This window comes from Candidatus Methylacidiphilales bacterium (assembly GCA_033875315.1).
Taxonomy (GTDB): Bacteria; Verrucomicrobiota; Verrucomicrobiia; order Methylacidiphilales; family CAZTYG01; genus JANRJG01.
Genome location: JANRJG010000014.1, coordinates 1 through 182752 on the forward strand (window position 1 = coordinate 1; position 182752 = coordinate 182752).

Here is a 182752-nt window from a genome sequence, read left to right on the forward strand (position 1 = left end):
CCGGGCTGGGGCCAAAAAGCCGCCCCGCTTCGTTGCTCGTCGGTCACGGGTATATTTCATACCTGCTCCCTTCTCGCGCCTCGCCGGACGGCTTATTGACCCCCAGCGCGGGTCACGCGGGTTATCCGGATAGGCTCTAAGCAGGATCGCAGGAGCGACTATGTCTGCTCTTTCAGTTGGACGACCACTCCTGATCCACGGTAGGGGCATTTTTCTCCGCCTCGTATCTTGGCAGTTTGGTCGGCGACATTTGAAAGACTGGCAGGACCGGGCCCTTGTTGTTGGGCCGTTCGGGGTAGGTTTTTCCGGATTCCTCGATGAGAAGAAACCCATAAAAAGCGCCACCGGGCTGTTCACCCAGCAACACTTCAATCGGATAGTCCTGTCCTTGTTCCATATTGAACCAATCCCCCCCCAGCAAAAATGATCTTTCGGTCTCCATTTTACCGGTGTCGTTCATCCGGGCACCCATCGGCTCCCGCTTGACCCTTTTGACAATCTGGGACAGGGACCCATCAAAGACGTCTTTCTTGTTGAAGCGGACCATGAGCACATCATCCGCCCGGCCCACGAAGCGGAAACGGCCCGTGAGCGGGGACTTGAAAGTACCCTTGTAGTGGACCACCCAGCGACGGGGTTCGACTATTTTTTCCACGGCAAAGGCTTTGGGCGCTTCATCTGCGCTCATTCTCGGTATGAAAATCATGTAAGAGGAGAGATCCTTGGGCGCCTTGAAATAGTTTTCCAAGGTTTTCACATCCCAATCCCGGTTCACAAAATCCGCTATCACCTGCAGGTAACGGGTGTTCTGGGGGTTGTTTCCCATCACCTCCCCTTTGAAACTCGCCATCGGACTGGGTTGCCTGTCGGCCGTTTGCTTCAGATCGTAAAAATGGCCCGTGAGGGCATCTGTGCTCTGCTCCCGTGATCCAAAAAGACTCGACATGGTTCGAAGTGCGACTTTTCGGCTGTTTGGCTGATCGGCTTCCTTTACTGGAGTAACCCTATCCCCGTTGTTCGATATCGCGTTGACGGCGGGCAAACCCAAAGCCGGAGGGAGCGTGAATGACGAACCGCTAGGGGCCGTTGATACAATCACATCGGCTGGGGTCGAAAAATTTTCACGGTTATCAACCGCAGTAGGCGCGAAATCCGATTCCAAATGGGGAATATCCGGTGTCGGGGCAACCTCCTCATTTTCCGGCATTTCGATTACCTCCGGTTCCAGCGTTTGACCAACTTCGGCTTCCAAAAATGGAGTCTTGGGCACCACCCCCTCTAGGATGACATAGCTTCCCACAGCTAAAAAGCAGACTCCGTGAAGTGTGAGCGACAACCCAATGGCACCGAGGGCGACCTTCTTTCCTTCAGTCTTGGGTGCTTTTGTGTGCATATTAAGTTCTAAGTTATTCAATGTGTAATTTGCACCCGCCTTTCTTTCCCACTAGTTTACTGACGCTTAACACGTTATGTCTTAAGACTGGCCTTGCCTTCAAGTTGAAGCTATCTTGATTGTCTCCTCGGGGTTGGTGGGATCACGCACTTTGAATCGATGAATGGGAAACACCACGCTGCTGGGAGGCCCGGGCATCCGTGGGCGGGTGAGCACGCGGCGCTTGACTTCCGTCATGGCCGCCATTTTGCTTAGGCAGACAAATAGCCTGAACGTGTTAACTTCCCTCTTGCTTGCCCGCATTAGGTCATCCAACAAACTGTTTTATGCGAATTGATTGCAGGAGCAGACAGGTACATCTCGATTTTCACACGTCACCGCTTATCGGGCAAATCGGTTCGGAGTTCGACGCTGCTGAATTCGTGGAGACCTTCCGCCGTGCGCACGTCAACAGCGTGACCATTTTTGCCCGTTGCCACCATGGATTTTGCTACTATCCATCCCAGGTGGCCCCGATTCATCCGGGCTTGAGGGGCCGAGATCTGCTCGGTGAAATGATCGAGGCGCTGCATAAGGCAGACATCCGCTGCCCTGTATACACCACGGTGGGTTGGGACGAGGAATCGGCCAGGCTATTTCCCGCATGGAGGATGCTGCAGGCTGATGGGATCTTCGCACGGTGCGCCAATCCAGACCCTCAGCTACCCACCCAACCCGGGGGCTGGCATTTTCTCGATTGGTTGCATCCCGACTATCAGGATTACCTGGAGGCACACACCCGTGAGCTTTGCCATTTGTACGACATCGATGGTCTGTTCTATGACATCGTGATGTTTTCACCGATGGCGCACTATGGCGCTGCCAGTATGAATTTCCGGGAAAGGCACGGATTTGGTGCTCCGGATCCAGGCACATTCCAACGCTTCCAGTCTGCAGCCGTGTCCTCTTTTGCATCGCGCTTCACCCGCTTGCTCAAGGGCATAGCCCCGCGTGCCTCGGTATTCTACAACTCGGGACTCGATGTCTTCATCGACGGCACCGGCGGCCGGTCCCGAACCCAATACTGCAGCCATGTCGAAATCGAATCTCTTCCCTCCGGCTTTTGGGGGTACCACCACTTTCCCCGCCTCGCCCGGAGCGCGGGCCGGTGGGGCAAGCCATGGCTGGGTCAGACCGGACGATTCCAAAGAATGTGGGGCGACTTTGGAGGCATCAAATCTCAGGCCGCACTGGAATACGAATGCTTCCGCTCCCAAGCCCACGGCGGCGCCAATTCGGTCGGCGACCAACTTCCGCCCCGCGGCACACTGGATTCGGCAGCTTACCGTTTGATCGGTGAAGTTTACCGCCAGTGCGCCTCAGCCGAATCCTTTTACGCCGGGTCCATCCCCATTCCCCATGTCGGAATCCTCACCGCCAACCATCCGGACAGCAACCTGGTGGAAACCGGCAAATCGGACGAGGGAGCCATCCTGATGTGCGAGGAGAGCCACTATGATGCGGCCTTGTTGGATGATCAGTCCGATCTGGACCCTTATGCCCTGATCATCCTGCCGGATTCCACAGTAATCACCACGGCACTGGAAAAAAAACTCCGGAAGTATTATGCGGCCGGCGGAAAGCTCATCCTTTCCCACAGGTCCGGCTTCAAGCCAGACGGCCGGCCCGCACTGACTTTTCTCCCTGTTCGCCCGCAACAGGAGACTCCAGCCTGGCCAACATACTGGCGCACGAAAAAATCCTTTTGGCCGGAGATGGCAGCGAGCGACCGGGTGATCTACAGCCGCGGGACGAATCTGGCCTGTGGGCGTGGTGTCCGGGTTTTGGTCGACCGCGTTCCGCCCTATTTCCACCGGACCGATTTGACTTTTTCCTCCCATTTCCAGGCCCCGCCGGTGAAAAACCCCAGCCCGTATCCTGCCGTGGTATCGGGGCAGCGATTCGTCTGGTTTGCCGACCCCATCTTTCGTGAGTATCGGGAATTCGGCAATGGCGCCGCCAGGGATGTTTGGCGGCGTGTCATGCGGCAAATGATCGGTCCTGCACCTGTGGGCGACGGCTTGCCCACCACGATGCTCGTGATTCCCCGCCGACAGCGGAGAGACCTGATCCTGACATTGCTGCATTACATTCCGACACGCAAATGCCTTGCCATCGATATCATCGAAGAAGCCTCGTCGTTTTCCGGGGAAATACTACGAGTGCCACCTGGAATTACTCGAATTATTGACGAAGGAAACGGGGGCAAGGAATTGGATAAAATCCCGGGAGGTGGATTTATCCTGCCTTCCTGTAAAGGCCGCCTCTTGCTTCGGGCTCCGGGCTTTTTCCCAGCCCGCAATCATAACAGGTCATTCGCGTGATTGATCCCCCATCGCCTGCTCCAAGAATTCATTCTCGTCGGAAGCAAGCAGATTTCCCTTGGGCTGGGCAGAAGGACCGCTTGGACTGAATTCCATCAACAAGACTTCGTTGGCCAAAAGGCGAAAAGCGGTCTGGAGGACGCCCTTCTCATCAGGTGACAAAATTTCCACCCGCGAAGCGGGCTCTGATTGCGCAGCCAGGACCGCCATTTGTTGCTCGGTAAGATTCACGGGGCGGCCCATAGTTTCCCAAGTTTCACAGCAACTCCCTGACCCGGCCTTGATCTGCCTGGAAGTCAGCAACCATGAATCTGCACTTATGGGTGGGGACAACACCAGCTGTAGCGCGTCGTCCCATTCTGTCGCTTCCATTCCTGGTGGAATGTCGTTCCACAATAGGACCCGTATGGATCGCCCCTCCAATGTTGCGACACCTCCGCAGTGTTCGGGCAGTTGTCGTCCCGGAGAAAATTCAAGTCTCGGACCACGGAGACATTCCAAGAATCTGAAAGCATTTCCAGTCGCTTTAGGCAGTCCATGGACGGTGAGAAGTCCGTAGGTTCCGCTAAAGGGGGTATTCGGCTGGGGGGACTCCTCAAACAGATCGCTCGCCACCCAGTAGGTGAAGTTATCCGCCTCATTATCCAGCTCGGTCATCTGCCTCGCCACAAAGGAGGCTCCATGCAAACTATCGACGTAGCGGTTGTCGAGCCATGTCACATCCTTTGAACTCGTGGCCAACTGGGTATTCCACTCCGTCCAGTGGATTGGCAAATCGGTCTTCTTGCCATCAAGCATCTGCCGTTTCACAGATCGTACGATATCCCCGAAAAATGCTCCCGGGGCATGCGGGCTGGACTCACGGTTCGCATACTCGACGAATTCGTCCTGGGGATACAAATGGGTGGAGAGAAAATCCAGCGGCACGGCTTCTTTATCGCAGTATTCAAGAAAATCATTCAACCAATGCGCTTTGGAAGTTGCCGGGCCGCCCACGCGCAAATAAGAATCAACACTTTTGAGCGCATGGGCGGCGTGGGAATAGAGCCGGAAGTAGTCCTGTTTCGTTCCACTCCAGAAGCCCGCGAGATTTGGTTCATTCCAGACTTCGAAATGCCAGTCCCTTACTTCTTCCAATCCGTATCGTTCCACACAGTGAAGGCCGAACGCTTGCACCAAGTCGTGCCATTCCGACCAAAGTCGTGGCGGAGTAACGTTCATTTTGTACTGAAACATCGTTTGTGAACCAGATGCAAGGGCGGCAGGCATCGGATTAAGCTCCACAAACGGCTTCAGCCCCATGTCCAGAAGAGCGTCGTATACCTTGTCCAAATGGTGCCACTGATAAACGATCGACCCATCCGAACGCCGTTTTACGACAGCCATATCGTCGTGGAAGACTGCGTGAAACCGGCAGGAGTAGAATCCTATCTCTTTTTGTAGCCACCGGAGGTGGTCAAGGAGATCGGCCCGCAACAGATCATAGGCACGCCCCACGGCTATGCCTTTCTTCCAAGGTCGACGCAACGGCGCGGAAAGTGATTCATTAGTCACTCGGATCATGTGATTTTCTGTCAGTTTAACGCCAGATGAGATTTCGCCAGGATTTTAGCCGGAATCGACAGGATAAGGGTAAATGGAAGAGAAACCGCCTGGATCCATTCATTCGCCCCTAGCCAAATGACATCATGCAAGTTGAACAACCGTTTTCCATTCATCCATCGTCTGATTTTCACAGACCAAGGATGAATTCATGCGGCGAACATATTCGGATACACCATCCCGGCAATCGGCTCCGACCTAAACGCGTTAATGTAACAAAGGCCACCTTTGATCCGCCTGCACACCGTTTCTTTCAGACAGTATAGTTCTTATGGAGCACCACTAAAACTCTTGAAAGGATACGCAGACGTCTGGCCCACCAAGGGCAATCGAAGGCACAACTGATACCAGAACTGATACCAAATGGGTGATCGAAACAGTGGAAAAAAGTGGCTAAGAGTGGTAAGTTGCCTCTGAAGATCATAACTGAAATCAACATGACTAGCCTATCAGAAGACCGAGCCCTACCTCCGGAGCCAGCCGCAGGCTGGCGAAGGACGTTTCCCAAGCCGTAAGGCAAACCCAAGCCCCGAGTCTGAATCGGGGCTACCCCCGGAGCCACAAGGAGACCCGACGCCATCCACCCTATGATCGCTTCGACCTGCTTTGCTTGCTCATATCGTTCGACCGCGCTTGAATGGCTGGGAGACCCTGAATCGATGATTAAGTGGCTGATCCTTCTCCCAGTTCTTTGGCTCCACGTTTCGGGAGGCGCTGCCGCAGCGGACCAGACGTCGGCCTTGTGGGGTGTTTCCGGCGAGTTGTGGAGCCCAGCCTCCCGCCTTCCTGATTTTAGCCTGGCCGGTTACGCCTGTGGGCGGGAGCCGATTCCCGATTATCCCGTGCTCACCAGCGTCAAGGAACATGGGGCAAAAGGCGATGGCAGCTCGGACGACACGGCGGCGTTCCAGCGCGCACTCCATGCCGTCGGGGAGCGCGGTGCGGTTTGGGTACCCGAGGGCCGGTATGTCATCACCGATGTGGTGGAAATCCATCGCAGCCGGGTTGTGCTTCGCGGGGAAGGACCGGACAAGTCGGTCTTGGTTATGCCCAAACCCCTTTCTGAAATTCGCCCGCGGGCCAATGTCGATGCCGTGAAAGCGGCGTACTCGTTCACGGGAGGTTTTGTCACCATGCAAGGGACCGACAAGGGCCAGCGCTTGAGCGAAGTGGTGGCTCCATCGAAACGCGGCGATTCCCTGTTGTATCTCGCCTCAACGGACACCCTCAAGGTCGGAGATTGGATTCGGTTGGTCATGCAGGATCCGCCGGATCATTCACTCCTCCGTCATCTTCACGGGAATCTCCTGGAACCCGGCACTGACACACCCAACCTCAAGACTCCAGTCGATTGGGCGGCGCAGGTGAAAGCCGTGGACGGCCAAAAAATCACCCTAGACCGTCCTTTGCGGGTGGACGTGCGGCTGGAGTGGAAACCCGAGGTTTTGGCGTTGGCCCCGACGCTTCGAGGCAGCGGACTGGAGAACATCGGTTTTGAGTTTCCGGGTGTGCCCAAAAGACCCCATCTGCAAGAGGAAGGTTATAACGCAGTGCACATCAAAGGTGCAGTTGATTGCTGGATCCGGAATGTCACCGTCACCGATGCGGACAATGGCGTCATCATGGGAGGAAGCCGTTTTTGCACCGTGGATGGTTTCACCACGCGTGCGCTGAAACGAACGGGCCTCACCGGTCATCATGCCTTGTGGGCCACGAGCAGAACCCAGGATGCGCTTTTCCACGGATTCCGATTTGAAACCACCTATGTGCATGACCTGACCGTGGAAGGTTATGCCAACGGCAACGTTTTCACCAAGGGTTCGGGTGTCGCGATCAATTGCGATCATCACCGCAATGCCCCTTACGAGAATTTGTTCACCGATTTCGATGCGGGCGATCCCCGGAGATTGTTCGAGAGCAGCGGGCGACTGGATCGCGGGCCACACAGCGGGGCGCGCACGACGTTTTGGGCCATTCGCGGCCAGGGAAACTTTCCCAAAATCCCTCCGACCCAAGACTGGCCGCTGATCAACGTGGTGGGATTCGGGAATTTCACGCCCGCGCAAGATCCGGATGGCCCGTGGGTCGAACCGGGCGACACGGAATTCAAACCAGTCAACTTATGGGAGTCCCAGGCGGCATATAGAAGATCACTTAAGTAGGAGACAAAGTTGCCTTATGGGAGGGCGAATCACGTGTCCCCCCCCGCAAGCGTGCGGGGCTGAGCCGCCCGTTGGAAGAATGACCTCAAGCTGGCTCGGCAGACCGCCTCGGGCGGATCACACTGCAGCAGATTCTGTTGCCGACTCAATGGTTTTACGATTTGAGAGTTGATCCCGTCCGCCAGGTGCTGCCGATCAAAGTGGCCCTGGGAAACTCGGGCACGGCGTTGTCGGACCGTTGCAACAATCCGATCAACATGTCCACGGCAGCCTCACCCACGACGTCGTTGTGCTGGTCCATGCCCGCCCATTCGGGTTCTTTTTTGCGCCACTCCAACTGCACCAAGCCCAGGTCCTCCGGCACCCGCAGACCCGCCTCCTCCACCCAGTCGCGGATGCGGTTGTACAACGTCAGGATCACATCCGGACGTTCCTGCCCCAGCCAGCGGTTGAAACGGCTCCGGTCGCGGTCGGCCGCGCTCACGTCAAAAAAAGGCCGGGTCCGCGCCGACCTCGGCAACGCTGCCTGGCCGGCAGTAAATCCGGATGAGAACCGGCGGTCGACCAACTCATCAATCACCCCGTCCAACACCAGCCCCGGCCTCCGGTAGCCCAGGGCCAGGCATTCGCGCACGGCACGGAAGGCCAGGTCGTGGTGGTCGGCACAGGCAAAGGAAAGGGCCGGTTGGCGGGTCCGCACCCCGGTGACGATGCAGAGAAAGGAATTCCATAGTAGAGCCCGTTCCTCCGGCAACCGGTTCTCACTCATCAGTCCCACCAGCAAAACGCCGCTGATCCCGCGCGTGTGCAGGATCTGCACCAGACGACTGGTCGATACTTCCGGATCGTGCAGCCAGAATTCGTCCAACTCGTAACCGGCCTCCTTCGCCCGCCGACGGCATCCCTCGACGTAACTCGGCACGGTGGGATGGCGGCGGAAGGCTTTGGGGTCGCGGTTGGCGTTGACCAGGGCCAGACAAGCGCGGAACCGCCCGGTGCGGGACAGCCGCAACTGCGTCATGAGATGGGCCACCACCGGATGGGTCTGGTACCCCATTTTCCGCGCCAAGGTCCGGATGCGTGCCCGGGTGTCGGCAGAAATCTGCGGGTCGTTGCGCAGGGCCAGCGAGATGGTGTTTTTGCTCACCCCGGCCGCAGAGGCCAGATCGGTCATGGTGATTCGGCTTTTTGAACTTTCTGACATTACTGTCAAGTGAAGCAGCCTTTGTCCTTTTTCCAATTCTTTCCATGATGGCTCCATGAAAGCGACCCTGGGAATTGATTTTGGCACGAACTCGGTGCGGGCCCTGCTGGTCGACAGCGCCACGGGAAAGGAACTGGGAACGGCTTCGGCCCCCTACCCCTCCGGCCAGGAAGGCGTGCTGCTCGACCCCGCCAACCACCTGCTGGCCCGGCAACATCCCGCCGATTACTTCTCCAGCATGACCACGGCAGTCCAAAAGGCCCTCGCCCTGGCGGGCTTGGCCCCGGGCGCTGTCATGGCCTTGGGCGTCGATAGTACCGGATCGAGTCCGATTCCGGTCGATGCCTCCAACCGGGCCCTGGCCGATTTGCCCGCGTGGAAAAACAATCTCGATGCCCAATGCTGGCTCTGGAAGGACCACACCGCGTTCTCGGAAGCTGCGCGGATCACCGAGCTGGCTTCACAACACCGCCCCCAGTTCCTGGCCAAGTGCGGCGGGACCTATTCCTCCGAATGGTTCTGGGCCAAAATCTGGCACTGTCTGAATGTGGCCCCGGAGGTCTTCGACGCGGCCCACAGTTGGGTGGAATTGTGCGATTACGTTCCGGCGGTCCTGGCCGGGGTCGACAAACCGGAGGACATCCAGCGCGGCGTCTGCGCCGCCGGGCACAAGGCGATCTACTCCGAAAGCTGGGGCGGTCTGCCCGACGAAGCCTTCCTCACCCTCCTCGATCCCAAACTGGCCACGCTGCGCCGCCGCTTGTATTCCAAGGCCCATGATGCTTCCGTGCAAGCTGGCCGCCTCAGCCCGGAATGGGCCCGACGCTTCGGCCTCACCCCCGGCATCCCCATCGCCATTGGGGAAATGGACGTGCACTACGGCGCCATCGGTTGCGGTGTGGCCGAGGGCACCATGGTCAAGGTGGTCGGCACCTCGACCTGCGACTGTCTGGTCGTCAGCGCCGAACGCAAGGTGGCCGACATCCCTGGCATCTGCGGCATCGTCCCCGGGGCCATTCTCCCGGGTTTTGTCGGCATCGAAGCCGGCCAGTCCGCCGTCGGCGACATCTTCAAGTGGTGGGTGGAAGGAGTCTGCCAGGGCGACGCCGGTCTCCACCAAAAGCTGACCGCGGAAGCCGCCTCCCTCCGCCCGGGACAATCCGGCTTGCTGGCACTGGATTGGAACAACGGCAACCGCACCATCCTCGTCGACCAACTCCTCACCGGCCTCCTGGTCGGCCAGACCCTCTACACCACCCGCGCGGAAATCTACCGGGCCCTGATCGAAGCCACCGCCTTCGGCGCCCGCATGATCATCGAACGCATCCGGGAATACGGCGTTCCCATCGAGCGCATCGTCTGCGCCGGGGGCATCGCGGAAAAGAACCCCTTGCTCATGCAGATCTACGCCGACGTCACCGGCTGCGAGATGCGGGTCACCTCGTCTTCACAGGCCTGCGCCCTGGGAGCGGCCGTCGCCGCTGCGGTCGTGGCCGGATTGCACCCCGACTTCGCCTCCGCCCAGGCCGCCATGACTTCGCTGAGCGATAAAAGCTACAAGCCGGTTCCCGCGTCCCAAGCCACCTACGAACGCCTCTTCCAGCTTTACCGCCAGGTCCATGACGCTTTCGGCGGGGTGCAAGCCCGGGCCGATCTCTCCCGCGTGATGAAAGACCTTCTCCAACTCAAACAAGAATCCCAACCATGATCCAACTCCCCCAGGCCGAACTCTGGTTCGTCACCGGCAGCCAACACCTCTACGGTCCCGCCACCCTCAAACAGGTGGCAGAAAACAGCGGGCGCATCGTCGACGACCTCAACCGCTCGAAAAAAATTCCCCTCCCCATCCGCTTCAAGCCGGTCATGAAAGCCCCGGAGGAAATCCGCGCCCTCGTCGCCGAAGCCAACGCCGAAGCCCGTTGCGCCGGACTGATCCTCTGGATGCACACCTTCTCCCCAGCCAAGATGTGGATCGGCGGGCTGACTTCCCTGCGCAAGCCCTTCCTCCACTGGCACACCCAGTTCAACCGCGATCTTCCCTGGGCAGCCATCGACATGGACTTCATGAACCTGAACCAGGCTGCCCACGGCGACCGCGAGGCGGCCCACCTCCACTCCCGCCTGCGTCTGGCCCGCAAGGTCGTGGTCGGTCACCGCAGCGACCAGACCACCCTCGATGAAATCGGCGGCTGGACCCGTGCCGCCCTCGCCTGGCACGACGCCCAGGGGGCGAAGTTCGCCCGTTTTGGCGACAACATGCGCCAGGTCTCCGTCACCGATGGCGACAAGGTTTCGGCCGAGGCCCGTTTCGGCTTCTCCGTCAACGGCTATGGGGTGGGCGATCTGGTGGCCCGCGTCAACAACGCCACGGAAAAAGCCGTGACCGCACTCTGCCAAGCCTACGAGAACGACTACACCGTGGCCCCCGCCCTGAAGAAAAACGGGGCCCGCCACCGCTCCCTGCGCGACGCCGCCCGCATCGAATTGGGATTGCGGGACTTCCTCACCGAAGGGGGCTTCAAGGGATTCACCACCACCTTCGAGGACCTGCACGGGCTGCGCCAGCTTCCCGGACTGGCCGTCCAACGGCTGATGGCCGACGGTTACGGCTTCGGGGCGGAAGGCGACTGGAAAACCGCCGCCCTGCTCCGCGCGGTCAAGGTCATGGGGCACGGCCTGAAGGGGGGCACCTCCTTCATGGAGGACTACACCTATCACCTCGATCCTAAGAATCCCCTCGTCCTCGGATCGCACATGCTGGAAGTCTGCCCGACCATCGCCGACGGCAAACCCAGCCTGCAGATCCACCCCTTGGGCATCGGCGGCAAGGAAGATCCCACGCGGTTGGTCTTCAACAGCCCGGCGGGTGCGGCCACCAATTCCTCCCTGGTCGACCTGGGCAACCGCTTCCGTCTGGTGATCAATGAAGTCGATGTGGTGCGTCCGTCGAAGCCCATTCCGAAACTGCCGGTGGCACGCGCGCTGTGGAAGTGCCGTCCGGATTTCAAAACCGCCTGCACCGCCTGGCTTCTGGCCGGAGGGGCCCACCACACCGCCCTGAGTTATTCCGTGGGCACGGAAGTGCTGCTGGATTTCGCCACCCTGGCCGGGATCGAAGCGCTGGTCATCGATGCCGATACCACGGTGCGTCATTTCCAGCGTGAAATCGAACTGGGAGAGGTCTACCATCACCTCGCCCGGGGCATCGGGGCCGCATGAACCACTCCTCCCTCCGCGAAGAATGCTGTGAAGCCAACATCCTGCTGAAACGCACCGGATTGGTCGACCTGACCTTTGGCAACGTCAGCGTGGTCGACCGCGCTACCGGGGTCATGGCGATCAAACCGAGCGGAGTGCCCTACGACCAGATCACTCCCGCAAGCATGGTCCTGATGGATCTCGAAGGAACCGTTATGGAGGGCAAGCTGAATCCCTCCTCCGACGCCCCCACCCACCGGCGAATGCTCAAGGCTTTTCCCGAAGTCATCCGCTCAGTCGTCCACACCCACTCCCGTGCGGCGGTGGCCTTTGCCCAGGCCGGCCTCGCCATCCCCTGCTTCGGCACCACCCACGCCGACCACTTTCACGGACCGGTTCCGGTCACACGGGCCATGACGGAGGAGGAAATCCTCCAAGCCTACGAATGGGAAACCGGCGGCGTCATTCTGGAGAGCTTCCGCGACCTTTCCCCGGTCGATGTCCCGGCCGTGTTGGTGCGCGGGCATGGTCCCTTTGTGTGGGGCACGGGAGGGTTGAAAGCGGTGGAATACGCCCAGGCCCTCGAATTGGTGGCGGTCATGGCCCTGGACACGTTGCGACTATCCCCGCAATGCCCACCTCTAGACCCCACCCTGCTGGACAAACATTTTTTCCGCAAACACGGTCCCACCGCAACGTACGGCAACTCGATTTAGGCATCTGCTTTTTTAGAGCTCGTTCTCGTACTTCACGGGAGGGCGAAACTCCCGCTGGGCCACCCTTGGGAGATCAATCCAATAACTGGCTCGGCGGGAGCCTCGCCCTCCCGCTGATTCTTTCGCTCAGTCACGGGGATCTGACTTTTTCGGGGTTCAATAGACATCTACCTCATCAAAAAGCCCTCCCGTTTCCGGGAGGGCTTTTGAATGTTCGCTTACCGGCTGGGCCGGCAATCTCAACCCGCGAGCGCGGGCGGGATTTCCAGGGCCACTTTGGCGGCGGCCATGTCGGCGTCGGAGGCTTTGTCTTCCATGCCGACCAGCGGTTCGCCCACTTCCTCGCCCAACTGCACCAGCTTGATGCGGCGGTAGGTATGGAAGCCGGTTCCGGCCGGGATGAGGTGGCCCATGATGACGTTTTCCTTGAAGCCACGGAGGTTGTCCGTCTTGCCCAGGGTGGCGGCATCGGTGAGGACACGGGTGGTGTCCTGGAAGCTGGCGGCGGAGATGAAGCTCTCCGTTTCCAACGAAGCCTTGGTGATGCCAAGCAACACCGGGGTGGCTTCGGCGGGCATCCCGCCTTTTTCCGAGATACGGCGGTTTTCTTCTTCGAAAACCAGACGGTCCACTTGGTCGCCCCAGAGGAAGGTGGTGTCGCCGGGTTCAGTGACCTTCACCTTGCGCAGCATCTGGCGGACAATGGCCTCGATGTGCTTGTCGTTGATCTGCACACCCTGGAGGCGGTAGACCTCCTGCACTTCGTTGACCAGGTATTCCTGCAATTCTTGCGGTCCGCAGATTTCCAGCACTTCGTGCGGAACGACGGGGCCTTCGGTGAGTTGCTGGCCTTTCTTGACCAGGTCGCCCTGGTAGACAATGAGGTGCTTCGAGAGCGGAATCTGGTGCTCTTCTTCGAGACCGGTTTCGCGGTCACGGATGATGAGGAGCTTCTTCCCGCGGGAGGTGCCGCCGAGGTTGACTTCGCCATCGATCTTGGCGATTTCCGCAGCGTCCTTGGGTTTGCGGGCTTCGAAAAGTTCGGCCACGCGGGGGAGACCGCCGGTCACGTCCTTGTTCTTGGCAGCTTTGCGGGGGGTCTTGGCCAGGCGCTCGCCGGCTTGGACGATCTGGCCTTCCTTGACCTCGATGTGGGCGCCGGCCGGGATGGAATAGGCGGCCTGGGGGGCACCGTCGTCGCCAAGGATGACGATCTGCGGATGCAGGTCTTCCTTGTGTTCGATGATGACCGTGCCGACGAGTTTGGTGGCTTCGTCGACTTCGCGCTTCATGGTCACACCGTCGATGATGTCACGGAATTCCACTTTCCCTGATTTCTCGCTGAGGATGGAAACGTTGTAGGGATCCCACTCGACGAAGACGGCGTTCTTTTTCACCTTGCTGCCGGGGGCGATGGTGATTTCAGCGCCGAGGACGAGGGTGTAGCGCTCAAGTTCGCGTCCGTCGTCGCCATGGACACTGATGGAGCCACCCTTGTTGAGGACGATGAACTTGCCTTCCTTGCTTTCGACGTAACGGAGATCGTCCGAATACTGGACGACGCCGTCATGACGAGCCTTGATCTGGGGTTGTTTGAAGACCTGGGAAGCGGTTCCGCCGATGTGGAACGTGCGCATGGTGAGCTGGGTGCCGGGCTCGCCGATGGACTGGGCGGCGATGATGCCGACAGATTCCCCGAGTTTGACCGGGCGCATGTTGGCCAGGTTGAGACCGTAGCAGGCGGCGCAGACGCCGCGGCGGGTTTCGCAGGTGAGGACCGAGCGGATGCGCACCCGTTCCTGGCCCAGCTTCTCGATGGCTTCGGCTTTGAGTTCGTCGATGAGATCGTTGGCCGCAACGACCACCTTGCCGGAAACCGGATCGACGATGTCGTCGCAGGAAACACGGCCGAAGATGCGTTCGCGGAGGGGGACGATTTCGTCGTCGCCTTCGTAGATCGACTTGACCCAGATGCCCTTGACCGTGCCGCAGTCTTCCTCGGTGATGATGACGTCGTGGGCGACGTCGACGAGCTTGCGGGTCATGTAGCCGGAATCGGCGGTCTTGAGCGCGGTGTCGGCCAGACCCTTGCGGGCGCCGTGGGTGGAGATGAAGTATTCGAGCACCGAGAGGCCTTCGCGGAACGAGGCCAGGATCGGACGTTCGATGATTTCACCGGAGGGCTTGGCCATGAGGCCGCGCATGCCGGCGAGCTGTCGGACCTGGTTGCGGTTACCGCGGGCACCGGAGTCGACCATGAGGAAGACGGGGTTGATTTCGCGGCGACCGTTGTTGTGTTCCAGGGTGCTGTACATGACGCTGGAGACGCTGTCGGTGGCCTGGGTCCAGATGTCGATGATCTTGTTGTAGCGCTCGCCATCGGTGATGGCGCCCATGCGGTATTGTTTTTCGACGGTGCCGACGCGGTCGTGGGCCTGTTTGACGATCCCGGCTTTTTCATCAGGGATGATCATGTCTTCGATGCCCATGGAAATACCGGCGCGGGTGGCGTAGGTGAATCCGAGGGATTTCAAACGGTCCAGGATGGCGACGGTTTCGTCGTGGCCGCACTTCTGGTAGCAGCGGTGGATGAGTTCGCCGATGGCCTTCTTGCCCGCGGGTTTGTTGAAGAACCCGAGTTCCTTGGGCCAGATCTCGTTGAAGAGGACGCGGCCAGAGGTGGTTTCGAGCATGCGGCTGGTCTTGTCACCGAAGACGGTGTCTTTGCCGAGGTCGGGGTTCTTGTAGATGATGGGGTCGTGGACACCGATGACGCCTTCGGAGATGGCGAACATGACCTCGTCCGGGCTGTCCATGATGGGCTTGCGCGCATCTTTTTTCTCGCCGTGCAGACGGCGGGGCTTGGCGGTCAGGTAGGCGGCGCCGAGGGTGATGTCCTGGGACGGGGTGGTGATGGGCTTGCCGTTGGAGGGGCCGAAGATGTTGTTCGGGGCGAGCATGAACACGCGGGCCTCGAGTTGGGCTTCGACGGACAACGGGACGTGGACGGCCATCTGGTCACCGTCGAAGTCGGCGTTGTAGGCCGTGCAGACGAGCGGGTGGATGCGGATGGCTTCGCCTTCGATCAACGTGGGCTCGAAAGCCTGGACCGAGAGGCGGTGCAGGGTCGGGGCGCGGTTGAGGAGGACCGGGTGTCCCTGGGTGACTTCTTCCAAGATGTCCCAGACAACGGGTTCGCGGCGTTCGATGAGTTTCTTCGCGCTGCGCACGGTGTGGACGTAGCCCATTTCCTTGAGGCGGCGGATGATGAAGGGTTCGAAGAGCACGAGGGCCATCTTCTTGGGCAGACCACACTGGTGCAGCTTCAACTCGGGGCCGATGACGATGACCGAACGCCCGGAGTAGTCGACGCGCTTGCCAAGGAGGTTCATGCGGAAGCGTCCGGTTTTGCCCTTGAGCATGTCGGAGAGCGACTTGAGCGGGCGGTTGCCGGCGCCGGTGACCGGGCGGCCATGGCGGCCGTTGTCCATGAGGGCGTCCACGGCCTCCTGGAGCATGCGCTTCTCGTTGCGGATGATGACCTCGGGGGTCTTCAATTGCAGGAGCGTGCGCAGGCGGTTGTTGCGGTTGATGACACGGCGGTAGAGATCGTTCAGATCGGAGGTGGCGAAACGTCCGCCTTCGAGGGGAACGAGCGGGCGCAGGTCCGGGGGGATGACGGGGAGGGTTTCGAGGATCATCCACTCGGGGCGGGTGGCGGAGCTGATGAAACCGCCGACGAGCTTGAGGCGCTTGGCCAGCTTCTTGCGGAGCTGCTTGCTCTTGGTGGTGCCGAGGTTGGCTTCGAGTTCCTGGGAAACGGCATCGAGGTCGAGCTGTTTGAGGTAATCGCGGATGGCTTCAGCGCCCATCTTGGCGGTGAAGGCGTCTTCGCCGTACTGGTCCTGGGCTTCGCGGAATTCGGTTTCGCTGAGGAGCTGGCGGGATTCAAGCGGAGTCTGGCCGGGTTCGATGACGAGGTAATCCTCGTAGTAGATGACGCGCTCGAGGTCACGGGCGGTCATGTCCATCATCAAGCCGATGCGGCTGGGCATGCACTTGTAGAACCAGATGTGGGAGACGGGGACGGCGAGTTCGATGTGGCCCATGCGCTCGCGGCGGACGCGGGCGACGGTGACTTCGACGCCGCAACGGTCGCAAATGACCCCCTTGTACTTGATACGCTTGTATTTGCCGCAGGCGCATTCGTAGTCCTTGACCGGTCCGAAAATGCGCTGGCAGAAAAGGCCCCCGTTTTCGGGCTTGAACGTCCGGTAGTTGATCGTCTCCGGGTTCTTCACCTCGCCCCGGCTCCAGGAAAGGATGGTTTCCGGGGAGGCGACCGAAATGGCCACCTGGTCGAAGCCGACTGATTTTTCGGCTCCAAGGACTTCGCGTGCTGTCTGGGTTTCTCTGCTCATGGTCGATATTCCGTGTTGTGGGATGTTGCTGTGTGGCGTTCTCAGGCGGCGGAGCGGAAGTTGCCCGCTTCCAACTCATCGTTGGAATCGTTCGTCCGTTCGCCGACTTTGACGTCGAGGCACAGGCTCTGCATTTCTTTGATCAAAACGTTGAAGGATTCCGGGGTGCCGGCAGCCAGCGAGTTGTCACCTTTGACGATGCTCTCGTAGATGCGGGTGCGGCCGGGGACGTCGTCGGACTTGACGGTCAGGAGTTCCTGCAGGGTGTAGGCGGCGCCATAGGCCTCCATGGCCCAGACTTCCATTTCCCCGTAACGCTGCCCGCCATACTGGGCCTTGCCGCCCAGCGGCTGCTGGGTGACGAGCGAGTAGGGTCCGACCGCACGGGCGTGGATCTTGTCCGCGACCATGTGGCCGAGTTTGAGCATGTAGATCTGGCCGACCACAACGCGCTGGTCGAAGCGTTCACCGGTGCGACCGTCGAAGAGATAACTCTTGCCGTCGTGGTCCACGTGGAAGTCATGGTCCTTGGACTTGGCTTCCTTGAGGTAATCACGGATCTGGACTTCCTTGATGCCGTCGAAGACCGGGGTGGCAACCTTGAAACCGAGGGCCTTGGCGGCAATGCCGAGGTGGGTTTCAAGAACCTGGCCCACGTTCATGCGCGAAGGCACGCCGAGGGGGTTGAGGACGATGTCAACCGGTGTGCCATCGGGGAGATAGGGCATGTCGGCCTCGGAAACGATCTTGGCGACGACGCCCTTGTTCCCGTGGCGTCCGGCCATCTTGTCACCGACGGAAAGTTTCCGTTTGGAGGCGACGTAGACCTTGACCTGCTTGATGATGCCGGGGTCGACATCATCACCGGCCTCGACGCGGTCGAGTTCGACGTCACGCTCGTTGTCGAGCTGGGCGAACTTGTTCTCGAAGGTGCCGATGATCTCGCGGATCTTGATGCGGATCGGGCTGGGATCGATGTCGATGTGATCGTAGACCGCGGCCATCTTGCGGAGGAGGGTCTTGGTGATCTTGCGGTTGGCGGGGATGATGATTTCGCCGGTTTCCGCATTGACCACATCAAGGGGGATCTTTTCGTTGAGCAGGATGTTGGAGAGGGACTGGGTCAGTTCCTCGGTCAGCTCGCTCTTCTTCTTGTCGTATTTGTCGGTGATGGTCTTCTGCTGGCGCTTGGCTTCGGTGGGCGAAAGCTTGTCGAGCTTGGAGACCTTGCTGTTGCCGGCGGTGACTTTGACGTCCATGACAATGCCGGTGGAGCCGGAAGGCACAACGAGGGAGGAGTCCTTCACATCGGCGGCTTTTTCACCGAAGATGGCGCGGAGGAGGCGTTCCTCGGGTGCGAGTTCGGTTTCGCTCTTGGGCGTGATCTTGCCGACGAGGATGTCGCCGGGGCCGACTTCGGCACCGATGCGGACAACACCATCGGGTCCGAGGTTTTTGAGGGCCTCGTCGCCGACGTTCGGGATGTCACGGGTGATTTCTTCCGGACCGAGCTTGGTGTCGCGGGCGGAGATTTCAAATTCCTCAATGTGGATCGAGGTGTAGACGTCGTCCTTGACGATGCGCTCGCTCAGGAGGATGGCGTCTTCGAAGTTGTAACCGTTCCAGGGCATGAAGGCGACGAGGACGTTGCGGCCGAGGGCGAGTTCGCCCTTGTCGGTGCAGGGTCCGTCGGCGATGACCTGGCCTTTGGCAACGCGTTCGCCCTTGCGGACGATGGGACGCTGGTTGACGCAGGTGCCGGCATTCGAGCGCATGAACTTGCGCAGGAAGTGGACATAAACGCCGTTCTCGGGGTCGTGTTTGACCTTCTTCTTGCCCTCGGGAAGTTCGCCGTCCTTGGTGACGATGATCTCGTTGGCGGAAACCGCGGCGACCTTGCCGGCACCCTCGGAGACGACGACGGCGCGGGAATCGCGGGCGACCTTGCCTTCGAGACCGGTGCCGACGAGCGGGGATTCGGTGACGATCAAGGGCACACCCTGGCGTTGCATGTTCGAGCCCATGAGCGCGCGGTTGGCGTCATCGTGTTCGAGGAACGGGATGAGGCCTGCGGCCACGGAAACGAGCTGCTTGGGGGAAACGTCCATGTAATGGATGTTTTCCGGTTCGACTTCTTGGAAGTCACCGCGGTAGCGGACCGAGACTCGGGGGGTGGTGAAACGTCCGTCCTTGTCGAGCAAGGCATTGGCCTGGGCGACAACGAACTGTTCTTCCTGGTCGGCGGTGAGGTAGTCGATCTGGCCGGTGACCTTGCCGCTGACCACTTTCCGGTAGGGTGTTTCCAGGAACCCGAATTCATTGATGCGGGCGAAGGTGGACATGGAGGAGATCAGACCGATGTTCGGGCCTTCCGGCGTTTCGATCGGGCAGATGCGTCCGTAGTGCGACGGATGGACGTCGCGGACCTCGAAGCCGGCGCGGTCGCGGCTCAGACCTCCGGGTCCGAGGGCCGAGAGGCGGCGCTTGTGGGTCAGTTCGGAGAGCGGATTGGTCTGGTCCATCAACTGCGAGAGCTGGCTGCGGCCGAAGAAGTCGCGGATGACGGCGGAGAGGGCCTTGGGGTTGATCAACTTGTGGGGGGTCATGCCCTCGGTGTTGACGTCGAAGAGGGTCATGCGTTCCTTGACCAGGCGCTCGGTGCGGGCCAGGCCGGTGCGGCACTGGTTGGCGAGCAATTCACCGACCGCACGGACACGGCGGCTGCCGAGGTGGTCGATGTCATCGGTGCTCCCCTCCCCGTGGCGGAGGCTGATGACGTAGCTGGTGGCAGCCACGACATCGTCGTTGGTCAGGGTGCGGGTGTCGATGTCGACGCCCAAGCCGAGCTTCTGGTTGATCTTGTAGCGGCCGACGCGTCCGATGTCGTAGCGCTTGGGATCGAAGAAGAGACGCTTGAGGAGGGCCTTGGCGTTGGTGACGGTTGGCGGATCTCCGGGACGGAGGCGCTTGTAAATGTCCTTGAGTGCGGACTCGCTGTCGGTGGTCGGGTCTTTCTTGAGGCAGCGGATGATGGTGTCGTCGTGGGTCACGTCAACGACGCGGACGTCGGTGATACCGAGGTCGAGGAGCTGGCGCACGGTGGTCTTGGTCAGGGGCTCGAAGGCGCGGCCGACCACCAGATCCTGGTTGGCGGTGTCGCGGATTTCCTCGATGAGCACCTTGGTGGTGATTTCCGTCTCGTCCAGTTCGGCCTTCAACTTGAGGGACTCGATCTGGTAGAAGAGGCTGATGATCTCCTCGTTGCTGCTGTAGCCGAGGGCGCGCAGGAAAGTGGTGAGGAGGAACTTCCGGCGGCGTTTCCTGCGGTCGAGGTGCACGTAGAGGAGATCGCTGGTATCGAAGGCGACCTCGAGCCAGGAGCCGCGGTCGGGAATGATGCGGAAGGAGTAAAGGGTTTTGCCGTTGGCGTGGATGCTGGATTCGAAACAGATCCCGGGGCTGCGGTGGAGCTGGCTGACGACGACGCGTTCGGCGCCATTGACGATGAAGGTGCCGCTGAGGGTCATCATGGGGAGTTCGCCCATGTAGACTTTTTCTTCGAGGATGCTGCCCTCGTTGTTCAGGCGGAAGGTGACGTAAAGCGGGGCGGAAAAGGTGACGCCCTCGCGCTGGCACTCCAGGTCCGACATCTTGGGTTCCTGGATCTCGTAATTCACGAACTCGAGCTTGATCTTCTCGTCATAGCTCTCGATGGGGAAAACCTCGGTGAAAACAGCCTGAAGCCCGTCACTCTTGCGTTTTTTCGCATCGAGCTCGAGCTGGAGGAAATCGCTGTAGGATTTGAGTTGGACCTCGATGAGATTGGGGATGTCGATCGCGTCGGCGATGGAGCCGAAGTTGATGCGTTCTCCGTGGTGGGCAGTGGCCATATGTTTTCCTTGATCGTTAGCGGTGTCGTGCAGTGTCGTTGGGTGTCGTTCAGTTCGAGGCAGGGGGCCCGCAAGCCGGGGGAGGAACGACCCTCCCCCGGAAAGGGGTTGGCAAGCGGAAGCTTACTTGATTTCGACTTTGGCGCCGGCCGCTTCGAGTTTCTTCTTGATCTCGGCGGCTTCTTCCTTGGTCGCGCCCTCCTTGAGGGTCTTGGGGGCACCTTCGACCAGGGCCTTGGCTTCGGCGAGGCCGAGGCCGGGGACGGCGGCGCGGACTTCCTTGATCACGCCGATCTTGTTGGCACCGGCGTCGGTGAGGACGACGTCGAAGGCGGTTTTTTCCTCGGCGGGGGCTGCGGCTGCGGCACCACCGGCTGCGGGGGCGGCGGCCACGGCAACAGGAGCGGCGGCGCTGACGCCCCACTTTTCTTCGAGTTTCTTGACGAGTTCGGCGGCCTCGATGACGGAGAGGGCGCTGAGGGATTCAACCAGGGTATCCAGGTTCGCTGACATAGTTTTTTATTCTTTCTTGGAAGGGCACCGTTGGTGCCCGACCTGCTTTGGTCCGCCTAGCCGACAGCACCCGCTGTCGAATTATCCCGGAAAGGCTTCCGGGCTAGGACGTACACCTGCCTTTGTTGTTGTTTCGGCCCCGCCGGGGCGGGACCAAAGGGGTTTCGTTATGCTCCTTTTTCCGCCTTGGCCTTGATGACCTGGGCGAGTTGGGTGGCGGGAATTCCGAGGATGGAAGCCAGGCGGGTGGCCGGGGTCTGGAGGAGACCGAGGAGTTGGGCCTGGAGGACGGCTTTGGGCGGGAGGTCGGCGATGGCCAACACGCCCTTGGCGTCCAGTTCGGTCGAGTCGAGCAGGCCGGCGCGGATGGCCGGCTTGGTGAACTCGGCCTTGAAGTTCTTCAGGATCTTGGCCGCGGCGGACAAGTCCGACTTGCCGAAGGCGACGGCGGTCTGGCCCTGGAGGTAAGCGGCGAGGTCCGGACGGCTCTCATTGCTGAGGGCGCGGCGGATGAACGTGTTTTTGACCACGTGCAGTTCACTCTGGACCTCGCTGAGGCGGTTGCGGAGTTCGCTGAACTGTTCGACGGTCATGCCGGTGTAGTCCACGACGATGACATAGGGCGAACCCTTGATCCAGGCTTGGAGGTCTTGGACGATATTGGCTTTTTCGGGTCTCATGATGGGTGGCTCCGGATCAATTGGACGAGGCCAATTCGAGTTTGATGCCGGGCGCGTAGGTCGAGCTCAGCACGCAGTTTTTGATGTATTTGCCCTTGGCACTGGAGGGTTTGACGCGGAAGACGGCGTCGATGACCGCCTGGACATTTTCAGCCAGGAGCTTCTCATCGAAAGAGACCTTGCCGCAGACGATGTGGAGGTTGGAGGCCTTGTCGACCTTGAATTCGACGCGGCCGGCCTTGCATTCGCGGACGGCCTTGGCGGTGTCCTCGGTGACGGTGCCGGTCTTGGGGTTGGGCATGAGCCCGCGGGGTCCAAGCACTTTACCCAGTTTGCGCACTTCGGTCATGGCTTCCGGGGTGGCGACAGCAACATCGAAGTCCTGGAATCCCTCGTTGACCTTTTTGATCAGGTCTTCGAAGCCGATGAATTCGGCACCGGCCTCGCGGGCCGCTTCGGCGGCCTTGCCGGTGGCGAAGACAAGGACGCGGACTTTTTTACCTGAGCCATGGGGGAGGGCGACGGTGCCGCGGACCATCTGGTCGCTCTGGCGGGGGTCGACGCCCAGGCTGAAGTTGAGTTCGACCGTCTGGTCCGACTTGGTGGCCGGCATTTTCTTGAGCAGGCTGACCGCCTCATTGAGACGGTATTGCTTGTTGCGGTCGACGAGTTCGAGCGCCTTGCGGTAACGTTTACTTCCTTTTGCGGGCATGTTTTTTCCTGGTTGGTAGTTCAAGCGGACCGGACTTTCACCGGCCCTCCTACGACACCACCCCGGCAAAGCCGGGGTTGTATGTTAAATCAATCGCTGATTTCGATCCCGGCCTGGCGGGCGGTTCCGGCAATGATGCGGAACGCGGCCTCGTCGGAACGGGCGTTGAGGTCCTTCTTTTTGATTTTGACGATTTCCATCACCTGTTTCTTGGTGACCTTGCCGACCTTGATGCGGTTGGGTTCCTTGGAACCGGAGGCGATGTTGGCGGCCTTCTTGAGCAGGATGGCGGCCGGGGGCGACTTGGTGATGAAGGTGAAGGTCTTGTCTTTGAAGACCGTGATGACAACGGGGAGGATGTTCCCGGAGTCTTTCTGGGTCTTGGCGTTGAATTCTTTGCAGAACGCCATGATGTTGACGCCGGCCTGGCCGAGGGCGGGGCCGACGGGGGGGGCGGGGTTGGCGGCGCCAGCGGGAATCTGCAGGCGGATGGTTGCGGTGACTTCTTTGGCCATAATCTTTCTCTTTGCGCTCGTTGATTAAATTTTCTCCACCTGCCAGAACTCCAGTTCAACCGGGGTGGACCGGCCGAAAATACTCACCGCGACGCGCACGCGACCGCGATCTTCGTCGACTTCCTCGATGACGCCTTCCTGGCTCTCGAAGGGACCGTCGCCCACGCGGACGCGGTCGCCGACAACGTACAGCATCTTGGGGGCAACCTTGTCTTCTTTTTCACGCATCTGCGAGAGCATGCCCTCGACCTCGGCCGGGCGCATGGGGATGGGGTTGTCGCCGTTGGCGAAGCCGATGACGCCCGGGGTGTCCTTGACGAAGTACCAGGTTTTGTCGACGAGTTGTTTTTCCTCGTCGAGAAGGTACATGTTGACGAAGACGTAGCCGGGATAGAGTTTGCGGGTGATCTCGGTTTTTTTCCCGCGCTTGACCTCGAAGATGCGCTCGGTGGGGATGACGATCTGGTGGACGTAATCGCCGAGTTCCTCGGTCTTGACGCGGGAGAGCATGTGGCGCTCGACGTTGCCTTCCTGACCGGAGAGGACATGGAGGGCATACCACTGGCTGGGATAGGCGGAAGGGGAAGCGCCGCCGGGGGCCTGATTCTGGGTGATTTCGTCCGTCATGGTAGTCAGTTCGCTTCGAAGGTCACCATCCATGCGACCAGTTTGTTGATGAAGAAATCGAAGCCGGTGACGTAAGCCGCCAAGAGGATGGTGACGACGCAGACGACCACGGTGGAGTCGATGAGGACCTTGTATTTGCGCAGGCCGGTCTGTTCGGGGTCCCAGGGCCAGGTGCACTTGTGCAACTCGGCCATGACCTCGGACCAGAACTTGGCCAGGGCGGCGCGGTAGGACAGCACCAAGGCGAGGGCGAGGGCGCCCAGCACGATGATCGTGATGCTGATCCACCACTGACCGGCAAAATTCAATTTTTCCATTTCAACTCCGAAGCTATTTTCCGCAGGGCAGGAGGGACTCGAACCCACAACCGACGGTTTTGGAGACCGCTACTCTACCAATTGAGCTACTGCCCTAGTTTGGGGACGAATGAAGAGGAGAGCGGGATTTCGGCCCGTGCTCCCCTCCAATCGGCAAACCCTTTTCTGTCCGCGTGTTACTTGATGATCTGGGTCACCCGGCCGGCACCGACGGTGCGGCCGCCTTCGCGAATGGCGAACCGGATCGATTCTTCCATGGCGATGGGGGTGATCAGTTCGATGTCCAGTTCCACGTTGTCGCCGGGCATGACCATTTCGACGCCCTCTTTGAGCTTGGCGACGCCGGTCACATCGGTGGTGCGGAAGTAAAACTGGGGGCGGTATCCGTTGAAGAACGGGGTGTGGCGGCCGCCTTCATCCTTGGAGAGGACGTAGACATTGGCCTTGAAGTTGGTGTGGGGGGTGATGCTGCCGGTTTTGGCGAGCACTTGGCCGCGTTCCACGTCTTCCTTCTTCACACCGCGGAGCAGGATGCCCACGTTGTCGCCGGCTTCGGCCGAATCGAGGATCTTGCGGAACATTTCGATGTCGGTGACGACGGTTTTCTGGGTGGGCTTCAGGCCGACGATTTCGATTTCGTCGTTGCGGTTGAGGACGCCGCGCTCGACACGACCGGTGGCCACGGTGCCACGGCCGGCGATGTTGAAGACGTCTTCCACAGCCATGAGGAAGGGCTTGTCCTTCGGACGCTCGGGCATGGGGATGTATTTGTCGACGGCATCCATGAGGTCGAGGATGCACTTGGCGGCTTCACTGCCGGCATCGCCGGACTCGAGGGCCTTGAGGGCCGAACCCTTGACGATCGGGATGGTGTCGCCCGGGAATTCGTACTTGGAGAGGAGTTCGCGGACTTCGAGTTCGACGAGGTCGAGCAGTTCTTTGTCATCGACCATGTCGACCTTGTTCATGAAGACGACAAGGGCGGGAACGCCGACCTGGCGGGCCAGAAGGATGTGCTCCCGGGTCTGGGGCATCGGGCCGTCGGCAGCGGAAACGACGAGGATGGCACCGTCCATCTGGGCGGCGCCGGTGATCATGTTCTTCACGTAGTCGGCGTGGCCGGGGCAGTCCACGTGGGCGTAGTGACGGTTGTCGGTCTGGTATTCGACGTGGGTCGTGTTGATGGTGATGCCACGCTCTTTTTCTTCCGGGGCGTTGTCGATGGAAGAGTAATCGCGTGCCTCGGCCAGGCCCTTTTTGGCCAGGATGGTGCAGATGGCGGCGGTCAGGGTTGTTTTCCCGTGGTCGACGTGACCGATGGTACCGATGTTGACGTGGGGTTTGGTGCGCGTGAATGATTCCTTGGCCATAAATGTGTCCTGTGCTGCGATTTAGGTGTGCATCTAACTACTGACTGACTTGTTTCTGCTTTCCTATACGTACGTTAGTTTTGGGTCCTTAACCATGTCGGCACCGCCCGGACCCACCGGCGGCACCCTCGAAAACCGAGCCTACGAACGGGCTTGAACCGTCGACCTCGTCCTTACCAAGGACGTGCTCTACCAACTGAGCTACGTAGGCAGAGTCGGAACCCTTTCGGGGCCCCAAGATCTGGCTTTTTTCCTTTTCGTGCCGCAAATCTTCCCCCTGCACGAGTGCAGAACGGAGGCCTTTACAGCATGACGAGGAACGAGTTTTCTAGGTATTCACTTCGAGACTGTCAACATCTTCCCCGTTTTTTTTCAGGAAAATGAAGCCCTGGAGTCATGTTGGCATAGAAAGAATGATTTTTACCCACCACACTTGGCTCACACCAGCCAAGAAAATGACGTTAGTTATTCACTTTCAATGACTTAGATGTTTCAAGTGATCAACGTGTCCGCCCGACGGTGCGCAATTCCCTAAGCAGTTCCTCAGCCTTGAGGGGTTTATTGAGGACCGCATCCATTCCAGCTTCAAGGCAGGCCGCGCGTTCCGAGGCGAGGACATCAGCGGTGAAGGCAATGACCGGCAGGCGGGGCGACTGGTCACGGGCTTCTAGCCGTCGGATTTCCCTGACGGCATCCAGGCCGTTCATCTCTGGCATGTGCACGTCCAGCAGAACGACATCAAAGTCCCGGTCTTTTTCCAACTGTCGCATCAGTTCCTTTCCATTGGAAACGATGAGGGAACTGCAACCGAGCTTCTTGAGGGTCAACTCCAAAACCCGCTGGTTGACCACATTGTCCTCGGCGGCCAAAATGCGAAAGGACGGCATCGGCTGGCCCGAAACTGGGACCTTGCCGGTATGGGCGAACGAATCTGTGACCACTGGAGCCTTGAGGGTGAAAAAAAAGGTCGTCCCCTGCCCGGGGACACTTTCAAACCGGATGTATCCGCCAAGCATCTCGCAAAGGCGCCGACAGATGGCCAAACCCAACCCAGTGCCGCCGAATTTTCGGGAAGTGGAAGCACTAGCTTGAGTGTAAGGTTCAAAGAGTTTTTCCGCATGCGCCTCATCAATGCCCAGTCCGGTATCGCAGACACTGACCTGGAGGCATGATGTCGCCACATCATAATTGGCCTTGATTCGGATCGAACCCTGCCCGGTGAACTTGATGGCATTGGAAACCAGATTGCAAAGAATCTGCCGCAACCGGGTAGGGTCGGTGGAAATCCGCTCCGGTACACTGGCATCTACTTCAACTTTCAATTCGATGCCTTTTTCTAATGCCAGTGCTTCGAACATCTTCCGCACCAATTCCGTTTCCCCTGCCACCGAAGTTGGGCGCATTTCCAAGTCCAGTCGCCCGGCCTCGATCTTGGAAAAATCCAAAAGATCATTGAGGAGGGTCCTCAGAGTTTCCGCGCTGGCCCGGATGCCCGCGGCATACTCTTTGTTGTCGGGTGAAAGCTCGGAGGCCACCATGAGTTCGGAGAAACCAATGACTCCATTCAAGGGCGTGCGTATTTCGTGGCTCATCATGGCGAGGAAATCGCTTTTGGTGCGGCTGGCCCGGTCGGCCTCGGCTCGGGCCGCCTGCAGTTCCTTGACCGCCCGGTTCCATTCGATCTTGCACACTTCATCGATGGCCATGGCAGCCAGAATATGCAGCACTTCGATTTCCGAATCGCTGAACGTGCGCGGCTCGAAGTGGATCACACAGAGGGTGCCGATGCGGTATCCTTCCTCAGAAATCAATGGAACTCCTGCATAGGCCCGGATGCCGGGATTGCCGGTGACGAGGGGGTTGTCGCTGAAACGAACATCCTCGGCAGCGTCCTGCACCACCAGAGGTTCATCGGAAAGAATGGCGTAGGCGCAAAAAGACATTTCGCGCGGTGTCTCGCGGGTGGATTGCCCGAACACCGATTTGAACCACTGCCGACTCTCGTCGACCAAGGTGATGGTCGAAACCGCACATCCCGTGAGTGCGGTAGCCAGACGGGTGATGCGGTCGAAGCGATTCTCCGGCGGGGTGTCGAGGATGTGCAGGGACCGGAGATTAAACAAGCGATCGTGCTCGTTCTGTGGGGTGGGAGCAGCAGGCATACAGACCTAGTCGGATCGATCTAGACCCCCATATTATCCGACCACGATAAATGGAACAAGGCGAACTTGACCGTAAAAGCCCTGAATAAATTCGGGGTATGCTTGCCAGATGGAACGTGAAGCCGTATCTCCTGCGTCCCATGCAACTGTCCCCTCGAATACTCCTGACTGTCATCTGTGCCGGAACCGTCCTCGCCGCCTGCAAGGATGCTCCCCCCAACCCCAGGGAATCCGCAGAGTCGGTGGCCTTGGAATCCTTGCTCGCCGAGGGTGAAGAAACCTACAACCAAACCTGTGCCATGTGCCACCTGGACGGCCATGGAAGCGAAGTGGTTCCTCCCCTCATCGGCGCCCCTGCCTTGTCCAAGGACGACCCGGCCGAACTCATCGGAATCATCCTCAACGGGCAGAAGGGCAAAATCGAGCGCGGGGGGAAAACCTTCGACGGCATCATGCCTCCCCACGGCTACCTCAGTGACCGCGAAATCGCCGCCGTCGCCACCTACCTGCGCAAAACCTACGGATCCCACCCCGCCCCGGTGCAGCCGACCCAAGTGGCGAAGTTGCGCTGAGCGCGAAATCAGATCCGGCCGGGGTTCAACCTTCGATAGTGTTGATCTCGACGGGCTCGACCGTCACGCCCTCGGATTCGAGCCAGGCGATGGCGGCTTTGACCAGTTCTCGATCGCCCTCCAATTCCAAGGCCATGACGCCGACCTTGTCATTGACCGTGGCCTGGCGGACATTGAAAGCCACTTCCGGGCAGGCCTTGGCCATGTGGAAGAGCAACGGCTTGGTCGCCGCCTCGGCATCGAAATTGAGCCAGTATCGTCCCTTCATGATTCAGCCTCCGGCAATCGCGGGCACGATGCTGAGTTCGTCGTTGGATTTGACCGGCGTCGACTGGTCTTCCAGGAAGCGCACATCCTCGCCATTGACGTAGATGTTGACGAAGCGGCGGATCTGGCCGTTGGCGTCGAGGAGACGGTCGCCGATGCCGGGGAAGTTCTTTTCCAGATCGGCGATGATTTCCCCGACGGTGGCACCTTCAGCGTTCACGGTGTCGGCGTTGTGGGTCAATCCGCGCAGGGGCGGGGGGATGGATACGGCAATGGGCATACGGTCCTTTCTAACTGGAAACCTGAAACTGGAAACCTGAAACTTGAATCAAACGGCCGCCGCGGCTTCGCCGGCGAGAAGGTTGTCGAATTCGCGCAGGCTGGGGTTGATGCAACGGGGGGCACCGATGTGGTTGGCCACGGCCTCGGCGGTCTTCAACCCATGGCCGGTGATGCAGAGGACGATGCGTTCGTCGCGCGGGATCTTCCCGGCCTCGATGAGCTTCTTGGCGCAGGCCACGGTGACCCCGCCGGCGGTTTCGGCGAAGATCCCCTCGTTTTCAGCCAGGAGCTTGATGCCCTCGATGATCTCGGGGTCGGTGGCATCCTCAGCCCAGCCACCGGTCTGTTCCATGACTTTGACCGCGTAGTAACCATCGGCGGGGGTGCCGATGGCGAGGGACTTGGCGATGGTGTTGGGCTTGGGCTGGGGTTTGATCAGATCGCTGCCGGACTTGCGGGCCAGACTGATGGGATTGCAACCGGTGGCCTGGGCACCATGGATGGTGAACGGCTTCTCGGCCACCAGGCCGGTCTTGGTGAATTCCTGGTACGACTTGCAAATTTTGGTCAGGAGCGAACCCGAGGCCATGCAAACCACCGTGTGGGCCGGAATATCCCAGCCGAGCTGCTCCATGATTTCAAAACCCATGGTCTTGGAGCCTTCGGCGTAATAGGGCCGGAGGTTGACATTGACGAAGCCCCAGCCGTATTTGCCGGCAATCTCGGAACAGAGGCGGTTGACCTGGTCGTAGGGACCATGGATGCCGACGACCTTCGTGCCGTAGACCAGGCTGTTCAACACCTTGCTTTGTTCCAGATCGGCAGGGATGAGGACGTAGCTCTCCAGGCCGGCCGAGGCGGCATTGGCGGCGACCGAATTGGCCAGATTGCCGGTGGAGGCGCAGGCCACGACTTTGAAACCCAATTCGACCGCACGGGACAAGGCCACCGAGACCACACGGTCCTTGAAGCTCAGCGTCGGGTAGTTGACGGTATCGTTCTTGACGTACAGTTCTTTCACGCCGAGTGCTTTGGCCAGACGGTTGGCTTTGACCAGAGGGGTGTAACCCACTTGGATGCCGACGGTGGGTTCGCCATCCACGGGAAGGAACTCGCGGTAGCGCCACATGGATTTCGGGCGGCTTTCGATCTTTTCACGGGAAACCGCGGCCTTGATCCGCTCGTAATCGTAATCGGCCTCCAGCGGGCCGAAGTCGAATTCGCAGACGTGGATGGCCTTCTTGGGATAAAGCTGTCCGCACTCGCGGCACTTCAAGTGGTTGAAAAAAGTCTCTGCCATAATCTTTACCTCCGAATCAAGAGCTCGAAGTGGAAGACAGAGGATGCGGAAACGGATTTCCGGCACCTCCTATCCTCCCCCGACTTGTGTCGGGGCTGGGTTTGGCACCTAGGCCGTCCCGCGGGCGGGATCCGGTTGCCGCAGCTTCATAGGGCCAGTCCCTCGGCTGCTCTTGATAAGAAGTGCTGAAAATTTAAGTCCTGCGCGATTTTTGTCAACAGGGATATCTTTCCATCAGGATGGCTTGATGGATCTTGGTTTTGCCATTCCGGTCATTCACACGCAACCCCGCCAACACCACCCAAGCTTCTGGCATGTCCAATGCTTGGCCGTATGCATGGAAAACAACCCCGCCGTCCCCTCCTCCACTCCCACCGCTGGGATCAAATATGTTGATGTCGCCGCCTCCTATCTGGATGAGCGCAAGCTGAAGAAACACGCCGGATGGATCCTGCTCTGGGCCCTGGGTGTGGGAGCGGTCATTTCCGGAATGTATTCGGGCTGGAACCTCGGCATCGGGGCCGGGGGATTCGGGGGCATGGCCATCGCCACCGCGCTCATGACGGTCATGTACATTTGCATGGTTTACAGCATCGCCGAACTCTCCTCTGCGCTGCCGCACGCGGGTGGCTTCTACTCTTTTGCCCGTAATGCCTTCGGCCCTTGGGGCGGAATGCTCGTGGGGGTCAGCGATACCATCGAGTATGTGCTCACTCCTGCAGTGATCGTCTTCTTCATTGGGGGATTCATGAATACCCTGCTTCCCGCGGTTCCGCTGTGGGTCTGGTGGGCCTCGTTCTATGCGGTGTTCACCGTGATCAATATCAAAGGGGTCGAAATCACCTTCAAAGTCGGACTCATCGTCACCATCCTGGCCATTGCCGTCCTCCTTGCTTTCTTCGTGCTTGCCCTCGCCACCGGGTCGTTCCATCCAAACCTCCTCATGAACATCGAACCCAAGGAAGGCGGCTCATCCTTCCTCCCCTTCGGATCCTACGGCATCTTCGCCGCCATCCCGTTTGCCATCTGGTTTTACCTCGCCATTGAACAACTCCCTCTCGCGGCCGAAGAAACCAAAAATGTCGTCGAGGACATGCCCAAGGCACTCATCTACGGCATTGCGACTTTGGTGGTTCTGGCCCTCCTCACCTTGGTTTTGAATACGGGTGTCGGGGGAGGAGCCGCTACCATGGGAGCCTCCGGGGCCCCGCTTCCCGACGGCTTCAAGGCCATTTTCGGCGAAGGTCTCACCACGGCCGCCTTCACGATCATCGCACTTGTCGGCTTGGTCGCCAGTTTCCACACCGTCATTTACGCCGCCGGACGCGTGCTCTTCGCCCTCTCCCGCTCGGGTTACTACCCCCAATGGATCTCGGTCACCGGGAAAACCACCCACACCCCCCACCGCGCCCTCATCCTCAGCGCTGTGGTCGGGTTCGTGATTGCGCTCGTATGCAGCATCGACACCAAGACGGTCGGGGCCGCGCTCCTGAGCATGTCGGTCTTTGGCGCGGTGATTTCCTACGCCGTGGTCATGGCGGCCTATATCAAACTCAAGATCACCCGCCCGGACATGCCCCGCCCCTACAAGAGTCCGCTCGGTGTCCCCGGCGCGGTGATCGGCGTGACCCTGGCCGTCATCGGTTTGGCCGCCACCATGGCGGTGGAATCCAACCGACCCGGAGTCATCGGCACCGCCATCTTCCTCGTCATCATGCTGGTCTACTTCGCCCTCTACAGCTCCAAGCGCCTCGTCGCCAAGGCGCCCGAGGAGGAAGTCGCACTGGTGGCCGAAGCGGAAAAGGAACTGGCCCACAAGTAACCCCTTGCCAAAGGGAGCCAGCCAAGGGACAACGGACGGTCGGCACCAGGCAACGGAAGGCCCACCGCCTGCTGCCCACATCCGCCATGAGCCGCTACCGTTGTCCCATCGGCAAAACAGTCCATCTGTTTTCATCGCTGGGCGATCTCCTGGCCAAAGCCACCCCCCGGCGATCGGGTGACGATCTGGCCGGGGTTGCCGCCGCCAACGCCGAGGAACGCGTGGCCGCACAAATTGCGCTGGCCGATGTTCCCCTCCAGGCTTTTCTCGACGAACCCCTGATTCCCTATGACGAGGACGAGGTCACCCGCCTCATCTGCGACACCCACGACCGCGCCGCTTTTGCTCCAGTGGCTGGTTTTACCGTGGGCGCTTTCCGCGACTGGCTCCTGCGCTATGAAACCGGCGAAGCCGAACTCACGGCGTTGGCCCCCGGACTGACCCCGGAGATGGTTGCGGCCGTCTCCAAGATCATGGCCAACCAGGATCTGGTGCTGGTCGCACAAAAATGCCGGGTCATCACCCGATTCCGCAACACCATCGGACTCCCCGGCCGCCTGAGTGCCCGGCTCCAACCCAACCACCCGACCGACGACCCCCGGGGCATCGCCGCCTCCACCCTCGACGGCCTTCTCTACGGATGCGGTGACGCCGTCATCGGCATCAACCCCGCCACCGACAGCGTCGCGGCCGCCGACACCCTCCTGCGCCTGCTCGACGAACTCATCACCCAATTCCAGATCCCCACCCAATCCTGCGTTCTGGCCCACGTCACCACCATGATGCAGTGCATGGAAAAGGGGAGCCCGGTTGACCTCGTCTTCCAGTCCATCGCCGGCACCGAGGCCGCGAACAAGAGCTTCGGCATCACTCTCGGGATGCTGGCCGAAGCCCGGGCCATGGCCCTTTCCCTCCAGCGCGGAACCCTCGGTGACAACGTCATGTATTTCGAAACCGGCCAGGGATCCTGCCTCTCCGCCAACGCCCACCACGGGTTGGACCAACAAACCCTGGAAGCCCGGGCCTACGCAGTGGCCCGGGCTTACCAACCCCTGCTCGTCAACACCGTCGTCGGCTTCATCGGCCCGGAGTATCTTTACAACGGCAAGGAAATCCTCCGCGCCGGACTGGAGGACCACTTCTGCGGAAAACTGCTCGGCCTGCCCATGGGCTGCGACGTCTGCTACACCAACCACGCCGAGGCCGACCAGGACGACATGGACGCACTCCTGACCTCGCTCGGGGTGGCGGGCTGCACCTACATCATGGGTGTTCCGGGGGCGGACGACATCATGCTCAACTACCAATCCACCTCCTTCCACGACCTGCATTACCTCCGTCAGGCCCTCCGCCTCCGTCCAGCCCCGGAGTTCGAGGTTTGGCTGGAAAAAATGAAGATCCAATCCCCGGACAACCGGCTCCTCCCCACCAGTAGTACCCACACCCTTCTTGAACAGATTTGACAGAGAAGTGCGCAAAGAACACAAAGCTTGATAGACAAACCATTTAAAAAACCTGCGTCTACTCCCACATAAACACCCATTTTTCTTCGCGCTCTTCGCGCTCTTCGCGGTAAAAAACTCCCCTCCCCCATGCCCGACTCCTGGACCCATCTCCGCCAACTGACCAACGCCCGGATCGCCCTCGGACGCAGCGGCGGCAGTCTGCCCACCCGGGCCTTGCTCGATTTCCGGTTGGCCCACGCCCATGCCCGCGATGCCGTGCAATCCCCCTTCTCTGACGAGCTTTTACGGACGGCCCTCGCACCCACCGGACTCCCCGTCCTCTCCCTGAACAGTGCCGCCCCCGACCTTCAGACCTATCTCCGGCGGCCGGATCTGGGACGCCGTCTGGACGAACCTTCCCGGGAATCGATCCTCTCACATGCCGCTATGGCCAAGCCCCACGATTTGGCCATCATCCTCTCGAACGGCCTTTCCGCCCAAGCGGTTCATGAAAACGCAGCCCCCCTGGTCCATGCCCTGGTGGATCGACTGACCGCAGCCCGGTGGTCCTTGGCCCCGCTCGTCGTGGTGAAAAACGCCCGCGTGGCCCTCTCCGACGAGGTCGGCCATCTCCTCCACGCCCGCATCGCCCTCATTTTGCTCGGGGAGCGCCCCGGCCTGGGCGGAGGCGACAGCCTTGGAGCTTATTTCACCTTCGACCCGGTGCCGGGGAAAAACGACGCCGATCGCAATTGCGTATCCAACATCCGGGCCGGTGGCCTGGTCCCCGAACAGGCGGCCGCCAAGCTGGCCTCCCTCATGCTGCGCTCAAGGAGTCTGGGATTGAGCGGGGTTCAACTGAAGGACGAAGAATCCATGCTGGGATCGGACCCCGTTCCGGTCCTCCCCGTTCATAATCCGACTACTTTATAATCAGCCGCTCGTTCTCGTACTCATATACCAAACCCCATTGACTGGGCGAAAGGACCAACGGGAGGGCGAGGCTCCTGCCGAGCCGGTTTGATGTCTCTATTCCAAGGGCGGCTCAGCCCCGAAGGCTTACGGGGGAGCCAGGAGCTTCGCCCTCCCGTAAGGCACTTTGTCGCCAACCCAAAGGATGCGGCTCTAGGCCCGGATCTGCCCGTTGCCCCGGGCGACGTACTTGTAACTGGTCAATTCCTCCAACGCCATCGGCCCGCGGGCGTGGATCTTGTCCGTGCTGATGCCGATTTCGGCCCCAAAGCCGAATTCCCCACCATCATTCAACCGCGTGGAAGCATTCCAAAAAACCGCCGCCGAATCGACCCGGGCAATGAATTGCTCCGCCGCCCCGGCGTCACCGGTCACAATGGCATCGCTGTGATGGGAACCATACGTCTCAATGTGGTCCACCGCTTCATCAAACCCGGACACCACCCTCACGGCCATGACCAGGTCGAGGTATTCAGTCTTCCAATTCTCCGGTTCGGACAGCTTCTCTCCCAGAATTCCGGACACTTCGGCGTCACCCAGAAGCTTGACCCCCTTGGCCTTCAAGCCAACGGCGACTTTCGGAAGAACGGTTGCCGCCACCGATCGGTCGACCAGCAACGTCTCGGCGGCGTTGCAGGTGCCCGGGCGCTGGGTCTTGGCATTGACCACGACCGACTCGGCCATGGCCGGATCGGCCTTCTCATGCACGTAAACATGGCACACCCCATGGAAGTGTTTCAGCACCGGCATGCGGGCGTGGGTGACGACGGTTTCAATCAGACCGTAGCCACCGCGGGGGATCATCAAATCGATGTGCTGGTCCATGGCGCAGAGCAGCGCGATGGCCTCGCGGTCGGTCGTCGGCACAATGGCACAAACCCCGGCGGGCAGTCCGGCCTGTTCCGCTGCGGCCCGGATGCAATCACCCAGCACCCGATTGGAATGGAACGCTTCCTTGCCACCACGAAGGATGACCGCGTTGCCCGTCTTCAAGCAGAGGATGGCGGCGTCCACGGTCACGTTCGGACGGGACTCGTAAATGATGCCGATGACTCCGATGGGCACGCGCACTTTCTGCATCGCGAGGCCGCTGGGCAGGGTCCAAGCTTTCAAAACGTCACCCACCGGATCGGGAAGGGCGATGACGTCGCGCACCCCCTGGATCATGGCGTCGATGCGCTTTGGAGTGAACTCAAGGCGGTCGAGCATGGCCGCCGAGAGGCCCGCTTCTTTGCCCGCGGCCAGATCCATGGCGTTGCCGGCCGCCAATTCCCCACGACGGGAATCCAGGGTCGTGGCCAGGAAGCCGAGCAGACGGTTCTTCTCGTCCGTAGAGGCATAAGCCAGCCGCCGCGCGGCCAGTCGTGCGTCGCGTCCCAGGGTTTCAAGCGTCTGTTTCAAGTCAGCCATGGGATCATCACATTAACCACAGAGGACACAGTGAACACAGAGGTAAATTCTGATAAATTTGTAATCACCTGAAGGTAAAATAGCCTTTTTAGAGCGCATGGCGTTTAATTGGCAGAGGTTTCATATCGTTTCTCTTACTCGCTCTCGTGCTCGTTCTCTCCCATTCAGAGAGCACGAGAATGAGAAAGAGTATGAGAACGAGTAGCGGATGAAATGCAAAATGCTTTAGTCATGCCCAACCCATTTCCCCTCTGTGACCTCTGTGTCCTCTGTGGCGCAAACTGTATCTTCCCGTATCAGAATCTCAATCAGGCGGCCTTGACCAGTTCCTCGGCGATCTGCACCGCATTCCAGGCCGCCCCCTTGAGGAGCTGGTCACCGGAGACAAACAGGGCCAGGCCATTCGGCGAGGACAGGTCGCGGCGGATCCGTCCGACATGGACGTCCAGGTCGCCGCTGGCCTCGATGGGCATGGGGAAGTGGTTTCCAGCGGCGTCGTCCACCAACTTCACGCCGGGGGACTTGGAGAGGATTTCCCGGGCCTTTTCCGGAGTGAGCGGCTTTTCCAGTTCCAGCACGACCGACTCCGAATGCGCCCGCAGGACGGGCACGCGGATGCAGGTGGGGACGATGGCCAGCTCCGGCAGATGGAACATCTTGCGGATCTCCTCGATGAGCTTGTTCTCCTCCTCGTTGTAGCCGTTGTCTGCTACCTTCGTGTTATGGGAGAAGAGATTGAAGGCGATCTGGTGGGGGAAGACCTTGCGCGTGATGGGCTGTCCGGCGACGTGTTCGCGCACCTGGTCCTCCAGTTCCTGCATGGCCTGGGCCCCGGCCCCGGAAGCGGACTGGTAGGTGGAGACGACGATTTTTTTGATGCCCGCTGCCTGGTGGATCGGCCAGATAGCGGTGGCCAGGATGGCGGCACAACAATTGGGGTTGGCGATCAGGCGCGATCCGTTGGAAAGATCCCCCGGATTGACCTCGGGAACGACCAACGGAACCTTCGGGTCCATGCGGAAGGCGGAGGAATTGTCCACCACCCAGGCCCCGGCAGCCAGGGCGGCCGGGATGAATTCACGCGAGCGGGTGGCCCCGGCACTGAAGAAGGCGATGTCGATGCCCTGGAAAGCGGCGGCGGAAACTTCCTCCACAGCGACCGGCTTGCCTTGGAAATCGAGGGATTTGCCGACTGAGCGGGAAGAAGCCAGCAGCTTGAGTCCGGCCACGGGGAAGCGGCGGCGTTCGAGCACGCGGAGGATTTCCACCCCGACCGCACCGGTGGCTCCGACAATGGCGATTTGTTGTCCCTTGATGGCCATAAAGGGCTCCAAGAGTAGGCCTTGGAAGGAGTCCAGGCAAGTGATTCCGAGCACAAAAACCCGAGGCCTCGCGGCCTCCGCGCCCTCAGGGCACGTCCATAACTTCAACCACAGAGTGCGCTGAGGACACGGAGGCAGATAACGGTTGAGAAGCTCTTTTTTGATCACCGTTCAGTGAATCCCTTTTCTCCCCAAAACCGCTCCATTTCTCCTCGGCGTCTCTGCGACTGTGCGCGATTTCTATTCAATCGATCCGGCTAAGAGCCTATCCGGATAAGCCCCCGTGGCCCGCGTGATGAGTGCCACCTGCCCGGACTCGAGGAGGAGCGACCGCGCCTATCGGGACGAGGTACGCAAGGAAGGGACGACGAAGGAGGCGGACAGGTGCCGCCATCACCCTCCGGGCTGGGGCTAGCCCGCCCGCTCGCCGTCCAACCCATCCCACAACTTCCGTCATATTTCAGTTTTCACGGACTGACCCCACTGATATGTTATCGAATATCCTTGATAAGGTTTTTCAGAAAATCAGAGATTTTATTTTGACAATAAAAATCGCCGATTATGGTTCCGTCAACGGAACGCCCTCGAATCATAAGGTTTGAATCTTCGCTGTAAATGACTCCGAGCCTCAGCAAACCTTTTGATCCATGTTTATTTTTGTAATGAATGATTAAATCATACTCTTCTATTGACATGACTGAACCGCCAGAAGCATTTATTTCATAAAGCATGCCACTGAATGAATCCAACAAGCTTTGATCAATGATTTGAATGCTTTTGTCGGAAACCCGAATATTTCTCAGCTCGATTTTTGTAATCTTTTTATCTGAAAAGTAATTCATCATGTATGCTGAGCCGTCTGCTAGCCTGATCCGCGATACGCTTAAATATTCCGATTCATTAGTATTACATCCAGTCAATACCACCATAAATGCCAGCATTGAAGACACGAAGAGATTGTAGACTAGCATTTGTCTCATAACTAGTTGTTTTACTTGCCAGCTATTTCTCTTTGAACGTTTACGAGCCCCATAAAGATGTCTGTATTAGCTGGGTTTCTCCCCAGAGCAGGTCCACTAAGCCATTTGTAGCCAGTCGAAGGAAGCCTTAGGCCATTGAAGGCATTCAAATGCTTTAAAGGGCTACATGCATTTATGCCTAAAACACTAGCCTTAACATTTGCACCTCTTATAGCTTGTGTGAGAGTTAATGAATTGTTGTTTGCGAACTGCAACGCTCCGGATTCAGTAGAGTGAATACTCAAGTATACCCGATTATGTGATGCTAAGGCTTGCTGAAAACTTTCTACTCTTGGGTTTAGGACTAGAGTAATCCTTTCATCCGTAGCTAACGATTGCCACATTTTTTTACCTTCACCTGTTCGACTAAACTCTCTTAGACCATCTTGATCAATACCATACCAGATTTCCCCATTTCCTTGGGATATTTGTGATTCTGTTCTGGATTGGCCACGTGGCGCTGACATATAGCCATGGGAAGATTCCGTGGAATTTCCGATGAATTCAATTGTCGCAGAGACTGTTCCGATGGCTGCACCCGTCGCAGCCCCAACAGCCGCCCCCTGCCAAAAGTCCCCACCCATGAGCACGGAGCCCACTCCTCCGGTGACCGCTCCAGTGGCCGTGGAAGCCCCGGTCTGAATGGCTCCCCGGATCACAGGGTCGGCGATCCCCTTGACCAAGCCCTGGGTCAGACTGGAGGCGGCAAAGCTGATGCCTCCGGTTATCCCTCCCACCAACGCACTTTGGGCTATGTCCCCTCCGGTGATGGCCGCATTGATGGCCCCTGCGGCGGCACTGGCCGCTATCGCTCCGGCCGGTCCTCCCAGGGCCCCCAAGCCCCCCAAAAATCCCGATATCGCCCCCGTTAAGGCCCCCATGGCGATGTTACCGCCTTGGGCCGCAGCTACGGCCGCTCCCGCTGCCGCCCCCACCGCCGTGGCGATGAGGATGCCAACAACAATGGCTGTGATGGTGATCGGCTCGTGCCCGCTGGGATCGACGTATTTGAGCGGGTTATTCAGCGAATACGCGTAACGATTGAAGGTCTGCGGGTTCTGGGGATCGGGCACAATGGTGTCCGCCGAGATGAACCGTCCCAACTCCGGGTCATAATACCGGGCGTTGAAATAATACAGCCCGGTGTCCTCATCGAAGATCTGCCCGGTGAACCGGTGGCTGACTTCAAAGGCCTGGGTGTTGTCCTGGGACAGTTCCCGCCCGAAGGGCGTGTAGGTGTATTTCTGCACCACTTCCCCGGACCGGTCGGTCATGATGCTCGACGATCCCAGGTGGTCGCTGTGGTAGTAATAAAACACCGGCGTGAAGACCGGGTTGACCGCATGGGCGGGGAAGGAGCAGAAGAAGACGGACAGGAAGGTCAGGAAACAGACGACTTGGACAAAGAAGGTTTTCCACGGGGTGGGGACGTAAGGACCGACGACAGTGGACGGATGACGGAGGACGGCGGAAAACCATGAGAGGGTGAATTCAGGGTTGGGAAGAGCAAGGGTGGCCGTGCCGGACGAAAGCGGAGGGGTGAGGAAAGAGGCACCGGCGGGCAGGATGCCCGCCGGGGCAGGCGGGACGCCCGCGCTCCGACAAACCGAATCGAACCGTCCACCGGTGGCGCGGAGGATGGTGCGGGCGAAGGAACGGACTCCGGTCCTCCTTCCACCGCCGTGCTTCGCGAGCTCTTGACCGCCATAGCCTTGGCGACGGCGGTTCGCGGTGAACATTCCGTTGGCTCCCAGCATGAGGCACAGCAGGCCGATCAAGCCGAGGAGGGTGACGGTCAGGGGGTAGCGCTGCATTTCCAGCAGCCAGTCGATGCCTTGTTGGACGTGATGGGCCAGGTCGGCGATACCGGGGAGGATGCCCATGGCATCGGCCATGCCTCCGGCGGGCTCGAAGGTGCAGAGGCGCTTGCCATCGGCCAGGACATGGCAGAGGGTCTTGCCGTCCTTGATCTCGTAGATGCCGCCGATCCAGATGGTGTAGTGGGTTCCATTGTACTTCCACAGGCGGGAGCCGTCATGGGCATAACCAAAAGTTGTGGTGGCATTGCCTCCGGTGACGGAAGCGAGGCGGTTTTCCGGGTCGTAGGTGAGGGTCTGGTCACCCCGGATGGTCATGCTACCGTTGGCATCGTAGGCGTAGGTCTTGCCATGGGCCTGGGTTACGGCGTGGGGACGACTGCTTCCGTAGGTGTAGGTGGTGGGCACCGCGCCTTCCTGGGAGGAAACCATGTTGCCAATGGCATCATAGGTATAGGACTTGGTTCCGGCCATGCCGACGGAGGTCAGGGAGGTCAGGCGGTGGAGGTCGTCGTAGGTGGCGTTGGAGAAGCTCTGGCTGGCGGAGCCGGAGGGTGACACGGCATCGGCAATACTCTTGATATTGGAAGCTTCATCGTAGGTGTAGGTCAGATCTTGAAGGGCGGGATTGGTCCCAGCACGGGTGACGAGCCGCTTGAGACGCTTCGAGTTGGGGTAATACTCGTAGGTGGTGGTCTGGCCGTTGCCTGCCTGGGAAGAGGTGAGCTGGCCGAGGACATTCCAAACAGGATTGGAATAGAAGACCTCGGTGCCACCGGTTCCGGCAGTGGACTGGATCTGGACGAGGTGACCGGCCGTGTCGTAGGTGTAGGCCAGGGTGGCTGAGTTGGCCGGATAGGTCACGGTCTGGGGACGGTCGGCTTCGTCGTAGGTGGTCTCCACGGTGTAGGCGCTGGAAGTGACGTTGAGGTAACGGGTGCTCTTGATGACGCGACCGCGGGCGTCATAGGAGAACTTTTCCCAGCCTTGGGAGTCGGTGATCTGGTGGAGCTGGCCGGGGCCGACGGTGTAGCCGCTGCTGCCGCTGTCGTAGCTGTAGGTGACCGTGGAGGTGAGGACGCTGAGATGGTTGTAAACATCCTTCTGGCTGATGCGTCCGAGGGGGTCGGTGAAGTGGAAGTAGACGGCGTTGCCCTTGGCGTCTTCCTGCCAGATCAAACGTCCTGCAGTGTCATAGGCGTAGGACCAGGTGCCCATGTTGGGCTCGGTCATGCCGGTCTTCTGACCGAGGGAATTGTAGGTAATCTGGGTGACATTGTTGGCATGGTCGGTGGTCTGGACCAGATTACCGACCGGGTCATAGGTGTAGTCGGTGGTCAGGTCGCCTGCGGCGGTTTCCTCGACAATGACGCGGACGCGACCGTAGGCGTCCTTGAGGGCGCGGTGGGCCTTGCCCATGGGATCAAGGGTGCGAACGGTCCACGGGTCGCCGCCGATGCTGAACTGGGTGACCACGGGCGCGGTGGGGGAACCGGTTTCCCCGTCCGGCGGGGTGGTGCGGAAGGGACGGTTGGCGGCGTCAAATTCTGTCAGGGTGCCGGGGGCACTGGGGTTGAAGGCGGTGAAGGAGGACCCGGCGCTGAACACCGGCAGGGTGGTGTAGTAATTCCGTCCGGCCTCGTCGTAGAAGGTATCGGTGACGCGGAACTGGCCGTTTTCTGCCTCGACACGCTGCTGGATGGAACGGCCCATGCCATCGGCATATGTGTACGTTTCATGCCCGTTGGCGGTGTCATTGGGATCGTAAACTTGCTCACGGATGCGGTTGAGGGAATTGCCCGCGCCATCAATGCCTCCCAGAAGGTAGGACGTGCGCGTGCGCCAGAGATTGGCCGGACCGCCGGGGGTGGTGGAGATGCGGGTTTCGGTCAGGCGGAAGAAGGTGTCGTAGGAAGATTCCGCGACCATGCCCCGGATATCGGTGGCGCGGGTGATCTGGCCGGAGCGGGCATCGTATTCCGTGGAAGAAGTAAAGGATCCCTTTTGCTGGGTGACGGGGAAGGTGCGGTAAGTGGGGTCGTATTGCAGGTAGGTCCAGACACCATTGGCCTCGGTCTTGGTTTCGATGTTCCCATAGACGTCATAGCTGAACTGAAGGGATGTGAGCCAAGTGTTGTCCGAGTCACGCCAGACTTGTTCCGTTAGCACGCGACCAGTTGCCCCATCATAGGTGAACTTGGTCTGCCGGAGCGCGGTTCCTGAGGCGTTTTTGATGCGGACATACTCGGGCTTATCCGTAATGTAGGCGTTCGAGAGGCTGGCAAAAACCATCTCGTTGACCACTGTGTCAGAGGCCCCGCCGGGGAGGATGTCGGAAAAGGAGTGGTTGGCCAGGTTGACCGATCCCACTTCGCCAAGATTGGTGGTTTTAGAGAGGTTGCCTTTTTTGGCCGTGGCGATGTTGCCGCCGTCGTATTCAAACTGCTGGCAAGTGGCGCGGTAGGCCCCTCCTGTTGGCGAAGTGCCGGCATAGGTCAGGCTGATGGTCTGGGCGATGTAGGGAAAGGTCCAGCCTGTGGTGGAATCCAAAACGACTTCCTCGACTTTGTTGAGCTGGCGGGAGTAAAGATTACCATCACTGCCGTAGGTTTCGGTAAGGAATGGAATGCCTTTTTTGGCTTTGGAGCCAGCGTCCGAAAATTCACCCAATGTGGAGCCGTCGCGTCCTCCGGATTGGTGGAAGTATTTGACCGTCTTCATACCACTGGGGTCGGTCATGGAAGCCTGGTAAAAGCCACGGAATTCGCGTTCGACGGCATCGAACATGCCACCCATATAGGTGTAGGTGGTGGTACCGATGTTGCCCATACCATCATTCACGGTGACCGATTGGACGGTTTGGACGGGGAAGGGCAGCAGTCCCTTGGCTTTTTCCGTCCAAGGATCGGTAGTCCAGGGTTTGTCCCGGTTGTCGTAGGCAGTGGAAGGGAGGTAGGAGACTGCCGTCGTGGCCCCCAGGCCGTTGGTGATGCCGCTCAAGAGATCGGGGAAGGGACCTTTGTTGTAGTAAACAAAGAAGCGGTCGTAGGGTGGGGCGGCCTTGCGGACGACGCGGTCGAGCAGGCCATCTCCATTCATGTCCAAGAGATCGACTGCTGTGTAGGAAGTGTCCATCCAACTGACGCTTTGCCACTTTTGCTCAGTGGGAAGTTCGCTCATTACGTTGTTCCACGTAAAAGGAGCGGCAAAGCCGGTACCGGTATTCAGTTGAACCCGGAAGCTGGTGTAAGGGGCATTGGGGCGACGACTGACGCGGTCGGGCAGACCGTCTCCATTGATGTCGAGCAGGGTGGTATTTACCTTCAGTTGTTCGCGCCCCACGGGAGCATTCCAGGCATTTCCCGTGTTTTCGGATACGAGGGGGCCCCACCAGACAGGGTCCTCAAAACCCGCTCCGTTGTTGTATTGGACTTGGAACTGGTTGTAGGGGGAAGTGTCTTTACGGGCCACGCGGTCAGGCAGACCGTCCCCATTGATGTCGAAAAAGCCGCTGCTGGTATCGCCGGAATTGTCGCGGCCAAAGATGCTGGACCATGAGTTATCGGTGCTGTAGGGCTGAAAATTGGTCCATTTCCTGAGTGGGCTGAAAGTTGTTCCCTCAAGGGTTTGGGCCCAAAAGTAGTTGTAAGGGGTGTTCTTCGGTTTGATAACTCGGTCGGGAAATCCATCGCCGTTGATGTCCAACATGGAAACTTCCTTGTCGTTATTCTTGCCGAGCGCTCGCCAAGTGGACGAAGCGTCCTCGGCATCGATTCCTGTGTAGGCAACCGGGCTGGATTCGAGGGAATCAGTGCCTTGCCGGCCCTTGCCGTGTTGGACGTAAATCCGATCGTAAGGGCCAGTATTCTCCTGGTAGGCCCGATCGGGTATGCCATCTCCGTTGAGATCGAGCATATTCATCACGATGGAGCCATTGTTCTCTCCCTTGAGGCTCCTCCACGTGGTGCTGGTCTGGTTGCCGCTCAAGGGTTGGATGAGAAACTCTTGGGTAAACTGCGTGGGACCGTTTTTCCCAGCTTTGTTGTACTGGACAATGTAGCGGTCGTAAGGTGAAGCGGCCTTGCGATTGATTCGATCCGGCAAACCATCCCCGTCCCAGTCCACAAGGTCGCCGCGGGTTTTTGTCCCATCGAAGGATCGCAGGCTTCGCTTGTCTTCGGCATTGTCCCCCTGCCCGGATACTCCCGTCCACTCGACCGCTTGGGATTCAAATTCCAAAGGTTTGTCCTGGTAGGTAAAGGTGGTGGCAGGGAGTGCACTGGTGCCATCCGCGCCATACTGGGTCACGGAAATCAGACGTGAGCGCAGAGTCGAGTTCGAGGTTGCGTAACCCAGCACATATTTCCGCACCAAACCGGCACCTACCTTGACTCGGATTTCTTTGTAGCGCTTTTTTTGTTCAACTTTGTAGCAAGCCCGGAAGTCGAGTGAGTCGTCATCACGGTCTTCCAGTTCGAATTCCACAAGGTGTGTGGCACCCAGACCGGAAACGTGTCCATTGTATTCGATTTTTTGCAAGTAAAGAGCCCCACCATCGTTGGAATAGGTGATGAGGGTGATGTTGCCATTGACGTCCTCTACTTTGTCCAATGCCCAGCGGAAAGTTCCGGTGCCATTTCCGGTATTCCAGCCGGGTTTGGGATTGTCCATGCGGGAGTTGGCCGCTTGGCCAAAGTAGAACTTGTTACCTGAACGATCCGTGATCAGCCAATAGCCGGCGGAGTAGACACAATTCAGGAAAGCACTCTCGGTTTTGGCCCGGTAAACGAACCCTCCCGGAGCTGTGGCGTCGGGAACTTTGACCAGCTCGGCGTTGACTCCACCGAAAGAAATGACAAAGCCCCTATTGTCATCATATTGAGAAAGGGCATTGCTGCCCGACCAAGAAACTGGAACGCCCTTCTTTCCATTGCGCTGAATGTAGCCCAACTCCAAACTCCAACCAACCCCGCAAGGGCCGTTTCCACCAGAGGAATTATAAGCAATGGACAGCTTGGGTTCAGCCCCCTGGCGTGCCGGGGCCACCTGAATCGGATAACCATAAGAAAATCGCCCTGTGTGCAAATCCGTTTGAAAATTCATCCTTGCGCCCTCCGAAAGACCTCCTCCGGAGTTTTCCGTGCTGCTGTCAGAGGAGGAAGAACCAGCGGTGGCTGTTGAAGCCAGGGCGGCGGTTTCGTCTACCGGGACATCCTTGACTTTTCCTGTTGAGGGAGCGTTTTTTGAGACTGTAGCATCCGAACTTATGGTCTCTTGACTGCTAGATTCACTCACAATATTCGGCACTGAAGCCTCGATGGGTGCATCTTCCGCCATCCCAGCTGGATTGGGATCCGCAATCTGTCCGATGGCTATGAAGCCAGTAAAGAAGACATGGCTAAAACCAAAAATGCGCAGGAATAAACTGCGATTGAAGCAAAGATTATCGATGTGCATGGCCTAAAATCCTTGATGAGCAAGCGCTGCCCGCTGAAAGATGCACGCTTTCACTATCAATGACGCGTTTACCTTGTCGTCAGAAGCGCCTGGCTTGTTTAGGCTCACTAACTAGCACAACACCGTATACCCCAGTCAAAATAAAAAATAACCAAATTTGAACAAACCCCGTGTAAATCATCACAAATCAACGAATCTAATTCGGGGACCGATATGTTTATGGCGTTTTCATGTCAACTAGTTTAGCACCCCCTTGAAAGAGGGAGGGGTCAGGAGGGCTAGAGGGGTTCAGCCACGGAACCAGAAAGTTTCTCATAGTGGCCAAGCTTCCCTACCCAATCACGGGGTGCATTCCTGCATCTCTCCAAGGCTTTGTTGGCATGGGTCATGTAGTTCGGGAGGTTGCCTGTATCGAGATCGGTTTAGCAACCCACCCTAGCCGATGTCGAGGTGATTGAATGGCGAATGGCAGAGGGACGAGACCTGAAGGCTGAAACTTGAGTGCGTGCCGCAAAGTGGCCGTGTCCTCTGGACGGAGTCCATCCCGCACCACGGCGGGAGCCGTAAAAGCAGAAATATGAAACTACAAACCAGATTGTATTCGGGATTCCGGATGCGGGATCTAGGGTTTCTGATGGATGATTTTTGCCGACAGCCGACAGCCGACAGCCAAAGGCAAACGGGGAAAGGATTCCCCGTCTACAAGAGGGGATGGCATCGGTTTTGCCTCGGGATGCCTCCGGGCTGTTTCGGTCCTTTTCTCTCCCCGGGCAACGGAGACGCGCAGGCCAGGAGCCTTTTGGTCAGAGGGAGAGAAACTTGAAGATCAGGAAGCCGGCACCGCCGAGGGCGACCAAGAATGCCACCAACACCAGCATGGGAAAGCCGCCGGCGCTTTTCCTCGGTTTGGGGAAAGGCGCCAGATTCTTGAAATTGGCCGGACGCCCGGTTTGGGCACCGATGGGCAGGCTGACCCGGGTCTCGGCCACGGGCATGGGGGCCGCCGCCGCAGATGTCTCGGACTCGTAGGTCATCAGCATGTTGCCCAGCATGACCACGTCCTGGTTCCGCAGGACCGTCTCGGTTATACGCTCATCATTGACCCGGGTGCCATTGGTCGAACCCAGGTCGATCAGGCGGTAATCGCCGCTTTCGAGGCGGAATTCGGCATGGCGGGTCGAAACACTCGGGTGGGCCAAGGCATAGGTGTTGTCCTCTTCCCCGCGACCAATCGTCACCGAGGGTTTGTTGAGATCAAACACCACCCCGGCGAACTCCGGCGATTTGACAATCAGCTTGGGCATAAATGAGTGGTAAAATTACTTTGTTTGCCGCGCCCGTTCAACTTCTTTGCGAAACTGCTCGAAGAAGTATCCCGCGTCGTGCGGCCCGGGCGAAGCCTCGGGATGGTATTGGACCGAGAAGGCCGAGGCGCCCTTGTGCCGCATCCCCTCGCAGGTCCCGTCATTGAGGTTGATATGGGTCAGTTCGATTTCCTTGGGATCCAGCTTGTCGGAATTCACGGCAAAGCCGTGGTTCTGCGAGGTGATTTTGACCTGTCCGGTGGCCAGGTCCTTGACCGGTTGGTTGCCGCCCCGGTGACCGAACTTGAGTTTGAACGTTCCCGCTCCCACCGCATGCCCGAGGATCTGGTGGCCAAGGCAAATGCCGAACAAGGGGACTTTGCCCATCAATCCGCGCACCGCTTCGTGGGCATAAGTCACCGCCGCCGGGTCTCCGGGGCCGTTGGAAAGAAACACCCCGTCCGGATTCAGCTTGAGCACTTCCCCGGCCTTCGTCGTCGCCGGCACCACGGTGATGCCGAAACCCTGCTCGCGCAGCCGACGCAGGATGTTGTATTTGATCCCGAAATCGTAGGCCACGATGCGGTAAGCCACCGGGGGCAGGCGGTCGATGCCCGGCTGCAGTGCCTTCTGGTTGTCGTCAAACCAGGTGGGTGAATCCAGTCCCTCCTCATCCCAGGAGAACGGTTCTTTGCAGGTGACTTCCTTGACGTAGTCGACCCCGACCAGACCGTGCCAGGCGCGGGCACGGTCGACCGCCCCGGCCGCGTCGAGTTCCGTGGTCAGTACGCTTTTCATCGCCCCCTGCACCCGGAGCTTCTTGGTCAGGGCCCGGGTGTCGACGTGTTTGATGCCGGGGATGCCGTTGTCCCGGAGGTAATCGGCCAGGGTCTTGCGGCTGCGGAAATTGCTCGCGATGGGGGACAACTCCCGCACCACCAGCCCGGAAGCGTGCGGGCGGTGGGATTCGACATCCTGCGGGCTGGTGCCGTAGTTGCCGATCTCCGGATAGGTGAGGGTGACGATCTGTCCCTTGTAGGAGGGGTCGGTCAGGATCTCCTGGTAGCCGGTCATCGAGGTGTTGAAGCAAATCTCCCCCTCCACCGTGCCCCCGGCCCCGAAGGATATCCCCTCGAACACCGTGCCGTCTTCCAATGCCAAAATTGCTTTCATGTGCTTGTCCAGATTCCCTTATGCCCACCCGTCCGGAAAGAAACAGGCGGAATTTCAGCTTTTCCAGGTGCTTATCCGTTGTTCCCGTCCATCCCCTTCTCCATGATCCCGTTTTCCAGCGTCCAGACGCTGCGCCCCCCCACGATCGTCCGCACGGCCCGGCCCTTCAGGTTCATGCCATGGAACGGGGTGTTTTTCGACCGGGATTCAAACTTTCCTTTGTCCACCGTCCAGGCCAGATCCGGATCGATGACGGTGATGTCGGCCACCGCCCCGGGAGCCAGTGTGCCCCGGTCCAACCCGAGCAACCTGGCCGGACGGTCGGTCAAGCGGGAGATCATTTCCGATAGGGTCAGGACCCCGCCATGCACCAGGGTGTTGAGGAAGATGCCCAATTCGGTCTCCAGGCCCACGATGCCGAAGGGGGCGTCGTCGAACTCCACTTCCTTCTCGAACGCGCAGTGCGGGGCGTGGTCGCTGGCCAGGATCTCGATCGTCCCGTCCCGCACCCCCTGGATCAGGGCCTGGATGTCGCGCGGCGTGCGCAGGGGCGGGTTCATCTTGAAATCGGTGTCGTAGGATTGAAGCGACTCATCCGTGAGGGTGATGTGGTGCGGGCAAACCTCGCCGGAAATGAGCACGCCGCGTTCCTTGGCCTCGCGGATGATGCGCACCCCGCCCGCGGTGGTGACATGCTGGCAGTGGACCCGGCAGCCGGTCAGCTCGGAGAGCAGGGCGTTGCGGGCGATGATGATCTCCTCGGCGATGGCCGGCCAGCCGCGCAGGCCGAGCAGCGCCGACCAATAACCCTCGTTCATGACCCCGTCGGCGGTCAGGGTGTAGTCCTGGCAGTGGTCCATGACCGTGAGGTCGAACATTTTGGCGTATTCCAGGGCGCGCCGCATGAGCTCGTTGTTCTGGATGCAGCGGCCGTCGTCGGTGATGGCCACCACCCCCGCGCGCTTGAGAGAGCCGATCGGGGCCAGCATTTCCCCCTGCATCCCCTGGGAGATGCAGCCGGTGGGGAGGACATTGACGACAGCCTGTTCGGCGGCCCTGGCCTTGATCCAGGCGATGGTGTTGGGGGCGTCGGCGGGCGGGCTGGTGTTGGGCATGGCCACCACGGTGGTGAACCCGCCCGCGGCCGCGGCCCGCGTGCCGGTGGCGATGGTTTCCTTGGCCGACTGTCCGGGCTCGCGCAAATGCACATGGATGTCGATCAGACCGGGGCAGACGACATACTTCGAGACATCGATGGTCTCCACCGGGATGTTTGGCGGCAGGGATTCGACGATGCGGCCATCGAGCACCCGCACGTCCCGTTGCTCGTCGATGGCGCGGGAAGGGTCGATGACCCGCCCGCCTTTGAGGATCAAAGCCCCTTTCATGAAGCACCTCCCGGATCCATCGGACCGCCCCCGCTGAGCAGGTAGAGAACAGCCATGCGGACCGCAAGTCCGTTGGTCACCTGTTCGAGGATGACGGAATTGGGACCGTCGGCGATCTCGCTGGCAATCTCGATCCCGCGGTTGATCGGCCCGGGGTGCATGATGAGCACATCCGGGCGGCAGCGGGCAAACCGCTCGGAGGTCAATCCGAAGAGGGCGGTGTATTCACCGAGGGAAGGGAACATGGTCTTGCGCTGGCGTTCATGCTGGATGCGCAGGAGGTTGATGACATCCACCTCAGGCAATACCTTGTCCAGGTCATGTTCCACCCTGACTCCCATCTCGCGGAAAATCACCGGGACCAGGGTGGAGGGCCCGGCCAGGGTGACCCGAGCGCCCAGCTTGAGGAGGGCGAAGATGTTCGAGCGCGCCACCCGGCTGAAGAGGATGTCGCCGAGGACGAGGACGTGTTTGCCCTGCACGGTTCCCAGTTTTTCCCGGATGGTGAAGACATCCAGAAGGGCCTGGGTGGGGTGTTCGTGCGAGCCGTCACCGGCGTTGATGACCGAGGACTCGAGCCGGTCGGCCAGGAAACGGGCCGCCCCGGCGGCGCTGTGCCGGAGGATGATGAAATCGGCGTTGAGGGCTTGGAGGTTGAGGGCGGTGTCCTTGAGCGTCTCGCCCTTGCGGATACTGCTGCCTTCCTTGGAAATACTCAGGACGTCGGCACTCAACCGCTGGGCCGCCAGCTCGAAGGAGGCGCGGGTGCGGGTGCTGGGCTCAATGAAGAGGTTGACGACTGTGCGACCGCGCAAGGATGGCACCTTCTTGATCGGGCGGCCCAGGATGTTCTTGAACGCGGACGCCGTGTCGAGCAACAGATGGAGTTCCGCCTCCTTGAGGTCGCGGATCTCGATCAGATCCTTTCTCTCCCACTTCATGAAGCCTCCCTTTCCCGGCCTTCCTGGAGCACCACTTCGTCGCTTCCATCCACTTCCTTGACCCGCACGATGACCTCTTGCCCGCGTGTGGTCGGCAGGTTCTTGCCCACGTAATCGGCGCGGATGGGAAGCTCGCGGTGCCCGCGGTCCACCAACACAGCCAATTGGATGGCCCGTGGACGGCCCAGGTCGGTCAGAGCGTTGAGGGCCGCCCGGATGGTCCGCCCTGTGTAAAGAACGTCATCGACCAGGATCACCGTCAGCCCGTTGAGATCGAACCGAATGTCGGTTTCTTTCGGAACGGGCGCGGCCAGATCATCGCGGTGGAAGGAGATGTCCAACCGACCCGGTTCGGGCAGAACCCGCGCGGGGTCAAACTGCCGGATGAGGGCGGTGAGGCGCGCGGCCAGAGGGACGCCCCGGGTCTGGATGCCCACCAGGGCGATCGGACGCTCGGGGGGATTGCGCTCCAACACCTCGTGCGCGAGGCGGTTCAGGGAGCGCGCCATGTCGGCCGCCTCCCAGATATTCCGGGTCTTGCTCATTCCACCTTTCCGGCCTCGCAGGGCCGATTTAAAGGCGCTTATCGGTTGCGCTCAATTGTGTTGCTGTGCCGGGTGTTCCTGACCCATCGATTGGCGCTGAAGGCGCCAACCCGCCCGGTGCTTGACGATCCAGTCCAGCAGGGCCTTTTCAAATCCAATATCCTGGCCAAGTTTCTCGCTCTCGATCCACTTGTGCTTCAGGATTTCTTCACGCTCCGCCAGAAATTCGCGGTATAGGGCCGAGTTGCGGAAGAAACTGTCGTTGTCTGGGTTCTGTCCACTCATGTCGGATGCGAGTGCCTTAAATTACAGGTTCGAAGACCGGTTCTGTCAATATGATTAGAACTTATGTTTTGCTTGCCTGATCCATTACCGTCACACCAACAGTATAACCTATTTTTGCCGCGCCGCTTGGCAATGGGAGAAAAATTGGAAGAAACCTTTTGCCCAAGCTTGCTCAACGGGGCAGCAGGCCGGCCAGCTTCTCCGCGGCCTGCCGGAAGGCCTTTGCCACCAACGACCCCTCCCCGGACAACACCACCGGACGACCGGTGTCGCCGCCCTTGCGGGTGTCGATATCGATGGGGATTTCCCCCAACAGGGGCACCCCGAGTCGGGCCGCCTCGCGCTTGCCGCCTTCCTCACCGAAGAGGAAATACTTTTTCCCGTCACTGGGACAGGCAAAGAAGCTCATGTTCTCCACCAGGCCGAGCACCTTGACGTTGACCTTCTCGAACATCTTCACCGCCTTGCGCGCATCGATGAGGGCCACTTCCTGCGGCGTGGTCACAATGACCGCGCCGGCCAGGGCCACGGTTTGCACAATCGTCAATTGGATGTCCCCCGTGCCCGGAGGCAGGTCGAGCACCAGCACGTCCAGTTCCCCCCAGTTCACTTGACGGAGGAATTGCTGGGTGTAGCGGGTCACCATCGGGCCGCGCAGGATCACCGGGGCCTCGTCCTCGATGAGGAAACTCATGCCCATCAACTTCAAACCGTATTGTTCGATCGGATTGATCCGCTCGTCCTCGGTCACGGTGGGACGTTCCGCGGTGCCGAACATCAGGCCCATGCTCGGCCCGTAGAGGTCGCAGTCGAGGAGCCCGACTTTCAGCCCCCGCAATTGCAACGCCACAGCCAAGTTGGAGGCCACGGTGGACTTGCCCACGCCTCCTTTGCCACTGGCCACGGCGATGATGTGCCGCACCCCCGGGATGCCCTGCTGGGTCCCTTCGGTCACGGCTTTCATCGGGCTGGTGACGCGGATGTCCACCTCCACGGCCCGGACGCCGGGCAGGTTGCCCAAGGACTCACGAATGGCGGCTTCCAACTGCCTGGGAACCTGGGCATCGGAGGTGGTGACTTCGAGGAGGACGCCCACCTTGCCGGCCTCGATGACCACGCCCTTGACCAAGCCGAAGGAAATGATGTCACGGCTGAAGCCGGGATACTTGACTTGGCCGAGTGCGCTGCGCACATCCTGTTCGGTGATCATGGGCTAATCAAAGTGCGGTCGGATCGCCGAAACGCAAGTCTGTTCCATCTCCGTTTCAACCCATGCCGCGGATCTTTTCCACCGCTCCGGCCATGATTGCCGAAGCCCGCTCGATATCGTCGAGCGTCTGGCCCGGGCCGGGTGCCATGAGGATGGCGGACCGGATGCGCCCTTTGTCCAAACCCATCACCCGCAAGACCCGTGAGTACTTTTCCCCGGGTCCCAGGCAACCGGAGGCCGCCGTCACCAGGACGCCGCGCAGATCAAGCAGCAACATCAGGGATTCGGCCTCTACTCCTTCGAAACTGACGCTGAGATGGCGCGGATCACGCCCGGGACCGGGAACCGGTCCGTTGATGCGCGCGTCCGGCACCTGCGACCGCAACGATTCCCAAAGTGCATCCCGGAGCAGGCCCACCTCCGCGGTCCGGGCGGGTAAATTGACGCCAGCCCAATGACAGGCCACACCCGCCCCGGTGATCCCGGCGACATTTTCCGTGCCCCCGCGCCGTCCATCCTCCTGCCTGCCACCGTGGAGCAAAGGCCCGAGGACCTGTCCGGTGCGCTGGTAGAGAATCCCCACGCCTTTCGGTCCATGGAAGCGGTGCGGCGAGAGACTGAGGAAATCCACCGGCAGAACCGAAACATCCAAGTCGATCCAGCCGCCCGCCGTGGTGGCATCAGCGAAGAAAGGCACCCCCGCTTCACGCGCCACCGCCCCGATGGCGGAAAGATCCTGGATGGCCCCGCTGTCGTGGTTGGAAACATGGGTGGCGAGCAGGAAGGTTTCCGGCCGCAGCGCCGCGCGGAAAGCGGCGGGATCGGCCTTTCCCTCACCATCCACAGGAACCCATGTGACCGAAAATCCACTCCGCTCCAGGAAAAGGGCGGTGTCGTGCAGGGCGGGATGTTCGGCCTCGGTGAGGATGAGGTGGCCGGATGGCTTTTTGCCAGCCAGACCCTTCAGCACCCAGTTGGCGCATTCCGTGCCGCTGGAGGTGAAGGTGATCTCGTCCGGCCGGGCCCGGAGCAACACCGCGGCTTCCCCGCGTGCGGCACGGAGGGCTTCCGCCGCCGCCAGCCCCATCCGGTGCAGGTGGGTGGGATTGCCGAATTGCCCGCCCAGAAAGGGCTCCATCGCCGCCCGTGCTTCCGGCAGGAGGGGAGTGGCGGCCAGATGGTCGAGATAGATCAAATCAAACCCCCTGAATAACCAGACTGAGGAGCATGCTCGCCGCTTGACCGACCCAATCGGTCAGAGGCCATGCCCCCGGTGACAAATTCCAAGAATCGAGGCCGGTGTCATCCGGTGCGGTGGAGGCCGAATTTTGCGTGGGCGGCTTTCGCGGCATCGTTGGCCCGGGCCTCATCGACCACCACGGAGATCTTGATCTCACTGGTGGAAATCATCTGGATGTTGATTCCCGCTTCGGCCAGCGCGCTGAAAAGATTGGCCGCCACACCGCTGTAGCTGCGCATCCCGATGCCCACCACCGAAACTTTGGCGATGCCCTCCTGGATCTGCACTTCGCCGGCCAGGGATTCCTTCTTGAAAGTGTCGATGATCGGGCGGATGCGGCGCACATCGTCCTTGGGCAGGGTGAAGGTGAGGTCGGTCTGGCCTTTGCCGCCCCCGGCTTCGGTGCTGGAAACGTTCTGTACGATCATGTCGATGTTGGCCCCGCTTTCGGCGATGGCGTTGAAAAGGCGGGCGGCCACGCCGGGCTGGTCCGGCAGGGCGGCCACGGTGACCTTGGCCTGGTTTTTTTCGACACTGACTCCGCGGACGACGACATGTTCCATATCTGGCTGCTCCTGTGTGACGAGGGTTCCCGGCTCATCATTGAAGCTGGAACGTACCTCGAAAACGACTCCGAACTTGCTGGCAAATTCAACCGAGCGCGACTGCATGACCTTCGATCCCGAACTGGCCATCTCGAGCATCTCGTCGTAGGAAATGACCTCGATCTTGCGCGCGTCGGGCACGACGCGGGGGTCGGCGCTGTAAACACCGTCCACGTCGGTGAATATCTGGCAGAGGTCGGCCTTGATGGCGGCGGCCATGGCGATGGCGGTGAGATCGGAGCCGCCGCGGCCGAGGGTGGTGATATGCCCCTCGTGGGTCTGGCCCTGGAAACCGGCAATGATGACCACGCTGCCTTCTTGAAGGTGTTTGCGCACGGCGGCGGGGGTGATGTTGGAAATTTTTGCCCGGGTGTGCTTGCCGTCGGTCACGATCCCGGCCTGGGCCCCGGTGAGGGAAACAGCGGGAACGCCGATGGCATGCAAGGCCATTGCGGTCAGGGCAATGGTGGTCTGTTCCCCGGTGGCCAGCAGCATGTCCATCTCGCGGTCGCTGGGCTCGGGGGTGACCTCGCGGGCGAGCTTGATCAGGGAATCGGTCACCCCGGACATGGCTGAAACCACGACCACAACTTGGTGGCCCGCTTGGTGGTCACGGGCGACGCGGCGCGCGACATTGCGGATGCGTTCGGGGTTGCCGACCGAGGTGCCGCCGTATTTCTGGACAATGGTGGCCATGAATTTCAGGACAAAGAGGCGTAAAAGTATCAAATTCCCGTAAATCTGCTATAAGAATTGTTGTGGAAGCAACCGCAGCCAAAGTGGAAGAATTGGACCGCATCCTGCGCCTGCACGCCCCCCTGCTGGTGGCCTACTCCGGCGGCGTGGACAGTGCCTTCCTGCTCTGGCGCGCGGTCCACGTTTTGGGAACTTCAGTCAGCGGGGCACTGGCCGATTCTCCAAGTCTCAAGCGCAGCGAGTTGGAAGAAGCCACCACCTTTGCTCGGGAACATGGCCTTCCCGTGCGCGTGGTGCGGACGACCGAAGTCGAAGACCCACGCTATCAAGCCAACCCGCTCAACCGGTGTTATTTTTGCAAACACGAGCTCTTCGGCCAGCTGCACGAACTGGCGCAAAAGGAAGGGTTCCGGGCCGTGGCTTATGGAGAAAATGCGGACGACGCAGGTGAATTCCGCCCGGGCCAGGAAGCCGCACGGGAATTCGCCGTGCTCGCGCCTCTGCGGGACGCCGGATTGACCAAGGCCGAAATCCGGACCCTGGCCCGGGAGGCCGGGCTGGGGGTTGCCGACAAGCCGGCCCAACCCTGCCTGGCCTCGCGCATCCCCACCGGACTGGAGGTCACGCCGGAAAAATTGCGCCGGGTCGAAGCGGCCGAGTCCCTGGTATCACGGGCAGGCTTCCGCATCGTGCGCGTCCGTCATCTGGACCGCAGCGCCCTGGTCCAAGTTTCCCCCCTTGAAACCCCCCGCCTGCTGGAACCGGCCTTGTCGAGTGAACTACGAAGATCGCTGCTGGAACTGGGCTTTGACGATGTGGCATTCGACCCCACGGGTTATCAGGGCGCTTCGCTGAGATAAAAAATCCGGGGCAGGGCCAGCGGGATCAACCCGAGAACGCAGGAAGCGTTCAGGCAGGGATCTGGGGGGATTGGCCTTGGACCGAAGTCTGGCTCCAACGGAGGCGGTGTTCGTGGGTGCGGGCCATCCAGTCCAGATCTTCCAATCCGTGGAAGTAATCCAAGGCCTGCTCCAAGGTCGGAGGCTCTTCCCAAATGCGCGGATGGATGTGGTCCGTGGCGGCGGCGCAGGCCCAGATCAAACGGGTCGATTCCTCGACAATGGCGCACTTGCGGGTCAGGCGTTCCAAAAATTCCGGGCTCGAAGGGTTGGGCGGAGGCGAGCCGATGGCCCCGCTGGGCGCGTTGCCGTCGTTGGCAATCAAATCAACCAGGGAAAGCACCGCGTGGTAGGTCTCTTGCGTGGTCTGGCAGTGTTCGTGGGCCAGTGCGTAACGCTCGAACTCGGCCAAGTCGGGAATATCGGATAGTTTCATCGCTGCCAATCTGCGTATTTGCCTGATTGCCTATCGCATCGCCTTACTTTTTCATTTTGGGGAGAATCTTCCGGAAGACAATGGCAAAAGTGGCATTATCTGGCAGGATGGCGTATTGCCATGCCTGAATTGGCCGAAGTCCGCTATTACAGCCGCCAATGGAATCCCGGTCTTGGACAGGTGGTTTCAGGCATCCATCTGCACCCACGGGCAAGGATCTTCCGCCGCACCCAACCGCATCGTCTGTCGGGGTGGCTGACCGGACAAAAACTCACCGGGATTGAAACCCATGGCAAAATCATGCTGTTTCGTTTTGCCGGCCGGGCCTGGCTGACGGTTCATTTGGGCATGAGTGGATCGTTAAGTTCCAGACGTCCCGGCTCCGCCCAGGCGCCCCACGAACACCTGGTGCTCCACTTCGCGCAAACCGACCTGGTGCTGACCGATCCCCGGATGTTCGGAGAAGTGCAAGCCGGTGAAGGCTCGGAACCCGCCGCCTGGTCCGACCTGCCCCCACAACCAACCGACCGCCGGTTCACCACCGCCCGTGTCCGCGCCCTCCTGCAAAAGCACCCGCGCAGTCCGGTCAAGGCGGTTCTCCTCATGCAGGAGGCTTTTCCGGGCGTCGGCAATTGGATGGCCGACGAAATCCTCTGGCGTTCGGCCCTCCACCCCGCCCGACAGGCGGGCTCACTGACCGCCGACGAATCGAAAACCCTGCATCACGAAACCGTCAAGGTTTGCCGCGATGCCCTCCGCGTCATCGGTCGTTCTTGGGGAACTCCCCCGGACACTTGGCTGTTCAACCACCGGTGGAAAGAAGGCGGCCACTGCCCGCTCACCGGTGCGCCCCTGGCAAGGGCGACCATCGCCGGCCGCACCACTTGTTGGTCGCCCGCCCGTCAGCCAGCCGGACGAAGCGACCGGCGCACCTGACAAACCTTGCCCCGTCCGCGCAAAAAAGGGTAAACATCGTTGTGCGGCGTATCCTGTTTTTCATCCTTTGCCCGGCTGGCGCGCTCCTCGCCGCCGCACCCGAACCCGCCTACCGCATCGCCGCACCCGCTTCTTGGGTCGAGATCCACGAAGCCTCCGCCCCCGGACAGGCGCCCCTGGACCAGATCGTCGACGGGGTTCATCGCCTTTTGATTGAGCGGCAATGCGACCCGGCCACGGCGTCGGTTTACCGTCGTGAGGCCACCCAAATTGTTTCCGAGACAGGCATCCAGAACGGATCCGAAGTGCGGTTGACCTTTGATCCGGCGTTTGAACAAGTCACCCTCCACCACCTGAGGGTCATCCGTGCGGGGCGGACGGATGACCGCACCGCGCGGGCGGAAATCCGTGTCCTGCAACGGGAGGAGGAAATGGATTACCACCTGCTGGACGGGCGTCTCATGCTTTCCGTCCACTTGGAGGACATCCGTGTCGGCGATGTGGTCGACTGGTCCTGGACCATAACCGGTGTTCACCCAACCATGAAAGGTCTTTTCTTCGACTCCTTTTTGGCCACGGGTGATTACCCGGTGCAGGAGATGCGCCTAATGGTCCGGGTCCCCGCCAACCGCCCCATCCAATACCGCCTGCACAATGGCGCCCCGGAACCCACCATCGCCGCCGGCGGGCCGGGTGTGGTCTGGTCCTGGCACTGGACCGCCACCAAACCCTGGCACGATGAACCTTCGCAGCCGTCCTGGTCCGATGAAAAACCCTGGATCGACCTGGGCGAACACGCCCGATGGGCCGAAACCGCGGCCTGGGCCCTTCCGCTCTACCGCTCAGAAGCACCAACTTCCGGCGAGTGGCGCCAATTGGTCCAGGCCTGCCGGGCCGCAGGGAAGCCCGAACAGCAGGTCCTCTACGCGCTCCGTTTCGTCCAGGACGAGATCCGATATCTCGGCATCGAAATGGGGGCCGGTTCGCACCGGCCCAATCCCCCCTCCACCGTGCTGCAAAGACGCTTCGGTGACTGCAAGGACAAGAGCCTGCTTTTCATCACCCTCCTGCGCGAACTCGGCCTCAAGGCCTGGCCCGCACTGGTCAACACCGAATCGCGCCACACCATCTCCGACTGGCTGCCCTCCCCCTACGATTTCGACCATGTCGTGGCCGCCCTGGAGTGGGAGGGAACATTGCTTTTCCTCGACCCCACCCGCACCCTCCAGCGCGGGCCGTTGTCGCAAATTTATGTTGAGGACTACGGCCGTGCCCTGTTGGTGCGGGAGGGGGAGTCCGACTTGGTGGACATGCACCCGACACCCGAATCCATGCCCCGGACCGAGGTCACCGAAAGCTACGACTGCCAAACTCCCGATGGTCCCACCCTCTTTTCGGTGCGCACGGTGTACCGGGGAGCCGCCGCCGAGGAGGCACGAAATGACATGGCCTCCTCCGGCCGGGAGAAACTCCAACAGGACTACCTCGAATACTACGCCCACACCCACCGCTTCATCCGCATGGCCCAGTCCCTGTCCTGGAAGGACGACCCGGAAGCAAACACGGTGGAATGCTCGGAATCCTACCTGGTGGACGGACTGTGGCGGACCACCGAAAGCGGTTCGCGCGAGGCGGAGTTTTATCCGCAAATGATCCGTGATCTGGTGGAAAAACCAAGCCAGGCCGTCCGCCGGACGCCTTTCTCCATCGACCACCCGCGCGACCTGCGACTGCTCACCCGTGTGAACCTGTGGCAACCCTGGAATCTCCATGAGGAGACGGACCAAATGGATTCACCCGCATACCGGCTTGAACGAAAGACCTCGCTCGAAAACAACGGACGGACCGTCGTCTTTCTGGAGCATTTCCGGACCAAGAAGGACCACGTCCTGCCGGGAGAAGTGAAAGAACACTTCCGGGCCGTCGACCAAACCCTTGAAAGCATAGGGCACACACTCACATTTCATACTGGGAAAGATTCCCCGGCCTGGCCTTCCTGGCGGGAATTGCAGTTGGTGCTGCTGGTTCTTTTTGCCGCGCTGGCCTCTGCCGGTTGGACCCGGGCCGCGTTGGCAACCACGCCCCCGCCCCTCCCCGCAACCGCCGGGACCTCCCATGCCACTCCAATCACAATTCGGTGGCTCCACCGAATAATCCTGCTGGGCGGACTGGTCGCATGTTTACGTCTGGTCATCCATCCGGCCTGGTCCGCGTCGGGGAGCACCATGGCCGTCCAGACGGATTTTGCCCTCAATCTCTGGCTGGCCGCCTCATCCGTTCCATTGCTGATTGCAGCACGGAGGACCACCCCGCAGCGGTTCGCCCTTGCCCTCCTTTGGACCCTGTTCACGTTGGCCGCAGTCACCGCTGTGTGGATCATGAAACCGGAGGGCCACTTCTGGTGGTTGCTCCAGGCACTCCTGGTGCCAGCCACCGCACTGGGCTTTCGGATGCGTTGACCCCGCGGGCAGGTTTTACTTGGCCGCGGGAACAAAATGCCGCAGGTAGCACTGCGAGACACAAAAATGCCGGCCTTTGCCGATGGAGAAACGGTGGGGGCAAGTGTAACGGTCGCCCAGATCGATGATGGGTGCCACCAGTTCCATATGCGGGAACCAGCGTCGCCGGCGATGGAATTCGGAACGCAATTCGTTCAATTCGCCAGCTTTCATCACCGCACCCACCAAACAATGAAACCGCCCGTTTTTCATGCGTGGCCATGCTGGCTCGGTTTAACTTTAAAGTAAACAAACTAATGCAAGCAGGTTTATCGTATTAGATTGTATTTGCATAGCAGATTGAAAATGATCACTGAACCACACCCGCCACCCGGAATCCGAGTTCCCGGAAAAAAGCGGCGACTCGCCCCGGCTGGTCTCCTTGAATTTCAATTTCCCGTTCACGCACCGTTCCGCCACAACCACAAGTCTTGCGCAGCGCGCGGGCCCACTCGGCCAATTCGGCTTCATCAAGGGTGTCCTCAAAACCACCGGCCACGACCACCGTCTTGCCCCCTCGCTGGGCAGTCTCCCTGCGCAAAACCACCCGTCCCCGGCGTAGTTTCGCAGGGTCCTGCCCCTCTTTTTCTTTATCGGGCGCAGGTTCCAGAGTGCTGGGTCCTACTGGCAAACCAGCGGCATCCAACGCGGCAAAAGGGTTGTGGATCGGACCCGGTGTGGCGTCCAGATGGATTTTTTTCTTCGAGCCTTGTTGAGCCATGCAGGTCCCCTCAACCACGCCGCCAGAAGCTGGCCTGGGCGACGCTCCATTGGAATTTGCGGGCATGTTCACGGATGAGAAAAGGCATCTCCTCGGTTTGCAGCAATTGGAAAGCCGGCTCCATTTCCCTCCGGATGCCATCCAGGGTCGGTGCGTCCACCCCACCGAGCCAGCGGTCTTGCGGAGTGAATGCCTCCATCCAGGAACAGGGTGTGGTGATCATGACCACTCCCCCGGCCTCGACCAGGGAGGGCAGCGCGCGCAGACAGCGCCCGGGATCGGGCAGACGGCACAGCAGATTGGCCAGGAGCACGGCGCCAAACTTGCCCAGACCGGGTGCGGGCGAGCACGCATCCCCCTGCACAAAACGGGCCCGTTCACGGGGCAGATCCGGCGGGACTTCCGCCACCAAGGCGGTGGTCATCAAACCCTCGTCGAGACGGGGGAAGGGCAGGCGGCCCGCTTGCGACAATTCAACCGCCGCGGCGATGAACGCGGCCGAGTAATCCAAACCCACGGCCTCGTCCGCCCAGCGCAACGCCTCGAACGTCGAACGTCCGACCGCGCAGCCCAGATCCAGGAAACGGGCACACCGTCTACCTTCCAATGCCCGGCCCAAGCGGGCCGCACAACGCCCGGGGAAATCCAAGCCGGCCGCGGGGCCATCGGGCCAGCCTAACACTTCGTCATGGCGTCCGTAATGAAGCAACAGGTATTGCCCCAGAAGCGACGGAGATTCGTAATATCCGTTCATCCGCTCGTGCCAAACAATCCGGGCCCGGGATTGAAGATTTTATCCAAGGTCCGACCCAGGGCCTCCATCGTGAACGGCTTTTCCATGAAGGCAGCGATGCCAAGATCCCGCATTTCCTGGGTGATGAGCAGACGCGAGAACCCGCTGGCAACCAGCACCGGCAACTCACACCCCGCTTCGCGCAGGCTCTTCAGGGTTTCCGCCCCGTTCATGTAGGGCATATTGAGGTCGAGGATGACGCAGGAAAGTTCGTTCCGGTGGACAATGAAACGCTCCACCCCCAAGACGCCGTCGGGCGCGGCGACCACCTGATAGCCGATTTTGTTCAGCATTTTGCTGGTGACATCCAGGATCTGGGGATCATCGTCGATCAACAAAACTTTCTTGCCCCGGTCGCTTTCCGTCCCGTCCGCCGTCGGTTCCGGCGCAGCCACGGGAGTTTCTGCCAACACAGGTGCCGCCGCCTCGGGCTCGACGACAGCCGGCCAGTAGACCTGCACCGCGGTTCCCTGGCCACGAACACTTTGTACCTGAAGGAACCCATGGTGGGCCCGCACGATGGCCCTGACCACCGCCAACCCCAGACCCATGCCGCCCATGTCCGGCGTCAGAAAAGGTTCGAACAACTGTTCCACCTGCCGCGCATCCAGGCCAGGTCCGGTATCGCTCACTTCCAGCAACACGTAAGGTCCGGGCCGGGCACCGGCCGCGTCCGGCAGGGAGGCGAGGAACTCCGCATCAATCTCGACCCTAGCCGTGCGCAGAAGCACCTGGTCCTGGACCTCTCGCAGCGAGGCACAGGCATTGATGACCAGATTGATCATCACCTGCCGGATCTGGTTGGGGTGTCCCTCGACGGAGGGCAGGGCGGGTTCGCAGGCGATCTGAAGCGCCACCGGCTTCGGCAGGCACATGGCCAACAGGGATGCCAGATCGACAATCAAGGTGGAAAAATCAACCAGGATGGTGTCTTCACCGCCCCGGCGGGAATAGTTGACCAATTGGCGGCAGAATTCCCCCGCCTGCAATGCCGCCAAACGGATCTCGGCCAGCGCCGCCTGGACCCGGAGGTTTTCTCCCGATTCGCTGAATACCGCATCGACGTTCCCGACGATGAGGGCCAGCTTGTTGTTCAGGTGGTGCGAAACACTGGCCGCCATCAGCCCCAACATTTCCAGCTTCTGGATTTCTTGGAGCTCGGACTCGCTGCCTGTCGGCTCTTCGACCATGCTGCGATCATCCGTATTACCGCCCTGACCTGCAAGCGATAACGGACCCGGACGGAATCAGACCGCCAGCAGGCTGTTCATGTATTCCGCCGGTTGGTAATCCCGGATGAGCACCTGCAACTTCCCTTCCCGGAACATCCGCACCTCGGGCACCGCTATTTCCGGTGTCTTGTGCGGTGCAAAAAGGATGTCGTCATGGGTGGCATTTTTGGCTTCCTTGAACTTGTCCGGGGTCAGGTGGCCTCCCAAATGGTCGCTCCGGCCGGTGGCCACATGGAGGGTGCCGCGCACCTTCTCGTCCTGGATGTCGCGCCCGCTGAACGGGAGGATCTGGGTGCCGAACCCGAGTTCCCCGATCTCACCGGTCATCGGGTCGTTGATGATCTTGTTCTGGTGGTCGCTGATGGTCTGCAAACTTCCGGCAATCAGACTGGCGTGAATGATGCGGCCGCCGGCAACTTTCATCAGGCCCAGCGTGCCATCCTCATACTTCATCGGAAAGGCGCCTTCCGCTCCCGTGGGCACGAAGTAGATTTCCCCGGCGGGAAGATTGGCCACATCGGGTTTTTTGCCCCGGCAGAGGCCGTGGCTCTTCTGTGCCTCTTGTCGGTCCAGGATGAGCTTGAGGGTGTGCTTCGAGCCCTGGACGACAAAGTCAATCTCGACCCAATCCGCCTTTGTCATACCCAAACGGAGCTTTTCCGCCGTGGCACTGACCTGGTTGTAATCGACCGCAAGCCCGGTCTCCAGGATGACCTTGTTGACCCCGTGCAGGGTGGCCCCACGGAACCCTATTTTCTTGGCCTGGGCCGTCAGGGGCGCCGTGGCGGAATAGGTGCTGATGCAAAGTACGATGTCATAATTCGGATAAATATCCCTCTCCAGACTGAGCTTGCGGCCGTCGGGTGCGTAAGCCTCATCCTTGAGGTCGAGATTGCTTCCCCCGGTGAGTTCGTAAGCATAGAAATCCCCCCCCTTCAGTCCCAACTCCGCCAGCACCCCGTTCTGCAGGCCCTTGTAAAAGACATCATGGGCGTAACGCTGGATCGTCAGCGCGTCATCCTTCAGAAATCCAAAATCGATCACTTGCCGGGGGTCGTTCAAGTCGATCAGGATGCAGACCCGCTCGCCTTTTTCGGGCTCGAAGACGGTTTGGAGCAGGCGGCCAAGATTGAATTCAGGATAGGTCGGACTGTGCATGGGAATATTCCTATTTTCCTTTGACGGTTTGCGGATTGGTTTACGTTGTGGGAGTTCCCCAACTGCTCCACTATTCCCGATAACCCCGAGATTGCAAACCATGTCACCGTCCACCCCAATCCCCCTGCCCCAACCCGATGCCGCCTCTGTCGAGACCCTCCTCGAATTCCTGCGTTTCCCGAGCGTCTCCACCGACCCAGCCCGCAAAGCAGACACCGCCGCCTGCGCGGAGTGGGTCGCGGCCCGCCTGCGCCGCTCCGGTCTCGTCACCACCGTCCACCCCACCCCGGGCCACCCCATCGTCACCGCCCGCACCCTCTACCATCCGGGGCGACGCACCGTGCTCATTTACGGGCACTACGACGTCCAGCCCGCCGACCCCCTGGAGCTCTGGCACCACGATCCCTTTGAACCCCATATCGAAAACAACATCGTCACCGCCCGTGGCGCCACCGACAATAAAGGCCAGATCCTGGCCCACATCCTCGGCGTCGAACGCGCCATCGCCTCCGGTCGCGAAATACCCGTCAACCTCATCTTCCTCATCGAGGGCGAAGAAGAAATCGGCAGCCCCAGCCTCCCGGCATTCCTCCACGAACACCGGGAAAACCTTGCCTGCGACGTCGTGGCCATATCCGACACCGGAATGATCGGCCGGGGCATACCCACCCTCACGTATGGCCTCCGCGGCATCAGTTGCCTGGAAATCACCCTCACCGGTCCCGACAAGGACCTCCACTCCGGCATCTACGGCGGCGCCGTGGCCAACCCCATCACCGAACTCTCACGGCTCATCGCCACCCTGCATGAACCTTCCGGCCGCATCGCCATCCCCGGGTTCTACGACGACGTCCAACCGCTCGAAGACTGGGAACGGGAAGCCTGGGCCCGGCTGCCCCTGGATGAAACCGCGCTCCTGCAATTGACCGGTTCCCCCGCGCCCTTCGGCGAACCCGGGTATTCCACCCTCGAGCGCACCTGGGCCCGCCCCACGGTCGAATTGAACGGCATCACCGGTGGCTATCAAGGCGAAGGATCTAAAACAGTCCTGCCGAGCCGGGCCTCGGCCAAGTTCAGTTTCCGGCTCGTCCCCGGACAGGATGCGGAAAAGATCCAGCAACAAGTGGCAGCCCACCTGCGCCGTCACTGCCCGCCCACGGTCACGCTCCACATCGAACACGGGCACAATGGTGCCCCCTATGCAGTCAACCCCAACGCCGGCTTCGGCAAGGCCGCCCAGACCGCCCTCCGCGACACCTTCGGCGGTGCCGAACCCGCCCTCATCCGCGAGGGGGGCTCGATCCCCATCGTCACCGATGGATTCAAAAAAATCCTCGGCGTCGACACGCTCCTCCTCGGCCTGGCCCTGCCCGACTCACGTTGCCACTCACCCAATGAAAATTTCCCCTTGGAAAACTTCGCCGCCGGTATGGATTTGAACCAACACCTGCTCCGTGCCATCGCGGCCCAATGATTCCGCCGTCCAAACCCCACCGGACTTCAATCCCGAGGGGCAGGGGCCACGGCTTCAGGAGCGTCGACTCGACTGATCCGGAACGTCCCGTAAACAAAACTCAACTGTGCGCGTAACGGGCGCAGGCCCTCTTTTTCGACCCAGATCCGCATCCGCAAGGGCTTGTCCGGTAGGTGCCCCTTCCGGTCGGCCATCTCCCGCACCACCAAGACCAGGCATGCCCGGTCCGTCCCGTCCGGTCCGGCCACCACTTCATCCTCCACCAATTCGATGTGCACGCGCTTGAGCCGCTGCTCCTCGCCCACATCCCACTCCCTCACCCTCTCCGCAGTCCAATCCGCCGCCCGTGCCGCAAAAAACATTGAGAGGATGTCCTGGCAATTGTCGTCCGGCAGTTCAAAAACCTTCTCCTTCTGCTCCAGCAGATTGGTGAAGACCCCCCGCCGCAGGTCCGCATCCAAAACCAGACGGTTGCGCTTTTCACGCCCGCCCTCCTTGCGGTCCGCTTCCAACCCGTATGACCGTTCCGCCCCGGGCGAAAACCGGGACACCCATCGGCTGCGGATCGGACACAGGGTCTCGACCAGCCCGCGCGATTTCAATTCCATCTCCGCCCGCCATCCCTCCGCATCCGGCGTCACCGCCACCACCGCTTCCGCCGCCACCACCATACCCCAATGCACCTCGAAATGCATCGTCTCCCCCCCGGCCCAGGGTACCACTCCGGCCGGACAAATCCCCGGCACCCACAACACCCATGCCCCCCACCATCCGATCCATTTCATCTGTGCACTCTGCCTGTCCGGCGAAAAATAACAGTTTGAATTTCACCCCCCGTGACTATCTTTCTCCGCTGTGAGTTATCAGGTCCTCGCCCGCAAATACCGGCCCGCCACCTTCGCCGAACTCGTCGGACAGGACCATGTCGTGCGCACCCTGCGCAACGCCATCGAAACCGGGCGCATCGCCCATGCCTTCCTCTTCGTCGGTCCCCGCGGCATCGGCAAAACCTCCATCGCCCGCATCCTCGCCAAAGCCCTCAATTGCACCGGCGGCCCCAAGGTCGACTTCGACCCCAACGACGAAATCTGCCGCGAGATCGCCGAGGGCCGCTCGCTCGATGTCATCGAAATCGACGGCGCTTCCAACAACAGTGTTGAACAGATCCGCGAACTCAACGACGCCGTCCGCTTCGGTCCGACCCGCGGAAAATTCAAGGTCTACTACATCGACGAGGTCCACATGCTTTCGATCGGGGCCTTCAACGCCCTGCTCAAAACCCTCGAGGAACCCCCGGCCCACGCCAAGTTCATCTTCGCCACCACTGAGGCCCACAAGCTCCCCGCCACCATCGTCTCCCGCTGCCAGCGCTTCGACCTCAAGCGCATCTCCGATGCCGACCTCGCGCGCCAGCTCCGCATGATCGCCGACAAGGAAAGCATCACCGTCAGCGAGTCCGCCCTCCGCCTCCTCGCCCGCAATGCCGAAGGCGGAATGCGCGATGCCGAATCCGCATTCGACCAACTCATCAGCTTCTGCGGAAACAAAATCGAAGAAAAAGACGTCCTGGAAATCTTCGGTCTCACCGGCTCGCGCGAAATCTGGGACTTGGCCGAGGCCATCCAGGCCGGCGACGCCGATCTCGCCATCCGCCGCGTCCGCGCCCTCGTCGACCAGGGCAAGGATCTGGTCCGCCTCACGCAGGAACTCCTCCGCTACCACCGCAACCTCCTCGTCCACGTCGTCTCCCCCGACCTCTCGAAGGCCGAACTCGAAGAAGCCGAACTTCATCACTTCCAGAACCTCCAACCCCTGCCCTCGCGCGAACTCCTCCTCGCTTGGATCGACGAGTTGGTACAACTGGAGGAACGCATCCGCTTTGCCCTGGTCAAGGACGTGGTCTTTGAGATCACCATGGTCCGCCTGGCCGAACAAAAGCAGAAAGTCTCCCTCGAGGCCCTCATCCGCCACCTCACCGGCTCCGCACCGGATACCGCCACCCCGTCCGTCTCTGCCCCTTCTACCACTCAATCACCCATTCCCTCGTATGTTCCCATCACGCCGGCACCGCCCGAAAAACCGGCTCCAACCTCCACCCCCACCCCCGAACCCCCCAAATCCGCCCCCACTCCCCCCTCCGATCCGGCGGCGGCCTGGTCCCGTGTCGCCAGCGGCCTGCGAAGCCGTGATGCCATGCTACGGCGCGTCTTGGAAAACTGCGAATTTCTGGGCTGCGTGGGCTCCGCCGTCCGCCTGCGCATGACCGCCAGTGCCGCCCTGCTCGAAAACTTCAAGTCCTCTTCCTCACGCACCACCCTCGAATCCGAGATCAAAAAATGCTTCGACGGCTCGGCCACTCTGCACATGGAATACGTCGAACGCGCGCCCGAACCGTCCCCCGCCCCGGCACACCCCGCCCAGCCGACCAGCAATGCAACCCCCAGCCCCGCTACGCCCGCCGGGCCACCCAAGGACAAAACCGAGTTCGAAAACGACCCATTGATCAAAGAAGCCTTGAAAGTTTTCGAAGCCCGGATTGTCGCCCTCAAAGACAATTGAACAGGAGGAAACAGAGATAGCGGAGCGATGCATTCGGTTCGTGTTTAGACCAGTTCCAATTGCCTTGCTCCGTTTCCTCCGTTAGCTCCTGTTAAAAATTTTATGAACATTGCCAAAATGATGAAACAGGCCCAGCAGATGCAGGCCCAGATGCAAACCGTCCAGGCTGAACTGGCCAAGCGCACATACGAAGCCACCGCCGGCGGCGGCGCCGTCAAGGCCGTGGCCACCGGGGACGGCGAACTCCAGTCGCTCACCCTCAGCCCCGACCTGGTCAAGGACGCCGCCAACGACCCCGAGATGCTCCAGGACCTCATCGTCACCGCCATTCGCGAAGCCTCCGCCAAGGCCAAGACCGATGCCCAGAAAGAAATGGGCAAACTGACCGCCGGCCTCGGACTGCCGGGATTTTAGATTTAGGAAGCAAGGTTTAAGATTTTTTTCCTCCGCATTTCTTAAATCTTAGATCATTAATCTCAAATCCCATGCTCGACTATCCCCCCAGTCTGCGGAAATTAATCGCCGCGCTGCGGGAGCTTCCCGGAGTCGGTCCGCGCAGCGCCGAACGCATGGCCCTCCATTTGCTCAAGACCGATCCCGGTCTGCCCGGCCGACTGGCCGAGTCCCTTCTCCAGGCCGCCCAACACATCCGTCCCTGCACCAAGTCCCGGTTCCTCTCCGAAAACGGCCGCAGCAGCATGTTCGACGACCCCCATCGCGACCCCGCCCTTCTCTGCATCGTCGAACACGACGCCGATGTCCTGGCCTTTGAGAAAAGCGGTGCCTTCAAGGGGCACTACTTCGTGCTCGGCGGCTGTCTTTCCCCGCTCGACGACATCGGTCCCGAAGAACTGCACATCCCCGAACTGCTCCGGTGGGTGCGCGGGGACGGGGTCCGGGAGGTGATCCTCGGACTCGGTGCCGACACCAAGGGCGAAACCACCAGCCTTTATCTCACCAGGGAATTGAAACAGCTCGGGGTCAAGGTCACCCGGCTGGCCACCGGGGTATCGATCGGCAGTTCCCTCGAATACACCGACGCTCTCACCCTCACCCACGCCCTCCAGGACCGGAAGGAACTTTGAACAGCAGGCAACAAAGCTGACAAAGCAGGAGAGAGATTCACTTGTTATAAAGCAAAACTTGCCTTGCCCCATTGTCTCCGTTACCTCCTGTTCAACCCCGAATGAAAATTTCCCATATCTTCTTCGATCTCGGCAAGGTCCTGGTCGACTTCGATTTCTCCATCGCCGCCGGCAAGATCATGCAGAAGTCCCCCCTGACCCCGGACGAGGTCTCGCAGGAATTCTACCGGCTCAACGGTCTGATCGACGAATACGAGACCGGCCACATCGATTCGGAAACGTTCTTCACCCGCATGAAGGCGGAATACCGTTATGAAGGCAGCACGGCGGAACTGCGGGAAATCTGGTGCGACGTATTCAGCCCGCTGGAGGAACACATCCAGATGGCCAAATGCCTGGCCCAGTTCTACCCCCTGGCCATCATCTCCAACACCTCGGAAGCGCATGTCACCTTCCTCGAAAAGCAATACGACTTCTTCCCGGTTTTCCGCAAAAAATTCTATTCCCACGAAGTCCGCTGCATGAAGCCCCATCCAGCCATCTACGAACAGGCCCTGAAGGAAATGGGGGCCGATAAATACGAGAGCCTGTTCATCGACGACCGGGAAGAGAACATCGAGGCCGTGGCCCGAAACGGCTGGCAGACCATCCATCTCCGGCCCGACGTCAACCTGCGTCTGGCCCTGCAAAGCTACGATCTTCGCGGCGTCTGAAGCAGACAGACCTCCTCCACCTCATCCGCACCCCCTTCCCGGCTCCGCCTTCGCCTTCACAACCCTTACCCAAAAAGAACAAATCCGTTTGTATGGATAATCCATACAAACTGTGTTTCATTGGGTTGGTGTGAGAACAATGAAAACGCTGGAGATGCTTTTTCCGCGGGTGCGGGCCGGGGTGTTCCGTGTGCTTTTCAACGGAGCCGGCGCCGAGGTCCACTTGCGGCAGCTGGCGCGCCTGTGCGGCGTGGCCATCGGAACCTTGCAGGATGAACTGTCCGTGCTGGAAAAAACCGGACTCGTCCGGACGCGAAGGGAGGGCAACCGCCTCCTGCTCCGGGCCCAGCAAGCCCACCCGCTCTTTCCTTCGATCCAACAATTCATCCTCCAAACCACGCCGTCCCGGAGTCACCCCAAGTTAAAACACCCATCTAAATCCAGGAACCCGTCTGCACCCGTGACCGTGCGCAATGCCGTTCCTTCCGACCGGATGTCCTGGCTTCGCATGAGGCGCAAGCTCTGGCCCGGGCATCGCGGCCATGCCCGGGAAACCCGGGCCTATTTCTCGCAGCCCCGCACGGATGCCGTGGTACTGATCGCCGCAATGAAGGACGGCAGCACAGCCGGATTTCTGGAGTTGGGCTTGCGCAGCTATGCCGAGGGCTGCACCTCCTCCCCCGTGGCCTACATCGAAGGATGGTGGGTTGAGGAAAAACACCGGCGGAAAGGCGTCGGCCACGCACTGGTCTTGGGCGCTGAAGCTTGGTCGCGCGATCGCGGTCTGATGGAGCTGGCCAGCGATTGCGCACCGGAAAACCACGCCAGCGCCTCGGCGCACAAAGCTTGCGGCTTCATACAAAGCGGACGGATCCTATGCTTCAAAAAAGGACTTGCACCTAAAGTCGGAGGCCCCTCCTTGAACTGATGCCACGGGTGACATAAGCTCATACATTTATAACGCCGGTAGGTGACGACCTCAGTCTGGTGGCCCCCACCAAGCCTGAAATCCAAGATTCAACGCACCGTGACGCGTACCTTATCGTTCCTCTCAGTAGCGCCCACGTTGACCGAAAGCGCGATCTCGTAAATACCTTTGGCAGGAAAATGCACACGCACTTTCAAAGCACGGGCATTGTTGTTTTCAAATTCAATGGGTGCCGGTCCGGAGAGCCCTTTCCATTCCAATGTCACACCACGCTGGGCAAGATCCAAGCCGATGACCCGACCGGATAGGTCGGCACCGGACGATTCAATCACTTGATCCTCACCGGCCTCGACGTGGAAGCTGGCTATTGCCTGTGAAGGAGGAGCCGGTGTTGGTGATTTTTGGCGTGGCCAATACTTTTCCCGCTGTGCAGCCCAAAGAACAAGGCGCTGGGCAAACTCGCGGTTGTCGGCATCTCCAATCTTGGTCCCTTCACCGCTATTCCAAAATGTATTACGGTCAAAGGTGCCCACCAAACGTCCCAGCCCCACTTCGGCCACGGCGAGTGCCGCATCGGTTTCGGGGCTGTAATCACCATCCACGGCATTGACCTTGAGTTTCCCCCCCAATGAGCCGGACTGCAAGCGGGCCAACATCCGAGCGGGCGGGCGGGTGCGGACGGCGCTGACACCCTCGCCCCTGAAGCGCACCCCGCCGTGACGCTGGAAATCGTTGAGGAAGTGGTCCTCTTCGTAATCGGATACCATGTAATTTCCGCCGCCGTTGTCAGTCAGGAAAGTGAGGCCAAATTGAGCGGTTAGATCATTGTCGCTGTCGCGCCCCCGTGTGTTGTCGAGCCCAACTTTGCGATAGTGCCCCCCGAAGGCGCTGTCGGACCAAGCAATCAATCCTCCTCCGGCCTCGATCCATCCGGTCACGGCTTCCTGTTCGTTTTTTGTGAATCGTTTTTGATTGGATCCAAGGACGAGCACATGAAAGAGAGCCAAATCTTTCGGGTTGAGTTTCGCCTCCACATCATAGACCTCCTGAACTTCGCAGCCGATTTCTTCAAGGGCTTGACGCCAAAGTGATAGTCCGCGGGGACCGGAATCAGTGATCCGCATCTGGTGGAAAGGCCCGCTTTCCAGAGAAGGGATGGCACCATTTTCTGAAACATCCCCGTAAAGATAAAGCACCTTCACCGGGGGCGCAGAAGAAATAGCATCACCTGCCAGAGAAGCAGCAAACGCAACCAACCATCCAAAGGTAATCAAAGGATGGCGGGCCACGCAGGACATGGATTACCGTTTGATGGCCTCGACGTGACCGTCAAAGAAAAGTGTGTTGCGGTAGGATCCATGGATGGGATCAGACGGAATCCAACCGGGCTTGTTGCCCATGAGATTGTCCTCATCCAAATCTTGTAATGCCCATAACTTTGACAATTCCACGACGGTGGCCAAGCTTGTGATTTTCATGGGGCCGGCCCCGCCAAAGACCCCAAAAGGTCTGAGCACATTGCCACTGGAATCTTTCACGGAACCATCGTCGCCGTTATTGGCAATATAGGGAACTCGGGAGGCCCGGACAAGTGAAGCTGGAACCTTCTGCATGTAGCTGGGACACTTGAAAAAATCCGACTCTTGGTATCCGTTGTTGGTGGAGGCTTTGGTGTTCAAATACGGCTGCAAATAACGGGCGAGGACGCGTCCCACCGAAGCGGAGTCTTGGTTAGAATAAACGTAGCTCTGCTGGCCTCGGGCGCTTGTCCAGAATACACCGGGAAGCGTGTAATCGTTGTCGCCCACGTACAACTGCATGGCTATACCGATCTGACGCAAGTTGGATGCGCATTTGGTCGCTGATGCTTTCTCTCTCGCGGACCGGATGGTGGGCAGTCCCAAGGCAGCCAAAAGTATCAAAATGACGACCACGACCAGCAGCTCCACCAGGGTGAATGCCTGGAGGGGCGAGTGGCGTCGCGCTGTAGAGGAGATCATGGTGTCAGCTTACACTTTGTTGATGGCATTGACATTTCTTTATTCTTCAACTCGTTGAGTGACCGGGGAGCTTTACCGTTCCATTCGACGCCGCGGCAGGGTGTCGCCGTCTTTCCAACTACCTTCGACCAGCGTGGCCACAGGCCTGGTGTGGACGGCGGACTCTCGCCGGAGAATCTGGCCGATCAGCATGTCCGCAGCGATCTGGCCGACTTGGTCATGCCTTTGATCGATGCCTGCAGAGGTGTTTTCCGGGGATAAATCCAGGCAGGCAAACCCCATTTCGTTGGGTATGTTCAAGCCACCCTGCCGGAGAAACTCCAGAAACGGGGCGTGGGGAGAGAGGACGGCCTGGATACGCGTGCGCCTGAGCCAGGATAAAATGCCGTTCCGGGCTTTGTCCCATTGGCGCATCAACATGACGGAAACTTCCGCTCCCAGCAGATGCCGGTGGACCAGCGCCCCGGCCAGCCAATTGTGATCCGTGCGGGCGCTATTTTCTCGATTCAGACAGAGGGCCAGGCGCTGGTATCCCCTGCGTCTCATTTCACGCAGGGCCACCTGCACACTATGATACTGGTGGTTGACCACCCGGGAAAGCAGGGGGCGACGCAGAGAATTCCCAATAGCCACCCCGGCAAATGCATTCCAATCCAACACGAGGTGATAACGACTGTGGGGCAGGGGCGCCACCAAAACCCCCTGGATGCCCCGGGCCTTCAGGACCACGTTCAAGCGTGTGCGGGAAAGGTCGTCGACACTGAACGTATCCAGGGTGTAACCCAATGTTCGGGCGCGCTCTTCGGCTCCTTTTCGGCAACGCGCCGTGTAAGGCTCCTCGGGCCACCGGCTGGTCATACGCACCCATGCCAGCGTGCCCCGGTATTTGACCGGAGAACGGCGGTGGATTTCCGCCATGAGCATGGAAACCTGTGGGTTCGGGGAGTAACCAAGGGATGCCGCAGCTTTCAACACTCGATCCCTGGTTTTTTGCGGGATGCTCGCATCCTCCCGCAGGGCCCGTGACACCCCGGAAACGGAAAGTCCAGTCTTGTCGGCGATGTCCCTCAGGGAAGGTCCGTTGGCCATAGAATCACTCAACATTGAGTAGCCCGGGCCTTGATCCTTTGCAATCAAAAGTAGTAATGATCACTTTGATGAAAGCCCAACTACTATTCCGCCGTCTGCTTACGACTGCAACCAGCCTGGCCTTCGGGCTGGTCACCAGCCTGCAAGGCCAAACCCCGGTGGCCCTCAATGTCAACTGGCGGGCCGATCGCAAAGTCAACACGAGTGAAACCTACCAACTCAATATCTGGGATGGGGTCAGCTCCGTCACGTCGGCCAATGCCACCTACCAGTCCCAGTTGTCCTCGTTGAACCTCGGGATGGTGAGGGTGCACGCCTACACGATCTACAACCAAAACGAGCCCGAGAAATTGTGGGTCAATTACACCACCCAAACCTGGGACGCCGCAAAGATCGTATCCGTCTACGGAAACATCCGCAGCCGCGCAGGCCAGGTGATGCAGAATATACCCAACTGGCCGTCCTGGATGGATACCAACAATGACGGACGTCTCGATACCGGATCTTCCGGAAGCGGTGGCGGCACCGTGGACATGCGTGATACCTATGCCCAATTCTGCGCAGACCTTGTGCGGATCCTCAACATAACCAACTCATTCAACGTCAAATACTGGGAACCCTTGAATGAGCGGGATTACGCTTACGACTACGCGGGTGGGGGAACGGATTTGGCGGATATCTTCAATCGCTGCGCTGTGGCCATGAAAGCCGTCGACAACAGCATTGTCCTTGGGGGCCCTGCCCTGCAAAACCCCTACCCCTCCTCAAGCCAGCAGGCCAATCTGGACCTGTGGCTGAACGCCGTGAAACCCAACCTGGGTTTCTTCTCCCTCCATTTTTATTCGACCGGCGGATACAATCCTGCTTCAGACTACATTTACAACCAAGCCAGCAACATTGGTACCCGCTCAACCTGGGCCCGGGGCCTGATGAAAGCCAAGGGCTACTCACCCACCATACCTATTTATGTGGGGGAAACCAACATCTTCAGTGATGGCGGCGTGGACAGCACCACCAGATACATGCCGACCATCCTCGGAGCCAACCTGCTTGCCTTGATTTGCAAATCAGTGGGAGAAAATCCGGATGCCGCGGGATTCCAGTGGTTCAACGACAGGAACAACGACTTTGGTTTGATCAACGGCTATGCCACCTACGCCATCCGCTCGTCCCGGCACATGCTTTATCTGGCCAACCAGCACTTGGTGGGCACCAGTGTCGGCACCACGTCCGCGGACACCACCCGCCTCAACCTTTACGCGGTCAAAAACGGGAACAAAAAAGCCGTTCTTTTTGTCAACACCTCGGACATCACCTACGCCGGCACCATCGGCCTCCAGCCCGGCACAGATTACGTGGCAAACGTCACTTTCTCCGAAAACTGGGTCCCAACGAACAGCATCTATACAGTCTACACCATCACGGATTTCGTGGATGCGACCGGCACCAACAACGGGGTGCTGACATCGGCCACCGGCACTTACACCGGAGGCACGCTTTCCCTGCCCTGTCCGGCCAGGGCCATCAAAATGATTGTTTTTGAGGATGTCCCCAACCCCAATGTCATCAGCCGTTTCCCGGTGGCAGACACCTATGTCCGTTCGGCCAACCCGACCACGGAGTATTCCACAGCGCCTGAATTGCGTGTTTACTCAACGAGCACCCGTTCCTTCCTGAAATTCGACCTCTCCAATCTGGGCGGAAACATCCTGAGCGCCAAACTCAAGCTTTATCCGGTGGCGGTGGCGGGCTCGAGCAATGTCCACCGGCTCGAATTGGTGGGCAACAACACCTGGCAGGAGAACATGACCTGGAACACGCCACCTCCCGCCAGTTCTGGCACCGCTCTCGCCACCTGGAGTCCCGCTGCAGCGCTCGGTGGCGTGAACGTCATCGATATCACCGCGGCGGCCCAGGCAGCTGTCGCAAACCCGGACAAGCTCTTGTCACTGCTCCTAGCCAGCGCGAACAGCACCGATTGTCGCTACGGCAGCAATCAGGCCCTTTCGGATTATCGTCCCGAACTGGTCGTCACCCGGGTTCCACAGCCCTCGTCACTCGTGGCTTCGGCCGACGCCTATGTGAACCAGACATCGCCGAATGCCAATTACGCCACCGCCACCGAAACCCAGGTCAAATTGACCGGTTCCGGGAGCGACAAGGAATGCTACTACCAGTTCGACCTGACGGGCATCAGCTCGGCGTCGCAAGCCACACTCTATTTGTATCCGACATCCGTCGATGCCAACAATCGTGCCAATTGGCTGGGACTGGCTCCGAACAACTGGACAGAAGCCGGAATCACCTGGAACAACCGCCCCGGCTCCTCCGCGGATATCGGAACATCCTTCGTTCCGGTCATCGGCCAAGATGTCGTTCGGGATGTCACCACCCAAGTGCAGGCCGCCATCGCCTCGGGGAAAGTCTCTTTCCGGGTCTACTCCAAGAATGCCGGTGGGTTGAATCGATACGGCACGAAAGAACAGACCCTCGTGGATCGCCGTCCACAACTTGATATCACCCCTTGACCGGATACCCCCAACCAGTCACTTCACATGCCAGGCGGCAGTCCTTTCAAAAGGACTGCTGCTTGTGTGTTTACGCTATTGTTGTCTAACGAATTGAGAAGCGTACGATATTTGTATCCCAGGGTCAGAATATCGCAGACGTTCCTGGAACATCCAGCTCGAACCATTCCACATCCATGCTAGCCCCCTGGCCGGCCACGTCGTGGCAGGAGAGGCCGATCATGGCCCCGGTGAAGTGGAATGCAGAGCCATAATCATCCGAAAGTTTATGTGCATCGAAAATGCCTCCCAGGGGAGTCCATTCATTGCCATCCGGCGAGGCGAAAAACTCCAAGGCCCCGTGGTTGATGCGCGCCCGCAGGCAAACGGCACAAGGCCAGTCGGGAATGGACCGTCGCGCGTCTTCTGGTTCGCTGTAAACCAAGTCATCGCCAACAGTGACACAGAGCATGCGTCCCTGAACTTCGTCATGCGTGATCTGCAATGCGAAGTATGTCCGCGTGTCATACCAGCAGACCAACCCTCCAAATTGGGTGAATTGGGTTGGACTGAAGTCGACGCGCGCGGTGGCAGTGGCGGCGAATGAGGTCAGTCGGCGGGCGATCAGACTTTGTTCATGGAGGGACTGGGGGGATTCGCGTCCGGTCAGCCGCAACCATCCGGGCCGGGCGGTAAACGAAAGCCAATCCTCGCTCGCGGGCACGCGCAAGGTTTGCCAGCGTGCGTCGAGACCGGGGCCAGTAAACAAGGTCCGTTGGGGCTCCAACGGCCATGGATGCGGCTTAAGACCGGAGGGAGCCGGCCAAGAAAGCGAGGGCAGCGTACCACCTTGAGCCAGACGCAACCAACCATCCTCTGTCCATTCAACCCGTTGCAGGGCCGTTTCGCGACCCAACACACAGAAATCCCCCCCATGTCGATCGGTGGATGAGGTTGTCGCCTGGCCTGTGCGCAAGGGCCGGGAACAAAGGTGGGCCAGCCACCATTCGCCAGCAGGGGTTTCCACCAATTCGCCATGGCCGGCTTTTTGCAAGGGATGGTCCGGGTCCTCCCACGAAGTCAGGATGAGGGGTTGCGGATCAGGCTCGTATGGGCCCAAGAGTTGGCGGGAGCGGGCCATACTGATGCCATGCCGCCAACCGGTGCCTCCCTCGGCCTGCATGAGATAATAGTATCCACTATGCCGGTAGAGATTGGGTCCTTCACAAAGCTTGTCCGGTTTGCGCATCAGTTCATGCAAAGGACCCACAAGACGGCGGGCAACGGGATCGTATTCCTGGGCCACAATACCGGCGAATCGATGCCTTCCCGGGCGATGATCCCATCGCAGGTTGATGATCCATTTGCGTCCGTCTTCGTCATGAAAGAGCGACGGATCAAACCCCAGCGAGTTGAGGCGCACTGGGTCCGACCAGGGACCTTCGATGTTAGGAGCTGTGGAAAGAAAAACCCGCATGTCTTTGAAGGGGCGACCCTTGCCCGTTGTCACCACATTCGTATAGACCAACCAAAAGAGGCCGTCCGCATGACTGAGTGAAGGCGCCCACGAACCCCCGGAATCGGGCACCCCACGCAGGTCCAAATGCGATCGGCGGGTCAGAGCGTGGCCAATCGGACGCCAATGCACCAAATCGCGGGAGTGATGCAGGGCCACACCTGGAAACCACTCGAAGGTGGAGGTGGCGAGATAATAGTCATCCCCCACGCGACAGAAGGAGGGATCGGGATGAAACCCCGGCAATACGGGGTTTTGCAACAAAAAGGAGGTCACGGCATGGAAACACTCAGCTGGAGGAACATCTTGTCTGCGTAACTTCCGGGAATTTGCACGGATCGCCATCCATCCGATTCCAAGATCTGGGGCCAGGGAACTGGAGTCCAGCTGCCATTTAGCAAATTGGTGGACATCAACACTTGGTAATTCAATTCCGAAGCCTGAGCTCGGAAGCGGAAGACAAACCCGCCGGAGTCTACATCCGGGGTCCAATCCGGCATCGGTCGTTGGGTGGGATCTGCCGGATCGAGTCCAGCCGCATAATACTGCAAGTTGGTCGCCTCCCCCCTACCGGCGGGGGCAGTGGGCAGGGCCTCGGAGGCGTGGAGAATCGGATAATGGGTGAGAGCCCAGGCGCGGTATCCCGCAGAAGCCGGTCTGCCGCTTTCCCAAACATTGACTGGCAATTGTTCGATGAAAGTTTTCAAGGCGTCGGCCATGTCAGACGCTTGGGCGGTGCTGGGGTGACCCGTGCCCGATCCCAAATAGGTGAAGAAGAAGGTGTGGATTTTGGCGTCGTTGTCCTGGGTCAGCAGGGTGTTGACAGCCGTCTGCACAAAACCGGGCCACTTGCTTCCGGGGGACGTGGCATCCATGGACCCGAGGGTGCAAATAATGTGGGCATAAGGGCGCTGTGCCCGGAGAAGGCGGAGAAACCGCACGTACGCATCGATGAAATCCTGGTCGGGCGTGGAACCTTGTAGCCACTTGTCGTTCTGCATGATGTTGATCACCACCACCTGGGGAATCCAGGAATTGAAGTCGAACGAAGCGGTGCTATTATTGGGCATTGACCGCCAGTAAAGGCCCTCTAAAGAGCTGCCCCCGCCATTGTTTGTTTTGACCAGGCCCAGCCCGCTTTTACAAATGATGTGGGCGTCCGCACCCATTTTCCGGGCAGTGGTCGCGGCATAGGCGCGATAGGTATTGGTCAGTTCCTGATCCGGCATCAGTCCGCCCTCGGTGATGGAGTCTCCGTAAAACTCCATACGGCGCGAGGACGCCACTGGCGGGCTGAGCAGGGTCGTGCCCGGACCGAGCAAAACTCCGCTGAAGGTGCCGGGGGCCACCCAAGCACCGGAGAGGGAGTAAATCTCAACTTGGTGGGGACCGGGAGAAAGGCCAGTGGCGATATGAGCCAGGGTTTCCGTATCCAGGGGACTGATGACCCGGGGGTTGGTGTCGTCCCCGTCTATGATGGCGTAGTACTGCTGATTGGTGCTGGGCCAGGAGCCCGGCGCGAGTTTGAGCGTGAGGGAATTTCCCTCAAACCTGAGTCGCAGCCCTGCTCCAGACCATCCGAATTGCACAGTGCTGGTGCCAACGCCATGCACCCGGCCGAAGTATTGTATACGACTGTCGTTGGGCGGCACCAAGGTATGCTGGCTTTCTTGGATGACCGCGACTTCCATCCGCGAGGCACTACGGTCGTCCATGTCATCGGTGGCAAAGAATTCGAAAACATAGATTCCCGGCTGGAGGCTGGAGGCTTGAAGCGTGGTGGTTTCAATCCCGGAGGTGGTGCTAGTCGATGGAGCCGAGAGGGTGGCGGTGGAAGGACCACTGATTTGCCGCCAACCTCGAGTGGCGATAGCACCACTGGGATCGAGTTCCTGCGCGGTTCCGGAAAGGGTGACGTTGCCAGACGGCCAGGCAAGGGTCCGATTGAATCCGGCCTTGACCACCGGAAAACGGTTGAACCATTGATCGATTTTGAAAGAGTCTAGCTTCAAATTGGGATCATTGGCGATGGAAAGATAACGCGAGACGAGCACACTGCGAATGGCAACCCGGTAACCGACAGGATATGTGCCGGGCGTTCCACCGGGCGTGGGCCCCAAGTTGTCGGCGGTGAATCGCTGATTATTGCTCGTCACCCCGGCCGATTTGATGGCTACGCTGCTGGTTGTATTTGATACCGACATGTAAGTATTGCTGTTGATCGAACGGAAAGATATCTGGCCACCACCCAAGTCAGCCCATTCCAATTTTTCCTGGTTTCCTAGGATCCCTGCACTGGCGGCGTAAATTTGGTGGTCCTTGCTGGTCACCCGCAGGAATTTTCCCGAGAGAACGGAGCGGAGGGCGACAGTGCCGTTTCCGGCATCTAAAACGTCCCATTGTTCGGCGGCGGCGGCGGTGATTTTGTCACAGAAGAGGGCGTTGCCCCCCGAGTCCACCACTTCGACGCGCAGATTCTGGCTCGTGCCGGAAACGAGAGGGACTTTTTCCACAGTCATGTTTCCCCATCCGGAAGCCACTGCAGGAAGCACCGGAGAAGCAATGACCACTCCATTCTGAAGTATCCGTATCTGTTTTTCGTAATTTGCTTGGTAGCGCACGGTCAAATTCGCGAAGGGGCGTGCAGCGCTGACCGACACGTTTGCGGTAAACCGCAACCATTCCCCGACAGCAGCAGTGGAAACCGCGAATCCGCCAGAAGCACTGGCGTCAGCAGAAATGTCTACGTCATCTCCGCGGAAGGCTCCCCCGGCGTTACCCGTGGTCAGGTCGTTGTAGGCCACCGCCGAACCGCCGAGATCATAACGCTCGAACTCCACCAGACCGGGAACCGCCACCGGAACACCCGAATAGGGCGTCTGGGCAAGGCTATCGCCGCCAAGTAGGCCGACAACTCCCAGCAACATGGCCAGCGTTGGCCGCCAAGAAGTGAACGTCATTTTTTAAGTTTAACGAACAAACCGACCGTTCGCGAATGGCCTGTTTATCAACTCGTTGACAAGTCTGCCGGCACCCCACTTTCTTCAAAAGCTGGGCCCGAATCAGCACCGCTGGAAAACTTCGGAAACAGCCTGAACCGCCGCCTTAGGCCGTCGATACTCATCGAAGGATCCCTTGTTGTTGAAGGTTCGTGGGCGGACCATGGACCGCCCTCCCCCGTAGGTGCGGGCATCGCTGAAGTGCCACAATGCGATGCCACTCAGGCGGTCATTCCCAAGGACGGTCTCGCAGGCACGCCGCACGTATTGGGCTTGATAATGTTCCGTATAAAAATCGTTATGCGGGTCACGCCAGCCGTAGAGTGCTTCCGCTCCAATTTCAGAAATGATGATGGGTTTGTGCGTGTATCCGCGGGCATCGATCGTGGCCACCGTATCGAGAATGCCCGGCGCAACGAGATCAAGCGGAGACGGGTGCCCCTCACAACAATACCAACCCGGGTATTGATTGATGCTGATCACATCCACCTTGTCAAAATGCCGGTCGATCTTACCGAACATGCTGGCATAGGTGGTAAGCCGGGAGGGGTCCAACTCCTTGAGGATGCGCACCGACTCCTCGATGACAGCACCGCAATACTCTTGGTCCGTCCCCGCCTCGTTGAGAAAACCCCAAAGAATGATCGAGGGGTGGTTCCAACTAGCGACAACCATGTTGCGCAGTGTTTCGGCGTGGTGCCGCCGGAAGGTTTCGCTGGCGAAAGGTTTTTCGCGCTGCCCCCAGCCGAGATTCTCTTCCCAGACCAGCATGCCCATGACATCACAGAGATCGAGAAATCGCTGATCTTGGGGATAGTGAGAACCGCGGACGAAGTTACATCCCATGCCGCGGAGAAGCTGCAGGTCTGCAGCCATCTGAAGGACAGAGGTGCAGGGCCCGGAATTGGGATGCCACTCGTGGCGGTTGTAACCTTTCAGAACTAGACGCTCGCCATTCAGCCACAAATGTCCGTTCCGTGACTCGATCCGCCTGAGTCCGAAGGACACACTGGCATCATCAATGGGTCTTCCCGAATGGTCCAGCAAGGTCACGGAGAGGGTCTGCATCACCGGGTTGGAAGGACTCCACAATCTGAGGTCCCTGCTTCTTACCCGCAGTGAGGCCACTGATCCTTCCTGGGAGCGCAATAACCCACAATCCAAGCCATTCACTGCCAAACGGGCGCTCCATTCCCCGGCAACCAACCCGACTTGCAACGTAACTTCCACCTCCCCCTCACGGTAGGACTCGGTGGGAAGAACCCTGACCGATTGGACATGGGGACCTTCCGCAGGCAGGGAGCGTGCGGAAACACTCCGCAATATGCCGCCATATTGGTAAAAATCGAAATACTCCTCATGCATCGGATGGCTCTCGAAGGAGAAGCGATTGTCGACAATGACTGTCAGACGTCGGGTAGTGCTGGTTGAGGAGGGGACCAGCACCGAAAACGGAGAATAACCACAGGCATGCGAAAACATCTCCGTTCCATCGACGAGAACTCTGGCCGACATTGAGACTGCCCCGAATTGCAATAACAAAGGACGTCCCGGTATGGCGCACACCTCCGTTTCGTAAACGGCCAAACCACGCCGACCCGCGTGCTCGGGTAGTGCATCGAATGCCGACGGGACCGGAACGCACTGCCATTCACGTCCGGGGAGATCTTCCCAAGGGTTGTCCCCCAGAAATGCGAAGCGCCAGATTCCATCGAGTAGTTGAGAGGGATTGAGGTGATGTTTCATAAATTAGTATTCCAGATGATTTCGCCCTTCTTTTGGATGAAATCGGCCAGAAGACGGGCCATCTCCGCGGCTTCCACAGGAGAGGGGTGTCCGTGCTGTGCCAAGTGTGGAAAAATAAAACAATCGACACTGCGGTCTCCAGAACTCGAAATGTATCCGTCCACCGCGCTTTTCAAATACACCGGCCATGGGCTTTTTTCCGAAACGGCATCCATACTCCCGAGGGCGGCGATAATCAGGGCACGGGGGTAACGCGAACGCAAAGTTTGCAAAAACTGCCGGTAGACACGGATGAAATCTTCAGCAGGCACGTCTTTGGCCGTCCACTTGTCGTTTTGCAGGATGTTAACGACCACCACTTGGGGCGTCCATTTCGAGAAATCCCAAAGGGTCTCGCTGCTCATGGGCAGCGCGCGGTCATAAATTGTGGGAAGCGTCTGGGGAAGCGCAAATCCTTTGAGAAGCCCCAATCCTCCCTTGGCGACCAAATGCACGTCGGCACCGAGGAGACGCGCCGTCGACATGGCGTAGGCCCGGTAGGGATGGTTGTGCGGATACCCCTCCATGCTCGATCCATCGGTGATGGAATCACCGTAGAATTCAATGCGGCGCTGAGGTGGGGGCAGCGGCTCCAACAATCGAGCGCCCGTGTCGAGGATAAATCCCGCGAATTCCGCAGTTCCGGACCAAGCACCGTCCATACGAACCAATTCCAAGGAGTGTTCCCCGTCCGGCAATCCCTCACAAACCAGGACTACTTTGCGCATGTCCAAAGGGATGATGGCGGCTTGTTCTTCCTTGCCGTCGATGATGGCCATAAACTTGGCCGGAGGCCCCCAACCCGCCTTCAGCCGGGCCCGCAGCGAAGTTCCGGTGAATCGAATTTTGAGCGTCACTCCCGGCCAGCCGATCCCGTAAAATCCCGGTTTCTCCGCACTGATCCGGCCCATGATGCGGATGCGCGGATCATGACAGGGAACAACTTCCCCTCCACCCGGTTTTTCACGGACTTCAACGACCAAGTCCTTTTCGTCCAGCGTGGTGCCATCCTTGCGCGAGGTGATCCGAAAAACGTAGTGTCCGGCAACCAGGCCATCGACCTGGGTTCGACGGGTTTGGGCATCCTTGATCACGGCGCCTTCCGGTCCACTCACCTGGCTCCAGGCCAGTTCGAACGATTTAGACTTCCCACCCAAAACAACCGCATCCAGTCCCACGGCAGTCTCGCCCAAAACGACCTGCGGGCTGTAAACATACAACGCCCCCTCCGTCGGCGGGCCGGACGGAAGCATCGGCTGCGCCTTTCCCAAGGTCGTTAATGCAACGATTCCCAACACGGTGCAGACAACTCTCATAGGGCGAACCTTTCCGGAAATGTGACCACAAAACCAAGCGAAATTCGGGGACTCAATGCGTCGTTGGCGATCCATTGAAGACGGCGGGCAAGGATCGGCGCGCCAACGCGGTCTTCATATTCGAGGGCGTCGATCCGCTCCAACGATGTACCATCCAGCGGGCTGAGCAGGGCGCGTTGGCCGCGGGTTGACAGGATGGCCCCATTTTCCAATCTTTCGACCTCGCCATGGGTCAGCAGGGCGGTTTCGAGCGAATCGAGACGCTGCAATTCAAAGGAATCCTGCACACGAACCCTGAGTGGTTCGGCACAGATCGTCACCTTCCGTCGGATCGAAGAGGCGCCGCAATCCATCGGGTAGCAACGGGTCAGGTCCCATTCCACCCAGGATTCTTCATGGGCATAGTCGCAGCCGACAAGCGAGGCAGCGGCGGCCTTTCCCGGTAACTGTTCACAACCGTTCACCACCGGCACTCCGTGTCCCCACGATCGTGTCGCCAGGAAACTGTATCGTCCCTGGCGGAAATAAGCCTTGGAGTAACGTTGATACCCGAGGTCCCCGATCAGGCGATGGCCGTTCAGGAAAAGGAGAACCGTGCCGCAATCATTGTGATTGTGATGCTCGGCATTGTGGCCGCCCTTGACCACGACGGTCATGACGCCCCCACCTTCGACGCTCCATTCGTCCATCCAGACTCCGAGATCGGGCAATAGACCGCGGCGCCTGACGGAGGCAGGGGCCGGAGGAACATCTGCAACCTCCATCGAGAAGAACCGGATCAAGCCGTGAAAACGGCCATGTTCCTCATCGAGAAGCATGGCGGGATTTTCCTGGAAGGCACGAAGTGAAACTGCGGCCATGTGCAAGCAGGCTGGAAGATCCAGCCGACATCCGAGGTAAGACCAGAGCGCGGGATTGGCGTATAACGTCCGGCTTGGGGCATCGGCAAAGTTGACCAAATCCCCGGTTTCCATGAAAAAGCGCGGCCCGTACTCCGCGATGCGCCTGATCTTTGGGGAGCCTTCGAAGAGGCTCCAGGCTCCTTCAGTGCGGGCCTCGATCAAACGGTTCAATTGGGCAAACTGTCCGAAGCCGTAGGCCCAGTAGCTGGGCCCCTCCGAACAGCCTCCGTCGTCCACGATCCCACCCAGGTAGCAGGGCAATCCTTTCCTCATGCGGGTGATCATGTCCTGCAACAGCGGCGCATCCTCACAGACTGCCAGGGCAGCGCCGACGATTCCGCGGTGGGTGACGGCGTTCCAGTTGTGGTTGCAACGAAACCAGCCCCAGTCATGGCAGGGAACGCGACCTGCGTAACAGGCAAAAAGGAAATCCAGTCGCTGACGCGTGCGAGTGGCAATCTCAGACGGTACCCGACTGCCGAGAACAGAAAGGGCCTCCGCCAAGTCGGCGGCCGTCAGGCTGCAATGCAAATCCATGCAGGTGGGATCCACCCCGGATGGATCAGGAACGTGAGCCGGGAGTGCCCATGAGGATTCCGCGAGAATGGCCTCCCATTCCCGCCACAACGCAGCCTCCGCAGTGGAATTCTGGGGGTAAAGCAGGGCCGTCATGGCAAAAACGGCAAAGCGTTGTCGGCGCTCCAGGTAGGGCGTCTCGCAGCTTCGGCGATCTCCGGTCCGGGCAAAATCACCATAAACCGAACTTGGAATGGCGGGCGGCGGTTCCCCGGACCACTTCTGCGTGGTTGTTTCCAGGAAACCAGCCAAGTCTCGGAAATGAAGGGATTCGGTGATGGCAGCCCATTTGCCAACATCTGACGGCGCGACCACGCGCGGCTTCCATGCCAGGCAATCGGTGGAGATCCCGGACATTTTTTGGTCCGGAATCAGAATGCACCTCATACACCCTTGGGGTGACGGCGCAGGGAACGACGCAAGAGCACCATCAGCGCTAGCCCCCCGGCAAGCAGTGAACCTGTCCCCGGTTCGGGAATGCTTTGGACATTCAGGTTGTCAAAAATCCAATCGGCACCGGCCTGTGTCGTTCCTTGGCTGGCAATGGAGAGGGCGGTGATCCGGTTGTTTTGTCCGGTATCGCTGCGCAGCGCGAAGGGGGTAGAGGTCAACTTTGTTCCATTGACCCAGACATCATAAGTGTCAGCCGCGAGATTGTAAGTCGAACTGCTTTGGGTATAACTCTGAGTGGACTCTTCGTCGTTGATGAAGATCAAGACCGAGGCATCCTGCCAAAATCCCCCGCTGAATCCAGTTGCAGTTCCCAGAGTAGTGTTTGTTAATGTTCCGGAGGTGTTGTTGCTGGCCCCAATAGAATAAAGCGATGATGTGGTTGCATCACGAACGAGTGATAGTCTGGCCAGATTAGCCGTGCTGCCAGAACTTGCAGCATTGAGTGTGCTGTTGCCAAAAGATAAACGAATACCCGCAGTACCAAGTGTTGAGGTAAAATTGGTTGCGGCAAAATCAAAAGATATCCGAGTGATTGGCCCTGTGGAAGCACCCGACAAACCAAAATTCACAACTGCGGTCGTGGTCGCATTGCCCATGTCAAAAACACGCAGGGCATTGCCGGACCCGGTGTTGCCAAGGGTAGCCCTATCTGTGGTCACAAAACCCACGTCACCCCCAGCAGAGATGGCGCTTAGCGCACCGGACGCACCTCCAGCAGGGCCCGTGTTGGTCACGGGCTCTACAGCGGTTGACCCGGCGGGTCTGTTGCCTACTGTGTCGCTGTTGAAATTGAGGTTCAACAGCACAGTTTGGGCTTGTAGGGCTTGGATGGTGCCTAGAGCGAAGATCGCCCACGTTGAAGCGACCAACAGACGAGGTAGATGGAGCAAAAGTTTCTTCATATGCAAACGCTATCATTACCCTGCATAGCGAACAAGAGCCCCGTGGCTCAACTCGTTGACTCGACACCTCATCCACTCAGATGACACCCCTTTGGGCTTCAAGTTCCGTGCGGATGGCGGCCATGCGCTCGCGGCTGAGTTTGTAAAACGGAATCAGGGACAAAGCAAAAATCCAGAAGATCATTGGGAGGAAGACGTACCAGTGCAGCATGGATTGGAGAACTTCCGGGGGCTGGGATTTTCCGAATCGCACGACGTCGAATCCACACCAAACGAGGATGAATCCGGAGAGTCCGCTGGTGAGCGTTCCCGACATCTTGGTCATCCAAGAGAAAACCGCAGAGAAGCTGCCCTCCCTTCGCTGGTGACTGGTGAGCTCGTCATAATCCGCCACATCGGCTTGCATGGACGGAATCAACATCCAGAGCGCGAAGCCAAAAGCCGACATGAACACCGCGGGGACGAGTTGGAGATAGGGGTTGACCGGAGTCACGCAGAAGTAGGTAAGGAAGTTGCCGATGAATCCACAAAGAATCGTGAGGACCAGCGCCCTGGTTTTTCCGACTTTTTCGCTCACCCAGGTCCACAGGGGAACGCTGAGCAGTCCGGGAACGAACATGGCAGTCCCTATCAATCCTTGGATGACAGAGGCGGCGGCGAGGTCACCGTGGTGGACATAGTAAATGTTGAGGTAAAATCCGAGACCGCCGACAATGCCGCTGCCGAAAGTCTGCAAGAGGACAATGGCGATGAGGATTTGGAAAGGTTGGCAACGCAAGGTGGTTCGGATGCTCTTGATGAGCTTCACCTTCGGCTGCTTCACCACATCGGCGGTGTAATATCGTTCCTTCACCACCAACCCGGGAAGGGCCCCGAAGGCCAAGATGATCCCGCCCATGATAAAACCCAAGACCCGCATACCGCTGGCCATGTCGGGTTCACCGGTTTTTGGATTGGCAAAAACGGGAAGCGTGGCCAGGGCCGGCAGCCAACCAGCAAAAAGGCCCACGAATTTGGCAAAGATGGCCCGGTAGGCCACCACCCGGGTGCGCTCGTTGTAGTCGGGTGTCATTTCCATACCAAGGCTGTAGTAGGGCATACCCCAGATGGTGAAGCAGGTGTAGAAGACCAGACCGACACAGATCATGTAGCCAATGATCACCGGCTGGGTCCATGAGGGCGAGGCGAGCCACATAAAGGGCATGACCAGACCGGTGAGCATGGCCCCGATCACGATGTAGGGACGACGACGGCCCCAGCGCGAACGGGTGTTGTCGGAAATCATACCCATGATGGGGTCGTTAAGAGCGTCCCAAAGCCGGAACACCACCAGAATGGACCCGATGATGGCCGGGCTGATGCCCAGGCCAATGTTGTAAACCGGAACATACATTTGCTTGAGAAACTGATTGGAAAGATTCTCCGTCATCCCACCCAAGCCATAGGCCACCTTCTGGATCACCGGAACACGGTCGCCGTCCGCGATGACCGGCTTCGCACGGATATGATTTGGGGAAGGATTGGTGGTCATCGGTCGAAACTCAGCCAAGTGACCGAGAGCCCGGGGAGGGTGATTTCCCTGGTCTTGTTCCAAAGCGAAACGACGGGTGTCTCACCACATAAATCCACCCGTTGCAGCTCCGTCACCGATTCAGGCAGAGCACCGGAGAGATCCGTTTTTTGTGGATCGGCGCTCCAATTGACCAGCATCAGTGTGGCTCGCTTACCCGCAGAGGCCGCCATGGCACGCACCCGTGCCGGACGCGAAGCCACTGTCGGGTGAAGCGTTCCGATCATTAGACTGTTCATGAAATGATAGACATGGGCCGGGGGACGCAGCTTTTCTTGGTCATCCATTTTTCCATAAACCCCATCCCGTTCATTCCAAGCACAGGCCACATCCAGACCGGCCTGTTTCATGGCGATGAGGGCGAGGGCATCGAAAACCGCGCCTTTAATGTTTGTCATGCGCTGGTCGCGGGTCTTCCAAGTCCAGCTGATATTGAATTCGTTGCAGTGGAGTTCGATCTTCCTTTCCGGGCTTTCTGCCGCGACCAAGTCCGCCAACTCCTTGACATGCCGGGCCATGGTGTCGGTTTTGGCAAAAACCGCCCGGTCGGCATCCTGCATGGAGCCGCTGGCATACATGTGGAAGGAGAGAAAATCCAAATGGCCCTTGGTGAGCCGGACAAATCTGCGGATGTCCTCGAGGGAGTCCGGACGGGTCAGGGCAGGGCCGCCCAAACGGACAAGGGGATCAACCTCGCGCATCGCCGCGGCACAGGCGTTGTAAATGGCGGCCAGTTCCTCCAGCCGGTCCGGCTGTCCCTTCTTACGGAGGTTGAGCCAGTACAAACCATCTAGCTCATTGGTGATTTCGAAACTGAAGCCGCGCTTCTGTTCCACATTGATGATTTGAACCAAATCCGCACAGAGTCTGGCAAAGGCGGCTTTCTGGTCCTCGTCCAGAAACCGGTCCTTGTTGGCATCCATCCATTCCGGCCATTCGGAAATGTTGATGATGCGTTCGCCGGGCAGTGAATCCAGTGCGGTCAGAGCGCGTTGGATCTTGTCCCGATCCCAAGCGCGGTTCGCCAGATCTATCCAGCCATTCGGTTTGACTTTGGAGTCCGCCATCAATCCGGCGTGGTGCAATCGGAAGATTCCCAAGCCCATGTACCTGAGATTTTCTAGGTAGGCCGGTTTGGCGGCCTCTTCCGGATTGAATGCGGAAAAAAGGGCAACCGAAAATGACCTGGTCGAGGACGCACCGGTGGCCTGAGACCAGTCGACCTTCACCCGAGTGGGTTCATTAGCCAGATCCTCGGCCGTTGCGGACGGGGTTGATTCCAGCACCGCCGTGTCTTGATTGGCCTCACCGGGACGACCTTGGCCATACAAGTTGGAATAACAGAAGTAAACGCACAGGGCTAGGCCCGCGAGGGGAATGCCACTCATGGCATCGATCCGGGCAAAGGGGCGGGCGTTGTGGGAACTTCAGGGGAGGCTTGATTGGGATCATAGGCGGGATCCTCCGAAAAAATCAGCACGTCTAGTCCGGCATCCTCGGTGCCCTTGTCGCTGCGAATGATCAAAACGCGTTTACCGATCTGTGAGCGGTCATAGGTGCCAAAGGACCTCCAAGTCCATTGGGGTGGCATTTGGAAGACCCACTTGAGCTCTTTTTGTGTCTTGTCCTCTGCCAGCGCCTTGAGACAGACAGCGTGTCCGCGCGCTCTGACCCAGACAGTCACGGGAAGAATTCCCTCTGGAACATCCGCAATCAGAAGCGGGCCGTAGGGCTTTTGCGTGCTGAGGTAACTCCCACCGGAAGCACCCTCTTCAGCCAGAACCTGCACATCACCGTTGTAGGGTTTGCTTTCGGCCTCCAGCCGAACCGGCTCAACAGCCAGACACTGGGTCAGAAAACCGGCCACGATCAAAAAAGAAAAAAAAGAGTGTTTCATAAGCATCGAGTGCATTGATTGGTTCGAAGACTTTTATTAGTAGCGGTTGAGGCAGCCCGGGGCAAGTGGCGGTCAGATCAATTCGTTGACAGAAAGATCGATTCGGGCACCTTGTCGGTTCATGGGCGATACCCACGACGCCACAAAAATCACCCTTCAAGGGATTGCCGACCACCTTGGGCTCTCCCGATCGGGCGTATCCCGCGCCCTAAGAGGGCACCCTTCCATCGGGGCCGACACCCGCCAGCGGGTTCGCCAAGCGGCAGAAAAACTGGGGTACCGCCCCAACCCCTACGTCTCCGCACTGATGACCCACCTCAAGGCCCGACGTGCCCCGCCAGACCATGAAGTGATCGCACTGATCATCTTCCAGGAGAGTCGGCGGGAACTCTTTCGCTATCCTTTTGTGGAACGGTTGGTCAAGGGTACCGAGGAACGGGCGCGTGAATTGGGTTACCGGGTGGAAGATTTCCTAGTGGGAAAAGAAAAGATCACGCTCCGCCGACTGGATTCCATACTCCACCACCGGAGTATCCGGGGTTTGATTTTTGCCCCCACCCCACAAACCAGGGCGCATGCAACCCTGACCTTTGACCGCTATGCCATGATTGCCGCAGGTTACTCTCTTTGGCGGCCCGACATTTCGCGGGTCACCGCCAATTACGAACACGTGGTGGCCACTTCGTTACGGGAACTGCGTCGGCTGGGATACAAACGTATCGGCTTGGCCGTCAATAAATTCAATGACGACCGTGTGGATCGCCGCTGGACCGGAGGTTTTCTGAGCCATTCCCGTGTTCCCATAGATTGCCAGGCCGCGCCCCTCCTGATTCCAGACGAGTGGACGAAGACGAATTTCATCCGCTGGATACGAAAGGAGAAGCCGGACGCAATCCTCAGCCCGCACATCGAGGCATTCCATTGGCTTCGTGAAGCAGGGATTTCCATGCCTGATGACCTGGGTTTTGCCCTTCTGGATTGGAGCGACAAGTTTGAAGGGGTTTGCGCCGGCTTTGATCAATGCAGTAACCTGATGGGGCGGGTCATGGTCAGCCAGTTGGTTACCCAAATCGAACGCAACGAAGTGGGACTGCCCCTCAGTCCTCTCACCACTTCGGTCAAAGGCGTGTGGGTCAACGGACCAACCATCACCAAAAAGCCCCCCGTCTACCCCCGATTGTCCGGAAATAAACAAAAATCCAAATTCTAACCGCAGGTTTCCCTATGCGTCTCAAGCTCTCAGAGGCCCTTCCCCGCAATACATCCTCTGAAACTCTGAACAACTAGCAGACTATTGCAGTTCGGGCAGGGATGAAAGGGTCTTGCGAATACAACGCACTTGGGCATTCGGCCATAGGAAGGAAGTTTGCTTGAAATGGAAAAGTTTTGGCATTCAAGACCTGTATTACCGAGCCTTACCGGACCGTAGAGGTTTAAACGATTACTTCCGTTGTTCCCATTTTCATTTTTTTACATGAGAATATATTCTGACTTCTTTATTGGACGACTACCCCAAAATGGGAACGATCGGAAAACAGATCCAACTCTTAACCTTCATAGCGTTTTGCCATTTTTGCCTGCCGTCCGGCCAAGGAAGCGAAAAGTCCGATTGGCCTACGTCCTTTTTTGCGGTATCTGATTCTTCATGAAACGTCAGCTTTCCACTTTGCTTTCCACCTTGTTGGCCTTTTCTCTGCTGTGCGTTCTGGTCAGTTGTGTGACCCTGGACGAATCGGGCAAATCCGCCTTCCTCCTCACCTCCCCTGAACAGGAAGCGCAGATGGGTTCGGCTTCCTTCAATCAACTCAAGCAATCCGGCAAGACTTCCGCCGATCCGGTGGCCAATGCCCAGGTCCAAAGGGTGGCCCAGCGCCTCATCCCGCAGGTGAATGTCCCCGGGGCCAAGTGGGAAGTGGTGGTCTTCGACGATCCCACCCCCAACGCCTTCGCCCTGCCCGGAGGTAAAATCGGCGTCCACACAGGCATCCTTCCGCTGACCCAGACCGACGACGGTCTGGCGGCCGTGCTCGGGCACGAACTCGCCCACGTCACCCTTCGCCATGGCGGCCAGCGTGTCTCCCAACAAATGGCGGTGCAACTGGGGGCCGCGGCGGTGGATGTCGGCCTGGCCATGAACGATGTCCGGGAGCGCGGCTATATCATGTCCGGGCTGGGCGTCGGGGCCACGGTGGGAATTATTTTACCATTCAGTCGCAGTCACGAGTATGAAGCCGACCGCTACGGTTTGATCTACATGGCCCGTGCCGGTTACAACCCGGAGGAGGCGGTGGCCTTCTGGCAGCGCATGAAGGCGTATTCCGAAAAGCAGGGCAACAAACCCCCGGAATGGCTCAGCACCCACCCGGCGGACGAGAACCGCATCGCCCAGTTGCAACAACTCCTACCGGAAGCGATGAAAGAACGGCGCAAGGCCCCTTGACCAAACCATCCGGCTGATCCATCCCGGATGGCCGGACGGAGGATTTACCCCGGGTCCTTGTCCTCGTAGGTATCCGGCATTTCCTCGATATGCTCCGGACCGAGCGGGCCGGAGATGCGGTGTTCCTCGCCGAACCATTTGCCCAGATCGACCATTTTGCAACGGGGGGAGCAGAAGGGGCCGGAGGGCTGTTCCATCCAGGGACCTTTTTTGCGGCAGTTTGGACAGGGGACATCGCGGGACATAGGGCATTCTTCACCCGCCCGGGGAGCGTCGTCAATGCGCCGGTGGATTTTTGAATGACCTCTGGCCCGAGGGCCGCTATGTCATAACCATGGCCGATTCCCCTGTTTCCCAAGACGACCTCCGCGATTTGATCGACCGTATCGACCCCTACGACATGGAGGCGGTGAAGGAATCGCTGAGACTGCTGAGCGACGAGCAGGCGGCGGAAATCATCCCGATGCTGCCGCGCTTCACCCAGGTCCGGCTCTTTGAGGCCATGCGTCCGGCCCAGTCCTCCGGGATCGTCGCCGAAATGATGAGCAATGAGGCCGCAGACGTGCTCGGCAAAGTCTCGTCGGAAAAACTGCGCGAGATCATGGGCGAAATGGCCCAGGAAGACGCCGACGCCATCCAGGATCTGTTGCGCTACCCGGAAGACTCGGCGGGCGGCATCATGCGCAAGGAATTCGTCACCGCGCGCGAGGATATGACCGTCGGCCAGGCCATCGAGGCGGTGAAGTTCCGGCGCGAGGAGGAGAGCCGGAGTGTCTTCTACATCTACGTCACGGACGTCGAGGGAAAAATGAAGGGCATCCTCCGCATCCACGATCTCATCTTCCGCCCGCCGGAAACGCGGGTGGCCGACATCATGAATCCCGAGGTGCGGGTGGTTTCGGTTCACGCCGACCGGGAACAAATCGCCGCCCTCTTCCAAAAACACCACTACCTGGCGCTTCCGGTGGTGGACGATTTCGGACGCCTGCGCGGGATCGTCACCAGCGACGATGTGATCCAGGTGATGGAGCAGGAGGCGACCGAGGACATCCAGCACATGGGCGGCTTGTCCGGGGAGGAACGCATCGATACGCCGTGGCCGCAGGTCACCCGCAACCGCCTGATCTGGCTCTTCGTCAACCTGCTGACCGCGTTCTTTGCCGCCTGGATTGTCTCACTTTTCGCTGACACTATTTCGAAATACGCCGTGCTGGCCATCTTTCTGCCCATCGTCTCGGGGCAGGGCGGCAACGCCGGCACGCAGACCCTGACCATCGTCGTGCGCGCGCTGGCCCTGGGTCAGATCCGGATGGATGCCAAGTTCCGGGTGCTGGCCAAGGAGTTGTTCGTCAGCCTGCTGACGGGCGGGGCGACGGGGGTGGCCGTGGGATTGGTCTGTTGGTGGTGGCAGGGGAACCTGGCCCTCGGTGCGATCGTCTGCGCCTCGATGATGCTCAACATGCTGGCCGCAGCCGGTGCCGGGGTGGCCGTTCCCTTCCTCCTCCGGGCTTTGAAGATTGATCCCGCCCTGGCCTCGTCCATCCTGGTCACGACCGTCACCGATGTGGTCGGTTTTTTTGTTTTCCTCGCGATGGCCACGGCCGCCCTGGTCTACTACCCTGGGATCTTCCAGTAATACCCAATCACCTTGACCGGGCGAGGGGGTCTTCGGGCGGTTGATCCGCCCGAGGCGGAGCGCCGAGCCGGTTTCAATTCATCCGGCCAGACGCGGCCCAGCTGGAGCTTCGCCCTCCCAAAAGGCACTTTGTCGCCTGCTCCGTGAAATAGCATCAAAGCCGCACGACTTTCCAACTGCGTACGGTTCCTTCTTCGACCTCGAGGAAGGCGACCGAAGGCGGGGCGCCCTTGTTGGGCTTGCCCGCGGAGCCGGGGTTCAGCCACCGCACCCCACGAACCGATTCGTCCCTGGGAACATGCGTGTGACCGTGCAGCAGGCCAGCGCAGCCCGCAGGTGCTTCCCGTGGCGGGATGTGAACCAGATGGAATCGGACCCCGCCGCGTTCCAGGTCAAGGGTCAGCGGCCAATCCGTGCAACTGTCGCAGTTGCCCCGCACGACCCGGACCGGGCACCCCAATTCACGCAGTGCGTAGATCGTCCGCACGTCGCAGACATCCCCCAAATGCCAGATTTCATCCACGCCAGCGAACAACCCCGGGACCGATGCGGGGAGGTGGTCGTGGGTGTCGGAAAGAATGCCGATGCGCATGCATGGTTTTGCTTCGACTTTTGCTCCGGGCAAAGCAAATTTTTGCCATGACCGAGCAAACCCGTTACCTGTTGGTCGATGGCCACAGCGTCATCTTCCAGCGCGAGGACCTGAGGCTGCTGCATGCCCGGAATACGCGCAAGGCCCGGCAGCAGCTCCAGGATGAACTGGCCCGGTTGCACGACACCACCCCCTGGCGGGTCACCCTGGTCTTTGACGGTCGCCAGGGGACGACCGACCCGGTGGAGGCAGGCAAGATGGCCGTGATTTACAGCAAAGAGGGCCAGACGGCCGACAGCATCATCGAGCGCCTCGTCGCCTCCGCCCCCAAGCCCCAGCAGGTGCATGTCGTGACCGCCGACCATGCCGAGGCCCTGATGGTCGAGTCCAGCGGGGCAGCCGTCCATAGCCCCCTTTGGCTGGAAGACCAATTCCGGCAGGCCGGGGAGGACTTTGACCGGACCCTTGAGCAAGTCCGCAAACGCGCCAAATGGTAGAATCTTAATATTGACACTTAAATGATTTTGGTAAGATCGGTCATAAGTCTCTAATTATCAAAGGCCCTACAGGAGTTAATAATGTCCAACTTGGGAAAAGTATTTTGCGTCATCTCGATTATCTGCTCGGTGGCGGCTGCGATTTTTGGGTACCTCGTCTCCAGTAAAAAAACGGGGTATGCCGGCCAATTGGTGGCCGTTGAAGAGGCCTTGAAAAAAGCGCCCGCCCCGGTCCAATACAACGCCGATTTCAAACTTTCCCCGGAAGAACCCGCCGCCACGATCGAGAAGGCCAACGGCTTCTTCGCCAAGACCAAGGAAGAATTGGTCGAAGCCCAGAAAAAAGCCACCGACGCCGCAGCCCAACTCGCCACCGCGCAAGCCGAAGTCCAGAAACTGACCACCGAAGCCACTTCGGCCAGGAAGGAAGCCGAGTCCAGCAAAGCCAAGATGGCCGAGGCGGAAAAGAAACTCGGCGAGGTGGAATCCAGCTACAAAAGTCTGACGGAAAAACTGGGTGGCCGGAACATCGAAGACATCCTTTCCAACCTCCAGAAAAGCGACGAACAGGTCAAGGTCCTGACTGCGGAGAAGAAGATCATCGAGGACTCCATGGCCCAACTGCAAAAAGACGTCAACCGTCTCCAGGAACTCGACCGCCTGCGGGTCGAAAGCAAGGCACCGTTGGAACTCAGCGGCAAGGTTCTGGCCATCAACAAGGCCTGGAATTTCGTCGTTCTCGACGTCGGCAAGGACGACAAACTGGTTGAAGGAGTCGACCTGACTGTCTATCGCGGGGACACGCTGGTCGGCAAAATCCGCACCGTCTCGGTCGAAAACAACACCGCCATCGCCGACATCCTCCCCGAGTGGACGAAAACCGAAATTCAAGTGGGTGACAAAGTCCTGTTTTAGGCTAGAGAGAAATCCATGAAGCGTTTCCTCCTCGTCCTCGCTGCCTCCGTAATCGTTGTGGCCGGACTGTCCGGCTGTGCCAGCACCGAATCCCAAGATTCGACGAAAGAAGGCCGGTCGAAGTATTCCACCGTTCCCTGGAACAAACCCCAAAGCTGGGAAGGCAAGGGCGTTCTCGGCGGCGTGGTGCAGTAGCCGGAACCGATTCTCCCCACAGTTCTTGTCGCGGCGGTCTATGACCGCAGAATGTGATTGAGGCGACCGGCGTCGTTGGCCGTCTCTTGAAAACTATTTCTTGAAGCAGGTGCCGCGGGGTTTGCCGGCGGCAATATCCAGCAGGATGTTTTTCATCCGGCCGTCGGCGATCCACATCGGCACCCCGGATTGGAGCATCATCCGGGCGGTTTCCAGCTTGGAAATCATTCCGCCCACCGAACGCTCACTGGAGGTGCTTCCGGCAAAGCCGCGGATGCGGTCGTCGATTTCATGCACCCGCCGCACCCATTGGCCGCTGCCATCCGGTTTGGTGTTGAGTCCGTCGATCCCGCTCAGGATCACCAAGCGATCCGCGCCCGACAAAAGAGCGACGTGGCCCGACAAACGGTCGTTGTCGCCGAAGCGGTTGAGCATCTCGATTTCCTCGAAGGAAAGGGCGTCGTTTTCGTTGAAGATGGGCAGGCAGTGACCGAGGGCGAGGAGGCGGGCGAGGGTGTTCTGGGCGTTCTGGTAGACTTTGCGGCTGTCCATGTCCCAGGAGGTGATGAGGATCTGGGCGCAGACCATGCCGTGCTTCTGAAGCGCGGAAGCATAGGCCCGCATCAGGAGGGGCTGGCCGATGCTGGCACAGGCCTGCAGGGTCGGACGGTCCTTGGGGCGTTTGTCCAAACCGAGGGCCGACATGCCCGCGCTGATGGCCCCGGAAGAAACGAGGACCACCTGGATTCCGCGTCCACGGAGGGCATGGATCTGGCGGCAGAGTTCGGCGATCTGCCGCTGGTCGGTCCCACCGCGACTGTTGGTCAACAAACCGCTGCCCAGTTTAACCACCCACAATTCAGGCCGCCGCTTTTTCATCACGACATGAGGCTAGCCCGGAGAGGTTCGGAGAAAAGACGAAACCGGTGCGTCTGGTTTGGTGGGAGGGGAGACTTGATCAAGAGCCTGCCCGGAGCCCGCGCAGGTAGGGCAAGGCCTGGCGCCCCATACCCCAGAGGGAGTGGGCCACTTGCAGGATTCGCGGGCCCCGGGAGATGGTCCCGGCCGCCCACACGCCCAGGAGTGGGGAAAGCAGTTTCAATTTGGGTCCGATGAAACGGGCCACTTGGTAACCCGTTTCGACCCAGCGGGTCTGGCGACGCAGCACTTGGGCTTCCAGGACAAACTCCACCCGTGCGGCATCGCACTGGGCGACCAACAAAGCCTTGCGCTCGGCCAATCCGCTCAATTTTCCAGCCACGAACGGTCCTTCTTGAACTGGGAAAGGGTTTCGGAAAAGGGCACACTCAGGTTTTTGAGGACTTGGTTGAGGCGCCAGGCGGCCGCGCCGGCCACGGCGGCGTAAAGAGCCGTCATGACAATCATGGCGATCAACCGCGTCTGCGGATCCGACCAGCAGGCAAAGAGCACCGTGATGGTCAACATGACCAGCGCCAAACCACCGAGGAAAACCGCCACCGAGGTCAGAACCAGGATCTCGACCAGACGGATCTTCTGTTCCTGCCACTCGACGGCGAACAATTCCACCCGGGCCTCGACCACGCCGAGGAGGGTGTGCACCAAACGGGAAGCCGAGGCCCAAAGCCCGGCCGGACGGCTTTCAGATTCCGACATGGCCGGGGTTATTTCCGGTTGAGGAGGATGCCGATGAGGATGCCCACGCCGAAGGCAACGCCGATGGACTCATAGGGATGCTCGCGGATCACGCGGTCGGTTTCCTTGGCGCCCTCGATGGCTTTTTCTTTGACCACGCCCTCCCAGTCCTTCAGGCGTTCCTTGGCCGTGTCGAGCTGGAGGGAAAGTTTTTGGTGGGCTTCTTTGGCTTTGCCGCTCAGGTCATGGGCGGTTTCGCGGAGCAGGCGCTCGGCGTCGGTGATGACCTCTCTGACATCGGAGACCAATTTGTCCTTCGTGGCGATTTCATTCATAGTGCCACAGTATGGCACCCCCTATCCTCACTGGCAAGCAGGGAGCTTCAAGGACGGAAAGCGGGCGATTCAGTCGCCCAGGCCGAGGCGGGCTTCCGTTTGGCGAAGGGCGCGGGCATGGGTGTGGCGGGCCCGCAGGCGGGGGTCGAACCACACTTGTCCAAAAATATCACCCAGCACCATCGCCACCCCGAGCGCGGGCATGGCCAACAACAATCCCGGAATCCCACCGATCATTCCCCCGCAGAATAAAACCACCACCGTCACCAGCGGGTGTACGCTCAACGAACGCCCGATCGTCATCGGGGTGTAAATGAAATCATCCAGGAGACGGACAAAAACAAAGAGCAGGAGCGCTCCCGAGGCCAGGGCCAAGTTGCCCGGGGCGAAGACCAGGGCCACGCCCAGAATCAGCAAACACCCCACGATCGACCCCACGTAGGGAACCCAGGAAAACACCGCTGCCACCAGACCAAGCATATAGGCCTGGCCGAACGGGAACATGCCGTGCGGCAAACCCAACAGCCACAAGCCCGTGCCCAAGGTCACGGTGTCGAGGAAAGTCATGGCCATCAACCCGCGGAAATACTGTTTCACTTGGGCGTCCATGCGTTCGAAGAGCAGCAGGATCTTCTCAAAGAAGGCATTGGGGACCCCGCGCATGACCAGGCGCTTGAACGAGCCCCCGTCCTTGAGCATAAAGAACGTCAGATAGGGAATGAGGAGGACCGAAACAATCCAGGTCAAGAGGTGCACCACCACCCCGGATAGATGCTCCTCGATCAACTTGGTCTTGAGCAGGGCGATCCGCGCCGCAGCCTCCTGGGCAAAGTTCGCCCCGGCCAGCCAAGGGAACTGCGTTTCCATCTGCTTGAGCGTGCGGTCCATCAGGTCCTGGAACTGACCCAGATACTGGGGCATCTGGTCGCGCATTTGTTCGATTTTTACATAGGCCAAGGGCAGGAAAACCAGTCCCCCCAAAAGGGCCAACACGGTGGCCCCACAAAGCAACACCATCAATCCCTGGTCGTTGGTGATTCCCCGCCGTTTCATGAGGTCCAAGAAAGGCACACAAAGATAATAAAGGACGATCGAGCAGACCACCGGGATGGAAATCCACCAGATGACGTAGGCGGCGTACAATGTCGCCAGGGTGAACGCCAGCACCCCCACCCAAACCACAGGGTGCTCCAGACCCGACTCAGTCCGGCCGCTGACCGGGTTCTTCATAGGAAATCCCGGTCCAGAACCACACGACGCAGGCGCTCTGCCGTGTGGATGGCGATCTGGATGCTCAACTTCGACCCCATCTTTCCATGCGTCTCCAGCACATCCATGAACTCGGGCCGGAAAAAGAACAACAACCGCGTCGGTTCCAGACAAATCGCCGTGGCCGATCGAGGGGCTCCGCTCAACAGGGCCAATTCCCCAAAAAATGCCCCGGGCTCGATCTCGCTCAACTTGACCTGGCCCCCGTCTGCGTTGCGGTGGATCTGCACCCGGCCCTCCACCACCACATACATCCCCAACCCCTCGTCACACTCCTCAAAGATGACCTCGCCCTTGAGGTAGGTCCGCTCATGGATGATCTGGGAAAGGATGATGAATTCCTGATTGGTCAATTTAGAAAAAAGCGGGATGCCCTTGAGCAATTGCAGATAAGGGGTGAGCTTGGCCCCGTTGCGCTGGAAAAGTCCCATACGCGTAGTAAAGCCCTTCCCTCGTCCGGAAAGCAACGCCGAAAAAGCTTTTACGCTGCCTCAAGGAAATGCTATCGACTTCAAATGGAATTGGCCGAAGTCGCAGAAGGAGCCCTCGTCATCCTCAATCTCAAAGGGGACATCGACCTCCAACACTCCCCCAAACTGCGCGACCTGCTGCGCGCAAAGATCAAATCGAAGTGCCCCGCGCTGGTGGTTGATTTCACCCACGTCAACTACATCGACTCCTCCGGACTGGCCACCTTCGTCGAATACTATCAGGGGGCACGCCAGTTCTCCGGCAAAGTGGCCCTAGCGGCCATGTCCAACCGGGTGCGCAGCGTTTTCGATCTCGTCCGCCTCAGCGAGGTCTTCCCCATCTTCCCCACCCTCGACGAGGCCAAGAAATCCCTCGGCGGCGCCTGAGGCATTCCGGACCAAGGCCTTGAAGGAATACTTCCAACTCGGGGCCTCCATCCTCTATTGGCTCTTCGTCGCGCCCTGGCGCGGCCGTTTTTTCAGCATCCCGGAAACCTTCCACCAGATCGTCCGCATCGGCGTCCAGGCCCTGCCGATGGCCAGCCTCACCGCCTTCAGCGTCGGCCTCACCCTGGCCATGCAGGCCGCCCGGGAAATGGGACGCCTCGGCGCCGATGCCTATGTCCCCGACCTCGTCGTCGTTTCTCTTCTGCGCGAACTCGGCCCCCTCCTCATCGCGGTCATCGTTGTCGGCCGCAGCGGTTCGGCCGTCACGGCCGAACTCGGCACCATGGTCGTGTCGGAGGAAATCGAGGCCCTCGAGGTCATGGCCATCAACCCGGTTCGTTTCCTCGTCATCCCCCGCTTCCTCGCCATGGTCATCATGCTCCCGGTACTCACCATCTTCGGGAACTACGTCGGCATGTTCGGCGGCTGGTTCATCTGCCACTACACCCTCGGCATGGACACGGCCACGTACATCATCCGCGGGTGCGCCCGCGCGGAATTCATCGATCTTTACAGCGGCATGGCCAAGAGCTTCGTCTTCGCCGTCCTCATCATCACCATTGCCTGCCACTACGGCATGACCGTCAAGGGCGGGGCCGAGGGCGTCGGCCGCCACACCACTTTCTCCGTCGTCTATTCCCTCCTCGCCATCCTCATCGCCAACGCCCTCCTCACCGGCGCGTTCTTCTTCCTCTAACCTCCCGTTTCCATGAGCCGTTTCGCCGACAACTCCGAACCTGTCATCGAGGTCACCGACCTCGTCCGGGAATTCAACGGCCGCAGGGTGCTCAATGGCATCAGCTTCAAAATCCACCGCGGCGAAACCATGATCATCATGGGCGGCTCCGGTTGCGGCAAGAGCACCCTCCTGCGCCATATGATCGGCTCCATGAAACCCACCTCGGGCTCGGTCAAAATCTTCGGCCGCGAAGTCACCACCATGACCGACCCCGAACTCGACGAAATCCGCCGACGCTTCGGCATGAATTTCCAATTCGGCGCCCTTCTGCAGTCCCTCACCGTGGGTGAAAACGTCGCCCTTCCCCTGCTCGAACACAGCACCGTCGACCCCGGCATCATCGACCTGGTCGTGAAGATGAAACTGGAACTGGTGGGACTCACCGGATTTGAAAACCTCAAACCCGCCGAAATCTCCGGCGGCATGCGCAAGCGCGTCGGCCTGGCCCGCGCCGTCGCCCTCGATCCCGAATTGCTCTTTTCCGACGAACCCACCTCCGGCCTCGACCCGGTCATGACCGCGGTCGTCGACAAACTCACCGAGGACTTGACCAAGAACCTCGGCATGACCGCGGTTGTGGTCACCCATGACATGACCAGCGCTTTCCGTATCGGCACCCGCATGATCATGCTCGGCACCGGACCCTGGCAGGGCAAAATCATCGCCGAGGGAACTCCGGAAGAAATACGCAACCACCCCAACCCCATGTTGCAACAGTTCATCCGTGGCGAGGCCGACGGCCCAATTCCCTTGAAACTCTCCAAGGACGACTATATCAAGAGGCTCCTCGGCTGAACCCGCAACACAACAACCTATGAAACTCAAAAACACCTCCGATTTCCTCATCGCCCTCACGGTCATCGGCTGCAGCCTTCTCCTGCTCGCGGCCATGTCCATGGCCCTGACCGGTTTCAGTTTCGGCAAAAAGCCCGGCCGCACCGTGGCCATCGACCTCCCCTCGGTCACCGGCCTGCGCGTCAACTCGGAAGTCCGTTACGCCGGAGCCGAAGTCGGCAAGATCCTCTCCATCGAACCCCTGGACTGGGACCGTCGCACCCACCCCGATCTGGCCGTGCGGATCATCGCCGAAATCGACCGCCCCATGCCCGCCCTCAAGACCGATTCCGAGGCCGCCATCACCTCGGACACCATCCTGGCTGAAAAATTCCTCGACCTCACTCCCGGCACCGCCTCTGCGGCGCTGCTCGCCGATGGCCAGCCCATCACCGCCCGCAAGGTGGCCACCTTCGACGACCTGACCCGCGAAGGCTTGGACATGCTCACCGAGTTGAACTCCATCGTCACCTCGGTCAAAGCCAAGAACCCCGACCTCCCGGAAAAAGTCAACGCCCTCCTCGCCAACGCCCAGAACCTCTCGGCAAACGCCGACGAACTCATCGAGCGCCTCAATGAGTTGACGGAAAAGAACAACGGCAAAATCGACCAGACCCTGGGCGACCTCAACGTGGTCCTGCAAAACCTCAAGGTGGTTTCCACCTACGCCAAGGCCCTGACCGGCACCATCGGCCAGAAACCCTGGCGCGTCTTCTGGGGCGGCGAAACCCCCCCCCTTCCCTCTGAACAGGAAATCCTAGCCAGTGACAAGCCCCTCCCGGTCCCGCCACCCAAGAAGTGAGCAGGAACGCACGTTCGTGCGAAACGGATGCCTCCCGTCCTTCTTCCGCCAAGAGGGTGCCGACTCCAACATGAAAGATCCCATTGCCCGCTACCAGGCCCTGATCGAAGTCGCCCGCAGCATGAGCGGCGTCATGGACCTCGACGCCCTCCTCCACGGCATCCTCAAAAATGCCCGCGAGGTCATGGAGGCCGAGGCCTGTTCCATATTCCTGCCCGACCACGACACGGGTGAAATGGTCCTCCACTCCGCCGATTCAGGTGAAGGGGAGGTGGTCGTCACCATCCGTGTGCCCAAGGGCGTGGGCGTGGCTGGCATGGTTTTCGAATGCAAGAAAACGGTCAACATCCAGGACGCCGACAACGACCCCCGCGTCTACAAGGAGGCCGCCAAAAAAGCCCGCATCCACACCCGCAACATGATCTGCGTGCCGTTGCTCAACGGAGGCAATTGCATGGGTGTGATGCAGATCCTCAATGCCATCGGCCGTCCCTGCTTCGATTCCCAGGACGAGGAAATCGTCGAGGCCTACGCCGGCCTCATGGCCGCGACCTTGGTGCGCCTCGACGCCGAACGCATCGCGATTGCCGGGGCCCGCGCCCGCCAGGAACTCGAACTGGCCCGGGAAATCCAGGATTCCTTCCTCCCCCCACCGGTGCGATCCCTCCCCACCTGCCGCATCCGCATGGGTTTCTTCCCCGCGCGGGAAATCGGCGGCGATTTTTACTTCGTCCACTCCCTGGACGACCACCGCACCCTCTGCGGGTTGGGCGATGTTTCCGGCAAAGGCGTCCCGGCTGCCCTGACCATGGCCCGTGCCATCGCGGAAATCCGCGGACTCAAGAGCACCCTCGGCCAGGACCTGGGGGCCTGGGTCACCCATCTGAACCAGATCTTCTGCGAGGGCCTCAGCCAGGGCCGCTTCATCGGGATGACCTTCCTGTTCACTGATAGCCAGGCCCAGACCATGCAGGTCTGCACCGCAGGGCAGAATCCCCCCGCCCGTTCCAACGCCGGCCCCTGGATTCCCGCTCCCTGCAAACCCCACCTCCCCCTCGGGATCGTGCCCGGCTTCACTTACCACGCGGAGTCCTTCCCTCTCGTCGCGGGCGAGATGTGGGCCCTTTTTTCCGACGGCATCACCGAAGCCCGCAACGCCGCCGCGGAGGAACTGACCGAGGCCCGCTTCCTCGCGGCCCTCCCCCAAGGGGCCAATCCCCCGAAAACGTTCGACGCCATGGTCCATGCGTGGAAGGAATTCGTCGGCACCGCCGCGCCCCACGATGACGCCTCCCTCATGCTTTTCACCTGGCGCGGCAAAACCCCTCCCGCCTCACTGCAACACCATTGCTGCCTGGAAAACCTCGCCCCGGGCCGGGCCTTCATCGAGGAATGGGCCAAATTCTCCTGCTTCGACGATATCTCCGTCGGTCAGATCGTCCTGGCCGTGGATGAAGCCGTGACCAATGTCTACCGCTACGCCTATGGTGAAAAATCCGGCCCCCTCGAATACCAAGTCGCCATCGAAGACGACCACCTCGTCATCCGTCTCATCGACCAGGGCACACCTGTCGTGCTTGATAAAATCAAGGGCCGCGCGCTTGACGACCTCCGACCCGGCGGCCTCGGCACCATTCTCTTACAAAACGTCTTCGATTCGACGCAGTACCTGCCCCAATCGGTGGGCACCATCCTGGAGCTGCGCAAAAAAATCCCATAAAAAGGGGTTTAATCCCCTCTGATTTAAGGGATTGCACCACCCATCAAAACTGCTTATTTTTGCCAGAGGATATAACCCACCAACCAACGCAAGGACCCGGATTGAAGATTCGACTTTGGGGAACACGCGGCAGCATCCCAACGCCCAGCACCAGCTCCTTCGTCACCTCCCGTTACGGAGGCGACACCACATGCGTGTCCGTGGAGTCCGGCGACAGCATGATCATCATCGACGGAGGTTCCGGCCTGCGCCTCCTCGGTCTGGAACTGGCCCGCCGCAAAACCCCGGTCCACGCCACCTTTTTCTTCAGCCACGTCCACTGGGATCACATCCAGGGCTTCCCCTTCTTCCTCCCGGCCTTCAAACCCGGCAACAGCTTCGACCTCTACGGACCCCGCCTCAACCCCACCCCGGGCTTCGTCGGTGGCATTCTTGAAAAGGCCCTCCGCGGCCAACAACAAGACCTCAACTTCCCCGTCGAACTGAAGGACATGCCCGCCAAGATGAACTTCCGCGACCTCGATCCCGACAGCGTGGTGGAAATCCCCACCTCCATCGGCAAGTTGGTCGTCTCCAATGGCGTCCTTCACCACCCCGGCGGCTGCTACGGCTACCGCATCGAGGAACACATTGCCGGCCAGCCGGTCAAAATATTCGCTTTCGCCACCGACACAGAACACCTCGACGACCTCGACCCCAACGTCCAGAAACTCATCAAAGACGCGGGCCTGATCCTCTACGACGCCCAGTACACCGAGGACGAGTACAACGGGGTCGGCACCATCAGCCACAAGGGCTGGGGCCATTCCACCTGGCAATGGGGTTTGAAAGAAGGCCGGACCGCCGGGGTCAAACACATCCTCCTCCACCACCACGACCCCCTCCACGACGACGATGCCGTGAGTGCCATCGAAAGCGCTGCCAAGGAAGCCGGTGCCAAGTTGGGCATCAAGGTCGAAGCCGCCGTCCAGGGCACGGAATACGTGCTTTAATCCCGTATCATTTAAACCCGCAGGTGCTCGTGCCGCTTGACGGAGTTGACTTGTTTCCCGCCTTTCCCCTACCCTTTTCTACTACTTCGCACCGTTAGCTTAGCGGTAGAGCGTCCGCTTCACACGCGGAAGGTCGCTGGTTCGATCCCAGCACGGTGCACACCCATTTCTTGCCCTTCATCATTCTTCAACTGGCCCCTGCTTTCCGTCTTCCTATTGTCCAGCGCCCCCCGAATCCGATTTCCCTTTGCGAACTACACGGTAAACTCTTCCCATGAAAATTGCCCTCGCCGCCGACCATGGTGGCTTCGAACTCAAGGAAAAACTCAAGGGCTCGCTCATCGCCCAAGGCCATGAGGTCCTTGATTTCGGACCCGATCACTATGACAAACAGGACGACTACCCCGACTTCGGCAAACCCGCGGCCCAGGCCGTTTCCCAGGGCAAAGCCGACCGCGGCATTCTGATGTGCAACAACGGCATCGGCATGTCCATCCTGGCCAACAAAAACCCCGGAGTGCGTGCTGCGGTCGTTTACAACGAAAACTCCGCCCGCGACACCCGCGAGCACCATGACTCCAACGTCCTCTGTCTCGGCGGCCAGGAATTCCCCCCGGAACGTCTGCTCGGTTTCATCGACATCTGGCTGAAGACCCCCTTCGCCGGCGGCCGCCATGAGCGTCGCATGGAAAAAATCCGCGCCTTGGAAACGTAAACGCTCGAGAAAAACCCAAGCTTTCCTCCGCATCTCAGTGCGAGAAGATCGACCCTTCCCCATCTCGAATGGAGAATTAGAGCGCTTGGCGTTTAATTAGCAGTGGTTTCAACTCGTTTCTCTTATTTGCTCTTGTGCGCGTTCTCTTTAATCCAGAGCGGGCGGGAACGAACCGATGATTGAACAGCAAACGCTCTGGGCGAAGTGGCAACCCAAGATCTCCAGATGGCTTTCTGATCTCCGGCGCGGGCACGCTTGGTTACGGACAATCTCTCCGATTCTCAACTTATTCAGCAAAACCGCCTTCTTGGAAAAATAGCAACCCGAGGAATTTCATGGAGCGTAGCTTGCTTCTGTCAAGGATCGTTGAGAGGCCGATGCTCAAGGGATGGGTTTTGATTTGAACCAATAGATCCGCCAATCCGAGCTTCAAACGGCCCGATCCACCCGGGGAAAGATTGGCTCTTGTGACCGGATGGATGGTCGAACCGGGCGGGTAGGTGTAAAGCCGGCACAGCCTTCGATTGTTGGTTTTCTCAGTCTGGAGATTGCCCGATTTGATACTCTGTTCCCGGTAAAGAATGTTATGCAAACAGGCCGCATAATCTGGGACAAAACAATGCCAGAACAACGTATAGGGCTCGAGAAGGCCGGCCAGATCGGCGAGCAATTCTTCCCTGAAAGCGGGTTCGCACAGGCGCGCATCTCCCAGAATCAGATTTTTTCTGAGTTTGAGGACTTCGTGGATGGCTGCGCGATAACGGCAGTTGCGGAAATAGCCCTCATGGTTGAGGGCATTGTCCATAAAATCATCAAAACACACAAAATCGGTTTGTTCTTTTTGCTTTTTGATGAAGGTGGTTTTGCCTGAACCGTGCAAACCAGCCAACAGAAGGATCCGGGGTGCTTCTGGAAAAGCATCGGTGTTGTTTGTGCTCATGGGGCAGTTTCTGATTAAAGTTGAAGCGATCAGTAAAAAAGAGAGCGTTGGGGGTTCTTGTGTAACTTCCGTGATTTTTGATTAATGGGACTTTGCCATGGGGACGGGATGCAAAACACTGCTTTTTTTCAAAAGGAAGTCGGATTGACCGAGTCCAAGGGAATTTCCGGTGCACACACGCCAGCCGACCCCAAAAACGTCAAGAAAAGCCGGAAAAGGGCAATCCAGACTCAAAAGGCTCCCCTGACCTCCTTTGCAGACTGTCGCCACGAAGGTGAGTTCGTGGCGACAAGCACTTCACTTCTTCCCCAAAATCCGGTCCGGATTAAGCGCCTTCAATTCCGGCGTGGTGAAGATCCCGTCCTTGCGGATGAGTTTCCCGTCGAACCACACTTCGCCCCCGCCGTAGTCCTTGCGCTGGATGCAGACCATGTCCCAGTGGACCTGGGAACGGTTGCCGTTGTCCGCTTCCTCGTAGGCCTGCCCGGGGGTGAAGTGGAACGACCCGGCGATCTTCTCATCAAAGAGGATGTCCCGCATCGGGTGCAGGATGTGGGGATTGAAGCCTAGGGAAAATTCCCCGATGTAACGCGCCCCGGCGTCGGAATCGAGGATCTCGTTCAAACGCTTCGTGTTGTTGCTCGTCGCCTCCACCACTTTGCCCTTGGAAAACTTCAGGCAGATGTTGTCGAAGGAAACCCCCTGGTAGAGCGACGGCGCGTTGAAGCTGACCTGGCCTTCGACACTGTCCTTGACCGGACAGGAATAGACTTCGCCGTCGGGGATGTTGCGTTCACCGCCGCAGATGACCGCGCCGATGTCCTTGATGGAAAAGCGCAGGTCCGTGCCCGGCCCCTTGAGATGGACACGGTCGGTCTTGGCCATCAACCGTTGCAGGGCCTGCATCCCCGGGACCATCTTCCGGTAGTCGAGCGTGCAGACGCGGAAGTAGAAGTCCTCGAACTGTTCCGTACTGATCTGCGCCTGCTGGGCCATGGCCGGGGTCGGCCAGCGCAGGACGACCCACTTGGTCTTCTTGATCCGCCAATCCATCACCGGGCGGAGGATCTTCCCGGCCAGTTTCATTTTCTCGGAAGGGATGTCGGAGGACTCGAAGATGTTGTGCGAGCCGCGCAGGGCGATGTAGGCCTGCATGCCTTTCATCCGCTGCAATTCGATCCGGCCGCCGAACTTCAGCTGTTCCTCCGTGATCCCAAGCATCACGGCCCGTCCCACCCGCGCATGGTGTTGCTGCACATACGGGATGGCGCCGCGCTTGTAGACCGCGCGCACCAAGGCCACCACCATCTCGTCGGGAATATCGAAGGCATCGATCAATACCTTTTCCCCTTTTTTCAAATCGGTGGAGTATCCGGTCAAGACTTCGGCCAAACGGTCAAAACGGGTGTCGGAGAGCATCCCGAAAAAGTAACCCGGCCCCGGAGGGTGGCAAGTGGGAAGGGTCCATGGCTTTTCCCGGCATCGACAGTCCCCTTCTCTGGTCTATGATGATGATTGTATGAAATCGATGGCCGCCACCCTGGTTCTCCTACCCACCTTGATGCTTTCGCCGGTCCCCCTCCGGGCCGCTGATAAAAAAGCCCCGGCCACCACGCCACCCACGGCCCCTGCCACCCTCGAGGCCACCTTGTCGGGCACGGCCACCATCGAGCTGCGCAGCGACGTCAAACAATACCTGGCCGGGCTGGAACTCGTTCTGGTCCCGGAACCCGCCGCCGCCGAGATCAAAAAAGTCCGCGAGGAACGCTGGCGCGAGCGGGCCTCCCGCTTCCGTTTCAACGACGGCTTCAACAACCTCGACCTCCAGGCCATCGGGGTGGAAGCCATCCGCCATGAAATCGCCCGCGCCACGGTCGATGCCTCGGGCAAATACCAATTCAAGGCCCTCAAGCCCGGTTCTTACAGGATCTACGGCCAATACAAAAGCCACTACGCCGCCGGTTATTGGCTCATCCCCGTGGTGATCAAAAAAGCCGGGGAGGCCGTGACCCTCGACATCCACAATGGCAACTTCGCCGAAGTTTATAATTATCAGAAGTAGCCGTCCGCGATGACCTTCGACCTCTGGTTACAGAACGAACTCCGTCTTGATGCCGAGCAGGAGCTGACCCGGGAGTTGCGCGTCCTGCCCGCTGGAACCGTCCTCTTTTCCACCAACGATTACCTTGGGCTCTCCTCCCACCGCAAAGTGCGGGAGGCGGCACTGGCGGCACTGGATGACGCCCCGGTCGGCGCCCGCGCCGCCCGCACCCTCTCGGGCAACCAATTCCCTCACGCTCTTTTGGAAGAAAAGATCGCCGCCCTGAAACACAGTGCCCGGGCCCTTCTTTTTACCAGTGGTTACGCAGCCGCTTGCGGCACCCTCCCCTCCCTGGCCGGACCGGGCGACACCGTCATCCTCGACAAAAAAGCCCATGCCTGCCTGCTCGACGGGGCCCGGCTATCCGGAGCCACGCTGCGCGTCTTCGAACACAACCAGCCCGGTCACCTGGAGGACATCTGCCGCTGGACCCGCGAGAAAGAAGCCGGCGCGCGCATCCTCATCGTGGTCGAGTCGGTCTATTCCATGGACGGCGATACCGCGCCTTTGTCGGCGATTTGCGACATCAAAGAACGTTACGGCGCCTGGCTGATGGTGGACGAGGCCCATGCCACCGGCGTCTTTGGGGCGGAAGGTCGCGGCCTGTGCAACGAGCCCCAAATCCAGGGCCGGGTTGAAGTGCAGATGGGCACGCTGGGCAAGGCCCTCGGCACCGCCGGAGGATTCATCACCGGATCCAATGCCCTGATCGAACTGCTGGTCAACCGGGCCCGCTCGTTCCTCTTCACCACCGCACCACCCCCCGCGCTGGCGGCCGCCGCGGCCGCGGCGGTGGACCTTGTCCTTTCCAAAGAAGGCCACGAACTGCGGCTGCGCCTGGCCCGTCATTTGGAACAACTCCTGCACGCCCTCCCGGCTTTGAAGATACACAGTCCGATTGTTCCCGTGCCGGTGGGCCAGGAAGCCGAAGCCACCCGCTGGTCGGAAACCCTCTTGGAGAAAGGGATCTATGTTCCAGCCGTCCGGTCACCAACTGTCGCCAAAGGCGACGCCCGCCTGCGCATTTCCCTCACTGCCGCCCACCGCGAAGAAGACATCCTCTCCCTGGCCTCGCACCTCAGGCCCCTGATGGGGAGTTCAGGAAAACCATGAATGTTCCCGAAATCGCATTGGACAAAGCCCACGTCTGGCACCCGTTCACCCCGAACGACCTCTGGCTCGATTCGACTTTCGAGCCGATCGTCATTGCCTCCGGCGAAGGGGCCAAACTCACCGACACCGCAGGGCGGTGCTATCTGGACGGCAATTCCTCCATCTGGACCAACCTCCACGGCCACCGCCGCCCAGAAATCAACCAGGCCATCCTCGATCAGTTGGGCCGCGTTGCCCACAGCTCCTTCCTCGGCCTGACCAACCTGCCCGCCCCGCAACTGGCCGCCCGTCTGGCCACGTTGGCCGGACCTCCCCTGACGCGCGCCTTTTTCTCCGACGACGGGTCCACCGCCATGGAAGCAGCCCTCAAAATCGCCTACCAATTCTTCCAGCAAAACGGCCAGCCCCGGCGCAAGACCTTCCTCTCCCTCGGTTCGGCCTACCACGGCGACACCGTGGGAGCCATGAGTCTGGGCCACAGCCCGCTCTTCCATCATGTCTACCGCGACATCGTTTTCGAAACCAAGCCCGTCATGCCCCCGGCCTGCTACCGCTGCCCGTTCAACCGCGCCGCCCCGGAGAAGACCGATGCCCGCACCACCCGCCAGTGCCAATGGGAATGCGTTGGCGAAGCCGAGAAAGCCTTTGCCTCCACCGGCGAAACTGCGGCGGGCTGGGTCCTCGAACCCCGCGTCCAGGGTGCCGCGGGGTTCTTCATGCACCCGGAGGGCTACCTGCAAAAGACCACCGCCCTGGCCCGCCAGCACGGCGCCCTCGTCATTCTCGACGAGGTCATGACCGGCTTCGGTCGCACCGGCCCGCTTTTTGCCTATCAAAAAGAAAACATTCAACCCGACCTGCTGGCCCTGGCCAAGGGCCTGAGCGGCGGATACCTACCCTTGGCCGCCACTCTGGCGACGGAAACACTTTTCCAGGGTTTCGGCGGCGGCCCGGAAAGGACTTTTTTCCACGGCCACAGCTACACCGGAAACGCCCTCGGTTGCGCCGCCGCCCTGGCCAGCCTCGATTTGCTCGAATCCACCCACCACGCCTCCCACCGCGACGCCCGGGCCCGGACCTTGGCAACCTTGGCCAAGGATTTCTGGGCCCTTCCGCAAGTGGGCGATGTCCGGCAGGAAGGAAGCATCCTGGCGGTTGAGTTGGTCGAGGATTTTCACACCCGCAGACCCTTCGACCCGGCGAAACGTCTGGGGGCTAGAGTCTGCCAGCGCGCCCTCCATCATGGCCTCCTCACCCGCCCGGTGGGTGATGTTCTCCTCCTCATGCCGCCCTACTGCACCACCGATGCCGAACTGGAGCAAATGGTCCACGCCCTGATCCTCAGCATCCGCGAGACAATCCAGGGCCCATGTGCTTGACTCTTCCATGGCCCTGAACGGATTTTTCATCACCGGCACCGACACCGGTGTGGGCAAGACCTGGTTCACCGCGGGCCTGACGCGGGCCCTGCGCATGCGCGGGCTTCCCGCACTTGGCCTGAAGCCCATCCTCTGTGGCGAGCGCACCGACGCCGAAATGCTGGCCGCAGCCAACAACGAAACACTCACCCTGAACGAAATCAACCCGGTGTGGTGGAAACCTCCGGTCGCCCCCTACACCGCCGCGGTCATCGAGGACCGCCCCTTCGACTTCGCTCCCATCCGCGAAACCCTGGCCAGACTGGCCGCCACCCATCCGGGCCCCTTCCTCATCGAGGCGGTGGGTGGATGGTTGGTGCCCATCACCCGTGAGATTTCCGTGCGGGAATGGGCCCAAGAACTTGGCCTGCCCGTCCTGGTCGTCTGCCGCGCCGCTTTGGGCACGCTCAACCACACCCGGCTCACGGTGGAAAGCATCCGGTCCTCCGGCCTCCCCCTTACAGGACTGGTCATGAACGCACATGGAACCGCGGAGGACGATCTGGCCGCACAGACCAACCCTGCCATCCTCGAGGATCTGACCAACCTCCCGGTCTGGAGTGTGCACGATGAATCCGACCTGGCCGCCCCCCCTCCTTGGATCTTTCCCCGATCCCCATCCTGATCCCGATTCTCATCCTATCCAGGGATCAAGGACAGTTGGCTGACAGCCAAAGGCGGATTTCCGTCCCCCTTGCTATTTCCCCCATGGAGGCGCAGGGTGGAAACCTGTCCGGATGAATTCTTCTCCGGGACCAGCCACCCCCACCCAAGGCCATCTCATGGGCGACCGATCCCCCAAAGCCAACCAGAAACAAAAATCCCAGCAGGCCGCCAAGTCGGCCGGCGTCAGCGCACAAAAACAAAAAGCCATCCTGGCCAAACAGGTAGTGGCGAAAAAGTAAGGAGTCTTATGGGAAAAGGAAACAACAGCCGGAAAAAAGAAGTCAAAAAACCAAAAAAAGACAAACCGAAGAAGTGAACCTAACTTCTCTCTCGCTTTCTTTTCAATATTCCACGATTCGGTAGAATACCTTCGGCCGGTTGTTGAGCGGTTCGGTGAACCCGTTCACGGCTCCGTTGCCATCAATCGTATCAAGGGTGGTCCAGCTTCCCGGCAGCAGCGTGGTGGAACTCTGGACATCATAGCTCAGGTTCGCCCGGCTGGTGAAACTCAGGGTCACGTTGCCCCCCTGCAGGCTCAACAAAAGCGGCGGTGGGTCGATGGTGGTGAATCGCACCGTGAAGGGCAGGCTGGCCGTGTGGTTCCCCAGATCGTCGACGGCCTGGAATGTCACGTCGTAGATACCGGCTTTTCCACTGGTAAACAGCCGGCTGTGGACGTGGCCGTAACCCTCTTCATCCTCACTGACAACAATCGAGGGTTGGTCTCCGGGAGTGTTGGTGTTGGTCCAACCGCTGGCGCGCGTCCAAGTGGCAACGGGAGATCCGGCTTCCCAGAACGAAAAAGTCCCGCCCGCGGGTCCAGTGACAGCCAGCAAAACGACGCGGACAAAGGCATTGCCGGGGGGAGTGTCAATGTTGTCAAAGGCACTGAAAGTGAGTTCTGTCGTATGATGGCCGCCCGGAAAGACGGGATAATTGACCGGGCTGGGCGACTCTCCCGTCGGAAAGTAGGTGGCATTCTGGCTGAAACTTCCGAAGGCACGCAACCGGCCGGGATTCGCCGGATCAAAACCCACTTCAATGTGATCATGGGCATCGAGGGCGAATGCGAATGCGGCGAAGAATAGCGGGAACAAATAGGTTTTTTTCATGGCTTGATCAGGGGGTTGTCGGAGGTGGGGTTGGCATTGAGGCGTGTTTTGATCTGGTCGGGTGTGAGGGCCTCGACGTGGCCGTCAACAAACAGATAGTGGGCGTTCTTTCCATGGCGGTCGACGGCAACGGACCTTTGGAAAAGGCTGTAAGTCACCCGGGTACGAACTTCGGAAAAATGGAAGTGTTCCGCCGTGTAGTTGTCGGCTGATTCGGCCAGCAAAAAAGTGGCAGACGGGGTTCGGCAGCGGCTGGCCGGGATGCCCTCGCCCGCCGTATCGGTCAAACAGTCATTCCAACCGTAAGTGGCTACGGCGGGCGATTCGGAGTTGCAGGGGCAGCGGGGGGAAAAGTCACTGCCAAGGTAGTCTTTCAGTGTGACTGTCCAGGAGAGGGAACTGCCGTCGGAAGCCCGTCGATGACTGGTATTCGGCAGGCGGTTGTCGTGGTCGGCACCATACATCTGCACGGCCGTGCCCACCTGCCTCATGGTGTTGAGGCAGGTGACAGCCCGGGCTTTTTCCATGCCTCCCCTAACCGTCCCCAAGCCCCAGGAGATCAGGATTGCCAGAACGCCGAGTACGACCAGCAGTTCCACCAGGGTGAAACCGCGGCAGGCGTCGAGATGGGAACGGTTCGGGTGCATGGGATTCCAATATCCAATCAGCGACGCACCCGGGATCGGCGCCAGAACGCCATGGCAACCAATCCCCCGGTCAAGAGCAGTCCGGTTGACGGCTCGGGGACGGAAGAAACGGTCAGGGTGATGCCATAGGTTCGGTACGTGGAGCCTCCGGCCAGGACATCGGCCGAGTTTTGGGCGGTGTAGTTGCCCCCGCCGACAAAGAGGTAGTAATCGCCAGGTGCCAGATCGGTGAAAGTAGCCGCCACGGTGCCGTCGGCAACGCCGTCCCCGTTGATCCCGGAAGCACCGCCGTAGTTGACCGAAGTACCATCAGCGGCATGGCCTATCACTGTGTTGAAGTCCATTTCCGTGCCCGCAACGTTGTCCTGGAAGATCTTCCAGGGATCAAGCGCACGGAAGGCCCCTTCTTTGCCGGAACCGCCGATACCCGCCCCATCGAAAACTCCATTGCCGTTGTTGTCGGTGAAACTGTCGCCGAACTCCCAAACACCATCACCCTCAAGGTCGGTGAACTGTTCGCCCAGATCCCAACTCAGACTGCCGTTGGTGTCCACGAACGGATCGCCGGCTTCGTAGCCGCCATTGCCGTTGGTGTTGACGAACGATTCCCCCACGGCACCCGTGCCAAACTGTCCGGTGAGGTAGGACACCGTGGCCGCAGCGGTGTCATGGGTGGAGGCCACAAACGCCGGGGTCTGGAAAAGGGTGAAGGCGGGGAGGAGGGTGTTGGCCGGACCGGTGCCGGCCGCGCGACGTGCCACCTCGATGGCCACGGTTTGGGTGGTGGCGAGGGTGAATTTGAAGGCGGTGAGGCGGTGGGAATCGCCCCAATTTCCGTCGGTGGCATCGGCCCAACCGAAGCTGCTGGAAACGGTGCGGTTGCCATTGACCTGGGTGGTGTTGTCGATGGGACTGCCGTTGTTGAGGGTGCGGTCGCCGCTGACGCTGACATGGGCGGAGACCGGGGTGAGGCTGCCGGCAAGCGATGCGGCGACCAGGAGCAGATGTTTGGCATTCATGTTATTGAATCGATCGTGATGGGCAAATTTATTGTTAGGTTATCGGGAATCGATTGTCGCAGGGCGCGACAGCCGGTTCCCGGGTTGGGTCAGTAGGTTGGATAGGCCTGCACAGGCAGCGCACCGCCAGGAAGCCGGGCCTGCGGCAGCAGGCGCGGAGAATCCCCTGCGGACGGGCCAGGGTGGCGGCAAAGGCAGGACGGATCAGGCCAACCGGGGCGGGGGCGTTGGAGGGGTGCCCGAAACGAGGGGCGCGTATTCCTCAATGACCGGATATGTCCATGGGGACGGGGCCGGACGGACGACCACGGGAGCCGTGGCCAGGAGGAAATCTTTCTTCAGGTCGGGCAGCTTGCCGTGATCGGACTTTTCCTTTTCCTGCTGTTTTTTTTCGGCGATGGCCTGGCACATCTTGCAGGGGAATTTTCCACTGAGGGTCATTTCGATGGCCCGGGCTACCGGGACATGTTCGGAGTATTCCCGGACCATGTTGACCCAAGCCACCCCCTGCAACACGACCCAATGGCCGCCGCAGGACAGCACGAAGGCCGTCAACAGGATGGAAGCATAAACACGGAGGAACACCCTGCTCTGATACCAAGCCCCACCCAACCCGTCAAACGAAACCCCGGCAAGAAGCGCCATGGCAACTTTTTCCTGTGCTGGTGGTTGTACCAACCCATGAACACACGGTTGGTTTTTCTCGTTTTTCCGCTTCTGACGACGCTCTCCCTCCAAGCGTATGATCCGACAGTCACCGGACCGGCCCCGACCTACATCGACCGGAATTTTGCCGTCTCTTCAGACCGAATCCTGCCAGTGCGCATCTTCCTCCCGAATGAGAAGGCCGTCTGCCCGGTCATCGTCTTCAGTCACGGACTTGGAGGATCCCGTGAGGGATCGAATTTTCTCGGCCGACACTGGTCCTCCCGCAGCTATGTCACGGTTTTTCTACAACACCCCGGCAGCGACAGTTCGGTGTGGCAGGGCGAGGCACCGGGAGAACGCCTTCAAGCCATGAAGCGCGCCGCCAGCGGAGCCCAGTTCATGAACCGGGTGCGCGACGTCAAAGGAACGCTCGACCTCCTGACCCGTCTTAACGCCGACCCCAAGGATGCTCTCGCGGGAAGACTGGACCTGTCCCACATCGGCATGTCCGGCCATTCGTTCGGAGCGATGACCACCCAGGCGGTTGCAGGCGAGTCCCTCGGCACGGGCATACTGGGCAAGGGGGCCAGCCTGACCGACACACGCATCCGGGCCGCCGTCATCATGAGCCCCAGCCCACTGGCCAAGGTTGATCCGCAAACCAGTTTTGGAGCGGTCGCCCTGCCCTGGCTTTTGATGACCGGAACCCACGACGGTGCTCCCTCGGGCCTCAGTTCCGTCACTCCGGCCGACCGACTCAAGATTTATCCGGCCCTGCCCCCGGGGGACAAATACGAACTGGTTCTAGATCAGGCGGAGCACTCGGTCTTCACCGACCGCAAGCTTCCCGGCGAACACAAGGAACGCAACCCCAACCACCACCGGGTCATCCTCGCCACCAGCACAGCTTTCTGGGATGCCACGCTCAAAAACGATGCCGCTGCCGCGGCATGGCTGAAGCACGACGCCCGCTCGGTCATGGAAGAAAAAGACTGCTGGCAATTCAAATAAGACCGGGGATTTTTTAACCGCCAGGAACGCGGAGGACGCGAAGGTGCTTTAGTTACAAGAAGAATCCAGTGGAATGTTTTTTCAACAAGAGGTGATTTGCTTTGTTATCCGCCTGAGGCTGATTAATTTCTGTTCGATGTTCTCGGTTCGTCTGATCATCGACCCTTCCAGTGACAAGGCCTGGAACATGGCCGTCGACGAGGCCCTGCTCCGCCTGGTGTGTGTCCCCGTGCTGCGCATCTACCGCTGGACCGAGCCGGCGGTTTCCATCGGCTATTTTGAAAAAGCGTCCGATGTCCCGGCAGGCCGGCCCTTCGTCCGGCGTTACACCGGAGGCGGACTGGTGGACCACGCCGAGGATTTTACTTACACCCTGGTCCTCCCAAAAGATCATCCCCTCACCCTGGCTGGAACCGGGCCGAGCTATGAGGCCATCCACGCCGGAATCAACACGGCCTTGCAACGGGAAGGCATTGATGCCCGCCTGACTCCGGTGAACGACGCAGTCGACCACCACGCCTGTTTCCAAAAGGCCGTGCGCTTTGACATCGTGGACGCGAAGGGCCGCAAGCTGGCGGGAGCGGCCCAGCGCCGGACAAGGGAAGGCTGTCTGCACCAGGGAAGCATCCTGCCCGGAAAGTTCGATTTTGATTCCCTGGCCCGGAATACGGCCCAAGCCCTCGAGCCGGTGTTGGAAGGAACCCTCGAAGAATCATCCCTCACCCGGGCCGAAATCGCAAAAGCGCAGGAACTCGAAGCCAGCCGTTACCGCACGCGGGAATGGAACGAGTCCCGGTGAACTAGAGCAATTCCGGATTAGATAGGCACAATAGACTGTACAATCCCTGTCCGATGCCGTACCAAACTGGGGATGAACCCATTGAGTGCAGATTTAAGGAAGCGGATCATTGCAGCGCGTAAAAAAGGCCACCGTATCGTCGATATCGTCGAGCACATGGAAGTCAGCCGTAGCAGTGTCGTGCGGTTGTGGAACCAATTCACCCAGCAGGGCCATTATCAGCCCAAGCAGCAGGGCGGCTACCTGCGGTCCCGTCTGGAAGGGCATGACTCCAGTCTGCGCCAGTGGATTGCTCACCGGCCCGACCTGACTTTGGAAGAGATCAAGGAGCGCTGCCGCACCGAACTCGGGGTGGTGATCGGCAAAAGCGCCGTGGCCGATCGTCTGGTCAAGCTGGGACTGTCCTTTAAAAAAAACCCTGCGCGCTGCCGAGCAAGAGCGGCCCGACATTGAGCAGGCACGCCTTGCCTGGAAGCAAAAGCAAGCCCTGTGGGATCCCCGTCGGTTGGTCTTCATAGACGAAACCGGTCTGAACACCAAGATGACGCGGCTTTATGGACGCTCCGCGGTCGGCGAACGTTGCAGGGACGCCGTGCCTCATGGTCACTGGCACAGTTCCACCTTCCTTGCGGCCTTGCGCCATGACGGGTTCACGGCCCCGCTGCTCATTGATGGGGCCTTGGATGGGGACATGTTCCGGGCCTATGTCGAACAAAGTCTGGCTGCCACATTGAGTCCGGGGGATATCGTCATCCTCGACAATCTCTCCAGTCACAAGGTCCATGGAGTGCGCCAAGCCATCGAAGCCCGTGGAGCCCATCTGCTTTACCTTCCAGCCTACAGTCCCGATCTCAATCCCATTGAAATGGCCTTCTCCAAAATCAAAGCCTTCTTACGCCGGGCTTGTGCAAGAACCTACGAAGAACTCATGCGGGCGGTCGCAGACTGCTTGTCACTGTTCACTCCACAAGAATGTATCAACTACTTCACTCATGCACATTATGTGTCTATATGATCCGGAAATGCTCTAGGGTTGACCGATCGGTGAATGGAGTCTTTGCCAGCCAAAATCCGTATAACTTCGCGAACTTAGCGTTCTTCGCGGTAAACAACTGCATAGTTACGGCTCAGCAGGAGCTTTGCCCTCCCGTAAGGCACTTGGGTCCTGCCCAAAGGATTCGGGGACTAAAGATTCAACGCCCTCTACCTCTCTGTTCTCTGTTTCCTCTGTATCCTCTGTGGTGAATCATTCGGGCATGAGCGCCCGTTTCCACACCGCTTCCTCAAAACCGACCAAGCCGACCCCGGGTCCGATCGCGAAGGGCCGGCGGATGAGGTTGCCGTTGGCCGCCAGCAATGCCAATGCCTCCGCGGGTTTTATGCCGGGGAGCTGGTCCTTCAAGCCTAGGGCGCGGTAATCCCGGCCCGAGGTGTTGAACAGTCGCCGGAGGTCCCCACCCTGGGCCGCGAGCACGGCCCGCAATTCTTTCTCACTTGGCGGGGTTTCGCGGATGGGGATTTCCCGGAATTCCACCCCGCGGGCGCGGAGAAATTTCAGGGCCTTCCGGCAGGTGTCGCATTTGTCGTAAACGTAAACCTTCAGCACCCACCGATTTGAGCGCAAGGATCGGAGTTGTCCAACCGCGAAAGCTCAAGCAAACTACTGCCATGCGCATCCTGGCCGCGGCTGATCTTCATTACGCGCTGCGGCAATTCGACTGGCTCGGCACGGACGCCCCCGCCTGCGACCTCCTTGTCCTGGCCGGCGACCTCCTCGACATGGGTTCGTCCGTCGATCTGGAAGTGCAGGAAGTGGTGGTGCAGAAATACCTCCGCCGGTATTCCGCCGGGAAAGTTTTGCTCACGTCCTCGGGCAACCACGACATCCAGGACCTGTCCCCCACAGGAGAACGCACCGCGCGCTGGATGAAGGAACTGGGAGGAGATTCGATCAAATCGGACTACGATTCCCATGAGCAGGACGGGGTGTTGTTCAGCGTCTGCTCCTGGTGGGACGGTCCGGTCAGCCGGGCCCAGACCGAGGCCCGGCTGGCGGAGGACGCGGCCCGCGCCAAGAAGGCCTGGATCTGGTTGCACCACAACCCGCCCGCGCGCACGCCGGTGGCCTGGACCGGAAAGCACGATGGCGGCGACCCCGTGGTGGTGGAGTGGATTGAGCAATACCAGCCCGACTTGGTCTTCAGCGGCCACATCCACAACGCACCCTTTTACGGCGAAGGCAGTTGGCACGCCCGCATCGGCAAGACCTGGATCTTCAATCCGGGGAAACAGATCGGCGGCGAACCCACCCGCATCCTGGTCGACCTGGCCGCCCGCCGGGCCCAATGGTTTTCCGCTGAAGGAGTGGATACACTGGAGTTGTGAACAGTGCAGATTGAGAAAAGTTAGTGGCAGCGGCCAAGACGCTTGGACGCCACCCTTTGTCAAGATCTCGGGCTGACCCCATGTGCATACCATGTGCGCCATATGCTACGCTTTGTTTCGCGCTTTGGCTCAAACGGATAGTTCGCTTATGCCTTATGTTGGCAGAAACTGCTTCCACTGTTCTTTGACGTAATCAATGAATTCATCTACTCCTGGGGAATTGCAAACAGTAACAAGCTCCATGCCAAGATTTGTTAAAATAACATGACCGATAGGCAGCTCATTATTTTCTTCGTTAGGCAATACAAGATTTAGTGGTTTTCCACAGTATGATGCAGCAAACATTTTTGGTAGACCAGTTCTGTTAAAACCAGCAAGCCCCTGAAATTGCACTAATCCAATGCTGTCCAAATGAACAAGGGAATTAAAGTTGATTCCCTTCTTGTTGTATATTTCTGCCATCGGATCGAAAATTAATGTTGTAAATGCCCCAACATTCCAACCAAAACTACAAAGATTCTGAAATAACTCAGCATCACGCTTGTCGAGGTCTCCTAGAAAATTTACTGTTCGTTTTGAAAAGGTTCCGGGAGAATTAGCTTCTCCGGCTAATACCTTTGCCCAGATCTGTTGCATTTCGTCATCCGAGACAATACGTGACTTATCAAAAAAGTTTGTCACCCAGTCATCCTCGATAAGACTTGGATCTGAATTTTCCTCAAGTTGAGGAAGTGCTTTTGCGGTTATGTTTTCCATGTTGTCTTGTCGTTGTGCTTCCTCCTCCACAAAGCGGCACATTGCTCGTCTGTGCAGATTAGTGACTTGAATCTCTGACTGAGCCTTAATTAAATTAGCCTTTGCTTGGGCTTTAGCTACTCTCTCGATCTGCCAAGGCTCAAATAGACCTCCAACAGCCGAAGAGACTTTTTTGATGAGGGTGTCCGCAGGCTTAGAAAGCTTGCCTAGATTTACGAGTGATATTGATTGATCGTCAGACATATGTTTTTTGTTGAGCCTTGGGATCAACGTCTGACATTTGACAGTGTCTTGCTACTATTTTTCAAATAGTGGCGTCCTCAAACACTACTCGCACTGGCCGGGCCGAAGTGCTGCTTAAGAGGTTCTGTCAATTGCGTCAATTGTCAGACGATGATCCCTGTCGCTTCAGTATTGCCTCGGTTGTTTTGATGTATTCCAAGTGTTCCGCGTTAGTCGCGCGACCTAGCGCGTTGGCTGGATGCGAAAGTCAACCACTCTATCTGTTTAGAAGAATCATAAATGAGTTTCATGTAGTAGCCTCTTACTTCGCCCACATGAGAGGCAATCTTACCTTGTAACGGAAAATTCAGGCTCTTTTTCTGTATATGGTATTCCTTCAGAATATCGTAGTTCAGGCTTGGATCAAAACAGATTTTAATTGTGGGGTTTGTGGATATATATCGCAACTGAATTTGGGCTATCCCAATGGATACATGTCCTGCCATCTTCCTGTTAAACAATAACAGCCACTTACACCAAAGGTACTCAATCAATCGAAACCAAGCAGGCCTGAAAAATGATTCAGTGATCAAAATTGCTATCAAATCAGGATCTGATCGGCCGCTCCGGAGAAGCCTTGCTATTCGAGGAGACCATGAAGATAAGTGACCTTTGATGGTCGTCACGCAATTGTTGCCGAAGCTTTCTGTCGGTAATTAGCGATGTTGCAACACCCGCTACAAGCGCGACGATCAATCCCAATACTATAATCTGTCCAAATAACAGTATGCGAATCTCTTTCCAGAGCCCTATCAGATCACCAGATTTAACATATGGACGCGCCCAATCGTAGCTGATCTCAAAAATTGTAATAAAACATCCAAAATAAACAAAATAAATAATTGTATATATAAGTATATTCTTTTTGGTGGCGACCGCATGTTCACCAAAGGTGATTGCTGACTGCACCAAACCAATTAGTTTGTATGCTACGAAAAGTATAAAAAGGCCCAAAAAGACGACACAGGCAGAAAAAAGCTTGATGCAAAACCTGCTATCGCTGGTGTAACAACTACAGATATAGTCATAGAAATAATTGAGTTCCGAACGATCTTTTTCTGTAATTCATCCAATTCTTTTTTTGATAAACTTGCTCCTTCCCCAAAAAACCAATCATCAGCCAGATATTTTGAGAGGTCTTTGTTTAGTTCCCTAAAGGGGAAAATTGAAAAATAGATTGGGACATAGAATAGTTTCTTAAAACGTCGGATGATTCCGGGCACCTCAATGAAAAGAAGGGCTACAATCACCGGGATAAGCTGAATCTCTAAATTCCAGAGGTTTTGAAACATATACTTGTTGGCTATGTGAATGATATGGCAGATAGGTAATGGTGTATTAAACGACGAGCTTACTTTTGCACGAAACCCAACCTGATCCGTTCCCAGAACCCTAGCTCAAGGCGTTAGTCTGTCGAGAGGGAATGGAGAGCGGGGCTTCGGCGGCCAATGGGGTCAAGGGGCCACAGAACGGCGGCAGGGGACTGTCCCGTGACCGCGTCTTGCGGACGCGACCTCGCGGCAGCCCTACAGGTGATTCGTCTGGTCAGCTTAATTTGGTGTTATACCCAAACACGTTGAGTAGGCGGCGGGTTTTTCGGGAAGGCGAGGCTCCCGGGTCCACCCGTAGCGTCGTATGGCGGGACCGGGCCGTTCAGTGGTCTTTCTTCCGAAGGCGGCTCTGCAGGAGCTTCGCCCTCCCGCTGGGCGCACGATGGCCTGATGATTGTGGTTTTGTATCAATCCAAACCGAAAAACTTCGCGTCCTTCGCTTTCTTCACGCTCCTCGCGGTGAGCAACAGCCTACTTACGGCCGCAGACTGGCTTCCGGAAGCCTCAGGTCTTGGGGACGCGGTGGGCGAGGTTGAGCAGGACTTCGTCGAGCATGCCGAGGTGGTCCTGGCGGTCCTCGTACTGGGCCTTGATGTCGGCCAGGTAGCCAAGCATGCCTTTCAGGCGTTTGGCCAGCAAGTCGGCCACGAAGAGGGTGAGCTCGGGCGTGGAACTGAGGAAGGCCCGCCCGCCGCGGGTCACGTGGCAGACCACCTCGGTGACCGCTTTCACGTCGACCTGGTGGGGCACGTCGAGCAGAACGGACAATTCCCCGACGATGGAACCCGGTTCGGTGATGAAGGTGATGGGCGTGTCGCGCTGGACCACTTCGAGTTTCCCGGAAACCAGGATGTAGAGGCACCCGGTCTTCTGGCCCTGGGGCAGTAGCACCTCGCCGGGGGCGAAGCGGACCTGTTCCAGATCGCGGCAGAGTTCGAGGACGGAGGCCATGACGGCAGGATGCCGGAGGACGGACGGCGGACGCCAGCAAAAAGACGGGCCCGGACCTGATGCCACCGTTTCAGAGCCCACCCGGGCGGATACTGGAGCCACCCACTTGAAACCATACCCCGCATCTTATGATAAGCAGTTGCGGAGAATATCAATATGCACTATTTGTATGTCATGAAGACCACCATTGATATTCCCGATCAGGAGCTTTTGGACGCGATGAAGTACTCCGGAGCGACCACGAAACGGGAAGCGGTCTTGCAGGCGTTGCAGGCATTCAACCACAAGAACCGCATGGAGGAATTGCTGAAGTTTTCAGGCACCTGCGACTTCCCTACGAATGAATCCCTGGAAGTGCTGGAATCCAAAGAAGAACGGCGGCGATGACGTTGGTGGACACCTCATCCTGGGTGGAGCAGCTCCGCAAGCGAGGCCGGGCGGATGTGCGGAAGCGGGTGGAGGATTTACTGCGGAACGGCGAGGCGGTTTGGTGTGCCCCGGTGGAGTTGGAATTGTGGGCCGGGGTGGGTTCGGATCATGAACGGAACGTATTGCGCCGTTTTGCCGAGGTGCTGCCCCGTCTTCGGGTGGATGACACGGTGTGGCAACGGGCGGTTCACTTGGCCGATGCCGCGCGGGCGCGGGGATTGACGGTGCCTTCTTCGGACATTCTGATTTTTGCCTGTGCCCGGGAACACGGCGCCGCGCTGGAGCATGCAGACCGGCATTTTGAAATGCTGGAAAAGTTGGATGCTGCAGGATGATGATACCAACTCCGATTGATTAGTCGCGAAAGCGCCCCGGAGGGCCGTACGCTGAGCGGCTTGGTCGCCCCGTGATGCAAGCAAATGGGGCCCGTCTTGCAACCACGCTTCAAGCGGCGACCCTCCGATTGAAACAGGCTCATTCAACATGATTTGGCATTGGCCACCTATCTGATTGATGGCAGAAAAATAGGGAGTGGACTGAAGGCTATTCCGAAGAAGAGCCGCGACTCCGCCTGGAGCGGTCCGGTTCAACCGGATGCGGCTTGCTCGGCGCGTTTGCGCTTGTTGGGGTCGAGGTGCCGCTTGCGCAGGCGCAGGCTGAGCGGTGTCGCTTCGAGCAATTCGTCGTCGGCCAGGTATTCCAGCGCGCGTTCCAGGCTCATCTTGATCGGGGTCATGAGCTGGATGCCCTTGCCGTCGCCCTGCGAACGCATGTTGGTCAGGGCTTTGGCCTTGCACGGATTGGCCACCATGTCCTCGGGACGGACGTTTTCGGCGAAGATCATGCCGCAATAAACCGGTTCACCGGGTCCGATGAAGGGCTTGCAGCGTTCCTGCAGGGCGGAGAGCGAGTAGGCGGTCGATTCCCCGTTTTCCATGGCGATGACGACGCCGTTGTTGCGGCTGACGACTTCGCCGCGGAAGGCGCCGTATTCCTTGAAGATGTGGGACATGATGCCCATGCCCTTGGTCATGTTCTTGAGGTCGGTTTCGAAGCCGATGATGCCGCGGGTCGGGATGTCGGCGGTGACATAGACCGTGGTGGCCTGGTGCTTCATGTCCTTGATCTCGCCTTTCCGGCTGGCGAGGTTCTGGAGGGTATCGCCGAGGTTTTCCGTCGGGACTTCCACGTAGAGGGTTTCGATGGGCTCGAGCTTGTTGCCGTTCTCGTCCTTCTGGAAAATGACCTGCGGGCGGGAGACCATGAGCTCGAAGCCCTCGCGGCGCATCTGTTCGACCAGGATGGCGATCTGCATTTCGCCGCGGGCGCTGACGATGAAGGTGCCGGCGGCATCGGTGTCCTTGACGAAGAGCGAGACGTTGGTGCGGGTTTCCTTGATCAGGCGGTCGCGGATGTGGCGGGCGGTCAGGAGTTTGCCCTCCTTGCCGCAGAGGGGACCGTCGTTGACCATGAATTGCATTTCGATGGTCGGGGGATCGATGGCGACGAAGGGGAGGGCTTCGGCGGTCTCCGAATTGGTGATGGTTTCGCCGATAAAGACTTCTTCGACCCCGGCCAGGCCGATGATGGTGCCAGCGGTGGCGGATTCGATTTCGACCTGCTCCAGCCCATGGTAGCCGAAGAGTTTGGTGACCTTGGCCTTGGTCTTGGTGCCGTCGCCGTGGCTGCACCAGATGGTTTCGCCCATCTTGATCGTGCCGGAGTAGACCTTGCCGTAGGCGATGCGGCCGACGTAGTCCGAGTAGTCGAGGTTGGCCACCAGGAGGGTGAAGTGTTCGTGCGGGAGGAGCTGGGGGGCGGGCACGTATTTGAGGACGCTGTCGAAGAGGAAGGTCATGCCGGCGTTCTTGGTCGCTTCGGTGAGTTCGCCTTCCCATTTCTCGACCGCGAAGCCGTCCTTGCCCGAGGCGTAGACGATGGGGAAATCGAGCTGCTCGTCGGTGGCGTTGAGTTCGAGGAAGAGTTCGAAGACCATGTCGAGGACGGCATGGGGACGGGCGTTGGGGCGGTCGATTTTGTTGATGACGACGATGGGCTTGGCCCCGACTTCGAGGGCCTTGCGCAGGACGAATTTGGTCTGGGCCTGGGGACCGTCGAAGGAATCGACAACCAGGAGGACGCCGTCGATCATCTTGAGGATGCGTTCGACTTCGCCGCCGAAGTCGGCGTGGCCGGGGGTGTCGACGATGTTGATGTGGACGCCCTTGTATTCGAAGGAGGCGTTCTTGGCCCGGATGGTGATGCCTTTTTCCTTTTCCAGGTCCATGGAATCCATGACGCGTTCGGCGACGACCTGGTTGGTGCGGAAGGTGCCGGCCTGCTTGAGGAGCTGGTCGACCATGGTGGTTTTGCCGTGGTCAACGTGGGCGACGATGGCGATGTTGCGAATTTCTTTCATGGGTATTCCGTGGAAAAGGAGGACTAGGTCTAGCAGCCGCCCGGGGACGGGCAAGGCCTTTGTGTGCGACGGCTGAAGAGTCGGACTCCCCGGGGTCAGCGTTGCAGGATGATTTTTTGCCCGGCTTCCACTTTGAGGAACTGGCCGGCGGAGCCTTCCTTGACCGCGATCTCGGCCTCGTCGTCGCTGTTGATCAGGATGAAGGGGCGTTTGTCGGGGGCTTCGGCGTAGTTGGCGATGAAGGGCAGGGAGTAGGTTTTGCCGCCGACGAGCACCCGGAGGAGGGCGTTCTTGGGCATGGGGTCGAGGAATTCGCGGGGGATGTTGGTCAGGACATTGCCAAATCCGTCGATGTGGGAGATTTCGCCGTTCACTTTGTCGCCGAGGGTGGCGGGTGGGTTGATGGAGAGGAGATTGAGTTTCTTCATCACCGGGCCGACGGACGAGAAGGAGGTCCCGGCGGCGAGGTGGGCCGCGACCGGTCCGAAGATATCGCGGCCATGGAAGGTGGAGGAAACATCCGGGGTGCGGAACAGTTCCCGGTTTTCGATCGAGCGGGCTTCGGCGAGTTTTTCCCGCAGGACGACATGGCTGAACAGGCCGTTGTCGGGTCCGATGAAAATACGGCCGGTGCGGGTTTGCAGGGCCACGGCGGCGCGGGCCGAGCCCACTCCGGGATCGACGACGGCCACCACGATGGTGTCGGCGGGGAAATGACGGACCGCCTTGTCGAGGAAGTAAGAACCTTGGCGGACGTCGTGGGACCGGATGGTGTGGCTCAGGTCCACCAGCCGGGCATCGGGATAGATGGACAGGATGGCGCCCTTCATCTGGGCGACGTAGGGGTCCTGGGAACCGAAGTCGGTGAGCAGGGCGATGGGGCGGTTCATGGGGGGAGGCGTGCTGCAGGAAACCCACACCAGGGAAACCCCGGCCAAGAGAAGCAGGGGCCACCGGCGGAGGTGGCGGTGGAGGAGAGAGGAGCAATGGACTGGAAGGGCGCTGGACACGTTGGCAGAACATTAACGGAGACGGGGAGAAGGTAAACCTTGGAAATCGGGAAAGCTGGGGCATGTTGGGGGTAGATTCGGCTTGAAGAACCCGCCGATGAAGCCCCAGTTTTAATTGCCTCCCCGACCATGGCCAACGCGCTCCTACCCGAATACCTCCAGTTCCACGGGCAGTCCCGGAACACCGGGTGCATGACCGTGCAGAGTGATTTGGGCACCGCCCTCATCTACATGATGGACGGCGAGGTCATCCACGCCGAGTCCGAAGGGCAAAGGGGCATCATCGCGCTTTTTCAAGCCATGGGCTGGGATCCGGTCACCATCAGCTGGCAGGAAGGAGCCATCCCCCCGGTCGTGCAGTCGAGGCACCCGGTCGATGCCCTCCTCTTCCAATACGCCCAGCTCGAGGACACCCAGCAGACCGACATGGAGTCGCTGCAAAGAAACTTTGGCGACAGCACCCATGAACCGGATGACATCCGCCTGATGGATCTGGGCCAATACCAAATTTCCTTCGAGGTCCTCAACACCCCCTTCCGCGGTTTTCTTTTTTACCTGGAGAAGGCCGTCTCCCTGGTCGGGCGCGGGGAGGACTGCGACATCATCCTCCCGGACGCCTCGGTCTCCAGCCACCACTGCAAGATCACCCTGGAAAAACACTGCATCCGCGTCGTCGATCTTGGTTCGACCAACGGCACCCGCATCAACAACGAGATCATCGCCGAACGCATCCTCCAGCCGGGAGATGCCTTCCAAATCGGTTCCGTCATGGTGGCGATGAACCTGAAGCTGCGCCGCAACCTCGATGCCCAGAAGGTGGCGTTGACGACCAAGCAGTTGAATGTCTCCACCCTGGCCGCATCCGGTCAGACCCAGTTGATCGACCCCAAGGCGCTGATGAAGAAATCCGGCAAGCTCGAGGGGCCCATCACCTGGAAAAACCTCACCGGTGAAGGGGCCAAGAAGGGCGACAACAGCCTCTTCACGAAGATGTTCGGCAAGAAGTGACCCCCGGTCAGCGCCGGATGTCCTGCGGCTTCCATGAGGCGTATTGCCCGCCGCTGTCCCTTGCCAGTCGCTGGAGTAAGACCTCCGGCCGGCTCCCGCCCGTGAGGTAGAAGCCCACGGCATCAATGCGGGTGCGCCGTCCCCTGCGGTTCTGGAGGTGGTTCACCTCGGCCACAATGGCCGCATCCTCGGAGTTGGCCTCGCCGTCGCTCAGCAAAAGAAGGGTGTCGGCCTCCATGGAGAGGGCCAGGCGCAGGGCATCCTGCAGGTTCGTGCTGCCCCCGCAATCCACCCCGCTTTCCAGGTAACGCCGGGCGGCAAGGACTTGGCCCGACTCCGCCGACACGGGGCCCGGTCGGAAGGCGTCCACACGGTCGGCGAAAAGCAGGATGTTGAAACGTTGGCCGGCCTCCAGGCCTTCCAGAGCACGGGCCACGCCGTCAAAGGCTTCACGCAACCGATTCCCCTTGCCGGACTTTTCCAACATGCTCCCGGAAACATCAATGACAAAGACCACCGTGCCGCCGGTGAAGGGTCGTCCGAAGAAAGTGGGTGCGGTGCGTGGTCCGGATGCGGCGGTGCCGGCGTTCGGGGGCGAGGATGGCCGGGCCGCTCCCGTTGCAGCGCCGGGAACCGCCGACGCCGGGGACGAAGGAGAACGGGTGGTGATCGTCGCAGGAGAAGTGGCCGGGACGGCCGGAGAGGAGGGTTCTCCGACGTTGGCCGGCGTGCCCGCCACCGGGATGCGGAAAAACACCTCTTCTTTCTGGGCGGTTTCGATTTCCGGCCTGTTCAGTCCCTCGGCAAAAGCCGCCGGCAGCACCGGACTGGAACCCTTTCGGATTGCATGAAGCGGGAGGCCGTGAATGGCCACCAGCAGGAGGAGGTGGCCGGTGGCTGAAAGGGCCAGAATACCCCCGAACGGACTGATCCGCCCTTTCGCGGTGATCCGCTCCAACAGCCCCGGGAGGAAGCGAACGGTCACACGGGAGGGGGACTGTCGCCGCGATGGCGTTCGGGGTCGTCGATCATCTTCCAGAACTGGGGGTTCTTCTGCAGTTCCTCGTCCTCACCTCCGGGAAGGGAAGAACGGAAGAAAAAATCCTTCAGGGTGTTTTTGTGCAGCACGCGGTGGACGGTCAACCCCTGCTTGGTCTTCTCAAAATAGATCCGGTAGTCCTTGGCCCGGTAGCGGAAAAGCTTCCGCTCGTCCTGGGTGATGACCCCGAACAGGTCGGGGTGTTCCTCAAAAAAATTGGGGGTCAGGACATGGAACTGGTCCAGCACCTCCAATTGCAGAAGCTTCGGCATCTGCGACATCTCTGCGGAACTGGTGGGCGTGAAAACGATCTGCATCATGGACGGAGAAAGTTAACCTTGTTCCCATCCATCCCGCAAGCGGGAGGTTTCAACGGATGCGCCGGCCCCGGTCCCATTGGTAATCGATGGGATCGACCTCGAATGCCATCTCCAGCTCCGCCCCCGCCTCCCGCATCACCGGAACATCCTCGTCCAGCACGGCCACCGGCCTGCTGCACCACCGGCTTTCGTCGCGGGTGATCGTGAGGGCATGGATCGAGTCCCCCCTATGCGAAAGGGCGCAGGCGGGATACTTCAACAAACGAACCGCCTCCTCCACACTGTGGAAGGGGGAGTGGTCGCGGTCACGCAGGGAGGCCGCGCGGTCCAAAGTCCACCGGGCGGGCTGCGATCCACCGATTTGGATCTGGGTCCGGGGACCGTTTTCCTGCCAGGCCACGCGGGAGGCGTGGAATTGGAAGTCGGTCATGATGTTGCCGATGGGAACCAACGGAGGCAGGTCGCAGTCGCTGCGTAAAAAATACAGACCCGCCCGCATCGAGCCGTCGGCCAGGCGGGCCCGGCAGAGGATGCGGAGGGCGGCGTGGTGGTAGTGAAAACCCATCCACGGCGGTAATGGGGCCGGCCGCATGTGGCGCACCTCACACACCACCCAATGGTAGAATCCAAACCCGTAGTGTTCGACGACCTCCAAGCCCCCGGGCAGACGGGCCTGCACCGACTCGATGGGTGCCCGGTAAACCACCAACCAGCAGCGGGCCAGGCGGCCTCGCATGGCCAGGGGGTTGGGGGGAAGGGAGATCAGACCCATAAGACCGCTCCTGTCAGAAAGAGTGCCGCCCCGTCGAGTCCGATGAACCAACCGATGAGCAAATTGATAACTGAGGTTCCCAGCCGGCGTCCGTTCAATACGAACACGCCCAGCATGAGAACATGCGAGGCCAATATCGAAACCACATACCAAGCAATCCCTGAGTCAAAACAGGAACCCAGCGAAGCGAGACCCAGCAGCATGGAGCCCGCGGCCATGCTGCGCAGGCAAATGCGGGCGGCAGTCATGAGACTCCAGCCAAAGATCAGCGGGCACAAAGCCCCGAAGAGAACCCAGGCCAAGCCGGGCAGGACCCACATCAGCAGGATGCCATCTTGGTGCGTGAGACCGCCGGTGGCCGACGCGAGCGAATGGCCTAACAGTCCCGGTCCCAGAAAAGACAAGACCCCGTAGATCAGATTCACAAGGACCCCCTTGAGGCCAACCGCCACGCCCAAAGGCTGAGGCCGGTCATGATGACGGGCCACAATAACAACGGGGGTAGATGGTGGGTTTGGTAGGCAACAAACAAGCCCAAGGCGACGCCCAGTCCATTGTAAGCGGCACTGACCAACCACAGGTAGCGCTGGGTGGGCTTATTGCGGCTTGCTTGGAGGTAGGTCCACCAGAGCACGTATCCGGGGATGGCGATGAGGATGCAGCCCAACGAACAGGCAGCCTCTTTCCAATTACGGAATTGAAAGAGATAAGCGACCGGGAAGATGAGATAGATGCCCGCGAGTATGCCCAGGAGTCCATTGAGCACGGCCATAGCTCGCGCGATCCAGCGAAACGTATTCATCGGCTGCAGCCCCCTGTATGACAGAGAACGCCCATGGCCGCGTCTTTCAACCCGTCGGGTTGCAGGCCGAGCAGGTTCGAGACCCGGTGGCGATTCGAGGAAATCAGGCGATACAGGTTTCGGATCAAAGGCCGGAAGGATGAGTGAGCAAACTTGTCGGCCAGATCCCGGTAATCTCGCAGGGTGTATAGACACATCACCCATGCGGCATCGCCCATCCAGAGATCGCCGTTGTCGGCAATGGCCAGCATCTGTTCCTCCGGTCGCATCTGCCGCAGGTCACCAAATCGCCGGGCCACTTCCTCTGATTGCAACGGCAGGAATTCCAGGGGAATGATCTGGTCCTGTGCCTCCAGCCAATCGCGGCACCGGCAGCAGAACCCGCACGAGCCGTCATACAACACCGTCAATCGTTTCATTTTTTTGAATCTGTTGGGTGTCGTCCCCATTTACGGGTTGAAGGTTTCGAGGTTGGTTTGGACCAGTCCCTGCGCCGGGATCGGGGGAGGGGCTTCGCATCCCGCGCGGAGGGCACGGCGGCGGATGCGCGAGAAGACGAAGAGATTGAAGAAGTGGAGGAGGCCGAGGGCCACCAGCACTCCGCCCACTTTTCCGCTCAGGACTTCCACCCCCGCACGGGTGGTATCAATTTCAAAGGCATAGCGCAGGTTGAGCGCGATGTAGCCCAGGTTGATGAGATAGAATCCGACCACCAACAGGTGGTTGGTCGAATCGGCCAGTTCGGTGTTCCCGCCGAAGACATCGACCAGGAAGACCCGCCCGCCCTTGTGCAGCGTGCGGGCCACCCAGATGGTCAGGGCCAGGCTGAGGGTGACGTAGGCGGTGTAAGTCCAGAGGATCGGGGTCATGGTCGGGTCTTTCTGTTGATGTTTATGGGAGATTCAGGAAATATTGAAAATAAGTGGCAAATAAAAAGCGGTTCATTTGATCAGTTTCTTGGCCAGGGGAAGGAAGACGCGGGCCGGGCCGGTCGATACTTTGTCCATGACCCCGTTGGCCAGGGCGACAAAGTCGGCCAGGGCGGTGATTTGTTGGTGGAAGGCGGTGGCGGCATCGCCCTTGAGCCCCTTGGTTTGCTCCTTGCAGCGCTGCAGCGCCTGGAGCGCGGGTTCGATCTCGCGCCGTTTCCGCTCGCGCACGATGATGGTGAACATCTTCCAGACATCTTTCTCGGCCTCGAAGTATTCCTTTCTTTCGCCCTTGCGGATCACGCTGCGGACCAGCCCCCACCCACAGAGTTCACGCAGGTTCATGTGGGCATTGCCGCGACTGATCTTCAATTCCTCCATGACCTCGTCCGTGGTCAGGGCCTGGGGGGTGGTGATGAGCAGGGCATGGATCTGGGCCATGGTGCGGTTGATCCCCCAGGCGCTGCCGATCGTCCCCCACTGGGTGACGAATTCGTCCCGGGCCTGCTCCAGTGTGGGATGGGGATCGCTCATTTGTATTTTCAATAAATACTGAAAATACGATAAATGTCAAGCTTCTAGGGCGCAGGCCCGATGACGGTAAACCAAGACCGGGATTGTCGGAGGGGCACCGGTCCTCCAGCTTGGAGCGCATGTGGATCTGGTCCGGAGTTCTATGGCTGCTGGTTTGGGTCGGCGCGGCCGCGGCGGTCCAAGAACCGATCGTGGTCCGGGCGGATGCTGACCGGGCGGGGGTCTCACCCACGGTCCCCTCCTCCCGGCTGGAACTGGAACGGCTGGCCGGTGCGGTCTCGGTGGAGGAACTGGAAAGGGTTCAGGAGGGTGCCCCAGCCACGCTCGCCGACAGTCTTCTCGAAGTCCCCGGTCTATACAGCCGTTCGCGCAACGGCTCCGCCCAGACGCGCTTTTCCCTCCGCGGCAGCGGCCTGGCCCGAAATGCCGACACCCGCGGGATCGCCCTGCAGCTCGACGGCCTGCCGCTCAACGTGTCGGATGCCGACTTTGATTTTCTCGGGGCGGTCGAACCCCTCGCCCTTTCCCATGTCCGGGTGTTCCGCAGCGCCAATTCGGCAGGAGGAGTGACCAACGCGCTGGGTGGTTCGTTGGACTTCATCACCCGGACCGGCCGCGATCTCCCCCAAGCCGAAGCGCGGACGGAATTCGGCAGCTATGGCAGCTATCGCCAACACGTCGCCGGAGGCTGGGCCACGGATACGGTCGATGGCTTTGCCTCCCTGACCAACTCCACCGCCGATGGCTTCCGGCAGCACGGCCAATTGAACCGCCAACACGCCACCGTCAACCTCGGCTGGGGTGATCCGGGTCACTGGGAAAACCGTTTGTACTACACCGGATTCCAGAGCGACGAAGAATTGCCCGGTGCCCTGACCCTGGCGCAGATCGGCCGTGACCGCCGACAGGCCGCCTCCAGCCCGGCCCCCGCCTTCGACCGCGTGCTGGCCGATTGGCGCGATGAATTGGTGTGGCACCGCGTGGCCGACCGGTTTGCCTGGCAGGGGACGGACGACCGCATCGAGGGCGGGGCCTGGTTCACCGCTTCCTCCATCCGCAATCCCCGCAACCGGGTTTTTGACACCGACGGCTGGGACAGCGGGGCGCGCGTGAAGTGGACCCGCGAGGCAGAACTGGCCGGACGTCCACAGCTCTTTTCCGCAAGCCTGACCGGCGGCGCGGCGGGCAATGAGGAAACGAGCTACGAAAACACCGGCGGGGGCAATCGGGGTGCCGTGGTCGACGACACCAGGGACCGTTTTGCCAACTCTGACTTGTTCCTCCAGCATGACGTCGAATTCGTCGATCGGTGGCATCTGGTGACCTCGCTCCACATGGGTTACGCCCTGCGCGCACTCTCAGACCGGGTGGTGGGTGCGGGCGAGCAGCGGACCGCCGACGAAGTCGATTATTTCCTGGTCAATCCGGCCATCGGGGTGGTCTTCCGGCCCGTGGATGACGTGCAAGTGTATGCCAACGCCGCGCACGCCCAGGAACCCCCGACCCAAGCCGACCTCTACCGGGTGGGTGCCGCCAACTTTTTCCCGCTCGATGTCCAGCAATCCACCACTCTGGAAATCGGCTCGCGCGGGACTTTCGGGAAACTGGCCTGGGACGCGGCTTTTTACCACGCCTGGCTGGAGGATGAATACCTCATCACCGAGAATGCCCCGGGTTCCACCGACACCCGCAACACACCGGAATCCATCCATCGTGGCATCGAATCGGAAGTGTCCTGGGAATTCCTCCAGCCGGTGGACAACGTCGCCGGCCATTCGGTGCGGCTGACACAACAGGCCACCTGGAACGACTTCCACCTCGTCGGTGATCCCCAATTCGGCAGCAACCGCATCGCCGGGGTGCCGGAAGTGGTCCTGCGCAGCGCTTTGGAGTTGCGACATGGATCCGGCTTTTATCTGGTGCCCGAGGTGCAGGTGCAACCGTTGGGGATCCCGGTTGATTATGCCAACAGCTTGAAGAGCGACGCCTTTGCGCTCTTCGGGTTTCGGGCAGGCTATGGCAAACCACAGGGGATACAGGTGTTTTTCGAAGCGCAGAACCTCGGAGATGATACGTTCATCGCCGACGTCTCCGTCATCGCCGATGCCGGCGGTGCGGACCGGCGGGTTTTCTTCCCGGGAACGGGTCGCGCCTTCTATGGCGGGGTCTCTTGGAAGTGGTGAGCTCGTAAAAATCGGCGTGCGTTGGCAAAGCGGGGAGGCACAATCCACCGCTCATGACTGCCCCTTCCCTCACCGGTCAGCCCATCGTGATGGGTGTGCCCGGCCCCGAACTGACCGATGGCCTGCGCGACCTCATCCGCCGCGTCCAGCCCGGTGGGTTCATCCTCTTCGGACGCAATCTGGCCTCGGCCGAGCAGGTCTACCGGCTCATTTCGGAGTTCTACGAACTCTGCCACCAGACCCCCATTGTGACGATCGACCAGGAAGGAGGACGGGTTTCGCGCCTCAAGTTGATCGGCCAGGAACCGCCCTCCGGCTACGATCTTTGCCTGGCCGGGCGCGAAGACTGGTGTGAGGAGCATGGTGTGCTGACGGGACGCTTGCTCAAGCTCTTCGGCTTCAACCTCAATCTCGCCCCGGTGGTCGATTGGAGCATCGATGAGGAGCGGGACAATTCCCTGCGCGGCCGCTGCCTCGGCCGCACAGTGGAAGAAGTCCAGCGCAACGCCTCGGCCTTCCTAAGGGGAATGGAATCGCAGGGCGTGCGTGGCACGGCCAAGCATTTCCCGGGCTACACCTACTGCGCCCTCGACCCCCACGGGGAACTGCCTCGCATCGACCGCACCCGCGCCGAAATGGAGAAAGAAGAACTGCAAAGCTTCCGCAATTTCCTCCACGCCTCCGCCTTCATGGTCGGGCATGGATTCTTTCCCGCCTGGCACAGCGACGCCCTCCCGGCTTCGCTTTCGCGCAAAGTGGTGACCGATCTCCTCCGCGGGGAACTGGGCTACCGCGGGCTGGTCATGACCGACGACCTGGAAATGGGCGCCATCGCCAACCATTACCCGAGCGAGTCGGCCACCCGGCTCGCCATGGAGGCCGGGCATGACATCCTGCTTTACTGCCACAACCCGGCCTGCGTGCAGATCGCGAGTGATGTGTTGGAGTCACTGCCGTCCACCTTGTTGGAGCCCGCCCTGGCCCGCATCTCCGCCTTCAAAAAAACCGTGGTCTCGATACCGCCGGCCTTCGACGCCCAAGCCTTTGCCGCCATCAACGACGGGATCAGAGCCCTGCGGGAAAAAGTTCGCGCGCAGGTGGGGAAATGACCCGGGCCCGACGGCTGGTGGATGCAGTTGTCCAAGAACGACTCTCACAAATCCCGGGGTGGTCGTTGAAAGACGGCAAGCTCCACCGGGAATTCAAGTTTGCCAATTTCGTGGAAGCCTTTGCGTTCATGACCGCCAGTGCCTTGGAAGCGGAGAAGTTGAACCACCACCCCGAGTGGTCGAATGTCTGGGCCACGGTCAAAGTCGACCTGACCACCCATCATGCCCAAGGCATCACGGACCTGGATTTTGAATTGGCCTCGCGCATGGAAGTCCATGCCCGCACCAACGGCGAAGCCTGACGGGCCCGGCCGGGTCCTTCACGCGTCGGGCAGATCGATGAGCAGGAATTCCGACTCTTCGGAGGCTTCGAGGAGCAGATCCGTTTCCCCTTCCACTGCGGCGCCGTCACCAGTGCCCAGAGTTTGCCCGTTCAGCTTCAACGCACCCCGGACGATCTGGATCCAAGCCTGTCGTGGAGAAGGCAGCGCGTGTGTGACACGGCGACCCGGTTCCAGAATCGAGGCATAGACGACGGCGTCTTGTTGCAGCGTCACCGACCCCTCCCGCCCATCCGGGCTCAGGATGGGGTGCAGGCGGTTGAGTTTTTCCTCCCGGCTGAACTGCTTTTCCGCATAACCCGGATCCAGCCCACGGGCTTTGGGCTTGATCCAGATCTGCAGGAAATGGACAGCCTCGCTGGGCGATGGGTTGAATTCGCTGTGGGCGATGCCACGGCCCGCCGTGATCCGTTGCACGCCGCCCGCTCGGACGATGCTGCCGTGGCCCATGCTGTCGCGGTGTTGCAAAGCCCCCTCGACCACATAGGAGAAGATTTCCATGTCACGGTGGGGATGGGTGGGAAAGCCCCCGCCCCCGGCCACCCGGTCGTCGTTGATGACGCGCAAGGGGCCGAATTCGATGTGAGCGGGGTCTTGGTATTCGCCAAAAGAAAAGGTGTGCCGGCTGTCCAACCAACCGAAGTCGGTATGGCCGCGGTCTGAAGCTTTGCGAAGATGGATCATGGTGGTGATTTCCGGTTGAACGTTCGGGTTAGGGTTCAAGAGAAGTCCTTCACAGGCGTCGGGCGATCAGCCGGTCGAGCGACCAGCGGCCAGCACCCCCGATGACCACGGCGAGGGAGGCGCCGGCCAGAAGGATGTGGTATTCGATCCCATGGGCCCCCTGTTGGGTATTCATCCAGTCGATGAAGAATCCGTTTTGGATATGGGCCATGAAGGCGGCGGTGGCGATGGTGAAACCGATGCCGAAGGCGGCGATGCGGCTGGTCAAGCCCAGCACCAAGGCCAACGGGGCGAGGAATTCCGCGGCGATGGCCAGCAGGGCGAAGACATAGGGAATGCCAAGTTTGCTGGTAAAGAAGCCCATGGTTCCCTCAAATCCGTAGCCACCCCACCACCCGAGGGCCTTTTGCGCACCATGTGGGAAGATGGCGATGGCCACAATGAGCCGGAGGACCAGCAGGTGGAGGGCGTTTTCAGTTTGGAGGAGTTGTTGGAGGATTTTTTTCATGATTTTTGGATTGGATGGTTTGGGTGGGTGAATCAAAGGCTGGCGGCAGCCGCGGCCAGGGCAGGTTGGAGGGCGGTTCGGGAGGCTTCCTGAACATCAGCCGGAGCGAGGGTGGGCTCGACCAGAACATCGGTCACATCGGACACCCCGATGAATCCGAGAAGCTGACGCACGGTCCGGGTCTGGAGGTCATAAGCCTCGGCTCCGGTTCCGGGCCCGTAGGCCCCGCCGCGGGCGTAAACCACGACGGCTTTTTTGCCAGCAACCAGACCGGTGTAACCCGTTTCGGGCGAATAGCTGAAAGTCAAACCCGGCTGGATGACCAGATCGAAGTAATGCTTCAGGATGTAGGGAACGCTGAAGTTCCACATCGGCGTGGAAATAACGATGGCGTCCGCCGAAGTGAGCTGGGCGGCGTAGCCGGCGATGATGTCCCAGGCAGCCTTCTCCGCGTCCGTATGAGGCAGGCCGTGGAGGATGGCGTATTTGGCGTCAAGAGCCGCTTCATTGAAGGGCGGGAGTTCCGCCGACCAAAGATCGAGCGTTTCCACATTTCCATCGGGGTGGCTTTGCCGCCAAAGGTCGATCAGTTGGCGGGCGGCCGCGAGGGAATGTGAACGCTGTTTGCGCGGGGAGGCTTCAATATGGAGGAGTTTTTTCATAAGGGGTTTCGGGGGTTGGGGTTTGGGGATGCTTGGGATGGCAGGAGGTGATTCATTTAACTTAGTGGATGTTATCTTGATATCAAGATATGAGGGTAAAATTCACACATCGTTGAAGGTATTGGCCCCGGCGGGTCGCTGGGGGGCTTGGATGGTCTCGGCGTGGCGTCCCAGTTTGGTCAGCAGCCGGACCAGTTGGCGGCGCTCGTCCGAGCCAAGAACGTCCGAGAGCAAATCGAGCCGCTGTGCGTGCTCCCGGTAGACGCGTTCAATGAGAAGACGTCCCTTCGGGGTCAGTTCGACCAGAGTGACCCGGGCGTCGTCGTCGGATTCCTGGCGGCGCACCAACTTTTTGCCTTCGAGGCGGTCGACCGCCGTGCTGATGGAGCCGCTGGTCAGGTGCACCTTGCGTCCGATGGTGTTCACCGGAAGGGGTCCCCGGTGGAGGCAGACTTCCAGGACCGCAAAATCAGAAAAACCCAAGCCAGTCGCGCCAATGGAGGAACGATCGTAGGATTCGACCGCTTTCCATGACTTCCACAGAGCGAGGAATACCCGGGCTCCGTTGGCGGATGCGCTTTTGCTCATGTGCCCAACCTAAACAAATATATCTTCACGTCAAGATAATTTGAAGAGAGCGGAATCAGCCAGGGCAGATCAGGCTGGGGCTTGCTTTTGTTTGGGGAGTTTCTGCGCGGCGGCCCGGGCCCTGAGGGCTGAGAGGAAGCGGGAGGCCAGCGGGGTGAGTGAACCCTTCCAGAGTGCGGCGACCGGAAGGGTGGGGAAACCCTGAAGCGCCAGGGCGCGGACTCCGGGGACGGGTGGAGCGGCGGGGGAGGCGGCTGAAAGGCCGGCCCCTATGCCGAGGGCGACGTAACGCCCGGCAAGTTCGGTCGAATTGACCTCGATGCTGACGGGCCAACGGAGGCCTTTTTCACGCAGGGTGGTTTGAAACAACCTGCTGAGAAGCTCGTGGTCCGGCAGGGCTACCAACGGGACCTTTCCGGCCGCCCCATCTCGGATCACATCGACCGACCTTTTGTAGGGACTGCGGGATTGGACCAGGATCAAGAGGGGCAGATCGATCAGCTTATCGACTTTGAGCCCTGCCGGCGGGCGTGTCTCCATGACAGCAACAGCCAGATCAACCTCGCCGCGCAGCAGTAGATCTTGGGCCGTGCGCTGGTCGGCTTCGATCAGACGAAGTTTTGCACCCGGTTCCTCCCGTTGGAGCCGGGTGAGCAGCTCGGGCAGGTGATCCCGCATCAACTGGGTGGGGCCGGCCAGCCTCAATTGGCGCAAGACCCTGCCTTTGAGGGAGGATTCGACATCCGCCAAACCGGCAAAAAATGGACTGATGAAAGCGAAAAGCTCCGCCCCGGCCGTTGTCAGCTGGAAGGGTTTCCGCTCGAAGAGGCGTGCGCCGACCGATTCCTCCAGCTTGATCAATTGGGAGCTCACCGCCGGTTGTTGCACGCCATAGGGGATATGACGGCAGGCGGCGACAATCCCGCGATGCTTGGCCACGTAGTAAAAAAGTTCGAGGTGGTGGGGATTCATCATCGTCCGTCCGCTCCGTTCTGCGTCCGGCCGGCTTGGCCCCTTGGCAAGCAGATGCCAGACATTGATAGAATCAATACTACAATACAGATTATCGATTGGAAGTATTTTTCAAAACCACGCAGGGTGGACGCATGGAAAACGAAACCACCCGCCCCGGACTGGTCCGGGTCCTTCTGGCCCAGGCCCAAGTGGCCTTCCACGACAATGCGGTCAAGCTGGTCCTGATTGGCCTGGCCTCGGCCGTGCTGAGCCCGGCGCAGGCCGCCCACTGCGTCAGCATTCTTGCCCTGCTGCTGGTCGTGCCCTTCGTGATGTTCGGCCCCCTTGCCGGATGGATGGCGGACCGTTTTGCCAAGGATCGCATCTTCCGCTGGGCCTTGGTGGCCCAGGCGGGCATCACGCTCTGGGTCATGACGGCGGTTCACCTGGAGGCGCTGGGCTGGGCGGTGGCCGGGTTCTTCCTGCTCGGATTGCAGGCGACGTTCTTCTCCCCGGCCAAGCGGGGCATCCTGAAAGACCTGGTCGGTTCCCGTCGTCTGGCCCAGGCCACCGGCGCGTCGGAAAGCCTGGTGGTGCTGTCGATTTTGGTGGGCAGTGTGGTGGGAGGGGCGGTCTTTGACCAACAAATGGCCCATCAGGGCGGGCCCTGGATTGGGGCTTTCATGGCACTGGCGATCTTCTTGACCGGCTGCGTGGGGGCCTGGTTGCTGGTCTGGGGCGTGCGTGCGGCCCCGGTTGTTGAGTCGGGGGCACGTCCTTTTGAATGGTCCTTGGTTTGGGGCCATGGGGCGCAGGTGGCCCAACTGGTCCGCCAACCCGGTCTCTTCAAAGCAGCCCTCGGCGAAGCGGCTTTTTACTTCATGGGTGGTGCGGTCATGGTTTCGTTGACCCAATGGGTCCAGGAAGATTTGGCCGGAGCTTTGGGCACGGCCAGCCGGACCGGCTTCCTCATGGCTTTGATGGGTGGTGGGGTGATTCTGGGCAGCTTGCTGGCGGCGGGTATTTGTCGCCGAACGATCCGCCTCGGGTTGGTTCCGCTGGGCGCGATGTTCATGACCCTGGCCCTCTGGCTGATGGCAGTCACCACCGGGCATCCCATGGCATTTGCCGCCGCCTTGATGCTCCTCGGTGTCAGCGGCGGGCTTTTCCTGGTTCCGGTGAGTTCATACCTGCAGGATCGATCCAGAGAAGATGAACGCGGCAATATCCTGGCTGCGACGAACCTTCTATCCAGCCTGGGAGGCATGCTGGCCGTGGGGTTGCAATTCGGTTTGGCATCGATGCTGCATGTGCCCGTGCGCGGACAATTGCTGGTCTATGGATTTCTCGCCGCGGGCCTCGCGGTGTATCTCTTGTTCCTTCTTCCGGACGAAGTGCTGCGACTGGCCGGGCTGGCTCTGGCCCGGGCGGTCTACCCGACCCGGATCGTCGGCGCGGAAAACATCCCCAACCGGGGTGGGGTGCTCATTGTTTGCAACCACGTCAGCTACGCCGACACCTTCCCACTGGCGGGCTCGTGTGTGCGTCCGATCCGGTTCCTTTCCCTCGATTCCCTGTTCAAAGTGCCCCTGCTGGGTGTGGTATTGCGCATCTTCGGCTGCATCCCGGTATCCCCGCACAAGGCCAAGGAGGCGTTGAAGCGGGCGAGCGAGGCCCTGCAGCGTGGCGAAGTGGTCTGCCTCTTTCCCGAGGGCCAGTTGACCCGCACCGGGTCGTTGATGGAATTGAAACCGGGCTTTGAACTGATTGCCCGCCGGGCTGGTTGCCCGGTGGTGGTGGCGCACCTTGATGGGCTCTGGGGATCGATTTTTTCCTTTGCCGGGGGACGCTACTTTTTCAAATGGCCCGCCCGTTGGCGGGTGCCGATCACGGTGACTTACTCGAAACCCCTGGCCCCGGAAGAAGCCACCACGGCCCGCGTGCGCCAATTGATGCTGGAGATGGGGGCGGATGCTTTCGCGGGCCGCGAGGAGGTGCGGAACCATCTGGGACGCGCCCTGCTGCGCCAGATGAAAACCAGACCATGGGAGACGCAGTTGGTGGACTGCACGGATTCGCCCCGCTCCTACTCCCGCGGACGGCTGCTGTCGGCCTCGCTCGCGCTGGCCGGGCGCTGGAAGCGCACACTGCCGGCACGCCGGGTGGGCGTGGTCCTTCCGCCCGGTTATGCCGGAACCGTGACCAACCTGGCCTTGATTTTCGCGGGCAAAATCCCTGTCAACCTCAACCCCACCGCCGGGCCGTCCGCGGCCGGACACTCCCTGAAAAGTGCCGGGGTCGAAACGGTGATCACGGCCGCGGTGTTGCGTCGCAAATTGGGCAAATTCCCCTGGCCGGAGCAGACCCTGGATCTGGCGGACGAAGCGGCGAAACTTGGCATTCCGGAAAAAATCAGCGCCCTGATAGGTGCCTGGGCCGTTCCTTATCGCTATCTGAAACACCGCCTCGGCTTGCCCGCCCGTGGGGGCGACGAAGAAGCCGCCCTGCTCTTCACCAGCGGAAGCAGCGGCCTGCCCAAGGGGGTTCCCTTGAGCCATGCCAATCTGCTCGGCAACGCCCTCCAGATCCGAGACATCGAATTGGTCCAACGGCATGACCGCATCCTGAGCGGACTGCCGCTTTTCCACAGTTTCGGCCTGACGGTCGGCCTGCTCTGCCCGCTGCTCGGACGCTGGACTCTTGTCACCGTGCCCTCACCCTTGGAAAGCGATAAGATCGCCCGGGCCGGGCGGGAGGGGAAAGCTTCGCTCCTGCTTGGGACACCCACCTTCCTGCGGCAGTGGATGAAACGAATGGACACCACGGATTTCCCGAACCTTCGCCTGGCCATCACCGGGGCGGAAAAGCTGCCCGCGCCCCTGGCACAAGCCTTCCAAGAAAAGTTCCATGCCCCGGTCATGGAAGGCTACGGCCTGACCGAAACTTCGCCAGTGGCCTCGTTCAATCTGCCTGATCCCGGCCTGGGGCTGGGGGCTGGCAGTGTGCAGAAGGGCCACCGGCCCGGCTCGGTCGGCCGGATGTTGCCCGGTCTGGCCGCCCGGCTGACCGATCCCGCTACCGGCGAACCGATGCTGACCGGTCCGGGCATCCTCGCCTTCCGGGGGGTCAATGTCCTCAAAGGTTATCTGGGGGGCCAGGAGTCGGATAAGTTTCACCAGGGTTGGTTCCTCACCGGCGACCTCGCCCGCTTTGATGATGATGGTTTCCTGTATATTGAGGGACGATTGAGCCGCTTTTCCAAAGTGGGAGGGGAAATGGTGCCCCACCTGGCAGTGGAGGAGGCGATCCAGAAAGCCTTCCCGGCGGAAAACGAAAAAATTCCCGACTGCGTGCTGGGACTGCCCGACGGCGAGAAAGGGGAACAACTGGTTCTGCTGACCACCCGCACCCTCGACTTGGCGGCTGTCCGGGACGGCCTGGCCGCGGCCGGAATGCCCAACCTATGGGTGCCGAAAAAGATATTGCCGGTGGAAAACATCCCTGTGCTCGGCAGTGGCAAGTTGGACTTTGGTGCCTGCAAAAAACTGGCGGAGGAGCTGGCACGCTCATGAAAACCGTCCTTCTGGATGGATTTTGCGGGAATCACTCGCGCATGGGCCGGATGGCACGGACGCTTTCCGATGAAAGCGGGCATGTTTGCCAGATTCTGCGCTACGACTCGAGCGGGCGCACCGAGATAGGCCCATTGGGCGCCCGGCTGGCCGAAAGCCTCGGGGATTTGAAAGAACCCTTCCATGCGGTGGGCTACAGCATGGGCGGCCTGGTCATCCGCGAGGCCCTGCGTCAGTCGCCCGACCTGCCACTCCGGCGGGCGGTTTTTCTGCATACGCCGCACCGCGGCACCTGGATGGGACAATTCCTCGGCCTGCCCGCCGTGCGGCAAATACGTCCGGGAAGCCCCTTTCTGCAACAACTCGCACAGGCCACATGGAGCACACCGACTTTGAACATCTGGTGTCCCGGCGATCTGATAGTGGTGCCGGGCTGGCAGGCACGTTGGGAAAAGGCCACAGTGGAAGAATGCTGCCACGTCCCCGGTCATGTCTGGCCGCTGTTCTCGAAGAACATGCACCAGAGGATCGCGATTTTTTTGAAGGGCCATCCACACGAATCCACGGAGTGCGGTAATGGATCCAGTCAAAACCAATGACCAAGGCCCCAAGAAAAAGAACCAACACATGAACCAAAAACAACTCAAACCCCACTTGGAAGAATGGTCACGGAAAGGCCTGATCCAACCCACCCAGGCCGAGGCCATCCTCGCCCTCTATCCTACCTCAGGAAGAAATTATTGGACGATCGCCTTTGCCGTCATCGGGACCTTTCTGATCCTGGGCGGCGTGATCCTGATCCTATCCAGCAACTGGGAAGACATTCCCGACACCGTGAAAATGGCCGGACTGCTGGCCTTGCTGGCGGCCTCGTTGATCACCGGGGTGGAGGCCCAACGGCGCGGCATGAACCGGGCCTGGTGGGAATGCGGCTACCTCGGGGCGGCGGTTTTTCCTCTCCTCGGCCTGATGCTGGTCAGCCAGATTTTTCATGTGCAGGGGAAGGCCACCGGGTTGGTGTTGGTGTGGACACTGGCCACGCTCCCCTTGCCCTTGTTGACCCGCAGTGTCAGCACCTGGGTCGTACAGATCCTGGCCCTGATGTCCCTGCTCATCTGCGCCAAGGAAGACGGATACCTGGGCGCCCGCTACGACTTCCATCAATGGTGCCAGGTGTGGATGGCTTTCGGGGGTCTTTTGGCCCTGCTTTCCCAGGCCTGGCATCGCGTCGGAGAAAAAATCCAGGCCGGCCTCGGAGAGTTCTGGGGACTCTTGATGGTTTTCATCGCCGCTTACGTCTGGGGCTTTGAGTTGAAACCTTGGTTCGGTTGGTGGACGTTGGTGTTCCTGGGGGCTCTCGGATTGATATACCGGGGCTACCTCCGGGCCAAGGCCCACCAAGTCAACATGGGCTTCGTCATGGTCGCCCTGGTCACGCTCTCGGTTTTCTTCCGCTTGGTCGGCACGATGTTCAACACCGGTCTGATCTTCATCGCTGGCGGCGGCATGATCATCCTCACGGTATGGGGCCTGAACCGGATCAGGAAACAAGTGCTGGGAGGAATCGGGTGAGTCTCCACGCAGACAAGGAAAGAAGAACCATGAGAACAAGACTGTTGTATACGTTATTGGCCGTGCAGATGCTGGGATTGGTGGCGCTCTATGCCTGGCATCAGGCGGGTTTGGGCTATCCCAGTGTCATGTTGAAGACCCTGCCGGTGGATCCCCGCGATCCGCTCCGTGGAGACTACATCATTTTGAACTACGAGATCAGTCGGGTGCCGGAAGATTTCAACCACCAAGAACACGAAGGGCGCGAAGTCTTTGTGATACTCAAGGACGTAGGGGGATTTGCGGCAGTCGAGCGGGTGCAGCTGTGGGACCCGGGTTATGGGGAACGTTTCATCAAGGGCCGGGTGAAAGGAACCCGGATCGAGTACGACCTGGAAAAATTCTTCGTCCCCGAAGGCAAGGGCAATCCGCCGTTGCCGATCACGGTGGAGGTGTCTTTGCGGGGCGACGGGCATGCGCAGATCAAGCGTCTCTTCTCCCAAGGAAAGCCGTGGCCGTAAAAGCAGCAGGGGAGTTTTTGAACAGAAGGCAACAAAGGTAACGGAGCAAGGTAGTGTTGGCGACGCAGCAAAGCCCGGGAACAATTCGTGAATAGACAGAGTTACAATTTGACCGCCACTATTACGAGCCGCTGCCACCACCAGGTGGTTTTTCCCTGGTCATTTTCGTCAAGGTGGAACAGCTCCCGGGCTTCCGCCGGAGCGGTGCGGATGCGTTCACGAACCAACCTGCGGTTTTCCGGACTGGTATTGGCGGTGGTGAAATACCATTCCAGATCGGGTTGTTTCATGGGCTGGATTTCGGAGTGCGTCACCTTCAGGCCGACGTGGCCACAGAGATGGATCCATTTCTGCGGGGTGATGAACCGGCCATGGGAGGGGTCGCGGAGCTTTTCAATTTCGTGAATCCACGCCTCGGCCACGGGGTGTCCGTCTTCGACCGTGCCATCGATGAGGAGAAGCTTTCCGCCCGGCTTCAAGACCCGGGCGGTCTCCATGCAGAACGTGGCGGGGCAGGAAAAGTGGTGGGCAGCGATGCGACAGGTGAGGAGATCGAATTCTCCGTCGGCATAAGGCAGGGACTCGGCGGGATGTTCCCGGGTTTCCAGCGCCACCCCGGCATCGGCCGCCAGGGTCCGGGTCTGCACCAGCATCCCCGGGGCGATATCGGCCGCGGTGACGACAAGGCCTTGGTGGGCGAAGAAGACGGCCGTGTGCCCGGCCCCGGTGGCCACATCGATCGCCTTCATGCCGGCCCGCAGGCCGAGATGGGGTAGGGCCGATTCCAAATCGCTGGTTTGACTGAGGATATGCCCGGCGCCATAAGCGGCACTCTGACGGTCGAACTGTTCACGTGAGGCCGTTTGGGTGGAATCCAATCCGCACATAAAGGCAATCTTACCCAGCCACCGGGCCGAGACAAACCTTCTCCGTTTGCATTAGATGAACGTTTCCTTGAACGGGAAACTGATCCAAACAAACAATGTCACATGATGGCCCCAGTTTTACCGTCCTGTCGGATTCACGAGCACCTTGAAACCCGCGAAGTCGAGCGGATCAAGCGACTGCTCGGACGGATCAGTTGGGGCTTGGGGAACCCCATCCAGGCCCGGGACATCGACGACGAAACCGTCCTGAGCCATTGCCCTTACATGAAGCCCAACGGGCCGTCGCAGTTGTGCACCCATGCCTGCCATCTGCACCATTTGGTTTTCGCCGAAAGCTGGCCGTAGCTGAAACGATGTAGTTGGTTGACCACAGAGGACACAGTGAACACAGAGGAAGAGAGAGGGTCGTGCGGCTATTCTTTTTGGTCACCATTCGGTGATGCTGAGTACAAAGGCAATGTAGTTGGAATCATTCGTAATCATTGTATTTCAAACGATTTAACTCTGTGATCTCTGTGTCCTCTGTGGTTAAACTGCATTTTTCCGGCTTAGAGTCTTGGTGGTTAATCAGCTGTATCGTTGCGGCTGATGTCTATCCCCAGCATGGACGGGGAAAAGATTTCCGGAATAGAAAAGCCTGATCCGGCGTCTTATGAGGGTATGAAAACCGTCCTCTCCCTCCTCTGTCTCACCGTCCTGGCCGTGTTCACCGTCCAGGCCGGGGAAAACGCCGTCAAAGAAATCAGCCACGCCGATCTGCAGAAAGCCATCAGCGATGGCAAGGTTCTCCTGATCGACGTCAATGGCTCCGAAAGTTACAAGCAGGGCCACATCCCCGGTGCCATCGATTTCCAATCGAAGAAGGATGATCTGGCCAAACACCTGCCCAAGGACAAAGGCGCCCTGGTGGTGGCTTATTGCGGCAACGAGCACTGCGGCGCATACATGCGCGGGGCCAAAGCCGCACTCGATCTGGGTTACACCAATGTGGCCCACTACAAGCCCGGCATCGCCGGATGGATCGCCAGCAAAGGTGAGATCGAGAAACCGAAATCCTGAACCAACGTCCTCTCAACAAGCGCATGGGTGTCCACACCCATGCGCTTTTTTTACGCCCCGTGGTCCGGTGGCTTGATGACGATCCCGTAGTTCGGGGCCACCGCCAACAAGCGTTCGAAGTCAGCACTGCCCGGGGGGATGGGATCGGCCACGGCCGAGGGCAATTCGGTGCCCACTTCCGCCAGGAAACGGTCGAACCCGGCGGGAAGGCAGTGGATCAGCATCCGGGCCGATTTTCCCGAAAGATTCTTGAAGCTGTGCAGCGTTCCGCGGGGGATCTGCAAAAAGGAGCCGGGCTTAGCCACGATGGTGCGGTCGCCAGCAGTGAATGTGATCTCGCCCTCCAACACGTAGAAGGTCTCCTCCTCGCGGGTGTGGAAATGGGGCGGGGGCCCACCTCCGGGGGGAACGGTGGCTTCCAACAGGCAATAGGCCCCGGCTGTCTGATCTGCGTCGGCCAAAATGGTGTATCGGTCTCCCGCCGCCGACCATGTTTTACCGATGCCCGGTGGGTGTACGATCAGGCTGGCGGCCGCATGCGGGGAGCTCATGGGACAAGGATAATCCAGGGCAGGAGCATCTGCCACAGGATTTTGCCTCACCGCCTATGAAGCCATTACAAAAGGAAGCCCAAGGGCGGTTGACCCGACAGGGGGTCGTGGAAGGCGCCGATGTTCGGCAGGACGGTGGAGAGGTCACGCGGCGAAACACCCAGCCAAAGAGCCAGTTCGGCGCTGTATTGGTCGACGGAAAGCGTGGGGATCAAGCGGCCCTGTCCGGCGTCGACATCCGACTTCAAGGCCAGACTGGGGTAGCGCCCGTAGATTTTTCCACCCTTGACCGGACCACCGAGAACGAGCTGGTTGCCGCCCCAGCCGTGGTCGGATCCGCGACCGTTCCAGGTCAGGGTCCGTCCGAAATCCGAGGCGGTGAAGAGAACGACATCGTTGGCCGTGCCCAACTCATCCATGGCGGTCATGAAGGCCGCGAGGGCGGCACTGACCTCGCCCAGCATGGTGTTCTGATTGACGATGACTTCATTGTGATGGTCCCATCCTCCGCGGTTGACGAAGAAGGTCTGGCGTCGCAGGCCCAGGGCGGAATGGGCCCCAATGGCACGGGCGACCATGCGGAGGTCGCGACCGGTGCGGGTATCGGGGAAAACGGTGTTCATTTTCACCGGATTGACGGCGGCGGAAAAGCGCTGGTGTGCTTCGATGGCGTTCTCCGTGGTCTCCACATAGGTCTGCTCGAACAGGCTCTTGTATTGCTGGTCGAGCAGGCTGCGCACGGCCGCGGACTCGCCGGGCCGGGCGCCCTTGGACTCGAGGCTCTTCATGCCGACGCTGCCGTTGGGGGTGATGCAGTATTGGAAGCTCTGGCGGGTGGATTGGAAGGTATTGATCCCGGAGAGCGAGATGTTCATGGAAATTTTGGCGTCCGGATTGAGTCCCCGCAGAAGATCGGAGGCACGACCGCCCCATCCATTATCGGAGCGTCGGTTGGGCAGCGCGGTCATCCATTGCTCCGACTGGTCGGAATGCGAGTAGAGGCCGAGCGGGAGGGAGGTTTTTGTTTTGTATTCGGCCAGGGTGACCGGGCGGACGAGCGAGCCGACATTGGCAATGAAGGCGGCGCGTCCGGCGTCGAAGAGGGCCTTCAATTCAGGCATGGCCGGATGCAAACCGAGCTCGGGGTGGTGGTCGCCCGCCGGACCGAGGGGGAGGAGCTTGTCCATGGGATGGGCCAGGCCCTGGCGGCTGGCGGCGTAGGCGGCATGGGCCTCGCCGGACCGGGGGCAGAGCATGTTGAAGGAATCGTTGCCACCACCGAGGAAGAGGCAGACGATGGCGCGGTAGCCGGGAAGGTTGCTGCTTTGTGCGGCGGCATTGCCGGCCAGGGCCAGATTGAGCAGGGTGGAAAAGACCGGGGTGCAGCTGATGCCCGCACAGGCGGCCTGGCCGAGGAAGTGCCGCCGGGAGAGGCCGGGCGGATTTCCGGATGATTTAATGCGGGATGTGAGGCTCATGGCAGGATGGCGCTTTCCGGGCTGATGCTGGTGAGGTAAACGGCCAGCTTGGCGCGCTCCTCGGGTTTGGTGTCGGGAATTTCCCCGATGGCGCCCCGGATGATCTGCCGGGTGGAATCCCGCAGGCGCCCGCCGGCCAGAAGCAGGTTGAGGTGCTGGATGAGCGCGTCGGGGTCGCGGGCCAGCTGGATTTCCCGGGAAAAGTCCAATACCACCTCGCCCTCGGCCCGCCCGATCTTGCCCCGGTAAATGAAGTCGCGGAGGAAGTTGGGCAGGCTGATGGCAGTGACAGCATTGGTGATTTCGAACTCCGGGGCGACCAGGCCGGCATCGGCGATCGGGCCCGGGGGGGAATAACTGGGCAGGTAAAAATTAAAAACACTGCGCGCGCTGCCGGGTTCCTGGCCGAGGAATTGGGCGAGGTTGGAGACGGTGAATGTGCCGTCCTTGGCCGTGCCGCGGAACGCGCGGACCAGGGAGACCAGCCGGAGGTAAGGTTCGCGCTGCATGCCTTTGTCGTAGGTGGCGGCGGGCAGGCGGGCCTCGGCGTCCATGAGGATGGCACGGACGACGGCCTGCAGGTCGCCGCGCACCCCGCGGCCGTTGTTGACGAAAACTTCTGACACACGGCGCAGGTAACCCGGGGAGGGATTGGAAGTGGTCAGGCGCTGGATCAGGAGGCGGCAGACAAAGGGCGGGGTGTTCGGATGATGGAAGAGGATGTCGAGGGTGTCCTCCACATCCTTGCCTGCGGGCTGGTCGGCCGGAAGGGTCTTGCGACCGAGGATGTTTTTCGGCCCGTTGTCATGGAACTCGGGGTAGTGCACCAACGGGGTGAACCATTGTTGGGGGGCGTTCTTGAATCCAACCTTTCCATCCTTTGGAGGAAAACCCATTCCGGTGAAAACCCGGGCCAGCTCCTGGATGTCCTCGTTGGTGTAGGTGGGCACCGGCTGGCCCTTGACCAATTGGCGCGTGCCGTCGGGGTTGAGTTCGTAGAGCCCGATGGTGAAGAGCTGCATGATCTCACGGGCGTAATTCTCGTCCGGACGACGTTTGCCCTCGGGGTCGGCTTTCTCGTTGCGCAGGTAGGTCAGGTAGACCCCCATGGCGGGGTGGTGGGTCACGGCTCCGAGGAGGGTGCGGTAATTGCCCAGGCCCTGGTCCACCAAGGTGTCATAATAGTGGGCCAGCGCTTCCGGGTTGCCCGAGAGCGAGTTGGCTTCGTCGGAGACGACGAAAATCTGGCTCCATGCGTAGGCCAGACGTTGCCGGAGCTGGTCCCCGCCGGTGACCGCATTGCGCCACCAAATGTATTTCCGGTGGGCGTTGTTGAGTTTGCCCTCCTTGACCAGGTCGGTCCGGGTTTTGAGTTCGAGCAACAACGGGAGATTGTGGCTGGCCGGACGTTGGAATTGTTCGGTGATCCAGCCTTCGTAGTGCAGTTCCTTCACCCGCGCCACATCGGCTTCGGTGGGACCAAAACTGGCCTGCATCAGGAACCGTTCGGCATCACCCGGTTCGATGAGCAGGGCATGGGCGCTGAGGGTCGTCAGAAAAACAACACCCGCCAGCCAGCCGCGAAGAGCGAGAGCCATCATGGAATCCTAAGCGGATTTTTGGTGGATGGCAAAAAGAGAAAGAATGTCCTGCGGCTTTGCGGAAGATTACATACTTGAACCCGCGAGTTGCCGGGCATAAAGCTGGAAAATGATTCCGAATCCGCGCTCTTTTTTTCTCCCGGACCAAGTCTGGACCGATGATCGCGGTATTCCCATCAACGCTCATGGCGGCGGCGTCCTGTTCCATGCGGGTGTTTATTATTGGTTTGGAGAACACAAAACCCAGGGCGATGCGGCGGAGGTGGGGGTCCATGTGTATGCCTCGCATGACCTTTACAATTGGCGGGACGAAGGCATTGCCCTGCCGGTGTCGGATGATCCGGCAAGCGAGATCACCCGTGGGTGCATCATTGAGCGGCCGAAGGTGATTCATCACGCAGGCACGGGTAAATTCATCATGTGGTTCCACTTGGAAAAAAAAGACGAAGGCCGCCGGGCGGCTCTGAGTGGGATTGCGGTTTCAGACACCCCCGTCGGGCCCTATGTTTTCCAAAAAGCCGTCCGCCCCGATGCCGGGGTCTGGCCGATCAACGCCACTGAGGAGGACAAGGCCGGGCTGGCGGAAGCCCGGAAGCTGCTTGGTTCTTCATTCGTCGGGAGTCCGCACCCCGACCGGGCCAGACAGAATTTTCTCGCCCGCGATTTCGAAGGCGGCCAGATGGCCAAGGACATGACCCTGTTTGTCGACGACGACGAGCGGGCCTACCATGTTTTTTCCTCGGAAGAAAATGCCACCCTGCACATCTCGCTTTTGTCCTCCGACTACCAATCCCATGCTGGAAAATGGGCGCGCGCCTTTCCTTACCTTTGGCACGAGGCCCCGGCGGTCTGCAAGCATGACGGGCGCTACTGGATGATATCCTCCCACTGCACCGGATGGCATCCGAATGCCGCCCGGTCGGCGGTGGCTGATTCCATTTGGGGTCCCTGGAGGGAACTGGGTAATCCCTGTGTGGGGGATGCACCACCCGGTCGATTGGGACCGGATCTGACGTTTGGCGGTCAGAGCACATTTATTCTTCCGGTGCAAGGCCGTCCGGGCGCTTTCATTGCCATGTTCGACATCTGGCGCCCTGAAAACCATCCCACCGGGGGGTATGCCTGGTTGCCGGTGGAATTCGAGCGTGACCGCCTCACTATCCGCTGGCACGATCGCTGGGATCTCTCAATATTTGATTGAAGGACACCGCCCGATCGATGCCCGATTGGAGTTCCATTGGCGCCGCCTTGCCCGCCGCCCGGAAAGGGATCAGTTCATCAACAGGCGTTCCCAGGCGCTTTCAACCTCGAAGACGCGGTTGAGGAAGCTGAGGTCGCTTTTGTCGCCGGATTCGGATGAAACGGGCTGCACGGGAAAGTTGAGGGTGAATTGGGTGCCGGTCCCGGGCTGCGAATGGACGCTGAGGGTCCCACCGTGATGATAGACCAGGAAGAAGACCGAGAGCAGACCAATGCCCAGATCGGAGGGGGACTCGGGCTGGATGTAAAAAGGATCGAAGAGCCGGAAGAGCGCGTTTTCGGGGAACCCCGGGCCATTGTCATGGATGTCGATGGTCACCCGTGGCCCGCCGATGGCATTGGCCGGGGAGAGCTTGAATCCGATGCGGATTTCACCGCCTTTGGGCAAAAGCTTGATCTGCTCCCTTCCGAGGGACTCGAAGATCTGGAGGAAGAGTTTCTGGTTGGCCTGGATGGCGGGCAAACCATTGGATTCCTCCAGCACGAGACGGATGGAATTGGCGGCGAAGGCGGCCGTTTGCGGGGCATAGGCCTCGCGCACGGCGGTTGGGATATCAAGCCGGTCGTCGAACCGTGATGCCGGCGGGGTGACGTAGCCGTCGATGTCGTGGAGGAAGCCGACGATGCCCTCAAGCTGGTCCTGGGCTTTTTTGTAAAATTCGTTCCAGTAGGAAGGGTCCTGGAGGTGCTGCAGACTGATGTTCTCCTGGGCCAGCTTGGCCGGTGCGAGATCGAGGAAGGCCTTGACCGCCGTTAGGGAATTGCGGAGGTGGTGGCCGAGCCCGCTGGCCATGATGCCGAGGCTGAGAAGCCGGTCGGTGAGCATCATGCGGTGGATGGCGGAGATTTTTTCCCGCAAGAGATGGTCGCGTTCCTGTTGGACGATGTAGAACTCCATCGCCCGGCGGAGGGTGAGCTCAAGATTGGCGTAGTCGAAGGGTTTGGTGATGTATTTGTAGATGGCCCCGGTATTGACCGCCTGGATGGTGGCGTCCATGTCCGCATAGGCGGTGGCCATGATGCGCAGGGCGCGCGGTTGGATCTTGCGGGCCTTTTCCAGGAATTCGACCCCGGTCTCGCCCGGCATGCGCTGGTCGGTGACGATGATGCCGATCTGGTCGCCGTGTTTCTGGAGCAGCATCAGGCCGTCGGTGGCGTTGGCCGCGGTGAGCACATGGAATACCGATTCCAGGTTGAACGTGAAATATTTCAGCGAGAGCTCCTCGTCATCGACGAAAAGAATGCTGAATTTGCGGTAATTATAGGTTTCCTGCATGGCGGAGGTTCTCCGTGGGATGGGATGATAGGTTGGGTACAGAGTCTGGCAAGGGGAATTGGACGGTGAATTCGCAGAAGCGGCCGGGTTCGGAGCGGACGTGGATGGTGGCCCCGTGCTGGCAGGCAATGCGGTAACAGGTGCTCAGGCCGAGGCCGACGCCTTTGCCGACTTCCTTGGTGGTGAAAAAAGGGTCAAAAACACGCTTCTGGATATCCGGGGGGATGCCGGCCCCGTTGTCGCGCACGGCCAATTCGGCGTGGTTGTTGCGTCCCTTCCATGAGAGGTGGATGGTGCCCTGGGCCGGTTGCTCCGCCAGGCTGTCCAGGGCGTTCTGCAGGAGATTGGTGACGAGGTGGACGAGCTGGTTGGCGTTTCCTTCAATGCCGAGCCTGGGGTCGCACTCCTGGGTCAGTGAGACCCCTTGGAGTTGGTGGCTGACCAAAGCCCGGGCGATGCGGAAGACTTCCTCCATCTGGACGGGGCGCACATCGGTGGCGTCGGGGTGGGTGAATGAGCGGAGGTCGGAGGTGATCTTCTGTGCGCGCTCCAGACCGGTGCGGAGGTCGCGGAGCATTTCCTCCAGAGTGGCCCGGCCTTCATTACTGGCGAGCGAATCCAAGCGCCGTTCGATCGCACGGAGGGCGCCGGAGGAAAAGTTCAGCGGGTTGTTGACCTCGTGCAAAATACCGGCGCTGAGTTGGCCGAGGGACGCCATTTTGGCGGAGTGGACCAATTGGTCTTCGGTTTCACGGAGGGTTTCCAGCGTCCGGGATAGTTCTGTCTGGGCCGCGCGGAGCCTGACCAGATTGCGGCAACGGACGAGGAGTTCGATGCCGGAAAACGGCTTGGTCAGGAAATCGGTGGCGCCTGCCTCCAGGGTCTGCAAGCGGGATTCCTCATCGGCCCGCGCGGTGAGAAGGATGACAGGCAGGTGGCGGGTCGCCTCCTGCTGGCGCAACGCCTTGCAAGTGGCCAGGCCGTCCAGTGCGGGCATCATGTAATCAAGGACGGCAAGCTGGGGTTGGTGCCGGTGGATGAGGTCGAGGGCTTCCCGTCCATCCCGTGCGGCGAGGACATGGAACTCGCGGGAAAGCTGGGATGACAGGAAACGGAGCATTTGCGGTTCATCATCCGCGATCAGGATGACCGGCAAATCGGGGTCGCCGTCGGGGATGGAGGTTTGGGTCCCGTTTTCGGAGGGCGGGGCCAGCGTGGGGAAGTATTCGGCCTTGCGATAGAGATTGGCCAGCCAGGGGTCGGTCGTTTCTTCGGTGGGAGCGGCCGGAACGGCCTTCTCGGCGGGGGCCGGAGGGACGGGGGTGTTGGACGCGGCGGTGGGGGCCATGGCTGCCGGGACCCTGGGGAACAAAAGGGTGAAGGTGGCCCCGTGACCGGGGGTGGAGTCCAGTCGCACGCTGCCGCCATGGGCCTCGGTCAGGTCTTTGACCAGAGCGAGCCCGAGCCCAGCGCCCTGGTGCTTGCGTGTGCTGGCCTGGTCGGCCTGCCAGAATGGATCAAAGATGCGTTGCTGGTCTTCGGGGGGGATGCCCGGACCGGTGTCGGCCACGGTGATCTCCAGATTCTCCGCCGTATCGCGGGCCCCGAGGGTGACGGTGCCTCCGGCGGGCGTGAATTTGAGCGCGTTGAAAAGGAGGTTGAGGACGGCTTTTTCCATTTTGTCGGGATCGGCCTGCAATTCACCAAGGCCGTCGGCAATCGACAGGCTGAGGGTGACTTTGTTTCTTTCCGCCAAGGGCTGGGCCAGCCGGGCGAGGCCGTGGAGGAAGTCGGAAGGGGCGACGCGGACAAGGTCGAGTGTGGTTTTGCCTTCCTGCAGGCGGACCAATTCAAGAAGATCGTTGATCAGTTTGAGCAGGCGGAGCGCGTTGTTGTGCATCAGGTCGAGGAGCCCGGATTCCTCGGCTGTGCGGGCGGCGGAGGTGCGGAGTCGTTCGAGCGGGGCGACGAGCAGCGTGAGCGGCGTGCGGAGTTCATGGCTGATGTTGGCAAAGAACCGGCCCTTCATCTGGTCGAGCTCCATGAGCTTGCGGTGGCTCGATTCAATTTCGCGTCGGCTGGCATCGAGTTGCTGGCGGTTGGCGAACTCACGGAAACGGAGCCGGTTGAGGAAATAGTTTCCCGTGATCATGACCACCCCGGTGAGGATGATGAAATAGAGGTTGTTGAATAGCAGTCGCGTGTCGGAGTCCCCCTGGAGGCTGCAGGCGGCGACATACATCGCAAGGGTGAGGATGAAGGCGGTGGCACTCTCCAGCACCGTGACCTGGGCGACCCAGCTGACGGCGATGAGCACCAGGGTGAGTCCGGCGTAATAAGGTGAACGCACGCCCTCGGACTGGTAGATCATCAGGCATATGAAGGCGGAGGGAAGGATGAACCAGGAAAGCCCGAGTTCGCGGAACCAGCGCCGGGCGAAGGCCGGCCAGGAAAGGAGGAGGAAAAGGACGCCGGCCAGGGCGGCGCAAATGAGGCGGAGGAAGAGGAAGGAGCCGGCCATTTCCGGGTAAACGAAATGGTCGAGAAGGGTGCCTGCGGGCATCAGGACGAAGGCGAGCAGACAACCGACCTTGGATGTGCTGATGCGGAAATCGCGGTTGTAATCGAGGAAATCACGCTCGAGCGGACTCTGGCTGGCGGCGTCCGGTTTCATGCGGCAGGCTTGCGGATTTCCAGGAAAATGTTGACCCCCGTGCTGTCCGAACGGACCTGGCAGCGGGAGGGGTCGGCTTTGGCCGGAGCGAGGCGGCCCAGTTGGTCGGCGGTCCGGTAGATCAGGTGCCACTCCATGAGGTATTCCATCATGTGGCGGGAGGGGTTTTTGAGATCGACGTTGGTGACGACGAGCAACCCGTCAGGGGCCAGGAGGTCGTAAAAAATTTCCACCAGGCGTTTGCAGATGCGGTCGGAGAGGTAATCGAAAAGGCCGGCGCAGTAGATGAAGTCATAGACCGTGCCCGGTGCGGCCCCGGGTTCCGGGCCGTCTTTGAGGATCTGGTGGACGGAACGCTGGAGCATGCGGATCTGGGTTCGGCGTCCGAGATGGGCCCGGAGATTGCCGAGGGCATGCCCGGTGTTCTGGATGGTTTCCTCGTTGAAGTCGAGGAGGGTGAGGTGGGCACGGTCGCAGAGGTCGTCTTCGGTCAGGAAGCTCTGCACCTCCTTGGCCGGGCCACAACCCAGATTGAAGATCCGGGCCGGCTGGCCGCGGGCGGCACAGCGCTGCGTCTCGCCGCGGAGACAGTCGCGCAGATAGATGACGCGGTTGCGGTGGGCCTCCCCCGCCGGGAGGCGCAAAAAGTGCATGTTGAGCAGTTTGGCGAAGAGGGAGGCCCCCTCGATGGGGTCGCGCAGGATCATGTTCACCATCTCGTAATCACCGGCATAGCCCAGGGGTTTGGTGAACGTGCGCCAAAAGAAGGGCGAGCACAAAGTGAGGGGGTGGAGCTGGCGCCGGGCATAAGCGCGGTGCAAGGGCTGGAGCGGGGCTTCGATACCCTCGGCCAGTCCTTCAAAACGCACAAAGATGTCCTCCACGGTGGGAAGAATCAGGCCGCCCAGTTCATGGATGACGTCCCTTTCTATTTTATTGCGGTCTGAGCTGTTGCCCGAGGAACGGATGCCCAGCTCCACCTGTTCCAACCAGCGGCGGAGATCGGCCAGCAGGGTGTGCATGTCCGCAACCAGGATCTTGAAGTCCGGCGCCACCACCTGGAGTTTCTTCCACTCGAGGAGGAAGCCTTCGAATTCCGACCGGATGCGGTCGCCGGCGTACGAAGGATTGAAGAGATCGACATCCAACCATCCGTCTTCCAGGGTGGCCTCACAGACGAGGATGATGCCGGTGTTGACGAGCGAGCTGACGACCGCTCGCCCGGAGTAGACGAGGTGGTTGTTGAGGTGGATCTGGAAGTCGTTGAGAACTTCGGAAAGTTGGAGGATGCTGTAGGGGTTGTAGACCTCAAAGGCGATGATGTAGCGGGTCAACCGCAGGGATGAGCCGCGGACGGGCATTCCCTGGCTGTTTTTGCACAGTATGAAGGTCTCTTTTTCCTGAATGGGGGTGGCCATGCGGGGGGCTCAGGGTTCAGGCGGGGGTTTCCCTGGGCAGAACGACGTCGAAACGGCACCCACCCCCGGGAAGATTTTGGGCGGTGATGTCGCCCCGGTGGGCTCGGGCGATCAAACGGGCTATATGGAGCCCAAGACCGGAACCCTGGTTGCCCTTGGTGGTGTAGTAAGGGAGGAATATGGAGTCCAACGCATGGGGCGGGATGCCGGGCCCGTTGTCACGCACCGAAATATGGATCTGATGTTCCTCATACCGGGCGAGAAAATCCACCCGTCCGGTCGATAGCGGGGCGGCCTGGATGGCGTTGAGGCAGAGGTTGTTGAGCATCCTCCTGAGGGAGCGGGCGTGCCCCCGCATGGGGAGGGCCCCGGAGGGAAAACGGGTGCAAAGCGTGATGCCGCGTTCCACCGCAAGGTGGATGATGTCCTCGCGCACGGTCTGCAAGACCTCATTCAAGTCGAGGGGTTCGGGCGCCTGTTCTAGCATGCGACCCAAGTCACTGCCCTGGCTGATGAGTTCTCCACAAAAACCGGCCTGCTTGCCGGCGGTGTGCGCGGATGCCTGGACCAACTTGATTTTTTCGGCGTCGCTGAGGTTTACTCTTCCGCAGATATCGAGGATGTGGTCGCATTGCAATTTGACCACGGTGAGCGGATTGCGGATATCGTGCAGGATATCCCAATGGCGGAGGGGATCGCGGCCGGTGGACTCCTGTACCCGCGCCAGATCCGTCGGGGGCGGCGGGAAGGCATGGACCCGGTTGATATGGGCATCGAGCGCGCCCAGCAGATTGGCGGCATGGAAAGGTTTTTCCAAATAATCGCTGGCCCCACTGCGGAGGGCCTGTTTGGCCGATTCCAAAGTGGCGTGTCCGGTCAGGATGATGACCGGGATGGCCCGGTTGAACCGGCGGATCTCCCGCAGGGCCTGCAGGCCGTCGACGCGCGGCAGGCAGAGGTCGAGGGTGATCGCCACCGGCTTCTCCAAGCGCAAGAGATTGAGACCTTCCTCGGCGGTACCTGCTTCGAGCACCCGGTAGCGCGACCCCAGGACCATGCTGAGCGAGGCGCGGACTGAAGGATCATCATCAATGACCAATACACTCCCCAGGGCAGCGGAAGGCGAGGCCACAGGTTGCAAGGCAGGAGGCATGGTGATCGTGGTTGGGGGGAACTGGCGCAAAGCCCACGATAAGGAAAAACGCGATTTAGTTCAAGAACCGAGTCAGTGAGCCGGACTTATTTCACCGAGGGCTCTCAACACCACCCCCGGGGTCAGGATTTCGGGTAGAATCACGGGATCGGAAGCATTCGGAAGATAAACCAAGTTGAAGGGCACGGCGGATCGACCCCAACGGGCGAGTTCGCGGGTGATGGCCGGATCCTGGCTGGTCCAATCGGCTTTCAGCGTTGCCACATTTTTGAGCCGGAAGGCGGTCCGGACCTCGTCTGAGCCGAAGACCACTTTCTTGTTGGTTTGGCAGGTGGCGCACCAGCGGGCGGTGAAGTCGACATAAACCGTCCGGCCTTCTTTTCGCAGGGCGCTGACCCGCTCCGCAGACCAGGGCTCCCAATGGATTTCATCTTGGCCTGGAGCCGTGGGCCACCCGGCGGTCAGCCCGCCCAGGGCCAGGAGGAGGGCCAGGGCACCGGCCATCCGGCGGACACGCGGCGGGCGGGCGGGCGGACACCAGCGGCCATAAATCCAGGCCGCCGCCGCCACGGCGACCCAACCCAAAACGGCAGACAGTTGTGAGGATTCCGGCAATTGTCCGAACAACACCCAGAGCAGGAAGCCGAAGGCCCCGTAGAGCAGGAAAGCCAGCCCCTGTTTGAAACTCTCCATCCACGGACCCGGGCGGGGCAGATGGTTGGCCAGGAAGGGAAAGAGCGCCAGCAAAAGATAAGGCAACGCCAGTCCCAGGGCGATGACGGTGAAGAGAACCAGGGCCGGCGCGGGAGGGAGCGCCAGGGCGGCGCCCAAAGCCGGGGCCAGAAAGGGTGCGGCACAGGGGGTGGCCACAATGGTGGCCAACACCCCGGAAAAAAAGGCGCCCGAGAGGGTGGGGCGCCGGGCCAGGGGGAGCGCGGAGCCGGCGCTGACCAGAGACGTGCCGACCTCGAAGACGCCTCCCATGTTGAGGGCAAAAACGAGCATCAAAGTGGCGAGGGCGAAAACGAAGGCCGGGCTTTGCAATTGGAAGCCCCAGCCGAGCTGGCTGCCGCCCGCACGGAGGAGCAGGAGCAGTCCGGCCAGGATCCAAAACGAAACCAGCACCCCGGAAGTGTAGGCAAGCCCGTGCCGGGCCACGGTGGACCGTTTTTCCCCCGATTGTCCCACCAGGCCCATGATCTTGATCCCGAGCACGGGGAAGACACAGGGCATGAGATTGAGAATCAGGCCCCCGATAAAGCCCAACAACACAATAGAAGAAAACGAGGAGGACGGGGGGCGCGGGAGGACGGAAGTGGGGGGAATCTCATAAGCCTTGGATCCCGCCGGGGTTTCCACAAGCAGGACGCCGGAAAAGGCGGGGGATTGGATGTTCCCGGCTTTGGGAAGACGGAGCCGCAATTCACCCCTGGCCGGACTTTGGCGCGTCTCAAGTTCCTGCTTCTGGGCGTGATCAAGGGACTCGCCGGCATCGGGAAAAAACCAGGCCGAGAGGATCTGAGGCGCATCCGGAAGGATGGCCCGCAGGAGCCATTGGCCGCCCAGGTCTTCAAAGACCGGGCTGAAGGAAGCAGGAACGGGCAAATGACTGCGGGCTTGCTCGAAAAGCGGCGTTCGCTGTGGTTGCGCCTGCGTGGATACCGGCAGCACCAGGGACCATTCCGTGTTTCCGGGAACACAGATGTCCTCGCATTCCAGCCAATCGACCCGTGCCTTGAGGGTGATTTTCTGCCCTGTCTTCAATTGGGCCGGCGGGGTGAGTTCGGTCAGAAGGACAACCTCTCCTTCATAGCCATAACTGACCAGGCCGGATGCCTCAATCCGCTTCGGCACCGGCCACAGGATCGGGCCCGCGGTGAAGCCCTCGGGAAGGGCCCACTGGATCGTGGTGGCCAGCCCGGAATCGCCGGGATTTTTCCAATAGGTGTGCCAATGAGGCTCCATCTTCATGCGCACGGCCACTGTGAAGGGAACACCGGGAACGATGGCGTTGGTGTCGGCCATCGCTTCCACCGTCGTATGGGGCGCGGCCTGCAACGGGGAGGCCGGGGGCAACCCCAGGATGAAAAACAAGGGGAAAAGTTGGATCAAGGTCCGGTGCATCGGAGTTGGGGTCGCGGAAAAGGGGTTGAAGGCCCAATTTACATGGGTGTGCATCTCTGTCCATCGTGGTTAAGATGGAGGGATGTCCGCCCAGCCCGACCTCATGCCCAAAGTGCGCGCCCTCCCGCACAAGCCCGGGGTCTACCTTTTCAAGGACCGTTTCCACAAAGTGATCTATGTGGGCAAGGCCCGGGATCTCCACCGCCGCGTCGCGCAGTATTTCCATCCCTCCCGGCGCATGTCCGCAGACCTGAAAACCCGCGCCCTCGTGGAAAGCATCTGGGATCTGGAAACGCATGAGGTCCACTCCGAGCCGGAATCCATCCTTCTCGAAGGCCGACTCATCAAGGAGTACCGTCCGCGCTATAACATATCATTCCGCGACGACAAACGCTTCCTCCTGGTCAAAACCAATCTCAACGACCCTTTCCCGCGCTTCCAATTGACGCGCGTGCGCAAGGAGGACGGTTGCCGGTATTTCGGTCCGTTCGCCCATTCGGGGGCCCTGCGCAGCACGCTCAATCTGCTGAAAAAAATCCACGGCCTTCGTTCCTGCCAGCCGGTCATCCCGGGGGAGAAAGACCACCGGCACTGCCTGGACCACATCATCAAGAACTGCTGTGCACCCTGCATCGGCAAAACCACCCGCAGCGAATACCTGGCCCGTGTCCAACAAGCCTGTGCCTTCCTGGAAGGCCGCTCCGCCGAGATGATGGCGGAATTGGAGGAAGAAATGCGGCGGGCGGCGGAACGGCTGGACTTCGAGAAAGCGGCCCTGCTGCGCAACATGCTGAAGGACATCCGTCAGACCACGACCCCCCGGCGCCAGTTTGTCCGGGAAATCCCCACCACGGTCATCCCGGAGCGGGACCTGTCGCTCCTGCGCGATGCGCTCGGGCTGCAAGCCCCGCCCGCCCTCATCGAGTGCTTCGACATCTCCAACATCTCGGTCACCCACAAGGTCGCTTCCATGGTCGTATTCCGGAATGGACGCCCCGACCGGGCCGGCTACCGCCGTTTCCGCATCCGCGGCGTCGACGGCCAGGACGATTTCGCCAGCATGGCCGAGGTGGTCGGGCGGCGCTACCGCCGGCTGGCCGCCGAGGGACGGGATATGCCCGATCTGGTCGTGGTCGACGGCGGCAAAGGCCAGGTTTCCAGCGCCTTGCGCGAATTGGAAGCCCTGGGTCTGGGAACCCAGCCCATCATCGGCCTGGCCAAGCAACGGGAGGAGATTTTCCGCCCTTTCCACCCGGAGCCCATCGTGCTCCCGCCGGAATCGGGTGCCCTGCGCCTGCTCCAACGCATCCGGGATGAGGCCCACCGCTTCGCCAATGGATACCACCAATTATTGATGAAAAAGCGCATGAGTGAAAGCGTGCTCGACGAATGTCCCGGGGTCAGCGAAGCGAAAAAACGCGCCCTCCTGACCCGTTTCGGTTCGGTCCAGCGGATGAAAACCGCGGACAAGGCGCACTTTTTGGAAGTGCCCGGGGTGGGGGAGAAGCTGGCCGGCGAATTGGTGGCCTTTTTCCAGAGGTTGAAGCGCACCCCGTCCCAGACGCTTCCGGCATCGGAAGCCGGCCCCGGGGATGTGGTCTACTCGCTCCGTTCAAAGCATCCCTCTGCCGGGCCGGATTGAACCCGGGTGGGCTGCCCGGGTCGATTTCAGGTCCGCAAACAAGCGGCGGTTCCTTTCTTGCATAATTGTCTGTAAAAAGTTAGTACCCTTCTAGTGCACGCCTTGTGTCAAAAATCATTACGCGTCCTTGGGCTATCGACTGGCTTTTGGGCCGCCATTTGTTTCCCCGGAGGCGGACTTTCCGCCCAGACCTCCTCGTCCGGCCAGGCTTCCATCGAACAATCCCGTTTGTTCCAAAACCAACCCACCTTGCGGTCGGAGGAAAGCCAACCCGCGGCGGAAGGGGAAAAAGCCCCGGCGACCGAAGGCGACCCTGATCTGGGCGCCCAGCTCCTGCTCAAGCGCAACAACGAATACGACGCGTTCAAAATCACGGCTTCCAGCCAGGTGCTTTTCACGGACAACGTGGCCCTTGTGAAAAAAGGGGCCGAATCCGACGCCTACATGGTCCACTCCGCTGGGGTGCAGTGGAAACCCAAGATCACCGAAACCCTCTACGCGGTGGCCGGGGTCCGGCAGGGATTTTTCCGTTACGACGAGTTTGACGCACTGGACTTCGACAGTCTGGATGCGGGCGCGGGATTGGAAAACACCTGGCAGGATTTGGGCGGGGTCACCACCAGCGCGACATACAATTACAACCGTCTGACCGAGGCCACCCTGGGCCGGGAATTTTTCCGCAACCACCAGTTCATCTTCAGTGCGGACAAGAGCTTCACCCTTTCCCGCAACCTCTTCCTCTTCACCAACGCCTCCGCGACCATTTCCCTTTCCGACCCTTATGACTCCCAGCGTTGGGATTATGCCCTGGTGGGCGGGCTTTACGGACGCATCACCCGCCACTGGGACGCCCAATTGACCTACCGCGTCGCGCTCTTTGATTACTCCGCCCAGGACCGGACCGATTTCAACCAGAATGTCGGCCTCAACACCTCATACAACCTGGCTGAATGGGCCGCCGTGGGGGCCTCGACCAACTTCACCTTCAACAACTCCTCGGAACCGGTTTTCGATTATGAATCGATCAATGCCGGCGGCGGGGTTTATTTGAACGTTAAATTCTAAGGAGCCACCATGCGCATGACCAAACTGCCTTTCCCCGGTTTTTCCATTCTGGCGGCGTGGGGTCTTTCTTCCCTGTCCTTCCTCACCGGCCTCCAGGCCGCACCTCTCAAAGAGGCCAACCTGACCCGCATTGTCAATGACGTGCGGATCATGGAACTGCCGGCCAACGTCCAGAAACCCGCCCTCCTCAACCAGAAGGTCATCGACCAGCAGGCCGTGGTCACCGGTTTGCAGAGCCGGGCCGAGCTGCTCTTCAGCGACAAGACCCTCACCCGTCTCGGCGCCAACAGTGTCTTCACCTTCAAAGAGGGCACCCGCAACATGGACCTCAAGCGCGGCACCATGCTTCTTCAGGTGCCCAAGAATGCCGGGGGGGCCCAGATCAAGACCGCCGCCGTCACCGCCGCCATCACCGGAACCACCCTCCTGGTGGAATACCAACCCGGTGCCGGCCCCTCCCCGCAGACGTTCCCTTCCGCCGACCTTTCCACTCCAGTGCCTCCCCTGAACGCCGTCGCTGCCGCACCTGCTTCCGATGGCTCCGGTGCCGTCGCTTCCAACGTCGAGGGCACCACCCGCATCCTCGTCCCGGGAGAATCCACCTTCCGTCCCCTGCGCGCCGGAGAATCCATTCCGGCCGGCAGTTCCCTCATGACAGCCGAAAGCGGTTCCGCCGTGGTTTCGCCCGCGCCGGGTGTGGCCCTCCGGTTGCTTCCCAATTCCATCCTCCGTGTCGATGCCGCCGAGGGCGACGGCAAAACGCCCAAGGTCCGCCTCAATCTCAAGGAAGGCGGCGTGATCAACATCATTTCCAAGGCCAAGTACAACCAGGTCGACTACCAGATCACCACCCCGCAGGGCGTATGCGCGGCGCGTGGCACCGTCTTCGGTATTTTTGTCTCCGGCGGGCGTGTGCTCGTCCTCGGAGCCCACGGCGCTTCCGCCTTCAACGGCCAGCCGGTTCCCGCCGGCCGGGCCAGCTTCTTCGGCAGCGGGCGCAGCGGCAACCTCGATCCCAATTCCCCCGAGTTCCGCCGTCTCCTCGGCCAGACGGTCGATGCGCTCCGTTCGGCCTCCGACCGCGGTTTGATCCCCCCCTCCTTCCTCCCCCAGGTGCGCGACCAGCTTGAGCGCGGCGGGGTCCGGCTTGATGAAAGCCAGAAACAACAACTGCAACCGCCCCAATCCCAGGGCCAGGGAGGCAACACCGGTCCACAAGTCGCCGGCGGCGGCAACGGTGCCGGATCGACGGGCGGTGATGGGGGTTTCGCCAAGGTCGTCGTCCTTGAGGGCGAAGTCCGGGTCTTCATCACGGGCCAGGTGGGCGAGTCGATGCTCCTCCAGCCCGGCCAGATGATCATCTTCCCGCCCAACACCACGCGCCTGCCCGAGGCAGTGGATGTGAACCTCGATTTATTGGTTAAAACTTCGAAGTTAGTCCAGGAAATGGACCCGAATGATGGCGCGCTGGTGGCCGACCAGGGCGGGGCTGTCGATCCCACCGGCGGCAGCCCCCTCAATCTCGATCCCGTCCAGGATGCCATCGGCGGCCAACAACAATTGATCGACAGCGGTCTCTTGGGGGACACCAATCTGATCATCCTCAGCGGGGACAGCGCGATCGTCCTGACCCCGGACCAATTGACCGCCATTCAAAACGCAACGAACGCCGGCACGCCACCGCCGCCCGTCAACCTGAACCCGGCGCTGCTCGGACCCCTGACCACCATCTCCGGGCTCAACACCCTCGATGCTTCCACCCTCGTCTCCACCAATCCCACCATCACCCAGGGCAATGCCACTTACGAGGGCAAGATCATGACCGGCAGGCCTGGCGATGACCTCGCGGCTTCCAAGGCGGAGTATCTTTTCGGAGCGGAGTCCCCCTTTGATCAATTCATCAACTTCCAAGCCAACGCCCCGACGCCGTCGGCCATTTTCCGATTTGCCAACCTCACGATCGCCGGTCCATTCCCCATTTCCACCGCAGGAGCCAACGCGCAGTCCACCCTGGGTTTGGTATCGGAGGGCAATTTGGCCATCAATCTTGCCTCCCAGACGCTCTCCCTGAGTCCGTTGTCCGGTGGCTTCTTCCTCATCACCAAGGACGGCAACATCCAGTTCAACAACGGCACCTTGGATGTGGGTGGCAGGGAAGCCTTCTTCCTGGCCCGCGATGGGAACACCCTCGGCGATTACAACGGCAGCGGGGGGGACATCACCTTCTCCGCCACTTCTGTCATCACAGGAACATCCGGCGGGTCCTTCGGCGCCCTGGCCCAGAACAATCTGACCTATTCCGGCTCTTCCGTCGGCCTGACGGATTTTGACCTGGCGGTCGGCACGGGTAATCTTGTCTACAATGGCAATGTCCAGTCGGGTCGCTTCAGCCTCTTTGCGGAAAATGGCGGAGTCACCAATGGCCCCGGAACACCCTTTCTCTCTTCCTCCCCGGTCATTCAGCTCAATGGCGGCACGGTCAATGCCTCCAACATCGAGATCGGCGGCTTTGATGTCCAATTCAACAACACCGCCCTGGCCGCCACTTCTACCCTGCGCGTCTATTCTCCGCTGATCTCACTGAATGGAGGCTCCTTTGAAAGCCCATCCGTCGAACTCAATTCCACCGACCTCATCGAATGGGGGGGCGTTTCATTCCTGGCCGCCAATCCTTCACTGGTTAAATTCTTCGCCGAGGACATCACCCTGCTGCAAAGCCAGTTCATCACCAATCCCAACCTCAAGGTCGAATTGGAACTGGGTGGCGGCACGTTGAGTGGGCCGTTCCAACTCAGCGGAATCCGCAAGCTGTCCGGCTTCGGCGCCGTCAATGGATTGACCCAACTATGGGTCAACAAGGGGAGCATCGACGATTTTTCCGGCAACATCTTCGTGACCGGTGGGCTGGCCGCTTTTGATGGCGGGATCGGCGGGGAAGGCAGGATCAACGTCCAGGGTGATCTCAGCGCCAACCAGATTTATGCCGATGGCGATATCTTTGCCTTCAACATCAATGCGGTCAACGGGGTCACGGCCAATGGCACCACCAGCAGCATCAGCACCGGGAACCTCACCGTTACCGGCACCGGCGCCAACGTTCTGGCCCGTGGAACCGTCCAAACCAACCGGATCACCGCCCCCAACACCACGATCACAGCCAACTCCGTCCAGATCCAACAAGCCGGGAACTCGACCGCTTTCTGGATCAAGTCCAATTCCATCCAGGGTTCTTCCGCGGATCTGGATGTGGATTTCATCAGCCCGAATCCGCAAAGTCCCAACACCGGGAACATCCAACTGAACAGGCTCTCCTCCTCCGGCGGAATCAATTTTGCCGGAATCAACCCCGGAAACAACGGATACAACCTCAACCTCAACATCCTCGATGCTTCCTCGGGGCTGGGTTTTGGCAACTCCGGCTCGGACATCCTTTACGCCAAATCCAGTGGCGCGGACAATCCCTCCGGTCCCGGTGGCAATGGTGCGGTCATCAACATCACCTCCCCCAAGGTCAAAGTTTCGAGCGGCGGAGGCATCCTTTCCGAGGGCGGCAGCTCCGGCATTGGAACCTTCAACGGTGGCAGCGGCGGCCAGATCATCCTGAATGCGGCCCAGGGCTTTGACATGAACGGCGGCCTCATTTCCGTGGCCGGCGGCAATGCCTCGGTTACCGGTGGCGAAGGCGGCAACGGCGGATCGGTTCAGATCTCGTCCTCGTCGAACATGAAGCTCCAGGGCGCGGCCAAGATTGATGCCACGGCCGGTGCGGCCGGGGGCGTCACTCCGATCAGTTCGCAGGGTGGCAGCATCCAGCTCACCGCGACGGGCGCGGAGATCGAAATCAACGGTTCCAATTTGGCCACCTCTGACAAAACCAACACCTTCACCAAGGCCTCCCAGGGTGGGCTCATCAAGCTCATTTCCAACATCGCCTACGGTTCCTCCAATCCCACCAGCAATCGCGCGGTTTACGTCAGGAACAGTTCCGAACTCTACGCCATGACCCATATGGCCAATCTGTCAAACCTTGGCACCATAGATCTGCAGGCCACCGGCAACAATGCCAGCGTCGTCATCGACAACGCCACCCTCCGGGCCGACATCGTCAAATTGGGCGCAATCAACAGCAACGGCAATCTCGTCATTGGCGGATCGACCATCGAAGCCTCATCCCTCATGAAACTCTACGGGGGCACCACCGCGGGCAACGGAGTCATCTTTGTCGCCAACACCAACTTGGATGGCAGCGGGGTGAAATACATCCGCGGCCAGACCGTGACCATCAACAACGGGGTTACGGTCAATGTCACCGGCCCGGCCGCCCAAGTCTTCACCAATGTGGCCAACTACTCCGCCATCAACGGCGGGAATGGCAACACGACCGGGCTCTTCACCGGCAGCGGGGCCACCACCCAGCCCCTGGCCAACGCCCCGTCCTTCTGATGACCGTCAGGAATGCCTTGCCCCGCAGGCATTCCCGCGCTTGATTCTCCGATGCACCTCTCCGCCGACCGCTCCGTCCTGCTCTGCTACAACACCGTCGAGCGCATGCTCAAGGGGGATTTCTTCCACACCGTGACTTGGGAAACAGTGGCCGGGGAGATTTCTTCTTTCCCGCCCGAATGCCCCATCGTGGGAATTGGCACCACCAATTGGTTTCGTCGCAACGGGGAAACCATTGTCCTGGGAACGGTTTCCGCTCCGCAGCTTCTCTGGGCCGACCCGGAAGGGGAGCGGCCGATGGAAGTCATCGATTTGCTCCAGGAACGTCCCCGGTCCGGCGGCACGGCCCTGGTCACGCCTTCGATGGGCGACGACGGCGCATCGCCGCCCCTGCCCTTTCTGGCCTTGGGCGTCTGCCAGCCCGCCAGCGCGCGGGTATGGGAATGTCCGGCCACGGCCTCTCTCCATGCCTGGATTCAGGACCGCATGGCCCAGGAAAACATCGGCCTGGCGGCCGTGCGCATCCAAGCACAGGCCCGCGCGGTCACCGCAGCGGCGGCTTTTTACCTGCCGCTGGAGGGACTGGATCTTTCCCACGGCTACAACGCCAAAAACAACCTGAAACTGGCCGATTACCCGTCGGGATCATGGGAGGTCGCCGGCATCTATGCGGCCAATCCCACCCTCCAACGCATGATTTCGGTGGAAGGACTCCCCCTCCACCTCCATGGTTCCAGCCCGGAACTCCGCCAAGGCGGCCACGTCGTCAAAATGGACGTGGCATCCGCCAAGGTCACGGTTTGGCCGTTACAGGATCTGGTCATGCAGATCAAGAACATCGACCAGACCTGGCTTCCCGTCCGCAATCTGGCCGCCTCCTGAGCGCGGGCCCACCCCATGTCTGCACCCCTGAAATTGCTCTTCATCTGCGGTCGCAACAAGCGCCGCAGTCCCACCGCCGAACGCCTGTATAAAAACGACCGGCGATTCCAGGTCCGGGCCGCCGGTCTGGGCGAAACCAGCCCCCGTCGCGTGAATGCAGGCGATGTGGCCTGGGCGGATCTCATCCTGCCCATGGAACGCAAAAACGCCGTCCGCCTGAAAGTCATGTTCCCGCAGTTCGAGCCATTCCCCCCCATGGAGATCCTGGACATCTGCGACGACTTCAAATTCATGGACCGTAAGCTGCTGGAAATCCTCCCGGGGGCGGTTGACGCCGCCGTGGAACGCTACCAGGAGGAAAAAGCGGGAACGGCGGACTGAAGAGGCGCGGCCATCAGGGAACCGGGGCCTGCCAGCCTTCGACCCGGTAAAGCCTGACCCGCCAGTGTTTGAAATGAATCGCCGGGGGGCGTTGGAAAAGCGCGGCTTCGCGCAACCCCAGATCATTCCGTTGGACCACGACCGGCAGGCGGTTGCTTTCCGTATAGACCCGGGTCATCCCGGCCAGAGCGGACTCCCAGGCCCCCGGTTTCCGCAGTTTATCCAATTCCACGACCCGGAAACCCGGTGCCGCTTGTTGGAAATGTCTCAGGGACTCATTCAACACGACCAGGGTCGAAGCCCGCTCCCCGGGCGGCACCTGTTCCTCCAACCAGGTGACGGCACGGAACGGAGGACAGGGTTCGGTATGGTTCTGCCAGGCCAGCGGCAGGGACACACAGAGAAAAGTCACCGGCAACGCGATCGCACCGAGCACGCCGATCCGGCTGCACCGGCCCCAGGCCGACCAACCCGCCGTGGCCGCCAGCACCAATGGCGCCAGCACAGGGATATAATATCGGCTGGAACCGGGCAGAAAAACGAACATCATGAACGCGTAAGGCGCCATCCACGACAACTGAACAACCACCTGTCTCACCAGTCCTTGCGCGCTCCGTTCACCCACTCTGCGCATAAAACCCGCCAGCCCGACCAGCACCAACGGGGTGGTCAGCAGCACCGAGGGATCGGTCCCGTTTCCCAGCCCGAGAAAGAGACCACTGGCGAGGTGAATGCCGAGGCGCTTGATCAGCAGGGGGTCTCCGGCCAGGTCGGCCCCGGCATAGATCAAGGGCTGGTCAAAGCGCCAGCGGAACTGCCTGTTGTTTCCAGCCCAATAGGATGTCCAGAAATCCCCGTTTTCTGCCGCCGCTTGGAGGGCCATCGTTGGCAGAAGCCAAAGCAGGCAGCCTCCCATCCAACAAACGAGGACGATCGCGCTCGGACGCCAACCGATCCGGCAGACACCAAGCGACACACCGAGTATCAGAAGGGCGGCGAAGCTGTTCTGAGGTCGCAGACCCGATGCGACCACAGCGCAGGCCGAGGCCAACAATAGGAGCCGGTAACGTCTGGAGGGATGGAACCAGGCGGCCGTGCCCACGGCGGCGGTGGCCAGAAGAAAGCCGGAAGCGGGCGCGTCGGTCATGGCCTTGATGGCATTCATCCAAAGCATGGGAGAAAATCCCACGGCCAGACTTCCGCACAAAGCCCAGAACCGCGAGAGACCGGTGCGGGCCAGCACGAAGGAGGCCAGCACCGCAACGGCGCCACCCAACGCACTGATGGTGGTGAAGGCCGTGTGGCCGCCCACTCCGGTCAGAGCACGCACCAACCAGGCGGCACCAAGGTAAAGGGGGTATCCGGGAGGATGGGGTTGGTGGAGCTTGATGTTGAAGTGGTCCAATCCCCGGAGAAATTGGATCGAATCCCAGTCGTCGGGCGCACAACTGGCCGTCAACAGGTAGAGCAGCGTGAAGCCCGGGCCAAGGAAAAGGACCAGTCGCCAGTCGCTCCGGGTCCAGGGTTCCGGCCGGTGAGCGGCTTCGGGGTCGGGCAGCATCCGGGCCAGAAGTTGGGGCAAGGGGATCATCAACAACCGGATCCGCCTGGCTACTCTCCGACCGGGACCGCCTTGGGCGCCACGGTTTCCGTGTTGTCTTGGATCACGGCCCGGGGAACGGTGGCGTTGCCCGCGGGGGTCTGGTTGGCGAACTGGTCTTTCTCATCGGGTTTCCAGATCATGCCCACGGCCCGGTCCCAGAGCGTCGGGTGGGTGGGCGGGATCTGGATGTTTTCCATGGCCTTGCGGTCGAGGCGGGCCAGGGCCGTGCCCCGCTGGTCGTCCCGCACCCATTCGGCGCGGGTGGAGAGGGATTCTTTCTTGAAGAAGAAGAACACCGTTTCCTGTCGCCGCATCTGTGCCAGTTGCACGCCCGGGGGAGGCGGGAAATCACCGGAAGGATAGGTTTCCAGCGCGGGTTTGATGATGGCGGCCCAGGTGGGCACGGCGATGCGGCTGGAATATCCGCCGGGCATGATGGTGCTCGGGTTGTCGTAGCCGATCCAGAGGGCGGCGGTGAACTCGGTCGTGTAGCCGCAGAACCAACTGTCCTTGTAGTCGTTGGTGGTGCCGGTTTTTCCCGCCAGCGGTCCTTTGAGTCCGTAAGTCGAACGCAGGGCCGAGGCAGTGCCCCCGTCGACCACCCCGGCCAGGAGGTCATGGATCTGGAAGGCCACCTGGGGCGACAGGACACGCTTGCGGGCATCGATGTGCCGGTAGATCAACTGTCCCTCATGCGTGCTGATGGATTCCACCAGGAAGGGTTCGATGATGACCCCGTAATTGGCAAAGGCGCTGTAGCCCTTGGCCAGATCCAGGGTGGTGAGCTCGGGCGTGCCCAGGAAGGAGGAGGCAAAGGGCTGCGGCTGGACACCGGTGCACTGCTGGAAAAAATAGGAAAAGCCCTCCACCCCGGTGGCCAGGCCGGTGCGCATGACGGCGTAGTTGTTGCTCTGGGCCAGGGCCTGCCGGACCGTGATCCACTTCGGGCTGTTTCCCTCGATGATCTCCGGGCCGATGGCCTGGGTCAGGTCGAATTCGCCCGAATCCACCTCGGTGCAGCCGGTGAAGTTGAGCGTGTTGAAAGCGTGGGCGTAGATGAAGGGCTTGATGGTCGAACCGATCTGGCGCCGTCCGTTCAGCACCCGGTTGTAGGAACTTTCATCGAAGTCCCGTCCCCCCACCACCGCCAGGATGCTGCCATCGCGGTTGTTCAGGGCGACAAAGGAAGCCTGGAGGTAGGGCGGCACCTCGGTGTCGTCCGGCTCCGAGGCCAACCAGGCCGCGCGGGTCTTGTGGGGGTAGCCGGAGGATTTTTCGATCTTGGTCAGGGACGTTTCGATCTGCTGCTCCGCATTGCGCTGGAATCCGAGGTCGATGGTGGTGTGGATTTGCAGGCCGCCCCGGAAAAGCAATTCGTCGGATATGAACCGGGGCAGGCTGTCACGCACCGCGGAGGTGACGTAGGAACCGGGAAGGTCGGCGCGCGGGCGGAGGCTGAGCGGTTCTTTCTTGGTTTTTTCCGCCACCGCACGGGAGATGAATCCCGCCTCGGCCATGTTGTCGAGGGTGACGGCGCGGACTTCGCGTGCCTTGCGGGCGTTTTTCCACGGCGAAAAACTGTTGGGCCCGGCGATGATGCCGGCGATGAGCGCGCTCTCGGAAAGGGTCAGGTCCTTCGGTTTCTTGCCGAAGTAGGCCTCACTGGCCGCCCCTACCCCATAGAGGTTCCCGCCGAGGAAGATGCGGTTGAGGTAGAAGGTGAGGATTTCGTCCTTGGAGAAGACCACCTCGATGCGCATGGCCAGGAAGACCTCCTTGATCTTGCGGTCGAAGGTGCGGTCGAACATGCCGGCCGAATTGCGCGCCAGTTGCTGGGTGATGGTGCTGGCCCCGGTGGTGATCCTGCGGCCGGAGGCATTGACGAAACCCGAGCGCACAATGGCCACGGGATCAAAGCCGAAATGCCAGTAGAAGCGCTTGTCCTCCTTGGCGATGACCGCCTGTTTTAGCACCAGCGGAATGTCCTCCTTGTCGACCAGGACGCGGTTTTCATCGAAGAGACGCTGGATGACATAGCCATTGCGGTCGTAGATGACCGAGGTGGCGGGCATGTGGGAGACTTTCCGCAGATCAAAGGCCATGGCCCACGCGCCAAACTTGGCCAGGAAAAGGGCCACACCGGCCAGGGCGAGGATGACCAGGGCATTGAGCCACAGGGGCGGGCGGGGGAATTTCCAGCGGCGGGCGGACATCCGGTCAACCTAGCGCGATCTCGGCCAAAAGAAGCGCAAAAATTGCGCCCTCATTTCCGCAAACGTGCGGGATCCAGGGACTCATCCTCGCGCGTCGCGGCGTAAATCGGCCCGAACCAGGTGTCGACCAGGCAGAGTCCGAAGACGGCCGCGAACGGGATGGTGTAGAAAAACGCGGTGGTGATGCTGTTCAGGCCGGTCAGGAAAATGGAGGCTATGAGATAGGACTTCCAAGCTTTGCGGAACAGGCGGAAGTTTTCCCCGTAGTTCAGGGCGCAATCCAAAGGGGAGGCGCCGTCCAGCCAGCGGCAGCAACCGACGCCGCAGAATGGGATGACGAAGAGCATGGCCGGCGGGACAAAAAGCGAAAGCATCGAGACGGGCAGACCGAGAATGGAGATGAAAACCAGATGGCAAAGCGCTATCCAGATGCCCACTGGGAGGATGAGGGTGAAGACGGCAATGAGCAGTTTCACCGAACCTTCGTAGGCGAAGCGCCCGAGCACGGCGAAGGACCAATCCGGAAGTTGCGGGGCGGTGGCGAAGCGGGCCCGGCGCAAGACTTCATAAGTGAACCCCAGTGGGAACCAGAAGCTGATGACGTTGAAGCCGAGCGCGGTGTAAAATATGGCCGGAACGTAAGGATTTTCCGTGCCGGAAAAGAAGGCGGGGGCGGTGGCCAGAAGGAACGGGTTGATGAGCAGGAATCCGCCCAGGAGAACTTTCCACACCGCGTTCCGGTCGCTCAAAATCTGGGCAAAGCCCCTGCGAATATCCTCAAATTGCACCATAGGGATCCGGATTTTCCGAAGAAACGCCTCCGGGTCAAGGCTTAAGCCGGAAAAATGCAGTTGCACCACAGAGAGCACAGAGGACACAGAGGAAGATAGAATTTAGGGGCTCTTTTTTATCGACGTTCGGCACATCCCTTTTCGCCCCCAATCCGTTTCACTTTTCCTCGGCGTCTCTGCGTCTCGGCGTCTCTGCGCGATATCAACTGCATGGTTCCGGACAAGCTCAAAGCCTCCGGTTCGGTCGCCGGAATCACCCGCTCACCCACTCACCACAGCTGGCGGGGCAACGATCAGGGTGCGCTGAGTGCCGCTTCCAGGGCGGCGGCCAATTCGGGACTGTCGGGAGCCGTCTTGCTCGGGAACTCGCCGACCACCCGGCCGTTTTTATCGACCAGATACTTGTGAAAATTCCACTTCGGCTCCCCGCGTCCACGGGTCAACCAGGCGTAGAGGGGGTGCCGGGCCTCCCCCTTGACCGCCACTTTCTCCGTCATGGGAAAATCCACCGCGTAGGTGCTGCGGCAGAAAGCGGCAATCTCCTCCGCCGTCCCGGGTTCCTGGCCGCCAAAATCGTTCGACGGCACCCCCACCACGACGAAGCCACGGTCCTTCCAGGTCGTGTAGAGTTTTTCCAGCCCGTCGTATTGTTTCGTGAAGCCACAGCGCGAGGCCACGTTGACAAAGAGAACGGTCTTGCCCTGGAGGCGGGTCATGTCGAAGGGTTGCCCATCGAGCCCGTTGATTTTGATGGTGGTGAGTTCGCTGGCGTTCGTGGTCATAAGGGTTGTGGCCAGACCCATGAGGAGGGCCAGCACCATCGGGATTCGTTGCACGGAGCCAATGTGTCACAAGCTCCGGTGGGCGCAAGTGGAGACTGTTCAAGGGCGGGCTGAAGTCCCTACCGTCACTGGCATGTGGACACTACCCCGTCTCCTCTCTTCTTCACGACGCACTTCCGGGCCGCCCGACCCGAAACGGGGTATTCATCTGATTGGAGATTACTCCATCGCCATCGGGCTGGGGGTTGCTTTCCGCTTGCTGACCCGGGCCCTCCGCCAGGCCGGTTATCCTTTGGCCCATACCCAGGTGAACCTGACTTCCGACCGCAGGACCGGCGATCATCTGGAGCCGGATGTCCAACCTGAAGCCTGTGACATCACCCTCATTCATCTCAACGGTGATTACATGTACGAGTGGATCCGCCATGCCGCCCCGGCGTTGCGCGATTCCAAGCGGGTGATCGGGTATTGGTATTGGGAACTCCCGCTATTTCCAGAGGTTTGGAAAAAATGCCTCCCCCACCTGGACGAACTGTGGGTGTCCTCCCGTTATGTGCAGGACCACGCCGCCGCCATTTCTCCCGTGCCCGTGGTCCGCATCCCTCCCCCCATACCACGGATTCATGGCACCCCGCGTCGCGCGGACTTTGGCCTGCCCGAAGACCGCACCCTCTTTCTGTTCATCTTCGAACCCAATTCCAACATCGGAAGGAAAAACCCCTTCGCCATCATCGAGGCCTTCCGGAAGGCATTTGCCGGAGTGGCCGATCCCCCGCTCTTGGTGTTGAAAACCCACCACCTCCACACGGTCGCCCTCCACCAGCAATTGGCCCACGATTTGAATGCCGCCCTCCGCGCTGTGGGGGGGATCATGGTCGATGCCTCCTGGGAACACCCAAAGCTCCTCGACTTCATCGCTTCTTGTGATGTTTTTGTATCACTGCACCGGGCCGAGGGATTCGGGCTGGGGATGGCAGAGGCCATGGCCCTCTGCAAGCCGGTCATCGCCACCGGGTTTTCAGGAAACACCGATTTCATGACCCCGGGCAACAGCTACGCCGTCGACTACCACCTGCGACGTATCACTGCGGTAGACCACCGTTACCAGCCGGAATTCGCCGGCGTTTACGAACCCGGCCAATGGTGGGCCGAACCCGACATCAACCATGCCGCCCGTTTGATGCGGCAGCTTTGGGAAGAACCCGCGGAAGCCGCCCTCCGGGCCGAACGCGGCCAAGCTTCCATCCGCTCGCTCTATTCGGTCGAGGCCATCGCGGAGACCATCCGGGCCCGCCTTGGGTCGGTCAACTCTTGGAACGGGAACGACCGAAAACAGCGCAAATGACCCACGCGCGGATCAATTCAACTTCTTTTTGTATTCGGCCTTGATGACCGAGAAAACGATGGCCTGTTCGGCGTATTCGATCCACGGACCGTAGGGCACCTCATCGTCCTCGACGAAGCGCCAGTTGGTTGTATCCATGCCATCGAGACCCAGGTAATCCTGCACCGCGGGCGAGACGTCCAGCCCCGCCTGGCTGTGTTCGCGGGTGGGCCGGTCGTTGCCGAAAACATAACCGACACTGTCGTAGCGCAACGGGCCCACGTCCTCCCATTGGGCGAAGCACACCCGGCCCTTGAACTCGATCATGATCCACCGGCCTTTGCACTGGGAGACAAACGGGTTTTTGCGGTGGAAATCGGCATCCCACCAGGGAACATACTGACGGGCCAGTTTGGGATACTTGATGTCATTGAAAGGCAGGGCCACGTAATAGGGATTGAGCGTCGGGGCGAAGCGTTTGGGCAGGGTCACCGCGCCGGGGATGGCCACGCCCACCCGCTTATCTGGGCAATCCGTGCCGCCAAAATTGCGCGTCCACGAACCGTCCCAGGCGCTCTTGTAATTGGTCGTGCTGTTGTAACCGGTCGAGCCCTGGCCGATCCAGAAAGTGGTCGTGACGATGCCCCGCTTGAGGGGATAGCTTGAGCTGAGTTTGACGTCCTCCAGCTTGATCGTCCGGGGGGCAACCGTTCCTTCCGCACCCCAGACTGTGGAGACGGCGAGCACAAGGCCCATCAACAATGCCCTCGCACGCATCCGCCTACCCTAGCCCACCCCGGGAACCCGTCAATGGGTTTTTATGTACAAACCGTGGAATCCATCGTTGTACAGTGCTCTGGACGGGATTAAGTCGGTTTTTATCAACTTCGAACGGCGTTGAGCCCTTTAAAGAATCCCAAGCGGGCTGAGAAAAAGCTTGTCCGGGTTCGGCCCTCCGGTAACTTTTTCCGCTTACTGTGATGGAAACGGCCGTTCTGCGGCCATCCCAACACCCAACCCCATTCCCTAGAAAGGGAAGTCCCGAACCGCCCCGGCGGATGATGGATCATAAACCGAAAATACTGAAATGGCCAAGATCGACCCGAAAGAACTGTTGGAAGCTGGCGTCCACTTCGGACACCGCACCGACAAATGGAACCCCAAGATGAAGCCCTTCATTTATGAAGCGCGCAACGGGATCCACATCATCAACCTCTCCAAAACCTCCGACCAGATCGACGCCGCCGGCAAGTTCCTCAAGGACGTCGCCGCCCGCGGTGGCAAGATCCTCTTCGTCGGCTGCAAAAAAGCCTCCCAGGAAGCCGTCCGCGAATCCGCCACCCGCTGCGGTGCCTACTACGTCTGCGAACGCTGGCTCGGCGGCACCATGACCAATTTGAACACCATCCGCAAAAGCGTCGCCCGCATGCGCCAGATCGACGAGATGGAAACCAACGGCAAGTTCAAGGAGATGCCCAAGCAGGAAGTTTCCGCCCTCCGCCGCGAAGGCGCCAAGATCCACAAGAACCTCGACGGCATCCGCGACATGGAACGCTTCCCCGACGCCATGGTCATCGTCGACATCACCCGCGAGGAAATCGCCCTCAAGGAAGCCCACCGCTTGAAAATCCCCGTCGTCGCCATCACCGACACCAACGCCGACCCCGAGAGCGTCAACTACCCCATCGCCGCCAACGACGATGCCATCCGCTCCATCCGCATCGTCCTCAATTCGCTGGCCGACTCGGTCATCGAGGGATTCAACGCCGGCGGCAAGAAGCGCGGCGGCAAGGACGAGGCCCGTTCCACCGCCTCCGACAGCCTCCAGGCCGTTTCCGCCTGAGCTCAAGCCCAAGCCTAACCCCCACCCATCTCCACCAGGAACCATTACCATGTCTGAAGCCGTCGCCATCGACCCCAAGATCGTCAAGGACCTCCGTGACCGCACCAACGCGGGCATGATGGACTGCAAGCGCGCCCTCGAAGAAGCCAAGGGCAACATGGAGGAAGCCGAAAAGATCCTCCGCAAGAAGCTCGGCCTCTCCGCCGCCAAAAAAGCCAGCCGCGATGCCAAGGAAGGCGTCATCGCCTCCTACATCCACCTCGGCGGCAAGGTCGGCGTCTTGATCGAAATCAACTGCGAGACCGACTTCGTGGCCAAGAACGACAACTTCCGCGAGTTCGTCAAGGACATCACCCTCCAGATCGCCGCCGCCAACCCGGTCTGCGTCACCCGCGAGGAAGTCCCGCAGAAACTCATCGACGCGGAAAAAGAAGTCGCCGCCGCCCAGATCAAGGACAAGCCCGCCGCCGTCATCGAGAAGATCGTCCAGGGCAAGGTCGACAAGTATTACAGCACCGTCTGCCTGATGGAGCAGCCCTTCATCAAGGACAGCAACAAGACCATCCGCGACGTCGTCAACGAAAAGATCGGCGAACTCGGCGAGAACATCGTCGTCCGCCGCTTCGTCCGCTACGCCGTCGGCGAATCCGTCCAGGCTTGATCCCGGCCCTAAGCCCCCAAAACCCCCTCCCCATCTGGCGAGGGGGTTTTTCGTTTTCATATGGGGATCTAGGGATGCGGTTGCCAAACGGAAAGGGGTCGATTATAAAACGCCCATGCGCACATTGCCTGTGGTGCTTGTCGTTCTGTTAATGCTATCCGGCTTTGTCCGGGCAGGAGAGGCGTCCTTGGGCTCTTTGAATCATCCGGAATTCGTCACTACACGTGGCAAATGGCTGGTTTTTGTCCACGATGGTGGGGTCGCCGAAGTGGAAGCTACTCCTGAGGCTCTGGCTGCAGCAGGCCTGACTCAGGCACCTAAGGAAGAACAAGCCCAGTCCACGGCCTTCATCGAATCACTTCGCTTTCGTACACAATCATGGCTTCAGAAAGTCCAATCCGTGGGTCAAAATGCCCATGAAGCCAAGCAGGCTACCGCACTGGCTGCCGCCCAGTCGGCCCCGGCAAAAGAGATCAGTTCCCCGCCCCCGGTATCACCCGTCGCCGCCCCCAAAAAGCCCAAGCCCTTTTACCAAGCTGCAGATTTGGTCGCCGAGTTCGAGCCTGACGTGCACAGCGGGCGCTACTTCCAGGTTTCCGGCTTCATCACGCGCATCACCGAGCCCTCCAAAGGCATCTTTAATATCATGTTAGACGACAAGGTATTGGTGACCATCCGTTACTTAAACGACAAAATCCGGGCGCGTGATACCAGCGGCAACCCCAAGGCGGTGGGCAACTACAAAGTCGGGGAAAGTACCACCATTTCGGGTTATTGTCGGGGCTTGGATGCCGACGGGCGCGTGCTGATGGGGGATTGAGCGCTCGGGCGGACGACTAGGGCGCGCTTCATTTGATTGGCTCGCTCTGATTTCGTTTATCTCAATCGATCTCGTGCAAACTTTTCTCATACCCAGAGAGCACGAGAACGAACGGCAGACCCCAAAGAAAAGTTCTGAATCATTCTCCCGCGGCAAAATACTTCACCGCCGCCCTTAGAATCACGATCGCCAGCAAGGCGCTAAAACCGATGGCCAAAAGCATGGCTCCGGACATGTTGTCCAGCATCGAAACAGACCGGCCGTATTCCACATTCTTTTCCGCATCCACCACCTGCCCGTCCCCACCCCAGCCTGCTTTCAGGACTTGGAACAATCTCGCGCCGTCCTCTTTTTTCTTGCCGTTGATGAGTTTCTGGAAAGTGGCCAGCAATTCTGTTTTCAGCACCTCCGCCTCGGGATCGTTGGGCCAGATGCCTGCCCGGGTGCGGGCCGGTTCAACCGCCTCCTCGTAGCGCCCATCCTTCACCGCTTTGCGGATGTTCTCGATCAGGGGGCGCGATTGCGCCATTCGTCGTTCCGCCTCCTCCCGCAAGGCGGCCCGGGCCTTTCGCACCATGGGAATCTCCGGCACGGGGGGGACCAGTTCAGCGATGCCGGGGTAGTCCTGGATATCCAGCAACTTTTCCAGTTGGGCCTTGAATCTGCGTAACTCGTCGATCTTCAGTCTGTAGTCGTTCTTTTGCTCCACTGGCAGGTTGAGACGGGAGCACATGGAATCCAAGACAGTGGCTGCCGATTCAAAGGAAGACTCGCGTTCCCGGACTTTGCGATAGGCCAGCATCACCAATCCGCCGAGGATGGCATTCTTGTCCTTGAGCATGAATTGGTGGAATTCTGAAAGATCGGGAATGACCGCTGCCGCGTTGTTCAGCTTTGTCATCTGTTCCATCCAGGTCCGGTGCTCAAAATCCTCGTTTTGGTGCATCGGCTCCAATACTTTTCGTGCTTCGACAAAAATGCCGATCTGGGTCCTCATGTTGGATACCGGTAGCGCTGCGATCGAGCGCAGGGACGCCGGGCAAGAGTCCCGGGCCGGGGCAACGATGATTTTAAGTCCGTCGACCAGGTCTGGATAATAAACCGATTGTTTGAAGCGGAGGATTTCCTCGTCCAAACCAATGAGGCTTTGGAAACGGTCTTCCAGAACATCCCGCTGGATGGTGTCCAGTTTTTCCAGCAAAGCCTCCAATTCCTCCACCGCGCGCATGGATTCGGACTCTGTGGGACTGAACCATCGGCTGCCCAAGCGGCTCCAGCCCGCCGCCACCATTTTCCCCTCAAGAGAGAAGGCTCGCGCCAGCTTTCCCGCTTCCTCGGCCACGGGTTTTCCCTGGTGACGGGCCAGAAAGGCGGACAATTCTCCCTCTACGGCCTTGTTGTAATATTCGACCGGCTGGGATCGGTTGGGTAGAACCCACTTCGCTTTCAAGGTTTCCCATTCCAAATCGGAACGGTCACCACGGATGATTTCCTGGATATCCCCCCTCGCGATTTCCCGGATGTCGGAAATACCCTTGAGCGGAGAAAGATTGATCCTCACCTTGTCTTCGCTCTCGGAAAGAATTTCACACTCGATTCGCGTGGCCTTGGCGAAGGAGGGAAGGGTCACTCCTTCCTTGAATACCACTTGGTCACGGAGCACCCCTCCCTGCAAAATGGGAACGCACAGGGCAAGAAAAACAATCAGGAAATGGGCACGAAACCGCATCACATAAGTTTGATAGCATCCGTTGGTTGTCGGACAATCATTATCATTTGAGAAGAGGAAAAAGCTTTCTGCTTCTCATTCAAGGGCTTGAAGGGCATCTTCCGACTATGGACCTGGTCCTCGCCTCCTCCTCTCCCCGCCGCCAGGACCTCCTGGAGGAAGCCGGCATCCACTTCCGCGTCATCGTCCCGGATGTCGACGAGTGGGACGCCCGTTCCCACCCGGAGCTCACCCCCCACGACTTGGTCCGCCTCAACGCCCGTCGCAAGGCCGAGGCCGTCCACCAACTCAAACTCCACGGCCCCGATTCGGTCATTCTCGCCGCCGACACGCTCGTCGTTTGTGAGAGCCGCATCCTCGGCAAACCGGCCGACCGGACCGAGGCCGCCGCCATGCTCGCCCTGCTCGGGTCGCGCACCCACGAGGTCCTGACCGGCGTGGCCTGGCTGGACGTGCGGGAGAAACGACTCCGCGAGCACGTCGCCCGCACCCGCGTCACCTTCCGTCCGCTGGACGAAACCCTTATCGCGTCCTATCTGGACAAGGTCCATGTCCTCGACAAGGCCGGGGCCTATGCCGTCCAGGAACACGGCTTCGACCTCATCGAACGCGTGGAAGGTTCCCTGAGCAACGTCATCGGCCTGCCCATGGAAATCGTCCGGGCCTGGCATGGTGATCCACGGGCCACCCGGACTGTATGAGCGTATGAGCGCGCGACTGCTTCCACTTTTTCCTCCGGACCGCCCGGTTCTGGTTTTGGCGCCCATGCAGGACGTGACCGATCTGCCCTTCTGGCGGGTCATGCACCGCTATGGCGGACCCGACATCTACTTCACCGAATACTTCCGCGTCCACTCCACCTCACGCCTCGAACCGCCCATCGTCGACTGCATCCACGCCAATCCCGCCGGCCGTCCGGTCATCGCCCAGATGATCGGCCAGGACATCCCCGCCCTCGTCCGCACCGCCCGGGAACTCCAGCAATTGCCCATCGCCGCCATCGACCTCAACCTCGGCTGCCCCGCCCCCATCGTTTGCAAGAAGTCCTCCGGTGGCGGCATGCTCCGCGACCTGCCCCACATCGACCAAGTCCTCGGCGCCCTCCGCGAAGCCATCACCATCCCCTTCACCATCAAGTCGCGCATCGGCTTCCACGACGAATCCGAATTCGACGCCCTGCTCGAAGTCTACGCCAAGCACGCCGTCGACGCCGTCACCATCCACGGCCGCACGGTCAAGGAGATGTATCGCAGCCATGTCCACTACGACCGCATCGCCCAGGCCGTGCAGCGCCTGCCCTGCCCGGTCTTCGCCAACGGGAACATCCTCAGCGCCCGCAACGCCCGCGACGTGGCCCGTTCGACCGGGGCGCGCGGGCTCATGGTGGGAAGGGGCTGCATCCGCAACCCCTGGATCTGGAACCAGGCGCGCGAGATCTTTTCCCCGGCCGGGGAACTGACCACCCGCCCGACTCTGCGCGACCTGCGGGAATACATCGAAGTGCTCTACCGCGAAACCCTCCCCCCGGACTTTCCGGAAAAGCTGCATGTGGCCAAGATGAAGAAATACATGCACTTCATCGCCCAACACACCGATCCCGGGAACCGATTCCTGTATGAGATCCGCCGCGCCGTGACCGAGGCGGAATTTTTCGGGATCTGTGACACCTGGCTGGGGAACGACACACCCTTCGACCCCGAAGCCCCCGGCGGCGCCCTGGTCAATTCCGGCAACCCGCGGGAAGATTGCCACTAGAAGTCATCTAGCTCTGTTGACATCCTCGGTGAGGATGTGAGAGATGGGGACGCCAAAGGCGGTAAAGGTTATAGGTCATTCCAAGGAGCAACGCCTGTTTGCATTGGGTGGCCAGTGACCGGCCTGGAGCCCTGCTGGATAGCTTGCGTT

At 59.9% G+C, this 182752-nt stretch carries 162 protein-coding genes, 3 tRNA genes and 1 riboswitch; of the genes, 68 read left to right on the forward strand and 97 right to left on the reverse strand.

The annotated features are described in order from the left end of the window. Positions 1–172: 172 nt before the first annotated feature. Positions 173–1414, reverse strand: a complete 1242-nt coding sequence (locus tag SFU85_04655) for a hypothetical protein (protein MDX6766059.1) — start codon at positions 1412–1414, stop codon at positions 173–175. 305 nt (positions 1415–1719) lie between these two features. On the opposite strand from SFU85_04655, the gene SFU85_04660 reads away from it, so the two are divergent. Next, positions 1720–3756, forward strand: coding sequence for an alpha-amylase family protein (locus tag SFU85_04660; protein MDX6766060.1), 2037 nt, complete (start codon positions 1720–1722; stop codon positions 3754–3756). Here the strand turns inward: SFU85_04660 and SFU85_04665 are convergent. After that, positions 3745–5319 carry a glycosyl hydrolase gene (locus tag SFU85_04665; protein ID MDX6766061.1) on the reverse strand — a complete coding sequence of 525 codons (1575 nt, stop codon included), beginning with the start codon at positions 5317–5319 and terminating at the stop codon, positions 3745–3747. The genes SFU85_04660 and SFU85_04665 overlap by 12 nt on opposite strands. A gap of 698 nt (positions 5320–6017) precedes the next feature. On the opposite strand from SFU85_04665, the gene SFU85_04670 reads away from it, so the two are divergent. Continuing rightward, positions 6018–7520, forward strand: coding sequence for a glycosyl hydrolase family 28-related protein (locus SFU85_04670; protein MDX6766062.1), 1503 nt, complete (start codon positions 6018–6020; stop codon positions 7518–7520). A 154-nt stretch (positions 7521–7674) separates the two neighbouring features. Here the strand turns inward: SFU85_04670 and SFU85_04675 are convergent, their stop codons facing one another. Then, the gene (locus SFU85_04675; protein ID MDX6766063.1) at positions 7675–8694 is read right to left on the reverse strand and encodes a LacI family DNA-binding transcriptional regulator; all 1020 of its coding nucleotides are present in this window, start codon (positions 8692–8694) and stop codon (positions 7675–7677) included. Between the two features lie 85 nt (positions 8695–8779). Between SFU85_04675 and SFU85_04680 the strand changes: the two genes are divergently transcribed. Genes SFU85_04680 through araD form a run of 3 tightly spaced genes read left to right on the forward strand, consistent with a single transcriptional unit; the run spans position 8780 to position 12638 of the window. Next, a complete protein-coding gene (locus SFU85_04680; protein ID MDX6766064.1) occupies positions 8780–10432 on the forward strand; it encodes a ribulokinase in 1653 nt (550 codons plus the stop codon). Continuing rightward, complete coding sequence (araA, locus tag SFU85_04685; GenBank protein MDX6766065.1) at positions 10429–11943, forward strand: L-arabinose isomerase; 1515 nt, start codon at positions 10429–10431, stop codon at positions 11941–11943. Before SFU85_04680 ends, araA begins: the two co-directional genes overlap by 4 nt. Next, positions 11940–12638, forward strand: coding sequence for an L-ribulose-5-phosphate 4-epimerase AraD (gene araD, locus SFU85_04690; protein ID MDX6766066.1), 699 nt, complete (start codon positions 11940–11942; stop codon positions 12636–12638). The genes araA and araD overlap by 4 nt, the downstream gene beginning before the upstream one ends. Positions 12639–12877: 239 nt before the next feature. Here the strand turns inward: araD and rpoC are convergent, their stop codons facing one another. The 12 genes from rpoC to SFU85_04750 all read right to left on the reverse strand — a co-directional run bounded on the left by rpoC (position 12878) and on the right by SFU85_04750 (position 27845). Further along, the gene (gene rpoC / locus SFU85_04695; protein ID MDX6766067.1) at positions 12878–17059 is read right to left on the reverse strand and encodes a DNA-directed RNA polymerase subunit beta'; all 4182 of its coding nucleotides are present in this window, start codon (positions 17057–17059) and stop codon (positions 12878–12880) included. A 41-nt stretch (positions 17060–17100) separates the two neighbouring features. Next, positions 17101–20949, reverse strand: coding sequence for a DNA-directed RNA polymerase subunit beta (rpoB, locus tag SFU85_04700; GenBank protein MDX6766068.1), 3849 nt, complete (start codon positions 20947–20949; stop codon positions 17101–17103). A gap of 123 nt (positions 20950–21072) precedes the next feature. Continuing rightward, a complete protein-coding gene (gene rplL / locus SFU85_04705; protein MDX6766069.1) occupies positions 21073–21462 on the reverse strand; it encodes a 50S ribosomal protein L7/L12 in 390 nt (129 codons plus the stop codon). 167 nt (positions 21463–21629) lie between these two features. After that, entirely contained in the window at positions 21630–22142 is a 513-nt protein-coding gene (gene rplJ / locus SFU85_04710; protein ID MDX6766070.1) for a 50S ribosomal protein L10, read from the reverse strand. 16 nt (positions 22143–22158) lie between these two features. Beyond that, positions 22159–22854, reverse strand: coding sequence for a 50S ribosomal protein L1 (gene rplA, locus SFU85_04715; GenBank protein MDX6766071.1), 696 nt, complete (start codon positions 22852–22854; stop codon positions 22159–22161). An 89-nt stretch (positions 22855–22943) separates the two neighbouring features. Further along, entirely contained in the window at positions 22944–23369 is a 426-nt protein-coding gene (gene rplK, locus SFU85_04720; protein MDX6766072.1) for a 50S ribosomal protein L11, read from the reverse strand. Between the two features lie 24 nt (positions 23370–23393). After that, positions 23394–24029, reverse strand: coding sequence for a transcription termination/antitermination protein NusG (gene nusG, locus SFU85_04725; protein ID MDX6766073.1), 636 nt, complete (start codon positions 24027–24029; stop codon positions 23394–23396). After that, the gene (secE, locus tag SFU85_04730) at positions 24002–24313 is read right to left on the reverse strand and encodes a preprotein translocase subunit SecE (protein ID MDX6766074.1); all 312 of its coding nucleotides are present in this window, start codon (positions 24311–24313) and stop codon (positions 24002–24004) included. The genes nusG and secE overlap by 28 nt, the downstream gene beginning before the upstream one ends. 23 nt (positions 24314–24336) lie before the next feature. After that, positions 24337–24409: transfer RNA gene (locus SFU85_04735), tRNA-Trp, on the reverse strand. A gap of 80 nt (positions 24410–24489) precedes the next feature. Then, positions 24490–25683 (reverse strand): elongation factor Tu, encoded by a 1194-nt coding sequence (gene tuf / locus SFU85_04740; GenBank protein MDX6766075.1) that lies wholly within the window; start codon positions 25681–25683, stop codon positions 24490–24492. Between the two features lie 138 nt (positions 25684–25821). Continuing rightward, a tRNA-Thr gene (locus tag SFU85_04745) sits at positions 25822–25894 on the reverse strand. Between the two features lie 289 nt (positions 25895–26183). Then, complete coding sequence (locus SFU85_04750) at positions 26184–27845, reverse strand: ATP-binding protein (protein MDX6766076.1); 1662 nt, start codon at positions 27843–27845, stop codon at positions 26184–26186. Between the two features lie 140 nt (positions 27846–27985). Between SFU85_04750 and SFU85_04755 the strand changes: the two genes are divergently transcribed. After that, positions 27986–28417, forward strand: coding sequence for a cytochrome c (locus SFU85_04755; GenBank protein ID MDX6766077.1), 432 nt, complete (start codon positions 27986–27988; stop codon positions 28415–28417). 25 nt (positions 28418–28442) lie between these two features. On the opposite strand, the gene SFU85_04760 is transcribed toward SFU85_04755, so the two are convergent. Genes SFU85_04760 through thrC form a run of 3 tightly spaced genes read right to left on the reverse strand, consistent with a single transcriptional unit; the run spans position 28443 to position 30266 of the window. Further along, positions 28443–28685 carry an NIL domain-containing protein gene (locus tag SFU85_04760; GenBank protein MDX6766078.1) on the reverse strand — a complete coding sequence of 81 codons (243 nt, stop codon included), beginning with the start codon at positions 28683–28685 and terminating at the stop codon, positions 28443–28445. A gap of 3 nt (positions 28686–28688) precedes the next feature. Beyond that, on the reverse strand, positions 28689–28964 hold the full coding sequence (locus SFU85_04765) for a ubiquitin-like small modifier protein 1 (protein MDX6766079.1): 276 nt from the start codon (positions 28962–28964) through the stop codon (positions 28689–28691). Positions 28965–29012: 48 nt separating this feature from the next. After that, a complete protein-coding gene (thrC, locus tag SFU85_04770) occupies positions 29013–30266 on the reverse strand; it encodes a threonine synthase (GenBank protein MDX6766080.1) in 1254 nt (417 codons plus the stop codon). A 66-nt stretch (positions 30267–30332) separates the two neighbouring features. Next, a riboswitch (SAM riboswitch) is annotated at positions 30333–30448 on the reverse strand. A gap of 155 nt (positions 30449–30603) precedes the next feature. On the opposite strand from thrC, the gene eat reads away from it, so the two are divergent. The 3 genes from eat to eutC all read left to right on the forward strand — a co-directional run bounded on the left by eat (position 30604) and on the right by eutC (position 34466). Further along, the gene (eat, locus tag SFU85_04775) at positions 30604–32088 is read left to right on the forward strand and encodes an ethanolamine permease (GenBank protein ID MDX6766081.1); all 1485 of its coding nucleotides are present in this window, start codon (positions 30604–30606) and stop codon (positions 32086–32088) included. Between the two features lie 86 nt (positions 32089–32174). Next, complete coding sequence (locus SFU85_04780; protein MDX6766082.1) at positions 32175–33551, forward strand: ethanolamine ammonia-lyase subunit EutB; 1377 nt, start codon at positions 32175–32177, stop codon at positions 33549–33551. A gap of 129 nt (positions 33552–33680) precedes the next feature. After that, positions 33681–34466, forward strand: a complete 786-nt coding sequence (gene eutC, locus SFU85_04785; protein ID MDX6766083.1) for an ethanolamine ammonia-lyase subunit EutC — start codon at positions 33681–33683, stop codon at positions 34464–34466. 192 nt (positions 34467–34658) lie between these two features. On the opposite strand, the gene SFU85_04790 is transcribed toward eutC, so the two are convergent. The 13 genes from SFU85_04790 to SFU85_04850 all read right to left on the reverse strand — a co-directional run bounded on the left by SFU85_04790 (position 34659) and on the right by SFU85_04850 (position 54917). Continuing rightward, a complete protein-coding gene (locus tag SFU85_04790) occupies positions 34659–35915 on the reverse strand; it encodes a glutamate-5-semialdehyde dehydrogenase (protein MDX6766084.1) in 1257 nt (418 codons plus the stop codon). 308 nt (positions 35916–36223) lie between these two features. Then, complete coding sequence (locus tag SFU85_04795) at positions 36224–37237, reverse strand: aspartate-semialdehyde dehydrogenase (protein ID MDX6766085.1); 1014 nt, start codon at positions 37235–37237, stop codon at positions 36224–36226. Between the two features lie 491 nt (positions 37238–37728). Then, positions 37729–38187, reverse strand: a complete 459-nt coding sequence (locus SFU85_04800; protein ID MDX6766086.1) for a hypothetical protein — start codon at positions 38185–38187, stop codon at positions 37729–37731. A 41-nt stretch (positions 38188–38228) separates the two neighbouring features. Then, on the reverse strand, positions 38229–45530 hold the full coding sequence (locus tag SFU85_04805; GenBank protein MDX6766087.1) for a toxin TcdB middle/N-terminal domain-containing protein: 7302 nt from the start codon (positions 45528–45530) through the stop codon (positions 38229–38231). Positions 45531–46333: 803 nt separating this feature from the next. After that, positions 46334–46834 (reverse strand): FHA domain-containing protein, encoded by a 501-nt coding sequence (locus SFU85_04810; protein MDX6766088.1) that lies wholly within the window; start codon positions 46832–46834, stop codon positions 46334–46336. A gap of 15 nt (positions 46835–46849) precedes the next feature. Next, positions 46850–48007, reverse strand: a complete 1158-nt coding sequence (gene carA / locus SFU85_04815; protein ID MDX6766089.1) for a glutamine-hydrolyzing carbamoyl-phosphate synthase small subunit — start codon at positions 48005–48007, stop codon at positions 46850–46852. A 71-nt stretch (positions 48008–48078) separates the two neighbouring features. Further along, a complete protein-coding gene (locus SFU85_04820) occupies positions 48079–49395 on the reverse strand; it encodes a dihydroorotase (protein MDX6766090.1) in 1317 nt (438 codons plus the stop codon). After that, positions 49392–50336 carry an aspartate carbamoyltransferase catalytic subunit gene (locus SFU85_04825; protein ID MDX6766091.1) on the reverse strand — a complete coding sequence of 315 codons (945 nt, stop codon included), beginning with the start codon at positions 50334–50336 and terminating at the stop codon, positions 49392–49394. Before SFU85_04825 ends, SFU85_04820 begins: the two co-directional genes overlap by 4 nt. Next, on the reverse strand, positions 50333–50881 hold the full coding sequence (pyrR, locus tag SFU85_04830) for a bifunctional pyr operon transcriptional regulator/uracil phosphoribosyltransferase PyrR (GenBank protein MDX6766092.1): 549 nt from the start codon (positions 50879–50881) through the stop codon (positions 50333–50335). Before pyrR ends, SFU85_04825 begins: the two co-directional genes overlap by 4 nt. 51 nt (positions 50882–50932) lie before the next feature. Beyond that, positions 50933–51166: a hypothetical protein gene (locus SFU85_04835; protein MDX6766093.1), complete on the reverse strand. Its 234-nt coding sequence runs from the start codon at positions 51164–51166 to the stop codon at positions 50933–50935. A 172-nt stretch (positions 51167–51338) separates the two neighbouring features. Next, a complete protein-coding gene (locus SFU85_04840; protein ID MDX6766094.1) occupies positions 51339–52376 on the reverse strand; it encodes an Mrp/NBP35 family ATP-binding protein in 1038 nt (345 codons plus the stop codon). Between the two features lie 55 nt (positions 52377–52431). After that, entirely contained in the window at positions 52432–53571 is a 1140-nt protein-coding gene (locus tag SFU85_04845) for a cysteine desulfurase family protein (protein MDX6766095.1), read from the reverse strand. A 107-nt stretch (positions 53572–53678) separates the two neighbouring features. After that, positions 53679–54917, reverse strand: a complete 1239-nt coding sequence (locus tag SFU85_04850) for an aspartate kinase (GenBank protein ID MDX6766096.1) — start codon at positions 54915–54917, stop codon at positions 53679–53681. A 62-nt stretch (positions 54918–54979) separates the two neighbouring features. Here SFU85_04850 and larE point away from each other — a divergent pair, with 62 nt between their 5' ends. Then, positions 54980–55777 carry an ATP-dependent sacrificial sulfur transferase LarE gene (gene larE, locus SFU85_04855; GenBank protein ID MDX6766097.1) on the forward strand — a complete coding sequence of 266 codons (798 nt, stop codon included), beginning with the start codon at positions 54980–54982 and terminating at the stop codon, positions 55775–55777. A gap of 49 nt (positions 55778–55826) precedes the next feature. On the opposite strand, the gene SFU85_04860 is transcribed toward larE, so the two are convergent. After that, on the reverse strand, positions 55827–56252 hold the full coding sequence (locus SFU85_04860; GenBank protein MDX6766098.1) for a hypothetical protein: 426 nt from the start codon (positions 56250–56252) through the stop codon (positions 55827–55829). Between the two features lie 120 nt (positions 56253–56372). Between SFU85_04860 and SFU85_04865 the strand changes: the two genes are divergently transcribed. Then, the gene (locus SFU85_04865) at positions 56373–57188 is read left to right on the forward strand and encodes a DNA-formamidopyrimidine glycosylase family protein (protein ID MDX6766099.1); all 816 of its coding nucleotides are present in this window, start codon (positions 56373–56375) and stop codon (positions 57186–57188) included. 41 nt (positions 57189–57229) lie between these two features. Further along, positions 57230–59647 carry a DUF3857 domain-containing transglutaminase family protein gene (locus SFU85_04870; protein ID MDX6766100.1) on the forward strand — a complete coding sequence of 806 codons (2418 nt, stop codon included), beginning with the start codon at positions 57230–57232 and terminating at the stop codon, positions 59645–59647. 15 nt (positions 59648–59662) lie between these two features. On the opposite strand, the gene SFU85_04875 is transcribed toward SFU85_04870, so the two are convergent. The 5 genes from SFU85_04875 to SFU85_04895 form a co-directional block, all read right to left on the reverse strand. After that, positions 59663–59899: a hypothetical protein gene (locus SFU85_04875; protein ID MDX6766101.1), complete on the reverse strand. Its 237-nt coding sequence runs from the start codon at positions 59897–59899 to the stop codon at positions 59663–59665. A 97-nt stretch (positions 59900–59996) separates the two neighbouring features. Further along, positions 59997–60407, reverse strand: coding sequence for a translation initiation factor (locus SFU85_04880; protein MDX6766102.1), 411 nt, complete (start codon positions 60405–60407; stop codon positions 59997–59999). Positions 60408–60417: 10 nt separating this feature from the next. Continuing rightward, the gene (locus SFU85_04885; protein ID MDX6766103.1) at positions 60418–61161 is read right to left on the reverse strand and encodes a methyltransferase domain-containing protein; all 744 of its coding nucleotides are present in this window, start codon (positions 61159–61161) and stop codon (positions 60418–60420) included. Continuing rightward, complete coding sequence (locus SFU85_04890; protein ID MDX6766104.1) at positions 61158–62390, reverse strand: response regulator; 1233 nt, start codon at positions 62388–62390, stop codon at positions 61158–61160. Before SFU85_04890 ends, SFU85_04885 begins: the two co-directional genes overlap by 4 nt. A gap of 57 nt (positions 62391–62447) precedes the next feature. Then, positions 62448–63590 carry a hypothetical protein gene (locus SFU85_04895; protein ID MDX6766105.1) on the reverse strand — a complete coding sequence of 381 codons (1143 nt, stop codon included), beginning with the start codon at positions 63588–63590 and terminating at the stop codon, positions 62448–62450. A 100-nt stretch (positions 63591–63690) separates the two neighbouring features. Between SFU85_04895 and SFU85_04900 the strand changes: the two genes are divergently transcribed. Next, positions 63691–65064, forward strand: coding sequence for a dipeptidase (locus SFU85_04900; GenBank protein MDX6766106.1), 1374 nt, complete (start codon positions 63691–63693; stop codon positions 65062–65064). A gap of 26 nt (positions 65065–65090) precedes the next feature. Here the strand turns inward: SFU85_04900 and SFU85_04905 are convergent, their stop codons facing one another. Then, positions 65091–65849: a DUF3108 domain-containing protein gene (locus SFU85_04905; protein ID MDX6766107.1), complete on the reverse strand. Its 759-nt coding sequence runs from the start codon at positions 65847–65849 to the stop codon at positions 65091–65093. A 70-nt stretch (positions 65850–65919) separates the two neighbouring features. On the opposite strand from SFU85_04905, the gene dnaX reads away from it, so the two are divergent. The 5 genes from dnaX (at position 65920) to SFU85_04930 (ending at position 70349) form a co-directional block, all read left to right on the forward strand. Then, a complete protein-coding gene (gene dnaX / locus SFU85_04910) occupies positions 65920–67623 on the forward strand; it encodes a DNA polymerase III subunit gamma/tau (protein MDX6766108.1) in 1704 nt (567 codons plus the stop codon). 102 nt (positions 67624–67725) lie between these two features. Beyond that, complete coding sequence (locus SFU85_04915; GenBank protein ID MDX6766109.1) at positions 67726–68037, forward strand: YbaB/EbfC family nucleoid-associated protein; 312 nt, start codon at positions 67726–67728, stop codon at positions 68035–68037. A gap of 71 nt (positions 68038–68108) precedes the next feature. Then, positions 68109–68708 carry a recombination mediator RecR gene (gene recR / locus SFU85_04920; GenBank protein MDX6766110.1) on the forward strand — a complete coding sequence of 200 codons (600 nt, stop codon included), beginning with the start codon at positions 68109–68111 and terminating at the stop codon, positions 68706–68708. 101 nt (positions 68709–68809) lie between these two features. After that, a complete protein-coding gene (locus tag SFU85_04925; GenBank protein ID MDX6766111.1) occupies positions 68810–69421 on the forward strand; it encodes an HAD family phosphatase in 612 nt (203 codons plus the stop codon). 139 nt (positions 69422–69560) lie between these two features. Next, entirely contained in the window at positions 69561–70349 is a 789-nt protein-coding gene (locus tag SFU85_04930; protein MDX6766112.1) for a GNAT family N-acetyltransferase, read from the forward strand. A gap of 89 nt (positions 70350–70438) precedes the next feature. On the opposite strand, the gene SFU85_04935 is transcribed toward SFU85_04930, so the two are convergent. The 3 genes from SFU85_04935 to SFU85_04945 form a co-directional block, all read right to left on the reverse strand. Further along, positions 70439–71638, reverse strand: a complete 1200-nt coding sequence (locus tag SFU85_04935; GenBank protein MDX6766113.1) for a DUF4350 domain-containing protein — start codon at positions 71636–71638, stop codon at positions 70439–70441. A 12-nt stretch (positions 71639–71650) separates the two neighbouring features. Next, positions 71651–72349, reverse strand: coding sequence for a hypothetical protein (locus SFU85_04940; protein MDX6766114.1), 699 nt, complete (start codon positions 72347–72349; stop codon positions 71651–71653). 72 nt (positions 72350–72421) lie between these two features. Beyond that, the gene (locus SFU85_04945; GenBank protein ID MDX6766115.1) at positions 72422–73438 is read right to left on the reverse strand and encodes a LacI family DNA-binding transcriptional regulator; all 1017 of its coding nucleotides are present in this window, start codon (positions 73436–73438) and stop codon (positions 72422–72424) included. A 68-nt stretch (positions 73439–73506) separates the two neighbouring features. Between SFU85_04945 and SFU85_04950 the strand changes: the two genes are divergently transcribed. After that, on the forward strand, positions 73507–75966 hold the full coding sequence (locus tag SFU85_04950; GenBank protein MDX6766116.1) for a DNRLRE domain-containing protein: 2460 nt from the start codon (positions 73507–73509) through the stop codon (positions 75964–75966). Positions 75967–76090: 124 nt separating this feature from the next. Here the strand turns inward: SFU85_04950 and SFU85_04955 are convergent, their stop codons facing one another. The 9 genes from SFU85_04955 to SFU85_04995 all read right to left on the reverse strand — a co-directional run bounded on the left by SFU85_04955 (position 76091) and on the right by SFU85_04995 (position 89861). Continuing rightward, entirely contained in the window at positions 76091–77737 is a 1647-nt protein-coding gene (locus tag SFU85_04955) for a glycoside hydrolase family 43 protein (GenBank protein MDX6766117.1), read from the reverse strand. Continuing rightward, positions 77734–80421, reverse strand: coding sequence for a hypothetical protein (locus SFU85_04960; protein MDX6766118.1), 2688 nt, complete (start codon positions 80419–80421; stop codon positions 77734–77736). The genes SFU85_04955 and SFU85_04960 overlap by 4 nt, the downstream gene beginning before the upstream one ends. Before the next feature lie 102 nt (positions 80422–80523). Then, positions 80524–82206, reverse strand: a complete 1683-nt coding sequence (locus SFU85_04965; protein MDX6766119.1) for a glycoside hydrolase family 2 TIM barrel-domain containing protein — start codon at positions 82204–82206, stop codon at positions 80524–80526. Beyond that, positions 82203–83498: a GDSL-type esterase/lipase family protein gene (locus SFU85_04970; protein ID MDX6766120.1), complete on the reverse strand. Its 1296-nt coding sequence runs from the start codon at positions 83496–83498 to the stop codon at positions 82203–82205. Before SFU85_04970 ends, SFU85_04965 begins: the two co-directional genes overlap by 4 nt. Before the next feature lie 59 nt (positions 83499–83557). Next, the gene (locus SFU85_04975; protein ID MDX6766121.1) at positions 83558–85396 is read right to left on the reverse strand and encodes a heparinase II/III family protein; all 1839 of its coding nucleotides are present in this window, start codon (positions 85394–85396) and stop codon (positions 83558–83560) included. 26 nt (positions 85397–85422) lie between these two features. Next, positions 85423–86394, reverse strand: a complete 972-nt coding sequence (locus SFU85_04980; protein ID MDX6766122.1) for a hypothetical protein — start codon at positions 86392–86394, stop codon at positions 85423–85425. A 76-nt stretch (positions 86395–86470) separates the two neighbouring features. Then, complete coding sequence (locus tag SFU85_04985; GenBank protein ID MDX6766123.1) at positions 86471–87925, reverse strand: MFS transporter; 1455 nt, start codon at positions 87923–87925, stop codon at positions 86471–86473. Next, positions 87922–89352, reverse strand: a complete 1431-nt coding sequence (locus tag SFU85_04990; GenBank protein ID MDX6766124.1) for a hypothetical protein — start codon at positions 89350–89352, stop codon at positions 87922–87924. Before SFU85_04990 ends, SFU85_04985 begins: the two co-directional genes overlap by 4 nt. After that, positions 89349–89861: a hypothetical protein gene (locus tag SFU85_04995; protein MDX6766125.1), complete on the reverse strand. Its 513-nt coding sequence runs from the start codon at positions 89859–89861 to the stop codon at positions 89349–89351. The genes SFU85_04990 and SFU85_04995 overlap by 4 nt, the downstream gene beginning before the upstream one ends. 121 nt (positions 89862–89982) lie before the next feature. Here SFU85_04995 and SFU85_05000 point away from each other — a divergent pair, with 121 nt between their 5' ends. Then, complete coding sequence (locus SFU85_05000) at positions 89983–91071, forward strand: LacI family DNA-binding transcriptional regulator (protein ID MDX6766126.1); 1089 nt, start codon at positions 89983–89985, stop codon at positions 91069–91071. A gap of 435 nt (positions 91072–91506) precedes the next feature. Continuing rightward, positions 91507–92301 (forward strand): M48 family metallopeptidase, encoded by a 795-nt coding sequence (locus SFU85_05005; protein MDX6766127.1) that lies wholly within the window; start codon positions 91507–91509, stop codon positions 92299–92301. Positions 92302–92345: 44 nt separating this feature from the next. Here SFU85_05005 and yacG read toward each other — a convergent pair whose 3' ends face one another. After that, positions 92346–92546, reverse strand: a complete 201-nt coding sequence (gene yacG / locus SFU85_05010) for a DNA gyrase inhibitor YacG (protein MDX6766128.1) — start codon at positions 92544–92546, stop codon at positions 92346–92348. A gap of 89 nt (positions 92547–92635) precedes the next feature. Here yacG and mgtE point away from each other — a divergent pair, with 89 nt between their 5' ends. Beyond that, on the forward strand, positions 92636–93937 hold the full coding sequence (gene mgtE / locus SFU85_05015) for a magnesium transporter (protein ID MDX6766129.1): 1302 nt from the start codon (positions 92636–92638) through the stop codon (positions 93935–93937). A 154-nt stretch (positions 93938–94091) separates the two neighbouring features. Here mgtE and SFU85_05020 read toward each other — a convergent pair whose 3' ends face one another. Next, complete coding sequence (locus tag SFU85_05020) at positions 94092–94529, reverse strand: metallophosphoesterase family protein (protein MDX6766130.1); 438 nt, start codon at positions 94527–94529, stop codon at positions 94092–94094. Between the two features lie 47 nt (positions 94530–94576). Between SFU85_05020 and SFU85_05025 the strand changes: the two genes are divergently transcribed. The 3 genes from SFU85_05025 (at position 94577) to SFU85_05035 (ending at position 96136) form a co-directional block, all read left to right on the forward strand. After that, positions 94577–95026 carry an NYN domain-containing protein gene (locus SFU85_05025; GenBank protein MDX6766131.1) on the forward strand — a complete coding sequence of 150 codons (450 nt, stop codon included), beginning with the start codon at positions 94577–94579 and terminating at the stop codon, positions 95024–95026. Between the two features lie 81 nt (positions 95027–95107). Beyond that, complete coding sequence (locus tag SFU85_05030; protein MDX6766132.1) at positions 95108–95941, forward strand: hypothetical protein; 834 nt, start codon at positions 95108–95110, stop codon at positions 95939–95941. Positions 95942–95956: 15 nt separating this feature from the next. After that, positions 95957–96136, forward strand: a complete 180-nt coding sequence (locus SFU85_05035) for a hypothetical protein (GenBank protein MDX6766133.1) — start codon at positions 95957–95959, stop codon at positions 96134–96136. Between the two features lie 93 nt (positions 96137–96229). Here SFU85_05035 and proB read toward each other — a convergent pair whose 3' ends face one another. The 6 genes from proB to SFU85_05065 all read right to left on the reverse strand — a co-directional run bounded on the left by proB (position 96230) and on the right by SFU85_05065 (position 99785). Continuing rightward, on the reverse strand, positions 96230–97015 hold the full coding sequence (proB, locus tag SFU85_05040) for a glutamate 5-kinase (GenBank protein MDX6766134.1): 786 nt from the start codon (positions 97013–97015) through the stop codon (positions 96230–96232). 79 nt (positions 97016–97094) lie between these two features. After that, positions 97095–97397 carry a hypothetical protein gene (locus SFU85_05045; protein ID MDX6766135.1) on the reverse strand — a complete coding sequence of 101 codons (303 nt, stop codon included), beginning with the start codon at positions 97395–97397 and terminating at the stop codon, positions 97095–97097. Then, positions 97382–97771: a phage holin family protein gene (locus SFU85_05050; protein ID MDX6766136.1), complete on the reverse strand. Its 390-nt coding sequence runs from the start codon at positions 97769–97771 to the stop codon at positions 97382–97384. The genes SFU85_05045 and SFU85_05050 overlap by 16 nt, the downstream gene beginning before the upstream one ends. 8 nt (positions 97772–97779) lie before the next feature. Beyond that, on the reverse strand, positions 97780–98085 hold the full coding sequence (locus tag SFU85_05055; protein MDX6766137.1) for a DUF883 domain-containing protein: 306 nt from the start codon (positions 98083–98085) through the stop codon (positions 97780–97782). 69 nt (positions 98086–98154) lie between these two features. Further along, positions 98155–99315: an AI-2E family transporter gene (locus SFU85_05060; protein MDX6766138.1), complete on the reverse strand. Its 1161-nt coding sequence runs from the start codon at positions 99313–99315 to the stop codon at positions 98155–98157. After that, entirely contained in the window at positions 99312–99785 is a 474-nt protein-coding gene (locus tag SFU85_05065; protein MDX6766139.1) for a cyclic nucleotide-binding domain-containing protein, read from the reverse strand. The genes SFU85_05060 and SFU85_05065 overlap by 4 nt, the downstream gene beginning before the upstream one ends. 84 nt (positions 99786–99869) lie before the next feature. Between SFU85_05065 and SFU85_05070 the strand changes: the two genes are divergently transcribed. The 9 genes from SFU85_05070 (at position 99870) to SFU85_05110 (ending at position 106944) form a co-directional block, all read left to right on the forward strand. Continuing rightward, positions 99870–100211 (forward strand): STAS domain-containing protein, encoded by a 342-nt coding sequence (locus SFU85_05070; protein ID MDX6766140.1) that lies wholly within the window; start codon positions 99870–99872, stop codon positions 100209–100211. Between the two features lie 19 nt (positions 100212–100230). After that, complete coding sequence (locus SFU85_05075) at positions 100231–100968, forward strand: ABC transporter permease (protein MDX6766141.1); 738 nt, start codon at positions 100231–100233, stop codon at positions 100966–100968. Positions 100969–100980: 12 nt separating this feature from the next. Beyond that, the gene (locus SFU85_05080; GenBank protein MDX6766142.1) at positions 100981–101805 is read left to right on the forward strand and encodes an ABC transporter ATP-binding protein; all 825 of its coding nucleotides are present in this window, start codon (positions 100981–100983) and stop codon (positions 101803–101805) included. Positions 101806–101824: 19 nt separating this feature from the next. Continuing rightward, positions 101825–102646 carry an MlaD family protein gene (locus SFU85_05085; GenBank protein ID MDX6766143.1) on the forward strand — a complete coding sequence of 274 codons (822 nt, stop codon included), beginning with the start codon at positions 101825–101827 and terminating at the stop codon, positions 102644–102646. Between the two features lie 70 nt (positions 102647–102716). Beyond that, positions 102717–104366 (forward strand): SpoIIE family protein phosphatase, encoded by a 1650-nt coding sequence (locus tag SFU85_05090; GenBank protein MDX6766144.1) that lies wholly within the window; start codon positions 102717–102719, stop codon positions 104364–104366. A 101-nt stretch (positions 104367–104467) separates the two neighbouring features. Then, entirely contained in the window at positions 104468–105358 is an 891-nt protein-coding gene (locus tag SFU85_05095) for an MBL fold metallo-hydrolase (protein ID MDX6766145.1), read from the forward strand. An 88-nt stretch (positions 105359–105446) separates the two neighbouring features. Then, a tRNA-Val gene (locus tag SFU85_05100) sits at positions 105447–105518 on the forward strand. A 114-nt stretch (positions 105519–105632) separates the two neighbouring features. Continuing rightward, on the forward strand, positions 105633–106073 hold the full coding sequence (locus SFU85_05105; GenBank protein ID MDX6766146.1) for an RpiB/LacA/LacB family sugar-phosphate isomerase: 441 nt from the start codon (positions 105633–105635) through the stop codon (positions 106071–106073). A 475-nt stretch (positions 106074–106548) separates the two neighbouring features. Then, positions 106549–106944, forward strand: coding sequence for a hypothetical protein (locus SFU85_05110; GenBank protein MDX6766147.1), 396 nt, complete (start codon positions 106549–106551; stop codon positions 106942–106944). Between the two features lie 366 nt (positions 106945–107310). Here the strand turns inward: SFU85_05110 and SFU85_05115 are convergent, their stop codons facing one another. Beyond that, a complete protein-coding gene (locus tag SFU85_05115; GenBank protein MDX6766148.1) occupies positions 107311–108432 on the reverse strand; it encodes an aminopeptidase in 1122 nt (373 codons plus the stop codon). Positions 108433–108532: 100 nt separating this feature from the next. On the opposite strand from SFU85_05115, the gene SFU85_05120 reads away from it, so the two are divergent. The 5 genes from SFU85_05120 (at position 108533) to SFU85_05140 (ending at position 112550) form a co-directional block, all read left to right on the forward strand. Further along, entirely contained in the window at positions 108533–109075 is a 543-nt protein-coding gene (locus SFU85_05120; GenBank protein MDX6766149.1) for a carboxypeptidase-like regulatory domain-containing protein, read from the forward strand. A gap of 9 nt (positions 109076–109084) precedes the next feature. Further along, the gene (locus SFU85_05125) at positions 109085–110227 is read left to right on the forward strand and encodes an 8-amino-7-oxononanoate synthase (protein MDX6766150.1); all 1143 of its coding nucleotides are present in this window, start codon (positions 109085–109087) and stop codon (positions 110225–110227) included. Beyond that, a complete protein-coding gene (gene bioA / locus SFU85_05130) occupies positions 110224–111606 on the forward strand; it encodes an adenosylmethionine--8-amino-7-oxononanoate transaminase (GenBank protein MDX6766151.1) in 1383 nt (460 codons plus the stop codon). The genes SFU85_05125 and bioA overlap by 4 nt, the downstream gene beginning before the upstream one ends. A 7-nt stretch (positions 111607–111613) precedes the next feature. Further along, positions 111614–112270, forward strand: coding sequence for a dethiobiotin synthase (gene bioD / locus SFU85_05135; protein ID MDX6766152.1), 657 nt, complete (start codon positions 111614–111616; stop codon positions 112268–112270). A 112-nt stretch (positions 112271–112382) separates the two neighbouring features. Continuing rightward, the gene (locus tag SFU85_05140; GenBank protein ID MDX6766153.1) at positions 112383–112550 is read left to right on the forward strand and encodes a hypothetical protein; all 168 of its coding nucleotides are present in this window, start codon (positions 112383–112385) and stop codon (positions 112548–112550) included. A gap of 102 nt (positions 112551–112652) precedes the next feature. Here SFU85_05140 and SFU85_05145 read toward each other — a convergent pair whose 3' ends face one another. The 4 genes from SFU85_05145 to SFU85_05160 form a co-directional block, all read right to left on the reverse strand. Then, positions 112653–113423 carry a hypothetical protein gene (locus tag SFU85_05145; protein ID MDX6766154.1) on the reverse strand — a complete coding sequence of 257 codons (771 nt, stop codon included), beginning with the start codon at positions 113421–113423 and terminating at the stop codon, positions 112653–112655. Further along, on the reverse strand, positions 113420–114070 hold the full coding sequence (locus SFU85_05150; protein ID MDX6766155.1) for a DUF1559 domain-containing protein: 651 nt from the start codon (positions 114068–114070) through the stop codon (positions 113420–113422). Before SFU85_05150 ends, SFU85_05145 begins: the two co-directional genes overlap by 4 nt. A gap of 17 nt (positions 114071–114087) precedes the next feature. After that, the gene (locus SFU85_05155) at positions 114088–115089 is read right to left on the reverse strand and encodes a PEP-CTERM sorting domain-containing protein (GenBank protein ID MDX6766156.1); all 1002 of its coding nucleotides are present in this window, start codon (positions 115087–115089) and stop codon (positions 114088–114090) included. Positions 115090–115293: 204 nt separating this feature from the next. After that, positions 115294–115734, reverse strand: a complete 441-nt coding sequence (locus SFU85_05160) for a hypothetical protein (GenBank protein MDX6766157.1) — start codon at positions 115732–115734, stop codon at positions 115294–115296. A gap of 36 nt (positions 115735–115770) precedes the next feature. On the opposite strand from SFU85_05160, the gene SFU85_05165 reads away from it, so the two are divergent. From SFU85_05165 to SFU85_05180, 4 genes are all read left to right on the forward strand, one after another. Next, a complete protein-coding gene (locus SFU85_05165; protein ID MDX6766158.1) occupies positions 115771–116748 on the forward strand; it encodes a hypothetical protein in 978 nt (325 codons plus the stop codon). 136 nt (positions 116749–116884) lie between these two features. Further along, a complete protein-coding gene (locus tag SFU85_05170) occupies positions 116885–117547 on the forward strand; it encodes a biotin/lipoate A/B protein ligase family protein (protein ID MDX6766159.1) in 663 nt (220 codons plus the stop codon). A 72-nt stretch (positions 117548–117619) separates the two neighbouring features. Continuing rightward, positions 117620–118000: a hypothetical protein gene (locus SFU85_05175; protein MDX6766160.1), complete on the forward strand. Its 381-nt coding sequence runs from the start codon at positions 117620–117622 to the stop codon at positions 117998–118000. Continuing rightward, complete coding sequence (locus SFU85_05180; protein MDX6766161.1) at positions 117996–118562, forward strand: IS630 family transposase; 567 nt, start codon at positions 117996–117998, stop codon at positions 118560–118562. Before SFU85_05175 ends, SFU85_05180 begins: the two co-directional genes overlap by 5 nt. A 231-nt stretch (positions 118563–118793) precedes the next feature. On the opposite strand, the gene SFU85_05185 is transcribed toward SFU85_05180, so the two are convergent. Beyond that, a complete protein-coding gene (locus SFU85_05185; GenBank protein ID MDX6766162.1) occupies positions 118794–119153 on the reverse strand; it encodes a Spx/MgsR family RNA polymerase-binding regulatory protein in 360 nt (119 codons plus the stop codon). Between the two features lie 62 nt (positions 119154–119215). Between SFU85_05185 and SFU85_05190 the strand changes: the two genes are divergently transcribed. Next, positions 119216–119932, forward strand: a complete 717-nt coding sequence (locus tag SFU85_05190; GenBank protein ID MDX6766163.1) for a metallophosphoesterase — start codon at positions 119216–119218, stop codon at positions 119930–119932. A 153-nt stretch (positions 119933–120085) separates the two neighbouring features. Here the strand turns inward: SFU85_05190 and SFU85_05195 are convergent, their stop codons facing one another. The 3 genes from SFU85_05195 to SFU85_05205 form a co-directional block, all read right to left on the reverse strand. Further along, entirely contained in the window at positions 120086–120931 is an 846-nt protein-coding gene (locus tag SFU85_05195) for a DUF2806 domain-containing protein (GenBank protein MDX6766164.1), read from the reverse strand. A gap of 968 nt (positions 120932–121899) precedes the next feature. Further along, complete coding sequence (locus SFU85_05200) at positions 121900–122262, reverse strand: hypothetical protein (GenBank protein ID MDX6766165.1); 363 nt, start codon at positions 122260–122262, stop codon at positions 121900–121902. Between the two features lie 543 nt (positions 122263–122805). Next, complete coding sequence (locus SFU85_05205) at positions 122806–123252, reverse strand: cyclic nucleotide-binding domain-containing protein (protein ID MDX6766166.1); 447 nt, start codon at positions 123250–123252, stop codon at positions 122806–122808. 174 nt (positions 123253–123426) lie between these two features. On the opposite strand from SFU85_05205, the gene SFU85_05210 reads away from it, so the two are divergent. Together SFU85_05210 and SFU85_05215 are read left to right on the forward strand one after the other, a co-directional pair. Then, on the forward strand, positions 123427–123639 hold the full coding sequence (locus tag SFU85_05210) for a type II toxin-antitoxin system VapB family antitoxin (protein MDX6766167.1): 213 nt from the start codon (positions 123427–123429) through the stop codon (positions 123637–123639). Beyond that, entirely contained in the window at positions 123636–124016 is a 381-nt protein-coding gene (locus SFU85_05215) for a PIN domain-containing protein (protein MDX6766168.1), read from the forward strand. Before SFU85_05210 ends, SFU85_05215 begins: the two co-directional genes overlap by 4 nt. A gap of 251 nt (positions 124017–124267) precedes the next feature. On the opposite strand, the gene typA is transcribed toward SFU85_05215, so the two are convergent. Next, positions 124268–126100, reverse strand: coding sequence for a translational GTPase TypA (typA, locus tag SFU85_05220; GenBank protein MDX6766169.1), 1833 nt, complete (start codon positions 126098–126100; stop codon positions 124268–124270). A 95-nt stretch (positions 126101–126195) separates the two neighbouring features. Next, positions 126196–127110, reverse strand: coding sequence for an SAM-dependent chlorinase/fluorinase (locus SFU85_05225; GenBank protein ID MDX6766170.1), 915 nt, complete (start codon positions 127108–127110; stop codon positions 126196–126198). Between the two features lie 129 nt (positions 127111–127239). Here SFU85_05225 and SFU85_05230 point away from each other — a divergent pair, with 129 nt between their 5' ends. After that, positions 127240–128118 carry an FHA domain-containing protein gene (locus SFU85_05230; GenBank protein MDX6766171.1) on the forward strand — a complete coding sequence of 293 codons (879 nt, stop codon included), beginning with the start codon at positions 127240–127242 and terminating at the stop codon, positions 128116–128118. Positions 128119–128125: 7 nt separating this feature from the next. Here the strand turns inward: SFU85_05230 and SFU85_05235 are convergent, their stop codons facing one another. The 8 genes from SFU85_05235 to SFU85_05270 all read right to left on the reverse strand — a co-directional run bounded on the left by SFU85_05235 (position 128126) and on the right by SFU85_05270 (position 132514). Then, a complete protein-coding gene (locus tag SFU85_05235; GenBank protein ID MDX6766172.1) occupies positions 128126–129103 on the reverse strand; it encodes a VWA domain-containing protein in 978 nt (325 codons plus the stop codon). Beyond that, on the reverse strand, positions 129100–129477 hold the full coding sequence (locus SFU85_05240; protein ID MDX6766173.1) for an addiction module toxin RelE: 378 nt from the start codon (positions 129475–129477) through the stop codon (positions 129100–129102). The genes SFU85_05235 and SFU85_05240 overlap by 4 nt, the downstream gene beginning before the upstream one ends. Positions 129478–129526: 49 nt before the next feature. Continuing rightward, positions 129527–130249 carry a DUF2071 domain-containing protein gene (locus tag SFU85_05245; GenBank protein MDX6766174.1) on the reverse strand — a complete coding sequence of 241 codons (723 nt, stop codon included), beginning with the start codon at positions 130247–130249 and terminating at the stop codon, positions 129527–129529. Next, positions 130240–130674, reverse strand: a complete 435-nt coding sequence (locus tag SFU85_05250) for a hypothetical protein (protein MDX6766175.1) — start codon at positions 130672–130674, stop codon at positions 130240–130242. Before SFU85_05250 ends, SFU85_05245 begins: the two co-directional genes overlap by 10 nt. Then, entirely contained in the window at positions 130671–131051 is a 381-nt protein-coding gene (locus SFU85_05255; protein ID MDX6766176.1) for a hypothetical protein, read from the reverse strand. The genes SFU85_05250 and SFU85_05255 overlap by 4 nt, the downstream gene beginning before the upstream one ends. Next, a complete protein-coding gene (locus tag SFU85_05260; protein ID MDX6766177.1) occupies positions 131048–131470 on the reverse strand; it encodes a DCC1-like thiol-disulfide oxidoreductase family protein in 423 nt (140 codons plus the stop codon). The genes SFU85_05255 and SFU85_05260 overlap by 4 nt, the downstream gene beginning before the upstream one ends. A 30-nt stretch (positions 131471–131500) precedes the next feature. Further along, complete coding sequence (locus tag SFU85_05265) at positions 131501–131920, reverse strand: hypothetical protein (GenBank protein ID MDX6766178.1); 420 nt, start codon at positions 131918–131920, stop codon at positions 131501–131503. 72 nt (positions 131921–131992) lie between these two features. After that, positions 131993–132514 (reverse strand): hypothetical protein, encoded by a 522-nt coding sequence (locus tag SFU85_05270; protein ID MDX6766179.1) that lies wholly within the window; start codon positions 132512–132514, stop codon positions 131993–131995. Between the two features lie 119 nt (positions 132515–132633). On the opposite strand from SFU85_05270, the gene SFU85_05275 reads away from it, so the two are divergent. From SFU85_05275 to SFU85_05285, 3 genes are read left to right on the forward strand one after another with little or no spacing between them, the layout of a single operon-like run. After that, entirely contained in the window at positions 132634–134697 is a 2064-nt protein-coding gene (locus tag SFU85_05275; protein ID MDX6766180.1) for a TonB-dependent receptor, read from the forward strand. Positions 134698–134750: 53 nt separating this feature from the next. Next, positions 134751–135806 (forward strand): glycoside hydrolase family 3 N-terminal domain-containing protein, encoded by a 1056-nt coding sequence (locus SFU85_05280; GenBank protein MDX6766181.1) that lies wholly within the window; start codon positions 134751–134753, stop codon positions 135804–135806. After that, a complete protein-coding gene (locus SFU85_05285; protein MDX6766182.1) occupies positions 135803–136108 on the forward strand; it encodes a 4a-hydroxytetrahydrobiopterin dehydratase in 306 nt (101 codons plus the stop codon). Before SFU85_05280 ends, SFU85_05285 begins: the two co-directional genes overlap by 4 nt. Before the next feature lie 18 nt (positions 136109–136126). On the opposite strand, the gene SFU85_05290 is transcribed toward SFU85_05285, so the two are convergent. From SFU85_05290 to SFU85_05310, 5 genes are all read right to left on the reverse strand, one after another. Beyond that, a complete protein-coding gene (locus SFU85_05290) occupies positions 136127–136831 on the reverse strand; it encodes a pirin family protein (protein MDX6766183.1) in 705 nt (234 codons plus the stop codon). A gap of 49 nt (positions 136832–136880) precedes the next feature. Continuing rightward, on the reverse strand, positions 136881–137339 hold the full coding sequence (locus SFU85_05295) for a DoxX family protein (GenBank protein ID MDX6766184.1): 459 nt from the start codon (positions 137337–137339) through the stop codon (positions 136881–136883). Between the two features lie 32 nt (positions 137340–137371). Continuing rightward, positions 137372–138001, reverse strand: coding sequence for an NAD(P)H-dependent oxidoreductase (locus tag SFU85_05300; GenBank protein MDX6766185.1), 630 nt, complete (start codon positions 137999–138001; stop codon positions 137372–137374). Between the two features lie 102 nt (positions 138002–138103). Beyond that, complete coding sequence (locus SFU85_05305; GenBank protein ID MDX6766186.1) at positions 138104–138589, reverse strand: MarR family transcriptional regulator; 486 nt, start codon at positions 138587–138589, stop codon at positions 138104–138106. Between the two features lie 69 nt (positions 138590–138658). Continuing rightward, positions 138659–139564 carry a LysR family transcriptional regulator gene (locus SFU85_05310; protein MDX6766187.1) on the reverse strand — a complete coding sequence of 302 codons (906 nt, stop codon included), beginning with the start codon at positions 139562–139564 and terminating at the stop codon, positions 138659–138661. 131 nt (positions 139565–139695) lie between these two features. Between SFU85_05310 and SFU85_05315 the strand changes: the two genes are divergently transcribed. Genes SFU85_05315 through SFU85_05330 form a run of 4 tightly spaced genes read left to right on the forward strand, consistent with a single transcriptional unit; the run spans position 139696 to position 145187 of the window. Continuing rightward, positions 139696–143115 (forward strand): MFS transporter, encoded by a 3420-nt coding sequence (locus tag SFU85_05315; GenBank protein ID MDX6766188.1) that lies wholly within the window; start codon positions 139696–139698, stop codon positions 143113–143115. After that, complete coding sequence (locus SFU85_05320) at positions 143112–143714, forward strand: hypothetical protein (GenBank protein MDX6766189.1); 603 nt, start codon at positions 143112–143114, stop codon at positions 143712–143714. Before SFU85_05315 ends, SFU85_05320 begins: the two co-directional genes overlap by 4 nt. A 28-nt stretch (positions 143715–143742) precedes the next feature. Then, positions 143743–144687, forward strand: a complete 945-nt coding sequence (locus SFU85_05325; protein ID MDX6766190.1) for a DUF2157 domain-containing protein — start codon at positions 143743–143745, stop codon at positions 144685–144687. Positions 144688–144716: 29 nt separating this feature from the next. After that, positions 144717–145187, forward strand: a complete 471-nt coding sequence (locus SFU85_05330) for a GDYXXLXY domain-containing protein (protein ID MDX6766191.1) — start codon at positions 144717–144719, stop codon at positions 145185–145187. A gap of 101 nt (positions 145188–145288) precedes the next feature. Here the strand turns inward: SFU85_05330 and SFU85_05335 are convergent, their stop codons facing one another. Then, positions 145289–146074, reverse strand: a complete 786-nt coding sequence (locus SFU85_05335; protein ID MDX6766192.1) for a methyltransferase domain-containing protein — start codon at positions 146072–146074, stop codon at positions 145289–145291. 102 nt (positions 146075–146176) lie between these two features. Here SFU85_05335 and SFU85_05340 point away from each other — a divergent pair, with 102 nt between their 5' ends. Both SFU85_05340 and SFU85_05345 read left to right on the forward strand, forming a co-directional pair. Then, positions 146177–146419 carry a hypothetical protein gene (locus SFU85_05340; GenBank protein MDX6766193.1) on the forward strand — a complete coding sequence of 81 codons (243 nt, stop codon included), beginning with the start codon at positions 146177–146179 and terminating at the stop codon, positions 146417–146419. A 315-nt stretch (positions 146420–146734) separates the two neighbouring features. Then, complete coding sequence (locus SFU85_05345; GenBank protein MDX6766194.1) at positions 146735–147133, forward strand: rhodanese-like domain-containing protein; 399 nt, start codon at positions 146735–146737, stop codon at positions 147131–147133. 50 nt (positions 147134–147183) lie between these two features. Here the strand turns inward: SFU85_05345 and SFU85_05350 are convergent, their stop codons facing one another. The 3 genes from SFU85_05350 to SFU85_05360 form a co-directional block, all read right to left on the reverse strand. Next, entirely contained in the window at positions 147184–147684 is a 501-nt protein-coding gene (locus SFU85_05350) for a cupin domain-containing protein (protein ID MDX6766195.1), read from the reverse strand. A gap of 65 nt (positions 147685–147749) precedes the next feature. After that, positions 147750–149162, reverse strand: coding sequence for a DUF1501 domain-containing protein (locus tag SFU85_05355; protein MDX6766196.1), 1413 nt, complete (start codon positions 149160–149162; stop codon positions 147750–147752). Then, on the reverse strand, positions 149159–150760 hold the full coding sequence (locus tag SFU85_05360) for a DUF1800 domain-containing protein (protein MDX6766197.1): 1602 nt from the start codon (positions 150758–150760) through the stop codon (positions 149159–149161). The genes SFU85_05355 and SFU85_05360 overlap by 4 nt, the downstream gene beginning before the upstream one ends. A 112-nt stretch (positions 150761–150872) precedes the next feature. Here SFU85_05360 and SFU85_05365 point away from each other — a divergent pair, with 112 nt between their 5' ends. Next, a complete protein-coding gene (locus SFU85_05365; GenBank protein ID MDX6766198.1) occupies positions 150873–151964 on the forward strand; it encodes a glycoside hydrolase family 43 protein in 1092 nt (363 codons plus the stop codon). Positions 151965–152033: 69 nt separating this feature from the next. Here the strand turns inward: SFU85_05365 and SFU85_05370 are convergent, their stop codons facing one another. The 5 genes from SFU85_05370 to SFU85_05390 all read right to left on the reverse strand — a co-directional run bounded on the left by SFU85_05370 (position 152034) and on the right by SFU85_05390 (position 160722). Next, positions 152034–153299 carry a hybrid sensor histidine kinase/response regulator gene (locus SFU85_05370; GenBank protein MDX6766199.1) on the reverse strand — a complete coding sequence of 422 codons (1266 nt, stop codon included), beginning with the start codon at positions 153297–153299 and terminating at the stop codon, positions 152034–152036. Further along, on the reverse strand, positions 153283–155973 hold the full coding sequence (locus SFU85_05375) for an ATP-binding protein (GenBank protein ID MDX6766200.1): 2691 nt from the start codon (positions 155971–155973) through the stop codon (positions 153283–153285). The genes SFU85_05370 and SFU85_05375 overlap by 17 nt, the downstream gene beginning before the upstream one ends. After that, the gene (locus SFU85_05380) at positions 155970–157391 is read right to left on the reverse strand and encodes a class I SAM-dependent methyltransferase (GenBank protein MDX6766201.1); all 1422 of its coding nucleotides are present in this window, start codon (positions 157389–157391) and stop codon (positions 155970–155972) included. Before SFU85_05380 ends, SFU85_05375 begins: the two co-directional genes overlap by 4 nt. Positions 157392–157407: 16 nt before the next feature. Continuing rightward, entirely contained in the window at positions 157408–158544 is a 1137-nt protein-coding gene (locus SFU85_05385; GenBank protein MDX6766202.1) for a hybrid sensor histidine kinase/response regulator, read from the reverse strand. Positions 158545–158616: 72 nt separating this feature from the next. Next, on the reverse strand, positions 158617–160722 hold the full coding sequence (locus tag SFU85_05390) for a protein-disulfide reductase DsbD family protein (protein MDX6766203.1): 2106 nt from the start codon (positions 160720–160722) through the stop codon (positions 158617–158619). Between the two features lie 28 nt (positions 160723–160750). On the opposite strand from SFU85_05390, the gene SFU85_05395 reads away from it, so the two are divergent. The 5 genes from SFU85_05395 to SFU85_05415 all read left to right on the forward strand — a co-directional run bounded on the left by SFU85_05395 (position 160751) and on the right by SFU85_05415 (position 169081). Further along, the gene (locus SFU85_05395; protein MDX6766204.1) at positions 160751–162310 is read left to right on the forward strand and encodes an excinuclease ABC subunit UvrC; all 1560 of its coding nucleotides are present in this window, start codon (positions 160751–160753) and stop codon (positions 162308–162310) included. A gap of 93 nt (positions 162311–162403) precedes the next feature. Continuing rightward, on the forward strand, positions 162404–163375 hold the full coding sequence (locus SFU85_05400) for a hypothetical protein (protein MDX6766205.1): 972 nt from the start codon (positions 162404–162406) through the stop codon (positions 163373–163375). A 9-nt stretch (positions 163376–163384) separates the two neighbouring features. Beyond that, positions 163385–167818 carry a FecR domain-containing protein gene (locus SFU85_05405; protein ID MDX6766206.1) on the forward strand — a complete coding sequence of 1478 codons (4434 nt, stop codon included), beginning with the start codon at positions 163385–163387 and terminating at the stop codon, positions 167816–167818. A gap of 51 nt (positions 167819–167869) precedes the next feature. Continuing rightward, a complete protein-coding gene (locus SFU85_05410; GenBank protein ID MDX6766207.1) occupies positions 167870–168700 on the forward strand; it encodes an acetolactate decarboxylase in 831 nt (276 codons plus the stop codon). A gap of 15 nt (positions 168701–168715) precedes the next feature. Further along, a complete protein-coding gene (locus tag SFU85_05415; GenBank protein MDX6766208.1) occupies positions 168716–169081 on the forward strand; it encodes a hypothetical protein in 366 nt (121 codons plus the stop codon). Positions 169082–169094: 13 nt separating this feature from the next. On the opposite strand, the gene SFU85_05420 is transcribed toward SFU85_05415, so the two are convergent. The 4 genes from SFU85_05420 to SFU85_05435 all read right to left on the reverse strand — a co-directional run bounded on the left by SFU85_05420 (position 169095) and on the right by SFU85_05435 (position 174524). Continuing rightward, on the reverse strand, positions 169095–170672 hold the full coding sequence (locus tag SFU85_05420; protein ID MDX6766209.1) for a hypothetical protein: 1578 nt from the start codon (positions 170670–170672) through the stop codon (positions 169095–169097). Positions 170673–170692: 20 nt separating this feature from the next. Then, positions 170693–172897, reverse strand: coding sequence for a transglycosylase domain-containing protein (locus SFU85_05425; protein MDX6766210.1), 2205 nt, complete (start codon positions 172895–172897; stop codon positions 170693–170695). A gap of 50 nt (positions 172898–172947) precedes the next feature. Beyond that, positions 172948–173646 (reverse strand): hypothetical protein, encoded by a 699-nt coding sequence (locus tag SFU85_05430; GenBank protein ID MDX6766211.1) that lies wholly within the window; start codon positions 173644–173646, stop codon positions 172948–172950. Between the two features lie 335 nt (positions 173647–173981). Continuing rightward, positions 173982–174524, reverse strand: a complete 543-nt coding sequence (locus tag SFU85_05435; GenBank protein ID MDX6766212.1) for a glutathione peroxidase — start codon at positions 174522–174524, stop codon at positions 173982–173984. Between the two features lie 79 nt (positions 174525–174603). Between SFU85_05435 and SFU85_05440 the strand changes: the two genes are divergently transcribed. After that, positions 174604–175815, forward strand: a complete 1212-nt coding sequence (locus SFU85_05440; GenBank protein ID MDX6766213.1) for a glycosyltransferase — start codon at positions 174604–174606, stop codon at positions 175813–175815. Between the two features lie 12 nt (positions 175816–175827). Here the strand turns inward: SFU85_05440 and SFU85_05445 are convergent, their stop codons facing one another. Continuing rightward, positions 175828–176571, reverse strand: a complete 744-nt coding sequence (locus SFU85_05445; GenBank protein MDX6766214.1) for a hypothetical protein — start codon at positions 176569–176571, stop codon at positions 175828–175830. A gap of 310 nt (positions 176572–176881) precedes the next feature. On the opposite strand from SFU85_05445, the gene rpsB reads away from it, so the two are divergent. The 3 genes from rpsB to SFU85_05460 all read left to right on the forward strand — a co-directional run bounded on the left by rpsB (position 176882) and on the right by SFU85_05460 (position 179118). After that, a complete protein-coding gene (rpsB, locus tag SFU85_05450; GenBank protein ID MDX6766215.1) occupies positions 176882–177637 on the forward strand; it encodes a 30S ribosomal protein S2 in 756 nt (251 codons plus the stop codon). Between the two features lie 49 nt (positions 177638–177686). Continuing rightward, complete coding sequence (gene tsf / locus SFU85_05455) at positions 177687–178298, forward strand: translation elongation factor Ts (protein MDX6766216.1); 612 nt, start codon at positions 177687–177689, stop codon at positions 178296–178298. A 115-nt stretch (positions 178299–178413) separates the two neighbouring features. After that, on the forward strand, positions 178414–179118 hold the full coding sequence (locus tag SFU85_05460) for a hypothetical protein (protein ID MDX6766217.1): 705 nt from the start codon (positions 178414–178416) through the stop codon (positions 179116–179118). Between the two features lie 139 nt (positions 179119–179257). Here SFU85_05460 and SFU85_05465 read toward each other — a convergent pair whose 3' ends face one another. Beyond that, a complete protein-coding gene (locus SFU85_05465; protein ID MDX6766218.1) occupies positions 179258–180847 on the reverse strand; it encodes a hypothetical protein in 1590 nt (529 codons plus the stop codon). A gap of 107 nt (positions 180848–180954) precedes the next feature. Between SFU85_05465 and SFU85_05470 the strand changes: the two genes are divergently transcribed. Continuing rightward, the gene (locus tag SFU85_05470; protein ID MDX6766219.1) at positions 180955–181548 is read left to right on the forward strand and encodes a Maf family protein; all 594 of its coding nucleotides are present in this window, start codon (positions 180955–180957) and stop codon (positions 181546–181548) included. Positions 181549–181552: 4 nt separating this feature from the next. Beyond that, positions 181553–182602 carry a tRNA-dihydrouridine synthase family protein gene (locus SFU85_05475; GenBank protein ID MDX6766220.1) on the forward strand — a complete coding sequence of 350 codons (1050 nt, stop codon included), beginning with the start codon at positions 181553–181555 and terminating at the stop codon, positions 182600–182602. Positions 182603–182752: the final 150 nt, after the last annotated feature.

Coding starts and splice junctions, on each gene's coding strand:
- SFU85_04660 (MDX6766060.1), top strand. CDS start 1,720: ATGCGAATTGATTGCAGGAGCAGACAGGTACATCTCGATTTTCACACG.
- SFU85_04665 (MDX6766061.1), bottom strand. CDS start 5,319: ATGATCCGAGTGACTAATGAATCACTTTCCGCGCCGTTGCGTCGACCT.
- SFU85_04670 (MDX6766062.1), top strand. CDS start 6,018: ATGATTAAGTGGCTGATCCTTCTCCCAGTTCTTTGGCTCCACGTTTCG.
- SFU85_04675 (MDX6766063.1), bottom strand. CDS start 8,694: ATGACCGATCTGGCCTCTGCGGCCGGGGTGAGCAAAAACACCATCTCG.
- SFU85_04680 (MDX6766064.1), top strand. CDS start 8,780: ATGAAAGCGACCCTGGGAATTGATTTTGGCACGAACTCGGTGCGGGCC.
- araA (MDX6766065.1), top strand. CDS start 10,429: ATGATCCAACTCCCCCAGGCCGAACTCTGGTTCGTCACCGGCAGCCAA.
- araD (MDX6766066.1), top strand. CDS start 11,940: ATGAACCACTCCTCCCTCCGCGAAGAATGCTGTGAAGCCAACATCCTG.
- rpoC (MDX6766067.1), bottom strand. CDS start 17,059: ATGAGCAGAGAAACCCAGACAGCACGCGAAGTCCTTGGAGCCGAAAAA.
- rpoB (MDX6766068.1), bottom strand. CDS start 20,949: ATGGCCACTGCCCACCACGGAGAACGCATCAACTTCGGCTCCATCGCC.
- rplL (MDX6766069.1), bottom strand. CDS start 21,462: ATGTCAGCGAACCTGGATACCCTGGTTGAATCCCTCAGCGCCCTCTCC.
- rplJ (MDX6766070.1), bottom strand. CDS start 22,142: ATGAGACCCGAAAAAGCCAATATCGTCCAAGACCTCCAAGCCTGGATC.
- rplA (MDX6766071.1), bottom strand. CDS start 22,854: ATGCCCGCAAAAGGAAGTAAACGTTACCGCAAGGCGCTCGAACTCGTC.
- rplK (MDX6766072.1), bottom strand. CDS start 23,369: ATGGCCAAAGAAGTCACCGCAACCATCCGCCTGCAGATTCCCGCTGGC.
- nusG (MDX6766073.1), bottom strand. CDS start 24,029: ATGGATGGTGACCTTCGAAGCGAACTGACTACCATGACGGACGAAATC.
- secE (MDX6766074.1), bottom strand. CDS start 24,313: ATGGAAAAATTGAATTTTGCCGGTCAGTGGTGGATCAGCATCACGATC.
- tuf (MDX6766075.1), bottom strand. CDS start 25,683: ATGGCCAAGGAATCATTCACGCGCACCAAACCCCACGTCAACATCGGT.
- SFU85_04750 (MDX6766076.1), bottom strand. CDS start 27,845: ATGCCTGCTGCTCCCACCCCACAGAACGAGCACGATCGCTTGTTTAAT.
- SFU85_04755 (MDX6766077.1), top strand. CDS start 27,986: ATGCAACTGTCCCCTCGAATACTCCTGACTGTCATCTGTGCCGGAACC.
- SFU85_04760 (MDX6766078.1), bottom strand. CDS start 28,685: ATGAAGGGACGATACTGGCTCAATTTCGATGCCGAGGCGGCGACCAAG.
- SFU85_04765 (MDX6766079.1), bottom strand. CDS start 28,964: ATGCCCATTGCCGTATCCATCCCCCCGCCCCTGCGCGGATTGACCCAC.
- thrC (MDX6766080.1), bottom strand. CDS start 30,266: ATGGCAGAGACTTTTTTCAACCACTTGAAGTGCCGCGAGTGCGGACAG.
- eat (MDX6766081.1), top strand. CDS start 30,604: ATGGAAAACAACCCCGCCGTCCCCTCCTCCACTCCCACCGCTGGGATC.
- SFU85_04780 (MDX6766082.1), top strand. CDS start 32,175: ATGAGCCGCTACCGTTGTCCCATCGGCAAAACAGTCCATCTGTTTTCA.
- eutC (MDX6766083.1), top strand. CDS start 33,681: ATGCCCGACTCCTGGACCCATCTCCGCCAACTGACCAACGCCCGGATC.
- SFU85_04790 (MDX6766084.1), bottom strand. CDS start 35,915: ATGGCTGACTTGAAACAGACGCTTGAAACCCTGGGACGCGACGCACGA.
- SFU85_04795 (MDX6766085.1), bottom strand. CDS start 37,237: ATGGCCATCAAGGGACAACAAATCGCCATTGTCGGAGCCACCGGTGCG.
- SFU85_04805 (MDX6766087.1), bottom strand. CDS start 45,530: ATGCACATCGATAATCTTTGCTTCAATCGCAGTTTATTCCTGCGCATT.
- SFU85_04810 (MDX6766088.1), bottom strand. CDS start 46,834: ATGCCCAAGCTGATTGTCAAATCGCCGGAGTTCGCCGGGGTGGTGTTT.
- carA (MDX6766089.1), bottom strand. CDS start 48,007: ATGAAAGCAATTTTGGCATTGGAAGACGGCACGGTGTTCGAGGGGATA.
- SFU85_04820 (MDX6766090.1), bottom strand. CDS start 49,395: ATGAAAGGGGCTTTGATCCTCAAAGGCGGGCGGGTCATCGACCCTTCC.
- SFU85_04825 (MDX6766091.1), bottom strand. CDS start 50,336: ATGAAGTGGGAGAGAAAGGATCTGATCGAGATCCGCGACCTCAAGGAG.
- pyrR (MDX6766092.1), bottom strand. CDS start 50,881: ATGAGCAAGACCCGGAATATCTGGGAGGCGGCCGACATGGCGCGCTCC.
- SFU85_04835 (MDX6766093.1), bottom strand. CDS start 51,166: ATGAGTGGACAGAACCCAGACAACGACAGTTTCTTCCGCAACTCGGCC.
- SFU85_04840 (MDX6766094.1), bottom strand. CDS start 52,376: ATGATCACCGAACAGGATGTGCGCAGCGCACTCGGCCAAGTCAAGTAT.
- SFU85_04850 (MDX6766096.1), bottom strand. CDS start 54,917: ATGGCCACCATTGTCCAGAAATACGGCGGCACCTCGGTCGGCAACCCC.
- SFU85_04860 (MDX6766098.1), bottom strand. CDS start 56,252: ATGAAACTATCCGATATTCCCGACTTGGCCGAGTTCGAGCGTTACGCA.
- SFU85_04865 (MDX6766099.1), top strand. CDS start 56,373: ATGCCTGAATTGGCCGAAGTCCGCTATTACAGCCGCCAATGGAATCCC.
- SFU85_04875 (MDX6766101.1), bottom strand. CDS start 59,899: ATGAAAAACGGGCGGTTTCATTGTTTGGTGGGTGCGGTGATGAAAGCT.
- SFU85_04880 (MDX6766102.1), bottom strand. CDS start 60,407: ATGGCTCAACAAGGCTCGAAGAAAAAAATCCATCTGGACGCCACACCG.
- SFU85_04885 (MDX6766103.1), bottom strand. CDS start 61,161: ATGAACGGATATTACGAATCTCCGTCGCTTCTGGGGCAATACCTGTTG.
- SFU85_04890 (MDX6766104.1), bottom strand. CDS start 62,390: ATGGTCGAAGAGCCGACAGGCAGCGAGTCCGAGCTCCAAGAAATCCAG.
- SFU85_04895 (MDX6766105.1), bottom strand. CDS start 63,590: ATGCACAGTCCGACCTATCCTGAATTCAATCTTGGCCGCCTGCTCCAA.
- SFU85_04900 (MDX6766106.1), top strand. CDS start 63,691: ATGTCACCGTCCACCCCAATCCCCCTGCCCCAACCCGATGCCGCCTCT.
- SFU85_04905 (MDX6766107.1), bottom strand. CDS start 65,849: ATGAAATGGATCGGATGGTGGGGGGCATGGGTGTTGTGGGTGCCGGGG.
- SFU85_04915 (MDX6766109.1), top strand. CDS start 67,726: ATGAACATTGCCAAAATGATGAAACAGGCCCAGCAGATGCAGGCCCAG.
- recR (MDX6766110.1), top strand. CDS start 68,109: ATGCTCGACTATCCCCCCAGTCTGCGGAAATTAATCGCCGCGCTGCGG.
- SFU85_04925 (MDX6766111.1), top strand. CDS start 68,810: ATGAAAATTTCCCATATCTTCTTCGATCTCGGCAAGGTCCTGGTCGAC.
- SFU85_04930 (MDX6766112.1), top strand. CDS start 69,561: ATGAAAACGCTGGAGATGCTTTTTCCGCGGGTGCGGGCCGGGGTGTTC.
- SFU85_04940 (MDX6766114.1), bottom strand. CDS start 72,349: ATGATCTCCTCTACAGCGCGACGCCACTCGCCCCTCCAGGCATTCACC.
- SFU85_04945 (MDX6766115.1), bottom strand. CDS start 73,438: ATGGCCAACGGACCTTCCCTGAGGGACATCGCCGACAAGACTGGACTT.
- SFU85_04950 (MDX6766116.1), top strand. CDS start 73,507: ATGAAAGCCCAACTACTATTCCGCCGTCTGCTTACGACTGCAACCAGC.
- SFU85_04960 (MDX6766118.1), bottom strand. CDS start 80,421: ATGACGTTCACTTCTTGGCGGCCAACGCTGGCCATGTTGCTGGGAGTT.
- SFU85_04965 (MDX6766119.1), bottom strand. CDS start 82,206: ATGAAACATCACCTCAATCCCTCTCAACTACTCGATGGAATCTGGCGC.
- SFU85_04970 (MDX6766120.1), bottom strand. CDS start 83,498: ATGCTTCCGTCCGGCCCGCCGACGGAGGGGGCGTTGTATGTTTACAGC.
- SFU85_04975 (MDX6766121.1), bottom strand. CDS start 85,396: ATGTCCGGGATCTCCACCGATTGCCTGGCATGGAAGCCGCGCGTGGTC.
- SFU85_04980 (MDX6766122.1), bottom strand. CDS start 86,394: ATGAAGAAACTTTTGCTCCATCTACCTCGTCTGTTGGTCGCTTCAACG.
- SFU85_04985 (MDX6766123.1), bottom strand. CDS start 87,925: ATGACCACCAATCCTTCCCCAAATCATATCCGTGCGAAGCCGGTCATC.
- SFU85_04990 (MDX6766124.1), bottom strand. CDS start 89,352: ATGAGTGGCATTCCCCTCGCGGGCCTAGCCCTGTGCGTTTACTTCTGT.
- SFU85_04995 (MDX6766125.1), bottom strand. CDS start 89,861: ATGAAACACTCTTTTTTTTCTTTTTTGATCGTGGCCGGTTTTCTGACC.
- SFU85_05000 (MDX6766126.1), top strand. CDS start 89,983: ATGGGCGATACCCACGACGCCACAAAAATCACCCTTCAAGGGATTGCC.
- SFU85_05005 (MDX6766127.1), top strand. CDS start 91,507: ATGAAACGTCAGCTTTCCACTTTGCTTTCCACCTTGTTGGCCTTTTCT.
- yacG (MDX6766128.1), bottom strand. CDS start 92,546: ATGTCCCGCGATGTCCCCTGTCCAAACTGCCGCAAAAAAGGTCCCTGG.
- mgtE (MDX6766129.1), top strand. CDS start 92,636: ATGGCCGATTCCCCTGTTTCCCAAGACGACCTCCGCGATTTGATCGAC.
- SFU85_05020 (MDX6766130.1), bottom strand. CDS start 94,529: ATGCGCATCGGCATTCTTTCCGACACCCACGACCACCTCCCCGCATCG.
- SFU85_05025 (MDX6766131.1), top strand. CDS start 94,577: ATGACCGAGCAAACCCGTTACCTGTTGGTCGATGGCCACAGCGTCATC.
- SFU85_05030 (MDX6766132.1), top strand. CDS start 95,108: ATGTCCAACTTGGGAAAAGTATTTTGCGTCATCTCGATTATCTGCTCG.
- SFU85_05035 (MDX6766133.1), top strand. CDS start 95,957: ATGAAGCGTTTCCTCCTCGTCCTCGCTGCCTCCGTAATCGTTGTGGCC.
- proB (MDX6766134.1), bottom strand. CDS start 97,015: ATGAAAAAGCGGCGGCCTGAATTGTGGGTGGTTAAACTGGGCAGCGGT.
- SFU85_05050 (MDX6766136.1), bottom strand. CDS start 97,771: ATGTCGGAATCTGAAAGCCGTCCGGCCGGGCTTTGGGCCTCGGCTTCC.
- SFU85_05055 (MDX6766137.1), bottom strand. CDS start 98,085: ATGAATGAAATCGCCACGAAGGACAAATTGGTCTCCGATGTCAGAGAG.
- SFU85_05060 (MDX6766138.1), bottom strand. CDS start 99,315: ATGAAGAACCCGGTCAGCGGCCGGACTGAGTCGGGTCTGGAGCACCCT.
- SFU85_05065 (MDX6766139.1), bottom strand. CDS start 99,785: ATGGGACTTTTCCAGCGCAACGGGGCCAAGCTCACCCCTTATCTGCAA.
- SFU85_05070 (MDX6766140.1), top strand. CDS start 99,870: ATGGAATTGGCCGAAGTCGCAGAAGGAGCCCTCGTCATCCTCAATCTC.
- SFU85_05080 (MDX6766142.1), top strand. CDS start 100,981: ATGAGCCGTTTCGCCGACAACTCCGAACCTGTCATCGAGGTCACCGAC.
- SFU85_05085 (MDX6766143.1), top strand. CDS start 101,825: ATGAAACTCAAAAACACCTCCGATTTCCTCATCGCCCTCACGGTCATC.
- SFU85_05090 (MDX6766144.1), top strand. CDS start 102,717: ATGAAAGATCCCATTGCCCGCTACCAGGCCCTGATCGAAGTCGCCCGC.
- SFU85_05105 (MDX6766146.1), top strand. CDS start 105,633: ATGAAAATTGCCCTCGCCGCCGACCATGGTGGCTTCGAACTCAAGGAA.
- SFU85_05110 (MDX6766147.1), top strand. CDS start 106,549: ATGGATGGTCGAACCGGGCGGGTAGGTGTAAAGCCGGCACAGCCTTCG.
- SFU85_05115 (MDX6766148.1), bottom strand. CDS start 108,432: ATGCTCTCCGACACCCGTTTTGACCGTTTGGCCGAAGTCTTGACCGGA.
- SFU85_05120 (MDX6766149.1), top strand. CDS start 108,533: ATGAAATCGATGGCCGCCACCCTGGTTCTCCTACCCACCTTGATGCTT.
- SFU85_05125 (MDX6766150.1), top strand. CDS start 109,085: ATGACCTTCGACCTCTGGTTACAGAACGAACTCCGTCTTGATGCCGAG.
- bioA (MDX6766151.1), top strand. CDS start 110,224: ATGAATGTTCCCGAAATCGCATTGGACAAAGCCCACGTCTGGCACCCG.
- bioD (MDX6766152.1), top strand. CDS start 111,614: ATGGCCCTGAACGGATTTTTCATCACCGGCACCGACACCGGTGTGGGC.
- SFU85_05140 (MDX6766153.1), top strand. CDS start 112,383: ATGAATTCTTCTCCGGGACCAGCCACCCCCACCCAAGGCCATCTCATG.
- SFU85_05145 (MDX6766154.1), bottom strand. CDS start 113,423: ATGAAAAAAACCTATTTGTTCCCGCTATTCTTCGCCGCATTCGCATTC.
- SFU85_05150 (MDX6766155.1), bottom strand. CDS start 114,070: ATGCACCCGAACCGTTCCCATCTCGACGCCTGCCGCGGTTTCACCCTG.
- SFU85_05155 (MDX6766156.1), bottom strand. CDS start 115,089: ATGAATGCCAAACATCTGCTCCTGGTCGCCGCATCGCTTGCCGGCAGC.
- SFU85_05160 (MDX6766157.1), bottom strand. CDS start 115,734: ATGGCGCTTCTTGCCGGGGTTTCGTTTGACGGGTTGGGTGGGGCTTGG.
- SFU85_05165 (MDX6766158.1), top strand. CDS start 115,771: ATGAACACACGGTTGGTTTTTCTCGTTTTTCCGCTTCTGACGACGCTC.
- SFU85_05170 (MDX6766159.1), top strand. CDS start 116,885: ATGTTCTCGGTTCGTCTGATCATCGACCCTTCCAGTGACAAGGCCTGG.
- SFU85_05175 (MDX6766160.1), top strand. CDS start 117,620: ATGAACCCATTGAGTGCAGATTTAAGGAAGCGGATCATTGCAGCGCGT.
- SFU85_05190 (MDX6766163.1), top strand. CDS start 119,216: ATGCGCATCCTGGCCGCGGCTGATCTTCATTACGCGCTGCGGCAATTC.
- SFU85_05195 (MDX6766164.1), bottom strand. CDS start 120,931: ATGTCTGACGATCAATCAATATCACTCGTAAATCTAGGCAAGCTTTCT.
- SFU85_05200 (MDX6766165.1), bottom strand. CDS start 122,262: ATGTTTCAAAACCTCTGGAATTTAGAGATTCAGCTTATCCCGGTGATT.
- SFU85_05205 (MDX6766166.1), bottom strand. CDS start 123,252: ATGGCCTCCGTCCTCGAACTCTGCCGCGATCTGGAACAGGTCCGCTTC.
- SFU85_05210 (MDX6766167.1), top strand. CDS start 123,427: ATGAAGACCACCATTGATATTCCCGATCAGGAGCTTTTGGACGCGATG.
- SFU85_05215 (MDX6766168.1), top strand. CDS start 123,636: ATGACGTTGGTGGACACCTCATCCTGGGTGGAGCAGCTCCGCAAGCGA.
- typA (MDX6766169.1), bottom strand. CDS start 126,100: ATGAAAGAAATTCGCAACATCGCCATCGTCGCCCACGTTGACCACGGC.
- SFU85_05230 (MDX6766171.1), top strand. CDS start 127,240: ATGGCCAACGCGCTCCTACCCGAATACCTCCAGTTCCACGGGCAGTCC.
- SFU85_05240 (MDX6766173.1), bottom strand. CDS start 129,477: ATGATGCAGATCGTTTTCACGCCCACCAGTTCCGCAGAGATGTCGCAG.
- SFU85_05245 (MDX6766174.1), bottom strand. CDS start 130,249: ATGGGTCTGATCTCCCTTCCCCCCAACCCCCTGGCCATGCGAGGCCGC.
- SFU85_05255 (MDX6766176.1), bottom strand. CDS start 131,051: ATGAATACGTTTCGCTGGATCGCGCGAGCTATGGCCGTGCTCAATGGA.
- SFU85_05260 (MDX6766177.1), bottom strand. CDS start 131,470: ATGAAACGATTGACGGTGTTGTATGACGGCTCGTGCGGGTTCTGCTGC.
- SFU85_05265 (MDX6766178.1), bottom strand. CDS start 131,920: ATGACCCCGATCCTCTGGACTTACACCGCCTACGTCACCCTCAGCCTG.
- SFU85_05270 (MDX6766179.1), bottom strand. CDS start 132,514: ATGAGCGATCCCCATCCCACACTGGAGCAGGCCCGGGACGAATTCGTC.
- SFU85_05275 (MDX6766180.1), top strand. CDS start 132,634: ATGTGGATCTGGTCCGGAGTTCTATGGCTGCTGGTTTGGGTCGGCGCG.
- SFU85_05280 (MDX6766181.1), top strand. CDS start 134,751: ATGACTGCCCCTTCCCTCACCGGTCAGCCCATCGTGATGGGTGTGCCC.
- SFU85_05285 (MDX6766182.1), top strand. CDS start 135,803: ATGACCCGGGCCCGACGGCTGGTGGATGCAGTTGTCCAAGAACGACTC.
- SFU85_05290 (MDX6766183.1), bottom strand. CDS start 136,831: ATGATCCATCTTCGCAAAGCTTCAGACCGCGGCCATACCGACTTCGGT.
- SFU85_05295 (MDX6766184.1), bottom strand. CDS start 137,339: ATGAAAAAAATCCTCCAACAACTCCTCCAAACTGAAAACGCCCTCCAC.
- SFU85_05300 (MDX6766185.1), bottom strand. CDS start 138,001: ATGAAAAAACTCCTCCATATTGAAGCCTCCCCGCGCAAACAGCGTTCA.
- SFU85_05305 (MDX6766186.1), bottom strand. CDS start 138,589: ATGAGCAAAAGCGCATCCGCCAACGGAGCCCGGGTATTCCTCGCTCTG.
- SFU85_05310 (MDX6766187.1), bottom strand. CDS start 139,564: ATGATGAATCCCCACCACCTCGAACTTTTTTACTACGTGGCCAAGCAT.
- SFU85_05315 (MDX6766188.1), top strand. CDS start 139,696: ATGGAAAACGAAACCACCCGCCCCGGACTGGTCCGGGTCCTTCTGGCC.
- SFU85_05320 (MDX6766189.1), top strand. CDS start 143,112: ATGAAAACCGTCCTTCTGGATGGATTTTGCGGGAATCACTCGCGCATG.
- SFU85_05325 (MDX6766190.1), top strand. CDS start 143,743: ATGAACCAAAAACAACTCAAACCCCACTTGGAAGAATGGTCACGGAAA.
- SFU85_05330 (MDX6766191.1), top strand. CDS start 144,717: ATGAGAACAAGACTGTTGTATACGTTATTGGCCGTGCAGATGCTGGGA.
- SFU85_05335 (MDX6766192.1), bottom strand. CDS start 146,074: ATGTGCGGATTGGATTCCACCCAAACGGCCTCACGTGAACAGTTCGAC.
- SFU85_05340 (MDX6766193.1), top strand. CDS start 146,177: ATGATGGCCCCAGTTTTACCGTCCTGTCGGATTCACGAGCACCTTGAA.
- SFU85_05345 (MDX6766194.1), top strand. CDS start 146,735: ATGAAAACCGTCCTCTCCCTCCTCTGTCTCACCGTCCTGGCCGTGTTC.
- SFU85_05350 (MDX6766195.1), bottom strand. CDS start 147,684: ATGAGCTCCCCGCATGCGGCCGCCAGCCTGATCGTACACCCACCGGGC.
- SFU85_05355 (MDX6766196.1), bottom strand. CDS start 149,162: ATGAGCCTCACATCCCGCATTAAATCATCCGGAAATCCGCCCGGCCTC.
- SFU85_05360 (MDX6766197.1), bottom strand. CDS start 150,760: ATGGCTCTCGCTCTTCGCGGCTGGCTGGCGGGTGTTGTTTTTCTGACG.
- SFU85_05365 (MDX6766198.1), top strand. CDS start 150,873: ATGATTCCGAATCCGCGCTCTTTTTTTCTCCCGGACCAAGTCTGGACC.
- SFU85_05370 (MDX6766199.1), bottom strand. CDS start 153,299: ATGCAGGAAACCTATAATTACCGCAAATTCAGCATTCTTTTCGTCGAT.
- SFU85_05375 (MDX6766200.1), bottom strand. CDS start 155,973: ATGAAACCGGACGCCGCCAGCCAGAGTCCGCTCGAGCGTGATTTCCTC.
- SFU85_05380 (MDX6766201.1), bottom strand. CDS start 157,391: ATGGCCACCCCCATTCAGGAAAAAGAGACCTTCATACTGTGCAAAAAC.
- SFU85_05385 (MDX6766202.1), bottom strand. CDS start 158,544: ATGCCTCCTGCCTTGCAACCTGTGGCCTCGCCTTCCGCTGCCCTGGGG.
- SFU85_05390 (MDX6766203.1), bottom strand. CDS start 160,722: ATGCACACCCATGTAAATTGGGCCTTCAACCCCTTTTCCGCGACCCCA.
- SFU85_05395 (MDX6766204.1), top strand. CDS start 160,751: ATGTCCGCCCAGCCCGACCTCATGCCCAAAGTGCGCGCCCTCCCGCAC.
- SFU85_05405 (MDX6766206.1), top strand. CDS start 163,385: ATGCGCATGACCAAACTGCCTTTCCCCGGTTTTTCCATTCTGGCGGCG.
- SFU85_05410 (MDX6766207.1), top strand. CDS start 167,870: ATGCACCTCTCCGCCGACCGCTCCGTCCTGCTCTGCTACAACACCGTC.
- SFU85_05415 (MDX6766208.1), top strand. CDS start 168,716: ATGTCTGCACCCCTGAAATTGCTCTTCATCTGCGGTCGCAACAAGCGC.
- SFU85_05420 (MDX6766209.1), bottom strand. CDS start 170,672: ATGATCCCCTTGCCCCAACTTCTGGCCCGGATGCTGCCCGACCCCGAA.
- SFU85_05425 (MDX6766210.1), bottom strand. CDS start 172,897: ATGTCCGCCCGCCGCTGGAAATTCCCCCGCCCGCCCCTGTGGCTCAAT.
- SFU85_05440 (MDX6766213.1), top strand. CDS start 174,604: ATGTGGACACTACCCCGTCTCCTCTCTTCTTCACGACGCACTTCCGGG.
- SFU85_05445 (MDX6766214.1), bottom strand. CDS start 176,571: ATGCGTGCGAGGGCATTGTTGATGGGCCTTGTGCTCGCCGTCTCCACA.
- rpsB (MDX6766215.1), top strand. CDS start 176,882: ATGGCCAAGATCGACCCGAAAGAACTGTTGGAAGCTGGCGTCCACTTC.
- tsf (MDX6766216.1), top strand. CDS start 177,687: ATGTCTGAAGCCGTCGCCATCGACCCCAAGATCGTCAAGGACCTCCGT.
- SFU85_05460 (MDX6766217.1), top strand. CDS start 178,414: ATGCGCACATTGCCTGTGGTGCTTGTCGTTCTGTTAATGCTATCCGGC.
- SFU85_05465 (MDX6766218.1), bottom strand. CDS start 180,847: ATGCGGTTTCGTGCCCATTTCCTGATTGTTTTTCTTGCCCTGTGCGTT.
- SFU85_05470 (MDX6766219.1), top strand. CDS start 180,955: ATGGACCTGGTCCTCGCCTCCTCCTCTCCCCGCCGCCAGGACCTCCTG.
- SFU85_05475 (MDX6766220.1), top strand. CDS start 181,553: ATGAGCGCGCGACTGCTTCCACTTTTTCCTCCGGACCGCCCGGTTCTG.